Here is a 219646-nt window from a genome sequence, read left to right as displayed (position 1 = left end):
GGCGGTTCTTTGCGCGGTAAACCGGGTAAAAGATCATTCGTCGGAAACCTTCAGCCGCTTGGCGATATACAGCACCGGGGTTGAGGAGACCGACACGATAAACTTGAATATGTACGTCGTCAGGAAAATCTGCAGCCACAGGTTAAATTCATATTCCCAAGCGAACGCAATGGTGCAGAACACCAGCGTGTCGACCAGCTGGCTGATGGCCGTGCTGCCATTGGTCCGAATCCACAGCTGCCCGTCCGATGGAAACAGCCGCTTGAGCCAGTTGAACAGCCTGACGTCCAGGAACTGGCTGACCAGATACGCGCACAAGCTGCCAATCGCAATCAGCGGAAGCAGGTCGAATATGGCCACCAGAGGCTCGTGGGCAAAATCGTCGGGATGCGGGTCGAACTTAAGCACCATCTGCATGATGACCGTTGAAGCCAGCAGCGTGAAGAACCCGAACCAGACTGCCTTCCTGGCCTGCTTCGGTCCATACTTCTCATTGAGAAGGTCAGTCGTCAGATAGATGCTGGCATAGATCGTGTTGCCGAGCGTCATCATCAAGCCGCCGATCTCAACTGTCTTCACAACCTGAATGTTGGCCAGCACGGTGGCAAATCCGATCCATGCAAAGAGCCCCGTCCGCCCAAACAGCCTGTAGCAGGCCAGGAACAGCAGGAAGTTGACGGCTATGAACAGCACGCCCCAAAATTCGTTAAACATACGCATGACTCCTTAGTTTTGATAACGCGGGATGGTTACGAACCGCGGCCCGCCAGCGTTTGGACGCGGCAAGCTTCCCAAAGTATACCACCGGGGGTTCTCGTGCGCCATCTTATTTTTGCATACAGAAATTTCCTGCCTTTGACATTCTTCCGCTGCGGGAGCATAATAGATTCTGTTCCTATATTCTTTACATCTTATTCATATATACAGCCGGCAGCGCCGGCCATCAATTACAGGATCAAGGCAGGTGCGGCAGCAGCCGTTTCCGGCCTGTTTCCTCTGGTAAAGGAAGGTGCATGCACGTGAGGACTCCTTGGCTCTCCAAGGCGTACACTGCGCTAGGCGCGAAGCCCCAACTCGTATTTCTACTTATTCTATTGATTAAAAGTTATCTGGCCTGGTTTGTCATTTTTGAACATTCACCCGGCATGGCGCCGCTTATTTCCGAAATCCCTTTCATTATTGCGCTCTTCTGCCTGATTGAGTATTTTGCATCCAAGCGCAAGATGGTCATCTATCTGGTTGTCAATCTGCTGTTAACCGGTATATTCTTCGCCGTCATTATGTACTACAAATATTATGGTGTTATTGTTACCTATCACGCCTTGCAGCAGGTGAACCAGGTAACGGCCGTCAAGAACAGCGTCTTCTCGCTGCTTGACCCTTACTTCCTGTTCATCTTCACCGATATTCTGCTGTTCGCCTACGTCTTCTTCCGCCAGCGCAAGGCAGAATCCTGGAAGCAGCTTAACCAGCGCAGCAGCAGACGGGGGATGCTCCTGTCCATCTTCACGCTAATGATCGTTGTATGTCTGATGAATATTCTCCCGAACCGCGCGAGCATGAATGAGCGCGTCAAGGCCGGTGAGATGGGCATTCTCAATTATGAAGCTTATACAATCTTCTCCAGCGAGAAGGTTGATCCCGTTGATCAATCGCTCATCACTCAGGAAGCAATTAATGAGCTCAAAGGAATTGAGCCTGTTGCTCCGGAGGATGCCAAGTATAATGGAGCGGCCAAGGGCAAGAACCTGATTATCATCCAGATGGAGTCCTTCCAGAACTTCCTGATCGACCTTAAGGTTGAAGGGCAGGAAGTAACGCCAACCATGAACAAGCTGGCTCACGAGGGCTTCTACTTCCCTCACTTCTATCAGCAGGTCGGTCAAGGCAATACCTCGGATGCCGAGTTTGTCGTTAATACATCTTATTACATCCCGCCGCGCGGTGCGGCTACGATGATGTATGTGGATAAAGCACTCCCAAGCCTGCCGAAGCTGCTGCAGGCGGAAGGCTACGACACCGCAACCTTCCACACGAACGTGGTTGAGTTCTGGAACCGCGGCGAGCTGTACAGCTCGCTTGGCTTTGACCGTTATTATGATGCCGAATTCTTCGGCGAAGAGGATGTTATTTTCTTCGGCGCATCGGATGAAGTGCTGTATAAGAAGACGGCCGAGGAGCTGAAGCGCATGCACGCTTCTGAACAGCCGTTCTACAGTCAGGTCATCTCCATGACGGCCCATCATCCGTTCACGATCCCGCTTGAGAAGGATCAAATTACACTGCCTGATCGCTATAAGGAGACATTCGTAGGCGATTATATCCGTTCCCAGAATTATGCCGACCGGATGCTCGGTAAATTCATTGATGATTTGAAGGAAAGCGGCATCTGGGAGGACAGTCTGATCGTCATCTATGGCGACCACCTCGGCCTGCCCATCTATTCTCTCAACAAAGAAGAGAAGGCCCTGATGGCGGAAATTCACGGACGTGAATACGGCTATACCGATATGATCAACATTCCTCTGATGGTTATCGGCGAAGGGGTTACAGAGCCGGCCGTATTCGACCAGCTGGGCGGACAGTCTGATCTGCTGCCGACGATTGCCAATCTGATGGGCATATCACTGAGTGATCATATACACTTCGGCCAGGACATCCTTAATCATCAGAACAATATTTTGCCGCAGCGCTACTATCTGCCCTCCGGCTCGCTTGTAAGCAGCCATTCGCTGTTCATGCCGGGTGAAGGATACGAGGATGGCACGCAGTACTCCTTGTCCGGAGATGAGGACAGCGCCGGATCGGTGACCGAGGACGAATACAACCGCGCCCTGGAGCTGCTTCACTTATCCGACAGCTACGTCCTGCAGCTGCCCGACAAGAAGCCCGCCGAATAATACACAAGGAGCTGTATCAGGCATTTCAGCCTGATGCAGCTCCTTTATTTTGTTGCCAATGCTATGCCGCCAGTTTAGTACGGTCCGCGAATATATTCTTTTACCTCATCCTTATAAAACTGCCTCAGCTTCTCCAGCTCTCCCTCCGTGAAGGACGGCACATCAGCCGCTTCCAGATTAGCTTCTACCTGTGATGTGTTCTTGAAGCCCGGGATGACACAAGTGATATGCGGATTATCCAGAATCCAGCGCAGTGCAGCTCCAGCCATATTGGAACGGCCGTCGGCAATCCAGGAAAGCTGGCTGCTGAGCGCTACTCCCTTCTCGAACGGAAGTCCGGCGAAAGTCTCTCCGACATTAAAGCTCTCCCCGTTGCGGTTGAAGCTGCGGTGGTCATCCGGGGCAAATGTCGACTGCTCGGTAAATTTGCCCGTCAGGAGCCCGCTGGCAAGCGGGAGTCGGACCAGAATGCCAACACCCTGCTCATGCGCCTTCGGGAACAGCTCGTCCCCCGGCAGCTGGCGGAACAGATTATAGATAACCTGGAGCGCCCGGACATTCGGATATTGAAGGCTGATAAGGCCTTCCTCCACCGTCTCCACGCTAACCCCGTATTCACGGATTTTCCCTTCCTGACGGAGCCTGTCCAGTACATGGAAAACCTCACCGTCCCGCAGGATGTCAGTCGGCGGACAGTGTATCTGGTACAGGTCAATCCGCTCCCGGCCGAGTCTGCGCAGACTGGCCTCACAGAACGCGCTTACCGACTCGTAACGGTAGGCCTCCCGGCTGTGAATATCCGCTGCCCGGCAGAACTTGGTTGCGATATGTATCTGGTCTTCCCTGCCCTTGGTCGCTTTAGCGAGCAGCTCCTCGCTGTGCCCGTCACCATATACATCCGCTGTATCAAAGAAGTTGACGCCTGCGTCCATAGCCCGCGCAAGAGCCTCCAGGGAAGCTTCGTCGCTTGTCTGTCCCCATGAGCCTCCGATTGCCCACGTGCCAAAGCTGATCTCGCTCACGGACATCCCGCTGCTGCCGAGTGGTCTGTATCTCATCTTCATCCATCCTTTCAAGTTGTACATTATGATCTACGTTAGGATCCGATCCGCGGATAACCGGTAAGCATCAGCTCCTGAACGCCGGTCGGCCCGTTCACTATTGAACGGGCCGACACGGTTTGTTAAGACAGCTGATGCTAGCAGGAACTTGGTTTCATTAGGCTTCCGAGCATGCGCACTACGGCGCTAACCAAAGCTTCTATCCGCCAACCCAGCGCTGGCCTCTCATAAGGCAATGATTAGTTCAGTTCCGCCTGCAGACCATTCTTGGCAAACACTTCTGCCATTGCAGCCTTCGCTTCCTCTTCATCCGGACCATGAATGTCCAGCTTGTAGGCTTGCCCAGTTACAAGGGAGACGCTAAGGCCAAGAATGCTCTTGACGTCGATGACCCGATCGCCTACGCGAAGAACGATACTGGAGCTGAACTGCGTTGCTGTACGGTTAATTTCTACGATTGTTTTCGTGTCGATGGCTCCCATATTTGCACCTCCCTTGATTTACTCCTCCTATTATAATTGAAACCGATTACAATGGAAAGTCATACCTTTGTAAATTGAGGTTTCGTTCGTGTACCTATCTTAACTTAACAATCTACGTGACGGTTTATGCATCAAGTTTCGGGCCTGCAGCCTCCCGCTTAATAGCAAGAAGGGCTGGCCCCCGAGCTGCTTAAGCCCGGTTACCAACCCTGGTTCAAATCCTAATGGTCAGCGTGCTAGGGTTATGCTTCCTGCCCGGCAGCTGCAGATGCCACGCTGCTCACCGTACCGGACTTCACGGAGCCCCGTCCGCCATGCTTGCCCTTGCCGCCATGACCGCCGTGCGGTTTAAGCTCGCCGCTGATAATCGCAGCCGCCTGCTCGGCAAGCTCCGCCTTCCGCTCGTCATACTGCTCCTGTGTCAGTCTGCCGGCTGCCAGCTGCTCGTCCAGCTTGGCAGTCAGCTCGCTAATGATCAGGTCTGCCAGCTTCTGAGTGTCCACATTCTTCTCAGCAGCCAGATCAGCCAGCGTCTTGCCTGACTTCACCGCTTCCTTCAGCTCATCCTGAGTTAGGCCCAGCAGTCCAGCCACTTCCTCGGAGGCACCGAAGAAACCGCCCATCTTCCGGCCGCTCTTCATGTTGATCTCACCGCTTACGATCTGTCCGGCCTTCTCTGTGATCTCCGCTTTGCGTGAATCATACTCCTCCTGCGTAATGGAGCCAGCGCTCAGCTTCTCATCCAGCCGGGCTGTCAGCTTGGCCGCTATAGCATCGGTCAGCTTCTGAACGTCAACGCCCTTGTCCGCTGCCAGCTCAGCCAGCGTGGACCCGGATTTTAACGCCTCCTTAAGTTCATCCGTGGTCATGCCAAGCAGCCCGGCAATCTCCTCGGACCCTGCGAACCAGGAGCCTTTATGGAATCCGCCTCTGCCTGTCTTGCCAGCATCTGCCGCCGCTGCAGCAGATGCTTCCGCCTGGGTACCTGTCTGGATCGCCGCTCCTGCGTATGCCTGCTGATTGAGCAGCACACCCCCGCCAACAGTAATTGTCAATGCTAATACGCCAACTGCCCATCGTTGTTTCTTCTTCATGTATACACGCCTCACTCTCTCTTGGTAATTTCTCTGGCAGCTCCGGCCGGCTGCATACCTATCTTATCCATCGCACATTAACGAACCTTTAAACGAAACTGAGCGTTTCCTTAATGTTGGCAGAAACTCTGGTTACTATACCCATTATCCTCCAGCCTCATATTTCTGAAGCACACAAAACCGGCCAGTCGCTGCTTGCTGCCGCGCTTAGCCGGTTCATGTCAGTCATCTGCGATAACGGTCAAAGTCAGTCAATGTCTTGGAGCAGTCAAAGCGCCAGCGGCGCCGATGGCTGCACCGAGCAGGGCACCGGCGAGCACTTCCTCCGGCTGATGGCCGATGCTCTCCTCCAGCCTTTCCTTCCGCCGGTCATGATACAATCCAGGGTCCTGGCCAGCCAGCGTCTCAACGTGCGCATCCAGATCGTTGACCTGAATGGCAATTTCACCGGTGTGCCGGCGGAGATTCATTGCGTCATACATCACGATGGTTCCCAGCATCGAAGCCAGGGCAAAAGCGGGCGACTTTATTCCATTCCGTATTCCTATATAGGTGGCTAATGCCGCAACTCCGCTCGAATGCGAGCTTGGCATGCCGCCTGAGCCGACCGATTTTCCCCAATTCCACTGCCCGTTAACCCTGTACTGCATAGGCACCTTAAGGACTTGCGCTGCCCCAATTGCTGTCAGAGCCGTTATAAGTGCTCTATTCAAGCCTGTCTCCTCCTTATGAGCCGATCTTCAAATCGTCCAGGCTCTTGAACTCATAGCCTTGCCGCCGGGCTTCATCGATGATTCTGCCAAGTGCCTCCGCATTATCCCGCGATACGGAATGCAGCAGAATAACAGCCCCCGGATGAAGCTGCGCCGTTACGCTGCGATACGCATAATCCGCACCCTTCTGCTTCTTGGTATCCCAATCCATATAAGCAATTGACCAGAATACGTTCGTGTAGCCCTCCGCCTTGCTGACACCAAGGGTTCGGTCGCTGAAGATGCCGCGCGGCGGGCGAAGATACTTCATTTCACGTTGTCCGGTTATCTCGGCAACACGCTGCTTCACCCTCGCCAGCTCTTCCCTGATCTTCCCGTCAGGCACCTGCGTCATGTCCGGGTGACTCCATGAATGGTTGCCGATGATGTGTCCTTCCCGCACCATCCGCTTCAGCAGCTCCTGCTGGTCGTTCACATAATGCCCCGTTACGAAAAATGCCGCCGGCACCTTCTTCTCCTTCAGCACATCCAGAATTGGTGGCGTATAGCCGTTCTCATAGCCGTTATCGAAGGTCAGATAGAGCACCTTCTCGTTCTTATCACCCGTAAATACTGCCCCATGACGGGCCAGAATGTCCTTAAAGCCCTCCTGGTCAATGGAGGCTGGCTGGCCGTTGCGGCTTTTCTTGAAGCCAAAATGAAAGGGGCTGTCAGCCGCGGAAGCATCTGCCGCCGTCAATGGGAGTCCCCATAAGGTCAGCATGATGACCATCAAGGCTGCCAGTTTCTTGTGTATAAGCACTGCACGTGCACCTCCAATTCAATCGCATGCAGGGATAATTTGCCCTTCGGGGGCAAAATTATGCCGCGCCTGCCATATCGCTGTCTATTGGAATTTATGGCCTTGCAGGAATAACTTCCTTGCGGTGGTGCATCTTACAACTGTAGATGAAAGTGCCCGGAAGGGCACACAAGGAGGAGTAGAACGATGTTTTTCCATGTGAAGGAGCTGCAGCATACAGCCAAGCCTGACCGTCCCGACCCGGTTTATGCCAAGAAGCTGCAGGAAATACTCGGTGGACAGTTTGGCGAGATGACGGTTATGCTGCAGTATTTGTTTCAAGGCTGGAACTGCCGGGCTGAAGCCAAATACCGTGACATGCTGCTCGATATCGGAACTGAGGAAATCGGACATGTCGAGATGATTGCCACCATGATCGCCCAGCTGCTGGAGGGCGCACCGGTCGACCAGGTCGAACAGGCGGCAGCCAACCCCGTGATCGGCGCTGTCCTCGGCGGCATGAATCCGCAGCATGTAATCGTCTCAGGTCTCGGAGCCACGCCAACCGACAGCGTCGGCTATCCCTGGAACGCCCGGTATACGATTGCAAGCGGCAACCTGTTGGCGGATTTCCGCGCCAACCTGAATGCCGAGTCCCAAGGACGGCTGCAGGTGGTCCGCCTGTATGAGGAAACGACAGACCGCGGCGTGCGGGACATGCTCTCCTTCCTGATCGCCCGCGATACGATGCACCAGAACCAGTGGATGGCGGCCATCGAGGAGATCGAGCAGCAGCAGAAGGCCACCGTGCCTTCCTCCTTCCCGCAAAATCTCGAAGTCGAGGAAGTATCCTACCAGTTCATGAACTTCTCTGAAGGGGATGAGAGCAGCACAGGGCGCTGGGCCTCCGGTCCAAGCATGGACGGACAGGGTACATTCCAGTACGTTGCACACCCCGTTGCCCGCGGACAAGCGCCAAAGCTGAACCCGGCTCCGCCGTTCGTCCATTCTACGCCGGGTATGCAGCCGGTTCTCGTGAACCACTAGAGCCCCAGCCCTATACAGTCCCGCCAAAGGGCGTTAGGAGATCGTTCAATAAGAAGGGGCTCTTGCTAAGTCGTTATGACTTAACAAGAGCCCCTGTTCTGCCTTGTACTATTAAGAATGAATGTCCCGGCGGTCGCTGTAGCTGCTGTCCTTCGGCTGATCGGAACGCTTCATGTATGGCCACCAGTTGGCCTCACCGAACGTCCGCACCATAACCGGAATGAACAGCGGCAGCATGACAAGCGCGTACAGGAACAGTCCGCACAAGACGATGGTAGCGATCTGCAGGAGCGACATGACTCCTGACGGCAGCATCGCCGCGAATGTACCGCCCAGAATCAGCGCGGCGGACATAATGACCGTGCCCATGTTCTTCATCGCAAGCAGAATGCCTTCCTTCGGATCCAGATGGCGGTATTCCTTGAACCGATCCATCAGGAAGATACTGTAGTCAATGCCGAGCGCCATCAGCATAACGAAGCCGAAGAACGGAACCGCCCAGCTGATGCCGGTGAGGCCCATAATCTGTACGAAGATCACCTCGGCGATGCCCATCGCTGTATAATACGTCAACAGCAGCGACAGCACCAGATAGATCGGCATAACCAGCGAACGGAACAGAATGATCAGAATCAGCGTGATGCCGACCAGCATCAGAACCATTGTACGCGAGTAATCCTCTGCCGAGATATTCCGCAGGTCATTGTTTATGCTCGTTACGCCGCTAACGGCATACGCCGCATCCGCATAATCCGTGCCCTTCAGCGCGCGTGCAACAGCCGCCTCCAGCTCCGGAATCTGCTTAAGAGTCTCCACTTCATACGGATTGCCCTCGAAGATGACTTCGAATTTCACCGTCTGCCGGTCCTCCGACATGTATACGTCAAGCGCCGTTTGGAAGTCTTCGCTGTTCAGCGCCTCTTCCGGCAGGTACCAGCCGGTCAGCTGCTTATCAGGCGCTGCTAACAAATCATCAAGGTAGCCCTGGGCGGATTTCAAGCCGTCTGTTACCTTATTCAATCCGTCCACGCTCTGATCAAGTCCGCTCGTCAGCTCGCCGAGCTGGCCCGTCAAATCGGAGAAGCCGCTCTGAAGCTCCTTCTGTCCGGCAGCCAGCTGGTCGAAGCCCTCCGTCAGTTCTGGCAGCTTGCCGACAATCTGGCTCTGGCCGCCAGCGGCCTGTTCAATGCCAGCCTGCAGGTCGCCAATACCCTTGGCAATGGCCGCCAAGCCTTCAGCAAGTGCCGATTGGCCGCCAGCCGCCTGCTCAAGGCCTGCATTGGCCTGCCCAAGGCCGCCAGCAACACCGGCAAGCTGCGTGTTCAGCTGCGCAAGACCTTCGCCCAGCTTCTCGGCTCCCGTCTGCAGCTGTGTCACCGCTCCCTGCGTCTGCAGGAAGTCCGGGTCCTGCTGAAGCTCCGGATATTTCTGTGCCAGGCCGCTCAAGCCCTGGCCTACTCCAGCAAGTCCTTCAACAAGCCCCTGCTGGCTGGCTGCCACGTCGTTATAAGCCGTGGAGAGCTGGTTAAGCCCCTCTCCCATCTGCTTGTAGTTGGTCAGCAGCTGCTGGCTTGCCGCACTTAGCTGCTCGGCGCTTGTCTTCGCCTGCTCGAGTCCCGCCTTCAGCTCCCCGGCTCCAGTCGAGCCGTCGCGCAGGCCTTTCTCAATCTGTCTCAGACCGTCACCAAGCTGCTGCACCCCGCTCTTCAGCTGATTCGTGCCCTCGACGAGCTGGCCTGCACCATCTACTGCTTCTTCCAGCTGGGGCGCATTGTCACTAAGTGCCTTGCTTGCTTCCGACAGCCCGCTGCTGATTTGGCCCAGGCCATCCTCCGTCTCACCAATTCCGCTGCCAAGCGTGCCGATCTGTTCAGTTACCTGCAGATCCTCGATCGGCTCCCCGGTTGGACGCGTTGCGCTGCGTACAGACTTCACGCCATCAACCTGAGACAGCTCTCTCGTAATCTTCTCAACAGCAGCAAGCCCTGCGGCCGTATCAAGCGGCTTCTCCGATTGAAGCGCCACCGTGGAAGGCATCGAATCGCCAGGGCCGAAGCCGTCTGCAATCAGGTTGAAGCCTTTGACCGAATCATAACGCTCTCCGATCTCGTCAAGGGAATTAAAGGACGGTGTGCCCTTATACGCTACCAGGAACGGCACCATCACAACCGCCAGTATAAGCAGCGTCCACACCGGGCGCTTCAGCGAGAAGCTGCCGACAGCCCCCCACAGGCCGCTCTGCTTGTGCTCAAGCGATCCCTTCGCCGGCCAGAATATAGCCTTGCCGAGAAGCGACATGAACACGGGCACCAGCGTTACCAAGGCAATCAGCATGACGGACACGCCAACAGCTACTGCTACCGCAGAGCGGTACAAGGCAAAGGTCGAGAAGCCGATGGATACGAAGCCCACCAGTACAGCCAGGCCCGAGAAGAATACCGTTCTGCCTGCCGTTCTATAGGTATTCACAATTGCTTCTGTCTTGTCGCCCGTATGAGCGAGTTCTTCCTTGAAGCGGCTGATCAGCAGTATACAATAATCCGTTCCGATACCGAACAGCACCGCTACCATGAAGATCTGGGTGAAGTTCGACAGCGGGAAATCCGCATACTCAACCAGGAATGCCACGACCGATTGCGACGTAATATAGCTGAAGCCAACGGCCAGCAGCGGGATGAACGGCGCAATGACCGAGCGGAATACGACAAACAGAATAATAAGTATGAAGACTACAGTAATGCCTTCCGTCTTCTTCAATCCTTCCTGCGAACTCTCCACAACATCCTCGCCGATCAGCCAATCACCGGTGAAGTAATGCTCCACACTGAACGCCGAGGCTGCCTCATACAGGCCCTCTTTCATTTCCGAAGCCGAGCGGTCACCAAAGTCAAGGTCAACCAGCGTCAATATCGTGGTGCCATCCTCGGATACCATCTGACTCTTAAGCTCCGCATTCTCAAAATGCGAAGTGACACCCGTAATGCCCGTCTTCCCGCCCTGCGCTTCCAAATCGGCAAGGCCCTGCTTGATCTCTTCCAGATCTGCAGCCGAGAGGCCCTCTTTATTATGGAACACCAGCACAGCTGACGATGTCCGCTTAGCCTCCTCGCCGCCCTCGCCGCTTCCGCTTGAGCTCTCCAGCTCCTTCAGCAGCTCAGAAGCATTGGACGACGAATAACCGTCCGGAACGGTGATCTGTCCCTTCGTTCTGACCAGCTCCTCCATATTAGGAGCAGCCAGCATTAACCCAACCGCAGCGGCCAGCCACAGAATCAGCACCAGCCAGCGCATTTTCAGAATGGTTCTCATCTCTCTCTCCCTATCCCCCTTTAATTATCCAGCAGCAATCGGCCCAGCTTCTCATAGGTCTCGATAAAACGTATGGCCTCTTCGTTGTCAAAATGACTGATATAACCCGTGAGCAGCTCTTGAATTCTCTCCTCAATCTCATCAGCGGTGCGTTCCCCCTCAGCTGTCAGGGAAAGGTAGGTGACCCTGCGGTCCTTGTCATCCTGAACACGCTCGATCATCTTCTTGTCAGAGAGGCGGGTAATGATCGCGGTAATAGAGCTCTTGCCTACACAGAAAATATCCGCCAGTTCACTTGATGTGCACCGGCCGCGTTTGCGGATGTAGCGGATCGTCGAATACTGATCCAGTGTCAGCTCCTCGCCCATGCCTCTGCGGATCAGCGCATTAAGCCGCCGGTTGACGGTGAACGAAACCTCTTCATAACGGCCAATAATTGAGGCAAGCAGTTGTTTGTCCATGCTGTACTCCTTTCCAGAATATGGTTTATAGATAAAACAATTACACGGTAAAACTATTCAATAATAGAACTATATCAAAGGGACTATTTGTCCGTCAATAGAGAAATCAACCGCCTGTCCTTGCGGTCCCGGTCAACCTTCCAGGGCAGCAAAACAGCCGGACAAGGCATCCTCCTTGTCCGGCCTTCTACGCTGTTCACGACGGCTGCTGGAATGCAGTCTCTTCCTGATAGGCTGGCAGCCGGATGGAGACGGTTGTGCCTCGGCCCGGACTGCTGTCAAACTCCATTCTCCCGTGATGCTCTTCAATGATCTTAAGACTGACCATCAGGCCAAGCCCCGTACCCTTCTCCTTCGTTGTGTAGAAGGGCTCGCCAAGCCGGGCCATCTTCTCCATCGGAATGCCTGCACCGCTGTCGGTTACCTTCACCAGCACATGCTCCCGCAGGACGGTTGTTGTCACCATCAGCAGCCCGCCTCCCGGCATGGCTTCGATCGCATTCTTGATCACATTCATGAAGACCTGCTTGAGCTGGTTCTTGTCGCAGTTCACCAGACAGGGATCAGGCCCCGTCTCCATCTGGATTATGACGTTATTAAGAATGGCCTGGCTGCTCAGCAGCTCGGCCACCTCGCCAGCCAGCAGCTTTACGTCCCACACTTTATAACAGGCTGCATTGGGCTTGGCCAGAACAAGCAGCTCATCCAGTATCATTTCAATTCGTGTAAACTCTGTCTCCATAATTTGATAGTAACGGTCTGCCTGTTCTCCGGTTGCATGGCGCTGAAGCTTGGAGAAGCCCTTGAGCGAGGTCAGGGGGTTACGGATTTCATGCGCAATGCCTGCCGCCAGCTGTCCAGCCATCTTCAACTTCTCGGATTTGCGCAGCAGCTCCTCTGTCTGCTTATGGCCGGTTATGTCGCGCACGGTGCCGAATATCCTCACGAAACGCCCGTCTTCATCATCCAGAAGCCGGGCAATCGCATAGATTGTCCGGGTCTCACCGCTGCCATGCCGGATCCGAAACTCGTATTCGAGCTTCTCGGACAGCCGGCGGTCACCCGAAAGCCGGCTGAGGAGCCGTTCCTTCATTCCCTCCATCATATCAAGATCCTCGGGATGGATAATACGGCGTGATGCTTCCGCTGCATCGGCAAACTGTTCTCTGGTATAACCAAATATCCGGTAAGTCTCGTCCGACCATTCCCGGTGGCCGCTGGCCAGATACCACTCAAAATGGCCGAGACCCGCAATCTGCTGGGCGAGAACAAAGTTATCCTTGCTCCGCCGCAGCTCCTCCTCCGCCTGCCTCCGTGCCGAAATATCCCGGCATACCGCTACCGTCCGTACGAGCTCTCCCTGCTCGTTCCATATCCGCTTGTAAGTGATCTCACACCAGAGAATATCGCCATGTCTGTGCTTGATCTGATAGACGGCCGTACCATGCGCTGAGGCACCGCACTGGGCGGTTCTCCTTGGGCCCTCTGACACTGCAATATCCTTTACAATATCCCGGGTATGACGGCCTACCCAGTCCGCTTGTTCATATCCGAGCAGCCTGCTTACGGAAGGGGATACGTATTCCACGATACTATCCGGACTCAGGTACAATACAACATCATGAGCATTCTCTGATAAGGATTTGTACCGCTGTTCACTCTCTTCGAGCCGCTTCTCCGTCATGATGCGGTCAGTGATGTCCTTGCAAATGCCGAAGTAAGCGACAATATCAGCCCCGACTATAACAGGAAGGAATGAGCATTCCAGGTTGGCAGCGCTTCCGTCTTTCCGCACGATAGTCGGATAATGCTGGATTTCTTCCCCTGCCGCCGTACGTGCAGAATCGCCTGTTGGATACCCATCCGGTATGGGCAGGAACCGTCCCAGCTTATGTCCGATAAGTTCAGACGGCTCATAGCCGGTCATGCTGGCAAACGATTGATTGACCCGCTGCAGCTCCCACTCCGTATTCAGCGCACAAACGCCGTACGGGTGCTGATCAAACAGCGTGCTGAAGTACTGCTCCGCCCCCTGCGCCAAGCGTTTCATTACGGTAATGTCATGGAAGAATACAGACAAGCCGTCCTGCCCGGGATAAAGGTGAAATTGATACCAATGCTCCATATAACGGTCTTTGTATTCCAGAACCATGGCCGTCTGATCCCGCATGGAGCGATTAAACACCTCATAGAACTGCGAATGAAGATGAGAGGGAACCACATCCCAGACGACTCTTCCGATCATCTCTTCCGGTTCACGTTCCAACAGTCTGCTCGCCGCCGGATTAATGTACACCAGCCTCCAGGACCGGTCCATCGCCATAAAACCGTCAGACAGCCGGTCCATTGCCGCCCTCACAGGAAAATGACTCTGCTCTTGATCATAATCCGGCATCTGCTTTAAGCCTCCTACTTCCGCATTTAAAAACCATCACCGCCCCCATTATCCATCATTTACCTTTCCAACGTAAAGAGATTTTTTACTTTTTTCTTACAAACTTATCCAAATTACGGCCGCAGGTTGTCGGAATAAGTCCTATTGCTGCAATGATACCTGTTATGGCTGAGCTGCATGTTCACGCAAACCCTTGTTCAGCTCATAGTAGAAGCCCTCCTGCTCCATGAGCTCGGCATGGCTGCCCTGTTCGATGACTCGGCCCTGGTCAAGCACAATGATCCGGTCCGCTTGGCGGATTGTGTTCAGGCGGTGGGCGATTACGAAGCTCGTTCTTCCCTTCATCAAGCGGGTGAGCGCTTCCTGAATCCGGACTTCCGTCACCGTATCAATGCTGCTTGTCGCCTCATCGAGCAGCAGGATGGACGGATCGGCAAGCAGCGTACGGGCTATGGACAGCAGCTGCTTCTGGCCCTGGCTGATGCCGGCCCCATCAGCCTGAAGCATCGTGTCATAGCCATGTGGCAGCTTGATAATAAAGCTGTGGGCGTTGGCATCCCTTGCCGCCCGCTCTACATCCCTGTCCGTTGCATCCAGCCTGCCGTAGCGGATGTTGTCCCGAATGGTGCCCTCGAACAGGAATACATCCTGCAGCACGAAGCCCATCTGCCGGCGGAGGCTGCTTCTTGTCATAGTTCCGGTCGGACGGCCGTCTATCCGGATTTCGCCTTCATCCGGATCATAGAACCGGGAAAGCAGCTGGAAGATCGTCGTTTTCCCCGCTCCCGTCGGTCCAACCAAGGCCACCGTCTCACCTGGTCGGGCATGGATTGTTACATCCCTAATCGTCTGACCGCCCTTCTCGTAGGCAAAAGAGACATTTTCCAGAACTACATCGCCCTGTATGTTCCGGATCTCTCCAGCATTGCGTTCATCCCGCTCCTCCCCGTCCTCCTCCAGCACGGCAAACACACGCTCTGCGCCTGCAATGGCGGACAAGAAGGTGTTGAACTGGTTAGCGAGATCGTTAAGGGGTCTGGTGAACTGGCGCGCATACTCCGCAAAGGTTACAAGGATACCCACACTGACAAGACCATTGATGGCGAGCAGGCCGCCCGCCCCTGCGATAATGGCAAAGCTGACGTTATTCAGCATGTTCATCAGCTTCGGTATGAAGCCTGTATAGGTCTGCGCCCAATAGCCCGAAACCTTAAGGCGGCCGCTTCGCTCCACGAATGCCTCAATCATCCGCTCTTCCATCGAGAAGCTCTTCACAATGCGATGGGCTGACAACGACTCCTCCACAAAACCGTTCAGCTGTCCCAGGTCGCGCTGCTGCTCCTTGAAATACTTGCCTGTCCGGGCAGTAATCCACTTCATACCGAGCACCATTCCAGGAATGATGGTCAGCGTGATAACCGTCAGCAGCGGACTCAGCCAGAGCATCAGCCCGAGCATGCCCGTGAAGGTCAGCAGGCTTGACAGCAGCTGGATAACAGACGTGTTCAGGGTCTGGCTGACATTCTCGATATCGTGGGTTACCCGGCTCATCATGTCGCCATGCTGGCGCTTGACATAATAACTGACTGGCAGCCGGTGCAGCTGACGGAAGAGATCCTTGCGCATGGTCGATACCGCTTCCTGTGCCACACCGATCATCCAGTAATTCTGCAGCCAGGCGGCTAGGCTCTGAAGCAGGTAAAAGGCGCCCAGCAGCATAATTAACCCGGCTAGGCCGGCATAGTCGCCAGGGACAAAATAATGGTCAATGGCCCAGCCGAGCAGATAAGGACCCATTAAACCAAGGATTGAGCTAAACACGGTCATGACGATAATCATGACAAGCAGCGCACGGTGCTTCCCTAGGTAGGCCCCGATCTTCACGATCGTACCCCATCCGTCCTTGGGTCTGATCTTCTTCCTGCCTGCCGGTTCAGACGGCTGTTTCCCTGGTGCTGCGGCCGCGTTCATTCTGCCGGCTGTTAACGGGGCAGCCCCGCGGCTCCGGTTCGCTGTCTTAGCCATGGCTCGCCTCCTCCTGCTGTGAGCTGACGATGCTGCGGTACAGCGCCGAACGCTCCATGAGCTCCTGATGACTGCCCTGGTCCTGCACCCGGCCGTCCTCCATGAGAATTATGGTATCCGCCTTTATCGCGGTGCTGATCTTCTGTGTAACAATCATGATCGTACAAGTATAGCTCTTCAGCGCCTCCAGCAGCTTCGCTTCCGTCCTGACATCCAGAGCGCTCGTGCTGTCATCCAGTAGCAGAGCCCTAGGTTTGCGCAGCAGCGCCCGTGCGACTGACAGCCGCTGCTTTTGACCACCCGACAGATTAACTCCCTTCTGTCCGATAACCGTGTCATATTGATCAGGCAGCCGCATGATCGTCTCATGGATCTGAGCATCCTGCGCTGCCTGGACCACCTCCTCGGCAGCTGCATCCTGCCTGCCCCAAAGCAGGTTCTCGCGCACCGTGCCCGAGACGAGCATGACCTCCTGCGGCACATACCCGATCTGATTCCGCAGTTCTTCTGTACGCCACTCCCTTAGATCCGTACCGTCCAGGCGGACCGCCCCCGCTTCGGGCTCATAGAGCCGCGGCAGCATTTGAAACATCGTCGATTTACCGGAGCCCGTCGCCCCCAGAATGGCCGCCATGCTTCCCGGCTTAATCCGGAAGGATACTTGGTGCAGCGCCGGTGCAGACAAGCCGGGATAGCGGAAGGTAACCCCGTCGAATTCTATCTCTGCCGCTCCTGTAGTTGAAGCGCTTTCGCGATTGCCGCTGACCGGCTCATCCCCATCTGCCTTCAGCACCTCTGCGATCCTGCCGCCCGATGCGCGGGCACGAGACAAGCCGCTCATGATGAAGGAAACGACGGAGAACGCGCCGGTTATGCGGGTTGCGTAGTTGATTATAGCTACAATCTCCCCTACATTGGCGCCGCCTGCCGCAACTTCGAAGCTGCCCAGCCACAGAATCAGAAGGATACTCAGATTCATGACAAGCAGCATCACCGGTACGACCAGCTCGATCAGCCGGAGAGCTCTGGATGTCTGGTGCCGAAGATCATCACTAACCTCCGTGAAGCGGGCTGTCTCATAACTCGAACGTACCAAGGTGCGGATCAGCCTCATGCCCAGAAGATTCTCCCGCAGGATGCCGTTGGTCTTGTCCAGTCTGTCTTGAACCAGCCGGAACAGCTTGAAGCTCTTGTTCATCATCCAGATCAGCAGCCCGAACAGCACAGGCGTAACCACGACCAGTATAAGGCCGAGCCGCAGGTTCACCGACAGTGCCATGACCAGTCCGCCGATCATCAGGAGCGGGGCCCGCATCATGATCCGAAGCCCCATGAAGACCACATTCTGAATCTGCGTGACATCGCCGGTCATCCGGGTAATCAGAGACGATTCCGCAAACCGGTTATAGACCGCATAGGACATGCGCTGTACACGAATGAACATCGCTTTACGGATATCGAACCCCATATTCTGACTGACGTGGGCTGCCAGGTAAGAGTTGATAATACCCGACACAAAGCCGATCAGGGCGATTCCTGCCATCACACCCCCGATTTGAAGTACAGCCGTCGAATCCCTCTGCAGAATGCCTTCATTGATCACACGAGCCATCAGCAGCGGGTGCCACAGCTCTACAACCAGCTCAACTAGCATCAGCAGCAAGGCAGCAGCCGCAGCAGCCCGGTATGGTTTCAAATAGGTAAGCACATGCCGCATCCGATACCCTCCTGTCTTATAAAAACTAATTACCCCCGGATCCTGTAGACGAACAGGCCTGCAGCATGAAGCAAAGAGGCACCCCTCATCCGGGATGCCCTTCGGCTCGTTATAAAGAGTCCGTACAACAGACTTTGCTCTCTAGAGCGTTATGCTGTCACCCGGCTCCATAGCGATACCTTCAATCTTGTGGCTGGAGAGCGCGCGTACGAAGGCGTGGCCGTCCTGCTCCACCAGCGGAAAAGTATTGTAGTGAACCGGCACGACACGCTTCGGTCTAAGCCATCCGGCCGCAACAAGTGCATCTTCGGGCCCCATCGTAAAATTATCGCCAATCGGAAGAAAAGCCAGATCAATGGCATTCATCTCACCAATCAGCTTCAGATCGCTGAATAATGCCGTATCGCCAGCATGATAGATCGTTAGCCCCTCAATATTCAGCAGAAAACCGGCTGGCATGCCCATATACACGATTTCCTGCTTGCCAGGCACCTCGTATCCCGAGCCATGCAGCGCAGGCGTGAGCTTCACACGGCCGAAATCAAACATTCGTGCTCCGCCGATATGCATCGGGTGGGCGCGGCAGCCCTGCCAGCCGGCATATACCGCCAGCTCATTCGGTGCAATGATAAGCGCATCCGAACGCTTCGCAATATCAAACGCATCGCCGACATGGTCCCCATGGCCATGTGTAAGCAGAACGTAGTCGACCTTCAGCTCATCCGCTGATAGGGTCGCCACCGGATTACCAGTAATGAAAGGGTCGATAAGAATCTTGTGCTTCTCTGATTCCAGCAGAACGCAGCTGTGCCCGAGAAATGTAATCTTCATAATTCGGCTCCCTCCTAATCGGTATTCTTCACACCAACTATTATACACAATTCGGGCATGTAAGCGGTAACCCTTGCCTGATGGCTTGTGAAAGCAATCCCTCTGGGAATAACAAAAGAATCCCTGAACTGCATGAAGCAGGAGATTCTTTCATCGTTGCAACTGCCCTAATAGGTCACTAACTCGTTTGATTCCAGCCGCTTAGCCGGCTATCCTCAACTCGTCAATTGCGGTATACGTATATATCAGCTTCATGCAGACAGGCCTATGCAGGCCTTTACGGAACTGAGAAGCCTTATCCAGTGAATTAGAGTCATTTTTGAATGGTAACGGAACTCAGAGGCTTTAATGCCCCCCTATTAGTAAAGATCCCCTTGAAATGGACCCAATAGCAGCGCTGAGTTCCGTTACCCGCTGAGGCGGCCCCTATTAACCGAAATAAGGTCGCTGTGTTCTGTTAGATTTGAATGGTGCCAAACCGGAGGAATCCTATGCGCGGATTGCTCTATTCGTGAAGTCCGCTCCCCCTTTACAGTGGAAGGAGACCATAACTTGTTTCCGCCGAACCCGCGTCTTAATACCGGGATGCATCCTGCCATCCCTCGTTCTCCTTACAGGGGTACATTCTGCAAATTTGGCCTTTACACCGAAATGGCATACGCCTCTTCTCGTGGCATCCGTCGCATACCATCCGCTCAAATCCGTTCCTTGGATCACATTAACGGAACTTCTCCACTTCCCGGATTACGACAGGCCGGATCTTCTTGCCAGTCCTCACCGGTGACCCCAGAATTTACACTTTTCCTTTAAACTAAAAGAGTCCCGGCAGCACTGCCAATCAAAGCAGCACCCGCCGGGACTCTTATTTCAGCTTATTCTCGCTAACCACGTTCCTGCAGTCTACAGACGGAATCGCTCCATTAGGCTGTTCAGCTTGCCGCTCATCCGGCCCAGCTGCTCGCCCGACTCCGCAATCCGGTTCATGGCTCCGTTAACTTCATCTGTCAGCTGCAGAACCTCCTTGACACTCTGGCTTGACTGTCCTGCCGAGTGTGCCACCTCATCAACCGTCGCAGCCACTTCCTCACTGCCGGCTGCCACGTCCTCGCTGACAGAGGAGATCTCCTGCATCTGCTTATGAATCTGCTCCACATCATTCAGAATGCGGTGCATGGCTGCTTCCGTCCGGCCGAGCGCCTGCAGACCGCCCTCCACCTCTTGCTGGGAAGCCTGAACAGCCATCTGGGAACGGGCAGAATTCTCCTGAATGCTGGCGATCAGCTCCTGCATGCTGTTCGCTGCCTCCGTAGCTTGTCCTGCCAGCTTACGCACCTCGCCTGCTACTACTGCAAAGCCTCTTCCCTGGTCACCCGCGCGGGCCGCTTCAATTCCCGCATTAAGAGCCAGCATATTCGTCTGCTGCGAAATGGCAGTGATGGCACTGATGAACTGGTTCATCTCCTCACTGCGCTTGATGAACGACTCCGAAGTATGTGCAAGAGCGCCAAATGACCCTTTCACCTTCTGCATCTGCTCATTCATCGCCGCCATCTCCTCGCGCGTGCGGCTGGCCTCCGTGGAGGTGCTGCTCAGCGATTCCCCTACAGAGCTTGAGGAATTGGAGATCCGCGTCACGCCAGCTGCCATCTCGTCCACTGCCTTGGCACTTTCCGCTGCCGAGCGGGACTGCACTTCTGCCGATACCGATATCTCCTGCATGTGCTTCAGAATCGCTTCGTAATCCCGGCGCGTCTTCTCATTATGCTCCTGCAGCTCCTTAATCGAACCGTTCACATGAACCGCGGCCTCAGTCACTTGGGATACCAGCCCGTGCAGCGACTTGCGCATGTCATTCATCGGCTCACCGAACCGGCGCAGAGCCGCAAGCTTGTTGAGCTGTATATCACGCGTAAGATCGCCTTCCGCGATTGTCGTGATAAACGTGTTAATCTCGGCAAAGGGCTTTGCATACGCTAAGAAATTCATAAGCCCGAAGACCATCGTTCCGAACATCACGACAGCAACCATCCAGATATTTGTCGTATTTAATACAGGCACCCCCTGAATCAGCCACAGAACTAGTGCGGCCGCAGCACCAATTACTAAACCCTGCAGGCACATGCGAAGTGTATACAACAGCAGCTTCTTCAAAATCTCTTGTTTCTGGTCCAAGCCTGATTCCCCCGATCAAGTTAGATGACACTGTAGCCCAAGTCGCGGTTCTTCAACAAACAGAACTACCTCGTGGTGTCAACAATATCTGTAAGATCTATATCGGCATTTTACTATTAAAAAGTTAGAAGGCAGCGCCCGATTTGGACGCTGCCTTCTAACTTTTTTTGTCTAATTATCTACACCATTAACGCTTGCCCGGATCGTAAGGCTCGCCGGCTGCCGCCGGACCTTTGACCGCCCTGCCCGCCGCGCCTGCAAGTACTAGCAGCGTAAGCACATAAGGCAGCATAAACAGGAATTCCGTAGGGATGTCACGCGACCATTCGAACAGCGTGGCGAAGTTCCGGACCGCCTGCGCGAAGCCGAAGAAGATAGCTGCTGCTGCAGCACCATAAGGATGCCATCTGCCGAAGATAACCGCCGCTAGGGCGATGAAGCCCTGGCCGGATATCGTGTTATGCGAGAAGTCGTTCGTTGTCGTCAGCGTAATTGTCGCGCCGCCCAGACCCGCCAATACGCCGCTGATCAAGACGCCGATGTAACGGTACTTCTTCACGTTGATGCCCACGGTATCCGAGGCACCCGGATGCTCACCCACCGAGCGCAGACGAAGCCCGAATGGAGTCTTGTACAGCAGATAAGCGCTGATCGGCACCAGGATATAAGCAATATAAGTGGTTGGGTAAGCGTTAAACAGCGCTTCACCCAGGAATGGAATCTGGGAAAGCCCAGGAATCGGTACCTTGGAGAAGACCGCCTCCAGCGTATCTGTCTTACCCGCTCCGTCATACAGCACTTTGACCAGATAGACCGTAACGGCCAGCGCCAGAATATTGATAACAACGCCTATAATCGCCTGGTTTGCCTTGAAGGTGACCGTGGCTACGGCATGGAGAAGCGAGAAGACGAGACCAAATACCATGGCTGCAATCACACCGACCCATGGCGCCAGCCCGTATGCTCCGGTTCCCTCCACATAGGCCGTACCAATCGCCGCGGCGAATGCCCCGGCAACCATAAGGCCTTCAAGCCCAATATTGATTACACCGGACCGCTCACTGAAAATACCGCCGAGCGCGGCAAAGATAAGCGCCGTCGAGAAGACAAGCGTAATATTGGCGAGCTCGCCCAATATGCGTAATGTTTCCATAACCTACGCCGCCCCCTTCTTGTCCAGCTTGCGTCTTGAGGCCATAAACGGCTTCACAATTCCCTGAATGATGCCATGGGAAGCGACGAAGAAGATGACCGCGCCAATTACGATCCGCACAATCTCTGTCGGTACATCAGCCGAGAAGTTCATGCCTGCTGAGCCGTACGTCAATGTCCCGAACAATATGGAAGCAAACACGATGCCTACCGGGTGATTGCCGCCGAGCAGGGCCACCGCGATGCCGTCAAATCCATAGCCCGATGAAGCAGCGGACAGAACTTGATAATGGAACACCCCAAGCACCTCAAAGACACCGCCAAGACCCGCAAACACGCCTCCGATGAACATCGATTTTACGATAGACGACTTAATATTAATACCCGCGTATCTGGCTGCGTCCGGGTTAAGACCGACCGCCCGCAGCTCGTAGCCCTGCTTCGTCCGCCAGAGCAGGAAGTAGAAGACAATCGCGCCGATCAGTCCAATGAAGATTCCCCAGTCCATCCGGGCATTCTCAAGTGCCCGGGACAGCCAGCCAATGGACACGGAAGCCGACTCATGAATGAAGTACGACCGCTGCTGACCTGGCTCAAGGAGCAAAGCCCTCAGCAGGTAGTTGGACAGGTACAGCGCAATCCAGTTCAGCATGATGCTGGAGATAACCTCATTGACCCCCCGGCTGGCCTTTAGATAGCCGACAAGGGCCGCCCACAAACCGCCGAAGATAGCACCTACCAGAACCGCAAGCGGCGCATGAATGAACCACGGCAGCTGCAGCTTGATGCCAACAATGGCAGCACCGGTCATGCCCATAATGTACTGCCCGTCCGCCCCGATGTTAAACAAGCCCGCTCGGTAGGTAAACCCCACAGCAAGACCCGTAAAGAGAAGCGGTGTAATCGTCCGGATCGTTTCCCCGATATCGTAAGGGCTGCCGAACACCTTTCTAAACAACGCTTGATAAGCATCCACCGGGTTATAGCCCCCGAGCAGCATAATGACTGCGCCCGATAGCAGCCCCAGTACAATCGCTCCCAGCGGCACAAAGACAGATGAAGGGTTGAATATATTACGCCATTTGTCCATCTCTATCCCCTTCCTTCCGCATGCATCGTTTTGCCGGCCATCATCAGACCCAGCTTCTCTCCGTCCGTTTCGGCCGGATTTGCCTCACCCATAATCTGTCCGTCAAAGATGACAACCAGCTTGTCCGACAGATTGAACAGCTCGTCCAGCTCGAAGGATATCAGCAGGATAGCCTTTCCTTCGGCCTTGGCCTGAAGCAGCCGCTCATGTACGAAGGAGATAGCCCCTACATCAAGCCCCCTGGTTGGCTGCATGGCGATCAGCAGACGCGGGCCGCGCTCCAGCTCGCGGGCAATAATCGCCTTCTGCTGGTTGCCGCCTGACAGCGAGCGGGCCTTGTTCTGGACCGATGGCGTACGCACATCATATTCGCCGACGAGCTTCTCCGCATACCGCTCAACCGCCTTAGAATCAAGCAGAATTCCCCTGCCGAACGCATCATCACGGTAACTGCCGAGTACGATATTCTCGCTCACGGTAAAATCAAGCACGAGACCGTGCTTATGACGGTCCTCGGGGATATGGGCTATGCCCGCATCCATCAGATCGCGTGTCTGCCGGTTCGTCACATCCTGCCCGTTGAGCATAATGCGTCCTGACGTCGCCTTGCGGATGCCGGTCAGCACCTCAATCAGCTCGTGCTGTCCGTTACCGTCTACACCCGCCAAACCGACGATTTCACCTTCACGAATGGTCAGATTAATATTATCGAGCTGCTTCTTCTCCCGGCCTGTCCCTACCGTCAGCCCTTCGACAGACAGTACGACCTCTCCCGGTGCACGCTCCTTCTTAACCGGCACGAATGAGACGCTCCGGCCGACCATTTTCTCCGCCAGCTCCTCTTCATTGGTCTCAGCTGTGCGAAGCGTGTCCACCACCTTGCCTCTGCGGATAACGGTTACCGTATCGGAAACCTCCATAATCTCCGCCAGCTTATGGGTGATAAGGATGATCGACTTGCCTTCGGCCGTCAGATTCCGCAGAATCTGCATCAGCTCCCGGATCTCCTGAACCGTCAAAACCGCTGTCGGCTCGTCGAAGATGAGAATGTCTGCGCCCCGGTACAGTGTCTTCAGAATTTCTACCCGCTGCTGCATCCCGACCGTAATATCTTCAATCTTCGCCTTCGGATCAACCTTTAATCCGTATTGGTCGGAGATTTGTCTGACCTTATCGTGCGCGGTCCGGTAATCCAGCGATACACCCTTGACCGGCTCGGCGCCCAGCATAATATTCTCGGCCACGGTAAACGGCTGAACCAGCTTGAAATGCTGATGGACCATGCCGATTCCAAGCGAGATTGCCCTGCCGGGTCCGTCTATAACAGCCTTCCTGCCGCGGATATGAATCTCGCCTTCGTCGGGCTGGTAAAGACCGAACAATATGCTCATGAGGGTTGATTTGCCTGCACCGTTCTCTCCGAGAAGCGCATGGATCTCTCCCTTGCGCAGCTTCAGATCGATACTGTCGTTGGCAACAATACCCGGAAATCGTTTGGTTATCCCCTTCAGCTCAACGATGACTTCCGGCTCTCCCATCATCATTTCCCCTCTCATCGATAGTAACAGGCCATTTTCTTCACCAAAACAGGGACAAGGCTGCAACGGCCTTGTCCCTGCTGGTAACCGGTCCTGATGATTATTCTGTCGGTACCGTAATTTCACCGTTTATAATCTTTTGTTTGAACTCTTCAACCTGCTGCAGCACTTCATCTGTCAGGTTCTTGTTCGTCTCAGGCAGACCTACGCCGTCCTCTTTCAGACCCAGAACGGTTACTTCTCCACCCTTGAATTGACCGGCAATCAGGTCATTGGACACACGGAGTACAGCCTGGTCAACCTTCTTGATCATCGATGTCAGCGTCACATCATCGCCATGCTCAAGCGCCTGATCCTTATCCACCCCAATTACCCAAACCTTCTTGCCTGACTTTGAGCGGTCTTTCGCTTCACTGAACACGCCGTTGCCGCTGCCGCCAGCCGCGTGGAAGATGATGTCTGCGCCATCGTTATAGAACGTGGAAGCAGCCATCTTCGCCTGGTCCGGCTTATTGAAGTCACCTACATAGTTTACAAGAACTGTGGCATCCGGGTTAGCTGCTGCTACGCCTGCTTTAAATCCAGCTTCGAATTTCTTGATAACCGGCATTTCCATACCGCCTACGAAGCCAACCTTGTTCGTCTCTGTCATCAGACCAGCCACAACACCCACCAGGAACGAGCCTTCATGCTCAGCGAAGGTTACTGATTCAACGTTCGGCAGATCAACTACTGTATCAATTACCGCGATTTTGGCATCCGGGTTCTGTTCCGCTACCGTCTTAGCCGCGTCCTCGAAGAGGAAACCGATACCCCAAGTCAGATCATAGCCGTCCTTGATGAACTGGTTCATGTTCGGGATCAGGTCCGCATCGGTCTTACTTTCCAGATACTTCACTTTCGCGCCAGTATCACTCTCCAGCTGCTGGAGAGCTTCCCATGCCGTCTGGTTGAAGGACTTGTCATTCACGCCGCCGCGGTCGGTAACCATGCCGATGCGGAAGTCTTTACCGGCATTTGTGCCTTCTTGCGCATTCCCAGCTCCGTTGTTCGCGCCTGCGTTCTCCCCGGCTTGGGTGTTGCCGCCATTACCGCCGGTGCTGCCGCCGCCGCAAGCCGACAATACCAGGATAACGGCCAGCAGTGCGGATACTACGAAACTGCTCTTCTTCAAGTTCTTCATGATCTAATCTCTCCCCTTGGACATTAATGTGCCGCTATGTGAACATTTCATGGTGAACCAGGTCTCAGGCTTGCTTCATTAAATCGGTAATATACGTATAGAATGCCTCAGCCTCGACATCATATACAAGTCTTACAGGCCTTCCATCCGGAGTCTTCTCCGTCCGCCCCTGCTCGAAGCCCTCTGTCCGCACTGTACAGTGAACGGTTTCCGTCTTCACCAGGTCCGGTCTGCCCACATACGCTGTTGTCAGGACATCCCACAGATAATACGTGGAATTGGTCTCCTTGAACATAAGCGGCGGCACCGTCGCATAGCATTGGCCCACAAAGTCGATGCCCTCGTGGCGTCTCATCTCCGACCATTTTTGCCGGATGGCAGGTGTCAGAGGAACTTTATTCGTGCTCTCCAGTGCCACCATGTCGATCGCAATTCCGCTGTCCCATACCCGCTTAACCGCCTCGGGGTCCCAATAAGCATTCCATTCAGCTGTGCCGTCATGCTCTGGTTCTTCCACATTGCCATCGGGCAGGAAGGTTCCGCCCATCCAGACGAGTTTCTCGATCTTCTCTTCAATAGACGGGTCTTCATCAAGCGCCCGCGCCAGGTCTGTCAGCGGTCCAGTAAACAGGAGCACGGTCTTCTCATCGGTAGCACGAAGCGTGCGGATGATATGCAGGTGGGCAGGAATATCGGCAAGCGGAGCCTTGATGGAACCCGATTCATTCAGGATCGGCAGCGCGTCCACATAATAAGAGTTAATTCGCCACGATGCCGGGAATGGATTCTTGCCTCTCGAATTCGATTTGGCCACCTCCGGCGCGCTGCGCCCGAAACGGTCAATGATTTTGCGGCTGGCTGATACGGAGGGCTCCAGGTAGCCATCCGCCGGGACGACGGAAACACCCGTCACCTCAACGTTGTCCATCTGCAGCAGCAGCAGCAGGGAGACGAGATCATCATTGTTGCCATCATGGTTGAAGTACACCTTCATCATTTGTCTCTGCATCCTTTGTTAGGTTCTTGTCACGCTGTAAATCCGAACTATTCTGCACGGCAATTGTTTTAATATAACGTAAATATTATAACTTTCCTGACATTTGTTCAAGTCTTCCTGAAAATTGTTTGTTTATTCACACAAGTTGCATAACTATTATTGGGCCTGAGCCACAAACGAATCGTATCCCTATTCATAAACCATGTCAAGTATAGTAACACTGTTATAGAATTCTGAAGGTTCAGCAAATTGACAGCCCCTGCAGCAATCGCTATATTGGGATAAAATATCCCGATTCCGCTTATTTTAATCGGAAACGCTTACGATTTGTTCAAGCGGGCTTGAAAGGAGTTTCACTTATGGACTTGATCCGGAAGATGCCCAAGATCGATCTTCACCTGCATCTGGACGGCTGCGTTAAGCCTTCTACTCTGCTTGAGCTGGCGGCTGCCCAGCACCGGATACTGCCCGCACCCGATGCACCCGGTCTGCTGCCCTATATGCAGGTCGAAGAAGAATGCCGCAGCCTGACCGAGTATCTGCAAAAGTTTGATTTTGTTCTGCCTTACCTGCAGAATGGCGAAGCGCTGGAACGGGTCGCCTACGAAGTCACAGAGCAGGCTGCTGCCGACAATGTCTGCTACGTGGAATGCCGCTTCGCTCCGATGCTTCACACCTTGGAAGGGCTGAGTGCAGCCGATGCGGTCGGGCACGTCGTTCAGGGCTTGCAGCGCGGCGAGCGGGACTTCGGCGTCAAAGCAAGAGCCATCGTCATCTGCCTGCGCAGCCACGATGAGTCCGCCAACCGCGAAGCGCTGGCAGCAGCTGTCCGTTATGCCGGAAGCGGCGTAGCCGCAGTTGACCTCGCAGGCGATGAAGCCTCCTTCCCGCCAAGCCTGTTCCGCAGCCTGTTCGAGGATGCCCGCCGCAGCGGCCTTCCCGTCACCATTCATGCCGGCGAAGCAGCCGGGCCGGAGAATGTGGAGGAAGCGGTTATGCGGCTCGGAGCCGTCCGGATCGGACACGGTGTTCGCGCCAGAGAGGACGAGGCCGTCATCGCGATGCTGAAGGACCAGCGCATCCCGCTGGAGATGTGCCCCGTCAGCAATCTGCAGACCAAGGCTGTGTCCAGCTGGAATGACTACCCCATCCGACAGTATATGGAGCAGGGACTGCTTGTCACCGTCAATACCGACAACCCGACGGTATCCGGTACGACCATGTCCAAGGAATTCAGCATGCTGAGCAAGCATTTCGGCTTTACCGCCGAAGAGCTCGTCCGGCTGGTTGCCAACAGTATAGAAGCGGCCTTTCTTGAGCCAGCCGAGAAGGAAGAGCTCCGGCAGACCGTTGCCGGGCACATGGCGGCGCTTGGACTCTCGCTTCCTGGTTAATTGTACCTCAACTGCTTGGGAGGATTGAATACGCTGCTTGCTCTGTAGGTTACATTTAAGTGCATATATTCCAGCATTACCCTACCAGGTCTGAAGCTTAACATCCTCTCGCAGTTTGCAAGGCTGCCTCAACCTGCCCCAAATCACCTTGGCCTTACAGCCGCCATCTTGCATAATGTAGAAATTGGCCTGCGATACTGTTTGTTCCATACCGGAACTGCAGTTCACAGGCCGTTACTTTATTGGCGGGCTGCACCCTGGCTTCCAAAATAGTAAATCCGCTTATAACGAGGAAAGGTTCGCGAGGTGGAAATATGCGGACCTGACTCGACACTGCACGCTAATGAATCTCACACACGCTAAAGCCGCAAATTCAAAGCTTGCCGGGCTGTAACGAAACTGGCAAACCTTAATAGGCAAACTTGTGCCAAATTCCCTGGTTTATTGGGACATTAGCGACGCTGAGATTCATTACAGAATAGAATCGGCCTTTCTGAGGCTAATAGCGATCGTGAGATTCGTAAGAATCAAACATGGCCTGATGGCCACCGCCGCCACATACGAAAAGGGTCAAGCTTCTATTTCGCCTTGGAACGGTTTCCATTTCCCAAGAAATAAAGAAGGGCCATCCCTTATGGGACAGCCCCTTCTCGTACCCTTCTCGTACCCTTCTCGCTCTCAAAGATCAGCCGGCATTAAGGCATCACGGCAGCTGGCGCTGCCGGCGCCACATTTTCCACAGCAGCCACCTTCTCACCCTGCTGAAGCTGATACATCTGGAAGTACTTGCCCTTCTTCTGAATCAGCTCTTCATGATTTCCGCGCTCCACAATCTCACCGCGGTCGAGTACCAGAATCAGGTCCGCGTTCTTAATGGTAGACAGGCGGTGCGCAATAATGAACGTTGTCCTGCCCTTCTTCACAACCTCCAGCGCATCCTGAATCAGTGCTTCCGTCTCCGTATCAATATTGGAGGTCGCCTCATCGAGGATCAGAATCGCCGGATCGAACGCAAGCGCCCGTGCGAAGGAGATCAGCTGGCGCTGACCGGCCGATAGCGTGCTGCCCTTCTCCAGGACCGGCTCATCAATGCCGCTTGGCAGGTGGCGAAGCGCACGGTCTGCGCCGACATCGGCAAGCGCCTTCTCGATCCGCTCCCGCGTAATCGACGGGTCGTTCATCGAGACGTTCGTCGCGATGGTTCCCGTGAACAGGAACGGGTCCTGCAGCACAATGCCCATATGCTCGCGCATCGACTGCCTCGGCATCGTCCGGGTATCTACGCCGTCAATTGTAATCCGTCCCTTGTTCACATCATAGAACCGGAACAGCAGGTTGATGATCGAGCTCTTGCCCGATCCCGTGTGACCGATCAAGGCGACCGTCTGACCCTGCTTCGCTTCAAAGTTAATGCCCTTGAGCACATTCTCGTTATCCTTATAGGCGAACCACACATCCTCGAACGCCACATTGCCTTTATAGCGAGGCAGCTTCTTATCCGACACATCCTCGCCCTCTTCATCCAGCAGGACAAAGACCCGCTCCGCCGATACAAGGGCCGTCTCCATGTTTGGCAGTTGGTTGACGATGTTGACGATTGGATTGAACAGCCGGTTCAGGTAGTCAACGAAGGCATACAGGACACCCAGCGACACGACACCTTCAGGTCCGGTAACCGCCGGCCCGCCGAAATACCAGATAAGTGCCACATAGGCTATGTTCCGGATAACGCCGACCAGGTTATGGCCCGTCAGGGAGTTAAGGCTCAGCAGCTTGTTCTTGTACGTGAAATTCCGCTCATTGTATTCCTCAAATTCCTGCTCCATCTTCTTCTCTTTGCGGAAGGCGCGGATGATGGACATCCCCTGGATGGACTCGTTAATGCGGCCGTTAATCTCGCTCAGCGTCGACCGGATGATCCGGTTGTAGCGCTTCGCTATTTTACCGTACAAGTAGATCCAGACCAGCAGAACCGGTACGATGAACAGGCAGATCGCCGCCAGCTGCACATCCAGGAAGAACAGAGCACCGAAGATGCCCGCCATATAGATCGTACCGGTAAAAAAGTTCGCCAGCACCGTGACATAAAGCTCACGGATGGACTCTGTGTCATTCGTGATCCGCGAGACAACCTTGCCCGCCGGCAAATTATCGAAATAACGAACCGGCAGCCGGTTTACCTGGCCGAACACATCCGTACGCATCCGGCGTATGATCCGGTTGGCCGTCGCCTGCAGCATATACCGCTGCCCGTAAGCGAACACCGCCGACAGCAGGATGAGGGCAAAATAGAACCAGCACAGCTGCAGCAGTCCGCCAAGCTCGGGACGGAAGAAGCCGTAGAGCTCACTTGTGGACAGCTCCTCCGCCGGGTAGACCGCCCGCTCTTCTCCTCTTGTGATCAGCAGGGTTCCATTATCCTGTAGGGTACGGGAGCCGTCAAAGGCAACAGCCTGCGGAACGAACACATACTCGCGTCCGGCCTGCAGCACCCTGACCTCCCCGCCCCTCTCTTCCTGTGGCTCGAAGTGGTCCTGCCGTTTATAATAGGCTCCTTCATATTCCACGGCGTACTTGCTGCCCGCCTCAGCGCCGTACCAAGGCTGCTCGATGCCGGAGATATGCACATCAATAATCCGCTTGGCAATCAGCGGACCCGCCAGCTCGGTGCCTACCGAGACAGCAAGCATCAGCATCGCGGCGATCAGCGGCGCCTTGAACTGCAGCGCGTAGCGGAACAGCCGCAGGGCCGCCGCCGACTTGCCTCTGCTGCCCCGGTCAATATCCAAATCATATTGATCCAACTCATTTTCCATACTCACTTGCTATTCACCTGCCCTCGGTTACTTCTTCCGCCTCTTCAATCTGTTGGCGTTCATACTGCTCTCTGTACCAGCCGCCTTGCTCCATCAGCATCTCATGGGTCCCCTGCTCGATGACTTCACCCTCATCCAGCACAATGATCCAGTCCGCATGCTGGACAGCTGACAGCCTGTGGGTCGTGATCAGTGTCGTCTTGCCCTGACGCGTGCTGCGGATGTTCTCGATGATCTCCGCCTCCGTCCGCGCATCAACCGCGGACATGGCATCATCCAGCAGCAGAATCTCCGGCTCGGCAATCAGCGCCCGCGCAATGGATACACGCTGCTTCTGGCCGCCTGACAGCGCGACACCCTTCTCGCCCACCATCGTCTCAAGACCGCCTGGCAGGAAGCGCAGGTCCTTCTTGAAGGCCGAAGCCTCCATCGCCTGATTCAGCACCACGTCATCCGCTTCATCTCGGGCAAACTGTATATTATTGCGTACGCTCCGGGAGAACAGGAACTGCTCCTGCGGCACATAACCGTACCAGGACTTCAGCTGATCCATGCTGATCCGCTCGATTGGCACACCCGAAACCGAGATCGTCCCTTCGCCATGCGGATACTCGCGCAGCAGCTGCTTAATCAGAGTGGACTTGCCGCTTCCCGTCCGGCCGACAATGCCGAGTGTCTGGCCGCTCTTCAGCGTGAAGCTGACCTTCTTCAGATTATCAACCGACGAAGACGGATAACGGAACGTTACGTTGTCGAAGGTAATATCAGTAGGACGCGCCACCGCTGTTGTGTCTTCCGGGTCCGGAACATCAGGCTTGTAGCCCAGGGTCTCGTTCACCCGGTCGATGGAGGCATTCCCCCGCTGCATGACGTTAATCAGCTCGCCGATTGCGAACATCGGCCAGATGAGCATGCCGAGATACACGTTGAAAGCAACCAGGCCGCCGATGGTCATTTCGTTGTGATAGACCAGGTAAGCGCCGTAGCCAAGACCAATCAGATAACTGGCGCCCACCAGAATCTTGATTGTCGGCTCGAACAGGGCGTCGATCTTGACGACCGCGATATTTTTGTCCAGCACATCCTGGGTGATCCGGTCGAACTGTCTCTCAACCGCCCGCTCCTGGACGTAGGCACGGGTTACACGCACACCAGACACCGTCTCCAGCACATCGTCATTCATGACGCCGAACGCATCCTGGGCGGCTGTGAACCGCTTATGGATCCAGTCGCCGTATTTGCTGACGAGCAGCGCCATGATCGGCAGCGGCAGAATCGCCGCCAGCGTCAGCTTCCACGACACGAATACGGTCATCGTAATAAGCAGCGTACCCATCCACAGCGTGGAGTCGATCAGCGTCATCATGCCAAAGCCAGCTGTCATGGAGACCGCCTGCAGATCATTGGTCGCGCGCGCCATCAAGTCTCCTGTCCGGCTCCGCTCATAGAAGGTTGGCGTCATCTTCATGAAGTGACGCATCAGCTTCGAACGCATCATCCGCTCAACAACCATCGAGCCGCCGAACAGCTTATACATCCAGAAGTATGTCACAATGTAAGCCCCCGCCGTAATAAGGGCCAGCTGCACCAGCGTCATGGTCAGGCTGCTCCAAGTCATCGTGCCAAGCTGAATGGCGTCAATCGAGCTGCCCACCATCATGGGGGGCAGAATTTCCAGTATGCCGCTGATGACCATCAGAATGACGGCTATTATGTATCGTTTCTTCTCCAGTTGAAAGAACCAGCCAAGCTTGCCTATAACCGACAGCATGAGAATTTACTCCTCTCTCTTTACCAAATATCTATATGAACTGGCGGGAATGGCTGCCCTCACCTCCGGGAACAGCCCTCCACGCAAAGAGATAACCGCTTAACTGATCTATGCGATACCCCTCCAAAATAAAACAAGCACACCGCCCGAAAGCGGTGTGCTTATCATGCCCAGCCCGGCTGCGAGGAACGCCGAAGCCCGGGGCATTAAAAAAAGCGCACGCCACGAGGATTCGCGGCCTGCGCCTTGTATATGACAAGGTTAACGGGTATTAACCGATCCGGTTATCCGTTTGTGCAAGGAGGCCACGAGTTGATCTATGCGGTTGTACGGTGCCAGGACGATGATTCAGCATAACTTCCATTCCGTTAGTAATACGCATGTTCGGGTCGCTCCTTTCGATTGGTTTTGGTTACATAGGGTAAGTTACCATGATCTGCAAAACGAGTCAATCCTAAATTTTGTAAATGTTTATGAAAACGGGCTCCTTCCACATCCTAAGTCCGGTATTCTCAGCTGTCAACAACCTTCTCCCAAGGTACGCGGAAAGCCCTTCCCCACTGCCATATGTTCAACATGATCAGGAGGATTGCATAGAGCGGCAGACCGTAAGGAATTAGCGATGCGCCGAAATGCGCAGCTCCAAACACCGGAGTCACAAAGAAGAGCAGCACGGCTACCCAGTTGTCGTTTTGCTTCATGGCATCAAATGGCTGCGAGAACGGCAGGGACTTGGGAAGCACCCAGAAGCATACCGTCATATACAGCAGCAGCCCCAGCAGGATGATGAGCAGGTGCAGCGCAATATCGACCCCGAAGATCAAGATAAAAATCGCGGACTCCAGCAGATAGATCGGCAGGAATAGATACACCGCGAAGGCCAGCATCGAACCCCGGAAGACAGGCTCTGTGTGGCGCAGGGGTAACGTCTTGTAGATCCAGGCCCCCTTGTATGCCCCCGAATACTTCAGCATAAGCAGCACGGTAGAGACAATAATCCCGATCATATAGAGCGCATAAAACCAGCTGCCCTGGCTGATTTCCGACCAATTGCTCACACGGAGACTCGGCAGCAGGAAGAGGAACGGCAGAATCAGCGAGAAGCCCAGCGCCGGGTACACCTTCAGCTTGAAATCCCGTTCATGGCGCATCATCTCTGCGGCGAACCGGTACCACGTTCTCTCCTCCCCGCTTCTGCACAGCAGCCGGCCCAGCCACTGCCCAAGCGGTATGCCGCGCCGCTTGCGCCCTTTCCCTGCATCCTTCTCTGTAAGCTTGGCGAGATAGCGCTCGAACGACTCCTGAAGCCGCAGATAGACAAGGAAGGCGGCAAGAGGAACCACAATGGACAGCACAGCCAGCAGGATCAGAAGGCTGCCCCCGCCTGCACCTGCCAGCAGCTCAAACGGGGCGGCAAACCACAGCGGCACAATCAGCACATGCCACCACTGCAGCTCAAAGCCGCCAAAATCAAGGTAGTTGAAGGAATTGACCGTCAACTGATAACCAAGCATGACACCCGCCGACATGATGATTTGCACGTAGTTGATGAGATCCTTCAGCTTCTCGCCATCCATATATTTCAGCACCAGCAGATACAGCAGCGTGGTAGCCACCAAAACCAGCAGCATGAAGAGAACCGTCTCCAGAATGAACAGCAGTGCCATTGCCGGGCCCATTTTGAACAGAATAGTACCTAAAACACCTGCACTGAGCACTCCAGTCAGCATCGTCAAATACAGCATCGCATGAACCGATTTGGCCATCTGAATCGTCTTGCGCGTCACCGGCTTCGGATGCAGGATATGATGATCCCGCACATCCAGTACAACAGATGAGAAGTCCGAGATGACCGCTGTTACCACGAAGAACATAAGAAATGCGTAGATGAAGCCCATCTGAACAATCGGAGAGCCGCCCATCAGCAGGAAAAGGATCATCACCAGCCCCATTAGACCGTACAGCCACAAGCTCTTGCCAAAATGATTGGACTCTTCCTCGGCCGCGCGGTCCCGGTTCTTGCTCATCTGGGCCAGTACCGTGGGCACCCGGCGGCGGTCCATCGTCAGCTTAACCTGCAGCATCCTGCGCATGACGGGGTAATCGGCGCCCCTGCGCTCAAACCAGCCGCTGAAGCGGTCCAGCAGCTTCAAGACCTTAAATTCCCGCATCTCACGAGTCCTCCCGTACAACAGAGACGAACTGCTCGGCAAGCTGCCTGTGATTATTCAAACCAGTCAGACGGTTGAAGATGCCTTCCAGCGTGCCTTCCTCGCTTCTCTCCTTCAGCTCCTCGAAGGAGCCGTCAGCAATGATCCTGCCCTCGTCGATCAGAATGATCCGGCTGCTGATCTTCTCCACCACCTCCATGATGTGCGAGGAGTAGAAGATCGTCCTGCCCTGCAGCGCCAGCTGGCTCATAATCTCTTTCACGATCATGACACTGTTCGCATCCAGGCCGCTGAGCGGCTCATCGAGAAACAGCACATCCGGATCATGGAGCATGCTGGAGATCAGCAGCACCTTCTGGCGCATCCCCTTGGAGAACGAGGCTATGCGTGCATCATATACCCGGCCAAGACCCAGCATATCCATCAGCCTGCGCGCCTTGTAATCGGCGTCATCGCTCTTCAGGCCGTAGAGCTCGCCGATAAATGTCAAATATTCCGAAGCCGTCAGATTATCATAGAGCTCGGCGGTTTCGGGCACATAACCAATCCGGCTCTTATAGCCGGGATCACCGTCCGCGATATCGCGTCCGAACAGCTTAACCTCGCCGGCATAGCCCGTAACGAGTCCCAGCATGATTTTCACCGTTGTACTCTTGCCGGCCCCGTTCGGTCCGATATAGCCGATGATCTGTCCCGGGTAAGCCTCCAGGTCGATGCCCTGAAGCACATACCGGTCACTGTATTTCATCCGTAAATCCTGAATCTGTATGACAGCTTCCTGTCTCTCCATTGCAATGCACACCTCACTTTGAACAATTAAGGGATGATAAGAACAACTTTCCAGCACCTCCCAACCGGGCGCGCCTATACTATACCATTATTTTACTTAACTAGAGAATGAAAGTTAGATGGCACGCACAACAATAAGACTGCCGGCGAACCGGCAGCCTCTGTTAATCCTGGTGAATGCGACTCGTTTAGCCGCCCATACTGCGGCCCTTGGACGCGGATATCCTGGCCTTCCTTGCCTGAACAAGCATCAGGCACATGGCTGCTGCGAATGCAGCCGCTACCAGAACCATCGGTGCTCTAGGGTCAAGCCGGTAGCTCCAGCCGCCGATGATGCCGCTCGGTGAGATGATGAGCAGAATCAGTACAGAGAGAATCGAGAAGACCTTGGCCCGCTGCTCGTCATCTATCGCATTGGCGACTTCCGCCTCCAGGATAGGCGAGCAGATCATCGTACCGACGGCGGCCAGCACCGTGCTGAGCCCAATCCATACCAGCCCGTCAGCAGGCGCGGCGGCCAGCAGCACATTCGATACGAGCGATACGGCGAACCCCCAGAACATGGCCCTTGAGGCGAAGCGCTCGGGAATCCGCGGCATAATCAGCCACATCGTCAGCAGCATGAACACCGAGGATATGGCGGGCACCAGCGAGATCAGCCCGCTGTCCAGCTGCAGATAATCAGCCAGATACAAGGACAGGTAGGTGCCCTTGAGAGTCATTTGGAAGTTGAACAAAATATAAACGCCGAAGATGAGCATCAGCGCCGGATTGGCCAGCACACTCCGAATGGCGCTGCCGTAGCCGGCGAGATTCTCCTTCCATCCAACCTGGCTGGTCTCCCTGATTTTGCGCAGGCCCATCTCGGTCTCATGCGTCGTCAGGTGCCGGCCGATAAACTGCAAAGTCATCAGCACACAAGCCAGAACATACATGATGCGCATGCCCGGTACAAGCGAGTAATGCAGCACGATCAGACCGCCAAGCGGCGCGAACAGCCCCCCGACCACACTGATGAACTGCAGGATGGTAAACACGTAGGTACGGTCCTTCGGATTCGTGTCCTCCACGAGCAGACAGTAAAAGGCGGTATGAGGCACACGTTGAAAGCCGTTAACGAGCGCAGCCGCCAGGAAGAACCAGAAATTCTGCGAAACCGCCCACAAGAGGGTGCCGAACGTCCAGCTCAGAATATCGAAATACAGCAATGCCTTCTTGCGGCCCATACGGTCCGTCAAATAACCGCTTAGGAATGACGAGAACACCTGGACAATCAGGCTGATCGTCGTGATCCAGCCGATTGCCACCTCGCTGAGCCCCAGCTCATACATATAGATCGTGGCATACACCGTAAACATGCTGTAGGGAATCAGGAACAGCGGCTCAAACGCCAGACATCCCCTGCTGTTTCCCTGCAGCCGCGCAAACCATGGCCTGGCCATACATGTTCCTCCATCTCTCTATCGTGAAAAAAGAGCCCCTCTTAAGGGGCTCGGCGCCATATCAGCCGGCACTTGCCGCCTGTATCCTGTGACCATGTCCATAAAGCGCATTCCGTCATTATCCCGTGACCCTTATGTCACTGAAGTCAATCTCCTGAAACCTTGCAACTTCCTTCTTCCATCTCTCTTCCACGAATGCCACATGATCCGGATCCGCGTTGTATGCCTCATACGCAGCACGGTCCGCAAATTCCATCGAGAACCCGTAATCGTAATCGCACTTGGGACTAATCTGACGCAGCACCTCGAAATGCTCAACCGTTGGGATGGCACTCAGCAGACGCTGACCGTCCGCCAGAAAGGTCTCCGTCTCAGCGGCATCCGGTCCATGATGCAGCGAGAAGACAACCATATGCCGCAGCCTGTTCCCCTCCATTCTTACACCCCCCTTCCTTATACCCGTATTCTTCCTAGTCTCTCAACTGGTCTCTTAGTAAGCCTGCCAGCTCGCCTGCCAGCAGCCGGATAAATGCGGGGTCGGCCAGCGACTCCTTAGGATGAGCTGGCGTCAGACAGCTGACTTTGCCCTGCCCGTAGCCATGCCGCCAGCCCGCCTCCGAGCGACCGTCAGCCGAGACGGCCACCAGCCACACCTTAGTGGCCTGTGCATCACACCAGACAAAATAATGCTCGTCCCACAGCTCCGCCAGCACTTTCCCGCTGTCAGCCTGCTGAGGACTGTCCGCCTCTATGTACGTGACCATCTTCATATCCGGATGATGTTCAAAATACCCCCGCAGCATGCGGACATACTCACCCTCCGGGTCATAGCCCGCCATGCCGGAATGCCAGGCCAGCCAGCTCCCGCCCCCGCGGACATAATCCGTGATGGCCTCGGCTGTTTCCGGTGTCATCCAAGTTCTCACCGCTTCATCCAGCGGATTGATCCGGTCTTCCTTGTACATTACGACAGCGTCCGGGTTATCAGACAGGCGGCTCGCCAGCTGCTCAGCGGGTACAATCTCGATCTCAATTGCAGTCTGCAGAAGCGGCTCCGCTTCCCTCACCGCAAGCCGCAGCGCCTCCCCGCTCACCGCGGGGTCATGCCAATGATCCCCCAATACCGCAATAATCCGTTTCCTCATGCCTGTTCGCTCCCCTCTTACCATGGAAGGAGGTTGCCCTCATAGTCCATGTATATTGGTCCGTCCAATTCATGCGCCCGCAGCGTCTGCTTCAAAATGCCCTTCGCCGAGTCTTCCGCCTCCACTGCAGCATGCTCGTTAAATTTGCCCAGCATGTAAGAACGCACGTAGCCGGGATGAAACGCCAGCACCTTGATGCCGTATTCCTTCAAATGCTCCTGCAGCATAACCGACTGCATATTAACAGCCGTCTTGGACATCGAGTAGCCGAACTCCTGCTTGCGGTAATTGTTCGCTATGCTGCCCGACTCAGAGGAGATGTTCACCAGACGCTTATCCTCTCCCTTCACCAGCAGGTCAACAACCGAGTGCGTCACCCGGAGCGGGCCAAGCGTGTTCGTGTCATAGAGCTTCATCATGTCGCCGAAATGGAGCTCACCGAAAATATCACCGGACCGGTCCTTAAAGATCGCGGCGTTGTTAATGAGAAGGTCAAGCCGGTCCGTGTTCTTCCTGATCGCGGCAGCGGCTTCCTGCACAGACGTCTCACTGGTGACATCAAGCGGCAGAATGTGAAGGCGGTCCGTCTGCCCGGCCAGCTCATCCAGCTCCGGCCAGTCATTCATATACCGTCCGGCAAATACGGTATACCCACGGTCCAGCAGCTGCCTCGCCAGTCCGAGCCCCAGTCCCCTGTCGCATCCCGTTATATATGACGTCTTGTTCGTCATGCTGTCCTCACCCTTCTTCGCTATGTACTCGATATAACTCCTATTACCCGTTTAACCCGTTTCGGGAATGCCCAAGCATGAACCTCTGCCGGTATTCCCGCGGGGTAATGCCTTCCCACCTTCCGAAGCAGGAGGTGAAATAGGCAGCCTGCTGAAAGCCCACATCCTGCCCGATCTGGCTGACCGGCAGGTCGGTCTGGAGCAGCAGCTTCTTGGCCTGCTCAAGCCGGTACCTCATCAGGTATTCCATCGGGGAGCATCCGAATTGTTTTTGCATGCACCTCGCGATGTACACGGGATGAAAGTTCAGCGCTTCACCGACGCTGCGGATAGAGATTCGCTCCCTGTAGTGCAGGCGGAGGTACGATGCCGCCTGATCGGCGATATCTGCGCCTGGACGCGGGATTTTATCGGCCATGGATGCCTCCAGCTGCATCAGCACTTCCTGGAACAGCATTTGCTGTTTCCATTTGACCGCGCCCAGATGGGAATCTCGTTCCAGCTCGTTTAGCTGGCGGAGCAGCTCGTACATTTTGCCCGCATTTAGCAGCCGGGTAAACTGGGGGATACGGATATCGAACGCCGCCACTCTCGGATGATGATCGGCAGCCCCGCCGTCTTCGCCAGCCTGAGGCTCCTCCAGTCTTGAAGCACCTTCCGCATCGCTTAAGACATCCCAGACGCCTGCCGTCTGAAAATGCAGGTAGTAGCTTCCGGTTATCTCCCTGCAGCCTTGTGCCGGGTAATGATGGGAATCCGGCCGGAGAATAAGCGCATGCCCTTCCGCCAGCTCGTACCGCCGGTCTTCTTCTCCAATATAGAGACAGCCCTGATCAACCACGAGCAGATCAAATTCGCCAAGCGCATACCGGTCAGGGTGCCCCCGTCCCGGCGCGGTCAGGCAGTGGCCGCTGCAGATATAATAAGGCATGGGGAGCGCATGAAATCGAATCACCGGCATAAGCAGTGCCTCCGCTTCTCTAACTTATTGTTATGGTTAACCCTGGACCTGCCGCTTTCCTTCCAGAAGCGCTATACAAGTTTAGATTCTGATAAAACTGGTTGTGCTTCTGATACATTGAACTCAGTATAGCACCTATAATCAATAGCGAATGCACTTTTTGCCTGCTGGCACAAGACGTCCCTCACAAGTTTAGGCTGTAACAGTCCACCATGCTAATTATCACTAAAGGAGGCACCTGTATGGTTGAGCCATTCACTTACCGACCTGCTGCGGTTAACCAGCTGGGCTATCCTTCTGGGTCCCGTAAGAACGCCGTCTTTAACGGCTACGAGGGAAGCTTTGAGATCATCGACCTGACATCAGGTCAAACCGTATTTACAGGCCATACCGGAGTACCGGCCAAGGATCCATCCACAGGAGCAAACGTATGTAAAGGTGATTTTACCGCTCTGACCGCTTCCGGCAGCTACCGGATTGAACATAACGGCCGGCAGCTGTCTGGTCCGTTCACCATTTCCGGCCGCCCTTACGATACTCTTCACGACGGGCTGCTGAAGGCGTTCTATTACTTCCGCTGCGGTACCGAGCTGACCGAAGAATACGCCGGTCCGTGGCATCATGCCGCCTGCCACCTGGCGGATGGCATTGTCTACGATCAGACGGAGCGCCGGCCGGACAGCCGGGGAGGCTGGCATGATGCGGGCGACTATGGCAAATACACGGGGCCTGGCGCGAAGGCGGTTGCCGACCTTCTGCTGGCCTATGAATTCTACCCGGATGCTTTCTCCCGCACGCTTCCGCTTCCTGAATCGGACGGGATCATGCCGGATGTTCTGCATGAGTGCCGCTGGGAGCTTGAGTTTCTGCTGAAAATGCAGGATCCGCTGACCGGAGGCGTGTTCCACAAGCTTACCACCTGCCATTTTCCCGGCATAGAAGTCATGCCCGAGGATGATCTGGCGGAGCTGTATTTCTCCCCGGTATCCGTGTCGGCCGCAGGCTGCTTTGCCGGCGTAATGGCTATGGCAGCCAGAGTTTATCAACCGTTTGATACGGCCTTTGCCGAGGTCTGCCTGAAGGCTGCCCGCCGTGCCTGGAGCTGGCTGGAGCAGCATCCGGACCTCCCGGGCTTCCGCAATCCTGCCGGTATTACGACCGGTGAATATAGCGATGAGGAGACCGATGATGAGCGCTATTGGGCCGCGGCGGAACTCTTCCGCACGACGGGCGAGAACCAGTTCCATCAGGTTTTCGCGGACTTGTCAGGCAAGGCTTTTCCGAAATACAGCCTGGGATGGGCGGACATGGGCGGCTACGGCACCATCGCTTACCTGCTGGCAGAAGAGGGCAGCACGGATGCAGAGCTTCGCGCCAGGCTGCTGGACGGTCTGCTGGAGGAAACGCGGACACTCTCGGAACGCGCAAACCAGGACGGTTACTTCATTTCTCTTGGACCCCAGGATTACATATGGGGCAGCAGCATGGTCGTCATGAATAACGCCATGCTGCTGCTTATAGCCGCACGGTTAGGTCCTGCGCCTGAGCTGGAACAGACGGCGCTTGACCATGTGCATTACCTTCTTGGGCGCAATATACTGGGCATCAGCTATGTCACAGGCTTTGGTGACCGGGCCGTCTGTCACCCCCATCACCGTCCTTCGGCAGGCGATTCGGTCGATGCCCCTGTTCCGGGACTTGTCTCAGGAGGACCCAATGCCGGATTGAATGACGATATATCCAGAGAGCTGCTGGCGGGAAAAGCTCCTGCTGCCTGCTTCATAGATCACGTGGAGAGCTACGCCACCAATGAAGTGACGATTTACTGGAATTCACCTGCTGTGTTTGTCGTCTCCCGCTGGGCGGGATAGCCGAAGAAGAACAGCAGAAGCAGCGGCCTCATCCGTTATGGAAGAGGCCGCTGCTTCATTTTCTGCCCTGGAGAGATGACTCTGCGTATAAATAACGGCTGCCATGCCCCATCCTAGAATGATGGGAGGTGATATCTATGGCACAGGACGTATTATGTGAGGTTAATTCCTGCAAGTATTGGGCTAACGGCAATAAATGCGCCGCTTCCTCCATTTATGTGGTCAGCCATCGCGGCAAGCAGGCGAGCCACTCCGAAGAAACCGACTGCAAAACCTTTGAGCCCAAAATCTAAACCGTAACCCAAAGGACCAGACCCCTATCTGGACCTTCATCATAAACAATGCTTCACCTTATAGTTCCGGGGCAGCCTGCAGGCTGCCCCTGTTGGTATTCCATTTCCTCTGAGCTGCTGTCTTAAGACCAGCTGCCCGCCTGCTTTCATTATACCCAAAGCTGATAATGATTATCACCGATTATCGATATCCCTTCCCAACCCATGGGTTGTATCGTCATGATACTGCGGCACAGCTGCATACAATGAATATGAAGTTTCATTCCGGAAGGAGCTGGCAGCTGTGCAAACACCGTCCGCCGTATTAAGCGATCCGTACGTATACCAAAGTTTACAGCCCTATACAGGGAAATGGGTGGCGCTGGATACGCCCAGGGGTTCGCTAAGAGGAGAGCTCAAGTCCGTCATGCCCGACCATATTGTTGTGCTGGTTGGACAGACGCCTTTCTTGGTCCGTATTCAGCAGATCATCTGGATCTATCCTTGCTGATTACCTGTACAGATGTCTCACGAAAGCCATTCTACGCGCAAGGAGTGAGAAACCGGTGTTCAAACGAATCAACAGGCTCCCCATCTATCTTCCGACACCCGATCACGGCGATGCCAACGCCGCTGCTGCCGTGCAGGAGCTGCTTGGCGGCAAATTCGGCGAAATGTCTACCCTTAATAATTACATGTACCAGTCGAACAATTTCCGCGCCAAGAAGAAGCTGAAGCCATTCTATGACCTTGTAGCCAGCATTACGGCCGAAGAATTCGGCCATGTTGAGCTCGTAACCAGTGCCATCAATCTGCTGACTCACGGCATAACCGTTCCATCTGCACCCGACTTGACCCCGCTTAGAACCGGTCTGGATGCGCGCAATACCTATCATTTCATCGCCACCGCCCAAAACGCCGTTCCCGGCGATTCCATGGGAAGGCCATGGAGCGGTGATAATGTGTTTAACAGCGGCAACCTTGTGCTGGATCTAATGCATAATCTATTCCTTGAAATCGGCGCACGCACGCACAAGATGCGTGTGTATGAGATGACCGACTCACCGGTTGCTCGGGAGATGATCGGTTATCTGCTCGTAAGAGGCGGCACCCATATTGTTGCCTATGCCAAGGCACTGGAGATTGCTACCGGCGTTGACTTGACCAAGATGCTTCCCGTACCTGATCTCAGCAACACCAGATTCGACTACGCCCGCAAATTCGAGGAGCAGGGGCTCGGCAATGTTCTCTACACCTGGAGCGACACCGACTTTCAGGATATCTCGCTGATCTGGAAGGGCGACCACCCGGAGAACGGACAGCAGCTGCGTGTCATTAACGGCTGCCCGGAAGGTGCGCCTGTTCCTGATCTGGAGGAGCTGCCCGAGGAGTTCGCGCCCGGCATATCCAAGGATGACTATACGATGATCGCGAAGCGCCTGCTCGCTCAGCTGTAAAGCCACTGCGCCATGGCCGTATAGACAGGGATCCCAAGCGCGAGATTTAGCGGAAACGTAATACCGAGTGCCAATCCGAGATAGACGGTAGGGCTGGCCTCGGGCACAGAGGACTTCAAGGCTGCCGGAGCAGCGATGTATGAGGCGCTGGCAGCCAGCACGCCCATCAGGGCTGCGCTGCCCATGGACAAGCCTGCCGCTTGGCCGATCAGAATGCCCAGAAGACCGTTGAACAGCGGCATGATAAGCGCAAAGCCGATCAGCTTGACGCCGATCTTCATCTTATGCAGCTGCTGTCCGCAGACGATGCCCATACTAAGCAGGAAAATCAGCAGAAACCCGCGGTACAGATCGATGAAGAGCGGCTTCACAACCGGCACAGCTTCCTGGCCGCCGATAAGGCCGACAATCAGGCTGCCTAGGAGCAGGATGACACTCTTCCCGGTCAGGCATTCCTTGATCGGCTCCCAGCTGAATTTATTAGATGGAATGGGCACGATGGAGGAATAGGCCGTAACGGCAGTCACTTGCTTCGCCGCCCCCTTGTCCTTCATAACGCGCAGCATGACGATAGAGACCAGCAGTGCCGGTATTTCCATCACCGCCATGATAGCACTCATATAGCTCGCATATTCAATTCCCGATTTCTCCAGAAAATCAACCGCTGCCCCGAATGTGACCACGCTCACCGATCCATAGGTGGCCGCCAGCGCGGCAGAATGATAGATATCTAGCTTGAACGCTTTACGCAGCACACCCAGAATGATTAAAGGGATGATGCTGCCAAGCAGAATCCCTGCCCAAAGCGGCTTAACGAGCACGGACAGCGGGTAGTTCGATAGCTCGATCCCCCCCTTGAGCCCGATCGCGATTAGCAGATAGATGCTCAGCGTCTCGGTGAGCCCTCCCGGAATTTTCAAATCCGATTTAATCAGCACCGCCAGCATGCCAAGCCCGAAGAACAGAACCGCTGGCGATCCCATGTTGCTCAGTACAATTTCCCACATCGTAAAACTCCTCCTTCGTTGTATGTGTTCATACGGGCATATCTGCGCACAAAAAAACCGGCAAACGTCCGGCTTCGCTCCGATAAGCGCCTGCCGAATATTTACCGGTTATCTTCAAGCCCACCGTATACCGGTGCTCCGATGATCTCCGCCTAAGCCTTCTTCGTCATTAATTCGTTCTCCAGATTGCCGTCCAGCATAAACACCATAACCCGCTCGCCTGAACGAGTTGATATATCGGTGAAGAACGACACCACTTGCTTGCCCGTCAAATCTCCAATCAATTGATACAGCTGGCCCGCCCCCGTCTCCACCAGCTCGGAACGGTTGCGTTTAACGGACAGCATGCCATCCTTCTCCGCTGCAAGCAGCTTCTCAGCAGGAGTGAGCACACCCTTCAGCATGACCACAATCATATTGCGTACGATGTCTGTCTTGACATCAACTGAACCCCTGCCCAGGAAATCACGTTCCCACTGGGTTAATGCTCTGCTGACCTCGGCCTCCATCATGCCCTTAGTCTTCATCACATCTCCCCCATTTCTCATCCCATTATACTGTTCAGCGCTTAATTGTCAATTCCTTAGATGGGTAAATTGTTAGATTTCTGTTTCGTTTAGAAAATCAGAAGGATTGTGTCATAATATGTCGAACAATTACGTTCACTATACTTAGGAGGCTTCCCAGATGAGCATTAAAAAAAATCAGCTTATGCTTTGGATGTCGGCTATCGTCCTTATTCTCTCTGTGCTTGCTCACTGGCTGGGGCGCGGTCTTCATCTTTTCCAAGAGGGCGGGCATATGGCCCATTCCGTCGCAAGCACGGATATTGCCAGCGAATTCTCGTTCTCGCTCCACGTCCTTCTTGCCATCCCCATCATCCTGTATATTGCGGCGCTTGTCTGCTACCGGCTGCAGGGGGATCATCCCTTCATCCCTCATCTGATAACATTGGCGCTGACGATGGGCAGCATGTCAATCATCGCCGGTTCTGGCGGAAGAGTTGAATTCCACTTCTCCATCTTCATGGTTGTGGCTATGCTCGCTTATTACGAGAAGCTTTCACTCATTATCACGATGACTCTGCTGTTTGCCCTGCAGCATCTGGCAGGATGGCTGCTGATTCCCGAACTGGTCTTCGGCACGACGGAATATTCGTTTACCATGGTACTGATGCACGCCATCTTCCTGGTACTCACGTCAGGCGCTACCGCCTGGCAGGTTGTCTCCAGCAGACGAATCAAGCAGAAGATGGAAGAAGCCAAGCAAGCGTATACCCTGGAGCTCCTCAGCCGCCTTAAGACCGAGGTCTATGACTCCATGTCCAACGTTGCCGCTTCTTCCTCCCATATGTCCGAGTCCATCGCTCAAATTCGCAATGCTTACACGACTGTTGAAGACAATATCAATCAGGTAAAGCAGGATTCACAGGATGGCACGCGTGCGGCTATCGATACCTCCCAGGTCCTTCTTGAGCTGTCATCATTAATCCAGATTGCCAAGGTGAAGGCGGAGGCGGCCAGCCAGCTTTCCCAGGAAACCCTTGAAGCAACCGAGCTCGGCAGAGCCCATATCTCGGAAACCGTCAGCCGGATGTCCTCGATCCGCCAGCATACCGAAACCATGGATGGCCATGTCCTACGTCTGAGTGACTACTCCGCCCAGATCGGCCAAATCACAACCGGTATCCAGGGGATTGCATCGCAGACCAATTTGCTTGCTCTCAATGCTTCCATCGAAGCTGCCCGGGCGGGTGAAGTGGGCCGCGGCTTTGCGGTCGTCGCTGACGAAATCCGCAAGCTGGCCGAACAGGCGAACGGCCAAACCCAGGAGGTCGGCCTGCTAATCGAGAAGATTGTCTCTTGTGTTGAGGATGTTGTCACGGCTACCCGTACCAGCCGCCGGGAGATCGACCTGGGTTATGCCTCCATTGAGCAATCCGGGGAAGCGCTTGAGCACATCTCCAGTGCTGTCCAGAAGAGCGCGCATCATGTATCGGAGATTACTCTTGTCACCTCAGAGGAGTTCGCCTCCTCTGAGAAAATCGTTGGTCTCATCAGCGACGTAACAGGCACGATTGAGCAGACAGCCAGCAATGCGGAGTCCGTTCGCAGCTTGATTACAAGCGTGGGCAGCAGTATACAGGGCATCGTTCAGGGCTCTGAGCATATTACAGCTCTGGCATCCGAAGTGGACGCCAAGGTTAAACGTATGACAGAATCAGCTTAAGCAGCATCCGGAATTCATCGGTTATGATTCATTATCCCTAACCCTCCAGGAGGTAACACCATGCTTGAAATCGACTACAGCACGAATGCGCCCGAGCGCACGATTAAGGTCTCCGCTGCCGGCAGAATGTACGCTGAGCAGGCAGCGGATTTCCGCAGACTAATGCTTGAGAAGCTTGATGCCGGCCTTATCTATATCGAGCTTGACTTGTCCCGCCTTACCTATATGGATTCGGCAGGGCTTGGCGTATTGATCTCACTGAACAAAAAAGTCGCCGGCGTGGACGGCAGCCTTCGGCTGACCGGCCTGACCGGCGAAATCAAAAATCTGTTCGAGCTTACCAGGCTGCATCAAGTGTTCGAGATCCGGTAACAACCGGTCGCAAGCCGGGCAGCGGCGCGAACTTTTTAGCGCAGCAGAGCCGCCTTCTCAGCGGCCTGTCTTCTGATCGTCTCAATATAGCTCTTGGACTGTGGCATCTGTTCAGGCTTCGCTTCCTCCATAATGATATGGACATGCGGTTTCATTTGCTCCAGCAGTTCCATATAAAGCTTATAATTCATCTTTCCATAGCCGGGCGCTGCGGTAATAACCGTACCGTCCGGTTCTTGTATGCGGTCCTTCGCATGGCAGGCGATGACCCGCCCGCCAAGCAGGCTGAAGGCCTCCTCGATAACCTTATCCTGGCTGTCTATGTTGCCTTCATGAAGCAGGTTTCCGGGGTCCAGCACAACACCAATATTCGGTGAAGGAACCTCGCGCAGCATCCGGTCCAGCTCCTTGGCTGTACCGATCAAGTGACCGTTCGCTGCTTCCATGCCGACGAACACGCCCCATTTTTCCGCCTCCTCGGCCAGCTCCTCCAGCGTGCTCCGCATGACGCTCCAATCCTCGTCCGTGTAGGTTCCAGGCGGGTAAGTGCCCGTCTCGGCAGCTACAATCGGCGCTCCGAAGAATCGTGCATAGCGCAGCAGCTCCTTGAACCGTTCAATATTCTCCCTGCGCTGCTCTTCGCGTCTGTCGAAGAGATGCAGGTAACAACCCAGCACCGATATCGATACGCCGTGCTTATGGAAGGACTCCCCGATTGCCTGGGCCAGTCCCGGGCTCAACGCACCCGGCTTGCTGAAATCGATATCGCTGACGGCCTTCCACAGAGCCAGCTGTACATGACGGAATCCGAAGGATGCCACCTTCGGCGCAATCTGTTCATAGGGCATGGCACCGAACAAGTGAGCCAGTACACCAACTGTCATCTCGCATTCCCCTCTCCTTCGTTATAATAGGCAAACAAACTCTCAATTGGCTTAAAATATAGATGACCATCCGGCCAAGGCTGGAAATGAAGATCCATTCTCGCATCCTCCCAGTTAGGCGGTGTGCCCTTCGTATGCAGCTTTGGCGGCAGTACCGGTTCCTCCACGACCTGCGGAAACTCCTGATACCCGAACAGCACGTTCTCATGAATGCCGATAATCTCATACTTCCCGCCAGAGAACGCCCTCTCCTCCTGCAGCTGGTAATGATAGTAGATGTAACTTGCGATCATCTCCGGCTTCAAGTGGGCGATTCGTCCCACCCGGCGTTCAACCGGAGCCCGGCGCCTCCAATGCTCCGGCCCGGCCGGCTCGTTGAAGTGAAAGACATCCGCCATTGGAACCCACCGCCGGTCTGAACCGCCGCCAGGCCATATCTTCAGCCATGGCGCAAGCTCCGGGAACAATTCATCCGGCTCTATTCGCTCTTGTACACATTCGCAATAAAGAAATAACTGGTTATTCCACCGGTAAATCGCGACGGTCATGAGAATGCCGCTGTCCACTAGCGGCATCGCTTGCCCCGCCCCTCCTATGGTAACCGCTTCCATAACATATGCTTCATCTGCCGATTCATAGGCCGCCCGATACATCAAACGCTTCACAGCATACCTCCCCGACCAGAGCCCCCAGGGCTCTTATTCAGCTTGCCGCCGTTACTACTGTCTGACTGATCCCGTCCAGTAATGGAGATTATAGCATACAGGCATGGGTCCGTCATGGGTTTATGTCACACTTCCATCACAATTTCCCTAGTTGCCGCGTTTATGCAGCAGGCATAGTATCAGCAGTTCATAAATATAATGCAGGGGTGAGTCTCAACTGATGGAGGTGTATGGCTTAGGCCGGGAGTTCAATCATTAATACGAGCTCCATTACTGCCTACCGCGGTGAGAAGAATCTGATTGATTATTCCGCCACCAAGGGTGCCATTTCCTCCTTCACCCGTTCTCTTGCCCTGTCCCTCGTAGAACAGGGGATTCGCGTTAATACCGTCTCTCCCGGACCTATCTGGACTCCACTGATCCCTGCCAGCTTTGAGGCTGAACGCGTTGCTGTCTTCGGCACCGATACTCCGATGAAGCGTGCCGGGCAGCCATTTGAGCTAGCTCCCGCCTATGTCTATCTGGCAAGTGATGATTCCCGCTATGTCACCGGCGAGACCCTCCATGTCAATGGCGGCGGCTTTATCTCTACCTAGAGCTGCTTCAGAGCGGCAGTTTGTCCCCACTCTCCAGATCTTCTATAATAAAGAGTGTTCCGGCCCTTAAGCCGGCCACGAGTAGAACGACTTACATACTGTATGAAGCTTATTGATACCAGAAGGAGTGATGGAGAATGACACTGCAGGGGAAAACTGCCATTATCACAGGAGCAGGAAAAGGGATCGGCCGGGCCACCGCGCTTGCCCTGGCAGCCGAAGGCGTTCATTTGGGCCTGATGGCCAGAAGTGAGTCCGACCTCACGCAGCTTAAGGATGAGATTACCGGCAAGCATGATGTACAGGTTCATACTGCCATCGCCGACATAGCAAGCCAGGACGAGGCGGCAGCTGCCGTCGGGCAGTTAATTAATTCGCTGAAATCGGTGGACATTCTGATTAACAATGCAGGCATTGCTGAGTTTGCCACCCTGCTCGATATGGACCCGGCTACCTGGGAGCGCATTATCCAGGTTAATCTGATGGGAACCTACTATGTAACCCGCGCTGCCCTGCCGACTATGATCAGCCAGAACGAAGGCAGCATTATTAACATCGCCTCTACAGCGGGCGAGCGCGGTTTTGCAACCGGCTCAGCTTACTGCGCATCCAAGTTCGCAGTGATGGGTCTGACCGAGTCCCTGATGCAGGAAGTGCGCAAGTTCAATATCAGGGTCACTGCCCTCACGCCAAGCACGGTTAACACGCCGCTGGCCGTCAATGCCGGGCTGAAGATCGGTGAAGAAGACCGGATGATGCAGCCGGAGGACATGGCTGAGCTTATTACGGCAGCCCTGAAGCTGCCTCAGCGTGTATTTGTCAAGGCCGCTGGCATATGGACCACCAATCCGCAGTAAAAAATCAGGAAGAGCCTCCCGTACAAGCGGAAGGCTCTTCTGTTTGAGCGGCCTGTTATTCCTTCTGCGCTTCAGCAGCTTGGAAACGAACGGCACGTGCAGCATTTACCCGGCCGTAGACCCACCATTCCCCGGTCCCAGGAACCGGATCGGCTGTCTGCTGGATTGCCGCCCTGGCCTGCGCCTGATTCCTTCCCTGTGCAACAAGCAGCGCAGCCACGCCAGACACATGGGGAGCAGCCATAGAGGTTCCGCTCAGGTAAGCATAGTTGCCGCCCAGGTAGGTGGAGAGAATGCGATCTCCCGGCGCGGCCACATCCACCCACAGCCCGTAGTTCGAGAAGGAAGAGCGGACATCCTGCTCCGTCGTGGAAGCGACCGCCAGCACTTCGGCATAGGCTGCCGGGTAGTTTGGAACGGATACACCATTGTTGCCTGCAGCCCCAACCAGAAGGACCCCACGGTCCGCAGCGAAACGGACTGCATTTTGCAGAGTTACAGCCGAAGCCGAAGATCCCAGGCTCAAGTTGATAATCTGCGCCCCGCGGTTCACCGCATAGACGATGCCGTTAGCGACCTGATTAAGATTTCCTGTGCCATTATCGCCGAGCACCTTAACAGGCAGCAATCGGGTAGCGGGTGCAATTCCTGCGATGCCGAGGCCATTATCAGTCGCTGCTGCTGCTATGCCGGCAACATGTGTACCATGGCCGTTACGGTCGGTTGGCATATCGTTGTTTTCTACAAAGTTGTATCCCGCTGCAAGCTTGGGAGCCAGGTCTGGATGCCCTGCCTGCACGCCTGTATCAAGTATGGCGATCACAACTTCAGGTCTGCTGACCGTTACATTCCAGGCTTCCGGAGCCTGAATAACCTGCGGTCCATATTGATACTCGGGGAAGAATGGATCATCCGGCATAAGAGTTGCTTGATACAAGAAGTTAGGCTCCGCATAATGAATGCCCTGCATGCTGTTGAAATGCTCGAGCACCTTTCTCATCTTCCGGCTTGACTTGAGTGTATAGGTGCCAAGATGGACATTGGAGTCCATTACGGTACAGCCTGCCATCCGGATCATCCGCTCCCGCTCATCATCCGTTACCCCATCCTCGAACGAGACGATTACCTGACCGGGTTCATGTGGCGCCCATCTCCGATCCGCCTTCCAATCCAAATACCGGTATAGCAGACCAACTGCCAGCGCGGCGAGCGCAATTCCGGCCGCTAACAACCACATCCTTCATCTCCTCCAGTGCTATAGAATTCTATCTACTCTATGAGCACGGTAAGAGACCGGCCTGTTTGCTTGTCCCGGAAACTGTAATTAGGGCTCCCGTCATCAGGTTGGATGTACTTATGCTGGATTCATTATTCAAGCGGCAGCGCAGTAATCGGAGCAGCTGCCGTATATGATGCCGCAAGCCACGCTTTTGTTTCATTACCGAATCTGTATTAATAATTTTCCCCTGGTATGCTTTGTTTCTATTTGCGCATGCGCCTTGCGGAGAGCTGCCTCATCCAGAGAGAATACGCCGCTAATGTGAACTTTTAGCTGTTGTTCCCGCATCCAACATTCGATAAGTTCCAGTTCTTCACGCTTTGGATCGACGATTACAAATTTACCATCTACACCATGTGCTCGGGCGATGTCTGCAATCGCTGGAGTTACAATCGAAACCACCCTGCCGCCTTTCTTCAATACTCTGCAGTTTCTCTCTTGTTCCAGATCAACAACGAAGTCAAGAACCATATCCACGTCTCTAACTGCTTCTGAGAAGTCAACAGCCGTATAATCGATTACCTCATGCGCACCTAAGCTGCGTACAAATTCATGATTGTTCGAGCTTGCTGTTGCGATAACATGGGCACCTGTTAACTTAGCCATTTGAATCGCTATATGCCCGACACCGCCTGCCCCGCCATGGATCAACACACGTTCGCCTTCCTTCAACTCCCCATAACGGAACAATGAATGCCAAGCTGTTAGGGCAACGGCAGGCATAGCACCCGCTTCATTGAACGTTATGTTGGAAGACAGCTTTGCTAGCTGGACCTCTTCTGCAACCACATATTCCGCATAAGTTCCTGAGCTCCCCAAGCCGAACACCCGGTCCCCTTGCTTCACATATTTGACTGCTGCTCCCACTTCCTTAACCACACCTGCAAGATCCAGTCCTAGAATATGAGGAAAGCTATGTACCGGAAAAACCTCCTGCACACGACCTGCCCGAATGTTACTGTCAACGGGATTAACGGAAGTCGCGAATACTTCAACAAGGACTTGATTATCGTTACAAGCTGGTACGGCCACTTCCTGTTCTTCCAGTACATCTGGCCCCCCGTATCCATGGATCGTTATTGCTCTCATTTGTCTTACCTCCCAACTTTATTATCATTTGTTGATTTATCAACAACTGTCTAATACAATAAAATTGTAAGTTGTTATCCCCATGAGTTCAATCGTTAATCATGCTTGGATTGTTCACTAATCAACACGATGTTAATAAATGTTCATTCCTGCAAGGAGGATGTAAAGATGACCGTGGATCGAAGAATCTTAAAAACGCGCGAAGCCATAAAAAAAGCCTTTTTCGACCTCATGGCTGAAAAAGACTTTAAGGATATTACCGTTCATCTCATATCGGAGAGGGCCAACCTAAATCGGGGCACGTTTTATTTGCATTACTTAGATAAGTTCCACCTGTTAGACAAGTGCATTGAGGAACAGCTTGCCGGATTACTGCGGGTCTGTGCGTCTACAGGTGCTGATCAAACGCATTTCCCCACATTCGATTCCATACTCGCGACTACGGAGTATTTTGAAGAGCATATCTTGTTTTATACATGTATGTTAACCAATGAAGGGATGCCTTCCTTTCGGGATCGGCTTCATCAATTAATGGTGAAAGGCATTCATGAGCAGGTTAATATGAGCGGCATAAATAAAGGGATGAATAAGGAAATTCTGGTTCAGTTCATGGCGTCAGCGATTGTAGGCATCGTGGAATGGTGGATCCTTAACAAAATGCCTGTCCCTGCAAACCAATTGGCTCGGGAATTGTGGACTCTCCTGGAAAGAAACCAGATCCGCACGTAGTGACTTTTCTCTTCTAGATCAACGATGCCTATCCTATACTTCTGTCCGCCTCATTCTCCAGCTCCGCCTGCTCCGACTTCTCAAAGGTTAAGGTAAATATGGTTTGGCCCTCACTCGCCGAATAAGTCAGGCGGCATCTATTCTTCTCCGCAATCTGCTTACAGATGGACAAGCCAAGTCCCGTTCCATTCGGCTTGCCGCTCACAAAGGGCTCAAACATGGACGCTATCAGCCCCGCCGGGATGCCAGGCCCGTTATCGGCAACGGAAATATAATAATGGCGGGCATCCTCTCCGCCGGATAGCCGGATAATCTTATCCGTACCGCTTGATCCCGCCGGGAAAGCCTCGATGCTGTTATAGACCAGATTGGCAACCAGCTGCTGCAGGGCTAACCGCTGGACAATTAATGAGAAGCCAAGGCTGCCTTCCACGAGCAGCTGGACCTCACCATACTTCAGTCTGTCGCTGACCAGCTTGCACACACCCGCCAGCAGCTCTTCTGCCCGGCAGGACTGAAACGGCTCCTCCAGCGCGTTGTTCCTGGAGAAGCTCAATATTCCGGTTATCTGGCTGTATAGTCCTTTGAATTCGCTTTCCATTACTTCGATATACCGCTCCACTTTTCCCAGCTCATCAGGGGGCAGTGACGAACGAATCAGCTTCAAGAACCCTTCAATCGCGAAGAGCGGATTACGAAGCTCATGCGCCATACTGGCCGCCATTTTCCCCAGCATATCCATGCGGTCGCTGTACAGGCGGTTAATCGCTTTATCCTTACGCCGCAGCTGCTCCTGTACACAGTTCCAATACAGCCGCCCCATGGTACTTTGCAGCTCATCGATCCGTTCGTGAAATATGGTGAGGGCTGTCCACATCTCTTCCTTGGATATGTTGCGTTCACCGCTTCCAAGCGCCCACTTCTCCAGCGCGGCACCAAAGGAACGCCGCCAGATCAGACAGCTGCGCAGCAGGCACTCAACAGGTGTGCCCCTGTCTGCATGATATTCGCACAGTCCAGGCAGCATCGAGTACCGCTCGCAATGGCTAAGGGGCTTATAAATATCACAGATTAGCCCGAACATAATCAGCCCGTGAGTCCGCATGCGGCCAGGGCTCGTCATCCCCGGATAAGCATCACTCAACTGGGCCAACCAGTTCTGGACGATCGTATTTCTACATTCAGAAGCAAAGGTTCTAAACCACATAGACCGTCTCACTTTCCGCCGCCCATGAATGCCTCTAGCAGCAGCACTATCTATTAATTAGACTTTATCCCCGGAAAACCTGCAACTTGCCCAATAAATACCACCCTAAATTTTACAGCTGCCCTTTCATTTCCTCTATTCATTTTACATATAAAACTATTTGACGAATAGATGAAGGCACCGTAATATGGATTACATATACCTTTGGCGCATATTGTATACAAATGGAGTCACGTAACCTGACATTGCACCGGGCATTACTTTATCACACAAAAGCGTTAATTCGGATATCCGTTGGTGGAGTTACGTGTCTATTTAAAGAGAGGGGTAATACAGATGAAGAGAAAAACATGGCTTGCGTTAGCGCTCTCGGCTGTACTCTTGACGGCCGGATGCGGCGGAGGAACCAAGACGAACGAAGGAACTGGCGGCAGCAGCGGCGGCGCCGATCCAGCGGAGCAGAAGACCTATAAGGTTGCCATCTCCCAGTACCTGGAGCATGCCTCACTTGACGCTACGCGCGAGGGTTTCCTTGCCGCACTGAAGGATAACGGTATCGAGGAAGGAACCAACCTGAAGGTCGATTATAATGTGGCCCAGGCCGACTCTACCAACAACCTGTCCATTGCCCAGAAGCTTGCCACTACAGACAGCGATCTTGTTCTGGCCATTGCCACACCTTCCGCGCAGGCGGTCATGCAGCAGGTCAAAGACAAGCCCGTCTTGTTCGCCGCTGTAACCGACCCCCTGGACGCCAAGATTGTGACCAGCCTGGAGAAGCCGGAAGGCAATGTTACGGGCGCATCCGATACAAACCCTGAAGCGATCAAGATGCTGATGGATTTTATCGCTAAGCACCTGCCTGAGGTAAAATCTGTCGGGCTTGTCATCAACCAGGGTGAGCCGAATGCCATTATTATGGCAAAGACTGCCGAGGAAGCACTGAAAGCGCATGGCATCGAGCTGGTCCGCGCACCAGTCACGAATACATCCGAGGTAAAGCAGGCGGCTGAATCGCTTGCCGGCCGTGTGGACGCCCTCTATATCACGCTCGATAATGTTGTCGTCAATGGCGTGGAGTCGATTCTGCAGGTTGCGCGCGACAATGATCTGCCGCTGTTCTCCAGTGACCGAGATACGGTTGAGAAGGGCGCGGTTGCCACAGTCGGCTTCAAATACTTTGATCACGGCTACCAGGTCGGTGAGATGGCTGTGGAGATCCTTAAGAACGGCAAGCAGCCGTCTGAGCTGCCGATTACAAAGCCGGATAAGCTTAACCTGATCCTGAATGTTAAAGCTGCAGAAGAACAGGGCGTCACTGTGACAGAGGAAATGAAGAACAGCGTCCAGGACCCTGAGACGAACTTAATTCAATAATCCGACTACACATCCGGGGTGAACGTCCCATCGTTCACCCCCTTTTAATTCCTAATAGGAGGTTAACTGGCATGTTTGATTCAATTCCGGGAGCGATAGAATCAGGGCTTCTATACGCGCTAATGGCCCTGGGCGTTTACATCACGTTCCGTATTCTTGATTTTCCCGATCTTACGGTGGACGGGAGCTTCACCACCGGAGGGGCTGTAGCAGCCATCATGCTCACGGGCGGGCACTCCCTTACTATCTCCCTCCTTGCCGCCTTCGGTGCAGGTATAGTTGCCGGCCTCTGTACGGGCCTGCTGCATACGAAGGGACGAGTTAACGGGCTTCTGTCCGGCATTCTGATGATGATCGCCCTCCACTCCATCAACTTGCGTATTATGGGCGGAGCACCCAATATCTCGGTTTATGGTACGGAGCAGCTGTTCTCCAGCGTTTCACCCTACTGGGTAAAGCTGCTGGCTATCGCTGGCATTATCCTGCTGATTAAGCTGCTGCTGGATGCATTCCTGCATACGGAGGTTGGCCTGGCGCTGCGTGCGACGGGCGACAACGCACGGATGATCCGCAGCTTCGGGGCCAATACGGATCTGACGAAGATACTCGGCATCAGCCTATCGAACGGTCTTGTTGCCCTCTCCGGTGCCTTGATTGTTCAGCAGTCTTCCTTCGCGGATCTCTCAATGGGCGTGGGGATGATCGTCATCGGTCTGGCTTCGGTTATTATTGGCGAAGCCATTCTTGGTACAAGAACCGTCTTCATGGCTACGCTCGCCGTCATTGTCGGATCGGTTCTGTACCGCATCATTGTAGCTCTTGCCCTTCGTATTGAGGGGCTGAAAGCTTCAGACCTGAAGCTGATCACCGCATTAATCGTTATTATTGCGCTTGTACTGCCGGCGATTCAGCGCACCTGGAAGCAGAAGCTGATGGCCAAGAAGCGGTCAGCCGAACTTACCGGCAAGTCCGGCGGCAAGCCGATTGGAGGTGGCTTCTAATGCTGCAGCTGTCCCATGTTACCAAGCTGTTCTTTCCGGGGAGCCCGGATGAGAAGATTGCCCTTGTTGATATTAACCTGAACCTGAAGCCTGGTGATTTCGTTACGGTCATTGGCAGCAACGGCGCCGGCAAGTCCACATTGATGAATATTATTTCTGGTGTTATAACACCAGACAGCGGTACAGTTTCCATTGAAGGCAAAACAATTCAGAATCAGCCTGAGCATGCCAGGAGCCGCTGGATCGGCCGCGTCTTCCAGGACCCTATGGCTGGCACCGCTCCTCATATGACGATCGAGGAGAATCTGGCCATGGCGTATGCCCGCGGCAGGTCGCGGGGACTCAGCTTCGGCGTGACCGGCGCCAAGCGCAAGCTGTTCCGCCAGCAGCTGAGCCGGCTTGGCATTGGTCTCGAGAACCGGCTGCGGGCCAAGGTTGGCCAGCTGTCCGGCGGCGAGCGCCAAGCGCTCAGCCTGCTGATGGCCACCTTCACCAAGCCGCAAATCCTGCTGCTTGATGAGCATACAGCAGCCCTCGACCCGGCGCGGGCCGAGCTGATTACGAAGCTCACGGACAGCATCGTCCGCGAGATGAATCTGACCACGCTGATGGTCACCCATAACATGGAGCAGGCCATCCGTCTCGGCAACCGCCTGATCATGATGGACAAGGGACGCATCATTCTGGACATCAGCGAAGAGCGGAAGAAAGACCTGACCGTGGAATCGCTTCTCAAGGAGTTTGAGCAGATCAGCGGCCACAAGATGGCCGACGACCGGGTTGTCTTCGGGTAATCCGCGACCAAGACACCGGTATAAGATGAAGAGGCAGCAGCCGTCCATCAGGACAGCCGCTGCCTCTCTTTTTTGTTGCATGCCTCCAAGGGCAGCCATTATAGAATCGGATAACGTTATGATTTCTCCACCTTATAATCATGTTCCCAGTAATCGGCGTTCTTGATTCCAAGCTTGACGGGATCGAATACCGGGTCCTTCCCTTCCTTCTTCTGCTGCTCGTAATCTCTGAGCAGCCGGAGGGCAGGCTTCGTCAGCAGCAGAATGGCAATCAGGTTGAGCCACACCATCAGACCCAGACCGACATCACCCATATCCCACATCAGATCAGCTTCCTTGACAGCGCCAAAGTATGTGATCGCAAGCAGGACGACTTTGACAATCGCCATGCCGATTTTACCGCCTCCCTTACGCGTTAAGTAGGCGACATTCGTCTCCGCAATGTAGTAGTAAGCCATAATGGTGGTGAACGCGAAGAACAGCAGCGCAATGGCTACAAAGCCGGCTCCGAAGCCCGGTAGAATACTTTCAATGGCAGCTTGGGTATAAGCGGGTCCTTCCTGTACCCCCGGAAGATTTTCCACAATGAAGCCGTTCGGCCCTGTCGTATTGTACATGCCGGTGAACAGAATCATAAAAGCTGTTGCCGAGCATACGAAGAGCGTATCGATATAGACGGAGAATGCCTGCACCAGACCCTGCTTCGCCGGGTGAGAGACCTCCGCTGCAGCCGCCGCATGGGGCGCTGTACCCTGACCGGCTTCGTTGGAGTATATACCCCGTTTGACGCCCCACTGGATTGCAAGGCCAACGATCCCGCCGAAGGCGGAATCAAGCGCGAAGGCACTGCGGAAGATCAAGGAGAAGACCGCCGGCAGCTCGGTGATATTAGCTATAATAATAATCAACGATACCAGTATGTAACCAATGGCCATGAACGGAACAACCAGGGATGCCACCCTTGCAATCCGCTTCACGCCTCCAATGATAATGGCTCCAAGCACTACAACAAGGAAAATCCCCGTAATCTCAGGGGCAATGCCGAATGCGTTGTTCAGTCCAGCTGCTATGGACTGCGACTGGGTGCCTGGCATCAGAAGAGCCATAGCCAGCAGTGCAGCAATAGCAAACAGTACCGCAAACCACTTCCAGCCGATCCCCTTCTCGATGTAGTAAGCAGGCCCGCCCCGGTACTGTCCATCCTGCTTGACCTTATACACCTGCGCCAAAGCTGACTCGACGAAGGCACTTCCTGCTCCAATGAAAGCGATCAGCCACATCCAGAACACGGCGCCAGGTCCCCCAAAGGCAATGGCCGTCGCCGTACCGGCAATGTTGCCCGTACCCACCCGTCCCGACAAGGCGAGTGCAAGCGCCTGGAAGGAGGAGACTCCCGCCCTGGAGCTCTTGCCTTGAAACATAAGCGTCACCATGTCCTTAATCAGTCGGACTTGCAGAAACCGGGTTGCCAGCGTGAAGAATAACCCTACCCCAAGGCAAATATAAATGACTGGCGTACTCCACAACACATTGTTTAATCCATTAATAAAACTCTCCATGCCATACCTCCCATAATTGTCCGGTTTCTTGTTGACCATTCAATAATCAAGCGCGTTCCTATACTATCGTATTAAAGTGATGAAGCAGGCCAGTAAACTTTTACTAGGCCTTCATCTATTTTTCACCCTCCCTTACCATATATATGTTATAATAGTTATCATTTATGTGACATTATAGCTGCTTTTACACATATCGTATAGGGGAAATATTTTATGGTAAGGGAGTTTTGATCAAAATGGCAAGCAGTGTGAGGAAAGTAGCCATTGTCGGAGTCGGATCTGTCGGTTCAAGCTGTGCTTATTCGCTCATTAACCAGTCCGTATGCGATGAGATCATGCTCATTGGCCGCACCCCGGACAAAGCTTACGCACAAGCAATGGATCTGTCGCACTGCATGGACTTCATTCATTCCAGGACGAAGATTTACACCGGTACCTACGAGGACTGCGGGGACATGGATATTATCATCCTGTGTGCAGGCTCCTACCCCACTGGCAGCCACAACCGCATGGACGTGCTTGACACCGCCATGGAAATTCACAGCACGATGATCAGCCGCATTATGGCAAGCGGCTTCCGGGGAATATTCCTCGCTGCCTCCAACCCCGTGGATCTGGTTACCTATATGGTGTGGAAGCTCTCCGGCCTGCCCAGGAATCAGGTGCTTGGCACCGGGACATCTATCGACTCTTCGCGGCTTAAGACGCTGCTGTCCGATCACCTGCCGGTCGACCCGCGCAGTGTTCAGGGTTATGTACTTGGCGAGCATGGCGAATCCCAGTTCCCGGCCTGGTCGCATGTGACCATTGGCGGCAAGCCGATTCTGGAGATTGTAGCGCAGCACCCTGCCCGGTTCGGACATATGGACCTGCAGGAGATCGCCCTGCAGACACGCAATGCCGGATGGGAGATCTTCTCGCGCAAAGGCTCTACTCACTATGGAATCGGCAATGCTATTGCCTATATTGTCCGCTCCATTCTGAACAATGACCACAAGATTATCGCGGTCTCTGCTATTCTGGAAGGGGAATACGGACAATCAGATCTATGTATCGGTGTTCCAGCCATTATTACCCGCAGCGGGATCGAAGAGATTCTGGAGCTGAATCTCTCCCCGGCGGAACAGGAGCAGTTCAAGCATTCATGCTCCGTCATTCGCAAGGCTATAAGTTATATAGCCCTTCAGCCTGAAGTTTAAACGGATATGAAGCCTCCATCCGATACTATCCGGGAAATAGATGCCACAATAGCGCAAACAGCCGCTGGTCACTGGATCAGCGGCTTGTTCTGCGAAACGGGATGCATATACGGCTGGGGGTCATGGCTGAGCAGAGTCCTTCCCCAGCTCCCCGCATGCTCCCGACTGCCTGTACTCCGATGGCGTCGCACCAAAGCGGCGGCGAAACTGCTGTGAGAAGTGACGGATGTCCTGATAGCCGACACGTCTGGCGACATCGGCCAGCTTCAGCTTCGGGTTGCCGAGCATTCTCCTGGCCTGCTCCAGCCGCAGCTGAATCACATACTCCTTGAAGCCCGAGCCCGTCTTCTGCTTGAACAGCTGACTGAAGTAGACCGGATTCAAATAAACAATCGATGCCACCTTCTCGAGCGACAGATCACCCTGATAATGCGTCTTCATATACTGCTGGGCAACCTCTACCGCCCTTTCCCCGCCCTCGGAATGATGCTCATAGACCTGCACAGATGCGGATTCTCTCATGCGGCGCACTTCATCCGGCACAGCCCGGTAGTCCTCAATCCTCGGCGAGTGCATCACCTGGAATGGAATCTTAAGGCATCGGACCAGATGGCTTCGCAGCTCGTCAAGCAAGCCGCTCAGACTCGCTCCTTCCCGCAATGTTACCAGCCCCAATAAGCTGCAGCTGTCATGAATAGCTACGAATCCGTTCCCGTGGCGGTCAATGAGCTCACCCATTACATTTTCAACCATAAAATGCTCCAGGTTTAGCGGCCTGTCACTCTCCATCCTTACGAGCAGCAGGTAGAAGACAGGATGGCTTTCCATGAAAGGCTTCATATCAATCCGTCCGATGTCGAGTCCGGAGGCCCATCGCTGGAAGATGGCTTCCCGCCAGTATTTACGATTATTCTGCAGCTGCTCGGCCTCCTCCGTCATCTCCTGCTCCCGCTGAACCTCCTCGGACAGCTTCAGGATCATGTCGATGATGGCATCCTTGCCAATTGGCTTAAGCAGATAATCCTTGGCGCCAAGCCGGACAGCCTCCTGGGCATAGCTGAATTCGGAATAGGCGGATATGACCACCCATTTGATATGCGGATATCTGCTCCGGCTTGCCTGAATGAGCTGAAGGCCGTTCATACCCGGCATCAGGATGTCTGTCAGCACGATGCTGACCGGGTAACGGCCGAGCAGCTCCAACGCATCCTTGCCGCTTGAAGCCAGATGCATCCGGCAGGCCGGGAAGCGGTTCTGCAGTGTTCGCTTAATACCTTCACGAATGACTGTCTCATCATCCACGATAAGAATATCCATGTTCATTCCCACCCCTTTGATGAATTGGCAGAACAATCGTAACTCTGGTTCCTTCTCCGGGCTTGCTGCGCAGCTGCAGACCATAACTGCTGCCGTACATGAGAACGATCCGCCTGTGTACATTCGACAGCCCGATTCCTCTGCGCTTGGCCTGCCCTTGGCTGCCGTCCCTCTCATACAGAGAAGCGGCCAGCACTGCTAGCGCTGCCTCATCCATTCCTACGCCGTTATCCTCGATAATGATCTGCAGCTCGTTGCCCAAGTCTTCTGCCCGGACACATAGCACACCCGGCTTGCCCAGAGGCTCAAGGCCATACTTGACCGCGTTCTCAATGATAGGCTGCAGGCTCATCTTCGGAAGCACTGCACAGCGCCACTTGTCATCAACTTCAACGACCGTCGTCACGCGGCCCTCCAGCCGGTTCTCGATGATCGTCATATAATGACGCATCTGCTCCAGCTCCTGACCCAGCGTCGTCTTCGACGCCTCCTCCCAGTCGCTGCTGTAGCGAAACATATGGGAGAGCGCCAGTATCACCCGGCCCAGCCGGTCATTCTCCCGTTCATCCAGCATCCAATAGATCATATCCAGGGTGTTATACAGAAAATGCGGGTTAACCTGCGACTGCAGTGCCTGCAGCTGGGCATTCTTCTCGCTGATTGAGGCGAGCGTCATCCGCTCAATCAGCTCGTCAATACGGTGGACCATCCGGTTGAAGGAGGATACCAGGCTGTTGATCTCATCATAGGATTTGACATTGACGGAGCCTCTGAAATTTCCCATCTCCACCTGCTTCATCTCCCGGATCAGCAGCTTAAGCGGCGAGGACAGATTCCGCGAAATAATCGAGGCCAGTACAGTCGCCAGGATAACCAGCGCCAGTACAACAAGCAGCAGATACCGGCGGGATTCAACGACCTCCGCGGCGACATCGGCCTTCGGTGTAAAGCCGTACACCGTCCAGTCCGCCATGGCTGCATCCGCTGCCACAATCAGCTGCTCAGTACGGTTGTCCACAATGGTACGGCCGCCTTCCGGGCGCGGCAGGCCGCTGAATGAAGGGAGGCTGACTGCTTGCGCTTCGTTCCCGTTCTTATACGGCATTGCCTCCTCATCCGTCGAGGCGATGACCCGGTTGTCATCATCTACTATGTAGACTCTGCTGTTCGGACTGATCGTGACGTTCGAGAGAGCCGACAGAATTGGAGCCGGGTTCGTCTCAATGAAGATCAGACCGATCGGCCTCTGATCCGTCAGATCATACAGCTGGCGGCCGAACACGAAGACCGGCTCCTGCTGGAGGCTGTTCATGACCGAGCCTTGAAACAGCCCCAGCCAAATCATCTCCCCTGTGGAGCGGCTGAGCTTCTTGTACCAGTCCGAAGAGGCGTAATCCACATCGATTACACCGGCGAACCGCTTCTCGTAGCTGTACATTCTACGGTCGTTAGTGATGACATGGATCGCAACAATATCATCCCGTGAATAATAGACAGCACCGAGTATATTGGTAATGGTCCGCTCATTAATAACACTAAGCGCCGGATCAGCTTCACGGTCACGCTCCTGCAGCAGCCTTAGCAGCTCATAGTTGCTGTTGAGTGACTTGGTAACGCTGTCATAGCCCTCCAGCAGAAGGTCGAACAGACCGACTGTCTGGGCAATATTTTTCTCAGCCATCTCGCTGATCTTCGTATGTATAATAGCGGTAGTATAGCGGTCATACAGGAAGCTGACAAGGAGGAGAAGTGCCAGCATACAAGATAAGAATAAGAGGAAAACCCGGTTGTGAATGGAGCGCATGCCGCGTGTCACCTGTGTATAACCCCTTTCCACATGCTGCCTGCCACCCCATCTTATCACAACCGCCTCCAGAGCGGGAGAGGGCTCTATCAGCCCTTCACCGCGCCGGCAACCATGCCTTTCGTAATCTTGTCAGCAAGCAGGAAGTAGATCAGAATGACCGGCAGTGCACCGAGCACCAGGAAGGCGCCGATGGCACCGTAGTTGACCGAGTACTGGCTGACGAAGCTGTACACGCCGAACGGCAGCGTCTTCAGCTTCTCTGAAGAGATGAACGTCGCTGCCATGATATATTCGTTCCAGATGTTAATGAATGTCAGGATACAGACGGTCATCATCGGCGGAATCGATATCGGCAGAATAATGCTTCGGAATATCCGGAAGATGCTCGCCCCATCTACAACAGCAGACTCTTCAATCTCGTGCGGGATCGCCTTCATGAAGCCGCTGAGAATAAATACAGAGATTGGGGTCTGGAACGCAATGTACGGCAAAATAATGGATAAATGGGTGTTCAGAATACCCATGTTCTTGAAAATAATCATCAGCGGCAGCAGCGTGGCCTGCATCGGGATCATCATGCCGACCAGGAAGACGAGCAGCACGACCTGCCCGTAGCGCCAGCGGAAGCGGCTGATCGCGAAGGACGCCAGTGATGCCAGCAGCAGCACGCCTACCATAGTGATCGAGGTGACGAAGAAGCTGTTGAGCAGATACCGGAAGTAATTGCCGGATTCAATGGCATCGGTGAAGTTTTGCCACTGGGGGGAAGCAGGCAGCGCGAAGAAATTGCCCGATAGAATCTCCTCATTGTTCTTCAGTGAGTACAGCGCAAGCCACAGGAGCGGATAGAGCTGCGTCACAAACAAGATGCCGAGCAGCACATAGACAAGCAGCCTGACGATCGAGAACCGCCTGGCGCTTTTCTCAGCTGCAGCCGGCTTAACCGGTGCCACACGGGTTGTTACTGCATTCATGTCGTATCCCTCCTTCTTACGAATATTTGCGTTCAAGACGATTGAACAGGAAGTTGATAATAACAGTCGCACACAGGCAGATCACAACGAGGAACGCAGCGATTGCACTGCCATAGCCATATTTCATAGACAGGAATGACATATTATACATATGGGTCGAGATCACGTCTGTTGCGTGAGCCGGACCGCCTCCGGTCATAACCATGACCATATCGAAGGCCTGCAGCGAACCGATGAAAGCGAGCACGATCGATATTTTGATAATCGGAATATTCATGGGCAGCGTGATGTGCCAGTCAGCCTTCAAGCCTTCCGCACCGTCAATCCGGGCTGCCTCATAGATATCTGCCGGGATATTCTGAATGCCGGTGAATTGAATCAGCGTATGATAGCCGAGATACTGCCATAAGGCAACGAAATACAGGGAGTACATCGCCACACTCGGATCTGTCAGCCAGGAACGGGTGAGGCTCTCAAGACCCACCATATCAAGCAGCTGGTTCAGCATGCCGCCCATGGAGGCCGGATTGTAGATCGTTTTCCACAGCTGGCCAATGATAACAACCGATAGGATAACGGGGAGAAAATAGCTCGATACCAGAAAATTCGGTTTCTTCACGAACCGGTTGAGCAGGATCGCCACGAACAGCGCTACCGGAATCTCCGCCATGGAGAACACAGCAAACATCAGCGTTCTGCGGACGGAAGGCCAGAACACAGGATCGTTCGTCAACAGGTTAATAAAATTTTGCAGCCCGATAAACTTGGATTCACCAATTCCGTTCCAATCCAGCAAACCGCTGTAGAGCGAAACCATAATCGGAATAAAGACAATGCAGGTGTACAGCAGCAGACACGGCAGGACGAACGCCGTAATCGTCAGCTTGGATACGCGCAGTACATTCATCGTGATTCGCCTCCTCGTTTGGCACCCTTCCCAACATGAGAAGGCGTGAGTGGACATGTCTATAGGACGCGAAACGGCCCTCCCCGGCCAGCAGCCGGCGATAACCGTTTCGCGTTGGTTGTGATTAACTATTTATTGCTCTCGTAGGCCGTCTGATGCTCCTTAGCCACATCCGCCGCATCCTTCTTCTGTACAAACAGATTCTGAATGCTCGTCAAGTGGACCTGAGTTGTACCAGGGTTCATCGTGTTGTCAAAGGCGAGATCGCCGCCCTTCACATCCTTGAACATCGCCAGTACGTCCATCGCCATGTCGGAGTAGCCGGCCGCCTTGAAGTCGCCATCGACCTTTTGGGCAATGCCTACCGCACCTTTAACTTTGAAGGCCTCCTGCGGGAAATTCAGCATAAAGTAATTCAGGAACTTCTTCGTCTCCTCCAGGTGGTCGCTGTTCGCTGAGATGGCAAATGCACTGCCCGGTGCCAGCATGAACTCGTTCGGATCGCCTTTGCCGTTGACCGTAGGGAACTTGAACACGCCAATCTTGCCGTTTACAGAGGATGTCTCAATGCCGCCAGTCGCCCAGCTGCCCATGTAGTACATCGCCGCCTTGCCTGTGTTGAACAGGTTGCCGCCCGCATTGTAATCAAATGAAGTCGCACCCTCCTGGAACGCACCAGCCTGGATCAGATTCTGGAGACTGTCAACCGCCTCAAGGAAAGCCGGGTCCTCGAATGTCTTCTTGCCATCCATGACATCCTGCAGGAAGCCTGGTCCGCCATTCGTACGGAGCAGCACGTTCATGAACAGGAACGAACCCGTCCATGTATCCTTCTCGCCGATCGCCATTGGCTGGATGCCCTTTGACTTAAGCGTCTTGACAACCTCAACCATCTCCTCGAAGGTTGTCGGCACTTCTACGCCGCCCTGCTCGAACAGCTCCTTGTTGTAGTAAACCAGGCCAATGTTATTGCCGTCTGGAAGCGCATAAAGGTTGCCGTCAAACGTGTACCATTCCAGGATGCCTTCCTGGAAGGTATCCTTCAGCCCATTCTCCTCGACCATGTCATTCAGCGGAGCAAATAATCCCGCATCAACGAACGGCTTCATCTGAGCGGACGGATTAACGACCGTGATGTCCGGCACTTCCTTTGAAGCAGCCTGTGTCTTCAGCTTCAGCTTCTGCTGATCGGTATTCAGCGAATCGAGTTCAATCTTGACATGCGGATTCTCCGCTTCATAGTTGGCGACAATCGTCTTCATCATGATGTGCTTCGGATCTGTCGGGTCCGGGAATATGTTCTGGAAGGTAATCGTGACGTCCTTTGGTTTCTCCGGTGTGTTGGCGGTGCCTTCAACCCCTGGCTCTTTCGTGCCCTGACTGTTGTTAGGCGTGTTGCCGTTGCCGCCGCCGCAAGCAGCCAGGCTGAGTGCCAGTGTGCCCGTTAAAGCGAACTTGAAGATGTTTGACCATTTCATCTTAAGATTGCCCCCCTATTGGTTTATAGTCCCATTATGAAGCCAATATGGCAGCCCTTACAATGCGTGAAATTCAAGATATGACGGTTGCTTTCTTCAGAAGTTGAACAAGATGTTCCATCAGGTCGGTGCCTGCTTCCAGGCTGTACGACAAATAAGCGGGACGGCCCGGATATCGTACATACCCAAGCCATCCCGCTTTGCTTCTAACACCTCTCGCCCATTCCAGCCCGCAGCTCTACTAAGGCTGTCTCGACAGCTGCTCCTGTGCCATGCGGATCATTTCACGGACCATTGAGCCGCCGATCCGGCCGCCGACATGTCCAGCCATCTCGGTCGTGAGATGCCCATTGTCGCCCTGCTGCAGCGGCACGCCAAGCTCCCTCGCCACCTCGTACTTGACCTCATTCGGCCGCTCCGGGTTAACGTTGTAGCCCTGCTGCTGCATCACCCTCGCCTTGAACTGGTCCACACCGCTCCGCGAACCGTCAACCAGCAGCTTGCGCCTGCTTCTTCTCGCCACCTGCAATCACCGCCTTCCATGGATAGAGTAGGTAACGCTTCCTTACTGTGCCCGTTTCCCCTCAAGCTCCATCCATGCCTTGCGGTTTAGCAGCTGTCGTCAGCCAGCATGCAGCACAGCTGTACCGGTCTGGATTACCCCTGGTAAGCCTGCATATACAATGATTTGAGATCTTCCAGCGTTACATCCTTCGGGTTGCCGCCTGTGCAGACATCACGCATCGCTTGCTCTGCCAGCTTATCAACATCCTCTGGCCTGAAAGCCGTATCCTTAAGCGCGGGGATGCCCACCTTGCGTGACAGCTCCTGGACGGCTTCCAATGCCAGCTTGGCGGCTGCTTCCTTCGTTTCGGCTGCTGCCGTGTCCTTGCCCATTGCCCTGGCTATGTCGGCAAACTTCTCGGGAGCAGCATCCAGATTAAACGCCATAATATAAGGAAGAAGAATGGCATTGGCTACGCCATGCGGCACATCATATTCCGATCCAAGCTGATGCGCCATGCTGTGGACGATACCAAGTCCGGCGTTGGAGAAGGACAGCCCGGCCACATAAGAACCCCAGGCCATGCCGGAGCGAGCCTCCAGGTTACCTCCGTCCTTAACCGCCGTCTCCAGCGACCCTGCGATGAACTCAATCGCTTTAAGAGCCAGAGCGTCAGTCAGTTCGTATGCACCCTTGGTCACATAAGCTTCAATAGCATGCGTCAAGGCATCCATTCCAGTAGCGGCAGTCAGTGAAGCCGGCTTGCTGACCATGAGCTCCGGATCATTGACCGCGATAACGGCCAGAGAATTCGGGTCCACCATGACCATCTTGATTTTGCGGATCTCATCCGTAATCACATAGTTTATGGTGACCTCGGAAGCCGTACCTGCCGTCGTATTGATCGCAATAATAGGGACTGACTTATGCACGGACTTGTTGATGCCTTCGTAATCAGCAATATTGCCGCCATTGGTATGCAGCAGCCCGACCGCCTTGGCAGCATCCTGCGGTGAGCCTCCGCCTACCGAAATGATAAAATCACAGCCACCCTCCCGGAATGCCGCCAGTCCGTCGTTCACATTCTGCATGGTCGGATTTGGCTTCACGTCCGTGAACACCTGATAGGCAACGCCACTCGCATCCAGCACATCCGTCACCTTACCGACAACGCCGTGCTTCAGCAGCATATCGTCACTAACGAGCAGCGCCTTCTTCAGACCGAGCTTGGCAATTTCCGCACCAATTTCCTTCACGCATCCCGGCCCGATCAGGTTGATGGCCGGCCAATAGATTCGTCTTACAGACAACATAGGAAGCCCTCCTTGGTATAGGAATCGTACGGTTAGCGGTTTGATTATACGGGATAACCACCAGCCGATATTCCGATTTCGTTTGAAAGTCTTTATTTACCTTTAATTTACAGACTATCACCCCTTCTGTATGTGACGGTTTTCACAAAGGCGATGCTGCTGAAATTACATATTCCTCTACTGCGGAGGTACGCTGTCGTACCTGCAGCCAACCTGTAAGAGCAGCACATCCTTTTACATGGAGCCATTATTCCACCATTCCACCATGATAGTTTCGTTCCGGACATTTCAGAGCGGGCCTAAGTCGACACTGTTTTTCTGCTTCATCGACGCCGTTTTCCCGCTTCCTCTATGCCGTCTTTCCGCTTCTAACCTCACGCTGCACCTTTAACGAAAATCACACACGCTAAACCTGCAAATTTCAAGTGTCCGCCATTGTAACGAATCTCAGCAGTCTTATTTAGCGTTTTTTGCTACATTCACTTGATTATCAAGTCAATAGCGTTGCTCAGTTTCATTACAAAATGTACGGGGCCATTTTGCGGTAAATAGCGATTGACAGTTTCGTTAGAAGGGATAATCAAATTCAGCAGAAGTAGTTGTGGGGGTCCTTGGGGCTGACTGTGAGAGAGGTGGCTGTGAGAGAGGTGGCTGTGAGAGAGGTGACCGTGAGATACGTAAGCGGATTAATCGGGGCGCTCGAAGCATTAAGGGTTGATAAGCGCCCAGCCATCTTGCAATCAGCCCGCCAAACAAAATAAGCAGGCAGTCGCCCGCCCGCAATCATGTCCCTATAGAATAGCGTCAACAGTGCCCGATATAGTGGAAGATGCCTTTCTCTTGTTTCGCTAAACTTTAGTCCAACTCATAATTCCTTGGTCATAAAAACACTGTACGGATCCTCCACATAATCAGCAAATGGCGGGCAGTACTGGAAACCAAAGCTTTCATACATATTTCTTGCCGCCTTGAAGGCTTCCATTGAGCCTGTCTCCAGGCTTACACGCCGGTATCCCCTGCGAACAGCCTCCTCCATGATATGAGCAAGTATTTGCCTTGCTGCGCCCTTCCTCCGGTGTGCAGAAGCCGTGCGCATGGATTTGATCTCGCCATGGGAGCTGTCCAGCTCCTTCAGCGCGCCGCAGCCTAGCAGTTCATCACCTTCCCATATACTCCAGAACGTCACGCCCGGCTGCTTCAACCCCTCAATATCTAGAGCATGGATGCTTTCCGGAGGAGAATGGACGGTCATATCCTTTAAGTGCTCCCCGATCAGTGCCCTGATCTGCGGCCCGGTTAAATCATCATAACGAATGTCCATCTGACTCTCCCCTTATGTACATCTTATTAGGCTGCAGCCTTTAGAATTATCATAGCGCTGCCCGCTTCCCGTAAAAAGGGGAAAATTACCGCCAACCGCTTCCACTTTTATTATCCCGTGCCCCTCCCTTCTGTTTTCATTGCCTTCATCAGTAGTTCGGCCGGCTGCCCCGTATGCCCCCACAATTCGCGAAAAGCCCCTGTTTCCTATGACCAGACCTCCCCGCATTGTCACCCTTCAAAGGCCCTTGCTATAATGGGTGTCAATACATACCATTTTCCTGTATGCGCGCTGAGGCTTCCACAAGCCCTCACCCGCCAAGGCGTGAAAGGAGAACACCTATAGCATGCACCGCATTATGATTTGTGAAGACGACCCGAAGCTGGCCGGATTGCTCAAGGCCGCAGTTGAAAAATACGGTTTCCAAGCGCATCTCGTACAGGATTTCGACCGCGTGACGGATTTCTTCCAGCAGTGCGATCCGCATCTGGTTCTGCTGGACGTCAACCTCCCCCGTTACGACGGGTTTTACTGGTGCCGCCAAATCCGATCCCTGTCCACGTGCCCCATCATGTTCATCTCTGCCAGGGACGGCGAGATGGACCAAGTGATGGCCCTGGAGTACGGTGCCGATGATTACATCACCAAGCCGTTTCATTATGAAGTCGTGATGGCCAAAATCCGCAGCCACCTGCGCCGCGTCTATGGCGAATATGCACCGCAGAGCGAGGAGAGAATCGTTCAGCTCGCCGGGCTGATTCTCTACCCCGAACGGATGGAGATGCAGCTGCATCAATCTTCTGTCCAGCTGTCGAAGAACGAGACGATTCTGATCGAAGCCATGCTGAAGAGCCACCCAAGGCTTGCTCCGCGCGAAATGCTGCTGGAGAAGCTCTGGGACGACCAGACCTTCGTCGATGAGAACACGCTTAACGTTAACATGACGCGAGTGCGCAAGAAGCTGCAGGAGCTGGGCATAGAAGATGCCATTGAGACCGTCAGGGGCGCTGGCTACCGTCTGCAGACCACCTGGGATGCGGAGCCGTCATGAAGCTGTTCTTCCGTGAGCATCTGCCGCTCTTCGCTCTGCAGGTCGTCCAGCTCTTCATGGTACTGCTGGTATACTGGCTTGATGGCTACCGCAATCTGCCTACTGCCCTTTATTCTGTGTTCATCGGCCTCATCATCCTGAGCGGCTACCTCGCTTATCGCTACGTTACCCACCGCAGGCTGTACCGGCGGCTGACCGAACCGCTCGAGACATTGGACGAGTCCTCGCGGCTGGATGCGGGCTACGCCCCCCTCGCCCGGGCCGTCGATGAGCTGCTGCAGACGCAGTACCGCCATTACCAGCATAAGCTTAATGTCCGTGAGCGGCAGCGCAATGATCATCTGACGTTCATGAACCAATGGGTTCATCAGATGAAGACCCCGTTGTCCGTTATTCATCTGACCCTTCAGCAGGATGATGATCATGATCCCAAGTACAGCAGCATCCGCGAGGAAGTCGAACGGCTGGAGCAGGGCCTCGAGACCGTGCTGCATGCTGCTCGCCTGGAGGCGTTCGAGCATGATTTTCAAGTTGAGCCTGTCAACCTGCGCAGGGCCGTCGACCAGGTGATCCGCGATAACAAGCGGATGTTCATCCGCAGCAGCGTCTATCCGGAGGTCAGCCTGGACCCCTCCCTCACCGTGGAATCGGATGCCAAATGGCTTGCCTTTATCCTGTTTCAGCTGCTTACCAACGCCGTCAAATACAGCTCGAGCAAAGCTAATAAAGTCTACATAACAGGCGGCATTCAGGGCAAACGGGTCATGCTGGAGATTCGCGATCAAGGCATCGGCATTCCGAAGTCGGACTTAAAGCGTGTCTTTCAGCCCTTCTTCACCGGAGAGAACGGCCGCTTATACCGGGAATCTACCGGCATGGGCCTGTATCTGGTGCAGGAGATCTGCCGGCGGCTTGATCACAAGGTCGAGCTTGAGTCGTCAGTGAATCAAGGCACAACTGTGCGCCTCCTCTTTACAGGCAGTCCCGCTAATCTTACAGAGATGTAAGGAAGCTGAAAGGTTATTCGATAGCCCGGCCGCTGCAGCAAAGCTACACTTAAGACATAAGATTACAGCGGCTGCTGGCTGTGCTGCTGCTTTAAGAGGAGGCTTCACATTTACACATGGATATGCTGCGAATTAACGGACTGAACAAGGTATACGGAGGCAAGGTCGCCTACCGTGCGCTCACCGACATCTCGTTTGCAGTTGAGAAGGGCGAGTTCGTCGGCATTATGGGCCCTTCCGGAAGCGGAAAGACCACCCTGCTCAATCTGGTGGCGACTATCGACAGTCCGACTACCGGCGAGATTCTGATTGACGGGCGCAACCCGCATCAGCTGAAGCGCAATGACCTGGCCCGCTTCCGGCGCAGAGAGCTTGGCTTCGTATTCCAGGATTTCAATCTGCTTAACACCTTGACCGTCGAGGAAAATATCGTCCTGCCGCTTACGCTTGATGGCGAGCGTGTGAAGGTTATGGAGCGCAAGGTCGAAGAGATTGCCCGCAAGCTGGGGATCGAAGGCATCCTGAACAAACGGACCTACGAAATATCGGGCGGGCAGACACAGCGTACAGCCATTGCACGCGCCATCATCCATACGCCCAAGCTGCTGTTCGCCGATGAGCCGACAGGCAACCTGGATTCGAAGTCGGCCAAGGATGTCATGGAGACGCTGGCTAACATCAACCAGTCGGACGGCACCACCATGATGCTCGTAACCCACGATGCGGTAGCAGCAAGCTACTGCCATCGCGTGATTTTCATCAAGGACGGCCGCTTGTACAATGAGATTCACCGGGGAGACAGCCGGCAGGCCTTCTTCCAGAAAATCATTGACGTGCTGTCGCTGCTGGGAGGGCATGCGCATGACCTTTCGTCAGTTCGCGTTTAATAACGTCCTCCGCAATAAGCGGACGTATGCCGCCTATTTTCTGAGCAGTGCCTTCTCGGTCCTTGTTTTCTTCGTCTATGCTGTGTTCGCCTTTCATCCCGACTTGGCGGCAGGCAACCTGTCCAATTCGGTTTCACAGGGGCTGCATTTCGCGGAATCGATCATTTATGTATTCTCCTTCTTCTTCGTGCTTTATTCTATGAGCGCGTTCCTGAAGACACGCAAGAAGGAATTCGGTCTGCTCGTCATGCACGGGATGACTCAGCTGCAGCTGCGGACGATGGTATTCCTGGAAAATGTCCTGATCGGCTTCTTCTCGACTTTGACTGGAATCGGAATTGGTCTGGTCTTCGCCAAGGTTATTCTGCTGGCAGCTGAGAGACTGCTCGCCCTGGATAACCCGCTGCCCTTCTACATTCCGGTGGAGGCGCTGCTGCTGACTTTTGCCGCGTTCCTCATCCTGTTTGTCGTCATCTCATTATTTACCGTTGCGGTCTTAAGAGGCAATTCGCTTGTCCATCTGATCCGCGGCAGTCAGGCACCGAAGCCCGAGCCGAAAGCCTCACGATGGCTGTCCCTGCTTGCAGTTGTACTGCTTGCCGGCGGGTACGCAGGCGCATTCTGGGCCCAGGGTCCAGCGGTTGTCGCTGCCATGATACCTGTTACGCTCGTTGTTATTGTCGGAACCTATTTTCTGTTCACACAGCTCAGCGTATACCTGATCCGCCGGGCGACCCGCAGCCGGGCCTTCTTCTGGCGCAAGACCAACATGCTGCTGATGTCTGACCTCACCTACCGGATGAAGGATAATGCTCGCACCTTCTTCATGGTGGCAATTCTGTCCACCGTCGCGTTCTCGGCGATCGGTTCCCTGGTCGGCTTCCGTGCGATGTCAGAGGGCACAATCGTCGATGAGTCGCCGTTTGCTTTTCAGTATAGATACTGGTGGGAAGACCAGGATGCTGACAAAGCCAAGCAGGATGTAGCACATATTGGTCAAGTACTGAAAGAAGAGAATGTGGCTTATGAGCTTTTTGAGACTACAATCCGCTCCCAGCCGGTAAAGAACCCCAACAAAAGGGAGCATGTAGTTCGCGTCTCCGAATACAACGCTCTCGCCAGTGCAGTTGGTGAGCAGACCCTTGATTTGAAAGGCCATGAGGCCGCCTTCGTATATTACAGCAACGCTTTGTATGGAGGAGAACGCACGGGCAGTGACGCTATCGAGCTCAGTGGTATCGAACAGCCCTTGAAGGTCACTGTCCAGGAATCTTCCAATTTGCTTCCATTGTTTACGGGCTACTATGTTATACCCGACCCGCTGGTTGAACAGCTCGTTGAGTCCAAGTCCACTGAGAGCGTTTTCGGTTTTTATGTTGAGGACTGGAAAGACACTGTAGAGGTTGGCAGACAGCTATCCGAGCATTTGCCAAATGACAGCGGCGATTACTTCTTCAATGCCCTTGCCTATGATCTGCACATCTTCCTGCAGGGCTACAGTGCCGTCATGTTCGTCGGCCTGTTCATGGGTGCCGTATTCTTCGTAGGCGCAGGCAGCTTCCTGTACTTCCGCCTGTATACGGACCTGGATGATGACAAGCAGAAATTCCGGGCAATCGTGAAGCTTGGATTGACGGACAAGGAGCTCTCGAAGGTCATCACCCGCCAGCTGATGCTGCTGTTCTTCGTGCCCATCGGTGTGGCCATTATTCATGGCGCCGTTGCCCTGAACTCCCTGAGCAACCTGTTCTACTATCCGCTTGTCCGCGAGACGGCCTTGGTACTGGGCAGCTTCCTGGCGGTTCAGATCGTCTACTTCCTGTTCATACGGTCACGTTACCTTCAGCAGATCAGACGGGATGTTTACCGGTAAATGCATGAACACGCCGAAACCGGGAATTGAATGTACCATCTAGCTTGCTGCCGCAGCTCCTTCTTATATAAATCAATAAGCAAACAGGACCATCTCTTAGATTTGGTCCTGTCTGCGTTCTACTCGGCAACCTCGACGTAGTGCACACTTCCCTGGCAGCCTACCGGAACTAGCTCATTCACATAGCGGCCAACCTGTTCCTGTTCTTCCGGGGACACGGGCCTGGCCGAGAAAATATTGAATTGTATAGTGCCGCTGTAAGCATCATAGCTTCTGAATGAAATGACCTTACCGGGAAGCAGACTGTTAAGTGTATCGACAATGTCCTTCGCCTGCAGCTCCGTGCGCAAAGCCGCCCGGCTGAGCAGCTCCGGCAGCGGCGCCGGCTGCGGCAGCCCGTCTTTCCGCAGCGAATCATAGGGCAGCACATCGTAGCAGACATGCTGCAGCAGATTCCCTGAGGCAAACCGCTGCAAGCTGGCGGCGTCCTTGGCGGAAAGCTGCAGCTTCCCATCCCAGGCATAGATTCTAGCTTTATGTTTACCGCATGTATGGACACGGACGTAATGCAAATGAGGATAGCGCTGCCTGATCCTGTTCTCCGACAATAACCTTGTTCCCATCATAATTCCCCCTGTCCTTATCTCGTGGTAACGCTTTCACTGCATTATATGTCTGTCTTCTTCCAAAGTGACCTCCGAAGCTTTACATTTCCCTCTTACCTTCTGCCGGTGCAGCATTATTGTTCTGTCATCCTCATTTTATGCTTATCCGTTGAGATCGTGCGGGCTTGGTTAATCGCAGAAAAAAGCCTGAAACAGTGATCTCTGCTTCAGGCCTTATTAGGCTTAGTGATTGCCAAACATTGCTTCGAGGTCTTCCAGTATCCACATCATTGCTGACGCACTGTAGTCATTCCATCTTCCAGTATCCACGAGATGCACCTGGTCTTTCTGGACAGCCGGAATATCCTTCCACGCAGTTCCCTTCAGTTCATTATATCTATCCTTGTTGGACGGATCTTCCACGAGCAGGAATAGCCGGTCTGCATCAGCTGCAAAATCAACCACCGCTTCTTCCGAGATCGCCTCCGTCTGCGTAACAGCTGCTGCCTGCTCAGGCGCTACAAAACCCGCTTCATACAGCGAAGCGAAAACCGTAGGCGAATGGCGGTAAATCGTCTTCTCCCAGAACTGGAGAACAACAGCCTTCTCGCCGGCATACTGACCGATCTTCGCTTTAACAGATTCAACTTTCGCAGCGTAAGCGTCCAGCCAAGCCTGCTTCTCCTCTTCCTTACCCAGCAGGTCAGCCAGTGCATCCAGATGCTCAGTCGGCGTTAAGCCCCACTTGGTTGCAACGACAGGTGCGATTTTCTCCAAGCCTGCAATAACCTCAGGAGTAAAGTAGCTGCTTACTATGATCAAGTCTGGCTCAAGCTCAACAAGCTTCTCCATATTAGGGTCCGACTCGCCAACACTCTCTACGCCAGCAACCTTCTCAGGATCGTACTTATTCAAATGGTAGTCAGTCGTGCCCAGCGGTTTGACGCCAAGCGCCAGCAGCTCACCCACATTATGCAGAGCTACAATCCGCTGCGGGTTAACCGGCACCTCAACTTCCTTATCCAATCCATCCTTGTATACCTTCGTTGCCGATTCCTGTGTATTGCCTTCCTTCCCCCCCGCAGCTTGGTTACCTTCTGCAGGTGTGTTAGCACCTGTGTTCCCCGCTGTATTGCCTGCGTTATTTCCGCCCCCGCCGCATGCTGCAAGCACACTGAACAGCAGGAACAGACAGGCCAGCATGGTGAGCTTTGTCGTTCTGTTCAACTTGACCTCTCCTTTGTTTACTCCAACCCGGTCTTCGCCGGTGAGAATAGTTATCACTATCATTAGCTAGTGTAAGCTAATTCGACAATATTTTCAACTGCTTTCCTTGCGCTTGTTTCGGTGAATGTTTCGGATGACGGTTTGCAAGGTAAATACTATTGATATACCCCAATTTCTAGAAACGGCATGCTGCGGCTGCCGTATATAATAAAGTATCCTATTACATATTGAGGAGGAATGAACAGCTTGAAGCAAAAGTTAGCAGCCTTTCTCGCCCTTATGATGCTCTTAACCATTGTAACTGCCCTGCCCGCAGCAGCCGTTCAGACAAATACCGTAGAGGTGTTTGTTAACGGTGAACCCCAACGCTATACAGGGGCTAAGCCATACGTGAAGGACAGCGCCGTCATGCTGCCAGTCCGTGCAACCGCAGGTATGCTGGGCATGAGTGTTGACTTCAAGAGGTCTACCCTTGAAGTGGTCCTAACCAGCCCGGATTGCACGGTGGTCTTCCACACCGGCAGCAGTGAGGTGTCTGTGAACGGTACACGGGTATCGCTCAACAGTTCTACAACCGTACATAAAGGCCGTGTCTACGTCCCTCATGCCCTCTTTGATTCGCTGCCTGGACTTCAAGTGCAGTATGATTCCGCCGAGCAGCACATTCATATCAATCATGCCCAGCAGGATCCAGAAGCAGCTGCCGCTGCGGTTATCGGGCTTCTGACCACAGGACGTTACGGAGAGCTGGCTGCCCAGTATTTTGAACCGTCCCTAGCCGAGGCGCTTCCCGCCTCCGACCTTGAAGCGGTGTGGAACCAGGTCATCGGTGCAGCGGGTGCTTATCTGAGCACAGAGTCGGTCACCACTCAGCCGTCTGACGGGGGAAGAACTATTGTAACGGCAAAGCTGGTCTTCGAGCGGATGAAAGCTAACGTCATCCTCACGATGAATGACCAGCAGAAGCTTGCCGGACTGTTCATTCAGCCTGCTGCTCCTGAAGATAACGCGGAAATACCCAAGGGTATAACGGAAGAGACGGTTGTCATTGGCGAAGGCGGCACGTATCCGCTTGAAGGGACTCTCACCCTGCCGGAACAAGGCACTGGCCCTTACCCGGCTGTCGTGCTGGTGCAGGGCTCCGGACCAAGCGACCGTGACGAATCCATTGGTGCCTATAAGCCATTCAGGGATATTGCCTGGGGTCTTGCTCAGCAGGGAATAGCCGTTCTCCGCTATGACAAACGGACCTTTGCTCATGCTGCTTCCTTCACGAAGGAAGAGGCCTCACGCCTCACCGTCAAGGAAGAGACGGTTGATGATGCCATTGCCGCAGCCAATCTGCTTAAGTCCGATGAGCGAATTGACAGCAGCCGCGTCTACGTGGCAGGCCACAGCCTGGGCGGCATGCTCGCTCCCCGGATTGATGCGGAAGGCGGCGACTTTGCCGGATTAATCCTGCTCGCCGGTTCACCGAGACCACTGTGGGAAATTATCTATGATCAGAATGCAGCGTTCATTGCGAAGATGAGTGATGCCGACCCGAAGAAGGCTGCCAATCAAGCCTGGCTGGAAGCAGAATATAAGAAGGCGAAGAAAATAGCCGCCTGGACACCGGAGAAGGCTGCCAGCGAGACCGTGTTCGGTATCCCGGCAAGCTACTTTAAGGAAATGGACAGCCACAGCGCCGCCGAATATGCCAAGGAATTAACGAAGCCTGTGCTTGTGCTGCAGGGAGAGGACGACTTCCAGGTCTTTGCGGACAAAGACTACCTGCTGTGGCAGGAGCAGCTTAGCCATAATCCAAGCGCCGAGTTCAAGCTATATCCCGGGCTGAACCACTTCTTCGTTGATTACAGCGGACCGGATGAAGGAACGACCCAGGAATATCAGCACCCAGGAACTGTCTGCGAGCAGGTCATTTCCGATATAGCCAAGTGGATTCATTCCGGAACGCTGGAAAAATAAAATAATTATTACATCATAACTAAATAAATATTGTAAAAAAGGCTGGGCAGACTCCATTATGGAAGAACTGCCCAGCTATATTTGTAACAACCTGTATCTGTCGTCTAACCCGTCCCATCCACTGCCAGCTCCGCTTCCTGCTCGCGGCCGCCGCCGGCCTGCAGAAGCTCGAGAAGGCGCCTCAGCGGCAGCGCAGGCTTCTTCTTGCGGCTGATGACCAGCTGGGTATAGAAAGGCGGCAGCCATTCCGGATCCGGCCTGCTGATATGAAGCTCCCCCCGCTTCACCTCAGCCTCAACCGTCACGTAAGGAAGTAAAGCCGCTCCCAGCCCCGCCCGCACGCATTGCTTAATTGCCTCTATGCTGCCAAGCTCGCTTACAATGTTAACCTTCACCTTATTGTCCGCAATGGCATGCTCCATTGCAGCCCGGTATGTGCACGTCCGCTCCGTCAGAATCATGGACTGCTTCTCGAAATCACGGATTCCAATGACATCCTTGCCTGCGAACGGATGGGAATCCCCCGATATAATAACAAGCCTTTCCTCACGCAGCATGACAGTTTCCAGCTCCGGGTCATACAGCAGCGGATCGAGTATGAGGCCTACATCCCACTCTCCCTGCTTCACACGGGACAGGACCTCGCGTTCATTGGTCGGATATACCGCCAGTGCTATTCCCGGATAGTCATTCCTGAAGCGCTGCAGGTAGGCCGGCAGGAAGAACGCCGCAATTGTCTCAATAGTCCCCACCATCAGGGTTCCAAAATTCGGGCTCTGCATAACAGCCAGCGATTCGTTGTAAGCGTCCGTGATCTGCTCTGCATACCGGCTTAATGCCACCCCTGCTTCAGTAAGCCGAAGTGTACGCCCGTGACGCTCGAACAAGGGGGCGCCGTAGGCCTTTTCCAGCTTCTGAATCTGAACGGTTACCGTGGACTGGGCGTAGCCCAGCCGCTCACCCGCCCGTGTGAAGCTGCCGCATGAAGCTACTTCGCGGAATGTGAGGTAATACTGGATATCCATGGTCGGCTAACCCCCAACTCATTAAAGATTGTAATAGTAGTGATGATAATGTATCGATAACTGGTATGTAAATAGTCATGTTATATTTTGGGTGTGAACAGCTGGCGAACCGCGGCGCCTCTAATCACAACGCCAATATGCTTAGGGCCGGAGAAGCTTTAAGCCAACAGGGGGAATAACCATGCTGCATCCGTATTTCGCAGACAAGGAACATGAACGGCACATCGAATCCGCTGAGAAGGCCTGCCTTTATGATGTTGATACGCATACGCAGAAGTCCGTGTATGATCATATGCAGAGCTGGCTTGCCAGCTTCTTCAGAGCAGGCAAGAGCAGCGCTGTCCAGCATCGCCGTACACACACGAAGAAGAGCGTCTGATACCTATTAGGGGCAGTCATCCATCCTGACCTTAGGTGAAACATTATAATTATATATAGAATAACATGGAATTATTAATTAACACATTTCAATATAATAATTTTGTATGAATTTTATAATTGGTAATTGTAATCCGCCCAGCAGCAATGATGCGGAAGGAAAACAGGTATCAGGTCGCTGCGGAAGAAGGAGAGATGAAGATGATAACGGAAGAGCAGTTGAAGTATCCAATCGGGCAATACAGCCATGAGGGTGAAATTACACAGGAACAGCTGGAAGTTTGGCTGCAGCAGCTGGAAGAATTGCCGGGGAAGCTGCGTGAAGCGGTGGCCGGCCTGGAGGATTGGCAGCTGGATACCCCATACCGCGAGGGCGGCTGGACAATCCGGCAGGTCGTGCACCATCTGGCGGACAGCCACATGAACAGCTTCACCCGTTTCAAGCTTGCGATAACGGAGAACGGCCCCACGATTCGGCCTTATGATGAGAAGAAGTGGGCAGAGCTTGTTGATTCTCGCACTGCCCCGATTGAATGGTCCCTGGATTGGCTCGATATTCTCCACCGTCGCTGGTGTATGCTGCTTCGCAGCCTGACAACCGAGCAGCTGCACCGCACCTTCTTCCATCCCGATTCCGTAGAATGGTTCAGGCTCGACTGGAACATCGGCATGTATGCCTGGCATGGCAGCCACCATGCTGCTCATATCACCGAGCTCTGCAGGCGAATGAATTGGTAAGCGGAACGAAAGCCCCGAACCGATTATCTGGTCTGGTGTCTGTTTATGCTGAATCCTGCTCTACCCAGAAGAGATCATCCAGCGTCTTGTTTAATACCCGGCAGATAGCCAGACATAAGCTTAAGCTGGGATTATATTTACCGAGCTCGATCAGCCCGATCGTCTGTCTCGATACCCCTGCAAGGAGGGCCAGCTGTTCCTGGGACAGGTCCTTCTCCACTCTGGCAAGCTTCAGCTTCATATTCTTCATGTTGTCAGCACCCTTTCATCGTGTGTATCAGCCGCTGTAACTGGGGTTCAGCAGGCTTCATCAGTATGTAGTAACCGAATAAAAGTGTAGCACGAATATAGCATTAAGACAACTATACATGACATCATCCGACAGCAGAAAACGCCGGCACCCATCAGGATACGCCATCTTGGGTGCGGCTTTCGTCTGTCTTACTATGTCACGGCCAGGGCGGAAGGCGGTACAGCCTGGAGGGCCGCCCCTACGAGACGTAATCTCCGCTGTAGCTGATCAGGACAGCGCTGCTCACGCCCTGCAGTGCGGTTAAGCGATTAACAAACTCCCCTTCCCTCTCCTTAAGCCTGATCTCGAGTGTAGTCTCAACGCAGCCGCTCGTAACAGTCTTCTGTTTGACGTTGTACCGTTTGACGAGCTGCCCAACCAGCTTCTGCACCTCCCGCTCGCTCTGGTCATCCTCGCAGTTAACAACCAGCAGGTACGGTGTTTCGAATGAGGTTTTCTTGATGAAATAGAACATTATAAGGCCAATCGCAGCAGATCCGATCAGTGCCAGCACATAGAACCCCGCCCCTGTCACAATACCTGCTGCCGCAGCCCAGAACAGGAAAATCAGATCAGTCGGGTCTTTGATCGGTGTACGGAAGCGGACAATGGACAGGGCGCCGACCATCCCGAGCGACAGCACGAGATTAGAGTTGACTGCAATAATAACGAGTGCGGTTACCATTGTCATACCAATTAATGAGACGTTGAAGCTCTTGGAATACAGCACCCCGCTGAAGACCCGCTTATACAGCAGATAGATGAAGAACCCGACTAAGAAAGCGAAGAACAGGGATAGCAGTATTCTTGGCAGGTCAATAGTTGCTGTAAAATTATTCAGAACGGAGTTCTTAATCATGTCCGTGAAGGTTGTTGCGGAATCCGCCGCAGCCGTCTGGGCTGCCGATAAGCTGGTCGTTGTGGTATGCATACTAGAAGTCCTCCCAAGTGTTGAATTTCAGATGTTTGCGGCAGATTACATATTTGGAGGCGCTCTGCCGGTTCAGCCCCTCCAGCTGCAAGGCGCTTCTTATGGCCCCAGGCAGATATTCATCATATTTGACTTCAAGAATAATCAGATTGTCATCCAGGGCACGAACCGGCTTAAGGTTAGGATCAAAGACATCCGTGGCATGAAGTCCTGTCCGCAGCTCCTTGTCAAAGGTAATTCGTACATTGCCGAATCGGCTGACATAAGGCTCGCGGACGTAATCGACAATGACTTTGGGCCTGAGCAGCTTGTGCTTCATTTCAAGGTACAGCTCCATCAGGAACGGCTTATCCGGCTGATTCAGCACCTCGTAATTTCCCGCCAGAATCGAATCGTACATCGATCGTGTCAGCGGCTCCTTTACCTTGGCTATGTAGTCATTCTTCTTGATCTTCTTCTCAAAATGAATGACATGATCCTGGACATTGTAAACCCGGATCCGGTACTTCACCCGGTCATGAATCCCGCCTAGCTTCTCATGCAGCGCCTTGTTATCCACATCGTCGAAGTAGAGGCTGCGGATATGATACTCACCTGTCGGACCTGCGTGTGAATCCTTGTCTACAAGGCTGCGAAGCCGGGAACGGATAATATGAAACTGATGATAATTAATAAAGAACTTATGCTCATGCCGGTATTTCAGCTTGGCACTCATCGCCTCTTGCACCTTCTCTCGTCTGCTATGCTTGTATTGTAAGACGGCTGCCTGAGTTAATCCTTAGGGCAAACTGAAGGACCGCTGAATGTTTTTTACAAGTTCTTAATGAGCAGGTTAGAAGCAGATGAGGATCACAGTTGAGTGGTTACGGAGCGCATGCGAAAGCAGGCATCAGCGAATAAGCCAAGCGGCTGGCGCGTGACTTGTCGCTGAAGATGAGTGGGTGTGTGTCATTCATGCATAGGGGACTTATCGCGGCTGGCGGTATCGGAGAGCGGACATAGCGGCAAATCAGTACGCAGCATCCGATACGACTGATTGATTAGTCCTTGAGGACAAGGCCCAGGTACTCGGCAAAAATAACGGCCTGCTCCTGTGATATGATGCAGCCCTTCAAGTTCTCCAGCGGAATGGAGATCCCCTCAATCTCGCAGCTGCTGAGGTCTATGCCTGCCAGATTGGTGCGCAGAAATTCAGCCTTCTGGAGCTTGCAGCTGTTAAGATGCAGCTTGGTCAGCTTAGATTCCGTGAAGTCAGCGCTTGCCAGCATCGTATCCTCCAGCACAGCCTCCTTCCAGTTGGTGAACCCGAACTGGGCATAGCTGCAGTTGCAGCCCTGGAATCTTGTATTGCGGAAGGTCGAGTCAGTGAAGACTGCACCGACCATTTTACAATCAATAAACTCGACCCGGTGCAGCAGCGCTCCACTGAAATCCACATTGGACAGGTCGCAGCCTTCGAAGCGCACATCGGTCAGCTCCACCTTCGGCCAGGCCACTTGATGCAGCGCCGTTCGGCGAAATATAAATTTGGAGAACGATACACTAACCGCCTCCTGGTCACGAATCGTCTCATCCTCGCATAAGCCGCTGCTAAACTGCTCTTCATCGCCAAATAAATAACCGCCTAGCGTTACAGCTTCCATACTTCCGGCAAGCGCCGGTTTTGCAATTTTCATATCCGGTCCCTCGTTTCTGTCTTGATTATGATTTCAGCATACCTCACTTTCCCGGCATTGTCCCGCCTCCAGCCTCCTCCACAATTCCTTTACATAAGACAAACATAAACATTACATTTCCTGGAATCCCTAATGTGTATAATGGTCTTGTGATTACGATCACAGTCCAAAATATGAGGAGGCTCTACGTAATGAAAAAGTGGTTCAGGCTGATCCTGTCAGCCGCAATTGTTCTGTCGCTGGTCCTTGGAAGTGCAGGCTCTGTTATCCATCAGGGAACCCCTGTCGCCGAAGCGGCTGTCAGCGGTCCAACCGATTTTGCCGGTATTATCAACTATCTGAAGACGTATGGGCGTCTGCCAGCCAACTTCCTGACGAAGAGTCAGGCCAGGCAGAAAGGCTGGGTATCCAGTGAGTGCAATCTGGCCAAGGTTGCTCCCGGCTACAGCATTGGCGGCGATGTCTTCTACAACCGCGAAGGTAAGCTGCCGTCTGCCTCCGGTCGTACCTGGTACGAAGCAGATGCTTACTATACGTCCGGATGCAGAGGCGCTTCCCGTGTCGTATACTCGAATGACGGACTCTACTACACGACCACCGACCATTATAAGACCTTCAGAAGATGGTACTAAAGCAAATGAGGTGAGCAGCAGCCAGTGGCAGAAGAATTGGTACTAAACGGACAAGAGCTGTGGACGATCGATGATTTTCATGATCTCTTCATGAACCGTCTGCATTTCCCCGGCCATTATGGCCGAAATCTTGATGCCCTCTATGACAGCCTGATGGATTATGTGATCCCCCCGCTTACGATTCGCTGGACGCATTATAATGAGAGCGAACAGCTGCTGGGCGACCGCGCCCAGGCACTGGTGCAGGTGCTGCGGGATGCCGCAGCTGAGGTTGAAGGACTTGAGGTAATTGTTGAGCCTTAGGCATTCTAACAAGATAATGGATATGGAGTAAAAGCCGTCCCGCAGAGGGGCGGCTTTTGTTTATCTTCAGCTGCTTAGACAGCCGCTGACTGATCTTCATTTTCCAGCCGGCCGCATGGTGGATAATTTCGGTCCATCCCCTGGGGTTTAAGACCAAAGATGTAGACCAGGCTGCGTCCAACTCCCGACGCGGAGCACCATCACGGAGACTTATACTAATAGCAAACGTGATGACGAGAGGGAGATCAACCATGTTAAACGTATATGCAGCGGAGATGCAGATGAAGGAGCAGAAGCAGCAGCTGGATTCCGTAACAAGACTCGCCTGGAAGTGGTTTGGCAAACAATCCTTCTGTGTACGCTGCCTCTTCGGGGAACGGAATAAGGAAATCAGCGTGGACTAGATCATCCCAAACAGCGGTATAGACTGGCAAAAATAATCCGCCGCTTCCGATTCCACGATAATAGAGGCTTCTCAGGCGCTTCCGCAATAGAGTATGCTAAGTCTAAAGAGCAGCAGCAGAGAGAGGTGGATTAGATGCAGGAAGACGTCAAGCTTCATGAGGCGGAGCTCTTGCGCGAGATCGCCGAGACGATCAACGGCACTTACGATATGATGCAGATGCTGGACCTTGTGCTGGCAAAGCTGCTTGAATTAACCGGCCTGCAAACGGGATGGGTGTTCCTTCTCCGCAACCAAGCCACGATGGCCTTCAGCTGCGCTGCGGATGCTTGTCTGCCGCCGGCTCTCACCATCAACGACAAGGAACCTCTTAGAGAAGGCGACTGCTGGTGTATAGACCGGTTTAAGGACGGGCGCCTCAAGCGGGCGGTGAATATACTCAATTGCAAAAGAATCGAGGATGCCATACTCCTCAAACGCGGCGATACCGGAAATTTGACGCATCACGCCACGATCCCGCTTCGTTCCGGGGATAAGCTGTTCGGGATACTGAACGTCGCTTCCCCAGGCAAGACAGCGTTCAGCGAGGAAGAGCTGGCACTGCTGCAATCTGTGTCTTATCAGATTGGCACAGCGGCTCACCGTATTCAGCTCTTCAGCCAGGAGCGCAAGCGGGGAGCTCTGTTCGAGAAGCTCGGTACAGCTTCCCGGGAACTGAGGGCCATAACGGAGCCTGAGCGGATTGCAGCAGAAATCGTCCGCATCGCAGGCACGACCTTCGGTTGGTCGAATGCAGCGCTGTGGATGCGTGAGAACCAGGGACTCTTCCTGCATGCTTCTTATGAAGAGGGAAAGGTGACCATTCCAGCAACCGGCAGTCCCAAGCATTCCTGCGAACTGCTGGACACGGTTCTGAAACAACAGGAGCCGCTGATTCTGAAGGAGCCAGTTGAGCCCCAACTGCTGCCTTCCTCCAAGCCCGTCCGCAGCGCGGCTGTCGTCCCCCTGCTCCTGCAGGGCAAACCGATCGGCGCCCTGGCCGCAGGACATGCAGGCGATGAGCCGTTCGATGCGGCCGACACGGAAGTATTGGCGGCCTTATCCGCACATGCGGCCCTGACCTATGACAGCGCCAGACTGCAGGAACAGGGCCGGGCGCTCGCCCGCTGGGAGGAGCGAAACCGTATTGCCCGGGATCTTCATGACTCTGTATCCCAGATGCTGTTCTCGCTTCAGCTGCACGCCCGGGGTCTGGAGAATGTGCTCCAGGAAAGCCCGGAAGGCACCCGGCAAGCTGTCCGCGAGGTCGGCCGGCTCTCCCGTGAAGCACTGGCTGAGATGAGAGCCATGATCCGGCAGCTTCGGCCGCCCGGCCTTGAAGAAGGACTGCTGACCGGTCTGTCGCGTTATGGCACGTCAATCGGGCTGCAGATCACATGCAGTGCCTCCTCACAGTTGATTCATTTGCCGGAGAGCACCGAGATGACCTTATGGCGTATTGGGCAGGAAGCGTTGAATAATGTCAGCAAGCATGCCGGTGTTCATCGGGCTTCTATCTCGCTCGTTTACAATTCTGGTGGTATTGTCATGACCGTCTCGGATGACGGGGCCGGGCTGGAAGCCGGAACAGGCGGTCCCGGCTTCGGCTTATCCATCATGCGGGAACGTGCAGAAGCTGCTGGAGGAACAGTCACGTGGATAAGCTCACCCCGCGAAGGCACAAGCGTGCTGGTCCGGCTGCCGCTCACGGAGCAGATTCGACAGGGAGGAGACCTGTAATGACAACCATACGTGTGCTCCTTGCAGATGATCATGCGATCGTCCGTCAAGGATTGCTCTTCTATCTCGGGATGCAGCAGGATCTGCAGATGGTAGGTGAGGCCGCGAACGGCCAAGAAGCCGTGGAGCTGGCCGGCAGGCTTCGGCCAGATATCGTGTTGATGGACCTATTCATGCCAGTCATGAACGGCGTTGAAGCGACGAGGGATATCCGCTCACAGCATCCCGATATGATGATTATCGTGCTTACCTCATCTTCGGATCAGGATCATGTTCTCTCCGCAATCAAGGCCGGCGCGAACGGATACATCCTGAAGGATGCTGATCCTGCCGAGATTGCGGATGCCATCCGCGGAGCCTATGCCGGTCTGCCGCAGCTGCATCCTGCAGCAGCGGCTCAGCTCATGCAGCATGTGGCTGCCGATACCCGGCAAACGACAGTACCGTCTAGCCATGCGCTTCTCGAAGCGCTGACCGTCCGGGAGAAGGAAATTCTACAATTCATTGCGCAGGGCAACAGCAATAAGGAAATTGCCGCTGCCTGCGGGATCGCAGAGAAGACGGTTAAGACCCATGTAAGCAACCTGCTCAGCAAGCTTGGTCTTGCCGACCGGACTCAAGCCGCTTTGTACGCAGTCAAACACGGTCTTGTCGAGATTTAAGTCCTAAGACGAATGAATGAAGGCCTTCTCAACCTTTTCGCCGAGGCGTGAAGCGTGAAAATCATCTATGATAAAGGCAGAAGAACCAAAACCTTACCGTAAAGGATTGGATGACCGATGAAGATAACCCTTATCGCAGGCAGTAACCGGAAGGATGCCACAAGCACGAAATTGCTCCATTATATACGTTCATTAATGCAGACCGAGGGCATCGGTGTGACATTAATCGATTTGTATGAAACTCCGCTGCCCTTCTATTCGGCAGATGAAACGAGCAGCCATCCGCATGTGAAGCATCTGCTTGAAGCCGTCAGCCAGGCTGATGGACTTGTCCTTGCCACACCGGAATACCACGGCTCCATATCCGGCGTGCTGAAGAACGCACTTGATTATGTGAGCGGCAGTATCGTCGGAGGCAAGCCCGTCCTGTCCGTGAGCTCAGCAGGCGGAGCTGTTGGCGTCAGCTCCCTTACACAGCTGCAGGCCATTGTGCGGAATCTGCACGGCATCAACAGCCCGGAGTGGATCTCGATTGGCAGCAGCCAGCGATTTTTTGACGAAGACGGAGCCCCACTGGATGAGCCGACGCGTGTTCGGGTCACTCAGGCGCTGAATCAATTCATTCGGCTGACAACTGCATTAAAGGCCAGTGCAGTGTAATAACGACAGACTTATGCGCTTGGATAAAGTCATAAACCAGCATGCGCCAGCAACGCACGAAGGACCGCCCTAAGCAAGGCGGTCCTTCGTGTTTCATCCATCTATATAAATGTATGCGCGAACTGCTTCAGACTACTGCTTATTACTGCTGCGTACCCGCAAACTGCTCCACCAGCTGAACAACTTCCTCGGCTGTGCTCTTCTGGAGCGCCTGCTCGGCCAGCTTCTGCATGTCGGCCTGCGACAGCTTGGAAATCTGCGTGCGTGCCGGCAGAATCGACGTGGCGCTCATGCTGAATTCATCCAGACCGAGGCCAAGCAGAATCGGAATCGCGGTGGAATCGCCCGCCATCTCGCCGCACATGCCGACCCAGCGTCCTTCCTTATGAGCTGCGTCGATGACGATCTTAACAAGCCGGATAATAGCCGGGTTATAAGGCTGGTACAGGTACGAGACCCGCTCATTCATGCGGTCGGCAGCCATCGTGTACTGAATCAGGTCATTGGTGCCGATACTGAAGAAGTCCACTTCCTTCGCAAACTGGTCGGCAAGGACAGCCGTCGACGGAATTTCCACCATGATACCGAGCTGGATCTCATCCGATACCGGGATGTCCTCCTGCTTCAGCTTCTCCTTCTCCTCCAGCAAAATCGCCTTCGATTGCCGGAATTCATCCAGCGTCGCAATCATCGGGAACATAATCCGCAGGTTGCCATACACGCTCGCGCGAAGCAGCGCTCTCAGCTGAGTACGGAAAATGTCCTGCTGGTCCAGGCACAGACGTACAGCACGATAACCGAGGAACGGGTTCATCTCCTTCGGCAGCTTAAGATAGGAAAGTTCCTTATCGCCGCCGATATCGAGCGTACGGACGACAACCGGCTTGCCTTCCATCTTCTCCAGCACTGTTCGGTAGGCGTTGAATTGATCCTTCTCGCTCGGCAGCTTGTCACGGCCCATATACAGGAACTCGGTCCGGTACAGGCCGACTGCCTCCCCGCCATTATCCAGTACGCCCGTTACATCGTTCGGCGTCCCGATATTGGCCGCCAGCTCCACATGATGGCCGTCAGCCGATACCGTAGGCTTATCCTTCAGCTTGGCCCACTCTACCTTCTGCTCTTCATAACGCTGCTGCTTCTCCCGGTAAGCGGCAACGGTCTCCGCATTCGGGTTGATCAGCACCACGCCCTCAAGCCCGTCAAGAATCAGCAGGTCGCCGTCCTTCACTTCGTCCAGAATGTTCTTCGTGCCGACAACAGCCGGTATTTCGAGCGAACGGGCCATGATTGCCGAGTGTGAGGTGCGTCCGCCAATGTTCGTGGCAAAGCCCTTCACATAGTTGCGGTCCAGCTGCGCTGTCTCAGATGGTGTGAGGTCGATCGCCACCAGCACAACCTCTTCCTGGATGGCGCTCAGATCGGTAATCTTCACACCTTGAATGTGTGCCAGCACGCGCTTCGTCACATCCCGCATATCGGCTGCACGCTCACGCAGGTAAGCACTCTTGTTGTTCTCGAACATCGAGATGAACATATCCGCTACTTCCTTAAGCGCAAAATCCGCATTCACTCGCTCGCTGCTGATTTTGTCACGAACTGGCCCAATCAGTTCAGGGTCCTGCAGGATGAGCAGATGCGATTCGAAAATCTCCGCCTTTTTCTCGCCCATCTGCTGCAGGGTGCGTTCCTTCAGTAGCTGGACCTCGATCCTGGATTTACCCAGGGCCTGATCCAATTTGGCGAGCTCCGCTTCCGGCTGCTCCACCGTCCGCTTCTCCACCGTAAGGTGAACCTCTTCCATGCGGAAGGCTTTAGCAACCGCAATACCGGCTGCTGCTGCGATCCCTTGTACTTTACTCATACACTTCGCCAAGCCCTTCTTTAACGAACACCTCTTCAAGCGCCGGGATAACCTGTGCTTCGTCTTCGCCTTCCGCGATAAACGTAATCTCGTCCCCTGGCTCAAGCCCGAAGGAAAGAACGCCCAGAATGGATTTCATCGTTACTTTCTTGCCCAGCGCTTCCGCGAACACTTCAGACTTGAATTTATTAGCTGTGTTCACCAGCGCAGTAGCAGGACGTGCGTGGATGCCATCCTCATCTGTTACTCTGAATTTCTTCTGTTGCATGGGTAATCAGCTCCTTAACTTGGATTTGTTATGGTTTGCGAATCGTGATGATGTTCTTCGTACCCGCTGTAACCGGGCCTGTCTTGTTCAGGACAACCGATGCACCCTCAGGCAGGTTTGTGAAAATAATCGGTGTCATAGTGGACGGCGCATTCGCCTTGATGAATTCCAGATCGGCCTCCATGATCGGCTGACCGGCCTTCACCTCGTCACCCTCTTGTACCAGGATGTTGAAGCCCTGTCCCTTTAACTTAACCGTATTGATACCGAAATGTACCAGCACTTCTTTGCCTGCATTAGAACGGATGCCGATAGCATGCTTTCTCGGGAACACGTTATACACTGTTCCGTTAACCGGCGATACAACATTTCCGTCCTGCGGCAGTACCGCAAAGCCATCTCCTGTCATCCGGTTCGAGAACACTTCGTCCGGCACTTCGGATATATCTTTAATCTCGCCGTTGACCGGCGCGACAATCTCTTCTTCCATCATCAGATCGCAGGCTTCACCCGCTGGTGCCGCTGCTGCTTCTGCAGGTGTTACCGGCTCAGGCGTTTTGCCCGCAATCACATCCTGGATCTGTGTCTTCAGCGTATCGGAACGTGTGCCGAAGATCGCCTGGATGTTGTTCCCTACTTCAAGAACTCCGGCAGCACCAAGCTGCTTCAAGCGCTCCTTATCCACTTCCGCAGGCGTCTTAACCTGCACACGCAGGCGTGTAATACAAGCATCAAGGCTCGCAATGTTGCCCGCTCCGCCCAGTGCGGCAAGAACATTGCGCGGCAGTTCGCCGACTTCACCCTTCGCCCCGTCACCACCCGCTTCTACAACGTCTTCCCGGCCTGGCGTCTTGAGGTTGAATTTGCGAATCGCAAACCGGAAGCCAAAGTAGTAGATAACAGCGAAGACCAGACCGACTGGAATAACCAGCCACCAAGCAGTACGGTTCTGGATAACACCATAGAGCAGGAAGTCGATAACACCGCCCGAGAACGTCATCCCGATCTTCACGTTCAGAATTTCCATGATCATGAAGGAGAGACCTGCGAAGATCGCGTGAATACCGAACAGAACAGGTGCTACGAACAGGAATGTAAATTCGAGCGGCTCTGTAATACCTGTCAGGAACGAAGTCAGGGCAGCCGAGCCCATGATGCCGGCCACAATCTTCCTGCGCTCTGGTCTTGCTTCATGGTACATGGCAAGCGCTGCTGCAGGCAGACCAAACATCATGAAGGCAAACTTACCAACCATGAAGGTACCGGCAGTAAGCTCCACCCCATCCTTCAGCTGTGCGAAGAAAATCTTCTGGTCACCACGCACGATTTCGCCCGCGCTGTTGACATATTCACCAAATTCAAACCAGAACGGCGAGTAGAAAATATGGTGCAGACCGAACGGAATCAGGCTTCGTTCAATTACACCGAAGATAAATGCGGACAGTGTCAGGTTGGTCCCGACCAGACTTTCCGAGAAATAGTTCAGACCGCTTTGAACCGGCGGCCAGATGGCAATCATGGCAATACCGACCAACAGGGCTGAACCGGCTGTAACAATCGGCACGAACCGTTTCCCTGCGAAGAATCCCAGGTAAGACGGCAGTTCAATCTTGAAGAACCGGTTGTACATGACAGCCGCCAGTATACCGATGATGATACCGCCGAAGACCCCGGTCTGCATCGTATTAATGCCCAGGATGTTCGCGTACCCTGCATCATTAGCCACCATCTCAGGCGTAACCTCCATCAGAACGCCCATTGTAACGTTCATGATCAGGTACCCGACAATAGCTGCCAGTGCGGCTACCCCTTCACCGCCTGCAAGCCCGACGGCTACACCGACGGCAAAGAGCAGTGACAGGTTCGCGAAGACTATATTCCCCGCTTCTTCCATAACGTGCGCAATCATCTGAACCCAATCAGCTTCAAGCGCCGGCGCCAAGGCCAGAAGGTCTTCATTACTGAGGACATTACCCAGTGCCAGCAGAATACCCGCTGCTGGAAGGATCGCCACCGGCAGCATGACTGCCCGTCCAACCTTCTGGAGAACTCCAAAAAACTTCTTGAACATTGGATTTCTTCCCCCTAATTTCGTAATTTCCCTCGGCATTCACGACAACAACACAAAAAGGCATGAGAGGACCAAGGATTCATAATACGGAACAACATGTTCGTAGGTATATTACCCCGACTGAGGTTTTTTTACCTACGGCTGTTCCCAAGAATCCTTGAACTTCTCATGCCTGATCGAATCAGTTACACGATTTATGCAATTGTAGTGGCTGCTAAGGTTGTGTGCAGTAGTGATTATAGCACCGTTAAACTTTTTTAGACAACCTTTGTCAAAAAACGTTCACATACTGCATACTCACTACTTGTAATCTGTGCTGTTTTGCACAATGCGCTGCAGATGCAGCGTTAGAAAAACAGCCTCCGCATCATAGACGGGCTTATGCAGCCGCTGCTGGATGACCTTGATCAGTGTCCAGGCAAGCGAATACATCTCTGGATACTCTGCCTTGATTAGTTCTGTTATCTTACCCGGCTCGTCCACCTGCTCACCGCGTCTAACCCGCTCAAGCGCAATCATCAGATGACGGAGCAGCCGCGAATAATTCAAGCTGTCCCTCTCCACCTTAATTCCGAGGCTGCGCTCAATGAGCTCGACCAGGTCCGAAATAAGCTGGGAATTCTCTCTAACTTCTCCTATTGGCCGGTCGGCGATCGCACTATGAATATGCAGGGCTACGAAACCGATCTCATCATCAGGAAGTTCAATGCCAAGCTTGCTGTTAATTTCCGCGACAGCATGCTCAGCCAGCTTATATTCTCTCGGGTAAAATTCCCGGGTTTCGTAATTAAACGGATTGTGTACGGTAATCCCTTGGCGATTGCGCATGACCGCAAAGGCAATATGATCCGTCAAAGCAATGTGGATGTGTTCATTAAGCGGCGCACCGGCATGCTGCGCAATATAATAAATGACATCATTCATCACGCCAATCAGCTTCTCGTCCACCTGCTCCAGCAGGCGCTTGTACAGCTCCTTCTCCTTCTGATTGCGCAGAATGAACATCTTCTCGCCTGCATCAGCCTGAATCAGGTCCTTCGCCTTCTTGCCAAACCCAACGCCTCTGCCAATGACGACGACTTCCCCGTAGTGCCCATGAGACGCGATAACCACATTGTTATTTAATACTTTAAGCACTTGCAGGCTTTCCACGGGCGTCCTCCTCTAATCACAGTCCCCACTAGTGTACTAAATAAGTTAAGCGCCATCAAGGAATACGGCAAAACCGCCTATGACTTAGACTCGTCTGACAGACCTTCACTGGTATCCGCTTGATTAAGCTTGAATTTGCCGAGCTCTTCTCTAAGCTGCTGAGCCATACGGTTCAACGAATCAGCTGATACCGCAACCTCCTCCATCGAAGCAAGCTGTTCCTCGCAAACCGCGGCCGAGGTTTGGGACTGTCCGGATATATGCTCGGAGAGCTCGGCAACCTGATGCTCAGACTCGAGCAGCTGCCCCGTAACCGCTGACAGCTCCTCTGTGGCAGCAGACACTTCCTCTGCCTGTGCAGCAACATGACGGATCGCATCATACACCGCATCGAACGCCTCACCTGTCCGGTTCATAATACTGGTACCGGCCTGCAGTTCCCCGCCGCCCCTTCGCATCGCTTCGACAGCCTGGTTAATGGTGCCTACCATCCGGTCAATTCCACTGCCAACCTGGCTGGACGCTTCCCCTGCTTGATCGGCCAGCTTCTTGACTTCAGCCGCAACAACAGCGAAGCCCTGTCCATGCTCGCCTGCCCGGGCTGCTTCAATGGAGGCGTTAAGGGCCAGCAGATTGGTCTGTTCCGCAATTTCCCGGATAAATTGGGTGATCTCATGAATCTGCCGGGACTGCTCCCCCAGATTGTAGACCGCTTCAGCCGACTGCTCCATCGTCATCTGCACATTCCTCATCTGGGCTGCCGTATCCGCGAGAAGCCGCTTACCGCCTTCCGCTTGCTGGATCGCTTCTTCCGAGGACTCCGCTGTACTTGTCGCAGATTGGGCAATCCGCAGCAGGGCTGTTGAGCTGTCTTCCAATCCCTGCTTATTATCCCGCATGCGGGACGCTTGATGATCGGCAGACTGGGAGATTCCCTGTACCGCTTCCGCGATATGATTCGAAGCCTGTACAGCTTGCGCCGAGTGCTCCGACAGCTCCTTCGAGGCTGCGGCAACCTGAGCGGCATTATGATGGACAGCCAGCATAAGACTGCTCAGATTGCGTTTCATTTCGTTAAAGGCTCCTGCAAGCTGGCCGATCTCATCCCTCTGGCGCACATGAAGGTCAGCGTCCCGCAAATCGCCGTCTGCAATTCTTCTGGCTGCCTGAGCAACCAGCTTCACCGGCCGCGCGATAGCCCGGGTAACCAGGAGGGAAAGCACAATACCAGCAAGCAGCGCGGCTATTACGGTCGCGAGTACGGTAACCTGCACCATCCTGACCTCCCCGGCTGTCTCGGCAAGCGTTGTCTCCATCTGCTTCCGCTGAAACGCTTCCAATTCTGACGCCGTAAGCTCAATCTGCTGGACAATAGACGAGCTGTCTTCCTCGACCATCCGGATAACTCTATTCATGTCTCCTGCCTGACGGTAGGATACAATCTCGCTTACCGCCTCAGCGTATTGCTCTTCCAGACTCTCAAGCTTGCTTGCCAGCCTAATGGCTTCATCCAGCACCTGAACCTCTTGAAGCGCTTTCATATTGCTGGAAAAACGAGTCCTCTCACTCTCGTACCAATCCAGATAGGCGGTATTGCCCGTCAGCATGTAGCCTGTCGCATGCTTGCCCTGCTCGACCACCCCATGCTTTAAATCCTTGATCAGCAGTATCTTGGCAACCCGGTCCGAGATCAGCGTTTCATATGAATCATTCATCTCATTCATCTCTGTCCAGCTTACCGCCCCTACGATCATGGTCAGCAGCAGCACCGCCGCGAAGCTGCCCATTAGCTTTCTCCTGATGTTCATGTTCATGACCCTTACCCCTTTAGCCAGCAGAATATGATATAGATACCTGTCTCTATTATAAGGGTAAGGGTCGACATTTTTCGATATAAAATTACTGATATCGGCGCGATTTTTATTGAAAATCCCCATCAATATCAACTTATCCATCAAGGTACTTACAAGCGCACTTCAATCAGCCTGGCCGCCGGTGCAGCAGCAAGCTCAACCTTCAGGACAGCTTCTGCAGCATCCCACTTCAGTCCGCAGATACCGCCCTTCGGGTATGCACAGCGGACATGCAGCTCTCTTCCCTGCAGCTCCGGCAGCGGCAGGCTTACTTCGGATTTACTGCCGCCTGTACGCCATACCGCGATGTATATCCGGTCGTCCCTGCGGAGACCAAGACTGATCCAGTCGTCCTGCGGCTTCGGCATCCCGAGCGGCCAGAATGGCAGCGCCTCGCGGATATCGCTGCGGATCGTCTTGTAATAGTCCAGCGCTTCCTTAACCAGTGCATGGCGGCGGGGGCTGAGTTCAGCCAGGTGGCCGCTCTGATGAATCCGCAGGAGCAGCGCGTTGACCATATTGAAGATGACTTCCTCGTCATCACCCTCACGCAGCGGATAGGACCATATTGCGGACTGCTCGGGTGTCAGTGCACCGGGCGAGCCTGCAGCAATGGATGCATACCGGACATAGTCTTCCTGATCGCTGGTCGATTGAATACTGTGCCTGCTCAGCATAGCATAGTCCATTCGCATGCCGCCGCTGGAGCAATTCTCGATGACAAGCTCCGGATACCGGGCAAACACGCAGTCCAGCCAGGCCAGGTATGCCCGGTTATGCTGCAGGAGGCCATCTCCTGTGCTATCCGAAGCGGTCTCTGTGCCAATACCAGCGTTAATATTGTAATCCATCTTGATATAGCCAACCCCGTAGTCCTCTACAAGCCTGCGTATGACTTCATCCGCATGCGCTATAACCCTTGGGTTCCGGAAGTCCAGCTGGTAGCGGCTGCGGTCCATCACCCGCCGTCCGTGCCGCATGAAGAACCAGCTGTCATCCGTATCCGCGAGCTTCGGACTGTTGATGCCCATAACCTCCAGCTCCAGCCACAGCCCCGGAATCATTCCCTTGCTGCAGATATAGTCCAGCACATACTTGATGCCTTCGGGGAACCGCTCTTCAGAAGGCAGCCACTCGCCAACCCCGTCCCACCAGTCACCCGGCGCATACCAGCCCGCATCAATGCAGAAGTACTCACAGCCTACGTCTGCCGCCGCATCAATCAACGGAATCAGCTTCTCCGCCGTCGGCTTGCCCCACAGGCAGTTCATATAATCGTTGAAAATAATCCGCAGCAGCCGGTTGTCCTCATTCGGCCGGCGAATCAAGCGGCGGTAGCGCGTCAGCTCCCCAAGGGCTTCTTCCAGCCCGCCGCTGACCACACCTACAGCAGCAGATACGGAAACGAAGGACTGGCCCGGCTGCAGCTCGATCCACCAGTGGTTATCATGCTCGGTGGGGCCGCTGACCTGCAGGGTGAGCCGGTCCACCTGGTCGGTGATCTCCCAGTGCCAGGAGCCGTTATGCTCGATCTGCCAGAACAGGGCCGTTCCCGCTTCCGTGTTCTCCAGCACAGCCATCGGAATATGCTCGGCCGCAGACCAGGAGCCCGTGTTGCTGCAGGAGATCCGCTTCGAGCTTCTGTCGGTCATATGGGAGAACCCGAGCTCCGGCAGGGTGTAGGTCCGCCACTGCAGCTCGCTCTGCCAGGCATTATGGGCGAGCGTCAGCCTCATTTTGTCATCGCGGTCTCGGCTGCCCTCCTTGTCAACACCCGTCAGCACGAAGGAGGATACGTACTCCACGCCCACCGGGCTCTTGCCTTCATGAACAAGCTCCGTCCAGCTGCTCGCCACCTTCAAGCCGTCGAAGAACTGGTAATGCTGTACGGCGCGCACTCCGCTGACCGGATCGCGCAGCACGACCTCCAACTTGCGTCCGGCTGAGCTCCGCGTATCGAGATGAGAATCATACTGCATCCGCAGGCCCGGATAGGTGGCCCGGTGTGTCCGTCCGTGATATTCCGCGCGGTCTTCCCCGCTCAGCTGAAGCTCCAGCAGCCGATAGCCCGGCTTCTGCTTATCTGTTACCGCTCCCGGTTCGTACGGCTCCGCTCCAAGATGCAGCAGCAGCACATCCAGCTTGTCCGTCACTTCGATCACAAGATGCAGACCATTCTCCTCGATTACGATCAGCTGTTCCATGAAAGGCACCCTCTCCGGTTTCGTTATTGGTTCAAAAATAGACATAGGCCCGCATCATCTTAGATGCCGGGCCTCTTGTCTGCTATCCTTATTATAGCGTGTTACTGGGCTGAGCCCAACTGAACCCAGGACTTCTCGATCTCGGCAATCGCCTGCTCTCTCGACTTATTGCCTCCGATGTAAGCCTGCATGATCTCTCCAAACCGCTGGTGGAACATATCCAGGGAGTAGTTGATGGACAGATCGCCCGACTCACTCGTCTTCAGAATCTCTTCCATCTGCTTCGGCATATCCAGGTCAGGCAGCGGCGCATCCTTGACCGGAGGAATGACCTTGGCAACACTGGAGAACCAGTTCTTGCCGTAATCGGACGTATACAGCCAGTTGAAGAAGGCAATTGTCTCATCCACCGTCTCCGAGTCCTTGTTGATCCGCAGGGCCTGATCCGCACCGGTAATGATCCGCGTATGCTCCGGGTTGTCATCCACCGGATAGCCCATGATGCCAAGCTGGAAATCCGGCGTAATTTTCTTGACCGCTTCTTCGTCCCATGCCCCCTTGCCTGTCATGAAGGCAGTCTTGCCAAGCGCGAAATCACTTACCTGCGCATTGCTGTCGCGCTCAAGCGGCTTAGGCGTGCCATGCTGAACGGTCAGGTCGATGAAGTTGAAGAAATTCTCCGCAAGAATGGGATGATCCTCGATCTTCGCCTTGCCCGCGATAAAATCACTCACCAGCTGCTGCGGGCTTACTCCCGCCTCTGCTGCCGCTGCGTCAACGTAGTGCTGGAAGATATGCTTCCAAACCCACCACTCCTTGTAAGCGTTGGCAAAAGGGGTGATACCTTTAGCCTCCAGCTTCTGAGCCGCATCCTCCAGCTCAGCCATTGTCTTCGGTGCTTCGGCAATGCCCGCATCTTCCAGCAGCTTCTGATTGTAGATCAGCGCGAAGAGATTGCCCTTGACCGGCAGTCCAAGCACCCTGCCATCCGTCGACGACATATTGGCGCGAACGGCATCGGTCATGGCTGCCGCAAGCGGCTCATCCGTCAGGTCCGCACTGTACTCCGCGAATGTATCGATATCTCCGCCGGCTGTCGTCTGGAACACATCCGGCGTGCTGCCAGCCGCGATTCTGGATTTTAACACGGTGTTATAGTCGGCCTGCATAATTTCCAGGTTAATCGTGACGTTCGGCTTAACCTTCTTGTATTCGGCGATATACGCGTTGAACGCATCCGTATACTCTGGCGAAGCGGTAAACATGTTGATTGTGACCGGCTTCTCCTCCGCACTGCCGCCAGCTGCGCCGCTGTTCTCAGGACTTGTATTGCCGCCGCCGTTATTGCCGCCGCAGGCTGCAAGAATTCCTATCACGAGCATCAGACTAACCGATAATGACACCAAGCGTTTGACCATCTTTACGCCCCCATTTTCCTATAAGTTATGTTCGTCCTTGAGGTCTATATTAAAGAAAAGAAGGCGGCTGCAAAATGTAGATAAGTAAGATATTAAGGGTAAAAAAGTGAAGTCCTACGACTGTGCTCATAATTACCGCTGCCCGGCGGTCCGGTATTCGGACGGTGAGCGGCCGAAGTAATTGCGGAATGCCTTGCTGAAATAATTCTTGTCCTTATAGCCCAGCATCTCGGATATTTCCTGAATCTTCAGCTCGGGATTGCCGAGCAGCTCTGTCGCCTTATCCATCCTGACCTTCTGCACATATTCATGAATGCCGAAGCCGTATTCCTGCTTGAACAGCTTCATCAGATACTCTCGGCTGAGATAATACTTCTCGGTAAATACCGATATCTTGATATCCTCGTAGTAGTAATCATCAATATAGGCCTTGATATCGGTGATATCAAACGGCTTGTTCACAGGCGCAGACCTGCGGATTACCGCCGAATAGTGGTCGAGCAGCCTGTGAAGAAGGTCTCCGAAGCTCTCGAAGTCCTCATAGTCCAGTCCTGGAAAATCCCTGCCCGTACCGCTGTCGCCCGGCAGCAGCCCGGGCGCTGCCCCCAGCTCCAGCGCCGCATCATTCATCAGCAGGATGAATTCCTGCATAACGCGGTCCGCATCGCTGAAGGTGAAGCGTCCGCCCCCCTTCAGCTTCCGCAGGAAATCGCCGAGCACGCCGGAGGCCTGGTTCTGATGCCCGCCTTCCAGTGCATTGCGGATCAGTGAGATGCGGCTCGCTAAAGGCTGGACCTCCCGGGCGGCTGAGCCTGGCTCATCAGGACCATCCGGACCAGCCACCAGCACCGTACCCGGTTTCAAGAGATCCAGACCTTGCAGCCCAGCCTTGGCCGCCTCATAGGAATCTGCGATTCCCAGGATATCACGGGAAGAACGTCCGATCCCCGCTGCCACACGGATGTGAAACAGATCACTCAGCGTTGCGGCCAGCTTCTTGACCAGCAGCTCCGCACGGAAGGCTGAATCCTCATTAAAGCCGCCGGGACGGGTATAGACCGCGATCATCTCCCGTTCCTGCTTCGGATTCGGGAAGCTGAAGCAGGAGAAGTCTCTTGCCGCCAGCTCGCTGACGACATTCGCCACTGCGAAATGCAGCAGCTCGGTATCCCCGTTAAACCTCGTTCGCCGCACCTGATCCGCATTCAATATCCGCAGCACCACAGCTCCGAAGTAATTATCCGTCTCATCTGCCCCGATCAGCGGCAGGAAGGCCTCGTTGGTCTGCTTCTTGAAGCTGCGGTCGATGATCGACAGGTACATCTTCTCCTTCAGCTTCGGAATGGACATGTTAAGCGTCATATTCTTCGTAATAAAATCACTCTCACTTTGCCGCTTGGCCTCCAGGATATCCACCGCCTTGCGCAGCGCCTGATTCAAATCCTGGCGGTTAACAGGCTTCAGCAGGTAATCGACGACCTTGGAGCGGATGGCCTGCCGGGTATATTCGAAATCATTATAGCCGCTGATGACGATTGTCATCAGCTCAGGATACACTTCCTCCACCCGCTGGAGAAATTCGGTCCCGCTGAACTCCGGCATTTTCATATCCACCATCACAAGATCAATCTTGTGCGCCTCCAGCATCTGGAGTCCAGCCTGACCGTCTGCCGCCTCCAGCACCTCCGTCACGCCGAGTCCTTCCCAATCGCCCAATATCCGTATCGCTTCGCGCAGCGGCTCTTCGTCGTCGATGATTAATACGCTATACATGGCTGCCGCCTCCTTGAGGAATGATCATACTCATCTCTGTTCCGTCTTCACCTGTCCGAATCTCAAGCCCCGCTTCCTCGCCATACAGCAGCTTCAGACGTGTGCTGAGATTCGTCAGGCCGATGCTCTCCCCGATCTCGCGCTCCTCCCAGCCCGAAGCGAGTGAGCGCAGCACCTCATCCAGTCTTGCAGGCGGTATTCCCGGGCCATTGTCACGAACCGAAATAACGGCCTTGCCGCTGTACAAGCGGGCCTTAATGGCGATGTTCACTGTGGTCGATACCTTCTCCAGGGCATGCTTGACCGCATTCTCTGCAAGCGTCTGTACCGACAGCTTGGGAAGCTCCAGCCCCATCAATGCCTCGTCCCAATCGGTTGTCACCTGCAGGCGCGTGCCGAATCTCGCCTTCTGAAGCGACAGGTACCGCTCAATATGCTTCAGCTCATCCCGTGCCTGCACGACATCCCGGCCGCTGATGCAGTAACGAAGCGTCTGTGCGAGCGCGTCCACCATATCAGCGATATCGAAGCGTTCATGCCTCAGCGCCTTGGTGGAGATGGCCTGCAGGGCATTATACAGAAAATGCGGATTGATTTCCGCTTCGAGCGCTTTCAGGATCGCATTCTTCTCGCTCAGCTTCATCTTGTACCGTTCATTGATCAGCTCATTCGTGTTGCGCACCATCTGGTTAAAATGCCGGGTCAGATAGGCAATCTCATCCCTGCCCGTCACGGCCGCCTCCGCATCGAAGGAGCCTGTGCTGAAACGGCTCATCTGCTGGGACAGACGCTTCAGCGGCTGGGTAATCGCATTCGAGGTATACGTCACCAGAATGATGGACAGCACGATGAAGCCCAGTCCAATCAGGATGCTCCAGTCGCGTGTCGCTGTGGCAGCCGCGTAGAGCTCCTTGTGCGGAATCGGCTTCACCAGCTTCCAGCCGCTCTGGCTGCCGACATCATACATGACGAGGTACCGCTCCTCCCCGTCCCTCCAGGTCAGCCTCCCGGCTGAATCCCCTGTAATGCCGTCTAACAAGCCGGCCTGCTTAATCCGGTTGTAATAGTCCATGTCTGCTGCATAGAACAGCCGGTTATCCTTGTCCAGGAACAGCAGCTGCTCTCCCTTGCCGAGCGGCACATCCGCCAGCATGCCGTCCAGCACCGATGAATTCAGGTAGAAGGAAATGAGAGCCTGCGGCTCCCGGGTTGGAATCGACCTCAGCACCCTATGGTAAGCCATGAAGCTGTTCTTGATATTGATTTCGTAACCGATTTCATTTTCCCCTTCGAAGAAGGACTGGAACTCGCGGCTGCCACCCTGGTCGATCATGGCGCGGAACCAGCTCTGACGGGTAATCTCGTCGCCCTCTGCCGTAAGGACCCGGAGATTGTAATTCTCCCGCGTAATATAGTAGTACTTCTGCTGCTCCACAAGGTAGAAGCAGATGACCTCCATATCCGTGCGCGAATAATAGAGCTCCCTCAGGTAGCTCTCCAGATACAGTCTCGCCGCATAGTCATGCTGCTCATTCTCGATCGAGCTGACAATCTGATCGTAGCGGATCTGAGGCAGCGACAGCTGCTCCACCCCGCTAATGAAGTCCTCCAGGTTCTGGTTCACCAGCTTCAGTGTATTCGTCGTGCCGATGATGCTGTGCTCCACGGATTCCCGCTGCAGCATCTGGTACGAGATCACGGTCAGCGAGATGACAACCAGCGTGATGATGGAGGTAAACAGCAGGACAAGCTTGTTGACAAGCCTCCTGGACAGGCGTTCCCCGGCTGACTGCACCCTGCTTCTGATCCACTTTCCTACCGCTCCCATTGCTCCCCCCTCATGGCGAACAGTTCACCTTTTTACCCCTAACTGTTTTCTATCTTCCATTTTGACGGTTCAGGGCCTGACTTATAATCATTATAGCCAAAAGCAGTTTGCCCGCCAGGGTAAATTGGATTTCCAATGACTGGATAAAGAAGAGGTGCACTATGCTGAAACTGGGGAGAAAATGGTCTGAGAAGCTCGAATTTGGCATCTTCACGCTGCCGGTTCTGATCTGTATCGCCGTCGCATTCTATATTCCATTCGCGATGACCATTCGCTATTCACTTACGAAATGGAATGGTATTTCCAAGGACCCGGCCTTCATCGGGCTGGATAATTTCAAGCAGATTTTCATGGGCGATCCGAACTTCAGCAGCTCCGCCTGGTTCACGATCAAATATGCGGTTCTGTATATCGTGCTGGTCAATGTGCTGGCGATTCTGCTGGCGCTCGTGCTCGACATGAAGCTGCGGACAACGACCTGGCTGCGGGCAGCGTTCTTCGTGCCCTATATTCTCAGCCTCGTAATTGTCGGCTTCATTTGGAAGTTTATTTTCATGCAGGGGTTCGAATCACTCGGGGCGAGTACGGGCTGGGGCATCTTCGGATGGAGCTGGCTCGGGGAGCCGGGTCTTGCCTTCGTCTCGGTCCTGCTCGTCTCGATCTGGCAGTCGATCGGCTTCTACCTGGTGATCTATATCGCCGGTCTGCAGTCCGTGCCGGATGACCTCAAGGAAGCAGCAACTGTTGACGGCGCAGGGCCGATCCGCCGCTTCTTCAGTGTCACGCTGCCGCTGCTGGCGCCTTCGATCACGATCTCCGTCTTCATGGCGCTGACGAATTCCATTAAGGTGTTCGATGTGATCCTGTCGCTCACAGGCGGCGGACCTGGAGGAACGACTTACAGCATTGCGTATGACATCTACCGGGATACGTTCCAGAACAATCTGTACGGGTATGGCACGGCCAAAGCGCTGATTCTGTTCGTTGCCGTCCTGATCATTACCGTCATTCAACTGACGATCTTCAAGCGCAGGGAGGTTGAAGCCTGATGAAACGCAGCCGTGCGGGACGACTTGTCCTAGAAATTGCTATGATTCTGCTCTCGCTTCTGTTCCTGTACCCGCTGTTCCTGGCGGTCAACAATTCCCTGAAGAGCTTCGGCGAGGTCATGACCGATGTGATTGCTCTGCCGAAGCAGCTGGCTTTCGAGAATTACTCGTATGTATGGAGCTTCATCAACTATCCGCAGCTGTTCTGGAACAACACCGTCATCACCGGACTTGGCCTGATCGGCATCATTCTCTTCTCGTCCATCGCCGCTTACAAGCTTGCACGGACCAAATCGCGGATGAGCCTGCTGCTCTACTTCCTGTGCATTATGCCAATGCTGATCCCGTTCCAGTCGATCATGCTGACCGTGCTGCAGCTGGCCAAGGGATTGCAGCTCTCTGACAGCACCTGGGGGCTTGGCATGCTGTATTGGGGCTTCGGCGCACCGCTTGCCGTCTTCATCTATCACGGCTTCGTGAAGGGCATTCCGAAGGAGATTGACGAGAGCGCCACGATTGACGGAGCCTCCGGCTTCCGGCTGTTCTTCATGGTGATTTTCCCGCTGCTGAAGTCTGTCACGACCACGATCATCATCATTGATGTGATGTGGATCTGGAACGACTTCCTGCTGCCGCTCCTGATGGTTAACGGCTCGCCGGACACGAAGACGCTGACGCTCGCCGCCTACACCTTCGTCGGCCAGTATACCTCCGACTGGCAGTACGCGATGACCGCCATGGTTATGGCCGTCCTGCCGTCCATCATCGTCTTCATCTTCCTGCAGAAGTACATCGTGAAAGGTGTCGTTGCCGGGGCTGTGAAGGGGTAGTGGCTTGACAGCGAAGGGGCTGACTATAAGTCGTGATGACTTATGGTCAGCCCCTTCTTCAATTTGGTGAACTACGTATGCTGGACAAACTGGCGTTGCGGCACCCCAACTGGCCGTGCGGCAGCCAAACTGGCGGTGTAGCACCCCACTGGCCGTGCGACCCAACTAACTGGCAGAGTGGCAACCTAACTGGTCGTTCGGCCCTCAAATATTATAACGAATCTCACACACCCTATTAGCCTCGAAAAGGCCGATTCTAATCTGTAACGAATCTGAGCAACGCTAATGTCCCAGTAATCCAGGAAATTCGGGCGTAAATCACCTAATAAGGCTGCTCAGTTTCGTTACAGCTGAGAAGGCTGCGAATAAGCAGGTTTAGCGTGTGTGAGTTTCGCTAGCCGTGTGCGGCGCGGCATTCGATTGCCCACAATTGCCCAAACAAGCCGCAACCAATCAAAAAAATAGAAAAAGGCGGCGCAGGAATAACCCCCGGCTCCGCCTTGTCTATTTTTTCTGCATTTTTTTCACCTTGTGTACTCTCCGCCCGAGTATGCTGACTTAGTTTTGGAGACAGCTTCTTAATCGGTTATCCTCAGTATTGATAATTGCTGCTGAATAAATATTTATAATACGACGAAGATCTGATCGTATTACGATCAGAAACAGGATTAGCCTCCAAGTCTTGACCCACTATAACCTTCCATGCCCCATTCTCTCGCCAAACCGGCATTTCTACTGTTACTTCTTCATCCATTTTTAACGATTGATGAGTGACATTGGCCTTATATAAGCCATTATCAATTTTCACCAAATTAGTGGCTTCAAGCCTTACAAGCCGGTCATCCATTTGTTCCATGCTCTCCCTCTGATCCATAGGATTAGGCCATCTTAGGTCTCTCGTTAATTTCAACACCGTTTCAATATCACGTTCCTTCGAGGCTCTAGCGAGGTCTTGCAGCACTGAGCGTATGATGGCTTCTTCATCTTGGGTTCCGTATGCCTCCATACCGAACGACAACTGCGTCGACACAAACACAGCCAAAGTAATCAGCAATAGCCTCTGCCACTTAACTTTATTCATCATCTTAGCCCTCCAGCATAATTCAATACGTTAATCCGTACATTCCCGTCAAATTTAAATACAATTTCATTTCACTGCAAAAGCTGAAGCCCAGCCCTGATCCCACTCAAAGTAGGTGCTGGTCCATGTGCGTATCACAGATCAGTAAACATAAAAGATTACGAAAAACAAGCCAATAAAGGGGAGTAAAATGAAGCCGTTAATAAAAATAGACAAGAGAGCATAGATTCTATTTTGTTGGTCGGATTGCTTAAATAATGCTGCTAAAGATGCCGCGAAGTTAATTATAGATACAACCCCTATAATGGAAATCAATATCGCGAATGCGGTTCCGAACCTTATATCCAAATTCAACAGCAGGGGAAGGGAAAAGGAAATGAATGCGATTGATGCAATGACAACACTTGAAACAAACGAGACCACGGCTAACGACCTGTTAACTCGTATCACAAATTGCCCCTCTCTCACAACCACAAATAATAGGGAAACAACAAGGGTTCTCACTGACCTACAAAGGGACGTTCGGCTATGCGCGGGTCTTCGACTACCTGGCTCAGGAGGGATTCGGCGTAAATGCGCAGTAGTCATCTTCATTTTTAACTTCGGGCGTTGAATTATGAATTGCGATTTCTGAGTATTCCTACAATGAATATGATTAGTAAAACTAAAACTATTGTAAGAAAGATGTAGAACCAAACTGCAGATAGATCTCCAATGAAAATGAGAACGCTCGCTGAAACGATAAGTCCGATATTTTCTTTGTTGTATTTCTTGAATTTGTCCTTAAATAATTTAAATATTAGTAGGAGTATAATGAAAACAATTATTGTATATACGATTGTTATCAACAACCGGTTAACCTCCCTCAAATAAAACAGCAATAAAAGAGGCATACATGTTCATATTCCTATATGTTTCATATTCCTCTTTTATGTTATGTACGCTAGATGCATTTCCTATGCGGCACTATTTTCTCCTGCTCCTCTTAAAATCCATAAACAGCTTAACGATCATTAGAACTGCTAGTAATGTTAGAATACAATTGGCATACCATAAGCGATCTCCCAAACGATTCACTTCCATCGTTAAGACCTTTAAGTCAGTCGAAAGACTGGAGGAGAATCTCCATACTTGGTCGTCTATCCCGCCTATTCTATTACCTATATCATGTAAAGCTTGCTTCAATTCATCTATATCCATTAGGGTCTTCCTCCTGACTGACAATTTATTAAGCTATCGTCCCAATTTAGTAAGAAGGATTATAACTCTTCTACCGTGATGAATTACTCCTTCGGAAACCAAATAGTACGAGAATTATACCTAGCAGAACAGCTGCTCCTCCGTAGAGAAGCAATGCGGTCTCTGTCGCCGGGAGGAAAAAGCCAAATATATTATGCCCCACACTACCGTCCGGACTTCTTGCGCTGAAAATATATCTGCTAACACCCTCGTAAATGAGATATAAACCGCACAACATACACAGAATTTTCACGAGCATTTTCATTCTATTTATACCTCCTAGGTCCTTAACTTAAAGACGACCACAAGAACCTTAAAGTTTAAAATTTTACACATTTATCCTGTACGGATGACGGCAGCATAGAAAACAGCGATCCCAGCCGAACATCATCGGCCAGAATCGCTGTTTTTTATAAGCTATGGTGTTATTGTCCTGCCGCCTCCACCTACAGCCGGAACCGCTGCAGCTCCTGCTGCAGCTCGCCTGCGATCTGGCGCAGCTGCTTGACCTTCTCCGCCGCGAGTGCGAAGGAGCGTCTCTGCTCCGTCGTAGAGGCAGCGATCTCCTCGCTTCCGCCTGCGGACTGCTCGGTTATCGCGCTCATGTTGGCAACCGCCTCCTGCACCTGGCTGCACATATGCTGCGAGCGGTTCATATCAGCTGTCAGCGTGTCCAGGTGTCCGGCAATCTGCTGCACCTGCTGGCTGACCTCGGTAAAGGACTGGCCGGTCAGTGCTGCGGCCTCTTCCTGCTCGCGCGACAGCTCCATGCTTCTCGCAACAGAGTCCTTCACATTCCTCATCGCCGCCGTAATGCCTTCTACCGCGCTGAAGATTTGCTTAGCCGTTACCGCTGACTGGTCCGCCAGCTTCTTCACTTCATCCGCTACAACCGCGAAGCCCTTGCCGGCCTCACCGGCACGCGCAGCTTCAATCGAGGCGTTAAGAGACAGCATAGTCGTCTGCTTCGCAATCTCGGAGACGTAGCCGGTCATCTGCGTAATTTCCTGCGCATTGGCTTCGAGCGTCTGTACGGTCTGCTCGACCTCAGACATCGCCTGGCGGTTCGCCGCGACAACGCGGAGCTGCTCCTCCATCTCACGGCTGCCCTTATCCATAATCCGGACGGCTTCACTGCTGTATGCAGCAGACTGCGCCGTTCCGGCCAGATTAGCTTCAAACAGCTGGCTCATCTCATCGACAAGCTCAACCGTAACCGCCAGGTCCTCCGCAGTCTTCTGGCTGCCGACAGCCAGCTCCTCTGTAGCCGCCGCCACCTGATTGACAATCTCCTGCATCGTATCATTATGCTGATCAATATCCTGTGCCAGACTGTCCACGCTACGGCCTGCCTGGTCCACGGAGTGGACGATGCCATGCAGGTTATTCTTCATCAGACGGAAGGAACGGCCCAGCTCGTCCAGCTCATCCTTGCCCTTCGGCTCCGCAATCTCAACCATCAGATTGCCCTCGGCTATCTGTCCGGCCGCTTCGTTCAAGCGGCGAATCCGCCCTGCAAGCTGGCGGGATACGAACACATTGTAGGCCCCTACTGCCACAACCAGCACAATCGCGCCAGCCAGAGCGATCTGCCAGGTCAACTGGATGCTGTTCTCCAGTTCCCGGGTAGACGCTTCATAACGTGCTTCAGCAAGCAGATTGAGCATGTAGAGATCATTCTGAATTCCCTGTGCCCGAATGGCCTGGCGCTTCGCTTCCGGACTGTCCTGCCCGTTTACCGCCTGCTCGGTCTCGCCCTTAAGCTTCCCAAACTTGGTCTGTATACTGGAGACCCATTCCTGCTCCTCTCCCGATGGCAATACACCGGACGCAACCTGCGTAACTAGTTCCTCTGCCTTCTGAAGCTCGTTCAGAATACTGGCCTTGTTGCTCTCGGTCATCGTAGCCGAGTAGTTGTTCAAGCCCTGGCTGATCTGCATCAGGGTGCCGTTAAGCTTCTGAATGTTAAGAAGTGTAGGTACCAGCTCTTTGTTCTGGGCATTCATATTGAGCAGCTGGAAGATAATATAAGCGACCAGCACTAGGGACGCGAGCAGTGAAATCAGCGCATTTAGCACCATTTTGCCCTGTAGTTTCATCGAGTTCTGCCTCCTTCTCCAGATCTTATGGGAGTGTGATAACGGTGCTGCCCGCTTCCAGCTTCTCCGCGAATTCGTCGTACTGCTGCTGATCCTCCGGACCGAACGGAACTACCCGAATTGGGGCTACCCCAATGGCGTTGTCCTTCAAGCCAAAGACGATCTGCTTCTCGGGAAATTGGCCGTTATTGGTCAAGAAGGTCTCGACGGCTGTCCGGATCGCCACATCGACATTCTTCATCATCGAGGTGACAACCGCCTTCTCCGCGACGAAGAACTGGTCCGTGTCCACGCCAATAGCCAGCTTATGCTGCTTCTCCGCTTCCTGAAGCGCACCTACGCCTGTAAATCCAGCCGCTGTATAAACAATATCCACATCGTCTTCACGGAACATTCTGCCGGCGATCTCCGCGCCAAGCTCAGCGTCTCCAAACGTACCTGCGTATTCAACCACCAGCTCCGCATCCGGATTAACGGCCTTCAGACCCTGCTCGAATCCCGCCTGGAATTTATGAATCAGCGGCGCATCCACACCGCCAAGGAACCCAACCTTGTCCGAGCGGGTCTTAAGCCCCGCAATCAAACCTACCAGGTAACTGCCTTCCTCCTCCTTGAATGTAATGGAGGTCACATTCGGCAGCTCGGACGTCTCATCGACAATAACGAATGGAAAATCAGGGTGCTTCTTCGCAATCGTCTCCAGGCTATCCTTTACCTGAAAGCCCAGCCCGATTACCATATCACTGTCTTGTACAAGTTCCTCAAATCCCTGATCGAAGGTACCTACCTGCTCCAGCTCCCGGTAGTCGAATACGATTCCGAGCTCATCTCGGGCTGACACCAGCCCGGCAAATGCCGCGTCACTGTAAGACTGGTCTCCAAGCCCCACATCAGACAGCATAACGCCGACATGAACCCGCTTGTCCTCCGTCATGCCTGTGTTACTGCCGCAGCCCGCCAGTATTGATATGACCAGTACTGCTATAAGCCACCGCAAAACCATTCGCCTGCTTACCGGCTTTCTCATCATCCTTGCTCACTCCTATAATAATTTGTGTCTATATACATGAAGCTACATTAGTTATGTATCGGTTCTTAAGTCCTATTAATAGAGGTTTATTGCAAACAAAATACATATTATTAACAATCCATAATAATCCCGGCACCATCAACAATTGCGGGCAGCGCATTCATTTACAAATAGGTATAATGGAGGCAAAAATCATCTTCGTCACGCGATACTACCCTCCTCCGGGTCGCCATCATAAGCACGCCCTGCTTCCTGTATCTGATCATTAAGGCCTACTACAAGGTCCGTGTTAACAGACAGCAGAAGAGCCGGTCCAATCGTGACAGGCACGACTGAACCGGCTCTTCTTATACTTTCACTTCTATTTAGTCAGGACTGGATTTCACCAGCCCCTGCCGCCTTCTCCACAGCCGGTGAAGCCACCAGGTCAGTGCGAAGAACGCGGCATACCCGGCAATAATGGCTGCAATCTGTGCCGGCCGGTTGGCAATGCTGTCGCCAACAACGGCGAACAGCACCATAGGCGGGATTTTGCCTAATGAGGATGCGATGGCATAGACTGCGAACGGCACCCGGCTGAGCGCCGAGTATACATTCGTCACAATCGATGGTATGAACGGGACAAGGCGGGCGAATACGATCGTAAGGAATGCGCTCCTCTCGAACATCTCCGTCAGCTTGTCCAGGCTTCTATAGCGCCTCAGCAGCCTGCTTCCCCATTCCTGGTAGCCGTAGCGAACGAACAGGAACATGAGTATCGAAGCTGCCGCTGAACCAATCCAAGTAATCAGACCGCCGATTGCCGGACCGAAGGCAGCGCCGATAGCACCGCCTACGATCGGGTAGGGTATGACCGGAAACAAGGCAAGAATGGTTGCCAACGCCGTAACCAGCAGGGTGCTGTCCGAATCATTCAGCCAAGCCATCATCGAAGCGCCATACCGGAAGATCAGATAAGTGGCGCCCGCATACAATAGGGCAATACCTGTCTTTTTATACATGATGTACGCTCCTGTATCCGTTATTGGTTGCCGGCCTGGCTGCCGCGCATCCGGTCTGCTATCTTGCCGGGATAAACTGCTTGATCCAGCTGCCGAAGCCTGCCGGGTTGCGGCTCTGCACAAGCACGACGCCCTCGCCCCGGAAGCGGCAGACCAGCGCCTCACCGCTCGTGAAGCTGGACAGCCACCCGGCTGACGCCTTCTCTATCTTGTAATCCATATAGCTCGGCCAGGCAACCAGATGGGAGTTATCGATAATAACCTCTTCACCCGGCCCCAGGTTAATGGCATGGATCGCGCCGTAGGAGGACAGGAACACCGTTCCCCTGCCGCCAATCTCAATAATGAAGAAGCCTTCGCCCGAGAACAGGCCCTTCACGAGATTTTGCATCTTGGTGTTGATCTCTATTCCTGCCGTTCCGGCAAGGAAGCCATCCTTCTGGACATTCAGTTTATAAGACCCGTCCAGTTCAATCGCCTGAACATCGCCAAGCGTGGCCGGAGCAAGCAAAACCTCAGCCGGTCCTCTGGCTGCCTTCAGCTCCTGGAAGAAGAACTTCTCGCCGCTCAGCACGCGGCCTATCCCCCGCATTATCCCGCCTTCCATCGTACCTTTCAGATCAACCGTCGGCGACATGGATACCATGGCGCCCATCTCGGCTTTGACCAGCTCGCCCCGCTCCAGATTGACCTGCAGCATCGCAAACGCGCCTTCCTGCACAACTTTGTAGTTCATCGCTTCTCCCAGCCCTTCATCAGATACTGTACTTGTACCCTATTATACAGGTCGCCGACACCCCGTGAAATGCAGAATTGACCGAGGCATAATAGCTGCAGCCTTATGAATATGCATATTAGGTGTGTTGGTGAACCGGAGACCTGCATCTTACGGGGAGGAAAATCATGTATATCGAAGTGGAGCAAGGGGTGCGCCTCTTCGTCCGGGACCTGAACCCCGGCGAGGGCAGCCGCCCTGTCGTATTTGTTCATGGATGGCCGGTTAATCACCGGATGTTCGAGTATCAGTTCAATGTGCTGCCCCATTACGGATACCGCTGTATCGGCCTGGACCTTCGCGGCTTCGGCCAATCGGATAAGCCTTGGCACGGCTATTCCTATAACCGGATGGCCGATGATATCCACAAGGTCATCGAGGCGCTAGAGCTGCATGATGCTGTCCTTGTCGGCTTCTCCGTTGGAGGAGCTATATCCATCCGTTATATGGCGCGCCACGGCGGGGCACGCATCGCGCGTCTCGCACTGGTTAATGCTGCCGCCCCGCTGTTCACCCAGCGGCCCGATTATCCATATGGCCTTCCTATTCAGCAGGTGGATGGGCTGATCCGCCAAACGAGCAATAACCGGCCAGCTATGCTGACCGGCCTATGGGATCAATTTTTTAACCGGAACATTGGGGAACCCCTTATCCACTGGTTCCAGCAGCTGGGGCTGGAAGCGGACTCCCATGCCACAATTGAATGCCTGCTCTCGCTTCGGAACGAGGATCTCCGCCATGACCTGCGCAGCATCCGGATTCCTTGTGCGGTATACTACGGCGTCCACGACCAGATTGTCCCCTACCCGAGCGCCCGGGTACTGCAGCAGGGCATCGCAGGCTCGCGGATCTATCCGTTCCACAACAGCGGCCATGGGCTTGTTGTAGAAGAGAAGGAGGCGTTCAATACCGCCCTGCTCGACTTCCTGCACGAGGACGATCCGCCGGTATCCGGCTAGTTGGCCGTCTGCTTGATCTGCTTGCTACGCAGCTGGCCGCAGGCCGCATCAATATCGGCCCCATGCTCCAGGCGGACGCTGACATTGATGCCCTGCTTCTTCAAGACGTCATAGAACGCCCGAACCGCTTCCTGCTCGCTCCGCTGATATTGGCTGTGCTCATCCACCGGGTTGTAGGGGATCAGGTTAACGGCAGCCATCTGCTTCCGGTCCCCGACCAGCCCGGCGAGCTCCAGCGCATGCTCAGGGTGATCGTTCACATCCTTGAGCAGGATGTATTCCAGCACGATCCGCCTGTTCGTCTTCTCGAGATAATAATCAATGGCTTCCATCAGCTTGGCGATCGGAATCGCCTTGTTGATCTTCATAATCCGGGTGCGCAGCTCATCATTAGGCGCATGCAGGGAGACGGCGAGGTTGACGTTCAGGTCGCTATCGGCAAACTCGCGGATTTTGCCCGCCAGGCCGCTCGTTGATACCGTAATATGCCTCGGCCCGATTGCTAGCCCCTTGTGATCCTTGACCACGCGCAGGAAATCGGCCATATTCTCATAGTTGTCGAACGGCTCGCCGATTCCCATGACAACGATGTGGCTAACCCTCTCCTCATTGCCTGCACGATCCAGATACAGCTGCACCTTCATAATCTGCTCCACAATTTCGCCTGCGCTAAGGTCCCGGCTCTTGGCCAGCAGGCCGCTGGCGCAGAAGCTGCAGCCGATATTGCAGCCCACCTGTGTCGTAACACAGACGGACAGGCCGAACTTATGGCGCATCATGACCGTTTCAATCAGATTGCCGTCTCGCAGCCGGAACAGGAACTTGACGGTTCCATCCGCTGATTCCTGCTTGATATGCTCTTCCAGTGTCTGAATGGCAAAATGCCCGGCAAGCAGCTCCCTGCTGGCGGGATTCACGCCTGACATGGCCTCATAATCCGTTACGCGCTGCCGGTAGAGAGCATCCCACACCTGAACAGCGCGGGATCTCTTGTGTCCCTGGCCCTCGAACCAATCGCCCATCTGTTCTAATGTTAATCCGTATATCGATTCGTTCTTCATTCTATCCTCTCTTCTGTCCGGTTCATTCTCCTGGAGAAAGTGTCCGGGGTACTGCTAGCCCTTGATCTCCAGCAGCTTATATTCAATGACGCCCACCGGCGCATTAACGCTTACTTTGTCCCCGACCTTCTTGCCAAGCAGCTCCTTGCCGAGCGGACTCTCGTAGGAGATGCGGTTATCCGCCACATTCGCTTCCGCCGGGCCTACCAGGGTATATTCAATCTTCTCGTCGAACTCGATGTCGTGGAGAACGACTATCGAACCTACGCCGACGATTTCCTTGCCTGTACTCTCCACAACCTTGGCTGTACGCAGCATGCGCTCCAGCGTAAGGATGCGCGTCTCCATGAACGCCTGATCATCCTTGGCAGAATGGTATTCACTGTTCTCCTTCAGATCGCCGTAGCTGATCGCCGTCTTCAGACGTTCGGCCAGCTCTTTGCGCCTGGGGCCCTTGAGCTCTTCGAGCTCCTCTTCAATCTTGGCAAGCCCCTCCGGGGTTAATATCGTCTCATTGCCTTCCATCTGTTCCCACTCCTGTCTTATTACTGTACTTGTAGTATAACCGATTTAAAGGGTGGAACTATTCATTTATACCACGGAATTGTAATAAAATGCACAACCCCCGCGAAATAAGTCCAACCATATCTGTCGGAATTGAATTGACGCTCACCAGAATGCGTAGTCTCATTTCTTGGATGGCCTTACCATCATACTATATTAAAGGCGGTGTGACATCCTGTGAACACCAAGATATCGGTCATCAGCCTTTACTTGGTCATCATTTATTGGCTGTCCATGCACGTGCCGATGCTAAAACCACTATTCTATCCGACGCTCGGAACCTTAAGCTATGTACTCGCTACGCGCCAGCTAACCATCCGGGAGTCGGCGTCGATTATGACAGGCGCGGTCGCAGCATCGCTGCTCGGGACCGGATTTCACTACTGGCTGCCGGAAACTGTCGCTATCCTTGCAACGTTCCTGCTCAGCGTGCTCATGATTCAGCGCTTCCGCCTCAACGCGCCGCCGATTCTAGCTATAGCCTTGATTCCGTATTTCGCACCGCCGACCTCGCTTTGGACGGGGCCGCTGGCCGTGTTCGTATCCCTGGCTGTTCTACTGCTGACCCTTCACCTGGCTGAGCTCGCCATGAGCTTGTGGAAATCTCCCCGTGTGGAGGCTCAAAGTCAGGCTGAGCAGATCTACCGGCAGGGCATGTAGATATGCAGGTTACAGCATGCAGGGTCACTTATGGAACACATCTGGACGAAAAAAAGGATCGCAGCTTGTGCAGCAGATCATTCCGATCTGCCGCAGCTAAGCTGCGATCCTTGCTGTACATGGAGCTAAATCTAAATATTTTTCGCGTATTCCTCGCTCGGTGTCTTGGTAAGCACCACATGCAGACTTACATTGGCCTGACTGCTGTTCGTGAAGGCAAACTGCTCCTGTCCCCCGCAGTGAACGATATCGCCCTGTTCAACCGCTGTATCTTGACCATCCACCTGCATCGTACCGCTGCCTTCGAGCACGGTTATGAAGACCTCCGTACCTGGATGAGCATGCACAGGCAGGGACTGTCCGGGCATAAAGTTCAGGATAAATACGACGCTGCCGCCCTTCTGGAACAGCACCCGCTTCGTAAACCGTTCCGTGCTGAATTCCTGTGCAGCTAAGATCGGCTTCTTCTCCATCTTGATCAGCCTCCTGATGTTTGACCTCTAGCCTTATTGTAGCTCAGCCTCTACTTGCCTTTGTGACAGGGCGCACACTTACGGCAACCGCCATCGTTCGGACACATGGCCATGGCCGCAGCAGCTGCGGCAGCAGAATTAAGAGAAGCTTAACGGCTCTCCAGGCTGCCCGCAGGCCCGAAAAATTCATAGTGGATATCCGATTCCGCGACGCCCATCTTCCTCAGGCTGTGATTGACCACGCTCATGAACGCAAGCGGACCGCAGAAATAAAATACCGCCTTGGCGGCATCCGGCACAACGGTCTGCAGCCACTGCTGGTCAATATAGCCTTCCTTGTGGTAGGCCTGCGCGGCTCTGTCTTCCTCACCAGGCTGCTCGTAGCAGAAGTAAGCCGATACCTGCGGATGCTTCCCCGCTGTTTCCAGCACCTGCTGCTTCAGTGCATGAACCGTTCCGTTTACAGCCGCATGAATGAACGTTACCGGCCGCTCCGGTGTACGCTGAACCAGCGTGTTCAGCATGCTGACCATCGGCGTCAAGCCGACCCCTCCGCTGATGAGAACCACAGGACGCGTATCCTGCTCGTCAAGCACGAAATCTCCTGCCGGAGCAGACAGCCACACGGTGTCCCCTTCCTTCACCTGCTCATGCAGGTAAGCCGATACTTTTCCGGCAGGCCGCGAGTCCGCGCCGTCTTCCCGCTTAACCGAGATCCGGTAGTATGGATTATGCGGGGCATCGGACAAGCTGTACTGGCGGATATGGGTGTAGGCTTCTCCGGGAATCTCCAGCTTGATGCTGACATATTGCCCCGGCTGGAAGTCCGCCACAGGGCCGCCGTCCACCGGCACCAGATAGAAGGACGTGATAACCTCGCTCTCCTTCTCCTTCAGCTGCACGCGGAATGCCCGGAAGCCCTCCCAGCCTCCTGGCTGATGCTCCGCTTCGCTGTACATTTCCTCCTCTACCTGAATGAAGACACCCGCGATTACGCCATAGGCTTCCTTCCAGGCCTGCAGTATTTCCGGTGTGGCGGCTTCGCCCAGCACGTCCTTGATCGCCTTAAGCAGATGCTCTCCGACGATGGGATAATGCTCCGGCTTCACGCCTAGGCTGCGGTGCTTATGGGCGATCTGCTTCACAACAGGCAGTATAGCCGGAAGCTGGTCAATGTGGACAGCGGCTGCGTACACGGCGTTAGCCAGTGCCGTCTGCTGGCGTCCCTGCTTCTGGTTTGCGTGATTGAAGATATTCAATAGTTCCGGGTGACTGGTAAACATCATCTGATAAAACCGCTTCGTAATTTCGACTCCCGCCGTCTCCAGCACTGGGACGGTGGACTTGATAATGCGGATCGTTTGTTCGCTTAACATATGACATTCCTCACTCCCTACAGTAGTGGATAGGGAGAGTGTATCGGATACAGCCAGGCTCATTTGTGATTAAGCTCACATTTCACGCATGACAAATTGGCAAAACTGTGACCTCGTCAAGAACCAGGCTCAATGCTGCTGTCATCTACGATTGCCGCTTCGCTAACCAGCCTCCCGCCGCCAAAGCCATCAACAAGACCAGCAGATAGATCCACAGTATATCTACAGGCACGGTCTCACGCTGCATGAAAGTCAGGACCGCAAGGCCAACAGCACCTGCGCCCAGTATAATGGCGATGATTCGCAGCAGGTACAGCCGCAGCAGCTGCTTTGTCTTTTCATCCGCTTCGTGTAATCCGCCACCCCCTGCATTTTTCCGCCAGAGAAACAGCACCATAAGAAGAGCTGCAGTCAAGGCAGCCGCCATCACAAGATAATCTGTTGTATTCATCTCAATCTCCTCCCTCGTATGATTTCCTATGCAGCATCCCGTTCTACGCAGCCCCTTTTCCCCTACCATTAACCATCCGTTATCCAATCCTTAACTGAATTTACAATTACGTCATAAAAAAAGGCGTCATCCCTCTTCGGGACAACGCCTCTTCGTCTTATTCATACTTCTCCAGTTCTTCCTGCAGCTGCTTGGAACGCTTCGCATTCCCCTCCGCAAAGTTGTACAGCCGGGTCTTCAGCCCATTGTCGTGGTGAATTCGTTCGGCCAATATCGTATAGGAGCGCAGCATTTCCGTCTCATCCTCCAGATACTGCTCCAGAAGAGCCTTCGTCTCCTCAGGCGTCACGCCGCATTCCTGTCCGTTCTGATCACAATCCATATGTCCTCCTGTCCGGGATTTCCCTGTGTGTGCGATATCATCCCCTGCTTTACCTATATTGGTCAACGTCCCCTTGTTGTATACCGCAGTATAGGCGTGAAGGCTGCTGCATTATACAGTATTACACAGCATTACACCAGGGCACTTGGATCATGAACGGACGAAAAGCTCATCCACTGTGGTATTCAGTATAGAGGCTATGTCAAACGCTAATTGTAAAGTAGGGTCGTATTTATCATTTTCAATTGCATTTATGGTCTGTCTGGTTACCTTACAGAGTTTAGCCAGTTCTTCCTGGGATAAATTAGCTGATTTTCTTAGCTCCTTAATATGATTCTTCATTTAACCACCATATTTGTTCCGGTAAATGAGTAAAGTCACCACATATATAACTGAAATCACTGTCAGAAACATAATCGGTGAAATTCCAATACCGCTATAAGAAGTGTTCTCCTGAACCGTTAGATAAATTGACTCTGCAACCTCCAGGATCAGCATACCTACAACTGCGATAAATGCGTATGATTGAGCCTTCGTGTTGATGAACCTCCTTCTTTCATCACCCTTTTGAAAAAGGGGCGCAATAAAAATCAGAATCCCGCAAACTAACAATACGACTGAATACACAAGTTTAACCCAATCCATCTTTAGCTTCCTCCTCGTTGAAAATGTAAAAAGTATTTTACACTTGTTATTGTAGCATCTGCTTCCAAAATGTCAAATTCTTTTTACATCAGAAGTTGGTTGCCGGCATTACCGCCTCATGTATTAAGCCAGTTGGCTGAATATAAAAAGGCGCTATCCCGCTTCGGAATAACACCTTGCCTTCTTATTCGTACTTCTGCAGTTCTTCCTGCTGATGCTTGGAACTCTTCGCTTTCCCCTCCGCAAAGTTGTACAGCCGGGTCTTCAACCCATTTATCATAGTGTATTCGTTTGGCCAGTATCGTGTAGGGTTGCATCATTCCCGTCTCATCCTCCAGATACTACTCCAGAAGAGCCTTCGCCCCCTCTGGCGTCACGCCGCATTCCTGTCCGTTCTGATCACAACCCTATGTCCTTCTGTCCGGAATTTCCCTGTGTGTGCGTTATCATCCCCTGCTTTACCTAATGTCAACGTCCCCTTGTTGTATACCGCAGGCACAGACTCAAAGGCTCACGCATTACACCAGGGCACCTGGATCATGAAAAACTGCATAGTTCACACTTTTTGTACGTAAACCATCTAATCCTGTTAATACTTGTCCCAGTAAAGCTTCATTCTCTTCCCTGATATTTAAGCTAGGATAATACAAGTGATTCCCACCTTATTTCTAGTTTGTTCACATTAATAGAATCTAACATGGCCCAATAACAATCGTTCTACTTCGGACGCATTCCTCCATCAGTACCAGTGTCCTTTGTTCGAGGCACTTTTTCCCTACATAAAATAGGCGGCACCAAAAAAAACCGTGACATTCTGCTTTATGATATCGGAAAGTGCAAGGTAGTATTCATTCTTCGATCCGGAGCTTTGCCGCAATCGCCTCCCGCCCGATACGACGCTTCACCAGCAGAGATATTCCGATTATGAAGGTCAACACGGCTGACAGCACTAGAACGAAGATACGCATATAAACAATGGTAGGATGCGACAGGTTATTGGTTAGCAGCATAAGCGCATAGAACCCGGCACTAATCAATGCAGCGAGCATGAAGTAAGCGAGCATCTCTACAAGCAAGCAGCTGTGAATATGGATGAGCCGCATGCCGAGTGACCGGTAGATGCCCCAATATCTGCGATGCTGTTGGTATTTCCCGTACATTACGATGGCTAGACACAGAAGCGATAAAATCAAAGCCGTATAGAAGGTAACAGCGCCCAACCGATAAATAATGGATGACATTCGAGCCGAATTCTGTAAGAGATCCGGGACGTGTTGAAACAATCCACCAGGTGTACCTGCTGCAAGTGCATAAACCTGATCGTAGATCTGTTGTTTCTCAGCGACAGTTAATCGTTCTTTCGTGTAAATACTTAAATCCCGATATCCTCGTGTTATACCTTGTTCCAACGCGTACGCTTCATCCAGCACAATGGTAATTTCATCATGGGTGATAGTATAATGATCCGTTGATTCCTGGTACGGCTCCCCCCTAACCTGGGCAATGAGGAAATTCCAGCTTCCCCCACTAGGATTCCCGTCCTCGTCTAACACCGACTTGGAGAGCTTAAGGGTACTGCCTGTCAGTTTTTCGCACTCTTCCACCGGCATCCCCTGAATGTACAACATAACGGACGGAACTTCCGCATCTTCAGGACTTGGGCTGCCTTTTACAGGTTGGCGGAGCATATAGCGGACATTGGGAAGGATAACTTCCTCCTGGTACGTAACCGAAGTGCCTTCTTGATGATTCATTGACGAACTATATTTAGCAATCCAGTCCTGTAAAGAAGGCGTCATAGTATGCCGTTGGATGGAGAGCCTGACATCCTGCATGGACGGCTCTTTGATCACGAGAGCAACCCCATTCAATGCTTCAAGCCGTTTCACTTCATCAGGTGAATAGGTCAAATCTTGGGACAGCAGCACTGTATGGCCATCAATCGTCGTTGAGTAGATGGTTTCCTGGGCCGACAAGTAATAATCAATGTCGGTTGCGCCTATCCCAGCTGCTTCTCTGGCAAATACGTTGGCAAATAGTAATACGATAATTGCTACCGTAATAGTCATGAACGAAAGAAATGTCTGCTGAGGATAAACGGCCATCTGACGCAACAATTGCTTAAAACGGAATGATCGGATCGCTGCAATCCAGCCGTGAGCTAGGGAGCTACCGCTTGTTCCAGCCGCAAGCATCTCCTTCATACTCTTATCCCTGTGCTGCCAAATGGCAAAGCAGGAGGAACTGACCATGAACACGTACAGCAAGCTAACCCACAGCAGAGTGCTTCTGAAGGAATCCGAGAAATGACCCGTGATTAGGTTGCCGGTGTAAATGCCTTTTAACATAAACGATTGGAGCAGCAGCGTTAGTGGTACAGCTAATCCTGCGCCGATGAAGTAGATAAAGGTTGTTTGCAGCAGGCCAAGCTTATACAGATGTCCTGTCGTACCTCCCAGAGATTTTAGAACTGCATATTTCAGGTGGCGTTTGGCCTGATAGAATGTTTGCAGGGTTACAATGCTTAATAATGAAATGATGAGAACGGCTGTCTGCATGAATACAGAAGTTATGGCTAGAGGGCCCAAATCTCTCAGACCATTTTGGAACAAGTGATCGTTAATAAAACCATGCCTGTCATACGTATTAATCAACTGATAGGCCTTGGTCTCATTGATTTTCGGGGATTCCCCTTGATTATAAGGGATAAGCCAATGGCTGGTTGTGTTCGATTGTGCCCATACTGAAGATACGAACAAATTTGGAAATGTTGTCTTCCTCGTATCGACAGACCATCTGGCCGAGTAATTGTCAACAATTCCTGTAAGCTGCAGTAACCGGGGCTCACCATCAATTATCAGCTGTTTGGCAGTTCCAACTTGCCAGTCTGCATCGAGAAGAGCAAGGTAATGACGTTCAATTGCGACCTCGCTGTCGGTAACCGGCAACCGCCCGGTCGTTAGCTTTAGATGTCCGAGATCCATATATTCACTGTTTACCCAACCAATTGCGGCTGTCCGGCTTTCCGAAACTTGAATTGAGCCTGTTAGAACAAATTGCCCATATGAATCATCGGCCTGTTCCTTTGGCTTGTCTAGTAAAACACAGGAAAATTGCCCATATTGTTCGATGGCCGTCCGAGTAATTTCACCCTGAATCATTCGTGAAGAAGAAAGAATTGTCGTAACTGAAGTTAGAACTACGGCAAAGCTGATGACCATGGTGAGGAACCATTTCTTCCTCGCCATGAGCAGCTTAAATGCCAAGGGAACCATTGCATACCTCCATCGCCCCGACATGCCCGTCTCGAATGTTTAGCTGGATATGCTCGCTATAGATCAGGTTGTCCTCGTGAGTGACCAAAACGAGGGTCGCCTGACGACTCTTTACGGTTTTAACAAGCAAATCCGCCACCATTCGGCTGGCAGCCGAATCTAGGTTGCCGGTTGGTTCATCCGCGAAAATCATATCCGGGGACGTTATTAAGGCTCGGGCAATCGCCACTCGCTGCTGTTCACCGCCGGATAGCTCATAGGTTCTACGATGTAGCAGCGAGCCGATTTTCATCTCCTCAGCTACAGTAGAGATTGCAGAGGAGGTAATTATACAGTTCCGGTTGAAAAAGCGAGGTAGCTCGATGTTTTCATATGCCGTAAGCTCCGGAATTAAATTGAAAGATTGAAACACAAACCCAAAATTCTTGTTGCGTATTGCAGACTGTTCCCGGTCAGACAGGTCGTAGAACGACTTCCCATTGTAATAGACGCTCCCGGTACTCGGTTTATCCATACCGCCAAGCAGATTCAACAGCGTCGTTTTTCCTGAGCCACTCCTCCCCTTAATCACATAAGTCCTACCTTTCTCCAGAGTTAGGGAGCAGAGAGCCAATTCCGGTGTGTTGCTTGCCGGGTGATACTTTTTGCTGATTCCGGTTGCTTTCAATAGAGCAGTCATAGCTATAGTCCTTTTCTCGAATTATTTAAATATCCCGCAGTATTTAATCTCAAGCTTAATATCTTGGCTATATAGTAACCGGCAGCAGAGCCAGTTGTATTCAAAATAACATCATCTATGTCAACTGAGCGAGAGCCCAAACCGAGCTTGAATAGTAGATACTGACCAAGCTCTATTGTAACTGAGAAGATGAAAAAACAAACAATAGCCTTTATATCCTTAAAAGGACGGAAGATAAAGACGGCGTAGAAACCTAAGGGAAGGGTAATCAGTATATTTCCAATTATATTTTGTAGAGCTATAAATTTAGAATTAAAACCGATATAGTCTATAATAGTCTTTAATGGGATAAAGTTATATTGAAGTTGTTCGTTGTGCCCACTCCCCCTTATCCACACAATAAAAATTAAAGAAAAAAGATATATGTAGAAGCTAGTCAAAAACAACTCTCTCATGAAGTTTATCTTAGCCTTTCTGATATAGAAAAGCCTTATGAAAACATATATTAAAAGTAGCGGGAAAACAAAAGTACTCATGTCATACAAGATTGCCATATTACCCTCCAACGAGTTCCTTTTAATCTTGATATATAAAAATGAAGTAATTGCATCCAAGGAAACCCACTTTAGCAGGTTTTCTTGGATGCACCATAATTACTGGTTAATAGTCCCAGAGCCTATAATTTTATCTGCCTTACCACCATTTTTTGTCACATTAATGGTATAATCGCCAGCACTTATTGTACCAAATTGTTTAGTCACAGATACGTTGTCAGCAACTAAATTTGAAATGGTATAGTAGGTGGTCCAATTTTTATAGAGTTGGACAGAGTAAGCATCTTTATCTGGGTGTATATTTCCGCTATGATAGTAAGATTGAGCTGACACAGTTGTAGACGTAGATTTGCTTGCTAAAGAATGCTTGGTCGTTCCCGAAACTTGATAACCGATGTCGAAAGTATAACTTCCGCTGTAAGCAGAGACAGAGACTGCGCCGACCAGGACTGATGAGAAAACTGCTGCAGCTACTACTTTTTTGAGTTTCAAAACTAAAACCTCCATTTATGGAATATATTAACTACCAATCTAGTATGTATTAGGACGTTCCATATGTCAACTAGTTTTGTATTTTTAAGTAGATTTGTTGTGTCCGCGGGTCCGCTACAAAGGTCTTTCCCTAGCTAACTGGTTACTACTTAGGTTTAGCTAAAGCGTATATTGCCTGATGGTGTTAAACTAACGAAGTCAGCATATCCCGTTTCTGCTTGGGTATCATGGCGACTACACTCCGCATGCGAGCAAATTGCTTCGCACCGTTCTCTGTGCGGAAACAGCCTGATGCCTTTTGTTTGACCTTCACCATTCGTAAGTCTTTCTCAGCCTGGTTGTTGTCAAATGGAATATGGGCATCGTAAAGAAACCGGAGGATCGCCGGTTTGTCCTTGACTACACCGGACCCGGAACTCACCGTGGTCACCCGAATGGATGTTAATCTGCGGCCCGATGACCTCCAACAGCAGTGGAGATACAGTTTTTCAGGCACCGAAATCACGTTAGATAAACCAGTCAGCTTCCACATGAACAGCAGCTTAAAGGTACAAGACTGGCTCTCTGCGGATTAACGCCTTACTCCGCTACCTGCATCTCCTTCTTGAGCAGCTTCTTCAGCTGGGCCGCGGACTTGACCTTCACATCCAGGCACGGGGAAATGCTGATCTTATAGTGGCCGCCCGCTATGGCCTGCTTCAGGTCATCCACGGTGTGGCACGCTTCGGTCAGCTCATTCACAATGCAGCCGTACTGCAGATGCTGGTGGGTGTCACTGCCGCCTACCACGGGCTTGCCGAGCCTCGCCGCAAAGTCATAGATCCGCTTGCTGTATGCTTCCACGCCCTGCGCATGCAGATCCTTGCCGTTCAGATCGAAGGCATCCAGCCTGCGCAGCTCCTCCTCGGGGAGATGATGCAGCGGTGTGCCCTCACGGAATGGATGCGCTCCGATTTTCAGCACATTATACTGCTCCGCCAGATCCAGAAGCTCCCGGAACGGGATAAAAGCGTTCTCCTCCGTATGGCCGCTCAGCCTCGACCGCATCGCAACGATATCCGCCCGGTCCCCGATGATCAGAATGTGGCCCGTCTCCTGAATATCGACCTCGATACCGGGAAACAGCCGTACGCCTTCGACCTCGTAATAGCCATAGCGGTAGGGATAATGCCGGTCCAGCGTCTCGTAAATCTCTTCAAATACCAGCGTATTAAAATGCTCGGTTATCGCCAGGGCGTCCAGCCCATTAGCCTTCGCCTCGCGAATCATCTCCTCGAAATAGTTCCGGTCAAAGCGTGTTTTCTTCGACAGCTTAATATGGGTGTGAAAATCAATAATCATGGCAGTCTCCTTGTTCTCTAAGTGAAGTAATCGCAAATCCGATCAGTTTCAGAGGCATGCTATGCTCCCGTTATCAGGTCAGGCTGAACAGCAGCACAACATATAAGGCCGAAACGGCCAGAAACAGATAATCCCGCCCCTGCATGCGCAGATGAGCCAGCTTGATCCTGCGGACCTCCGCATCGTAGCCGGCATACGAGAAGCCCTTGGTCTCCAGTGCCTCTACCGTGGTACGGGCCCGCTTGGCCATGCTGAGCAGCAGCGGATAGAACGAGAGCACCGCAATTTTGACAAAATAGATGACACTCCGCCAGTACAAGATGCCATGCTTCTCCGGCGCCTTGCCCCTCAGGCGGAACGATAAGAAGATATGATGATATTCATCCAGCAGGTTTGGCAGCATCCGGTAGCCGTAGGCGATGCCGAAGGACACCTTGGCCGGAGCGCCAACCTTGAGGAGGCCGTCGCTCAGCTTCTCGGGGTCCATCGCGCAAAAGGCCGTTACACTCGCCAGTGAAATAACGGACAGCTTGAGCGTCAGCACAGCGAGCGGCATGATCGTGTCCCAGTTGCCCCCGAAGAACCACGATGCCACCAGCATGTAGCCCGCCTGACTGAGCAGACCCATACAGAGGATGGCGATAATAAGCGGGCTGATCCGCGACATGACCGTCGTGATGACCATGAAGACGAACATGCCGAGCAGGACCGGCTCCTGATGAATGAACCACGGCGCAATGCCGAAGAACAGGTACCAGATGAACAGCGTCCGGGGGTCCAGTCTGGCAAGCAGCGTATTCGCATTGCCGTAAGCGGTGTTCAGCAGCTCAATCTTGATCTGCTCCACCGAGATTTTATCCAATAGCTTGCGCACCTGCTCCATTCCTGGCCACCTCCTCTTCCCGGCCCGCTCTGCAGCGGGCTGCGAACTCCTCTACGGTATAACACAGCGGCTGCATGCCCATCCGCCTGCTGAGCTCCACGATCTGCGGGGCGGTCAAGCCCGCCTGCGCAAGCAGATACGGGTCTCCGAATACGCTCTCTCGCGTCCCGTCATGGATGACCTGCCCCTCATGCATCACGATAATCCGGCTCGCCCACTCGGCCACCAGCTGCATGTCATGCGTAGCAATGATAACCGTGTCCACATGCCGTCTTACCTCTGCCAGCATGCTGACGATGTCCTTGCGGGTGGCAATATCCAGGCTGGCGGTTGGCTCATCCAGCAGAATGATCGACGGGTCCATCGCCACCCCGATCGCAAGCGACGCCCTCCTCTGCTGCCCGCCGCTCAGCAGCCGCCCGTCCCGCTCCTGCAGCCCTGTGAGGTTGAAGCTCGACAGAATACGGTCCACCTTCTCCTGATAGCCCACTACCTTCCGGGCCTTCAGGAAGAACTCCACATCCTTGCGGATCGAGTCCTCAATGAACATATCTTCCGGGTTCTGATAAATATAGGTGACCAGGTCTGCCAGACTCTCTGGCGATGTCCTGCGCGTGTCGATCCCTTTCACGTGGACAGAGCCGCTCTCCGGCTTCGTCACACCGGTAATCAGCCGCAGCAGCGAGGATTTGCCCGCACCGTTGTTGCCGACAAGCGCCACCTGCTCACCGGGGTAGAAGGACAGCGAAACCTCACGCAGCACCGGCTTCTTGCCGCGCTCTACCGTCTTGTAAGAGAAGGAAGCGGCCTCCGTGGTGACAACCGGCTGGTCTCTGCGAATCAGCTCAGGCACTGCAAGAACGTCTGCCGCTGCGGGGACGCTACCATTTACCGGGCCAAAATACTGCTCCGCCTCCTCCAGCGTGACCGGCAGCCTGCCATGACTGCCGTGCATCCTATGAGCGGCCTGTGTCACCTGCGGCGGGAACACATCATGGCACAGCAGCTCGCCCACCTGATTCAGCGCCTCGTGCACCGGCTTTTTCCACACGAGACGCCCGCCTGCCATCAGAACGACATGCTCGCAGTAATCCGCAATAAATTCGGTATGATGCTCGATGACAATAATGGTCATCCCATGCTGTTCGTTGAAGCGCCGGAGCAGCTCATAGATCTCTCTGGCATGGCAGGGGTCAAGCTGCGCGATAGGCTCGTCTACAATTAGAATATCCGGTCCGAGCGACACGGCTCCCGCCAAGGCGAGCAGATGCTTCTGGCCGCCGCTCAGCTGCCAGATGAACTCCCGGGGGCTCGCATCCAGTCCTACCATCGCCAGCGCCTGCATGCCGCGTTCCTTGTAATTGCGCATCCCGTAATTAAGCGGGGCGAAGCTTGCATCATCCAGCACAGTCGGACGAACCAGCTGGTTCTCGAAGTCCTGGTAGACATATCCTACATGACGCGACAGCTCGGATACGGAGTGCTCATCAGTACGCAAACCGGCAATCGTCACCTCGCCGGCGTAATCCCCGGTGTAGAAGTGGGGAATCAAGCCGTTCATCGTCTTGCAGAGGGTCGACTTGGCACTGCCGTTGCCGCCAATGATGGCCACGAAATCTCCCTTGTCGATCGATAGCGACACATTGCGGAGTGCAGGCTCCTCTGCACCGGGATAGGTGAATGTCAAATCATCGATGCGGATGACAGCCTGCTGCTCATCCATGGCTGACGCCTTTCCCGCCCGCATTCCGTCTGCGGCTTACCATCACTAGGATAGTGACCAGCGCCACCAGTGCTGCGGCACCAATACTCACCCAGATGAACCAATCGCCATAGGTGTCAACGAAGTCCGCATCCCATTCAATGAGGGCCATGTCCGACTCCGCCATAAATTCCGCGATAAAGGCTCCGCAGGCTGCCACAATGGAGAGTACAATAACGCGCGGGCCCAGAATCTGGCCGATGGAGTACCGCATCTTATTGTCGCGAGGCTTCATGCCGAGCAGGGGTTCGATTTTCCCATAGAGTCTTGGCACCAGGTACATGGTCGGCAGGAGCGCGAACAGAATGCCGGAGAACAGGACATCGTTCAGGAACGACACGCCCTCAATGACAACCACACTTTCCGCAAGTCCAGGTACAGCCTCCAACTCCTCGATTCCGACCCATACCTTTCCGATATCAACCATGGAGCTGATCATCTGGTGAATGGCTACGCCGGTTATGGCGGCTATTCCGACCTGACGTCTGTTCTTCGGATCGCGCACAAGCGAGCCTGCGATGAACATCGCGAGCGAGAATGCGAGGAATTTTTCCAGCTCCCCGAGGCCGCCGAACTGTCCCAGCATGATTTCGCCAAATATAACCTCGCCAAGCGATGCCCCGACAGCCGCATACAGCGGATGAAACAGGATACACAACGTCAGCGGGATAAACGCGAAGTATTCCACCGAAAGCTCAATGGGGCCAAACCGGAACTCCGGAATCAGCTCGGTTATCATGTTCGACAATCCGTATAGTGACATCGATAGAATAAAAACCATCATCTTCTGTGATTGGGTAAGCACATACCTCTGCTTCATAAGCGACATTTCTTCCATTCCCCCCTGGGCTAATTTAACCTCAGTATAGGAACCGTTTATTAACGGGGGATATGCGTGATGTTAGTGTTTTGTTAATATTTTTACACTAATTGTTACTATGTAATTTTATTTACAAACTATTGCGATCGGTTTGCCCTTGCTGTTTAGCCCGTGATAGACTAGCCGTATATATGATCCTGACAGGAGACTTTGATATCGATGACTGCGTTCAACTGGGACACCGGCAACCTATCACCGAACCAATATAAGATTGCGGACTATATTCAGAAGAATACCCAGCTGGTTCTCTTATCCACCGAGCAGGAGATCGCTGATGCGCTTGGACTCAGCATTGCTTCGGTTTCCCGCTTCTGGCGGTCAGTTGGCTATACCAACCTGAAGGACTTCAAGGCCAAGGCCCGGGAGCAGCTGGAGATTACGCCTGCGGCGAAGATGAAATCCATCATGCACAAAGTTCAAGGGGACCGCCGGCAGCATGAGCTCCTGGACATGGCTGTCTCCAATCTGGAGGAGACGATGGCGCATTTTGACGCTGGGCAGTTTGACCAGGCTGTTCATGCCTTAACCGGAGCGGAGCGGGTGTTCATCTATGGGCAGGGCCCTTCGCAGGGGCTGGTGGAGCTGCTCTATTACCGCATGACCCGTCTCGGGCTGGAGATGAAGCGCATGCGCAATGGCAGCGAACTGTTCGAGGATCTGATTCATGTAACGGAACGGGATCTGGTCGTGCTGTTCTGCTTCATCCGCATGCTGCCCGAGTCGAAGGTCATTCTGGAGCAGGCGAAGCAGGCCGGGTACCGGACTCTGCTGATCACCGACCGGCTGGTGTCTGATTTTACCGATCTGGCTGACTATACCCTGTTCGCAAGCCGCGGGGAAATGTGGGAGTTCCATTCTATGGTTGCGCCAACCTTCCTGATCGAGAATCTGATCATTGCCGTCGGGATGCACAATCAGGAAGCCAGCCTGCGCAAGCTTGAGGAGCTGAGCCGGCTGCGGAAGCAGTATGCGGCTGATCTGCCGCGCTAGAAAAAGAGGCAGAAGCTTGGCGAATTGACGTAAAAATTAAGGCCGTCCCTGGTTATCTCGGATGACCAGGGACGGCCTCATCACTAACTGTCGTTACTGGCTGCTTCGCAACCCTCATCTTATTGCTCTCAGGATTCCACTTTAGCGTTAATATTTCACCATCATTTGAACTCACCGTAAGACCATCTGCTGTAAAATCGGCCAGGTATGTTTCAGTTAGTTCATGGTCAACTCTCATAATGGAATCACTCCCCTCTTTTATTTCCCACTTTCCATCAGCGAAGGGTTCCAACGCAGACTCAATGCCGAGTGTGTTATCTTGGATACTTACACGATCTGCAAACGCCTGCCTCGGACGACCTCCCATGTCAGTTCCAGTCAATATGATTAGTTCATCGAACTGTCTGGCTTCATGGATTTGTCTGGTATCTGCTTGGAATAGGGGATAAACCTTAATCTCCTTCCCTTCAGTGTGCTGCAGGAAACTATAGCTGGAATCAGAAGACTCACCGAATATCTCGGGCCTACCCCTGTATGAAAATATTCTGCCAATCGGTAGTTCTAATAGATCCAGGTTAGAAGATAACTCAGAGAAGTCCTCCTGCTTAAGATGCAGGGTAGTCCTTTGATGCAAATAAGCCTCCAGCTTTTCCATTGTATAACGCAACAACTCAGCCGGGTTATCGAAGTCCCCTTCATTCTCCAGGAAGTAAAAGGCACTCTTGATCTGTTCCTCTATAGTCTCCTTTTCCTCAGCTCTTTGAATATACGCATTGTCCTCTTTCGATTCATCTCTTCTTTCATGCTGGTTGTTCACTTGGTTCTCTGTACTCTGTATACTGCGGTCGGAAAATGGGCTGCTGCATGCGGGCGTTGTCAACATGATTGCGCACACAGCAGATGCTAACATGACTTTTGTCCTTATGCTATTCACTTCTAATTCACCGTCTCTCTTCTGAAATAAGGAATAAACCAGAGGAAACGCTAATCCTCTGGTTATTGAATTTATGGATTATTAATCCCAACCACTAAAGAAGCTATTAAATATAGTAACAAACAAGTAATTACCGGAATTATATTGTGGGAAAGGTGACAGTCTCACATCAAATGTGTGGGGGGTATACTTATATAGTGAGTAAGTAAGTTCCACAATTTTTTATCCAGATATCGCGCCAGCTCATTGATTTGCTCGGCCAGCCTGATCTGATTGGCAGGAGAAAGTGATGTTTCCGGCTCGTCCAAAAGATACAGCTGCCCAGGCAGCAGATACTCCTCGAAGAACTGCATGGACGTTTCCCCGTTCGAATATTTTTCTTGGGAGAATTGAATGATCTCCAGCTTCTTCTTGTACTCATACGTCGTTTCATACTCAGCCGCCTGCGCCTTGCTCATCCCTTTGTTCATCTGCTGATATAGGATATCCTCACGCAGCACGGAGTCTTGCTGTATCTTCTTGATTTCATACAAGATATCCTCTGATTTCATATACCGGCTTCCTTCCGGAAGCTGCCTGATTTCCTTATCCTGCTCATCAGCCCCAAGCTGATAGCTGCTCAAATCGAGGAAACGCCGAGCATACATACCGTCCCCAGAGCTTGTCATTCTTTCCGCCCCGGAGATTCCCAGCTTGTTCGCTATCACATTGAGCAGCGTGGATTTTCCGCTGCCGTTATTGCCATACAGCACCGTAATCCGGTCAAACAGAAACACCTCTCCAGCCACATGCTTGAATACATAATCAGGGTAGATGTTGGGGTTTCGATCCGTATAATCTGACAGCTTGAAGCTCCTCAAATAAATCATTGCCGTGCTCCTTTTACCCGTCTCGCCTGTTCAGCAGGCCGTAGAAGAACATTTTGGACAAATCCTCAGCAAGCTTCGAATTCTTCTCTTTGTCCGGGGAAAACTCAAACTGGTTCATTGCATTCTGCAAAATGTTTAAATACGCCATAATGGACTCGTTCGAGATGGACGGGTCGATATACCCCTCCCGCTTGCCTTCCTCCAGCAGGCCGATCATGAAAGGGATGTACTCGCGGTACAGCTCCTCAATCACCCCTCTGACTCCTTCATCCTGCATCAATGCATTCAAGAAGTCCGGGCTTAGCTTACGGGATACATCCGTCGTTTCGAAGATTAGCCGCTCAATCTTAGCCGGATAGCTAAGTCCAGGCTGGCTGGTAACCGCTACCCGGTCCTCCCACTCCTGCTGCAAGTAAGAACGGATCACCTGCTTGACCAGCTCATCCTTCGTGCCAAAATGATTATATATCGTTACCGGCGATACATTCGCCTTCTTGGCTATTTCCGCAAGACTTACCTTCTCAATACCGTAACTCGTAAATAATTCAATCGCCGCTTGGCGAACCTTCTCCTTCTTCTTCTCCGTTCGCAGCTGATAACCGTCCAACTTTCTCACCTCTTCTAATAGCTTAAAGGATGTTTTGAACGGTTTCAACATATATTATTCAAAACGTATTGACATTTGCTCCGCACAGCTAATATTATGAATGATATATACACGACTTATTCATTTCATTTAGAGAGAAGGGACGCCATGAGCATAAAGCTGAACCGTCTAAGCAAGTCCTTCGGTCCCGGCAAGGGTATCTTCGATCTGTCACTGGAAGTCAGGGAAGGCGAGGTGTTCGGTTATCTCGGTCCTAATGGGGCGGGAAAATCGACGACCATCCGCCATCTGATGGGCTTCATGAAGCCCTCTGGCGGCTCTGCCAGCATCCGCAGGCTGGACTGCTGGAGCCAGAGCGCGGAGATACAGCAATTCGTCGGCTATCTGCCGGGCGAGATCGCTTTTGTCGAGGGGCTGAACGGGAGTGAGATGCTTGACCTGCTGGGCGGCATGCGAAAGATGAGAAGCACGGCGAAGCGCAAGCAGCTTATTGACCGCTTCCAGTTCGATGTGAAGACACCGATCAAGAAGATGTCCAAGGGAATGAAACAGAAGGTCGGCATCGTGGCAGCCTTCATGCATGACCCCGATATCCTAATTCTCGACGAGCCCACGTCCGGCCTTGACCCGCTTATGCAGAGTGAATTCATCCGGCTCATTCTGGAGGAGAAGGCCCGCGGCAAAACCATCTTCATGTCTTCCCATCTGTTCGAGGAAATTGAACGCACCTGCGATACGGTTGGTATCATCAAGGACGGGCGCCTGGCGGCAATCGAGAATATACACAGCCTTCAATCGTCCCGGCAGAAGATGTTTGCGATAACGGTGAAGAGCCAGGATGATGTTCTGCAGCTGCAGCAGTCCGGTCTGCGCATTATAGCCGTACAGGAGTTCATAGTCACCGTCGAAGTTCAAGGCAATTATGAAGCGCTTGTGCAGGCTCTGGCCCGCTGCGGCATTGCCAACATCGACATCCGGCAGCAGAGCCTCGAAGAGATGTTCATGGATTACTACGATCGGGGGATGGCAAAATGATCAGCTTACCGTTGTTCAAGGCTTCGATGAAGAAGACACTCAAGCTGCTCCTCGGCTTCTCCCTCGTCATGGTCTTCTACCTGCTTATTACAGCCTATATGTACGACCCAAGCGGTGAATCCGACCCGTTCAGCGCGCTGCCGGAGGGCATGCGTGAAGCACTTGGCCTGCTAGACGGACCGCAAACGATCGAAGGCTTCCTGTCCACGGGCTTCTACGGCGTTACCTTCCTGGTATTCATGGCCATCTTCTGCCTGATTGTCGCCAATCAACTGATGGCAAGTCTCGTGGACCGCGGTTCTATGGCGTATCTGCTGGCTACCCCGGTATCTAGAGGAAGAGTCGCACGGACGCAAGCCGCTGTGCTGCTCGTTTCCCTGCTGGTTATTGCCATCGTGCTTACTGCTGCAGGCCTGCTGGGCATTTCCCAGGTAACTGGCGGTGCAGAGGTGGACGTATCTGTATTCATCCAAGTTAACCTGATCGCTTTCCTGCTGTTCTTCGTTGTCAGCGGGTATGCGTTCCTGTCCTCATCGGTCTTCAACGAGTCGAAGCAGGCCATATCCGCATCAGGCGGACTGACGCTGTTCATGTACCTCTGCGGTATCGCCGCCAACTCCTCGTCAGAGCTCAGCTGGCTCAAGAATCTCTCACTGTTCAGCGTGTTCCAGCCCATGTCCATTGTTCAGGGCGACACTCCGGTTGGACTGCTGGCCGCTATATTGGCTGTAACGGGTGCCGCACTTTATGCAGTAAGCTTCGCTGCTTTCAGGCGGCGGGATTTGCCACTGTAGAATAGGCGTTGGTTACCTGAGCATCTTTATCTACTCAACAGGAAAAACAACACTACGATGATAACAATACTAAAAATCGTAGTTAAGCATCCTGACTGGTAACCGATCCATGCCCGCCCAAGCGAATGTGAAAAATTTAAAAACGGATTTCTTTTATACTCCTCTTGCAAGATCTTTTCCCTCTTGTTCATTACGACCCCTCCCTAGTCATCGCCATTAGTGTGGGGAATATCACCTGTTACCTGCAAAGCTGACGCCCTATACAGGGCGTCCAGCCCATACTCCCTCTTTATTCTTCTGATACCCGTAAGATAACTTAAAGATTCAAGAGCCTGCGACTTCCAATCATTCCACCACACTTACTCCACGCTGTTCAGTTTCGTCAGCAGCCCGTTCAGCATTTCCTCCGTAAACTTCTCCGGATTAAAGGCAACGAGGCCGCGCAGCGGCATGAACCGCATCATCGCTTTAAACATCTCGTAGCCTTCATCTCCCTCAGTCATGCTGGCAAAAGGGCTTCCCTCATTCGCCTTCGCCATGACATCCCGGAAAATCGGAGCAAGCCTCGGATCCTCCAGCAGATCGCCTGCCGGTGTATTGCGAGTCACGACCTTGCGGACGGCAGCAGTCGAGCTTACGTGAAGCTGCTCCTGCAGCACGATCTCTCTCGATGATTTGCCAATGAGAATCTGGAAGCCCCCGGTCTCCACATGCCAGTCCTGAAGCTCCGTATTGTAATAAGCGAAGGCCCGCTTGCCGAGTGTAAAAGATACCTGCTTCTGCTCGCCCGGCTGCAGCTCCACCTTCGCGAAGCCCTTCAGCTCCTTGTCCGGCCGGATCGCCGTGCTCTTCTCATCGCGCACATAGAGCTGCACGACTTCCTTGCCTGCCACGGCACCGACGTTCTTCACCGTTACCGTAACCTCGACTGTATCCTGGTCTGTCATCTCTGAACGGGAAACCATCAAGCCGCTGTAGGCAAACTCGGTGTAACTAAGCCCATACCCGAACGGGAACAGGGGCTCGATGCCCTGCGCATCATAGAAGCGGTAGCCGACGAAGATCCCTTCCTTGTATTCCACCCTGTCGCCCTCACCCGGAAAATTGAGCTGAGCAGGATTATGCTGCAGCTTCACGGGGAAGGTCTCCGCCAGCTTGCCGCTCGGATTGACGTCACCGAGCAGCACATCTGCAGCCGCCCCGCCAAATGCCTGCCCGCCGAGGTAGCCTTCCAGCACGGCCTTGGCGCTGCCGATCCACGGCATCTCGATTGGCGCGCCGTTGCTCAGCACCACGACCAGGTTCGGCTGCACCGCAGCCACTGCTTCAATCAGCTCCCCGTGGTTATCCGGCATCTGCAGATGTTCACGGTCATAGCCCTCCGACTCGAACCGGTCCGGCAGGCCGACGAACAGGACTGCTGTCTCTGCAGCCGCAGCGGCAGCCACCGCTTCATCCCGCAGCGCCGTATCCGTCACATTCTGTTCCAGCTTATAGCCCTGCGCGTATGTTACACTGCCGCTGTCTGCCATCAGCTTGCTGATTTCCTCGAAGGGAATATCCAGCTTGGTGGGATTGATATGCGAGCTGCCGCCTCCCTGAAACCGCGGCTGCATGGCCAGCTGGCCAATTACCGCCAGCCTGCTGTTCTTTCCAAGCGGCAGAATGCCGTCCTCGTTCTTAAGCAGAACCATGCTCTCGCCGGCTGCCCGGCGGGCAAGCCGGTGATGCTGCTCCTTATCGTACTCCGCGTTCGGCTTCTTACTGCCGTCCGCCCGCAGAATAATCGTCAGCAGCCGCTCCACCGCCCGGTCCAGCACTTCCTCCGATAGAGAGCCATCCTTAACGGCTTCGATGATTTTGTGATCGCCAAGTCCGCTGCTCGAAGGCATCTCCAGTTCCAGTCCGGCACGCAGAGCGCTAACCCGCTCATCCACTGCACCCCAGTCGGAGACCACAAACCCATCGAAGCCCCATTCATCGCGTAAAATATTCGTCAGCAGCCATTCGTTCTCCGAGGCATACGTCCCGTTGACCTTATTATAGGCGCTCATAACTGTCCAAGGCCTGCCTTCCTTAACGGCCGTCTCGAAGCTCGCCAGGTAAATCTCCCGCAGCGTTCGTTCATCGATCACAGCATCCACCGACATCCTGCGGTGCTCCTGATTATTAGCTGCAAAATGCTTCAGCGACGTTCCCACCCCTTGGCTCTGAACACCCTGGATATGGCTGGCGGCAAGCTCTGACGATAAATATGGATCCTCCGAGAAATACTCGAAATTCCGACCGCAGAGCGGAGACCGCTTAATATTGGCGCCTGGACCGAGCAGCACGGATACACCCTCCGCTTGGCACTCTTCGCCAAGAGCTTCGCCGACGCTGCGGATCAGCTCCCGGTCCCATGTGCTCGCAAGACCTGCTGCAGTGGGGAAACAGGTTGCCGGCACGCTGTTGAACAGGCCCAGATGATCTGCCCCCTGCTCCTGCTTGCGCAGCCCGTGAGGACCGTCGGTAACCATGATCGAGGGAATGCCGAGGCGTTCGACGCCCTTCAGCTCCCAGAAGTTTTTCCCTGAGCAGAGGCCCGCTTTTTCCTCTAGGGTCATCTCTGCAATCAATTCTTGTATACGCTTATTCACATCTATTCCTCCTTAGCGGTTTATAAGGCAGGTATGGCTGGACTTCATTTTTTATAGCGCTTACAACAGTTAGCATACGGGATTTTGTGATATGATTATTGTACTTTCTTAATATTTTTATTGTTATTTAAATACTCCAGAAGCTTAACTATACGGTTGGGAGGAAACACAGTGGATGAGTCAGCAATTGCAGAGATCGCAGAGATTGCAACGCTTATGCATGAAACCTTCCGCGTTCCGGTTCACTACTTGTCCGCCAGCGGGGATACGTTGTATGAATCACCCGCCTTTCACCGAGCCAACCCTTTCTACTCGTCGTGGGAAGAGCTGCTCCGGCTTTGCGGGCATGAAGGAAATATCTCATCCCCCCTCCCAAGGCTTGCGGTGACCCCCTATCTGGAGCAATTCGTCTTCATGAACGATATTCAGGAAGGCCGCTGCCTGGGGATGTACATCGTCGGCCCTCTCCTGCAGGCGAGACTCACAGATGCACATATGAAAGGCCTGGTTAAAGACCAGTCCGGCATCATAGGCCAGACCGCTGTCCTTATGTACTATCAGTCTCTGCGCGGCATGAGCGAGGAGAGCCTGCAGCGTGCCAGCCTTATGCTTCATTATCTCGTCTATGGTGTTCGCTTGAGCTATGAAGAGCTTCTCAGCGCCAATAGGCAGCCGAGCGCCGCTGTGGAGATTGATGAACCGCTGCTGGCCTTCTCCAAGGTACGTGAAAATATCAGCTTCCACCACGATCCGGTGATCGAGCTCCGGCTGTTTGATTGTGTGCGCAGGGGCCAGCCGGATGCGCTTGCGGAGCATCAGCAGGCCATGGCCGAAGAGCAGGTTGGGGTATTGTCCAGGTCGAGCTACCTGCGCAGCCAGAAGAATCTCTTCATTGCCGTTGTGACACTTGCTACCCGAGCGGCTATTCAGGGCGGGCTTCATTCCGAAATCGCCTTTACCTTGAGCGACCTGTACATTCAGCGGGTTGAAGACCTGACTGAGCCTTCCACAATCCGCGAGCTGTCGAATGACGCCCTGTATACCTTCGCATCACGCGTCAAGGAAGCACACAACAACCGCTACAGCAGGGCCGTGACCCTGTGTATCAACTATATTTTCAATCATCTGTATGAAGCCATTACCCTGGATAAGCTCGCCCACCTTACCGGGCTTCACCCTACTTACGTGTCTGCGCTCTTCAAGCAGGAAGTCGGGGTCCCTCTCAGCCGGTATATTCAGAACGTTCGAATTGAGGAGGCCAAGAACCTGCTCGCGCTGACCAATTACTCGATTACCAAGATTTATACGCTCCTCAGCTTCCCCGATCAGAGCTATTTCACGAGGGTGTTCAAGCAGCTCACCGGCATGACCCCGAAGAAATTCAGGGACAGCCGTCAATTCGAGCCCGGCATCACGGGGCCAGAACCATCAGCTTCTCGCGTACAAGCGCCAGATCCTCCAGCAGATATCTCATAAGCACCGGCCGTCTGCGCACAGCAAGCGGATGATAGGAGAACACCGCAGGGATGCCCTCATAGTCATGCCACCGCCCGCGCAGGCTCTTAACATCCTTCTCTTCAGATTGGTACAGCTCCTGCACAACGGTATTGCCAAGTCCCAGCAGGATGCGGGGCTTCTGCCGCTCCAGCTGGAAGGCCAGATGGGGAGAGCAGGCCGCTCTTGCAGCCGGCTTGTCATAAGCGCGGATCGGCCTGCACTTCAGCAGGTAGCTCACATAGATTTGATCCAGCGCTATTCCGGTCTCCCGCAGTCCCTGCTGCAGCGTGTCTCGCGTTCCGCAGACGAATGCCTGTCCATCCTTGTCTTCACGCGCTCCCGGATTGTCCAGCAGAATGAAGACAGGAGCTCCGGGATTTCCCTCACCCCATACCATGCGGCGCCTTTGCCCCGCCAGCTCGCATTTCATGCAGCCTGCCGCATAGGGAGGGACTTCTTCCTCTGTCAAAATGACGGATTCTATGCTGCTCGGCATATTCGAAGCCTCCTCTGCCCGGTCTGCCTCCGCTGACTAGCCGGCAGTTTACCAAGTTTAATGCCCTTATTATCTCAACAGCAGCCTGGAAATAACCGCATATTCAGCGATTCTGCTGACTGGTTCATTTGGTGCTTGCCCGTTTCCAGATCTGGATATAACATGTGGATATTAGCCGCCTACTGAAAGGAACGATGTCTGAATGTCCACAGCTACTATTACAAATTCTCTGCATGCTTTTCTTGAGCCGCTTGCGCAGGAACGTAAATTCAGCGGAGCGATTCTGTCATCCATGAATGGCCGTATCTTGTTCTCGCAAGGATACGGGGAGGCCAACCTTGAGCTGGGGGTTCCCAATACCCCGCAGACCAGATTCCGTATCGGCTCGATTACCAAGACCTTCACCTCCACAGCTGTCATGCAGCTGATTGGCCAAGGCCTGATCAAACTCGAAGACACGATTGACCGCTATTTTCCCGATCAGCAGGGCGGCACCGGCATCACGATTCACCATCTGCTGACTCATACATCCGGCATTCCCAGCTATACGGCAGATCCCTCCATGGCGCAGTGGTGTGCTCAGAGCTGTACGCCCCGGGAGCTCGCGGAACGCTTCATGGATCGGCAGCTCGAATTCGCACCTGGTGAACGCTACGCCTATTCCAACTCCGGGTATACTCTGCTGGGACTGCTGATCGAACAGGTGTCCGGGCAGCCCTATGGCGAATACCTCAAGCAGCATATCTTTGAACCTGCGGGCATGACGAAGACCCAGGTCGATGACCCGGGTATGATTATCCCTATGCGGGCAGCAGGCTACCATACGGCAGAGGACGGCGCGCTGCTTAATGCCCCATATTTTGATATCTCGAACGCCTTCGCTGCCGGTTCCATCCTCTCGACTGTGGAAGACATGCATCTGTGGGACCTGGCTCTAGCCTCAGATGCTCTGCTGGACGCCTCTCTCAAGGAGCAAATGTTCACCCCGTATGCGACCGATTCCGAACAGGGATATGACTATGGCTATGGATGGATTATTCAGGAGTCACCCTACGGCAGGATAGCTGCTCACAGCGGCGGCATTCCAGGCTTCACCTCGCTGCTGATGCGTTTTCTGGAAACGGGTGTGACCCTGCACGTGTTGAGCAACATATTGCAGGATATTAATCCGATCAGCCAGGCTGCAGCCGACATCATCCATAAGGAGCTTAATCCGGCATAGAGACTTGGCGGGACTGTTCCCGGTCTATATCGCGCTCGCTCTGTCCTGCTGGGAAGCCAGCCTGTACTGCTTTGGCGTTAGTCCAGTCCACCTCTTGAAGGCGTTCTGGAAGGCACTCGGCTCTGAGAAATGCAGGAGGTAAGCAATCTCGGCAATCGTATACTCGGGCTTCGCGAGGTAACCGGATGCCAGCTCCCGCCGGACCTGATTCATCAGATCCTGATAGGTGGTCTGCTCCTGCTGCAGCCTCGCCTGCAGGCTGCGGGCGCTCATCTGGAAGGCCTGTGCAGCCTCCTTCAGCCCCGGCAGGGAAGCAGGCGCCAGCTTCAGCAGCCAATTATACAGCTCATCGGTGAATGTGCGTCCCTGCAGCAGCCGCTGCCTTGCTCCCTCCGCAATCGCTTCGAACGTCCGCAGCAGCTTGGCGTCACCGAACACAATCGGGTATTCGAGCACTTCCTTCGGCACCCGCATGCGGCTGGCCGGCCTATCGAACAGCGGCTGAACACCCAGCACGCTTACATAATCAGCTAACGGAACTTCCACTGCTTCAGAATGGGCAAAATGGAGCTCCTTAAGCGCTATGGTCCGGCAGCTGAGCTTCATCATCAGATGATACACGGAGCTGACCATGTCCTCCATGCAGTGCCTGCCCGGCTTCTTCAGCGGGTTAGACTGGAAGGAGGTCGTAATCAAGAGGTCGTCCCCCTGTACCTCTGTATCGATATTAAAGCCGCTGCACACGATCACATTATAGGTCTGGTAAGCCTTCAAAGCCTGACCAACCGTGCCGGAATGAAGCATAACGTAACCCAGTATTCCCAGATCGGACACCTCCACTCGCTGCCCCTGATGCAGACCGAACAGCGGATCTCCCGTCACGGCAGCAGCCAGCTCGGTAACCCGCTCGAAATCCTGCTCCGGAAGCCGGGCCTCGGCATCCTCAAGCAGCTCTCCGCTGATCCGCGCCTGCCTTAGAAATTCCTCTTGATCAAAGCCGCTTCGCAGAATCGTCTTCATGATTGGATACAGCAAAGCTACGGACACGCCCAAGTCCCTCATAAATACCCCCCGCCTGCATGTTTGGTCAGTAATCGTGCACCATTCATCATATTCGTTCCGCTCCCGGTTATTGTACGCTTAGTCTATCTTATCACAGCGACAAGGAGATGGAATATGAGCACACAGAGGCGAAACAATATAGCCGTCATCAACGGGCATCCCGATGCGGAAAGCTATTGTACAGCGTTAACAGCGTCTTATGTAAAAGGGGCCGCAGGCAGCGGCGCTTCTGTAAGAGAAATTTCTCTGGGGTCCCTGCAGTTCAACCCCAACCTGCAGTATGGATACCGTCAGCGGACCGAGCTGGAGCCTGACCTGCTGGCCGCACAGGAAATCATTCGCTGGGCGGATCACCTGGTATTCATCTATCCGTTATGGTGGGGCACGGTCCCCGGAATTCTGAAAGGGTTCATTGACCGGGTATTCCTTCCCGGCTTTGCCTTCCAGACCAGGCCGAACTCGCAGCTGTGGGATAAGCTGCTGACCGGCAAATCCGCCCGAATGGTCGTCACGATGGATTCGCCGCCGTGGTACTTCAAGCTGGTGCACCGTTCAGCCGGGCACACAGTTATGAAGCGGGGCATTCTGCAGTTCAGCGGCGTTAATCCCGTTAAGATTACGAATATCGGCCCGGTTAAGCCATCTACGGCAGAGCAGCGGGATAGATGGCTGCAGACTGTGCATGACTTGGGGGCCCGTCGCTTATGAAGCCAGCCAGGCTGCCGCAGATCAGCGTTTAACCGCCTGAACGGCAGCCTGCTTATTTCTGCTCATGGGGAGCAGAACGGTCCGACTTTTCCCGAAGCCGCCGGAACCGCTCGATGTCCGCCTTATGAATAGGCAGGGGCTCCTTGCGGATGAGCTTCACCATACCGAAACCGAGTAGCAGGAGCAGCACCGTAAACGGCAGTGCCGCGACCAGCGAAGCCGTCTGCAGGGCCCTGAGCCCGCCTGCATTCAGAAGAACGCCTGCTATAGCGGCTACGAGTACACCCCATGTAATCTTTACGCGCTTCTTCGGATGCAGGCTGCCGTAAGTTGTCATACTTCCCAGGATGAATGTCGCCGAATCTGCCGAAGTCACAAGGAAGACGAAGATCAGCAGGATCGCCAGCACCGACAGGATATTCGTTAGCGGCAGCTGTTCAAACAACTGAAAGAGCGCATCCGCATTATCCTGATCGACAACGGAAGCAATATCCGTGTTCTGGTACAGATCCTGCCATAATGCAGTCCCGCCCAGCACGGAAATCCAGACACAGGCTATAGCCGGGGGGATGAACATGACACCAATGATGAATTCGCGGACGGTGCGCCCCTTGGAAACCCGTGCGATGAAGGCACCAACGTAAGGCGACCAGGCGATGGCCCATGCCCAGTAGAAGAGGGTCCATTCACGCAGCCAGCTGCCGCTGCCATAAGGCTGTATCCGCGTACTGTAATAAACAAAGTTCGTGATATAATCGCCGAGCGCCAAAGTGAAGGATTTCAGGATGAAGACGGTAGGCCCCGCGAAGAACACGAACAGCATCAACCCGAGCGCAAGACCAAGGTTAACATTGCTTAAATACCGGATTCCCTTGTTTAGCCCGGTTGTCGAGGATACCGTATACGCGGCAAAGACGGCCAGAATGATACCAACCTGCACATAGAACTGCTCACCAAGGCCAAACACCGTATTGAGGCCGCTGTTCATTTGAAGTACACCGAGGCCAACAGAAGTGGCAACACCCATTACTGTTGCGATCACGGCGAAGGAGTCTATGGAGTGCTTGATCACCGGCTTACTCCCGGTTACCGGCTCAAGTGCAGTAGAGACCAGTCCATCCTTCTGCTTGCGGAACCACAGCAGCGCAATGATAAGGCCTACAAGGGCAAAGACCGCCCACTGGCTGATGCCCCAATGGAAGAAGGCGTACCCCAACGCAATCCTCGCCGCCTCCTCTGTATTCGCTTCTACATCCGCGAAGGGCGTCTTGGCAAAGTGGCTCATTGGCTCCGCTACTCCCCAGAATACAAGGCCCACACCAAAGCCTGCCGAGAAAAGCATGCCTATCCATGTTAAAAAAGGGAATTCCGGTTTCTGGTCTTCGCCGCCCAGCCGGATTCCGCCGTACTTGCTGATTGCTAGCCCGATCAATAGCAGAATAATGATGCCTACCACAAGCATGTAAAACCATCCGAACTTCTCCGTTGTAAAATGAAACAGCTTATTAGCCGTATCCTCAAACTGTCTTGGCATGACGGCTCCCAGTATTACCAGTACGATTGTAATCGAGGCCGATACCAGGAAAACCGGGTTCTTGAATACCCGTTTCTTCATTATTCAGGTCCCCCCATACTACCGTAAAGGGCCAGACGATTCTGCTGAACCACCCCTGTAAGCTGTATGAACTCCTATGCTGTATGTCTTGGCCGAACGGATAAATTTACATACAGCCTCTAATACCACTAATGCAGCGGGCCTAACCAGCCCGCTGCATTAGTGGATTACTTGTTATCGCGGCTCAGCTCGGCGACCAGCTTCCTCCGGCTAAGCATACCGGCGTATGGAATGAAGACTGCACAGGCAATGCCAATCGTAGCCAGCGACATCATCCCTGCCAGACGGAAATTGAATATTAAGCCTCCACTCGGGTCAATGAAGCCCAGAATATACGAGGTCAGGACACCCAGCACAATGCCTAATGCGAGACCGATGGACACGTACAGCAGCACCTGCGTCAGGACGACACGTCGCAGCCCCCGGGAAGTAACCGACAAAGTCCGGAGAATGGCATACTCTCTCCGTTTTGTCTGAATATGGTTGATCATCGTATTACAGATACCGATCATGACCGTGATTAGAATGGTCACCAGCACCGCTATGAAAATGGACCAGCGCTGAAGAAACATCTCATTTGATTTAGCCACTGCCTGCTTATAGCTGCTGATTGAAAGCTGGGCAGGATATTTAGCCTTAAGCTCCTCAAGCTGACGCATGGCCTGCTCTTCCTGTCCGGCGTGTACGAGCAGCTTGCTCAGCACCATTTCTGCTCTGGCATATGAGGTCATTGACCAGTCCAGATAAGCATCGTAATGACTGCCGGGAAGCTCCTCGGCAATGCCGGCTACAACTAGCGGCTCTCCTGTCGTCCGTTTTCTGTAGCCAGAAACATCGAGTCTGACCTGATCGCCAATCCCAAGCTGATGAGCCTCAGCAAGCTTCCGGGTAATGACAACCCTGCCCTTGTTATCGGTGTCCTCCGCCAGCTTCAGCAGTCCCTGCCGTTCCAATCCCTCTAGATTGGCAAAAGCGTAGCTGTAATAAAAATCCGTTTCTGACCCTTCGGGAGTAAATCCAGCGGGTTCACTAATAGCACTGACGATTTCCACCCCTGCTGCCTCCTGAACATCCCTACTCAGCTCTTTAGGACCAAGACCCAGCTCCACGCCGCCTCGATTCTTAATGACGATGTTAGTCGGGTGCTGCTGCTTCAGCCACTTGGCATCATTGACTTTGATCGTCTCAAACAGGGTCGTACCGAATACCGTAATAATCATCAATGTACTGATGGTCAAGATGACAAATGTATTTCGCCGGACTTGCGGGATCATGTTGCGAACCGCCACAAAGGATAAATTGCCCGCTCCTACCTTCAGCAGAGGCCCAAGCGACCTTAGCACGACTGGCACATAGAGCGAGAACAGCCTGTATGCAGCCAGAATAATGAGCACAGCGGCCAGCAGAATATAGAGTGCGCTTGAGCCATCTCCAGGATCTGCGGTAAGCCCCGTTACCAAGGAGAATAACCCTGTCCCGAGCAGGATGAACCCCAGCAGCTTCCCGGCTCGTTTATAGACAAAATCATTATTCTCATTGTTCTCCACAATCTTCATCGGCAGCACGTTGGCGTTCTTATAAGATGGTATGAACATAAAGACCTGGATCAGCAGTCCGCTGAGGAGCATGGCCGGCAGGGCTTCTGCCAGGCTGAAGCTGGTTGTGTCCATTTCCTGGGAAAACAGTCCGGCAAGCCAGGTCTGGGTGATTCGGCTGCCGATCCAGGCAAGCATAAGACCGAGCAGCATGCCGGCTGCATTCAGCATTGTGTTTTGCAGCAGAGCCACCCTGAACAGCTGGCCTCTTGATGCCCCGATCGCCCGCATGATGGCCATCTGGTTGCGATATTTGTAAGCGAAGGTTTCTGAATTTGACAGAATGAATAATGAGGATATGATCAGCACCAGTACGGATAAGACGATCATGAAGACACGCAGGGAGTTCAAATTCGCTGTCAAAAATTCATTCTCATTCGCCAGATCAATCCGGAGCTCGGAGTCCAGCTGATGCAGAGAACGGGCGAGCGCTTCTATATCGGCATGCTGAGCGGCTTTAATCAAGACATAGGTAGCTTCCCGGCCTGCTTTCGTAACCGGATTGGACATCTCTCTCACCGTTTCACGCGGCAGAATGATCATGTCCAGCGTAGCGGGGCGCCACTCCTCCACCGTCTCTGCCAGCCGGAAGGACCGGTCATGAATGGATACCTGGTCGCCTGCCTTAAGCTCTAAAGCATCGGCAAGTGCAGCATTCAAGATCACATCAGACGGACCAAGATCGGCGGTGAAATGATACACGCTCTTGGCCAGCTCGTCATTGCCCACCCCGACGGTATACATCCCTCTTCCCAGTGTGTCGATGGAGAATCGGTCGATGATTACCGCTGAATGCTGCCCGATGGCCGGGTCTGATGTCATCTGCCGGAGCATCCCGGCATCAATGACCTTGGTGCTGTCCGGCTTATAGCCTGCCGAAATATCCATTTCGCCGAACAGCTGCCGGCTGTCCTGCTCGATCGACAGCCTGGCATTAGCCGAGAATACCGTCATGGTAATAACCAGAAAGACAGACAGCCCGATACTAACGAGGGTGGAGATGGTCAGAAACTTGTTGGCACCAAAGAAACGGAGAGCCAGACCGGTTAGTGAACGTATCATTGCGCTCTCCCCATGATTGCCCGAAACCGGGAGAGAATCCGGTCCATGTCCTGCTCATCCTTTCGGCATATGTACTCTGCTGCTATCTGTCCGTCATGAAAGAACAGAACTCGGTCGGCGAAGGTGGCAACATACGGGTCATGCGTGACCAGAATAATGCTCTGACCGAGCTGCTCCTTCATCTGTCCCAGCACACGCAGCACTTCCGTTGTGGTGTTGAAGTCCAGGTTCCCCGTCGGCTCGTCCGCCAGAATGATCGGCGGCTTTGTAATCAGTGCTCTGGCTATCGCGACCCGCTGCTGCTGGCCTCCTGACAGCTGAACCGGCCTGTGCTTTCGCCAATCGGAGAGCCCTACAAGCCCGACCATCTCCGCAACTCTTGCTTTCATCTCTTTCACCGGAATATTTTTTAAGATGAGGGGCAGCGCGATATTTTCCTCCACAGAGAGATCCTTTAGCAGATTGTAAGACTGGAAAATGAATCCGATGTTCTCGCTGCGGTATTGCGTCGCATACGGTTCCTTGAACATGTCAGGATGAACCCTGCCATTAAGCGCAATGGTCCCTTCATTGGGACTATCCAGCGCACCGACCAGGTTCAGGAAGGTGCTCTTGCCCGAGCCGCTTGTGCCCATAATGGCCAGAAACTCACCCTGCTTCAGATGCAAAGATGTGTGCTTCAGTGCATGTACCTTGTGTCCGGCTTCTTCATACCTTTTGCTAAGATTCGTAATGGATAATACCTTCTCCTCTGTTGTACTCAAGCTGTTCATGCCCCCCATATCAAATATTCTGTTCCATAAATGTAATTTATTATAAATTTGGTGTAATTGTATCATAGAACAGAACACAGTTGGTAGGTTGGGAATGAACTGACATGCAGAAGGAGGCACCTTCGACAAGGTGCCTCCTTCTGCAATTATTTCAATTATTAAACCGCTTGGGCTACCGGATCCGAGCCTTCTTCTCCGCCGCATTCGCAGCCTTCTCCTGTTCATGAATATACTTCGCGTCTACCTTACGCAGCGGCAGCGGTTCCTTGCTTAAATATTTCACGGTTGCGACCACCAGTAACAGCAGCAGAACGGTGAACGGCAGGGCCGCAATCAGCGAGGCGGTCTGCAAGGCTTCCAGGCCCCCTGCATACAGCAGAACAGCGGCTATCGCTGACATCAGTACGCCCCAGACGACCTTTGCATACTGCCCCGGATTCAGGCTTCCGTACGTCGTCATACTGGCAAGAATATAGGTTGCCGAGTCCGCTGAAGTGACCAGGAAGGTGAAGATCAGCAGAATGGACATAATCGACAGAATATTGGTAAGCGGCAGGAATTCATACAGCTGGAACAACGCGGTCGCCAGATCGTTATGAACCGCTCCCGCAATATCTGTCCCTTGGTTTAGGTCATTCCATAATGCCGTGCCCCCGAAGGTCGCGATCCACACACAGGCAATCGCCGGCGGGATTATCATAACCCCGAGTATGAATTCCCGGATCGTCCGTCCCTTGGATACCCGCGCAATGAAGGCCCCTACGAAAGGCGACCAGGCGATTGCCCAGGCCCAGTAGAAGATCGTCCAGTCCCGAACCCAGGTTCCTCCCGTATAAGGCTGCAAGCGCAGACTGTATTGAATAAAGTTGGCGAAATAATCACCTACAGCGAGCGTCAAGGTTTCCATGATGAAGACCGACGGCCCCGTAATGAACACGAAGAGCAGCAGGCCAAGCGCCAGTCCGAGGTTCAGGTTGCTGAGATAGCGGATGCCCTTCTCCAAACCTGTGGAGGAGGAGATCATGTAGGCAACGAAGATAACTGCAATAATGACAAGCTGAATGCCAACCGAGCTGCCGGTACCGAATACTGCGCCAAGGCCGCTGTTCATCTGCAGCACCCCAAGCCCTACCGACGTTGCAATTCCCATCACCGTCGCGATGACAGCCAGCGAATCGACCGTGTGACGGACAACAGGCTTTCGGCCGACAACCGGCTCCAGAGCCGTAGAGATCAGTCCCTTCTGCTGCCTTCTAAACCACAACAGACCGATGACAAGGCCTACGATCGCGAATACGGACCACTGGCTCACGCCCCAATGGAAGAATGCATAGCCCATTGCCACTCGCGCCGCCTCCTGTGTCTGGCCTTCAATCTGAGCGAACGGCGCTGTAAAGAAGTGGCTCATAGGTTCCGCTACCCCCCAGAAGACAAGACCGGCACCAAAGCCCGCCGAGAAGAGCATGCCAACCCACGTAAAGAACGGAAACTGCGGCCGTTCATCCTGCCCGCCAAGGCGGATCCCGCCATACTTGCTTATAGCCAGACCGATCAGGAAAATCGTGATGACAAACACCGCAAGCAGGTAGAACCAGCCAAACTTGCTGGTCGTAAGAAGAAATAACCGGCTCGCCGTCTCACCGAATGCTTCCGGCATGAGGGCACCGATTAATACGAATAACACGATAATGGCTGCTGATACGGAAAAGACAGGGTTCTTCCAAACCTTGTGATTCATATTTCTAACCACCTTATTTCTGTTCAGATTTTGTTGCTGGGCCTTACGGCCGCTGCTTTCCCTAATCCTCTAGATTCCAGATGAAATCTGATCGCCCATCCCTCTACATAATATGGGTCAGTCCTAGCACATGTTCACTTTCAAGAGATGAGCCGGGAATATCCAACTGCTGGCAATATACACAACTTACTACCACAAACAGCCGACATCTAAGCAAGCGAGCGTCAATATAGGCATTCCACCACACCGGGAAAACTTGTATTTTAGGTTATAGAGCCCTTTTCTAAACGTAAATAGCTACCACAGCCACTTGAAAGGATGGACCGCTTTAATGAAGTTACAACCAAATGTTTGCAACATTATTTAGCTTTGTTCAGTTATATAGACAGCAAGGAATATGAGAATACCTCATCGAATAAGAAGAGTATATTGGTCAGATCTTGCCAGTTTACTGTAACCGAAACGAATACCAAACTTAGGCCTTCTGCTTATCCTTGTTAACGGGCGAAACAACGGAACTTATCGGTATCTTTTCACGTCTCAATTGGGATATTAACTGTAAATAAGGAGGTTTGTAATGAAGCTAGGTATGTATTTTGTTTTAATGATAATGACCTTTATGTTTGCTCTTGTAGGTTGTAATAGTTATAGTCCATTTGGAGAAAATTTGGAAAATAGTAATGAGGTGTTAGTGAAGGGAGAAAGGTTTGAGAAGAAAATAACCGATGCAGATAAAATATCAAGTTTGGTTGATGTTATGAATAAAAGCAAAGTAATAGCCCTCCTGAAAAAGCCAAGGGTATAAACCCTGAGGTCGCAAAAGAAACAGTTATGTTTCATTTTCCTAGTGCAGACTTTTTCTACATTGGAGATGGCTACTTGTATTATGGGAATGATGGGCAATATTATTTAGTTTCAAGAGATATTGAAAAGTATATGACAGAGCAATAATCTTAGATTTCGACTTAGAACGATACCTCAATAAACCGCCTTTCGCCAAGGCGGTTTTTTAACGTATAAATCAACATTAGAATTTAACATAGCCCCTTTTCATAAAAAAATAAAAGGCCCCTCTCAGGAGACCTTCTATCTTCTTCATTTGAAGAAAAAAATGATGATGGACGGGGAAACGCAAAGTATTCCCGCTGCAAAAAGAATCAGTGTCCATTTGTGTCTAACGGACCGGTTCTCACCCTCCGGGTCATTCATACGCTCGCTATAGTGGTTTGCCCGCATACGGTCTCCGCTGACAGCCCCGCCGTTCAGCAAGAATGCCAGGAAGAGCATCGCTATTCCAACGATGAGGGCAGCGTTAACAAAAGCTATAGTTTATCACATCCTTAGAGTTCTTCAATTTTACTTCTTATCGTTCTCAAGCAGCTCCACCACTATCTTCAGTTCCTTGAAGGTGTCCATATAGGCATAGCGGCCGCCCGGATATTCGCCCTTCTGCTGAAGCGGAAAGCCCTTGCTCTCCAGCAGCGTGATTTTCTCCTTCATGCCCTCAATGACTAACGCGATATGATGCGGCCCCTCGCCATGCTCTTCCAGATGGCTGCGCCAGGTGCTTGGATGCTCATCCGGTTCAATAAGCTCGATCTGAATACTGCCCATCTTCATGAAAGCCAGCTTCGCGCGGGCGGGAGTCGGTTCGCCATTATAATTCGTCTCCGCTTCTTCCAGCGGCCCAGTCCAGCTGGCCTCCGGCTTCTCGATCCCGAAGAAATCGGCATAAGCCTGCGAAACCTTATCAATATCATGAACCAGTATGCCGATGTGTACCACTACATTGTTGCCGAGCAATCCTTGTGTCATATTATTCAGGTCTCCTCTGCTGATTGATATAGGGCCTAACATCCTGCTTTCCTTCTGTGTACCTTTATCATTAACCAGAATAGCGATTAATTCTCCGCCAGGTATTCCGCCAGTGTGACCTTGCAGCCTGATCTTGCACTCTCCAGTGCCCCCATCACCATGGCCATGCTCTTGATATTATCCTTGCAGTCGGTTTCGGCGGCCCGCCCTTCCCTCAGAGCTGCGAACATCTCATCCAGGCCGCCGGTATGGCCTTCACGTTCTGTCTGGGGCTTGCTCGCTTCTACCCTTGTATATTTCTTGAGAAAAACCTCTTCCTGCTCATCCGGGTCAACAACCTCCGCATAAGGCGCATGCTCGCCATCCCACACTGCCGTTCCCTTTTCCCCGTTTATGCGCCAGTCCGCATCCCACGATGTGGGTACCCCTTCCGCACACCAGGAGCCTCTATAGCAGAAGATGGAGCCGTCTGACATTTCGAAAATACAGATGGCCGCGGCATTTCCCGCATACCATGATCCCGCTGGATTGAACTCCTGGCAGTACACACTAACCGGATCTGCGCCTGTTATGTATCTGGCCTGGTCGAAGGTGTGAATCGCCATATCTAGGATTAGCGGACTTTCCATCGCATCCCGGAACCCGCCGAAATGCGGCGCCAGGAAGAAATCGGCCCCTGTATAGCCAATCCGTCCGATTGTCCCGTCTGCTATTAGTCCTCTCAGTGCTCTGATGTGACGGTTAAACCGCCTGTTCTGCATAACCGCCATGGAACGGCCGGTTTCCTCCGCAATCCGCACAATATCCTGTGCCTCCTGCATCGTCGCCGCCATCGGCTTCTCGCTGAACACATGACAGCCAAGCCTCATGGCTGTTGAACTGACTGCATAATGGCTTGCCGGTATGGTCGCATCCACGACCAGATCAGCCCCCGACTGCCGGATCGCTTCCTCCAGCCCGGTATAGAGACCGCAGGTCAGCCCATGCCTGTCTGCAAGCGCTTTCGCATTTGCCTCTTGAATATCCACCAATGCCGCAATCTTTACCTCCGGCCGCTCGAGCAGATCCTCCACCCATACATTCGCCATGCCGCCGCAGCCAACCAAGACAACATTATACGCCACGCATGCATACCTCCTTATCCTAAGCACTTACCGTTATCATATAGAAAGCACACCCGCTGTGCACGTATAATTTTAACGATAATATTCTGACTGTGAAGCTGGCAGTCTGTTCGATCGGCGCATTCAGGAGCAGGACGTGTTAATTAGACGCTGATACAATGATTTCCAAGGAGGAGAGACGTCCTTATGGAATGGTTATCCCGCATGCAGAGCGCACTTGACTTAATAGAGGTTAAGCTGGGAGAGCGTCTGGAAATTGATGAGCTTGCGCAGGCCGCCTACTCGTCGCCCTTTCACTTTCAACGGATGTTCTACATGGCGACCGGCATGACGGTAGCCGATTATATTCGCAGACTATCGCACAGAAATCTGGATTCCGATCAAGAAGCAGTAACATAATAGAGACAGAGCCGACAATAGCCGGCTCTGTCTCTATTTTCACACTCGCAGAGTTTCGCCAAGCGCCATAGTATGCAGTCTGTTAGGATCAAGCTGCTGCTGCTCCCACGCGGCCCTGACCCGGAGAAGAGCCTCCTGCGGCGTATCATCAGCCAAGCGGAAGGCATCATAGTGCATTGGGATAAACATACCTGCGTTCAATTCCGTATAAGCCTTTACTGCTTCTTCCGGCGTCATATGCTGGTTAGCCATGAACCACTCCGGCTCATAAGCCCCGATTGGCATTAAGACATAATCGATCTTGTATCGCTTACCAATCAATTCGAATCCATGATAATACCCGCTGTCTCCCACAAAATAAATTGCAACTCCGTTATATTCAATCATCCAGCCGCCCCATAGAGAAGCATTGATATCCCTCAACCCCCGTCTCGACCAGTGAAGGGAGGGCAAGAAGGTAATCTTTAGCTCCCGGTGTACCCTCTCATCCCACCAACTAAACTCCTGTACATCATTATAGCCCTTCTTCTTGAAGAGCTGACCAAGCCCTTCCGGCACCAGATAAACAGGTTTTCCCGGCAGGCGGGCAATTGAGGCAAAATCCAGATGATCATAATGATTGTGAGAAACTAGCACCATATCAATCTCGGGCATTTCCCCGATTGAGATTCCCGGCTCTGCCAATCTAGTTTCAAGACCCATTCGACTAGCCCAGACCGGATCGGTTACAATATTGAGTCCACCTATCTGGATCAGGAAGGTGCAGTGGCCAATCCAGGTAATAGCTGATTCTGTACGATTAGTTTTTATAAATTGATTGTCAATTCGATCATATACGGGGACCCGGAACGACAGATCTTTTTTCTTGCGAAGACGCTCAATTCTCCATCGTAACAGGTCTGCTGCCCGTACTTTGCTGACGGCAGTATGCTCACTTTTATCTATTTCGGCTCCCATGTTATTCTCCTCATCCCTATCAACTGCGTCATCTACCAGTTGGTTAATTTCCCCACCTCAATTATAAATCCCCTTTTCCAACAGGTAAATCACATAGCAGCAAAACCTATAGGTATGGCTTCTTCATTTTTCATAAGACAACACCACTCTCAGCCGGCTAAATAATCACAAAATCGTCCAGCCTGGCCCTGATTTGGGCGATTAGCTGCTTGGCCTCACTCGCATTCTCTTCTTGGATAAGTGCCGCGAGTACATCGATATCAATTCTGGTATTTGAAGCACTTTGGTTGGGTCCAAGAAGATCTAGAATCCACCGTTTCGTGTGGAATAACTCCCTTAATTCTTGTACTTCCGTTTTTGCCCGGGTCCATTCACCCGCCTGAACATATTTAAGCACGGCTAACGTCTGCTCGGTCAAGGGATTACGGTCAGACTGCTTTAGAGCAGAATAGGACCATGCCAGACCAGACACAAGAACGATCACCAACAGGGCGGCAGGCCATCTTGCCAGCAAAATTTTATTCATTTTATCCTTCTCCTCGTTTAGTACCCTCACCTTATCCCAATACTGTTGCTATAGCTTAACAATTCGCGAGAGGGGGATTAGCAGCTTGCTTGATTATATTATTCTGGTCAGAGCTCTGATCAGCTTCATCTTTCTCTTCATCTTGACCCGGCTTAGCGGCAAGAAGCAGCTTGCACAGTTCTCTTATTTTGATTACATCGTCGGTATTACCGTCGGCAACTTTGCGGCGAGCATGGTGCTGGAACCGGAGACCAGTCTAGTAGACGGCCTTGTAGCCGTAACCGTCTGGGGTACGCTCCCAATCTTCCTGAGCTTAATGAGCCGGAAGCATTCCGTTCTGCTCAAGCTGCTCGAGAGCAGCCCTACCGTTCTCATTGAGAACGGCAAGTTCTTGACCGATGGATTGATCAAGGAAAATCTGACCGCCCAGAATGTCATGCTGCTCCTCCGCAAGAACGGAAACTTCAAGCTGGAGGATATCGAGCTTGCGGTCTTCGAAACATCGGGCGATCTAAGCATCCTGCCGCGTTCCAGTGCTGCACCCGTTGTCGTCAGTGATTTCAACCCGATGCCGATGGCGGCTCCACGGCCCCGTGTGCTGGTTGTTGAAGGCCATATTCTTAAGGACACCCTGAATGAGCTTGGCTTGACGACAGCCTGGCTTGAGCAGGAGATTAAGAAACAGGGAGCCGATTCCGTACGGGAGGTCCTCGTTGCCCAGCTAAAGACAGATGGAACGCTCTATACCGAAGTGTGGCGGGGCGATCTTAAGGATGTCAAGCTTATCAAGTAAAGGGGCAATCTGGTCGCTAACGGCTACCCGTAGTATCCTCTGCTCCTACCCTATCTATTCGGGCCGGTTCCCTCTCCCTCAGGTTCCTTCCAGCCCTGCTGGTCGAGTACACCGTAAACAGCAGGAACAGTACACCGCCGATCGTCGGGATATAGGTTACCGGCACACTTGACAGCGACAGGCCTGAGATCGCCATCGCGACCGGGACCAGTATTTTGGCAGCGCTAACGCCCAAGCTTAGCACCCTGCCTCTGTACAGTTCCGGCACCTCTCTCTGGATATAATAGAGCAGCGGGATATCAATCAGTGCCACCATAATGCCGAGCGAGAGCATGATCGTGCTGTAGATCGCCATATGACCGCATGGTCCTAGCCCCAGCTCTCCCAGCAGCACTGGGATCCCTACGGCAATCATGCAGACTGCCAGCCCAAGACTGAGCCGGCTGAGCCAGACGATGTAAGACCACCGCGCCATCATTCTGGTTACCATCATTGCCCCCGCAATCATGCCCGCCGGAAAGGCGGCCTGCACGACACCGTATACCTCCGGCTTCAGCCTTAGTTCCGTCGTCAGGATATAAGGCAGCGGGACCGTCACGGTCAGCGTCAGAAAGAAGTTCAGCAGAATCAGAATGGCAAACCGCTGCCGGACATCGGGGCGGCCCATCAGATAATGCCAGCCTTCCCGCATATCCTTCACCAGGCCCGATCTCTTCTCCCGTTCTCCAGCCTCCGGCTGTTCAAACAGCCGAAATTGTATAAACAGCATGCACAGCCCCGACAGGAGAAAAGAAATGCCGTTAACCAGCACGAACAGCCGGATATCGATTAGCGCGAAAATAATTCCGCCGAGCATCGGACCCATAATGGTGGATCCTGATTCGATGATCTTGCCCACGGAATTTATCGTCATAAGCCGGCGCTCCGATACGATATTCGGCTTCGCCGCCTCCAGGCCTATGCTGTAGAAGGTAGTTAACACCGTCAGCAGGAAGGCCGCTGTATAAATAAGCATCAGCTCCAGCCCATAGAAGCTGCTGGTCAAATAGACAACAATCATAAGCAGACCGCTGCCAAGCTCTGTAGTGACCACAATCACCTTCTTATCCCACCGGTCCGCCACAGCACCCGCGAGCGGGTTCAACACGATCGCCGGTATTAACCCCAGCATGAGCGTAATTGCAAAGCTCATGGCAGAGCCTGTCAGCTGAAGAACATACAGCCCGAGTGCGAATTGATAAATCGCTGTACCAAACAGCGATACGATCCTGCCAATTGTATACCCCCATATATTGAATCGTTCTGCTTTAACTTTCACAGCCGTCACCCCACCTGTCAGAAGACTTAATCATCGTACCCATTAAGCCTAAGCGGTCGGGTGAACCCGATGGCAACCGGTTCTGCATCCCCAACTAGACAGCCAAAATACTAAAAGGCAGGGTACACCCTACCTTTTGCCAATATACAAGTATGGAACGACCTCTTCCCCTTCGACGAAGAAGTTCTCGTATTTGCCGCCGCGCCCTACCGGCTCCAGCAGCCGGTCTTCGACAGTGGTATAACCAAGCTCTTGAATGTTCTGCAGAATATTGCGCGCTATAAAATTGTGCCGGTATTGGGCTTCAATCCTGCTACCGGAACTAAACCGGTTAAAGCAGATGTATGAGCCAAGCAGCAGGCTGCTGTCCTTGACCAGCTCGTCAACCTCCCGAAGCAGGAATGCCTCATGCTCAAAGCTGTAATTACTCGTTCCCGAGTGGTCCACCACCATATCGACTGACCGCTGCTTTAGCGGGATATTAAGGAAGTCGGCACATATATACAGGATTGGCGGCCCCCCATCCACCCGGTCGAGCAGCCCTTTTAGAAAACGATGCTTACCCAGACTATGATCAACGGCTATATACAGACTATCCTGCGGCAATGCCTTATAGATGTACCGGAGGAAAAATCCGATGCCTGATCCGAGCTCCAGCATAACCTTTCCGTGCAGGTTCTGCTCCGCGAGCTTCCGCTCACCCCACTGCAGCCCCTTATGAAGATTCTCCAGATAACCGGCATCGGTCTCCTGAATATATCCCGGTATATCAGCTGCCAGAAGAGACTGCTCATGCCCTCTATCCAGCCCGCCAGCGATGAGGATACCGTCCTGAATCACGAAGCTCTCCCCGCAAGAGCAGACCATCCGGCCCCCGGTAACCTGATTGCGGATGACCTCTCCTTCTTCCAAGGTCAGCGGCCCCCGACAAACCGGACAGTTCAGCAGGTCCAGCCACCTCAGATTAATCCCCGTCTGCCTGTCTGTCTTCCCTGCTTCTCCCCGGAACTGGTCAATCCGTTCCTTCAGCTTGAGCCGCGCCCTCTCGAGCACCTCTATCTCCTCGCCCGTCCGCTGATATTTATCCCGGAAGAAGGCCTGATAAGCGTCTTCCTGTTCATACCCCGCAAGGCTGCCGAATTTCCGGTAGAGGAAGATAAGCTTCATCTCGTTCAGGCTAAAGCCCAGCTCCTTGTATTCCCTGATCAGCTTCAGATCCTCCTGGCAGCGATTATCGAATACATACTGGCCGCCCTTCTTCTCCGGCACAACGAGTCCCAAGTCTATGTAATGCCTGACTGCATCAATACTCAATCTGTTCGTCTCGGCGAACTTTCCTATCTTCATCTGTGCGATACCCCCTTATGATTCTAATCATAGCGGAATGAGGATTTCTAAATATTCTATCAAAAGGGAAAATTGAAACTCACTTTTCATTCTATTTTATATATAATGGATATAGCTAACTGTAGTTCTGAACAACAAGGAGACCATAGAAAGCATGACTAAAGCCCGAATCTATGACTTATCGCTATTTACGACTTCTGTGCTTGTTGCTTTAAGTTCAGGACACCTCTTGTCAGACCAATCCGCCTACTTGAAGGCTCTGGTTATCTACTGGCTGTTCTCCTGCCTATATTACAACCTCCGTGTCATTAACAAAAGCGGGAGCACCAGCGTTGACTATGGAATCAGCTATACGTCTTCTCTTACACTATTCGCTGGGCCGATTGGCGTACTAATATTCGAAACGATATTCCGGTTCACGGTCTACTTCCATAAGAAGTGGTCCAAGACAGCTGATCCTGGCGAGTTTCTGGACACCTTCTTCAATATCGGCTCCTTCGTGCTGGCCAACTCGATTGGCTACTATTTGTACTACTGGCTGTCACCAGTCTTTGCGTCCATTCCTTACGGCTTCTGGCTGCTGATGCTGCTGCTGATTATCGTCATCTCGTCGCTTACCACGCTGTTCCTGGTTGTCGTCCTCTTCATAATGGGAGAGCTGCGGTCACTGCGGGAGGCGTATGACTATTCGGTTACGAGCCGAAGCTTCCTGGATTTGGGGAAAATCGCGCTGACGAACGGTCTGCTGCTGCTCTTCCTGCAGGAGCAGCGCTGGGATATCATTGTCAGCTTGTTTCTGCTTAATTATGTCGTCAGCCTCTCCTTCCACTCCAAATCTCAGAGCATTCAAAACAAATATGAACGTGATAAGTTTGAACAGATGGCGTATAAGGATTTCCTGACGGGGATGTTTAACCGTGCTTATATGGATAAGCAGATGGCTGAGCTTAATCAGCCCGGAGAGTCGATTGGCATCGTCGTGACCGATATCGATAATTTCAAGAGGGTGAATGACAGCTATAACCATGCCGTCGGCGATCAGGTTATCAGGCATTTCGCCAGCACCCTTCAATCCTATCTTGCCGAGAACGATATTCTGTTCCGGAGCGGCGGCGAGGAATTCACCATTTTCCTTCGGAATAAGGATTACTCAGCCTGCTGCTTACTGCTCGAGGAGATGCGCCGGGGCATACAGGATAGCACCGTTCACACAGAATACGGTGATCAGGCCATTCAGCTTTCCTATACCGCTTCCTTCGGCCTCTGTTACTTCGAGATTGGCTCACAGGCTTCTATGGAGAAAGGCTATATCCAGGCGGATCAGCTGCTCCTGCGGGCCAAGCATCTCGGCCGGAACCGGGTGCTCGTCAAGGACGATTCACCAGAAGAGCTCATTGAGCAGCCTATACAATAGAAGAAGCACCCTCCAGAGCGAAGGGTGCTTCTTCTCGCCCCAGGCCTGCCCATAGACCTTAGATCTTGGCCAGCTTGAGTGCTGCCGCTATGTGCTTGCGGTCCACCTGAATCTGTTCCTGCACATTCCAAGGATGATACAGGCCCTTGTTTATCATATAGGTGGTAACCCGCTCATGCATGGTGATCAGCTCTTCCAGATGTTCTGTCAGCGTATCCCTAATTTCGGGGGTAATCGTCTCGGTGACGGCCATGGCATAATTGCGGACACCGCTCTTGACGGCGGTAAGCATCTCCATTGCAATCACGTCGTCCTTCAAATCTGCCATGCCCGCTAGACGCTCAATCAACGTGTTCATGCGGCACCTGCCTTTACTGGTTTATCTTGGCCAAAATAGCGTCAAGCTCCTGCAGCTGCCGGGTTGAAAGCTGGACATCCTCCAGCATCAGCCGTTTCAGCTCCTCGTCCGACACCAAAGCGGACATCGTCTTCGAATTGGTCAGGCACACCGCCTTAAATACAGCCATCTCATGCACTTCAAGTGATTCGTGCAGGGCATAGTTCACCAATATCACCACCTTGTCTTCATTCTCCCGCTGCTATGGCTTCAGAACTACCTTGATGCAGTTATCCATCTTCGTATCGAAGATTTGGTACCCGTGCTTGGCTTCCGAGAGCGGCAGCACATGCGTAACAATATCGGAAGGATCTACTTTTCCTGACGTGATCAGCTCATACATATGCGGCATGTAGTGAATAACTGGCGCTTGGCCGGAGCGGATATTGACATTGCGCTGCATAATGTCCCCAAGCGGGAAACCATTATAACGGCCGCCGTATACACCCGTCACCTGAATGGTTCCGCCCTTGCGAACAGCCTGAGAGGCTATAATGATGGCGCTCAGTGTGCCGCCTTGAAGCTTCATTCCGGTAGCGAGAAACTCCAGGTCGTTCATCTTACCGCTCATGCCGACCGCATCGATAACAACATCCGCTCCTCCGCCTGTCATCTCCTTCAGGTAGTTACCGATGTCCTGTTCCTGCTCGATGTTCACGATTTCCACTCGATTGGTACGCTTAGCGTGCTGCAGGCGGTAGTCCACATAATCGGCTGCGATAACGCGCTTCGCGCCCTTAAGCCAGCAGAACTTCTGGATAAGCAGACCGACCGGGCCGCAGCCAAGCACGACGACGGTGTCGCCATCCTTCACACCCGCATTGTCTACACTCCAGAAGGCCGTCGACATCACATCCGCCATCATAATGAGCTTCTCATCGGGCACTTCACAGCTGTCAGGAATGCGAAAATGCGTAAAATTCGCGAACGGCACCCGGAGGTATTCCGCCTGCCCGCCAGCATAGCCCCCGGTAGTTCCGCTGTAGCCGAAGAATCCGCCCATGTCACCATTCTCATTGGAGTTGTCGCACTGGCTCTCGAGCTGACTGCGGCAGTAGATGCATTCGCCGCAGGCGACATTGAAGGGGAGCACCACCCGGTCGCCCTTCTTGAGCTTGGTAACCTCCGGGCCCACTTCCTCCACAATCCCCATTGGCTCATGGCCGATGACATAGTCCTCCTGCATGTTCGGAATCATTCCGTGCAGCAGATGCAGATCCGAACCACAAATTGCTGTAGCCGTAATTCTGACGATCATGTCATCTGGCTTCTGAATGCGCGCATCCGGCACTTCTTTAACCGCTACATTCTTGATGCCCTGAAACGTAACCGCCTTCATGCCTGATCTCCTCCGATATGCTGATCTGGCGTGTCATAGAACATACCCTTCCGTGAGCTGTCTTCACGGAACAGGTTCAGACCGCTGATCTTCACCGTATTATTCGCTGCCAGCATGTCCAGCTTGTACTGTTCGCTAAGCTCATAAGGGTGGAACCATCTCTTGCGGACCATAAGCTCTGTGACCTCCTTATGCATTGCAAGCTCCTGGCGCAGCTGGTTCCGCAGTGCAAGACGAAGCTCCGGTGTGGCAGCTTCTGTCAGTGCTACAGCCGTATTGCGGACAGCCTCCTTAGCCCTAATCAGCAGATCCATCGCCAATGTGGTGTCTGCCAGCTCCGGCATATGCAGCGAGTTAATCGGGTCCAGGTAATCGTTATTCATCCTCCCCGCCCCCATCAAGTGTTGGAGTCGGCCGGTTAGGAGGCACTGGCGCCTGGAATGGAGCTCTGGCATACAAGCGCTGCAGATTCTCAATTGCTTGGGCAGACTGCTCGGCATCCTTCTTCAGCAGCGACTTCAGCTCCACATCAAATACAAGGCCTTGCAGCAGCTTTGATTTAGCAAGCCCCAGTGTTTTCATATTCAGCATTTCATGCAGGTCAACTGATTCATGGGCAGCGAGCATTTGAGCGCGCGTAGGCATGAGGATCCCCCTCCTGTATCGTTTACAGCGTATCGTTCCCTGAATCTGGACATCTATACAGCTTACTGTATTTCTTACAGCTTAGTGCCAAGACCTTAGTCGAGGCCGCAACCGTCCTCTGGTCGGTTACTGCATCGTTATATTTTTGTTAAGCTGGTAAAAAACTTGCCTTTGTATACATAAAATTTGTTATAGTGAGGGGAACACCATTGATCGAAGCTCCAGAAGGTAATGAAGGCCCCCGGTACAGTATATATGTCCTGTTAACGGATACTGGTACCATGTTTACCAGGCTGATTAAGCGGTTTACCTCCGCGCCTTATAATCATGCTTCGCTTTCACTCGATGCCGAGCTCAATGGTCTATACAGCTTTGGCCGCAAGCATGCTGCGAAGCCATGGTCGGGGGGATTTGTTGAAGAGGATATTTATGAGGGCACTTACAGCTATTTTCCCGGTACCCGTTGTGCTCTTCTTCGTTTGAATGTGACGGAGGAGCAGCGGGCGCAAACTATTCGGATCATCCGCTCGTTTCAACGAGAGAAGCAGATGTACCGCTATAATCTCATCGGACTGCTCGGCGTGGTGATGAAACGGGGAATTGAGCCGAAGAATGCTTATTTCTGTTCACAGTTTGTATCGGAAACTCTGCGAAGCAGCGGAATTTCCTTATGGGAACAGCCCTCAACGCTTGTTACCCCCGATGATTTCTACTGTCATACTGCCTTCGAGCTGGTATATGAGGGATTTCTCTACGATTATCCGCTGCTTGACGGAACCAGACTGGTGTTCGAGCGTAGTAGAACTGTCACCAATACTTCTTTTCAATTAGGAGGCAAAGTGGTTTGATTGATGCAGTAATGGAATTTCTGCGCAGCTTCGGGTCAATGGGGCTATTTATACATGCCATGATTGACGCGATCATTTTCCCCGTCCCAGCCTTCTTCCTTCAAGTGTCACTCAGCGCGATTAACCCTGAGAATGCAATATGGCTGGCTACATTCGGGTATCTCGGCTGCCTGGCCGGAACGCCTATCGGCTATGCCCTGGGCCGAACCTCGGGCAACCTGATTCTCAGCAAAATGATGAAGAAGAAATGGCTGGACTCCGCCTCTGAGATGTTCCGGAAGCATGGAGAATCTGCCATTCTGATTGGTTCGTTCACACCTATTCCCTTCAAGCTGTTCACCATTATGTCCGGCGTTATGAACTACCCGTTCTGGAAGCTGTTCGGCTATGCCGCCATCGGCCGCGCCGTCAAATTCTATATCGTCGGTATTCTGTTCTATATGTACGGCCGTGCCGCCGAGCATATGATAGACAAGGTTCTCGGCATTACACTGCTGATTGTCGGAGCAGTAATCTTCGGCATCTGGCTTCTCATCCGCAAGCTCCGCAGCCGGAAGAAGCCGGTTGTATTCAGTCAGGAAGATACAGCCAAACAGGATAGCCCTCCAGCAGCTGAAGGCGGCCTGTAACATAGAATTGGCCTGCGGATACCCGCAGGCCGTTTTCTATTTTGCCCGAATTTCTCCTATACCCGGATATCCAGCTTCACAGCTGTTCCGGCTTGTTCCGCCGGCACTGGCTGAATAGAATTATCCGCCCCCTGTGTCTGCTTCTCCTCGTCAGCCGAGTCTTCCTTTCTAATTACAGCATCAGCCGGCTGATTAGACTGATTATGCAGCTTCGCATATTCCTCGCTTGTCCGTTCATCCAGCTTGGCTATCCGCGCCTTAATTTCACTGCTCTCGGAGAGCTTCCGCTTGAACACAGTCCGTTCAGCATTTTCCCGAAGCACGGCCTTGCTCTCCTCATCGCCAGAACCGACTTCAAGCTGCAGACGCCCCAGCCTGACCTCGTTGTTCAGATTACGAACTTCCCGTTCCATCTGGCCTTTCGTGCTGTGCAGTGTCTTAATTGTCTCGTAGAGACCCGTGGTCTTCATGAGAGTTTCAGCCTGCTCGGCTTCAGGCGAACGCTCATACATCTCGGTCTGGCCAGTCTGCGCAGTTCCTTCCCGTTTGGCGTCTACCTTGTCCTTCATCTTCTCAATCTTTAACTGGTTAACCTGCGCTTCTAGTGACTGCATTTGCTCCCTGAGCGCAGCCACTCGTTCCCTGCGCACCTTGGCGTCCATTTCCTTATCCAGATCAAGCTTCTGAACCTGTTCCTGCAGGCGCGTCACCTGCTGGGTAAGCTCCCGGATCTGCGAATCATAAGGATTCGCTGCCCTTACGGAAGGACTGGGCGCCGGCCCCCGGCTAGATATCGGATTCATACCTATCTCCTCCATTAACAATTACTGCCTAACTAATGGAATATATCGGCATTAATCCTCCCAATATTTAGCGCTATCTATCCGGGCTGCCAGTTTTAAAGCCTGTCTGTCTGGAACGTATCGCCGCCTTCGATTGTGCCTGACTCGTACCCCTTGTAAAACCAGCGCTTGCGCTGTTCGGAGGTGCCGTGCGTGAAGGTCTCAGGCATAACCTCACCCTGGTACTTCTTCTGCAGGGTGTCATCCCCTACTGCGCTTGCCGCATTAAGCGCCTCGTCCAGGTCACCTTCCTCCAGCACGTTCATATTGCGCGCATGATGTGCCCACACGCCAGCTAAATAGTCAGCCTGAAGCTCCAGACGGACCGAATTCTCATTCGTAATTTTGCCGCTTCTGCTCTTGGCCTTCTCCATGCTGCCGAGCAGCGTCTGGACATGGTGGCCCACCTCGTGTGCGATCACATAAGCCATCGCAAAATCTCCGGGGGCGTCATACTTCTGCCGCAAATCCTCGTAGAAGCTTAAGTCGATGTACAGCTTATGGTCGCCAGGACAGTAGAAGGGACCTACCGCCGCACCTGCGGCCCCGCATGCCGATTGAACACTGCCCGTATACAGCACAAGAACAGGCTCCTTATATTCCAATCCCTGCTCGCGGAACAGCTCCGTCCATACTTCCTCAGTATCAGCCAGAACAACAGACACAAACTGGGCAAGCTGCTTCTCCTCCTGCGTCTCTTGATAGGGAGCAGTCGTACCCGTATCCGTGGCCGTAAAGGAGTTTAACAGCTCCCCCGGATTTCCGCCAAGCAGCAGCACAACGAGCAGTATAATCGTCCCTGCAGCCCCGCCCCCGATCAGCGTCCTTCCGCCTCCGCCGCCCCGGCCTCTCCTGTCCTCCACATTCGCGCTTCCCCTTCTGCCCTGCCACTTCATCATGTACACCCCCGCTGTAGATGTGAGCAGCATCAAGTCCGAGCTGCTTCTTTCTTATCCATCTATATACCCCGGAATGGTCGAATTGCTTCATATCAGCGGCGGAACGTTCAATAAGCCGGCTCTCTGGGTGAGAGCCGGCTGCTTTGGTAAGGCAGCAGCAGGAAGCCGCAGCCTGCAACCTAGCTTCCAGCAGGGAACAGCGCCTCATAAGCAGGGCAAGGCAGCTCCTTCAGGAAAGCCTCAAGAGCCTTGGGCCTGTTCTGGTAGATACGATTTAGGCTGGTTCCTTCATAGACGTTGCCAATAACCACCGGGTGACACAGCTCACAGATCAGGATATCGCCATTGCCATGAAGATGAAGCTGCTTCTTGCCGTCCACGCAGTGAGAGAAGTACACGCCAGGCTGATCCCGGAACCCAAGCTTGTCAGCAAACCGGTCCATACAGGTAAAATAGAGCTCCGTATCCGGCTTGCGATTTGCGATTAACTCCTCTACCGAGCGGACAAGCGCCTCCCTCGAAGCGATCGCGTTCCAGCCTCTGTGATCCATCACAATGCTGTTCTGTATCTCATGAATCCGCACGCCGAGCTCATACACACGTTCACTGATGGCTGTCATGTTATGCTGCGTTTCGGCGAACAGCAGCGTCTCCAGAACGGTCTCCAGCTTATACTCTACACATAACCGGATATTCTCCACAATCTTGTCATAGACAAGCGGATGAATGCCATAATAAGCAGCAAACCTGTCCCTGTCCGTGAAGTTGAACGAAATATGAATGTTGGTAAGACCAGCCTCTTGGAGGCTGTGTATCCGCTCTCTGCTGAGAAGACTGGCATTGGTGTTAAGCTGGGTAGCAATTCCCTTAGCCGAACAGTGGGCAATAATCGCTTCACAATCTTCATATTTCAGCGTCACTTCCCCGCCTGATAGACGCACCCGCCTAAGTGTCGGGATCTCATCGATTATCCGGATAACCTCTCCAGCGCTGATGCTGTTCCCGTCGTTGCGCTCATAGGCACAGCAGTAGCTGCACCGGAAATTGCAATTTGACGTCACTCCAACCTCAAGACCTTCCAGCTCATAGACTCCCGGCTTCTCGAGTTCCAGTGATTTATATTTGTTATCCTGCTGCATGTTTGTTATCCCCGCTTCCAGCTATCATTGTCATTTGCTCATCCTGCCATTGTACCCGAGTTCAGCCCGTAGGGATGTGAGATGAATTACGGCATAAGACTTGCGGTTCATCTATATGAAAATGTCAACAGCCGCAGACACCCATGCACGGGTGCTGCGGCTGTTTCCTTGTTATCGTCACGGTGTCCATTCGTCATGAATAATGCCTACAAGCGCATAGTCGCTGCCAATCTCCTCGAAGACAAGGCGCAGACTGCCCCAATCCATTCCTTCATATTCCGGATTCACACCGTCAATATAGTAGGAGACATAATCATGGTTATCCGGCGGATAAACTTCGTCCAGGTTGTTGACTGTCGTACCTTCACCAAGCACTTCATTCACAGCAACCTCGGCCTTCTCCATGTAATCCATATCATAAACAAATTCCTTATGATACTCCGCATACGTCATCTCAATCTTATCGCCTCTGCCAGCGTAGGTGCGCCACACTCGCTTCTTCGAATCATCCATGATTCCCTCAAGCTCCTCCTGCGATAAGACGACATCCGTTTCCTTATCAACATATGCGTATGGTGAGAACCGGACGCCCTTCTCAAGGTGAGCCCACTGTGCCACCGTCTCCATATTGCCTGCCTTAAGCGCTCGAATCACAGTAGTCGCAGCTTCCTTGACGGTAGGCGGCTGGCCTTCCACCGGCTCCTCCTGGTCCTGCGGCTTATCTTCTGCAACTTCTGGTGCCTGGTCCTCTTGGGTTTGTTCCTCAGGAGTCTGCTGCTCCTGGTTCTGATTCTGATTCTGATTCTGCTTGGCCGGTTCCGGCGGTGGTTCCGATGAATTCGCGCATGCCGTAACCACCATGAGTACGGCGGCCATTGCAGCGGTCAGGAAGCTTCTGTGAATCTTGTACATGATTCTATCCTCTCCCTTCCTTTACAACTGACGAATCCCCCCCTGGGAAAGTTGCAGAAAATTGGATATATGCCTGCCGGGGTTATTTGAATTTCTTCCTATGCGCTTGTACAATGTAAGCAAACGCAAGGGGGATTATTGGATGATTCAACGTACTGTACTAATCAAATTCGCAGAGACGACTCCCCGGGAACAGCTGCTCGAGGTCGTCGACCGTTTCAAGACTCTGCAGCACAAGATCGAAGGCATCGTGGAGATCCAGGCCGGGCTGAACAAGTCCGAGAAGAGCAAGGAATACCAGGTTGTGCTCATGGTCCGCTTCGAGAACCAGCAGGCTGTGGATGCCTATACGGTACACGCCGAGCATCAAGCCGTTGTTGCCTTTATCGGCGAGGCTGGCCGGCTCGACAGCATCGGTGCCGACATCGATATCTAGTCATGATCTGCGAGGGGAGCTTTAGCCGCCAGGGCTAAGGCTCCTTTTTATATCGAAATAACCTCATCCGGCTGTTCCCACACAATGAAAAGTACTGTCCACCGTCAACCGGTATGCTGTAAAATAAAGCCAAACCATCTTTAACCCACACAAGAGGTGATCGCTTGCCAGACCAAACGCATTCGTCCGATATGCAGCTTGCGGAACAAGCGGCAGCCGGAGACTTCGAAGCCTTCCGGAATATTGTCCACCGGTATTCCAACGCTATGCTGTCTGCGGCGTTCAGTATACTGGGTGATTACCATGAAGCGCAGGATGCTGTGCAGGAGGCATTTGCCAAGAGCTACAGCAGACTACACACCTTGAAAAGTAAAGAACGGCTTGGAAGCTGGCTCTACACCATTACCCACCGGACAAGTCTTGATATGATGAAGAGACGACGCACCCCACTGCCTCTAGATGAAGCGCTCGCTCCCTCTTCGGACCAAGTGCACAGCTGGCTTGAACATCATGAGCTGCAGGAGGCAGTTTGGGCGGCTATGCAGTGCCTGGAGGAGAAAAGCAGGTCCGCGGTTGCTCTCTATTATGTCAGCGACTGGCCCATGAAGGAGATCGGTCAGTTTCTGAACCTCTCCCTCTCCGCTGTAGAGAGCAGGATTAGACGTGCCAGAGAGACGCTGAAGCGGCAATTGGCTGGAGATTTTGAATCCTACTTCCGCTCCTGCTGCCTGGGTTCTCCGTTCGAGGAGCGCGTCAGTCAATATGTATTAAAGCGCATGGGCCACTTCTATATACCAGCTGTGAACAAGGAACGGACAATGGATTGGTTCGCAGCCCATTTTCAGCTGGCTAGAACCCCACAGGGTAATCTTGAGCTTGGCACAGGCCAGCAGCTGTATGTGCTGGAGTGTGCAAATCATACGCCTCCGGCGCAGCCCCTTCTCTCGTTCGCTGTATACGATGCAGCAGCCTGCTGGTCTCAGCTGAATGCAAGCGGTGTCGTTACCGAACCAATTACGCAGGATGAATGGCTGGGAAGCTGTTTTATCTTCTACGATCCTGACGGGAACAAATACAGCGCCATGGCGCCCGGATAATTATTTTGCGGTGATGCGACGGATCTGGAAGCTTGGCGTCGTCTATATAGGGAGTGCATTATTAAACAGGAGAGGTGGACAAACATGACGGAGAATCGCGGGAACGAAGTACAGCAAGAACAGCAGGCGCTGCAGGAACAGACAGCGGCTAAGCCCCTGCTTACAAGAGTGCTGTGCAATTATTTGCCGGTATCCAATCTGGAACGCTCTGTGAAGTGGTACGGGGAGACCTTAGGACTGACCGTCCGCAAGCGCGAGCCGGATGGTGCCATCCTTGTGCTTGGCAATGGCCAGTGGCTGTTCCTGCTGGAGACCACAGCTCCCAGGACGGCTAATTTTATGACGGATCAGTGGAACGGCACTGGCTTCGAGATGTTCTCTCTGACTTTCGAGGTCGAGAATATCGTCGAGCTGCACAAGAAACTTCGTGAACAAGGGGCGGAAGTGGAACCGCTCACCGATTATGACAGCTGCGGCCTGCAGTTCATATTTAAGGACCCGGACGGCAACAAATTTAATGCTTGGCAGGACCCCGGTAAATAGGTCGCGGAACGACGCTTAGGCTGCCGGATTGTGCATTATCTTAAAAAAGGGACGAAGGACATCCGCTTGGTTGTCCTTCGTCCCCTTTGCGGCTAGAGTGCTACTCCACAAGCTCCCGGTACTTCTCAGCAGTCAGCAGCGCTGCGAGCGCCTCATCCACTTGGCCTTCGACTTCAACCTCGGCAATCCAGCCGCCTTCATACGGCTGTTCGTTAATCAGCTCCGGCTGCTCAAGCAGCGTCTCGTTGACTCGCTTAACCGTCCCGCTAACCGGGCTGTACAGCTCGGATACCGTCTTCACCGACTCGATCGAACCGATGCTGTCCCCGGCATCAACCTTCGCCCCCAGCTGCGGCAGCTCCACGAAGACGATATCGCCAAGCTGGCTCTGTGCATGATCGGATATGCCAATTCGCACCGTCTGGCCCTCTGCTCCGGCTGCCCATTCATGCTCATGGCTGTATACGCAATTATCCTTAACTACACTCATCACGCATTCTCCTCTTTCTCACTTGATATTGGCAGTCCGGCTGTCAGCCGCAGGTACAGTTCAGGACAGGCTTACGGGCCGCCTGTGTCTCATTCAGCCGTTTCACGACCGTAGTATGAGGCGCGTCCAGCAGCAGCTGCGGGTCCGACTGCGCTTCATGGACTATCCGGATCATCGTATCAATGAAGGCATCCATCGTTTCCTTGCTCTCGGTCTCCGTCGGCTCAATCATCAGGCATTCCTCAACATTCAGCGGAAAATAAATCGTCGGCGGGTGATAGCCGAAATCGAGCAGCCGCTTCGCCACATCCAGCGTCCGCACGCCGTATGCCTTCAGCCTTCTTCCGGACAGAACAAATTCATGCTTGCAAATGCCCGGATATGGGACATCGAAGTAGGGAGCCAGCCGCTTCAGCATGTAGTTGGCATTCAGCACGGCGCATTCCGATACCCGTCTGAGTCCTTCCGGTCCATAGCTGCGGATATAGGCATAGGCCCGCACCAGTATGCCGAAGTTGCCGTAATAAGCTTTCACCCTGCCGATGGACTGTGGACGGTCATAATCCCAATAATAGGTTCCATCCTCCCGGCGGCTGACGATTGGTCTTGGAAGGAAGGGAATCAGCCTGCTCTTCACGCCGACCGGTCCGGCTCCAGGCCCTCCGCCCCCGTGAGGCGTGCTCATCGTCTTGTGCAGGTTGAGATGCACAACGTCAAAGCCCATATCACCAGGCCGTGCTATCCCCATGATGGCATTCGAATTGGCTCCATCGTAGTACAGCAAGCCTCCGGCCTCATGGACAATGGCCGCGATCTCCACAATCTGCTCCTCAAACAGTCCCAGTGTGTTCGGATTCGTGAGCATAAGGGCAGCTGTATCCGGCCCCGCTGCAGCACGCAGCCTGTCGAGATCCACCAGCCCCTTGCTATTCGACGGGATCGTTATCGTCTCGAAGCCTGCAGCCGTGGCGCTTGCAGGATTCGTCCCGTGTGAAGAATCCGGAACAATTACCTTGGTCCGCTTCTCGCCGCGGCTCTCATGATATGCTCTGATCAGCATCAGACCGGTCCATTCCCCGTGCGCGCCGGCCGCAGGCTGCAGCGTCATCTGATCCATCCCCGTCAGCTCGGCCAGATCCTGCTGCAGCGTATAGAGAAGCTCCAGCGCCCCCTGGATGCTCTCTTCCGGCTGATAAGGGTGAATGCTCGCAAATCCCGCCAGACGAGCTGCCTCCTCGTTGAGCTTCGGGTTATATTTCATCGTGCAGGAGCCAAGCGGATAGAAGCCGTTATCCACGCCGAAGTTCCGGCGCGACAGCTCCGTATAGTGACGAATGACATCTACTTCATAGACCTCCGGCAGGGCGGCCGGCTGGCGCCTCAGCAGATGCACCGGAATATCCGCTGCCGCATCGCATTCCGGCACATCACTTTCCGGCAGGGAATAAGCAACCCGTCCAGGCCTGCTCATCTCAAAAATCAATGCCTTGTCCCGCTTCATTGCCCAGCCCCCATTTCCCTAATAAAGCCATCAATCTCCGCCTTCGACCTGCGCTCGGTAACCGCAACCAGCATGTGGCCAGCCAGCTCGGGATAATCCCGCCCAAGGTTCAATCCGCCAATGTAGCCGACCTGCAGCAGCTTGGCGGAGAGATCATCCGGGGCTGTGCCTTCCGGCAGCTTAATGACCAATTCATTAAAGAAAGGCGCCTCAAATGCCAGCGACAATCCCGGAACGGCTGCCACCCGGCCAGCGGTATACCGGGCCTTGCGATAGTTCTGCTCCGCCACCTCCTGCAAGCCCGCTTTTCCCATTACTGACAAATAGACAGATGCACAGAGAGCAAGCAGCGCTTGATTCGAGCAGATGTTGGAGGTCGCCTTCTCCCGCCGGATATGCTGCTCCCGGGCCTGCAGCGTCAGTACAAATCCCCTCTTCCCTTCCTTATCAACCGTCTGACCGACTATACGCCCGGGCATACGGCGCATGAGCGCTTCGGATACGGCGAAGAATCCGCAGGTCGGACCGCCAAGCGACGCCGGGATACCAAGCGGCTGCGCGTCGCCTACCACCACGTCCGCCCCCAGATTGCCCGGGGCTTCCAGCAGGCCCAGGGACAGCGGATTGCAGCTTGTTACAAGCAGCCCCCCGCGATCATGAACAATCCGGCCGATGGCCTCGATATCCTCGATACAGCCAAAGAAGTTGGGCGTCTGTACCAGAACAGCCGCTGCACTGTCGCCAGCCATGTTCTCCAGTTCCGTAAGATCGGTTACCCCATTGCGGTATCCGACTTCCACTATTTCCAGTCCTAATCCCTTGGCGGCGGTACTCACGATCGCTCTCGCTTCCGGATGTACAGTGCGCGATAACAGAATCCGGCTTCGCCCCGTGGCTGCACTTGCCAGTGCGGCTGCTTCTGCCAGCGCCGTCGCCCCGTCGTACATGCTCGCATTGGCCACCTTCATCCCCGTCAGCTCACACATATACGACTGAAATTCGAAGATAGCCTGCAGCTCGCCCTGGCTAATCTCCGGCTGGTATGGCGTGTAGGCGGTATAGAACTCCGATCTCGATAAAATATGCGGTATGACAACCGGTATACGATGATCATAAATGCCTGCCCCGAGGAAGCTGATGTACCGCTCCGCATCCGCATTGCGGCCTGCCAGCTCCTTCATATGCTGCAGCAGTTCCGACTCACTCATGGCTTCAGACATGCGCAGAGCCCCTTCATACCTCACCCCAGCCGGAATGTCTGCAAACAAATCCTGAACCTCGCCTGCGCCGATGGCGGCCAGCATTTCCGCCTGGTCCTCATCCGTCATAGGCAAATAACGATGCTTATTCATCATTAAACTCCTTTGCCAGGTAATGGCCTGCGATAAAACGGTGTCTTCACTACCGCAGCCTTAAGCCGTTTGCCCCGAATCTCCACTTCCACTTCGGCTCCAACCGCTGTGTGGCCAATCTCCAGAAGCGCAAGCCCCAAATTCCGTTTCAAGGTCAGCGACTGCGTCCCTGATGTAACTTCGCCTATAAGCCGGCCCTCGGCATAAACCGGGTAGTGAGACCGGGGTATGCCCCTTTCCAGCATTTCGATGCCGGCGAGCTTCCGCTTAAGACCTGTTTCCTTCTGCTGGCGCAAGGCTTCCCGCCCAATAAAGCCGCCGGCTTTATCCAGCTTCACGAACATGCCGAGACCGGCTTCCAGCGGGGAAATGGACAGAGACAGCTCCTGTCCGTACAGCGGAAGACAGGCTTCAAACCGCAGCGTATCCCTTGCTCCAAGTCCTGCTGGGACCAGTCCTTCAGGCTCACCCGCCTGCATAAGCGCCCGCCAGAGCAGCGGGGCATCTGCGGCATCGGCGTAGATCTCATATCCGTTCTCGCCTGTGTATCCCGTTCGCGACAGCAGGACCTTGCAGCCGCTAATCGCCACCTCCGGCAGGAAGTGGAACGGCGCCAGGTTATGTACAGCAGGGTCGTCTATAAGCTGGGATAATACCGTACCCGCCAAGGGACCCTGCAGGGCAAGCAGTGCGGTCACTTCGGAACGATCCTCAAGCGCAACGTCTGGCAGCAGATGCTGCTTAAGCCATTCATAATCTTTCTCAATGTTAGCCGCATTGACCACCAGCATATACCGCTCTGCTGTTACCCGATAGACAAGCAGATCATCAACTGTACCGCCCTCCGTATTGCACATCAGCGTGTATTGTGCGGCACCATCGGTTAAGCGGGTTACATCATTGGTTGTCATCTGCTGTACATAAGCTTCCGCGTGACGGCCTGTGACCCATATCTCACCCATATGGGAAACGTCAAATAATGCTGCCCGTTCACGCACCGCAGCGTGCTCTAATCCGATACCGCTGAACTGCCCCGGCAGCTCCCAGCCCCCAAAATCAATACACCGGACCCCCGGGTGCTCCGTATAGAGCGGAAACAGCGGCGTACGCTTCAAAGTACCCAACTCCTCACCTCACACTTAGAATCAATCCTTGGGAACAGACTAAGGTTCTCCGTATCTGACAGCTGTAAACAATCGTAAACCAACAGGCTATGGCCCTGGAAATCACCTTCACCTACCCATAATATGAAACAAAATAAACCTTATGTCAATTAATATGACATAAGGTTTATTTTTTCTTCCGATATGTTATATATATTTACTTATAGGTGACTTATTCATCCTTGTTGATACGACTGCTTCTTCCAGCCTGACCTCTTTACCTATCCGTCTTATACGTTACCGCCCGTTTCCGCTTCCCACCGTGCAATCTCCTCCCGTACTCTCGGAGCAACTTCGGTCCCCAGCAGTTCGATTGCCCGCATCACGTCCTCATGCGGCATGGTGCCTAGCGGTACATGCAGGAAGAACCTTGTAATGCCGACATGCTTGCGAAGATTGATAATCTTGCGGGCGACTGTCTCCGGATCCCCGACGTACAGAGCCCCTTCCACGCCGCGGGCCGCATCGTATGAGTCCCGGCTATAATGACCCCAGCCCCGTTCACGTCCCAGCATATTCATGACCTGCTGAGTGGAAGGGAAGAACTTGTCAGCGGCCGCTTCCGTAGTCTCTGCAATAAACCCATGCGAGTGGGAAGCTACAGGAAGCTTGGATACATCATGGCCGGCTTGCGCAGCTGCCCTCTTATAGAGCTGTACAAGCGGCGCAAACTGCAGCGGGCTTCCGCCGATAATGGCCAGGACCAGCGGCAGACCTAAGAGACCCGCCCGCACGACCGATTCCGCATTGCCTCCGCTCCCGATCCATACCGGAAGAGGGTCTTGTACGGGCCGTGGATATACCCCCAGATCCTGAATGGCCGGCCGGTGCCCGCCCCGCCAGGTTACCTTCTCGGAAGCCCGAAGCTTAAGCAGCAGCTCCAGCTTCTCATCGAATAATTCGTTATAGTCATCCAGATCGTAGCCGAACAAGGGGAAGGATTCAATGAATGAGCCCCGTCCCGCCATGATCTCGGCACGCCCGTTCGATAATCCATCCAGCGTCGCGAAGTCCTGAAACACGCGCACAGGGTCCGCTGATGAGAGCACGGTAACCGCGCTGGTCAGACGGATACGGGCCGTCTGTGAGGCCGCTGCCGCCAGCACGACAGCCGGGGAAGATGCCGCGTAATCCTTGCGGTGATGCTCGCCGACACCGTACACGTCAAGGCCGACCTTATCCGCCAGCACAATCTCTTCCACAACCTCGCGCAGCCGCTGCGCGTGGCTCATGACTTCGCCCGTCTCTACATCCGGCGACGTCTCAACAAATGTGCTTATTCCAATCTCCATCCTCGCATCCCTCCTGATGTATAGGCTTTGCGCCACACTGCTAGGCCGTTAAATCTGCCGTGACTGCTTACAGGCATACCCCAACTAACCTTTCACTTGTTTCTAACGAAATTATAGCATAAATTAACCTGTTCATCACTACTCCCACAGTTCACCGTATATCTGCCTGTTTGAGGCCCTCGCTCGCTCGTGTAACCCCCGGGTTATCAGAGCTGTTTGATGACCGCTGCCGGGATGCCGCCCACCACCGTGTTACCCGGCATATTCTTTGTGACGACCGCCCCAGAAGCAATAACGGCATTGCTGCCAATGAATACACAGCCAAGGTTTGCATAGAAATTCTCACCCGCATGGATGTTATAGCCGTAATCGCACCGAAATACCGGCTCCGCATAGATTTGATTACCCGTCGAACCAAGCAGCTCCTTGAGCAGCTTCATCCTTTGCTGATCATCCGTTTCAAGCGACTGATTGAACAGCCGGGTTAGTCTTCTCGCGTTCACGCAATCCTTTACGAGCTCCGGGTTCCTACATGACGTCTGCGCTTGTCATTTCCCCATACACCTGCACGCAGTTCCTGCCCATCTTCTTCGCTGCGTACAGGGCTAAATCGGCCTGCTGGATCAAGGCATGCATCAGCTGGCTGTAATCCCCCGTTCCGACCCGGACACTCGCCACACCAAAGCTGGATGTAATGCGGATCTGGCTGCTTCCCTCGGTAAGCCTCGCCTCGGCGACCTTCCTGCGGATACGCTCCGCCAGCTCGGCCGCTTCCTGCCTGCAGGCATTAGGCATGCACAGAATAAATTCATCGCCGCCGTAACGCCCGGCAAATCCCTTGTCCCTCAGCACATCCCTGGCGGCTGCGGCCGCATATTGCAGCGCCGTATCGCCGGCTCCATGCCCGTACGTATCGTTCACCTGCTTGAACTTATCAATATCGAACATGACGACCGACAGCTCGCCGCCCTGGCATGACAGCTCATGCATCGCCTGCTCCGACCGCTTCAGCAGCGTTGCCCGGTTAAGCAGCTGCGTTAAGTCATCCGTGCTGGCCAGATACATCAGCCGCCTTTCCAGCTCAATCCGGTCTGTCATATTAACGAACGAAATGATCGTACCCGCTGCCGAGCCCTTCTTCCGCTGTACTGGGTAGAACCGGATATGGTAATGCAGCTTGCCGCCATCTCGCAGGATCTCATAGTCGCACTCGCGGGCCTGCCGGAAAATCTCCGCCAGCCGCTCTTCTCCTGCTACGAGCTGGTGGATGGGCTGTCCTACTGCAAGCGGTGTTAAAGCAGGAATAACATCGGGCATGGAGGCGTTATAGTCGGTAACCACATCCCGTTCATTCAGTACCAGAATTCCCTCCTTCATGTTCTCAAACACCAAATCCCTTGCAATCGGAACGGCGTCGAACATCTGGTACCGAAGCAGCGCAATGCTCTGAACCACGAAGGACACACTCAGGTAAACGGGACCCAGATCAATCCCGTAAGGACTGCTGCCCCCGATATACAAGAAGCCGGCGAAGACCGGGATCGAGAGCCCGGCAACCATAAGCAGGATTTGCAGACGAAACCGGTTGGAAACCTTACGAAGCTCCAATAACAGTACAACAACACTGGCAGCCATACATCCGTAGAGGAAGATCGAATGCACATGGAAGTAAGGACCGTGCTCAAGCTGTACAATCGGGAAGGGCGCATCAGCCCGCAGTTTCATCGACGTATAGTAGAGGTGATGCTCCTCATTGGTCGCTTGGATAATGGTTGTTGACATCGGAATCAAGAAGAGTACGTAATAGACCCAGCTCTTCAGCTTGCGGCCGACATAGGCCAGGGACATCAGCAGGGCGAACACGGGGATGAAGGGCAGCGGTATATATTCAATGCGCAGCCAGAAAGCGATTTGCTCCAGTGAAGGACTGGTGAGCTCGAACAGGTAAGCAAACCCGAATACCGACGCCATGAACGTCATGAGGATATAATAGATGCCCCCGGGAGCATGTCTCAATCGGAATCCGGCATATACGCACAAGCCAAGGCTTAACAGCGCACCTATGAGGATCAACATGATATAAATCACTATCTCTTGCTCCATCTTCACCTGCTCCATCAGCTTCAAGGCGTTATTTGTCGAAAAAAAGCGGACATTAGCTACATATTACCATAAACATCCACCTCGCTATAGTAATTAATCATTGTTTCTATGTAAAAATTGTTAGGCCCCTGTGGTGATCACGCCAAAATAGGCCTTTCCCCACGACTAGATCGTCATGTTGAAAAGCCTGGTTATACCCTTGTGAAGATTTCCTTGAGAGATTGCCTTTATTCAGCCGCTTCTTCCCTGCCGCCTGAAATCGTAATGCCTCGCTCCTCAAACACCTTCCGAACGACGTTCAGCCCTCCCACGGCCTTCGGGAATCCGGCGTAACCGCCGCAGTGCAGTACGATTTCCAGGATCTCTTCCGGCTTCAGTCCGACATTAAGCGCTGCATGGACATGGAATGACAGCTGCTCAGTAGCGCCCTGGGTTATTAGTGAAGTAATCGTTACAATTTCCCGCTGCTTGAGGTCAAGAATGCCTCGTGAATACAAGTCGCCAAAGCCGAATGCGACCAGGGTATGGCCAAAATCCGGGTAGAACGCCCCAATTTCTTTAATCGTGCTGACGCCCTGCTCCCCAATCATCGTCCGCAGGGTATCCAAACCGGTCTGATAACGCTCCTGATTCGTCTGCTCCGGGTTGATCTGGTTAAGCTTCGCTTGCTCCGATTGTTTGGTCATAGGACTAGCCCCTCTTCATTGTCGGCGGAATTTCATCCGGGTCCATTATAATATCGATAACGCTTGTCCGGTTCTGCCGCAGCGCATCACGGATAGCATGCCGCAGCTCCTCTATCGTCTCGCAGCGGTAACCGGCAGCACCCATGGCTTCACCAAACTTGGCAGCGTCAAGCGGCACCTGGTACTTCGTCCCGACCGCACGGCCCAAATGCCGGCCCATTCCCTTATCCACCATGTCCAGCCGCTGGTTATTCGCGACGAAGAACAGGACAGGCGCATCATGGTTCACCGCTGTGGATACCTCCGTACCGTTCATGAACATGCAGCCGTCACCCGACAGGCACGCTACAACACGTTCCGGCATGCCGAGCTTGGCCCCAACCGCATAGCCGATCGCCCGGCCCATCGTCGCATACACTTCTTCAAAGTAAAATGTACCCGGCACCCGAATATCCAGATACTTGATTGCATAGAAGGAATGGCTCCCTGCATCGCCATAGATCAGGGTATCGGCGGGCAGTTCCTCCCGCATCGTCTCGATTACCTGCCTGCCCTGCAGCAGACCAGCTGCAGACTGCTCGAGTGCCGGAGCCTCACTGGCAACCGCCGCAGTCAACACAGCCGGCAGCTCTCTCGAATGAGCCTCATCATCCGTCCGGGCAAGCAGTGCCTGCAGGTTGCCGCGTATGCTGCCGAGTACTGGCGTAACAGCCACCGGCAGCGCCTTCCCGATGAACCTCGCTTCATAATCGAAGTGGATGATATGCTGGGGGTACTGTGCAGGCTGCAGACCTGGAATTTCCAAATCGCTTAACTGGCTTCCGACCACCACCATTAGATCGACCCCTTCACGCAGGTAAGCATCTGCCAGCTCACTGCCTCCAAGACCGTATGGACCTAGGGACATCGGATGATTCGAACGGATTGCTCCCTTGCCCCCCGGTGTGGTTGCAACCGGGATGGACCACCGGGTGGCAAATGCCTCGATTTCCTCATACGCATGCTGGGCGTGCAGCGCTGCCCCTATAAGCAGCAGCGGCCTTCTGGCAGAGGCAAGGCGGGAAGCGACTTCGTCTAGATTCGAGGCAATTGCATGCGGATAGGCGTCCGGAAGACGAATATCGAAATCTTCGACCTGCTCGGTCAGCACATCCAGCGGAATGCAGAGATGAACGGGGCCCCGCACACCGGTGTAAGCTTGTTCAATCGCATGCTCCAGATAGCTTCTGAATACCTCCGCGCGGTCAACCCGCGCACTGAATTTCGTTACCGGCTCGAACATCTTGACCAGATCGGTGCCGAACATCGTGCTGTCCTGGCCCAGCACCTTCCCGACTTCCCGAATCGGCGGCGAACCTGTTAGGAACAGAACCGGCACTTGGGAGAAGAGTGCTTGTCCTGCCGCTGTCAGCATGTTAATACCGCCAGGACCCGCCGTACCAATCGCAGCTCCGAGAGAGCCGCGGGCCAGCGCGTAGCCTGCCGCCTGCAGACCAGCCCCTTCCTCATGCTTGCTCAGCACAAAGGTAATGCCCGCGTTGTCCAGGTCAAGCACAAGGGGAGTCACTGGCTTGCCGGGTATGCCAAATACATGGGTAACACCCCAGCTTACTAAATGCTTAACCAGCATATTGCTAACAGTTGGCATAATACTTTCCCCCTAGATAGGATTCAATACAACTTCTTGATTCTGGAGATAAGCTCCTCGTATGATTGTTCAAATTCCTCACCAGGTATCGGCCGGCTAAAATAGTAGCCTTGAACCTCATCGCACTTGCGGATCTGGAGGTAGCGCAGCTGCTCCTTCTCCTCGACTCCTTCTGCGACGACTTCCAGGTTCATGCTGTGGGCCATGGCAATAATGATACTTACAATATTGGTTCCATTCGTTTCCTTCGAGATATCCCGGACAAAGCTCTGGTCAATCTTCAGCCGGTTAATTGAGAAATTCTTCAGATAACTGAGCGAGCTGTATCCCGTCCCAAAATCATCCATGCTGATCTGAACGCCAAGCGCGTGAAGCTTGCGAAGCATCGGGATGGCATGATTGACATTCATCGTCATCGTCTCGGTTATTTCCAGATCGAGATACTTCGGCTGCAGGCCGCTCTCTTCCAGTATTAGATGCACATCATCAACAAAGCTCTCATCAAGAAACTCCTGGGAAGACAAGTTTACCGAAACCCGGAATGACGGCAGCCCCTGTTCCTGCCACTTCTTGTTCTGAAGGCAGGCGGTGCGCAGCACCCACTTGTCAATCTGGCTGATCATCCCCGTCTCCTCGGCAATGGGAATAAAATGGTCCGGCGTCAGCAGTCCCTTGGTGGGATGCTGCCAGCGTACCAGCGCTTCAACCCCTTTCAGCTCGCCGCTTCGTATATCCACCTGCGGCTGGTAAAACAGCCTGAACTCATTCTGCTCAATAGCCTTGCGGAGCGAGCTCTCCAGAATCATTTTCTCGCGGGTGGTCGTATTCATATCAGGCGAATAGAGCGCGTAGGAATTCAGCCCCCGGCTCTTCGCACTGTACATCGCAGTATCCGCTGCCTTCATCAAATTCTCCAGGTCTTGCCCATGCTCTGGATAGATAGAAATGCCTGCACTTGCCGACAGGTGGAATTCATACCCGTTCAAGCTGAACGGTTCATCGAATATCCCCAAAATGGCGCGTACCCGCTCCAGAGCTGCCTCTCTACCCTCAATAGAGGGGAAAGCGAACATGAACTCGTCCCCGCCCATACGTGCCACAAACTCCCCGGCTGCCACAACCTTAACCAGCCGCTCAGCCACAACCGTCAGAAGCATATCCCCGCTGGAGTGGCCCAGTGAATCGTTAATGATCTTGAAGCGGTCCAGGTCCAGACAGACTATAGCAACCTGACTGCCTGTCGCCCTTGCACGCTGGATATAGAGAGTGGCGTTATTCTTATAGTAGCGCCGGTTCGGCAGTGTGGTTAAATCATCGTGGTTGGCCAGGTAGTTGTAGCGCTCCTCGGCCTTCACTCTCTCCGTGATGCTCCTGAACTGCCCGAAGGCGCCCAGAAGCTGTCTCTTCTCATCATACAGCGGGTAGGCATCAAACAGACATACCTGCTTGTCCGCAGAAGATCCCGGTTCGAAGGTCATCTGCACATCTTCGAAGGTTCTCCCATTGTGCATGACTTCATGGATATACTCGCCCATAGAGCCCAGCTCTTCAACCTTGGTGCCGAGCATATCATCCCTCGACTTGCCCGTGAACAGCTCCGCGTATTGGTTAAAGGTTGTGATTTCACCATTGCGGTTGGTCAGGATAATGCCATTGCGGGTATTATCCATAATGATTTGGTTCAATATATTCAGCTTCCGGTTCTGTTTGCGGAGCAGAAGCTCCCGCTCAATGGAATCCGCCGTGGTGGCAAGCATAGTAACCATCATCGGGTTCTGGAATTCCTTCGCCGTCATAATAATGACGCTTCCGAGCAGGTCATTGACGTCTGTATAGTGAAAAGCCACCGCGTAACAGGCGGTGCCATGCAAGTATTCATGAAAATGGTCATCACCGATCAGCTGAATCGGAGATTCATTATATTTTAACGACAAATTAACGACATTCGTCCCCATGCTGGTTTCCGTGAATTGGACGCCAGGCTTGATGCCCAGGTCATGGATGGTCTTCTTGATCGTCTCGTCGCCCATCATATGAAGGACAAAGCCTTCTTCATTGGCGACGGCGATCAGGAGCGGCGTGCCTGCTAAGGAATGTAGAATTTTATCGCCGAAGAAGCTTACGACCGACAAGATTTCATCGTACTCTTCCCGCTTACTATCTAATTCAGCTGGCGATAAGATATGTTGAGGATGAGGAATCTCTTTCGGATTCAGGCCGATGTGCGTACAGAACAGATTGGCTTGTTGAATGAATTCGGGTTTTTCCGTTGTAGCCACAATTGAGCCCCCATTTTGGATAAAGCACTTAAGTAGAAGATATAATTGTATGTTGACTTTCTGTCACAAATATTTTAATCGACTTTCCGGGTTTTGTCGATAAGGGTAACTTTACCTGAGTGTATGCGAGAATATAGAAAGTTGGATATACTGGGGCGCAGACCCTACTGAGGTAAGGAGCGGTGCGGTGGTTCCGGAAACTGAAACGGCCGGTCAGAATTAGGCTTCCGACCGACCGTTGTTATCATAGATAGACAGGCATTTACCGCTGCTTGGTCAAGGCTTCCCGGTCGCTGGCTCCCGGTGGTTCTTCCAGCCAGCCTCTGCCGATTAACAAGTTCACGCCATCCTCGGCATACAAGCCCATATCCGCAATCAGCTTGGTATATTTCACGCCCAGATCCCGTCTTTGCGAAACTGATAAACCGGCTCCATAGAAGGCAGCCGAAGCTGAAATTAATGCAACAATATGGAACAGCATTAGTTTGTCAGAGAAAGGAGGTATCGTGGAATCCGTAATTTCCGACTCCCATTTGCGCGGCTGTGGCAGGTCATTCTCTGATAATTCCTTACTCAAGGTCTCGAAATGCTCTTGGCACAATCCTACACCCCTCCGTAAATACTTACGGATATCCCTGTCTTGGGCAACCTGACTGAAAGCCATCTCTAATACAATCTTTGCCTCAATCTTGACTATATTGAAGAATATGCTGCTGATTTCGATTGCGTTTAATGGTCTCTGCCTGCCAAACCAGCCTGCCAGATAACTCTGCTTATCAATATAATCAACCTGCTGGGAAACAGGAATATGCGGAGGTCTAACGTAGAGTCCTTTTTCAAGTAAGGCATCCACGATTGTATTGAACAGCTCCATTGTTTCCGTATTGCATGCCGTAAAGTATCGCCGCAAATCCGAACGGGTTGATGTGCTCAAGGCACCTGCATAGCTGGTCAGTCCCAGCAGAGTCATGACATAGAAATAATTCAGCAGAAATTCATCAGAGAACAGACTCGGGGCTGACCGGTTGATGACATCCTCCTCGGTGAAGCCGACCGGAGGCGTGAAGCCCTCATCCGTCATAAACGCTTTGACTTTGCCCATATGAGTTGTGGCCAAACCGAGTGCAGACTCAAGAATTGACCGGACGTCCTCGTCCTGAACATGCTTTAACGAATGGGTAATGAAGCAGGCGGCCATGCTGTCATTTATGTATTGAGTCCAGAGGTTGGCAATCTCCGCTGACGTCAGTCTGACGGTAACGTGTCGTAATTCATCTGCATGCTGTTCTGTCTCAAGCTTAGTCGACATCAGACTCACATCCCTCCTAAATTCGTATTCACCTCTTATGCCCATACAGCCCTGCTTCTAGATTGTTACGTTTCCATGGAAAATATTCTTGCTGCCCTATCCCGGGGAATTTGCGGTTCCATGGCCGCTGGAGCGACCGCCACGAACCTTGCATGACCCACAAGCCCATTACGGCAAAAAAAGCGGCAGCCCCGGACTCCGCCGCTGCTGCCGCCTCTGTTCTATTGGCTGATGCTTACCCCGCCATGAATGCTTCAAGTCCTGTCCGGTCCGGGAGACCGTCATTGTCTCCCGGCGACATTACCGCCAAGGCACCGATTGCCGTCCCCCGGCGTACCGCCTCCTGCAGCGGCAGCCCCTCCAGCATGCCGCTTACGACACCGACGGCGAAGCCGTCACCAGCTCCAACGGTATCCACAACACGCCCTACCCTGAAGCCCTCCGTGTAGAAGTGCTGACCTTCCGAGCTTGTATAAGCCCCTCTTGCTCCCAGCTTGATCACCACCGTCTTCACGCCGGCGGCATGGTAGAAGTCCGCCACCGTCTGTTCCCCTTCCGTCTTCGTCAGCAGCTCGCCTTCCTCAATGCCGGGTAGAACGATATCCGCGCGGCACGCCAGGTCATTAATAACCTGAACCATCTCCTCCTTGTCCGGCCACAGACCCGGACGAAGGTTAGGGTCGAAGGAGATTTGCACGCCCCTTGTGCGTGCTTCAGCCATCAGCTCATAGACAAGCTCTCTGCAGCTGGCTGACAGCGCTGGGGGGATTCCCGTCAAGTGAAGGTGGTTATAGCCCCCCCAATCAAGCCGTTCAATGGCATTCCGTCCCATTCGGGAGGCTGCGGAATTCCGGCGAAGCGAGAATACCTCCGGATCGCCTTCCTCCACCTTCTGCTTCCACTGCATCCCTGTGAACTGATCCCTGCTGAAGGTCACGTAAGTGGTGTCCAGGCCGCTTGTCTTCAGGAAGCGCGCTATGCTGCGGCCAAAGGGATCATCCCCAAGCTGGCTGATATAGGTGACCTCATGGCCCAGCCTGACCATCCCAATGGAGAAGTTGACCTCAGCACCTGCTACATAACGCTCAAACTGCTCGGCTTCCTCGAGAGACCCCTGTTCCCGGGCCACGAATAATGCCATCGGCTCGCCAATTGTCAGCACCTTGGCCATATCTGTATTCCCCCTTTACTTAAGCGGTTTCAGAAGCTGGCGGGATAATCCGCTTGTCTGTCGGCCTTGCCGGCTTCCTGCCCTTCATCCGGTTCGACCACCAGGCCGTCAAGATCGGTACTAGTATGGAGGTCACGATCACCGCAGCCGCCACCAGCGCCGTTGCGGACTGCGCCGCTGGCTGCAGCTCAGGCACCAGACTGCCGATAATAACCGGGTTAGCCACTGCCGCGCCTGCCGTACTGGACGCCGCAAGACCGGCTGTGCCGTTGCCGCCGCCGATATATTTGTCCGCCAGCATGAGCGGAATACCCGTGATGATAATAACGCCCACACCCAGCAGAATACCGAGTACACCTGTCTTCAGAATGACCCCCAGGTCGATCGTGTTCCCAAGCGCGAAGCCGAAGAATGGAATCATCGTCTGTGTCGCCTTGCTGAAGAAGTCCCGCAGATCGCTGTCCAGATTGCCGAGAATAAAGCCAATCAGGAACGGCAGCACAGCCCCTACGAACAGATGCGGCTCAAACGATGCAATCCCAGCCGTACCCAGAATCATCATCGTAACAAGCGGACCGGACTCCAGCGACATCAGCACGAAGGCGCCCGCTTCCTCCTTGGACCCGTACTGCTGCATAATAGAGGCATACAGACCGCCGTTGGTCATATCCATAGCCGCCACAATCGCCAGGACGGATAAACCCGCGAATAAGCCCGACTGAATCCCGCCTTCAGGCAGCAGCTGGGAGGCAATAATGGCGACCACCCATGCAACTGCAATCTTGGTAAGGACGAGCGTCCCAGACTTTCGCAATACGACGCCTGTCGCCTTAATGTTAATAGCCGCTCCCATACAGAAGAACCATACAGCCAGTATCGGTACCGTACCTGTCATCAAGCCATTCGTGAATGAGCCGAAATACTGCCCCGACTCCGGAGCAAACGTGTGGACAAGCGCCCCCAGAAACAACGGAACCAGCATCAATCCGCCAGGAATTCTATCAATCGTCTGTTTAATCTTCATTGTCTCTCACCGAACCTTCCAAGTTGTTCTTGATGAGAGGGCTGGTTATCCGATTATTGCCTGCTGAGGCCAAGCTCCGGTATCAGCTCTGCGAACAAATCATGGCTCTCCTTCATCTGTCTGCGAAAGCCTTTGTCATCCTCGACATGCAGGCCTAACCCGTTCGCCTCCATATAATCACGGAATTCCTTCTCCTCCGTCCCCTTGATGAACGCTTCAGCAAGCCGTTCCGTAATGTCATCAGGGGTATCCTTCGGTACACCCAGCCCTCTCCAGGTGCCAATAAAATTGCCTTCAATGCCCGTCTCTTCCTTCAGTGTCCCCACATCTGGAAGCGCTTCCGATTTGGTGTCCGCGTTAATGGCCAAGGTGCGAAGCTGCCCCTGGTCCACGTAAGCTTTTACCTCTGCCGGACTTACCGGCACAGCATCCACGAACCCGCTGATGAGCGCCTGAACGGCTGGTCCCGCTCCCTCAAAAGGAATATGGCTGAAGCTTACATCAGCCTCCTTCTCCAGGGTTGCCGCAGCCAAATGCCAGATGCTCCCCGTTCCGGCATTGCCCATTCTCACTTTCCCCGGATTCTCCTTGGCATATGCCATGAATTCCTCCGCTGTCTGCCAGGGCGCTTCCGCTCTGACTGTAATGGCCGAGGGATCAAGGTTCGTCTGGACAATGGGTTTGAAGCTTTCATACGTGATCGGCAGCAGTCCGAGATGCGGCAGCGTTGTCAGCTCTGCGACAAGGTAGGTCACCGTGTAGCCGTCCGCCTTGGCATTCGCGCCTTCCATCAGCCCGATGGAGCCGCCTCCGCCCGTCCGGTTCACGACAACAATCGGCTGTGACATGTGCTTCTCTGCTGCCTTTGCCAATGCTCTCGCCGTGGCATCCGTTCCTCCACCGGCCGCGTAAGGAACGATCAAGGTAATGGGCTTGTTAGGAAAGTCCGCCGTTCCGCTTCGAGTGGTATCCCCGGCTAACGGGTTCCATATGAAGAAGATTGCGAGAATACCTGCAGACAGGGCTGCAATCCACCATCCTGCCATCTTGGGCCAACGTTTTCCTCTCAACTGCCATCCCTCTTTTTCTTATAAAATGGTCCCCGCGCCGCCGGTTAGGGAAGTCCCCGTCACGCTCGCCGTTCCACCTCCAGGCCTCATCACGTGTGATGGTAGTTGTGCTGCTTGACTGGAGTGTAGCGCAGGCCCGGCTGCGCGGGCAATCGTATAATCCTTCAGTTAATCTGCAGATATGCCGGAATCACGCGGTTTTGGCGGATCTGCATACCCGTTGGAAGATTTGAAGCTCTCGCGGAATTTGCCCGGCGTGATGGACTTGTTCTTGCGGAAGGTGCGGATGAAGCTGTTCTCATTGTGGTAGCCTACGAGCTGAGAGATTTCCGAGACCTTTAACTGAGTCTCTCTCAGCAGCCCGCATGCCTTCTCAATCCGGAGAGCAGTCAGATAATCATATACCGTGCTGCCCGTCTCCTCCTTGAACATCGCGCTTACGGAGGAGATTCCAAGATGAACATGATCCGCTACATCCTGCAGCCCGATATTCAGATGCAGATTGTCCTCCATATAATGAATCATTGCTTGCACGAGATGATATTCCTTCGAATGCCTGTGCTGTTCCAGCTGGCTGCACAGCTGATCCGTGACTCTGGTGAGCAGATCCGTCACATCATGCAGATCCATGGTGGCGAGCTGAAGCCAGGTGTAATCCGCAAGCTCGCCAGGCGTGGACAGACCCTGCTGCTCCACAATCCGCTGCACCTCGGACAGAAGCCCGTCGGCCTCCCGGTAGACAGCATGAGGTTCCGCCCTTCTACTGCGCGCCTCATCCGCCATTTTGCGAATCCATTCCCGGCATAAGCCGGAATCGGCTGCCAGCAGGCTGCTGACAACTTCATGCTTCCAGGCAGCATCGACTGGCTGAGTGCCTGCTTTCAACATGGTTTCATTCCCGGCATAGCAGTGCACCTGCCCGTAGCCTTCATAAAGCCGATAGGACAGCACCTCGCCAGCTTCAGCACTGGACAACCCGAGTTGAAGAACCCCGGGTACAGCGGAACCGATTCCGATCGAGATGGACATGCTGAGGTACTGTTCGGCGGCTTGAATCAATCGATATGCTTCCTGCTTAAGCTCTTCCATCCAGTTGCCGGCTCCGGCAGACTTCGGCTGCAGCATAATGGCCAGCCCCTCCTGCCGGACGGTCGTACTCACGGCTCTCCAGGAGGACTCCAGCAGCTCGAGAACTATATTGTTGAGAGCGTACCGCAAGAGCATGCGATCCTCATCCTGCAGCTCTGCCATCCATCGGCCATACCGGTCTACCGACACGATCATCATAGCGAGCGGCCCTTCCTCCCACTCCTGAAAATGCTGCTCCCACTTGGTCCTGATCTCCCGGGAGCCGATGCTTCCATTTAAGACATCCCCGATGAACTTGGACCGCAGCTCCGGCAGGCTCCGCTCAGCGGCTAACGTTTTGCTGCGGAAGTCTCCGACCAGCTTCCCAAGCACCTGCTCCAGATCGTAGAGATCACCCTGGCTAACCGGCCTTTCGCCTTGGCTTAGAAGCCTGTTGATCCGCTTAAGCGGTTTGAATGCGGCGTAATTGTAATAGAGCATAGCCGAGCATCCCACGAGTATGGATATCAGCGACAAGACCAGCATTGCATTGCGGACCATCTTCACATTCTTCAGCAGCTGATCCATCGGGACAAGCGAGACCAGCCGCCAGCCTGTTACGTCGGAGAAGGTCTGGTTGGCCATAAAATCCTGCCCGTTTACCTCAACATAATCGAAGGGCCGTACATTAATAGCTTCAATAACCTTCTCCATCTCCTCAGGCGGTACGGGCAGATTTAATTTCGGATAGATAAGCTCGCCGTCCAGATTGTACACATATTGATAGCTGGTCAGATGGGTGTACATTTTGGAGAACAAGCGGTCATAACTCAGATTTACCATAACGGCCCCCTTAATCTGACCGTCAACTGTAACCGGTCTGACCAGGGACAGCAGCTCCGTCTGCTCCGCATCTCGCCCCGCTCCTGCCTGGAGCGTCCTGCGCTTCACCAGCAGCGGCTTCGTCCTAATATCGTCAATCCATGAACTCCAGAAGGCGTCAGGAGCCGCGCTCCAATTCTGCTGAAAACCGTGAATACTCGAAACCAGCGAGCGGTCATCCAGCCGGATCACCATAATGGAATGAATGTCCGGCTCAGTCGAAAGGGCTTTCAAATAAGATTGCAGCTCATCCGCCATCCTCGCGCTGTCGCCCGGCTCAGAGCGGATATAACCCTGCGTCTCTTCGTGGAAGGACGCTTCCACCGCCTTGCCGTCCGATTCGCGGAACGCACGGTTGGTCACATCCAGATTGATCTGCAGAAGCTCCACATTAGGAACGTTCAGCTCGGTATCGAGAACCTCCCGGTACTGGTTATAGGAGACCAGCCCGAAGATGGCAATGCTGCACGATACAACCAGCGTCAGGAGCAGAATCAGCCTCGCTTGTTTATTCGCAAGCACATATTTCAATTTGAGACGAAGCATGGCATCCAGTCATCCTTCCCTTGCCGGGCGCAATACCCCGCCAGCCTGTTTTATCCTTGTAGTCCATATCCTTCCGGTATCATACTATACGGTGTTCGCAGCTTACAAGATTAGGACAGCCTTGTTCCTTAGGGAGATTAGCAGTCCCTTAATCCTTAAGGAGATGGTAAACTAGTAAGGGAATGGAAAGCAGTGATGCAAGTTATATATGGAGGCACTTTAAGGAGATGACGTTATGGGCGGCCGCCTGCTGATTATTGAGGATGACCCGGAAATCAGTCAGATGGTAGCGGACTATCTGACGCTGGAGGGTTATGCCATTACGGTTACTTACGATGGTGAACAGGCTGCCATGCAGGTTCAGCAGGGCAGCTATGATCTGGTTTTGCTTGATCTCATGCTGCCGAAGATGAATGGGCTGGATGTCCTCCAGCACATCAGAGCTAATAGCCGGATTCCTATTCTTATCGTGTCCGCGAAGGATAACGAAGTTGATAAAGCGCTGGGACTTCGGTTCGGGGCCGATGATTACATCGCCAAGCCGTTCTCGCTGCTTGAGCTGGCAGCCCGTGTTCAGGCATCCATCCGCAGAGCGACCGAATACTCCACGATGGCTGCACGGGATTCAGAAGACATTCAACAGCAACAGCTGCTTACTGCGGGCGACTTAACGGTCGACCCCGATAACTTCCGGGTCACGAAGCACAACCGGGAGATCAAGCTGACGGCCAAGGAATTTCAGATTCTGAAGCTGTTCATTCAGAATCCGACCCGCGTTTATACCAAGGCCATGCTGTACCAGCTCGTATGGAAGGAAGAATACTACCGGGACGACAATGTCATTAATGTTCATATGAGGCGGCTGCGCGAGAAGATCGAGGACGATCCGTCCAATCCCAGGTATATCTGCACGCTATGGGGAATCGGCTACCGACTGGGTGAACAGAAGTGAACGGGCTGTGGTGGTTATGGCTGATCCCTGCTGCCGGTTTCTTCATCCTCCTGATCCGCGAGCGTCTGAGATATCGCGCTGCCCGAACAGACCTTGCTTACATAAATGATAAGCTGCAGCAGTTCACCAACAAGAGCAAGCCTCTGACACGCGAACGCCTTCTAGTCGTGACTGGTGAGCCGCAATTGCAGGAACTGCTTCAAGGGATTAACACGCTGCTTGACCGCGCTCATCAGTCTGCTTCGGATTACGTACGGACCGAGCAGGCCATGCGCATGATGCTGTCTAATGTGTCTCATGATCTGAAGACCCCGCTTACCGTTATTATGGGATACGCGGAGGTATTGGAACGAAATGCCGATATGCCTCCAGGTGAACGAATGCGAATGCTCAGTCAGGTACACCGGAAGGCGGCCGAGGTGCATGAGCGCATCAATGCCTTCTTCGATCTGACCAGACTCGAAGCGGGTGACTACGAACTTCCTCTGTCGGTTGTGGATGCATGCGAGGTTTGCAGACACCGAATTCTGGCCTATTTTGATCTCCTGACAGAGCGGAAAGTAGAAGTCGAAATTGATCTCCCCGATGAACCAGTGTGGATATATGCGAATGAAGAAGCACTGGCAAGAATTCTGGATAACCTGCTGAGCAACGCCGTACGGTATGGTGCGGATGGCGGTTATCTTGGTTTGGCGCTTACTGCAGATCGCGGCAATATCCGGATCGATGTGACCGACAGGGGACCCGGCATCGCCCGCAGCGACCAGATCAGAATTTTCGAGCGGATGTATACCACCGAGGATTCCAGAAACCGCAGTCTGCAGGGGAGCGGTCTTGGCCTGGCGATTGTGAAGAAGCTCACTGAACGGTTAGGCGGCCGGATCAGTCTGGACAGCTTATCCAATGAACGCACCTGCTTCTCGGTCACCTTCCCCGTCTCGGATTACAAGTCCCTGCATCAAATTAAGAAATAAGTAAGCTTTGCGACATAGAAAAGAGAGACCCTCAGCCTAGTATGAATAACAGATAGCCGATTAATCACGGGGAGTGAAGGGCATGACAGATATTATCCGGACCCGGCTGCTTACGAAGAGCTTCCAGTCAACTGAGGTCGTATCCCAAGTTAATATGACCGTCAAACGCGGTGAAATTTATGGTTTCCTGGGGCCCAATGGCGCCGGCAAATCGACCCTTATGAAGATGCTGCTTGGCCTTGTGCAGCCCACTAGCGGCGAGATTGAACTGTTCGGCGAACGAATTCAGCCCGGCTCCATCGAATTCTTGAAGCGGATTGGCCACCTCATCGAAACACCGGTCTTCTATGACAAGCTGACTGCAGAGCAGAATCTTGAGCTTCATGGCGAGTACATGGGCTATTATGACAAGCAGGCTGTCCGCGAGTCGTTACAGCTGGTGCAGCTGCTGGGCGTGGAGAACAAGCCGGTTCACCAATTCTCGCTTGGCATGAAGCAGCGTCTCGCCATTGCCCGTGCGATCTCCACCAAGCCGGAGCTGCTGCTGCTAGATGAACCGATCAACGGCCTGGACCCGGAGGGCATTCAGGATATGCGCAGCTTGTTCCGCAGGCTTCGCGATGAATGGGGAATGACGATTCTGATTTCCAGCCATCTGCTGTCAGAGATCGAGCTGGTAGCCGATACGGTTGGTGTCATTCACAGCGGACGTTTAGTCCGGGAGGTTTCTCTGGAGACAGTACGGCAGTCAACGACCGACTATGTGGAAATCATGACATCAAATATCAAGCAGGCTGCCTTCGTACTGGAGGAGAAGCTTGGTGCGAGGCGCTTCAGGCAGATTAACAGCAATACCTTGCGAGTTTATGGTACGGATCTATCGGAAGAAGCGCTCTCCAAGGGACTTATAATGAATGATGTGCCGATCCTGTCGCTCAACCGGCGTCACCATTCGCTGGAGGAATACTTCTTCGATATCGTCAAAGGGGGTGGAGGTCATGTGGCATCTGATCAGGCTGGAGCTTAAGAAGGGCCGTTTAACCGGCTATATATGGGGCTCGCTGATCGCCTACGGCGTGATAGCCAGTCTGCTGATGCTCATCTACTTCGTTGAAGGTATCGAAGGCGCCGATCCTGTATTCCAGAGCTACCCTGACATGCTCTTCCTTATTGATGTCCTGATCAGGGCAACCTTCATCATCTATGCATCGGTGCTCCTGTCCAAACTCATGATCAACGAATTCCGGGATAAGACAATCGGTCTCCTGTTCGCCTACCCCATAAACCGCAAGAAGCTTATTGCTGCTAAGCTGCTGATCGTGTTCACCTGGACGTTCCTGAATGTCATCATCGCCAACCTGCTCATTGATGCCCTGTTAATCTTGGTTAATTCCCAGACGGGTTATGTAACCGGTCCACTTACAGGTGAGCTGTTAATGGAGCACGGCATCAATGTCCTGATGCAGGCCTTCGGCGCTGCGGGCATGAGCCTGCTGCCCCTGGTGCTGGGAATGCGCAAGAAATCTGTGTCCGCCACGATTGCTTCATCCATCTTCATCGTCATGATTGTATGCTCCCACAATTTGGGCTTCTCCCTCAGCTCCATTATTGCCATACCGCTGTCCCTCGCTGCACTTGGGATATTCCTGACGTACCTGAGCTTCCGGAATATTCACCAGATGGATGTGGGATAAAGAGAAGAAGGCAGCCCTGTCATGGCTCATGACAGCGACTGCCTTCACTTTATATGTGTTCTACTAAATAGGGAGCTTCACAACTACCTGGTATGTCATTCCCGCTTTCACATCCCGGACTATGCCGTCCGCTGCATAATCCCCGTCCACATAAACCTCAGCCACTGTTACACCAGCCTGCCGCTTCATCTCGATGCTAAGCTCCGCGCCTCTGAAGTCCCGCTTGACCACAGCCTCATGCCAGTCAGAAGGCAGCTGCGGCTTCACCCGCAGCCCTTCCGGACAGCCCTGCAGCCCGAACAGCCCGTCAATCAGGCAGCGGTATACCCATGGCACCGTCCCTGTGTTAAACAGATGGCTGGAGCGCCCGGCCGTGCGCGGGAACTGCTTGTAGGCGCCCCGGTAATAGTTAGGGATGAATACCGGCAGCTGGCCCCGCTGAATCAGATCCTCCCGGTCGGGACCGGGGATCATTTTCCTAAGCAGACGATAGGCATCCTCCTTCTCGCCCGCCGTATACAGTGCATAGATGTAGAAAGCCGCGGCATGATTATATACCGCTCCGTTCTCCGCCGATCCCGGATGCTTCTGGGTCACCCTGCCGACATCCTCGCGCATGCCCGTATAAGGCGGACCAAGCTTCTCTACACCGTAAGGTGTTTCGAGCTGTTCGCGGACCGCGCGCATCAGCTTCTCCTTCTTCTCCTGATCGGCAGCACCGCTCAGCAGAGACCAGCCTTGAGGATTAATGAAGATGCGACCTTCCTCATCTGAGCTGATCCCGAACACCACATTGTCATCGGTGATGCCCCTCGCATACCATTCGCCATCCCATAGATAGGTATTGACGATGTCATTAATATCCTTAGCCGCTATCCGGAAGGTCTCGCCCACATCCCTGCGTCCGCTTCTGTCGCAAATATCTGCCCACACCTGGCAGGCATAGGCGGTGGCTATCGTCAGCCACCCGGACACGCCCCTGCCCTTGTATCCCACCATGTTCATCGGGTCGCACCAGTCGCCTTGGTTAATATAATTCAGCCCGCGTTCATCCCGGTCGCCCAGCAGCCAGTCGATGGCGAGACTGATATGCTCAAACACACTGGCCTGCCCCCCGCCATCGGCGAAAGGAACCATCTCATTCAGAATGGCGTAATCATTAGTCTCATCCAAGTATGTACTTATACAGACAGGCAGCCAGACGCAGTGATCCGTGTGGGGAACCTGGTTAATATACTTAAGCTCTGCCTCTTCATGCAAAATAATGCCGTCCGGCATGGCACCGCTGGCCTTCTGCTGGCTTAATGCTGTCAAGAATGCCTTCCTTGCCGTCTCCGGCTTGATATAGCTCATTCCCATATGATCCTGGAGGAAGTTGCGGGTCTGGGGGTCCGTGGTCAGACGGTTGGTCTGCCCGTGGTAATACATCTGGCGCGGCAGCCAGTGATTCACCATATTATCAAGCTCCGGATCAGGGGTCCGGATCTCTATGCAGCCCCTGCCTTCCCTTATGTAATCGGCGTACTTCCGCTCCGCAGCTGTGAAGCCATCCTCACCCTCTGCATTCCTGCGCTGAAAATAGTTATACCGGATCGCCGCAATCTCTTCCTCATCCTTGGCAGGTCCGAAGATGAAGCGATACGTCTGCTCCTCTCCCGGGTTAAGCGTCAGCCGGTACTGCATAACGCTGGCAGGCATTTCGTACCGGGCTTCCGATCTGGACAGCTCTGGAAGGTTAATCGCGGAAGGCGCGGTTATTCCGCCCTCTCCTTCGAAGATCTCCTGGTTGGCCTCCCAGGATACCGGCGCATGCTCCGCGAGCAGATACGTCTTGTCTTTAAACTCCTTGACCTTGTAATAATCCGGATACTTCTGGTAGGGCGTGACCGAGGAACATACGATAGCCTGTAGCTCCTCCGCATACGCACCCGACTGGTTCATCCATGACATGTAGCCAACTGTAAAATAAGGATAAATGCTAATCCGGCGCTTCCCCGGCTTAAGGTTCGTCACTTTAACCCGCCAGAGCTCCATGACGTCATCCTTCGGAAGGCTGAGGCTCATTTCAACGAGAATGCCCCTGCATGCCACCCGCCATGCGATTCTGCTCTTCCCGACGGCAAAGGTGTAGCTGTCTGCCGGCACGCGTACAGGCTCATAAGGGGCCGAGAACACTTCCCCGGTCTCCTCGTCCTTCACATAGACGAACCGGCCGGGATGGTGGGCATAATAGGGCTGCTCCGGCTGCATGAAGGTCTTGGCCTCCAGGTTCGGCGCATGTGAATATTTGGCCGGCTCCGGCTGCATGAACTGCGCCACGGCGTAGCCGCGGCAGGTGACCTGGATCATCATCCTCTCATTCCACAGGAAGCCCGAAGCCTTGGGGAGAAGAGTTGGACTTGTCAGCTCGTAATATTCTTCCTCTTCAATCGCTCTCATCATAAGCATCCCTCTCTTCACAGCATCACTAAATACAGAGTGTCAATTGGCGGTGCAATCCCATCCCGCCAGCATCCTGTTCATTATCTCAGCGCTCCCTGACCGGAACAATGACGGAGACTATAGAAGTTAGGGTTGATTTATTCGTGAATTGTACAGGGGCACCTTACGGAGAACTATCCGGCCAGCTGCCCAATTCATATTCGCTTAGCTGCTTATTTCTTCTCCAACCGATGCTCTTTAATGACAATGGCTTGAGCCAGGCCCGTTATGAGTCCAATGAAAAGAGCAGTCCCCATAAGTGAATAGCAAGCGGTAAAGATTTTCCCCGGCGCTGTTTTCGGTACAAAATCCGTCGCCCCCAATGTTGTCATGACGATCACACTGTAGAAGAACGATTCCACAACAGAGATTTTCTCTACAACACAATAAAAAACCGTGCTTCCCATTATAAACAGCAGGACAAAGAAGGTTAGTACCAGAAAGACGCTCTCGGTTACATAAGCTTCCCGGACCCTCTTGAACAAGTTATAGATGCTGTTGAAAAATGCCTTCATGACAATGCCTCCAAATGATTGCCTTAATACGAGCATTATGGGCAGCATCCCCATGCAGTAAACGCAGGTGAAAGTACGAACAGGCCGTCAGCTGCTTGGCAGCCGGCGGCCTTCATATTTCTTTCTAATCTCATGACTGACTTCTGTTCCCCTGCTTAACTCTCAATCCTGGTTGCTTTCAATGTCTGCAGGTTGAGCTTATACGTGCCCAGCCATCTTCCATCGCTTCCTGCGTGCTTGTTGTACGTAAGATAATCCTTGGTGACACCTGTAAGGTGATAGACATGCCGGCTTGGATTGCCCTGAAGCAGGACTTCCTTCTTCCTGCCGTCCGTACTTACCCGCATAATCGTACCGGTGTCGAAGGTCTCGAAGATCACGGTGTTCCCCTGGAAATACAGCTTGCCAGCCCCTTGGCTGCTCAGCAGCCTCTTGTCGCTTCCATCGGTTCTCATTGAATAGAGCTTGCCGGCTGACAAGACACTCTTGATCGGGTCCTTCAAATCGCTGTAATAAATACGGCTGTTATAGATCTGGAAAGAATCAACGAGTGCAAGGTCCTTCTCAGCTGAACCATCCTTACGGAGCATATGCAGCAGGTAGCCCTTCTCTTGGTCACCCTCTTCATTACCAGTCAGGTAATACAGATTGTCTCCATGCTTCACCAGCTCCCCCCGGAACTTCGTTCCGGGTGTATGACTCAACAGCTCCAGATCTGTTCCCGTATAACGGTAGCGGACCGGATATCCCGGCAGGTTCGGGTCCATGCCGTTAGACCACCAGGCATATACGTATTCGCCGTCAAACTGCTGATAGCCGAACTGCATCGGCATGCCGGCATGCTGTGCAAAAGTCGAGTCCTCCTGTGCGGCTGAAGAATCTGAGGCGGCTGGAACCTTCAACACCTCTGCATAGCGGTCGCCGAGCTTCATTTTCTTCAGATAGCCTTCCTGAATGAAGTACACCAAGCCCTTCTCAAACTTCAGGAATTTATAGCTGCCGTCCAACACGATTTCACTGGCACCTGTCCTGCTGTTCTCCCGCACCATATACATGCGTGTATATTTTATCTGACCAACCGTAGAGTAGGCGTCCACGTCATGCTCGAACATATATTTTGCCCGGTAGATCCAATCCCCGGATTTAAAATGGGTTGCCGTGGCCGCGATCTTCCCTCTAAGAGGGACGGCCTTCCCGTTCAGGTCATATTTGACCTTCTGCCTGGACAACTCCGGCTTAATTGTTAAAATCTCTGCAGATGTTGATCCTCCCTGCACATCGGTAACCATAATGCTTCCATTAGCAAGAACTGTCACGAGCGGGGACCCTTGCCTCTGTTTCATCCGCGGGCCGTCACTCCACTTGCCCGTCAGCGGGTTGTAAATTTCCGTGGTATGAAGTGCCCCGTTCACACCCTGGCCTCCCACGACGAGGATCCGGCCATCAGGAAGCAGCGCAGCCCCTGCATAAGCCCTTGCCTCCTTCATGAAGGCAATCACCTTCCACTGATTCTTCTGCGGCAGGAAGATCAGCGCAGCTGTGGAAGGATTAACGCTGGCCCCGGGTCCATAGCTGCCGCCCGCAAGCATATATGTTCCATCCGCCAGCGGGGCTGCAGCGGAAAATCTCAGTACATACGGGAGCCCCGAAATTGTCTGCAGATGCTGCGTCTTGCTGTTATAATACTGACCGTGAGAGAACCCGTCATGCAGTCCCCCGCCATAGCTGAGCACATTGCCCGCCTGATCCATGACAAGCTCATTGCCTGCATAGGCTATCTTGTCCATCTCCGACCAGCTGTTGCTCTTAGCATCATACAAGTAGCTCCGGGCATGTCTTACGCCATACTGTGTATAAGAAGCCGTCACGAGAATCTTCCCGTCCGTTAGTGTGACCGCCTTCATATGCGGCAGCTCCGGAATCACATGGGGCAGGCTCGCCGCCGGTTCGAAGGATTGACTGGCCGGGTCATATATTTCATTGCTGCTGTAGCCATGGACTGCCGGACTCTTGCCCCCAATAACCAGAATTTTGCCGTCAGGAAGCAGTGCCAATGCCTGTCCTTCGGATACGCGGCTTCCCTTCAGACGAGTCCATGTATTCGCCGCACGATCATAGGAATACAAAGAACCATCCTGAATGAGAGCGGCCGCCTTGCTCTTGCCATAGGCAAGTGTACTGCCAATGTATGTACCCTCGGGGAGCCCCTTAATTAAGCTGAACGATCCAATGGATTGGGATGTCTGTACAGAGGCTGCTGCTGCCGGGACTGGGCTTTCAATCAGAGCTGATAAAACGAAAGCTGCCGCCGAGATAATCAAGGCGCTTCTCTTGAGCCTATTATTCACTTCATACTCCTCCTGTTGTGTAATTCTAGCTGTAGCATCATATAGTAGTTTAGCACTACTCATTACCATCTGTAAACAAAATGTAAGACTAAAGGCCTGTGAAAACACTCACCTTTCAGCTGATTGTTCCTTGAACATCGTCGGGCTGCAGCCTGCATGCTCCTTGAAGACCCTAGAGAAATAATGCTGGTCGCCAAATGCCAGCAGGTCTGATATATCCTTGACCTTAAGCTTGGGCTTCTGCTTCATCAGCCGGCAGGCTTCTTTGATCTTTAAGCCCATGTAGTAGTGCACGAACGTCGTCTTGGCATGCCGCTTCATGATCCGGCTGATATAGGATGGACTGACATGGAACTTCTGTGCAAGATCATTAATGGATAAATGGGCATACATATTCATTCTTACGTATTCGTCAATCTGGTCGTACAGCTCTTGGCTGCTCTTCCGGCTGTGCGTCTGCAGCATATCCATGCAGTCCTTCGCCCAGGTGAGCAAATCCGTGCAGAACGCCGCATAGCTGCCATTTAATGAATACAGCTGTGATTGCTTGGCCAGCTGGATTCCGTCCCAGCCGCCAGGATCGGCTCCGCATACGCGGAACAGATCAGCCAGACGTGACAGAAATCCTTCCAGCCTTGCGATACGGACATCCACTCCATACCACTTCCTCAGCTGCTCGGAGAGCTTTAACAGAAAGGCCTCCTTCTGCCGCTGCTTAACCATTTCCGCGAACGAAGGCATCAGCTGGTCCAAGCTTTCGGCTTCTGTCCGTGTATGATCTGGCACAGGAAGTGCCGCATCTAACCGAATAGGCGATGCAGCCGTCAGCTGCTCATCCAGCCGTCTGACCAGGCTGCGGTATGCTTCCGGCAAATCACCATGCTCCACCGGCTTGTACTGGCTGATCATGGAGGCCGGTATGCCCTGAGCGGTGAGTTCCCTTCCGATAGCATCCAGCCACTCATAGGCTGACGGATATTTGTCCTTCAGTCCTTCATCAGCCAGTACAAGCACCTGCCCTGACAGGCTCGTCGGGATAGCCCAGCAGCAGTGGGGCTCGCAGACCTTCGCTATTATAGGCCGCAGCTGCTCCCCGTCCCACTTCTCTCCTGTTGTAAACGGCTGCTTGCGCACCAGCAGCATCAGCTTGGGGCCGGCATAGAATTCGGTGCCCAGCTGAATTTTCTCCCGATACTCGGGGCTAGTGATCTCCTCCAGTCTTATCCGGTCATAGGCCTGCTGCTGTTCAAGCCCGTCGACAACCCGCTCCATAACCTCCATGAGCTGGCCCTTCTCAACCGGCTTTAACAGATAGTCGAACACCTGCAGGCTGAGGGCTCTGCGTGTATACTCGAAGTCATTATAGCCGCTGATCAGCACCACCTTGAGCTCCGGCTGCAGCTGCCTGGCTTCCGCGATCAAGTCCAGCCCGCCAAGCTTCGGCATTCGAATATCGGTGAGAAGAATATCGACTGGATGCTGCCGGATATAACCAAGCGCTTCTTCACCGTTGGCAGCTGTTGCAGCCACCATGACCGGAAGTTCCATAACGTTCAGCAGCGACTGCAGATTGCGCAGGATTGGCTTGCTGTCCTCGGCAATCAGGATTCGAAACATGGGCCATCCCCCCCTTTAGTAGAAGTCCTTGGTGAGTGAAGCAATAATCTGTACTGTGGCGCCGCGATCCTGATTGTTATACATATTAAAGAACAGACGGTTCCTGTACATCAGCTTAAGCCGGTGCACCGTATTCACAATGCCCATATTCCCAATCCCCGGGCGGTCGTCCGGCTTCTCCCCGGCAGGGAAATCTGAGTCAAAACCCTGCACCTTTGCCATGATCTCCTTCATCTTCTCTTGGTCAAAGCCCAGCCCGTTATCGAAGATTTCAATAGCCCAAATTCCGTTATACAGCCGCACCCGGATACGGATATGCCACGGGGGATCAACATCTGAGAAAGCGTGTTCAATACAATTTTCAACGAATGGCTGAATGACCAGCCTTGGGAGCATAATGAGCCCCGCTGACTCATCCGTATCCATCTCCCATTCCAGGTCCTCTTCATAATGGCGGGATACGAGGGACAGATAATGGCTGGTATGCTGCAGTTCCTCCGTGAGCGTGACATGCTCATAAGGCGAGGACACAATATACCGCAGGCTGTCTGAGAGATGCTTGCACATGTCTGTTACCGCATCGTTCTTCCCCTCCTGGGCAGCGATGCTGATCAGATAGAGAACATTATGGATAAAATGGGGCGAGATCTGGGCCTGCAGTGCCGAGTTCCTGGCTTTAACCTCCTCATGAAGCGCCAGCTTCTCCCGGTCCATGGACTGCTGCAGCCGCTCCATCAGCTCCTGAAACGCTTCACTGAGCATAACCAGCTCGTTATTAGGCGAGCGGCTGTCCACCTTAACCTTCATATTGCTGTAATTGATCCGGAGAATTTGGCTCCTGAGCTTGCGTACAGGAAGCAGCAGATTCTTCGTCGAGAAGTAGATATAGATAAAGGAAAATATCATAAGTGACGTTAGGAGCAGAATGGACATGTACTTAACGGAGTTAACCGGGCCCAGTACCGACTGCTTTGGCTTTACGACATAGGTCGTCCATGTCGTGCCCGGTGATTTGTAGTAAGCAATAATGTTGTCCGTCCCGTCTGTGTACATGCCGCTTCCCTCAGCCGGCCGCATTAGACCGTGGCTCAGCCGCGCAGCCAGATCAGGCTGGGAGGCCGCTATTATCCTGGCTTCCTGGTCCAGCACCAAAACTTCTCCATCCGCAACCCCTGCTGCAGGCTGCTGCAGGTAGCTTTGGTCCAGCTGAACCGCCAGGTAGCCGAACACATCTCCATTCTGGTTAATAATCGCGCGAATGAAGGAGACAACACCAGATGGCTGGCGGACCAGCGTGTAGCCGCTCTGATTCCACTCACCCGGCCGTTCCTTATCACGGAGGACAGGTGCCAGGGTAGAAGGGCTGTCTTCATAGCCGATGAAGGAAGCCATCAGAGTGCCGGACAGGTCAAAGATCGTCATGTCCCGAATGTTCAGACTAGGGCCGGCTGCCTGGAACATGATATCCTTCAGCTTGCGGTTCAAGGCCAGCCCTTCCACCGTATGCAGGGGCTGATGTCCCGCAGACAGCAGCTTGAAGATCTCTCTGCCAGCCAATATCCGCTGTGAGAGCTGATTCTGGCTTTCGATGTAGCTGTCCAACCGGTCACTGACCTGAACAGCAGTCGCCAGCATGTCCTGCTCAGTCCTCTCCTTCAGCGGCGGAAGCACAAGCCAGTTCACATAGACAATGAAGCAGCCAAGCACGATCAGCAGCAGCAGAACAGAGGTTACCAGGAACTTGGTTTGAAGACTGGCTTGATAACGGATGCGGCTGAATATCCTGTACATGATGCTGTCAGGCCTCCTCCCGGCAGATGGTCTATCTACCTTATCACTAGCCTCTGAAGCGGACAAGCCTGCTTACTGGTTCAGAATATTACACATCAACTGTCAATGACAATCATGTACTTAGCGGGTGATCAGCCTCTATAATCAGCATTGTAAGCGCATCCATCATAATTATCCACACCAAATGGGGGGACTTTGCATGAACAACCTGAAGAACAGAATCGCAGCATGTCTAGCAGCCATTACGCTGTCCGTGTCGCTGGCAGCATGCAGTTCAGGAAATTCCGGCGGCAGTGCTGACAACAGCAGTAACAGCGGTGCCAGCACGATTGAATTGGCCATATCGAAGAGTTCTCAGGACTCGGCTTTTGTTGACCAGGAGCTGCTGGATGAATTTGAGAAGCAGACGAACATCCGCGTTAACCTGCAGCTGCTTCCCGCAGAGCAGACCACTACTGTGCTGCAAACCAAGCTTGCGGTGGGTGAGACACCGGACATTGTACAGTACAATCTTGCCAGTGCAACCACGGACCTTAACCTGGAGCGGAATTTTGAAATTCTCGATAACGAGGCCTGGGTAAGCCGTCTGCAGAATAAAGAGGTTCTGTCGGCATACGGCCATGTATACAGCTTCCATGTGAGCCAGGATACCGGCATGCAGGGCGTTGTCTACAACAAGGATATGTTCGAGGAGCTAGGCCTCTCTGTTCCAACGAACTTCGAGGAATTCCTGGCGGTATGTGAACAAATCAAGGCAGCCGGCATTACACCGGTGTTCATGCCGTTTAAGGATGCGTGGGCCGCTAACGTATGGCCGGCAGCCGCTTTTGCCGATTATGCCGCCAAGAACGATCCGACACTCATCGAAGATCTGAATGCCAACAGACGCAACTGGGCGGAGATTCCTGCATTTGCAGACATTCTCAAGCAGCAGTATGAGGTATATGAGAAGGGCTACACGAACGCTGACATCTTAAGTGACAGCTACGACATGGCGGTGGGCAAGTTTCTCAATAAGGAGGTTGCCATGATGTTCATGGGTGACTGGCTCATTGAGAATGTTGCGGAGAAGGACCCGAGCATTCACCTGGGGCTGTTCCCGATTCCTTATGCCGAGGGAGCCAGCCTGGGAGCGAGTCCGCTGGGCGGCCAGCTGTTCATCCCCAAGAAAGCCAAGCATATGGCTGAAGCCAAGAAGTTCCTGGACTTTCTCGCGAGTAAGGAAATGGCCCAGGAAATGGTGAACGAGCAGAGCTATGTCTCGAACTTCAGTGACGTCACAACACCGGAGCTTCCCGAATATAAGCAGGAGATCGTGGAGAAGTACATTACACCGCAGAACACCGTGCTGACGACCGATGCCCATATGCTGGTGGACCGGAGCGAGCTGTACCGGTACCTGCAGGACCAGTTTGCGGGCGGCAAGACAGCCGAGGAAGTGCTGCAGGCCTGGGATGAGAAGTTTGACCAGCTGATGAAGGACAAAGGCATTGCCGGCTTCTAATCCATGGAGCGGCAGGCGGAATAGAGCGCTTATACAGCATAGGCCAGCTTTATTCTGCCTCATCCCGTTATGGAGCGTGATACCATGAAGATATCCAAGCGCTTGTACCCTTATTACATGATCTGGCCGGCATTCCTGGTCTACTCGGTCTTCTTCGTTGTCCCCGCCATTATAGGCCTGTACTATTCCTTTACCGACTGGCGTCTGGACCGGGAAGTGATCCGCTTCATCGGCTGGGACAATTTCCGTACCATCTTCACGGACGAGACACTGATTCTGGCTTTGAAAAATACAATCATCTTTGCCATTGTAACGGTCATCGGCAAGAATCTGCTGGGCATTGCTCTCGCCATAGGCCTGAACATGAAGCTGAAGACAAGGAACCTGCTCCGGGCTGTCTTCTATTCGCCCTCTATTCTCAGTATCCTGGTCATCAGCATTGTGTTCACGCCTATGCTGCGCACAGAAGGTATGATCAACCGGATGTTAAGCGCCATTGGACTGGACCCGTTAACGCAGGCCTGGCTGACCGATCCTTCCATTGTTATCTGGACTATAGCCGCCGTATCGATCTGGCAGCATGTCGGCTTCCAGATGGCCATCTATCTGGCAGGACTGCAGTCGATCTCGAAGGATTACTACGAGGCGGCCACCATTGACGGTGCTGGCCCCTGGAGAAGCTTTATCAACATTACCCTCCCCCTTCTGCTGCCTGCCATCAATATCAACCTGATGCTGACGCTTATTGGGGGCCTTAAGGTGTTCTCTGAGGTCTTCGTGCTTACCGGCGGAGGGCCCGGCAATGCTTCGCAGGTCGTCGGCACGATCATCCTCCGGGCATTCGGCGAAGGAAGCTGGGGACTTGGGACAGCGATTAACACGCTGCTGTTTGCAGGTGTGACGCTGATATCGATCCCGCTGCTAATCTTCATGCGGCGCAGGGAGGTGACGGAATAATGGGCTTCTCCCGGAAGCTGGCGCTTCGCAACTACCTCGTTGAAGGCCTGCTGATTCTGGCCTCGCTGATTATTATTGTGCCGCTGCTGATGATGGTGTTCGGCTCCTTCATGACGAGCACCGAGGTACTGCGGTTTACACTGGATCTGCCGGATAAGTGGATGTTCTCCAACTATGTGCGGGTTTTCGAGGAAGGCGGGCTTGGACGTGCGTTTCTGAACGGTCTGCTGATTACAGGCGTCTCTTCGGTTCTCAACATTATTCTCTCGTCATCGGCTTCCTTCATTCTGGTCAGACGGGAGACGAAGCTGACGAACATGCTATATCTGTATTTCTTCATGGGGCTGATTGCCCCAATGTCCACTATTACAACCATTCGGGTTGTGCAGTGGATGGGCTTCTACGGCAGCATTACCAGCGTCATCTTCATCTATGCCGCCCTGAATACAGCCTTCAGCGTCTTCCTGTACAGCGGATTTATCAAGTCGATTCCGAAGGCGCTCGATGAAGTGGCCTTTATCGAAGGGGCCTCCATGTTCGACGTGTTCTTCCGGATTGTGACGCCGCTTATTCTGCCCGTTAATGCAACGGTAGCTATAATGGTGTTCATGGCAGTATGGAACGATATTACGATCCCGCTCTACTTCCTGACAGACAGCTCGGATTGGACGATGCCGCTTTCCGTCTATAATTTCTACGGAAAGTACAGCCGGGACTGGAACCTGATCTTTGCCAACCTGGTCCTGACCTCTCTGCCCGTGCTGATCCTGTATATCTTCGCCCAGAAGTATATTGTCAGCGGACTCACCGCCGGGGCTGTTAAGGGATAGGCCGGATGTATGAACCAGAAGCCTTTACCATTAAAGGACTTATTCTTATAATGATCTATAAGTATTCGTTTCTTTAGGGTGAGAAGGTGATGAACAGTATGAAAAAAGAGGAAGTTGAAAAGCTTGTCTGGCAGCTTCGGCCGATTATTTTTTTCATCGCAATCATTGTAATTACGAAGCTTGGCACACTGCTTATTAATGGAACTGTGGGATTGGTTGAGACAGCCCACCAGCTGGGTTACCAATTCGGCTCGCTTCTGGAGCGGTATTTTCACTCCAGATAAGGGAATAGAAGGCCGCCTCCTGCACACAAGGGGGCGGCCTTCTATATAGCTAATACTAAACTTGACCTATGGGGCAGCACTTGCACCGTTTAACGTAATGGTATATTTATTGGAAGAACCAACTGGCGCAGCATTGAAGTAGGCGTTGTTACTGATCGCGCCTGGGAACTTTACGCCGTACGTAATTCCGCCCCCTCCGTCTTTCACACCGATAATCTCCACGACAGATGGTACCGGAACACTAATGGCAAACGGGTTGTTTAACAGCGTCAGGTTCTCAGCTATGATGACTCCGTCCGCCTTAACGGTTACCACATCTCCATCTTCCGCAGCAAAATCCCAGATCAGCATGCGGCCAGCACCCGATTCATCATTCATGGCTATGGTATAGTCACGCGGTGTTAAGCCCGTCCCTTCATCGGTTGAAGCTAATACAGCACCTGCCGATATGCCTTTACCAATGCCGCTGCGTATATCGTTTACACTTACCGTAGACTTGTTCTCGAAGAAGAAAAAACCTGCCAGAAGGATAAGTGCCGTTATTCCGATCCAGTACCGCTGCTTGTTTGTCCCTTTGCCTAATGCCCGCTGTTCCCGCTCATCTGCCTGAGCCGGATCGCCCTGCCGGTCGCTTCGGCCAGTATACCCTCCGTTTACCCCTCTTTGTTCGCTAACTCTCTGTTCCCCGTGTTCTCCACCTTGTTGTTCATTACCGGCCATCTGCATGGACTCCTTCTCATAAGCTTAATGATGATCTGCATGATTGTTAACGGGGTGCTTCCAGTACAAGAGTGACATAAGCAGCCGGATCGCGATGAACAGAGCCGCTGCAATTCCAATTGCCCAGCTCTTGGAATAGGCGCCATGGTCAGCCCAATCATTCAGCACTAAACCGCCTGCAGTAAGAGCTGCACTTGTATAGATAGCCATCTGCATCAAGGGAAGCAGTATGGTCACCTTCCGGTATGGACGTCCCAGAAACTCGCTCTTCATAGCCAGATAGACCCATAATGCCAGCAGGGATAATACAACAAAAGAAAAAGATGCTGACGGGACTTCGTACTTGATCACCTGCTTAATGCCGTCATACAGCATGAAAGGTGTGAAGAGCGTTACGATGATCAGAATAAGCATAATAGGATGATAAACGATCGCAACAAGCCACTTCATGTAAATTCTCTCCCTTGTTCTACCCTTCAATATCCTCCAGTGTGAGCATGGACAGTTCTTCGGCCGCCGCATCTGCCTTCTGGCTTAACCGCAACGCGTGCTTGCGTATTGCTTTCTCTACCAGATTGCGCACAAGTCTGCCGTTGCCAGCCGTACGGTCACCCTGATAAGTCTTACATACCGCATAGAGCTTAGCCTTTGCCCTGCTATCCAGCTCATACCCTTGTGAATTCAGCATAAGACTCGCGATGTGCAGCATTTCCTCCGTTGAATAATCCGCGAAGAGAATGATATTCGGGAATCTCGACCTTAACCCTGCATTACGATCCAAGAAACGTTCCATATCCTCATCGTAACCCGCCAAAATAACGATCAGCCTATCGCGGTAATCGTCCATGGCTTTGACGAGCGTATCAATGGCTTCCTGCCCAAACTGGTCACCCTCTGCCAGGGCATAAGCTTCATCCACGAATAACACGCCGCCGAGCGCACGTTCAATAACCTCCCGGGTCTTTAGTGCTGTCTGGCCTACATAGCCGGCAACCAGCCCGGAGCGGTCTGTCTCAACCAGTATATCCGTCTTAATGACCCCCAGCTCCTTGAAACGCCGGGCCAAAATGCGGGCAATCATCGTTTTACCTGTACCCGGATTGCCTTTAAACACCATGTGAAGCGTTTGGGCAGAGGCTTTGGGCAAGCCCAGCTGCTCCCGGCGTTTGGCAACTTCAATCTGTGCGGACAGACTCCGCACGAACTCCTTAACGGAGGCCAGTCCGACTACATTATCCAATTCTCCCAGAGCACTGCTTCCGTCTGCCCCCGCTGCCAGCTCATCCGCCAATCCAAAATCATCCGCGGTCAGTTCAGTCAACTGCTCTGCCGTCAGCTCGGATTGCCCAGCCAGCCGCTCAGCCTGCTTCCGGATAGCTTCCTCGAGTGTGTTGCGAACCATCCGGCCATTTCCCCCGTCTTTCTTGCCGGGAATTTGCCGTTCGCGAAAATGTGCGGTCAGCAGCGAAGCAGCTTCTGCAGCCAGTGAAAAACCGCGGCCTTTAGCCATTATGGTGGCTATCAGCTGCATTTCTTCAGGTGAGTAATCGGGGAATTCAATCTGCAGCGGAAAACGGGATGCCATACCTGCGTTAACCTGTACAAATTTTCGCATATCCTCTGTGTAACCAGCCAGTATGACAACCAGATTACCCTTATGAAGCTCGATCAGGCGGACTAGCGTATCTATGGCTTCTCTTCCAAAGCCACCGCCCTGCACTCCATCCTGCGCAAGTGCATAGGCTTCATCAATGAATAGAACACCGCCAAGCGCTGATTCAACGACAACCTTCGTCTTGGCTGCTGTCTGCCCGACATACTCGGCAACGAGATCAGACCGGTCGACCTCGACTAAATGTCCTTGCTTCAGGTAGCCCATAGATTTCAGCATGCTCGCCAGCAAACGGGCCATCGTAGTCTTCCCTGTACCCGGATTACCCGAGAAGATCATGTTGAGCGACTGCCCCGTATCCACTTGAATTCCGGCTTCCTTCCGCCTGCGGTCGACAATGAGCTGCTTCTCCAGTGTACGGACAAAAGTCTTGACCTGGTCGAGCCCGACTATGCCGGCCAGCTCTTTCTCAATATTGAAGGCTTCCCTTTCGCCAATCCCGAAATCCGCTCCTGTCAGCAGCTGCAGATCAGAATGCTCTCCAGCCCGAAGACCAGCAATACGCGTCGACTGCTTGCGGACAGCCTCCTCAAAAAGATTGCGGACAAGCCGCCCATTACCGCTGTCATTTCGTCCCGGTATCTGTTTCTGCTCGAATAGCTCTAGCAGGCCTTTATGTGAATTGTCTTCAATCCGGAAGCCGTTAGCGCCCGCCATGTTAAGCATGATCTGCAGCATATCGTCCGGCTTGTAATCCGGGAATTCAACAATGAACGGGAATCTGGATCTTAGACCTGGATTGGAACGCAGGAATACCTCCATCTCTTGCGTATATCCAGCCAATACAACCACCAGGTTATCCCGGTGATCCTCCATTGCCTTAACAATGGTATCAATGGCTTCTAGACCAAAGGTATCGTGGTCATGGCGCGCAAGGGTATATGCCTCATCAATAAACAGCACGCCTCCAAGCGCTTCCGTAACCTTTGCCATGGTCTTGGGAGCCGTGGAACCAACGTATTGCCCAACCAGGTCCTGCCTGGCCACCTCGACAAGCTGTCCCTGTGACAGCAACCCGAGCGACTTGAGGATACGGGCAACCAGCCGGGCCATGGTTGTTTTGCCTGTACCCGGATTACCGGTAAAGACCATATGAAGGGCCATAACCATCGAATTTAGGCCTTCTCTGGAACGAAGCTTATTTACCCGAACCGTCTCCATTAGTTCATGAACGAACGATTTCACAGGTTCTAGTCCTATTAATGCATCCAGCTCATGCATGATATCTTCCAAGGTTTCCTCGCGGATAAAGGTTTGTGCCTTGACCGGAACCCGGATAGACTCTGCTGCGACATAGAAAGTCTCATCGGAGTACTCGATCCGGACATTATCGCCGTACCGGAGTTCATTTTTGGCTCGCAGACCGGACAGGACAATAACCAATTCCTCCTCAATCCAGTTCTGCACAGCTTCCGCATAGCGATTTTCCTTTATTGCAATACCAGCCAGCGCAGCATACACCTCCGGTTGAACCGATATTGCTGTTTGGGTGCTGGCAGACCACTCCTCGACGGCTTGTCCAACCAGCATTCGGGTGATTTGCCTCATGGCTGCTTCATCTATGGATGAAGAAATAGCTGCTGCCTGAATGCACTGCAGAACAGGGGCTGAAATTTCACCTGTCAGTTCAGAAGGAATCGTATCACTTGGTGAACCGTCATTTACCCGTCCATCCAGGTAGAAGAGAAGAAAATAATCAGCAGCGTTGATTCTTACTCCTTCTTTGGTACGAACACTGCCATCAGCCGCAAGCTTAGCCACTAGACTGAGGACAGCCGGATTCGCTTCTTTAAATCCCCGGAACATCACGGTTCCCTCAGGTTCCTGAAAGGCCGCTGCCATATCTTGTATGAAATTCCCTGATATCTCGTCCGCTTCATAACGGCTGAGGTCGATGTCGCGTAAATGCGGCGTAGATGAAAGCTTGCTTGCATGCAAATCGTTGACCAGCCACTCCACGGCTGTCTTCTTGCCTGTTCCAGCATTGCCGGCCACTAGTATGACATTCCTGGCTTTATTCTTGCGTCCCTGAAGATAACCCTGCTTATAGGCAGCTAACAGATTCCGTACGAACGGCCCTTGGCCCAGGACATGACGGTTAACAACCCTCTCTGCCTGCTCGAATATCCGATCCAGCTCTGCCGCGCCTAGAGCATTGCGTGCTGCTTCCTCATCCCGCCTCTGCGGCTGATTATGCGGATGCTGTACGTATCCACCGGGCAGTGAAGTCTGCAAACCGGCTGGGTGGGTCTGAACCCCTCCCGTATGCTGCCGGCCCGCTGTCTGGGCCTGTCCAGCCGGATTTCCGGAAACAGGGCGTCTGTTAATAAATCCCCGGCTTCGTACAAGTTGAATGAGTTGGATTTCAGGTAATAGGAAGGTGAGTGTCTTCTTTATTGTTGTCCGGATCTTCATGCTCCCGCAATTCCCCCCGCGCAGATCAAAACCATCGTAGTGTTTTCTATATTATACCATCTAATTCGACATGATAGTTTATAAAAATATATAAACCGACTCTCAATAGGTCTTTTATTTCGACAAAATCGGGCGAGTGTCATCCTGTCTGGATTTACGTCCGCAGCTTGGGAAATGTCCGTTGTGCTTGTGCTGCCTCCACTGTTATATCGGATTTTTAAACGGAATTTACCGACTATTTCACTATTTGGACACAATTGTATGCGCTATCATATAGCTAAGGAGCTGTTACGGGTTACGAAATACGTACATTGACGGGCGAAGACGTCAAGACCTCACCGCCCATCCATTGGCTCCGAAGGACAGTCGCATTTGAGCCCCAACATGCTGAAAGGAGGAGGTTGCAGACCGCTGAAATCTGCTGCTAAGGTTCATTGCTTTGAAATGCTGGACTTTACAGTGGAACTAGAGCTGCCTAATTGTAAACCTAGGGAGGATGAATAATGGAGAAGACTTGGATGAACAAGAAGAAGAAGACATTCCGGACGGCTGCTTCCGTCCTGTGCCTGACACTCGCTGTTCCTTTCGTAATGGTGGGTTCGGCAGCGGCCGGAACACCGTTCAGCGACGATTTTAACGATGGCAATGCGTCCGGATGGACGGCAACAACAGGAAGCTGGTCCGTCGTACAGGACGGCGGCTCCTATGTGTATTATGAGTCAAGCACAAGTGAAGGCCGCACGCAGGCAGGCGACCAGTCATGGACCGACTACAGCGTGCAGGCAAGAGTCAAGGTAGAGGACTTCAACGGGACGAATCGTGCCTATGTCGCTGGGCGCTATAAGGACGGCAACAACTACTATGCGGCTTCGCTCTACAACAGCAGCGGCGGCAAGCTGGAGATCCGGCGGAAGGCCGGCGGCTCCTCTTCCACACTCGTCTCCAAGGCATACCCGCTGTCGGCTGGCGTCTGGTATACCGTTAAGCTGGAGATGAGCGGCTCGACAATCAAGCTGTATGTCAACGATGTGCTGGAGCTTACGGCAACCGATTCCACGTTGACCTCGGGCGGAGTGGGTCTTGTCTCTTACAAGACCAAGACCAAGTTCGATGATGTGGTCGTAACGGACAGCGGCTCAACGCCAACCGATCCGGGTCCAGGACCTGATCCTGGCACAGACCCGGATCCCGGAACAGACCCGGATCCAGAGCCGGATCCGACTCCTGCTGACGGCGACCTCTTCGTAGCGCCGAATGGATCGGCGGGCAGCTCCGGTACACAGAGCAGCCCGACAACACTTGAGTCGGCTCTCTCCCGGATTGCACCAGGCAAAACAATCTATATGCTTGGAGGCACCTACCGCTTCTCCTCTACCATTACGATTGAGCGCGGCAACAATGGCAGCGCATCTGCCCGCAAAGCGATCGCCGCTCACGGCAGTGAGAAGCCCGTGCTGGATTTCTCCGCCCAATCCTTCGGATCGGCTAACCGCGGGCTGCAGATGTTCGGTCACTACTGGACCGTTAAGGGCATAGAAGTGACCGGTGCGGGTGACAACGGCATCTTCATCGGCGGCAACCACAACCGGATTGAGAACGTTGAAGCCCATCATAACCGAGATACTGGCATTCAGATGGGACGTTACGCCTCTACGGCCGCCCAAAGCGAATGGCCGCAGTACAACGAGGTTATTAACTCGTACTCCCATGATAACTTCGACCCTGATAACGGCGAGGACGCCGACGGCTTCGCGGCGAAGCTTACGGTCGGACCGGGCAATGTGTTTGACGGCTGTATTGCCGCTTACAATGTGGATGACGGCTGGGACCTGTACTCGAAGTCCGAGACAGGCGCCATTGGTGCGGTAACGATCCGCAACAGCATCGCTCATCATAACGGCCAGACCTCGGATGGCACGTCGACAACCGACAGTGACGGCAACGGCTTCAAGCTGGGCGGGGAGAAGATCGCGGTCGACCACATCGTAGAGAACAGCATCGCCTTCCAGAACAAGAAGCATGGCTTCACCTACAACAGCAATCCGGGAACAATCCGGATGAAGAACAACACCTCCTGGGACAATGGCCAGAGCAACTTCGCCTTTGATATCGGCACCCATCAGTTCATCAACAACCTGTCGCTTGGCGGCGGCTCAAGTGACAAGACGAGCGGCACTGATGTAGACGGCAGCAATGTCTGGTGGAAGAATAACAAGAGCGTGAATGCCAAGGGTCTTCTGGCAAGCAGCGAGGACTTCGTCAGCCTGACGCCAACTGTGAACCGCAATAGTGACGGCTCCCCTAGCCTGGGCAGCTTCCTGAGCCTGACCGGCGGAAGCGACCTGAAGGGTGCAGGTACACCTTCCGGCACGAATATCGGAGCACGTTAAGGGACGGACTTAAGACACAGTAAGAACACAACAAAGCCGGGATTCCGCCACTTAAGGCGGCTTCCCGGCTTCCCATATGCGTCTGCCTATTGATCTATCTGCCCTCCAGGTCCACGGTGATTATAACCTTGAACAAATCGCCATCCACGTCAATGTCCATCTGGGCGTCATGCAAATCCATAATCGATTTGGCAATGGCAAGCCCGAGACCCGAGCCTTCCGTATGCCGGGATGCATCGCCGCGCTTGAACCGCTCGAACAACTCGTCGATATTCTCACTCAGCTCATACTTCGCCACGTTCTTGAAGGTGATAACCGCTTGGCCGCCCTCAATCTTCATCGAAATATACACCCGCGTGTTTTCCAGCGAATACTTCAGACAGTTGCCAATCAGATTGTCGAAGACACGCCACAGCTTCTGGCCATCCACAATTGCCACGACTGGTGTATCCGGGACTGAGGTCCGGAACTGCAGTGCCGAAGCATTGATGGCTTCTTCATGCTCCGCCAGCGCCTGCTCCAGCAGCTGCACGAGATCTACCCTTTCCCTGGCAAGCTCAATATGCCCGCTGGCCATCTTGGTAGCCTCGAACAGGTCATCAATCAGCACCTTCAGGCGCTGCGATTTCCGGTCCAGGATCTCCACGAATGCGGACCGGTCCTCCTCGGACAGGTCGCCTTTTTTGAGCAGCTTCGTATACGTAATGATTGAGGTAAGCGGTGTCCGCAGGTCATGGCTGACATTCGTAATAAGCTCCGTCTTCAGCCGCTCGCTCTTGGCCTGTTCCTTCTGCGATGACCGGATCCCGCCCTTCATTATGTTGATATTCCCGGCCAGCCTCGCCAGCGCCGATCTCCCCTTGACCGGCAGGTCCTGCTGGTAATCGCCAGCAGCCATAAGAGACGACTGATGGACAATCTGATTAAAGTAACCGATTCGCCGGACCATCGCCACTAGAATGGGGAGACCAAGGAAAAGGAGCATCAGCGTGTAGATAATGAAGACTTCTGGCTCCGGCTCTATCATCAGAACGGCAAAGCCCAGCCCCATGATAAAGACGAACGCCATCATCATGATCCACTGCAGCGCAATTGATCTGACCAGGAAGACATCCTTAAGCTTCTGGTACACCTTATGGACAAATGCCCTGCGCCAAGCACTGCCCACCTCCGGCCAGCTGCTGAATTCCCGCTTCAGCCAGATCCCCTGTATCAGGACGAGCGATACGAAGATGGTGCACACCACCAGATGAGTAAGCGAATCGGTTATGATGCCATAGGCATCCTGCCTATAGAAATTACTGTCTGCCGATAACAGCAGCGTGCCTGTCAGCAGGCCCAGAAGAATGAGCACAACCGCTCTAATATCAAGCGGAATTTGCCGGTAGTAGGGCTCCAGCTTCTCTAAGCCAGCCACCTCAACATACGAGTGCTTCCTTCTCCGGTATACAATGATGCTGTACACAAAAGCTGCAGCCCCCATGATGGTATAGATATAGAAGGCAAGGCGTTTGAATCCATAGTCATAATAGTTTACAAGTACGTAACTGTTTTCCGGTGCCGTATTGGATATTCCGATTTCACCGGTGAACACGCTGCCTCTCCTCGAAGCATCAATAAGCTCGGCCAGTTCGCTGGAAATACCGTACCAGAATGGCCGGCCCTCAATACGCAGCGGTTGATACCGCTGGACAAACAGCATATGCTTCGGTTCTATGCCCTTATCCGCCCGCTCTTCAACCTTTGTATTGGTAAAGACTTTGCCAGTTTCCGCCTCTGTGAAGTAATAAGTAAAGGCCGCTAAATCTTGAACAGACTCGGACTTCAAGCTTTCAAACTCCTTGTACTGCTGGTCGATTCGCTGCTCCTTCTCCTTGACGATCTTCGCCTTCACATGGTCATCACTCTGAAAGTTCTCGGTAATATCCTGTATCTTCCGGTCACGCTCCGCCTTATAAAAGGCCGCGACCTCATCTTCACCCGATGCCCGGGCTTCCTCTATCTGACCCGCATACTGCTGCTTAATACTCGCAACCTGCTCGGACAAATCCCCATAGCGGTAACGATGCTCCTCAATCTCCTCGGGAGAGACCGTAATCTGCTGCTTCAATTCCTCCTTGGAGAGTGTGTTCAGCTCATACAGGCTCAGATAGTCAATGAACCGGTCCAGCTCCATCCTGAACTCAGACGTATTGAAATAATTGTTGCGGATATACATGCTTCCGTCCGAGAACAGGGTCAGAATTCCGCTCATTCCATAGGTAAACAGCAGCAGCCAGGCCGCGAGGAGCGCTTTATTTTTCCATCTTGTATCCAATTCCCCATACCACCTTCAAAAATCTCGGATTCTTCGGGTCAATCTCAATCTTCTCCCTAATCTTGCGGATATGGACGGCTACCGTATTCTCGGCATTAAAGCCCGGCTCCTTCCACACCCTTTCATAGATCTCGCTGATGGAGAACACCCTTCCTGCATGAAGCATGAGCAGCTCTACAATCTTGTATTCGATCGGCGTGAGCTTCACGACCTCGCCATGAACCGCTACCTCCTTGGCCGTCTGGTCCAATGTCAGCCCGTTCAGGTTCACCAGCTTCTGCGCGCCATCGTAATGGCCCAGTGTCACATACCTTCTAAGCTGAGATTTCACCCGGGCAAGCAGCTCAAGCGGATTAAACGGCTTCGTGACATAATCGTCCGCCCCGACCTGAAGTCCCCACACCTTGTCCATATCCTCACTCTTGGCACTCAGCATAATAATCGGGATATTCTTGCTCTCCCTGATTTTGAACGTCGTGGTGATTCCGTCCTGCCTTGGCATCATGATATCGAGAATAATGAGGTGAATATCCTGTTCATTCAACACCTCAATCGCTTCGATCCCATCCTGAGCCTTCACCACCGTAATGCCTTCATTCTTCAGATAAATCTCTATAGCGTCCCTTATTTCCTTATCATCATCGACGACCAGCACACGATAGCTGTCCACCATGTCTGCGCCCCCTCTCTTGTCCCATTGCTGTCTCTTCTGTTCGATAATTCCATTGTAAAGACCGATTCCTAATAGTTAGCGAGGATAAATCTTAAGATTGTTTTAAAATTGCTGCCGCTGGCCTTTCGCAAACAACGAATAAGGCCATCAGCTGAACACAGCTAACGGCCTCTTCGCATGCCGGTGAACGGCACCTGTCTTTTTCATAAGTTTAGCATTACTGCCAGCGGTTCGTAAAGGAGCCGGGAATACGGCGCATGGGTGTAGAATCAACTTCCGCCGGTATCTATCCGTAGATCTTACTGCTCTCCATACGGCCCAGCAGACGTGGATAAAATTCATCGAACGGGCGGTAATCCTCTACCTGATCGAAGCCAAACGCCATCGCCTTAAGCTGGTTGTTAACAAGATAATTAAGCAGCAGGTAGCTTGAGATCCTCTTGAAAATCCTTGGCCCCTCTTCCGGGTCCATCAGCTCCATCATAGGTCCAAGCAGCAGGCCGTCAGGAGAATCCGGATACAGAAGACCGTGCTCTCTCATATAATCGAGCTTCTCCTTGCTTCGTGCCAGATCCTTGGCCGCTGTAATTGAATTTACAGGGATAACGTGCGTCTGCCGCTTATATTTGATCATGAGCCGGTCGGCTCCGATATAGAGCTTCACCTTGGCCGGTGCAGGTACGCCCGGCACGCCGCCCACATGATAAGCGCCGCAGGAGGCAATGGCCCCCATTTCAATCAACTTATTCTGGGTGTGATGCTGGTCCCAATAGCCCAACAGAATAATAATTAAAGATACGATAACCAATGCGCAAACAGCCGTTATGATGAGTCCGATGATTTCCACCCCTTCACCTTATGCCATTACCGGTTCCCCCAGTATAACCCTGTTCTGTTAATTCTGTGTGAAATCATTAGACGCTGTGACTACCACCCGGGTAAAAATAAACAAACCCTGGCGGATTTCCCACCAGGGCTGCTTTACTCACTCTGCACAGATACAGTTAATACGCCTTACTTCAGTGCTTTCCATACCCAGCTTTCAACTTCCGGCAGATCAATACCCTCTTCACGAATGTAACGGTGATGCTTCGCGATGATGGCATCCATCTCTTCCACGATTGCCGTATACTTGCCAGCGTCCGGCAGGTTAAGAACCGCTTCCTTCACGAGGTCAAACCGGTCCATCTGATTCAGGACACGCATATCGAACGGGGTTGTGATGTCGCCGTTTTCCCGGTATCCGTGAACATGCAGGTTATGGTTCTGGCGCTCAAAGAACAGATCCTTGATCAGGCCTTCATAGCCGTGGAAGGCGAAGACAATTGGCTTATCCTTTGTGAAGAATTGCACAAACTCTTCGTCGGACAGACCGCGCGGATCAAGCTTCTGGCTTCTCAGCTTCAGCAGGTCCACTACGTTAATATAACGGATCTTGAGATCAGGCAGCTTCTCATTCAGGATCGAGATGGCAGCCAGTGTTTCCATCGTCGGCTCGGTACCGGCGGAAGCGAATACGACATCCGGCTCCTGGCCTTTGTCCGTACTTGCCCAGTCGATGATCTTCAAGCCTTTGTCCACCAATTCCTTCGCTTCATCAGCTGAGAACCACTGCGGACGCGGATGCTTGGATGATACGATCAGGTTGATCTTCTGGCGGTCATTCAAGATCGTATCGAAGACAGCAAGCAGGGAGTTGGCATCGGCAGGCAGGTACTCACGGATAAACTCCGGCTTCTTGTCTGCCAGGTGGCCGAGCAAGCCAGGATCCTGATGCGTATAGCCGTTGTGGTCCTGCTGGAACACCGTCGAAGTCGCGACAACGTTCAGCGAAGGGATATCGGCACGCCATCCCTGATCGGTTGCCTTGCGCAGCCATTTGAAGTGCTGGGTGATCATCGAATCAACGACACGCAGGAAGGCTTCATAGCTGTGGAAGAAGCCGTGACGGCCTGTTAATACGTAGCCTTCCAGTATGCCTTCCGCCTGATGTTCGGACAGCTGCGAGTCAATAACACGGCCGTAAGGAGCCATGAATTCATCGTTTGGTTCAATAATCTGGTCAAGCCACTGGCGCTTCGTGACTTCGAATACCGGCCCCAGCCGGTTGGACATCGTCTCATCCGGTCCGAAGATCCGGAAATTCCGGTTGTCTTCATTAAGCGCGACAACGTCTCTAATATATTTACCGAGCACCGCCATATCCTGTGCAATTACTTGGCCCTGGGCAGAGTTATCAAGTACATAATCGCGGAAGTCAGGCAGCTTCAATTCCTTCGTCAGATTGCCCGCATCCGTAACCGGATTCTTGCCCATACGTCTATTGCCCTTCGGAAGAATCTCCGCAATTTCAGGCTTCAGCCGTCCTGTCTCGTAATCGAACAACTCCTGCGGGCGATAGCTGTTCAGCCACTCTAACAGAGCTGGCGCATGCTGCATATTCTTCTGGTCAACCGGAATTGGAACCTGGTGCGCACGGAACGAGTTGGTGTTCGGCACGCCGCCCCATTCCTTCGGACCCGTCCAGCCTTTAGGAGAACGGAACACCAGCATCGGCCATACCGGACGTGTCTGATCATTGTTTTCCCGGGCATTCCGCTGGATAGCTTGAATTCTTTCAATAATGGCATCCAGTGCTTCTGCCATAGCCGGATGCATATGAGCCGGATCTTCACCTTCAACGAAGAATGGCTCCCATCCCATACCTTTGAAATAAGCGGTCATCTCTTCATTGGACATGCGGGAGAGAATTGTCGGGTTGCTGATCTTAAAACCATTCAAATGCAGGATTGGCAGCGCTGCGCCGTCAGTGATTGGGTTGATGAAACGGTTGGAGAACCAGGAAGCCGCTAACGGACCAGTCTCTGCCTCGCCGTCACCGATCACAACAGCCGATATCAAATCCGGGTTATCAAGAATTGCGCCTACACCATGGGACAGAGCATAGCCTAATTCGCCGCCTTCATGGATCGAGCCTGGTGTTTCTGGAGCGGCATGGGATGCAACACCGCCAGGGAATGAGAACTGCTTGAACAGCTTCTTCAGACCTGGAATGTCCTGCGTGATCTCCGGATAGATCTCGGTATAGCTTCCGTCAAGGTAGGAGTTCGATACCATAACCTGGCCGCCGTGACCTGGTCCTTCGATATAGAACATGTTCACATCATACTTGGTGATGACACGGTTCAGATGAGCATAGATAAAGTTCTGGCCCGGGATCGTTCCCCAGTGTCCAATCGGCTTGATCTTGACGTCTGAGTCTTTAAGCGGCTCCTTCAGCAAAGGGTTATCCTTCAAGTAAAGCTGTCCTACCGAAATATAGTTGGTTGCCCGCCAATAAGCGTCGAGCTTATCCAAATACGTCTTTGATGAGTAGTCAACATTCCCGGCTGATACTAGCATCTCATCCACTCCCATGTTGTTCATTTGATTTCTAATTCTCTATTTGCGATTGCATCTTATCGTTTCGCTATTAGAATACATCTTTTCGAACAATTGATGCGTATCAATATTGTGAATTTTGGAACATAGTCGGTGAATAAAAAATCACAACCCCTACCCCAAAATTGAAGGAAAAGCCGCCCCACAGAAAAAAAAATAAGGCCCACGTTAACCGTGATGGCCTTATTTCATTGAACAGATACAAAGGTATTGAACTTTAAATATTTGTAGTGAAACCGCATATGGGAATACTCAAAGGGCGTCCCGTTGTCGAGGAAGAAGATGCCCTCCATAATGCCGACCGGCTCATTGTCCTGCAGGTGCAGCAGTTGCCGGTCCTCCGGATTAGACGGCTCTGCGAAGATGGACAGGAAGGACTTCGTCACGGATAGATTCCGCGACTCCTCCAGGTAATTAAATATCGACCCCTCGATAATCGTCTGATTTAAATCCTGTACTATCTTGATGGGAATATAGCCGGTCTCGATCATGAAGGGCTCCTCATCAAACAGGCGCAGGCGGACAATCTTGTAAACAAAATCATGAGGCATCAGGAACAGCTCCTGCTGCAGCTCCTCTGTCGGCGGGATCACCTCGAAGCTGAGCACCTTAATCCTGGGCTTCTTGCCGTTCATCTGAAAGTTATCCGTTACGCCGAGATTGGAACCTTCGTAATTAAAGATCGATTCGTTCTTAATATAGAGCGGATTGATATACGTTCCTGATCCGCGCTTCTTGAAAATAATACCTGCATGCTCCATCTTGGTCAGAGCCCGCTTCACCGAGCTGAGACTCACCTCGTATGTTCTGGCAAGGGTACGCTCATCCGGCAGCCTCATATCCCGGAACTGCCCGGCAAAAATCCTCTTCTTCAAGTCATCCGCAATCTGCTTATAGACTAGCTCTCCCATGCCGTGCTCCCCTATCCAGGTGTCGTTTACCGCTAATTATAGCGCAACTGAAGGCGAATAACTGCCCCCTGGCGGATTGGGAAAAGTTAATTTTCTTTGACAGTGTGTAATAACGCCAACGGGAAACATTAGAATTGCTGGCGCTTGCAGGGAATTTGTCGTTCTGCGTCGAATTATGCGGGTGAAAACTCGAACAACCAGAGAGGAACATCATGATGCGGCTTAAGCTATGGATAGGAATCGTGTTGATGGCGGTCGTTTTGCAAGGCTGCAATACACTGCCTCCCGAGAAGGGCGTTAATGCAATAGACGGGATACTTGATTTATCGCATTGGAGCACTGAAGAGACCCCTCTAATTCCGCTAGAGGGCTCCTGGATATTTTATTGGCAGCACCTCCTTACGCCAAGCGACTTTGAGCAGCAATCCGGCGTCCGGCCGACAGGCATGATTGTCATGCCGAGCAACTGGGAGTCCTATCTTATCAACGGCAGACCCCTTCCAAGAGAAGGCTACGCAACATTCCGTCTTAACGTGTACAACGGGCCCTCCAGTGATGTGCTCGGACTTAAGGTACCCGTCATGTATTCCAGCTACAAGCTCTGGGTGGATGATAAGCTGCTCTCCCGCAACGGGCAAGTAGGTATTAATAAGGAGACAAGCGTTCCGCAGAAGAAGCCTATGGTCGTCTATTTCTCGCCTGAAGACAACAACTTTACCATCACCCTGCAAATATCCAATTATCATGAATATTCGGGCGGAATGTGGGAACCCGTTACGTTAGGATTGTCCAAAGATATTCATGCCGATTATGTAAGACAGGTGATCTCTCAATCCTTGATGATCGGCATACTGCTCTTATCAGGCATTTATCATCTCGGGCTTAGCCTCTTCAGAAAGACGGACTCCTATTTTTTCTATTTCGGACTCTTTTGTGTGGTCGCAGCTCTTCGCTACATGATGGTAGGCGATGTATTCCTGACCAAGCTTGCTCCCTCTATTGACTGGGGCTTGGCTATGAAGATCGAGTATATCAGTCTATACCTCCATGTTCCGCTGTGGGGAATGGTGATGTACCGTTTATATCCCAAGGATTGCTCCCGGCGGTTTATTGCCTTCTGCACCTTGGTGGCAGCGGGGTATACCGTTCTTACACTGTTCCTGGAAACAAGAGTTTATTATCAATTCCTGATCTATTTCCAGCTCTTGATGATCCTGGGTGCACTCTATTCCTTCGTTGTCATTCTTAACGGGGCCCGGAGGAAACGGGAAGGTGCTGTTTACGGCTTCATTGGCATCCTGTCACTACTTGCGTGCATTATTATTGATACCTTCGGCTTCATGCTGAAATATTCCGGCTTGAACCTGTACCCGGTCGGTATTGTCATATTCATTATTAGCTTCTCTCTCATGATCTCGAAACGCCTCTCTGCCTCCCTCAGCCTCTCGGAGCAGCTGACGGCTGAGCTGTCAGAGTTAAATCACGAGCTGGAGCAGAAGGTCGAAGATCGAACCAGGGAGATACAGCATTCCCATAATAAGCTGATGGAGCTTAATCTTAAGCTTGAGCAGATGGTGCTTGTAGATGGTTTGACCTCTATTGCAAACCGTAAGCATTTCGATGAGTATTTCGAGGAACAGTTCACGTTATGTGCTCAGCGAAGTGAGCCATTAACACTTTTCTATATCGATATCGACGATTTCAAGCGCTACAATGACCGGTATGGCCATCTGATGGGGGACGAATGCCTCAAGCAGGTCGCGCAGACTCTGCACGAACAGGTATCCGTATTGCCCGGCGGGTTAGCCGCCAGATACGGCGGAGAGGAATTCGTCTGCATCCTTCCAGGCTGTGATGGCCTCCAGGCAGAACAGCTGGCAGGTGAGCTTAACCGCCATATTGAGCAGCTCCATATTCCGCATATGGACTCCCAGGTGTCGGGTGTTGTAACGATTAGTATTGGCTTAACGAGCGTAATTCCCGGACAGTCCCTGAACCCGAAGGATATCCTGGAACAAGCGGATCTGGCGTTATATCAAGCCAAGTCAGCCGGAAAGAACCGGCATGTCCGCTTCTCCGCTTCATTCTAACGAAGTAATAAAACTTTCATGACCCTTTCTGGCTCACAGGCTATGATGAAAATGTCATCATAGTCTTTTTTCTCTTTCTGAAATCCTTCATACTAAGGGTGAACCGGCCAGTTCGTGGCTTTTTGCGG

At 53.2% G+C, this 219646-nt stretch carries 190 protein-coding genes and 5 pseudogenes; 59 read left to right on the top strand and 136 right to left on the bottom strand.

What is annotated here, in order from left to right; genetic code table 11:
• Positions 1-33: 33 nt before the first annotated feature.
• Positions 34-714: a queuosine precursor transporter gene (locus tag DNH61_RS02055; RefSeq protein WP_111145036.1), complete on the bottom strand. Its 681-nt coding sequence runs from the start codon at positions 712-714 to the stop codon at positions 34-36.
• A 299-nt stretch (positions 715-1013) separates the two neighbouring features.
• Here DNH61_RS02055 and DNH61_RS02045 point away from each other — a divergent pair, with 299 nt between their 5' ends.
• Positions 1014-2900, top strand: a complete 1887-nt coding sequence (locus tag DNH61_RS02045) for an LTA synthase family protein (RefSeq protein ID WP_111145034.1) — start codon at positions 1014-1016, stop codon at positions 2898-2900.
• 74 nt (positions 2901-2974) lie between these two features.
• Here DNH61_RS02045 and DNH61_RS02040 read toward each other — a convergent pair whose 3' ends face one another.
• From DNH61_RS02040 to pdaA, 5 genes are all read right to left on the bottom strand, one after another.
• The gene (locus DNH61_RS02040) at positions 2975-3958 is read right to left on the bottom strand and encodes an aldo/keto reductase (RefSeq protein WP_111145033.1); all 984 of its coding nucleotides are present in this window, start codon (positions 3956-3958) and stop codon (positions 2975-2977) included.
• A 242-nt stretch (positions 3959-4200) separates the two neighbouring features.
• Complete coding sequence (locus DNH61_RS02035; protein WP_111145032.1) at positions 4201-4443, bottom strand: HPr family phosphocarrier protein; 243 nt, start codon at positions 4441-4443, stop codon at positions 4201-4203.
• Between the two features lie 242 nt (positions 4444-4685).
• Entirely contained in the window at positions 4686-5537 is an 852-nt protein-coding gene (locus DNH61_RS02030) for an SHOCT domain-containing protein (RefSeq protein WP_111145031.1), read from the bottom strand.
• A gap of 251 nt (positions 5538-5788) precedes the next feature.
• Entirely contained in the window at positions 5789-6250 is a 462-nt protein-coding gene (locus DNH61_RS02025; RefSeq protein WP_111145030.1) for a divergent PAP2 family protein, read from the bottom strand.
• Positions 6251-6263: 13 nt separating this feature from the next.
• Positions 6264-7013, bottom strand: a complete 750-nt coding sequence (pdaA, locus tag DNH61_RS02020) for a delta-lactam-biosynthetic de-N-acetylase (RefSeq protein ID WP_245947858.1) — start codon at positions 7011-7013, stop codon at positions 6264-6266.
• Positions 7014-7238: 225 nt separating this feature from the next.
• Here pdaA and DNH61_RS02015 point away from each other — a divergent pair, with 225 nt between their 5' ends.
• A complete protein-coding gene (locus tag DNH61_RS02015) occupies positions 7239-8078 on the top strand; it encodes a manganese catalase (RefSeq protein WP_111145029.1) in 840 nt (279 codons plus the stop codon).
• A gap of 111 nt (positions 8079-8189) precedes the next feature.
• On the opposite strand, the gene DNH61_RS02010 is transcribed toward DNH61_RS02015, so the two are convergent.
• The 12 genes from DNH61_RS02010 to DNH61_RS01955 all read right to left on the bottom strand — a co-directional run bounded on the left by DNH61_RS02010 (position 8190) and on the right by DNH61_RS01955 (position 26948).
• Positions 8190-11387: an MMPL family transporter gene (locus DNH61_RS02010; RefSeq protein ID WP_111145028.1), complete on the bottom strand. Its 3198-nt coding sequence runs from the start codon at positions 11385-11387 to the stop codon at positions 8190-8192.
• 20 nt (positions 11388-11407) lie between these two features.
• A complete protein-coding gene (locus DNH61_RS02005; protein ID WP_111145027.1) occupies positions 11408-11848 on the bottom strand; it encodes a MarR family winged helix-turn-helix transcriptional regulator in 441 nt (146 codons plus the stop codon).
• Positions 11849-12044: 196 nt separating this feature from the next.
• The gene (locus DNH61_RS02000; protein ID WP_111145026.1) at positions 12045-14243 is read right to left on the bottom strand and encodes a PAS domain-containing protein; all 2199 of its coding nucleotides are present in this window, start codon (positions 14241-14243) and stop codon (positions 12045-12047) included.
• 162 nt (positions 14244-14405) lie between these two features.
• Positions 14406-16268, bottom strand: coding sequence for an ABC transporter ATP-binding protein (locus tag DNH61_RS01995; RefSeq protein WP_425452196.1), 1863 nt, complete (start codon positions 16266-16268; stop codon positions 14406-14408).
• The gene (locus DNH61_RS01990) at positions 16261-17985 is read right to left on the bottom strand and encodes an ABC transporter ATP-binding protein (RefSeq protein ID WP_111145025.1); all 1725 of its coding nucleotides are present in this window, start codon (positions 17983-17985) and stop codon (positions 16261-16263) included. Before DNH61_RS01990 ends, DNH61_RS01995 begins: the two co-directional genes overlap by 8 nt.
• Positions 17986-18126: 141 nt before the next feature.
• Positions 18127-18816, bottom strand: a complete 690-nt coding sequence (locus DNH61_RS01985; RefSeq protein WP_111145024.1) for a metal-dependent hydrolase — start codon at positions 18814-18816, stop codon at positions 18127-18129.
• Between the two features lie 900 nt (positions 18817-19716).
• Positions 19717-20988, bottom strand: coding sequence for a methyl-accepting chemotaxis protein (locus DNH61_RS01980; RefSeq protein ID WP_111145023.1), 1272 nt, complete (start codon positions 20986-20988; stop codon positions 19717-19719).
• A 187-nt stretch (positions 20989-21175) separates the two neighbouring features.
• Positions 21176-22141, bottom strand: coding sequence for an ABC transporter permease (locus DNH61_RS01975; protein WP_111145022.1), 966 nt, complete (start codon positions 22139-22141; stop codon positions 21176-21178).
• 3 nt (positions 22142-22144) lie between these two features.
• Positions 22145-23230 (bottom strand): ABC transporter permease, encoded by a 1086-nt coding sequence (locus DNH61_RS01970; protein ID WP_111145021.1) that lies wholly within the window; start codon positions 23228-23230, stop codon positions 22145-22147.
• A 2-nt stretch (positions 23231-23232) separates the two neighbouring features.
• The gene (locus tag DNH61_RS01965) at positions 23233-24768 is read right to left on the bottom strand and encodes an ABC transporter ATP-binding protein (protein WP_111145053.1); all 1536 of its coding nucleotides are present in this window, start codon (positions 24766-24768) and stop codon (positions 23233-23235) included.
• Between the two features lie 100 nt (positions 24769-24868).
• Positions 24869-25951, bottom strand: coding sequence for a BMP family lipoprotein (locus DNH61_RS01960; protein ID WP_111145020.1), 1083 nt, complete (start codon positions 25949-25951; stop codon positions 24869-24871).
• Positions 25952-26015: 64 nt separating this feature from the next.
• The gene (locus DNH61_RS01955; protein WP_111145019.1) at positions 26016-26948 is read right to left on the bottom strand and encodes a nucleoside hydrolase; all 933 of its coding nucleotides are present in this window, start codon (positions 26946-26948) and stop codon (positions 26016-26018) included.
• A 359-nt stretch (positions 26949-27307) separates the two neighbouring features.
• Here DNH61_RS01955 and add point away from each other — a divergent pair, with 359 nt between their 5' ends.
• The gene (add, locus tag DNH61_RS01950) at positions 27308-28342 is read left to right on the top strand and encodes an adenosine deaminase (protein WP_111145018.1); all 1035 of its coding nucleotides are present in this window, start codon (positions 27308-27310) and stop codon (positions 28340-28342) included.
• Between the two features lie 695 nt (positions 28343-29037).
• On the opposite strand, the gene DNH61_RS01945 is transcribed toward add, so the two are convergent.
• The 9 genes from DNH61_RS01945 to DNH61_RS01905 form a co-directional block, all read right to left on the bottom strand.
• Positions 29038-31158 carry an ABC transporter ATP-binding protein gene (locus DNH61_RS01945; protein ID WP_111145017.1) on the bottom strand — a complete coding sequence of 707 codons (2121 nt, stop codon included), beginning with the start codon at positions 31156-31158 and terminating at the stop codon, positions 29038-29040.
• Positions 31159-31171: 13 nt separating this feature from the next.
• Positions 31172-32929, bottom strand: a complete 1758-nt coding sequence (locus DNH61_RS01940) for an ABC transporter ATP-binding protein (protein WP_111145016.1) — start codon at positions 32927-32929, stop codon at positions 31172-31174.
• Positions 32930-33441: 512 nt separating this feature from the next.
• Positions 33442-35100: a hypothetical protein gene (locus DNH61_RS01935; protein WP_111145015.1), complete on the bottom strand. Its 1659-nt coding sequence runs from the start codon at positions 35098-35100 to the stop codon at positions 33442-33444.
• 1 nt (position 35101) lies between these two features.
• Entirely contained in the window at positions 35102-35890 is a 789-nt protein-coding gene (locus tag DNH61_RS01930) for an ABC transporter ATP-binding protein (RefSeq protein WP_111145014.1), read from the bottom strand.
• 187 nt (positions 35891-36077) lie between these two features.
• Positions 36078-37331 carry an MFS transporter gene (locus tag DNH61_RS01925; RefSeq protein WP_111145013.1) on the bottom strand — a complete coding sequence of 418 codons (1254 nt, stop codon included), beginning with the start codon at positions 37329-37331 and terminating at the stop codon, positions 36078-36080.
• A 118-nt stretch (positions 37332-37449) separates the two neighbouring features.
• Complete coding sequence (locus DNH61_RS01920; protein ID WP_111145012.1) at positions 37450-37767, bottom strand: Dabb family protein; 318 nt, start codon at positions 37765-37767, stop codon at positions 37450-37452.
• Between the two features lie 34 nt (positions 37768-37801).
• Positions 37802-38476 carry a ThuA domain-containing protein gene (locus DNH61_RS01915; RefSeq protein ID WP_181438547.1) on the bottom strand — a complete coding sequence of 225 codons (675 nt, stop codon included), beginning with the start codon at positions 38474-38476 and terminating at the stop codon, positions 37802-37804.
• Between the two features lie 17 nt (positions 38477-38493).
• A complete protein-coding gene (locus DNH61_RS01910; RefSeq protein ID WP_111145010.1) occupies positions 38494-39207 on the bottom strand; it encodes an SDR family oxidoreductase in 714 nt (237 codons plus the stop codon).
• A gap of 43 nt (positions 39208-39250) precedes the next feature.
• On the bottom strand, positions 39251-40168 hold the full coding sequence (locus DNH61_RS01905) for a helix-turn-helix transcriptional regulator (protein WP_111145009.1): 918 nt from the start codon (positions 40166-40168) through the stop codon (positions 39251-39253).
• Positions 40169-40410: 242 nt separating this feature from the next.
• Between DNH61_RS01905 and DNH61_RS01900 the strand changes: the two genes are divergently transcribed.
• The 4 genes from DNH61_RS01900 (at position 40411) to DNH61_RS01885 (ending at position 43768) form a co-directional block, all read left to right on the top strand.
• The gene (locus DNH61_RS01900; protein ID WP_111145008.1) at positions 40411-42039 is read left to right on the top strand and encodes a glycoside hydrolase family 9 protein; all 1629 of its coding nucleotides are present in this window, start codon (positions 40411-40413) and stop codon (positions 42037-42039) included.
• A gap of 137 nt (positions 42040-42176) precedes the next feature.
• Positions 42177-42332, top strand: coding sequence for a DUF1540 domain-containing protein (locus DNH61_RS01895; RefSeq protein WP_111145007.1), 156 nt, complete (start codon positions 42177-42179; stop codon positions 42330-42332).
• Positions 42333-42615: 283 nt separating this feature from the next.
• Positions 42616-42822 (top strand): YuzF family protein, encoded by a 207-nt coding sequence (locus tag DNH61_RS01890; RefSeq protein ID WP_111145006.1) that lies wholly within the window; start codon positions 42616-42618, stop codon positions 42820-42822.
• A 55-nt stretch (positions 42823-42877) separates the two neighbouring features.
• Positions 42878-43768, top strand: a complete 891-nt coding sequence (locus DNH61_RS01885; RefSeq protein ID WP_111145005.1) for a manganese catalase family protein — start codon at positions 42878-42880, stop codon at positions 43766-43768.
• On the opposite strand, the gene DNH61_RS01880 is transcribed toward DNH61_RS01885, so the two are convergent.
• Together DNH61_RS01880 and DNH61_RS01875 are read right to left on the bottom strand one after the other, a co-directional pair.
• Positions 43759-44775 (bottom strand): sodium-dependent bicarbonate transport family permease, encoded by a 1017-nt coding sequence (locus tag DNH61_RS01880; RefSeq protein ID WP_111145004.1) that lies wholly within the window; start codon positions 44773-44775, stop codon positions 43759-43761. The genes DNH61_RS01885 and DNH61_RS01880 overlap by 10 nt on opposite strands.
• Positions 44776-44927: 152 nt before the next feature.
• Complete coding sequence (locus tag DNH61_RS01875) at positions 44928-45302, bottom strand: Na-translocating system protein MpsC family protein (protein WP_181438546.1); 375 nt, start codon at positions 45300-45302, stop codon at positions 44928-44930.
• Between the two features lie 160 nt (positions 45303-45462).
• Here DNH61_RS01875 and DNH61_RS26185 point away from each other — a divergent pair, with 160 nt between their 5' ends.
• On the top strand, positions 45463-47004 hold the full coding sequence (locus DNH61_RS26185) for a methyl-accepting chemotaxis protein (protein ID WP_111145002.1): 1542 nt from the start codon (positions 45463-45465) through the stop codon (positions 47002-47004).
• A gap of 60 nt (positions 47005-47064) precedes the next feature.
• Positions 47065-47376, top strand: a complete 312-nt coding sequence (locus tag DNH61_RS01865) for an STAS domain-containing protein (RefSeq protein WP_111145001.1) — start codon at positions 47065-47067, stop codon at positions 47374-47376.
• Between the two features lie 35 nt (positions 47377-47411).
• On the opposite strand, the gene DNH61_RS01860 is transcribed toward DNH61_RS01865, so the two are convergent.
• Both DNH61_RS01860 and DNH61_RS01855 read right to left on the bottom strand, forming a co-directional pair.
• Positions 47412-48260: a sugar phosphate isomerase/epimerase family protein gene (locus DNH61_RS01860; RefSeq protein ID WP_111145000.1), complete on the bottom strand. Its 849-nt coding sequence runs from the start codon at positions 48258-48260 to the stop codon at positions 47412-47414.
• Positions 48257-48925: a hypothetical protein gene (locus DNH61_RS01855; protein WP_111144999.1), complete on the bottom strand. Its 669-nt coding sequence runs from the start codon at positions 48923-48925 to the stop codon at positions 48257-48259. Before DNH61_RS01855 ends, DNH61_RS01860 begins: the two co-directional genes overlap by 4 nt.
• A 242-nt stretch (positions 48926-49167) precedes the next feature.
• Here DNH61_RS01855 and DNH61_RS01850 point away from each other — a divergent pair.
• Together DNH61_RS01850 and DNH61_RS01845 are read left to right on the top strand one after the other, a co-directional pair.
• Positions 49168-49521 (top strand): annotated as a pseudogene (locus DNH61_RS01850) (SDR family oxidoreductase); the annotation flags it as partial.
• A 137-nt stretch (positions 49522-49658) separates the two neighbouring features.
• A complete protein-coding gene (locus tag DNH61_RS01845) occupies positions 49659-50378 on the top strand; it encodes a 3-ketoacyl-ACP reductase (RefSeq protein ID WP_111144998.1) in 720 nt (239 codons plus the stop codon).
• A gap of 55 nt (positions 50379-50433) precedes the next feature.
• On the opposite strand, the gene DNH61_RS01840 is transcribed toward DNH61_RS01845, so the two are convergent.
• Positions 50434-51615 (bottom strand): S8 family peptidase, encoded by a 1182-nt coding sequence (locus DNH61_RS01840; RefSeq protein WP_111144997.1) that lies wholly within the window; start codon positions 51613-51615, stop codon positions 50434-50436.
• A 201-nt stretch (positions 51616-51816) separates the two neighbouring features.
• Positions 51817-52746: an NADP-dependent oxidoreductase gene (locus tag DNH61_RS01835; RefSeq protein WP_111144996.1), complete on the bottom strand. Its 930-nt coding sequence runs from the start codon at positions 52744-52746 to the stop codon at positions 51817-51819.
• 168 nt (positions 52747-52914) lie between these two features.
• Here DNH61_RS01835 and DNH61_RS01830 point away from each other — a divergent pair, with 168 nt between their 5' ends.
• Entirely contained in the window at positions 52915-53475 is a 561-nt protein-coding gene (locus DNH61_RS01830; protein ID WP_220036912.1) for a TetR/AcrR family transcriptional regulator, read from the top strand.
• Positions 53476-53503: 28 nt separating this feature from the next.
• On the opposite strand, the gene DNH61_RS01825 is transcribed toward DNH61_RS01830, so the two are convergent.
• The gene (locus DNH61_RS01825) at positions 53504-54694 is read right to left on the bottom strand and encodes a sensor histidine kinase (protein WP_146240922.1); all 1191 of its coding nucleotides are present in this window, start codon (positions 54692-54694) and stop codon (positions 53504-53506) included.
• A 324-nt stretch (positions 54695-55018) separates the two neighbouring features.
• On the opposite strand from DNH61_RS01825, the gene DNH61_RS01820 reads away from it, so the two are divergent.
• The 3 genes from DNH61_RS01820 to DNH61_RS01810 all read left to right on the top strand — a co-directional run bounded on the left by DNH61_RS01820 (position 55019) and on the right by DNH61_RS01810 (position 57854).
• Positions 55019-56059 (top strand): ABC transporter substrate-binding protein, encoded by a 1041-nt coding sequence (locus DNH61_RS01820; RefSeq protein ID WP_111144994.1) that lies wholly within the window; start codon positions 55019-55021, stop codon positions 56057-56059.
• A 71-nt stretch (positions 56060-56130) separates the two neighbouring features.
• Positions 56131-57060, top strand: a complete 930-nt coding sequence (locus DNH61_RS01815; protein WP_111144993.1) for an ABC transporter permease — start codon at positions 56131-56133, stop codon at positions 57058-57060.
• Positions 57060-57854, top strand: a complete 795-nt coding sequence (locus DNH61_RS01810; RefSeq protein WP_111144992.1) for an ABC transporter ATP-binding protein — start codon at positions 57060-57062, stop codon at positions 57852-57854. The genes DNH61_RS01815 and DNH61_RS01810 overlap by 1 nt, the downstream gene beginning before the upstream one ends.
• Positions 57855-57970: 116 nt before the next feature.
• Here DNH61_RS01810 and DNH61_RS01805 read toward each other — a convergent pair whose 3' ends face one another.
• Positions 57971-59413 carry an alanine/glycine:cation symporter family protein gene (locus DNH61_RS01805; RefSeq protein ID WP_111144991.1) on the bottom strand — a complete coding sequence of 481 codons (1443 nt, stop codon included), beginning with the start codon at positions 59411-59413 and terminating at the stop codon, positions 57971-57973.
• A 236-nt stretch (positions 59414-59649) separates the two neighbouring features.
• Between DNH61_RS01805 and DNH61_RS01800 the strand changes: the two genes are divergently transcribed.
• Complete coding sequence (locus DNH61_RS01800) at positions 59650-60612, top strand: L-lactate dehydrogenase (RefSeq protein ID WP_111144990.1); 963 nt, start codon at positions 59650-59652, stop codon at positions 60610-60612.
• A 120-nt stretch (positions 60613-60732) separates the two neighbouring features.
• Here DNH61_RS01800 and DNH61_RS01795 read toward each other — a convergent pair whose 3' ends face one another.
• From DNH61_RS01795 to DNH61_RS01760, 8 genes are all read right to left on the bottom strand, one after another.
• Positions 60733-61929 (bottom strand): response regulator transcription factor, encoded by a 1197-nt coding sequence (locus tag DNH61_RS01795; RefSeq protein ID WP_111144989.1) that lies wholly within the window; start codon positions 61927-61929, stop codon positions 60733-60735.
• Positions 61907-63793: a sensor histidine kinase gene (locus DNH61_RS01790; RefSeq protein WP_245947852.1), complete on the bottom strand. Its 1887-nt coding sequence runs from the start codon at positions 63791-63793 to the stop codon at positions 61907-61909. The genes DNH61_RS01795 and DNH61_RS01790 overlap by 23 nt, the downstream gene beginning before the upstream one ends.
• A 29-nt stretch (positions 63794-63822) precedes the next feature.
• Positions 63823-64710 (bottom strand): carbohydrate ABC transporter permease, encoded by an 888-nt coding sequence (locus DNH61_RS01785; RefSeq protein WP_111144988.1) that lies wholly within the window; start codon positions 64708-64710, stop codon positions 63823-63825.
• A gap of 16 nt (positions 64711-64726) precedes the next feature.
• Positions 64727-65617 (bottom strand): carbohydrate ABC transporter permease, encoded by an 891-nt coding sequence (locus DNH61_RS01780; RefSeq protein ID WP_111144987.1) that lies wholly within the window; start codon positions 65615-65617, stop codon positions 64727-64729.
• A gap of 128 nt (positions 65618-65745) precedes the next feature.
• A complete protein-coding gene (locus tag DNH61_RS01775) occupies positions 65746-67095 on the bottom strand; it encodes an extracellular solute-binding protein (protein WP_111144986.1) in 1350 nt (449 codons plus the stop codon).
• A gap of 241 nt (positions 67096-67336) precedes the next feature.
• The gene (locus tag DNH61_RS01770) at positions 67337-67618 is read right to left on the bottom strand and encodes an alpha/beta-type small acid-soluble spore protein (RefSeq protein ID WP_111145050.1); all 282 of its coding nucleotides are present in this window, start codon (positions 67616-67618) and stop codon (positions 67337-67339) included.
• A 134-nt stretch (positions 67619-67752) separates the two neighbouring features.
• Positions 67753-68910 (bottom strand): iron-containing alcohol dehydrogenase, encoded by a 1158-nt coding sequence (locus DNH61_RS01765; protein WP_425452198.1) that lies wholly within the window; start codon positions 68908-68910, stop codon positions 67753-67755.
• Between the two features lie 868 nt (positions 68911-69778).
• Entirely contained in the window at positions 69779-70234 is a 456-nt protein-coding gene (locus DNH61_RS01760) for a GNAT family N-acetyltransferase (protein ID WP_111144984.1), read from the bottom strand.
• A 346-nt stretch (positions 70235-70580) separates the two neighbouring features.
• Here DNH61_RS01760 and DNH61_RS01755 point away from each other — a divergent pair, with 346 nt between their 5' ends.
• The 4 genes from DNH61_RS01755 (at position 70581) to DNH61_RS01740 (ending at position 75052) form a co-directional block, all read left to right on the top strand.
• Entirely contained in the window at positions 70581-71285 is a 705-nt protein-coding gene (locus tag DNH61_RS01755) for a response regulator transcription factor (RefSeq protein ID WP_181438545.1), read from the top strand.
• A complete protein-coding gene (locus tag DNH61_RS01750) occupies positions 71282-72292 on the top strand; it encodes a sensor histidine kinase (RefSeq protein ID WP_111144983.1) in 1011 nt (336 codons plus the stop codon). Before DNH61_RS01755 ends, DNH61_RS01750 begins: the two co-directional genes overlap by 4 nt.
• Positions 72293-72408: 116 nt before the next feature.
• A complete protein-coding gene (locus DNH61_RS01745) occupies positions 72409-73179 on the top strand; it encodes an ABC transporter ATP-binding protein (protein ID WP_111144982.1) in 771 nt (256 codons plus the stop codon).
• Positions 73154-75052 carry an ABC transporter permease gene (locus DNH61_RS01740; protein WP_111144981.1) on the top strand — a complete coding sequence of 633 codons (1899 nt, stop codon included), beginning with the start codon at positions 73154-73156 and terminating at the stop codon, positions 75050-75052. Before DNH61_RS01745 ends, DNH61_RS01740 begins: the two co-directional genes overlap by 26 nt.
• Before the next feature lie 119 nt (positions 75053-75171).
• On the opposite strand, the gene DNH61_RS01735 is transcribed toward DNH61_RS01740, so the two are convergent.
• Both DNH61_RS01735 and DNH61_RS01730 read right to left on the bottom strand, forming a co-directional pair.
• A complete protein-coding gene (locus DNH61_RS01735) occupies positions 75172-75675 on the bottom strand; it encodes a hypothetical protein (protein WP_111144980.1) in 504 nt (167 codons plus the stop codon).
• 225 nt (positions 75676-75900) lie between these two features.
• Positions 75901-76884, bottom strand: coding sequence for an ABC transporter substrate-binding protein (locus DNH61_RS01730; protein WP_181438544.1), 984 nt, complete (start codon positions 76882-76884; stop codon positions 75901-75903).
• A 246-nt stretch (positions 76885-77130) separates the two neighbouring features.
• Between DNH61_RS01730 and DNH61_RS01725 the strand changes: the two genes are divergently transcribed.
• Positions 77131-78852, top strand: coding sequence for an alpha/beta fold hydrolase (locus tag DNH61_RS01725; protein WP_181438543.1), 1722 nt, complete (start codon positions 77131-77133; stop codon positions 78850-78852).
• Positions 78853-78956: 104 nt separating this feature from the next.
• Here the strand turns inward: DNH61_RS01725 and DNH61_RS01720 are convergent, their stop codons facing one another.
• Positions 78957-79877 carry a LysR family transcriptional regulator gene (locus DNH61_RS01720; protein ID WP_111144977.1) on the bottom strand — a complete coding sequence of 307 codons (921 nt, stop codon included), beginning with the start codon at positions 79875-79877 and terminating at the stop codon, positions 78957-78959.
• A gap of 181 nt (positions 79878-80058) precedes the next feature.
• Here DNH61_RS01720 and DNH61_RS01715 point away from each other — a divergent pair, with 181 nt between their 5' ends.
• Both DNH61_RS01715 and DNH61_RS01710 read left to right on the top strand, forming a co-directional pair.
• Entirely contained in the window at positions 80059-80256 is a 198-nt protein-coding gene (locus DNH61_RS01715; protein ID WP_111144976.1) for a hypothetical protein, read from the top strand.
• A 200-nt stretch (positions 80257-80456) separates the two neighbouring features.
• Positions 80457-80993: a YfiT family bacillithiol transferase gene (locus tag DNH61_RS01710; RefSeq protein WP_111145048.1), complete on the top strand. Its 537-nt coding sequence runs from the start codon at positions 80457-80459 to the stop codon at positions 80991-80993.
• 43 nt (positions 80994-81036) lie between these two features.
• Here DNH61_RS01710 and DNH61_RS01705 read toward each other — a convergent pair whose 3' ends face one another.
• The 4 genes from DNH61_RS01705 to DNH61_RS01690 all read right to left on the bottom strand — a co-directional run bounded on the left by DNH61_RS01705 (position 81037) and on the right by DNH61_RS01690 (position 83892).
• On the bottom strand, positions 81037-81243 hold the full coding sequence (locus tag DNH61_RS01705) for a helix-turn-helix transcriptional regulator (RefSeq protein ID WP_111144975.1): 207 nt from the start codon (positions 81241-81243) through the stop codon (positions 81037-81039).
• A gap of 241 nt (positions 81244-81484) precedes the next feature.
• Positions 81485-82216, bottom strand: a complete 732-nt coding sequence (locus tag DNH61_RS01700) for a DUF4956 domain-containing protein (RefSeq protein WP_111144974.1) — start codon at positions 82214-82216, stop codon at positions 81485-81487.
• A gap of 1 nt (position 82217) precedes the next feature.
• Positions 82218-82931 (bottom strand): polyphosphate polymerase domain-containing protein, encoded by a 714-nt coding sequence (locus DNH61_RS01695; RefSeq protein ID WP_111144973.1) that lies wholly within the window; start codon positions 82929-82931, stop codon positions 82218-82220.
• A 325-nt stretch (positions 82932-83256) separates the two neighbouring features.
• Positions 83257-83892, bottom strand: a complete 636-nt coding sequence (locus DNH61_RS01690; RefSeq protein ID WP_111144972.1) for a pentapeptide repeat-containing protein — start codon at positions 83890-83892, stop codon at positions 83257-83259.
• Positions 83893-84083: 191 nt separating this feature from the next.
• Between DNH61_RS01690 and DNH61_RS01685 the strand changes: the two genes are divergently transcribed.
• The 6 genes from DNH61_RS01685 to DNH61_RS01665 all read left to right on the top strand — a co-directional run bounded on the left by DNH61_RS01685 (position 84084) and on the right by DNH61_RS01665 (position 88331).
• On the top strand, positions 84084-84524 hold the full coding sequence (locus tag DNH61_RS01685) for a ribonuclease domain-containing protein (protein WP_111144971.1): 441 nt from the start codon (positions 84084-84086) through the stop codon (positions 84522-84524).
• A gap of 24 nt (positions 84525-84548) precedes the next feature.
• Positions 84549-84827 carry a barstar family protein gene (locus DNH61_RS01680; protein ID WP_111144970.1) on the top strand — a complete coding sequence of 93 codons (279 nt, stop codon included), beginning with the start codon at positions 84549-84551 and terminating at the stop codon, positions 84825-84827.
• A 251-nt stretch (positions 84828-85078) separates the two neighbouring features.
• Complete coding sequence (locus tag DNH61_RS26180) at positions 85079-85231, top strand: hypothetical protein (protein WP_181438542.1); 153 nt, start codon at positions 85079-85081, stop codon at positions 85229-85231.
• A gap of 134 nt (positions 85232-85365) precedes the next feature.
• Positions 85366-87009, top strand: coding sequence for a GAF domain-containing sensor histidine kinase (locus tag DNH61_RS01675; RefSeq protein ID WP_111144969.1), 1644 nt, complete (start codon positions 85366-85368; stop codon positions 87007-87009).
• Positions 87009-87671, top strand: a complete 663-nt coding sequence (locus DNH61_RS01670; protein ID WP_111144968.1) for a response regulator — start codon at positions 87009-87011, stop codon at positions 87669-87671. Before DNH61_RS01675 ends, DNH61_RS01670 begins: the two co-directional genes overlap by 1 nt.
• 117 nt (positions 87672-87788) lie before the next feature.
• A complete protein-coding gene (locus DNH61_RS01665; RefSeq protein WP_111144967.1) occupies positions 87789-88331 on the top strand; it encodes an NADPH-dependent FMN reductase in 543 nt (180 codons plus the stop codon).
• 142 nt (positions 88332-88473) lie between these two features.
• Here DNH61_RS01665 and ptsP read toward each other — a convergent pair whose 3' ends face one another.
• The 9 genes from ptsP to DNH61_RS01620 all read right to left on the bottom strand — a co-directional run bounded on the left by ptsP (position 88474) and on the right by DNH61_RS01620 (position 102762).
• A complete protein-coding gene (gene ptsP, locus DNH61_RS01660) occupies positions 88474-90195 on the bottom strand; it encodes a phosphoenolpyruvate--protein phosphotransferase (RefSeq protein ID WP_111144966.1) in 1722 nt (573 codons plus the stop codon).
• Positions 90188-90463 carry an HPr family phosphocarrier protein gene (locus tag DNH61_RS01655; protein WP_111144965.1) on the bottom strand — a complete coding sequence of 92 codons (276 nt, stop codon included), beginning with the start codon at positions 90461-90463 and terminating at the stop codon, positions 90188-90190. The genes ptsP and DNH61_RS01655 overlap by 8 nt, the downstream gene beginning before the upstream one ends.
• Before the next feature lie 28 nt (positions 90464-90491).
• Positions 90492-92534 (bottom strand): glucose-specific PTS transporter subunit IIBC, encoded by a 2043-nt coding sequence (gene ptsG / locus DNH61_RS01650; RefSeq protein WP_111144964.1) that lies wholly within the window; start codon positions 92532-92534, stop codon positions 90492-90494.
• Positions 92535-92834: 300 nt separating this feature from the next.
• Positions 92835-93686 carry a glucose PTS transporter transcription antiterminator GlcT gene (gene glcT / locus DNH61_RS01645; protein ID WP_111144963.1) on the bottom strand — a complete coding sequence of 284 codons (852 nt, stop codon included), beginning with the start codon at positions 93684-93686 and terminating at the stop codon, positions 92835-92837.
• A gap of 77 nt (positions 93687-93763) precedes the next feature.
• Complete coding sequence (locus DNH61_RS01640) at positions 93764-95500, bottom strand: methyl-accepting chemotaxis protein (RefSeq protein ID WP_181438541.1); 1737 nt, start codon at positions 95498-95500, stop codon at positions 93764-93766.
• 149 nt (positions 95501-95649) lie between these two features.
• Positions 95650-97743, bottom strand: coding sequence for a glycoside hydrolase family 36 protein (locus DNH61_RS01635; protein ID WP_111144961.1), 2094 nt, complete (start codon positions 97741-97743; stop codon positions 95650-95652).
• Positions 97744-97844: 101 nt separating this feature from the next.
• Positions 97845-99161, bottom strand: a complete 1317-nt coding sequence (locus tag DNH61_RS01630; RefSeq protein ID WP_111144960.1) for an ABC transporter substrate-binding protein — start codon at positions 99159-99161, stop codon at positions 97845-97847.
• 132 nt (positions 99162-99293) lie between these two features.
• The gene (locus DNH61_RS01625; RefSeq protein WP_111144959.1) at positions 99294-100934 is read right to left on the bottom strand and encodes a response regulator transcription factor; all 1641 of its coding nucleotides are present in this window, start codon (positions 100932-100934) and stop codon (positions 99294-99296) included.
• On the bottom strand, positions 100927-102762 hold the full coding sequence (locus DNH61_RS01620) for a sensor histidine kinase (protein ID WP_111144958.1): 1836 nt from the start codon (positions 102760-102762) through the stop codon (positions 100927-100929). Before DNH61_RS01620 ends, DNH61_RS01625 begins: the two co-directional genes overlap by 8 nt.
• A gap of 161 nt (positions 102763-102923) precedes the next feature.
• Between DNH61_RS01620 and DNH61_RS01615 the strand changes: the two genes are divergently transcribed.
• Together DNH61_RS01615 and DNH61_RS01610 are read left to right on the top strand one after the other, a co-directional pair.
• A complete protein-coding gene (locus DNH61_RS01615) occupies positions 102924-103811 on the top strand; it encodes a carbohydrate ABC transporter permease (RefSeq protein WP_111144957.1) in 888 nt (295 codons plus the stop codon).
• Positions 103811-104641: a carbohydrate ABC transporter permease gene (locus DNH61_RS01610; protein WP_111144956.1), complete on the top strand. Its 831-nt coding sequence runs from the start codon at positions 103811-103813 to the stop codon at positions 104639-104641. The genes DNH61_RS01615 and DNH61_RS01610 overlap by 1 nt, the downstream gene beginning before the upstream one ends.
• A gap of 592 nt (positions 104642-105233) precedes the next feature.
• Here the strand turns inward: DNH61_RS01610 and DNH61_RS01605 are convergent.
• From DNH61_RS01605 to DNH61_RS01565, 5 genes are all read right to left on the bottom strand, one after another.
• The gene (locus DNH61_RS01605) at positions 105234-105725 is read right to left on the bottom strand and encodes a hypothetical protein (RefSeq protein WP_111144955.1); all 492 of its coding nucleotides are present in this window, start codon (positions 105723-105725) and stop codon (positions 105234-105236) included.
• 1682 nt (positions 105726-107407) lie between these two features.
• Positions 107408-109060, bottom strand: a complete 1653-nt coding sequence (locus DNH61_RS01580; protein WP_111144950.1) for a methyl-accepting chemotaxis protein — start codon at positions 109058-109060, stop codon at positions 107408-107410.
• Positions 109061-109085: 25 nt separating this feature from the next.
• The gene (locus DNH61_RS01575) at positions 109086-110090 is read right to left on the bottom strand and encodes a BMP family lipoprotein (protein WP_245947850.1); all 1005 of its coding nucleotides are present in this window, start codon (positions 110088-110090) and stop codon (positions 109086-109088) included.
• 365 nt (positions 110091-110455) lie between these two features.
• Positions 110456-111091, bottom strand: coding sequence for a TVP38/TMEM64 family protein (locus tag DNH61_RS01570; protein ID WP_111144949.1), 636 nt, complete (start codon positions 111089-111091; stop codon positions 110456-110458).
• A gap of 58 nt (positions 111092-111149) precedes the next feature.
• Positions 111150-111827 carry a TIGR00266 family protein gene (locus DNH61_RS01565; protein WP_111144948.1) on the bottom strand — a complete coding sequence of 226 codons (678 nt, stop codon included), beginning with the start codon at positions 111825-111827 and terminating at the stop codon, positions 111150-111152.
• A 167-nt stretch (positions 111828-111994) separates the two neighbouring features.
• On the opposite strand from DNH61_RS01565, the gene DNH61_RS01560 reads away from it, so the two are divergent.
• Positions 111995-112825 carry an alpha/beta fold hydrolase gene (locus DNH61_RS01560; RefSeq protein ID WP_111144947.1) on the top strand — a complete coding sequence of 277 codons (831 nt, stop codon included), beginning with the start codon at positions 111995-111997 and terminating at the stop codon, positions 112823-112825.
• Here the strand turns inward: DNH61_RS01560 and rlmN are convergent.
• Both rlmN and greA read right to left on the bottom strand, forming a co-directional pair.
• Positions 112822-113886: a dual-specificity RNA methyltransferase RlmN gene (gene rlmN / locus DNH61_RS01555; RefSeq protein WP_111144946.1), complete on the bottom strand. Its 1065-nt coding sequence runs from the start codon at positions 113884-113886 to the stop codon at positions 112822-112824. The genes DNH61_RS01560 and rlmN overlap by 4 nt on opposite strands.
• Positions 113887-113940: 54 nt before the next feature.
• The gene (gene greA / locus DNH61_RS01550; RefSeq protein WP_111144945.1) at positions 113941-114411 is read right to left on the bottom strand and encodes a transcription elongation factor GreA; all 471 of its coding nucleotides are present in this window, start codon (positions 114409-114411) and stop codon (positions 113941-113943) included.
• Between the two features lie 216 nt (positions 114412-114627).
• Between greA and DNH61_RS01545 the strand changes: the two genes are divergently transcribed.
• A complete protein-coding gene (locus DNH61_RS01545; protein WP_111144944.1) occupies positions 114628-115110 on the top strand; it encodes a hypothetical protein in 483 nt (160 codons plus the stop codon).
• A gap of 131 nt (positions 115111-115241) precedes the next feature.
• Here the strand turns inward: DNH61_RS01545 and DNH61_RS01540 are convergent, their stop codons facing one another.
• The 16 genes from DNH61_RS01540 to DNH61_RS01465 form a co-directional block, all read right to left on the bottom strand.
• A complete protein-coding gene (locus DNH61_RS01540) occupies positions 115242-115583 on the bottom strand; it encodes a cupin domain-containing protein (protein WP_111144943.1) in 342 nt (113 codons plus the stop codon).
• A 149-nt stretch (positions 115584-115732) separates the two neighbouring features.
• Entirely contained in the window at positions 115733-116959 is a 1227-nt protein-coding gene (gene hmpA / locus DNH61_RS01535) for an NO-inducible flavohemoprotein (protein ID WP_111144942.1), read from the bottom strand.
• Between the two features lie 145 nt (positions 116960-117104).
• The gene (locus DNH61_RS01530) at positions 117105-117410 is read right to left on the bottom strand and encodes a hypothetical protein (RefSeq protein ID WP_111144941.1); all 306 of its coding nucleotides are present in this window, start codon (positions 117408-117410) and stop codon (positions 117105-117107) included.
• 157 nt (positions 117411-117567) lie between these two features.
• On the bottom strand, positions 117568-117792 hold the full coding sequence (locus DNH61_RS01525) for a hypothetical protein (RefSeq protein WP_111144940.1): 225 nt from the start codon (positions 117790-117792) through the stop codon (positions 117568-117570).
• A 150-nt stretch (positions 117793-117942) separates the two neighbouring features.
• Complete coding sequence (locus tag DNH61_RS01520; RefSeq protein WP_111144939.1) at positions 117943-118134, bottom strand: helix-turn-helix transcriptional regulator; 192 nt, start codon at positions 118132-118134, stop codon at positions 117943-117945.
• On the bottom strand, positions 118135-118437 hold the full coding sequence (locus DNH61_RS01515) for a hypothetical protein (protein WP_111144938.1): 303 nt from the start codon (positions 118435-118437) through the stop codon (positions 118135-118137).
• A gap of 116 nt (positions 118438-118553) precedes the next feature.
• A complete protein-coding gene (locus DNH61_RS01510; RefSeq protein WP_111144937.1) occupies positions 118554-118757 on the bottom strand; it encodes a hypothetical protein in 204 nt (67 codons plus the stop codon).
• A gap of 528 nt (positions 118758-119285) precedes the next feature.
• Complete coding sequence (locus DNH61_RS01505) at positions 119286-121712, bottom strand: ABC transporter permease (RefSeq protein ID WP_181438540.1); 2427 nt, start codon at positions 121710-121712, stop codon at positions 119286-119288.
• Positions 121693-122391, bottom strand: a complete 699-nt coding sequence (locus DNH61_RS01500; RefSeq protein WP_111144935.1) for an ABC transporter ATP-binding protein — start codon at positions 122389-122391, stop codon at positions 121693-121695. The genes DNH61_RS01505 and DNH61_RS01500 overlap by 20 nt, the downstream gene beginning before the upstream one ends.
• Before the next feature lie 2 nt (positions 122392-122393).
• A complete protein-coding gene (locus tag DNH61_RS01495) occupies positions 122394-122945 on the bottom strand; it encodes a VanZ family protein (protein ID WP_111144934.1) in 552 nt (183 codons plus the stop codon).
• 99 nt (positions 122946-123044) lie between these two features.
• Positions 123045-123437 (bottom strand): hypothetical protein, encoded by a 393-nt coding sequence (locus DNH61_RS01490; protein WP_111144933.1) that lies wholly within the window; start codon positions 123435-123437, stop codon positions 123045-123047.
• A gap of 184 nt (positions 123438-123621) precedes the next feature.
• A complete protein-coding gene (locus DNH61_RS26930) occupies positions 123622-123969 on the bottom strand; it encodes an IS66 family transposase (protein WP_111144932.1) in 348 nt (115 codons plus the stop codon).
• Between the two features lie 47 nt (positions 123970-124016).
• The gene (locus tag DNH61_RS01480; protein ID WP_111144931.1) at positions 124017-124778 is read right to left on the bottom strand and encodes a PHP domain-containing protein; all 762 of its coding nucleotides are present in this window, start codon (positions 124776-124778) and stop codon (positions 124017-124019) included.
• A gap of 73 nt (positions 124779-124851) precedes the next feature.
• On the bottom strand, positions 124852-125661 hold the full coding sequence (locus DNH61_RS01475) for an energy-coupling factor transporter transmembrane component T family protein (protein WP_111144930.1): 810 nt from the start codon (positions 125659-125661) through the stop codon (positions 124852-124854).
• On the bottom strand, positions 125633-127384 hold the full coding sequence (locus DNH61_RS01470) for an ABC transporter ATP-binding protein (RefSeq protein ID WP_220036911.1): 1752 nt from the start codon (positions 127382-127384) through the stop codon (positions 125633-125635). The genes DNH61_RS01475 and DNH61_RS01470 overlap by 29 nt, the downstream gene beginning before the upstream one ends.
• The gene (locus tag DNH61_RS01465) at positions 127377-128252 is read right to left on the bottom strand and encodes a DUF8171 family membrane protein (RefSeq protein WP_111144928.1); all 876 of its coding nucleotides are present in this window, start codon (positions 128250-128252) and stop codon (positions 127377-127379) included. The genes DNH61_RS01470 and DNH61_RS01465 overlap by 8 nt, the downstream gene beginning before the upstream one ends.
• Positions 128253-128462: 210 nt before the next feature.
• Here DNH61_RS01465 and DNH61_RS01460 point away from each other — a divergent pair, with 210 nt between their 5' ends.
• Positions 128463-129293, top strand: coding sequence for a MurR/RpiR family transcriptional regulator (locus DNH61_RS01460; protein WP_111144927.1), 831 nt, complete (start codon positions 128463-128465; stop codon positions 129291-129293).
• Positions 129294-129345: 52 nt separating this feature from the next.
• On the opposite strand, the gene DNH61_RS01455 is transcribed toward DNH61_RS01460, so the two are convergent.
• From DNH61_RS01455 to DNH61_RS01445, 3 genes are all read right to left on the bottom strand, one after another.
• Positions 129346-130110 (bottom strand): hypothetical protein, encoded by a 765-nt coding sequence (locus DNH61_RS01455; protein WP_146240921.1) that lies wholly within the window; start codon positions 130108-130110, stop codon positions 129346-129348.
• Between the two features lie 281 nt (positions 130111-130391).
• A complete protein-coding gene (locus DNH61_RS01450) occupies positions 130392-131096 on the bottom strand; it encodes an ATP-binding cassette domain-containing protein (RefSeq protein WP_111144925.1) in 705 nt (234 codons plus the stop codon).
• A gap of 13 nt (positions 131097-131109) precedes the next feature.
• Positions 131110-131703, bottom strand: coding sequence for a TetR/AcrR family transcriptional regulator (locus DNH61_RS01445; RefSeq protein WP_181438538.1), 594 nt, complete (start codon positions 131701-131703; stop codon positions 131110-131112).
• Positions 131704-131850: 147 nt separating this feature from the next.
• Between DNH61_RS01445 and DNH61_RS01440 the strand changes: the two genes are divergently transcribed.
• Positions 131851-132738 carry an ABC transporter ATP-binding protein gene (locus tag DNH61_RS01440; protein WP_111144923.1) on the top strand — a complete coding sequence of 296 codons (888 nt, stop codon included), beginning with the start codon at positions 131851-131853 and terminating at the stop codon, positions 132736-132738.
• Positions 132735-133532, top strand: coding sequence for an ABC transporter permease subunit (locus DNH61_RS01435; RefSeq protein ID WP_111144922.1), 798 nt, complete (start codon positions 132735-132737; stop codon positions 133530-133532). Before DNH61_RS01440 ends, DNH61_RS01435 begins: the two co-directional genes overlap by 4 nt.
• 359 nt (positions 133533-133891) lie before the next feature.
• Here DNH61_RS01435 and DNH61_RS01430 read toward each other — a convergent pair whose 3' ends face one another.
• Positions 133892-136171, bottom strand: a complete 2280-nt coding sequence (locus DNH61_RS01430) for a glycoside hydrolase family 3 C-terminal domain-containing protein (protein ID WP_111144921.1) — start codon at positions 136169-136171, stop codon at positions 133892-133894.
• A gap of 171 nt (positions 136172-136342) precedes the next feature.
• On the opposite strand from DNH61_RS01430, the gene DNH61_RS01425 reads away from it, so the two are divergent.
• Positions 136343-137647 carry a helix-turn-helix domain-containing protein gene (locus tag DNH61_RS01425; protein ID WP_111144920.1) on the top strand — a complete coding sequence of 435 codons (1305 nt, stop codon included), beginning with the start codon at positions 136343-136345 and terminating at the stop codon, positions 137645-137647.
• Here the strand turns inward: DNH61_RS01425 and DNH61_RS01420 are convergent.
• Positions 137583-138164, bottom strand: coding sequence for a uracil-DNA glycosylase (locus DNH61_RS01420; protein ID WP_245947848.1), 582 nt, complete (start codon positions 138162-138164; stop codon positions 137583-137585). The two genes, DNH61_RS01425 and DNH61_RS01420, sit on opposite strands and share 65 nt — an antisense overlap.
• Before the next feature lie 202 nt (positions 138165-138366).
• Between DNH61_RS01420 and DNH61_RS01415 the strand changes: the two genes are divergently transcribed.
• Positions 138367-139386, top strand: a complete 1020-nt coding sequence (locus DNH61_RS01415; RefSeq protein ID WP_111144919.1) for a serine hydrolase domain-containing protein — start codon at positions 138367-138369, stop codon at positions 139384-139386.
• A 24-nt stretch (positions 139387-139410) separates the two neighbouring features.
• Here the strand turns inward: DNH61_RS01415 and DNH61_RS01410 are convergent, their stop codons facing one another.
• Entirely contained in the window at positions 139411-140448 is a 1038-nt protein-coding gene (locus tag DNH61_RS01410) for an AraC family transcriptional regulator (protein ID WP_111144918.1), read from the bottom strand.
• A gap of 114 nt (positions 140449-140562) precedes the next feature.
• On the opposite strand from DNH61_RS01410, the gene DNH61_RS01405 reads away from it, so the two are divergent.
• Positions 140563-141156: an NAD(P)H-dependent oxidoreductase gene (locus DNH61_RS01405; protein WP_111144917.1), complete on the top strand. Its 594-nt coding sequence runs from the start codon at positions 140563-140565 to the stop codon at positions 141154-141156.
• A gap of 52 nt (positions 141157-141208) precedes the next feature.
• On the opposite strand, the gene DNH61_RS01400 is transcribed toward DNH61_RS01405, so the two are convergent.
• From DNH61_RS01400 to DNH61_RS01385, 4 genes are all read right to left on the bottom strand, one after another.
• The gene (locus tag DNH61_RS01400) at positions 141209-142771 is read right to left on the bottom strand and encodes a BCCT family transporter (RefSeq protein WP_111144916.1); all 1563 of its coding nucleotides are present in this window, start codon (positions 142769-142771) and stop codon (positions 141209-141211) included.
• Between the two features lie 167 nt (positions 142772-142938).
• Positions 142939-145428 carry an FtsX-like permease family protein gene (locus DNH61_RS01395; RefSeq protein ID WP_111144915.1) on the bottom strand — a complete coding sequence of 830 codons (2490 nt, stop codon included), beginning with the start codon at positions 145426-145428 and terminating at the stop codon, positions 142939-142941.
• Complete coding sequence (locus DNH61_RS01390) at positions 145425-146201, bottom strand: ABC transporter ATP-binding protein (protein ID WP_111145045.1); 777 nt, start codon at positions 146199-146201, stop codon at positions 145425-145427. Before DNH61_RS01390 ends, DNH61_RS01395 begins: the two co-directional genes overlap by 4 nt.
• A gap of 172 nt (positions 146202-146373) precedes the next feature.
• Positions 146374-147939: a BCCT family transporter gene (locus DNH61_RS01385; protein ID WP_111144914.1), complete on the bottom strand. Its 1566-nt coding sequence runs from the start codon at positions 147937-147939 to the stop codon at positions 146374-146376.
• 577 nt (positions 147940-148516) lie between these two features.
• Here DNH61_RS01385 and DNH61_RS01380 point away from each other — a divergent pair.
• Positions 148517-148744, top strand: coding sequence for a hypothetical protein (locus tag DNH61_RS01380; protein WP_111144913.1), 228 nt, complete (start codon positions 148517-148519; stop codon positions 148742-148744).
• Positions 148745-149034: 290 nt separating this feature from the next.
• On the opposite strand, the gene DNH61_RS27140 is transcribed toward DNH61_RS01380, so the two are convergent.
• The 3 genes from DNH61_RS27140 to DNH61_RS01370 form a co-directional block, all read right to left on the bottom strand.
• On the bottom strand, positions 149035-149232 hold the full coding sequence (locus DNH61_RS27140) for a hypothetical protein (protein ID WP_425452197.1): 198 nt from the start codon (positions 149230-149232) through the stop codon (positions 149035-149037).
• Positions 149233-149295: 63 nt separating this feature from the next.
• Positions 149296-149754, bottom strand: coding sequence for a VOC family protein (locus tag DNH61_RS01375; protein ID WP_111145044.1), 459 nt, complete (start codon positions 149752-149754; stop codon positions 149296-149298).
• Between the two features lie 86 nt (positions 149755-149840).
• Positions 149841-150878 (bottom strand): Gfo/Idh/MocA family protein, encoded by a 1038-nt coding sequence (locus tag DNH61_RS01370; protein ID WP_281272358.1) that lies wholly within the window; start codon positions 150876-150878, stop codon positions 149841-149843.
• Between the two features lie 186 nt (positions 150879-151064).
• On the opposite strand from DNH61_RS01370, the pseudogene DNH61_RS01365 reads away from it, so the two are divergent.
• Positions 151065-151232: pseudogene (locus DNH61_RS01365) on the top strand (AraC family transcriptional regulator); the annotation flags it as partial.
• 84 nt (positions 151233-151316) lie between these two features.
• On the opposite strand, the gene DNH61_RS01360 reads toward DNH61_RS01365, so the two are convergent.
• Entirely contained in the window at positions 151317-152234 is a 918-nt protein-coding gene (locus DNH61_RS01360) for an MBL fold metallo-hydrolase (protein WP_111144912.1), read from the bottom strand.
• A gap of 157 nt (positions 152235-152391) precedes the next feature.
• Positions 152392-152760 carry a DUF4363 family protein gene (locus DNH61_RS01355; RefSeq protein ID WP_111144911.1) on the bottom strand — a complete coding sequence of 123 codons (369 nt, stop codon included), beginning with the start codon at positions 152758-152760 and terminating at the stop codon, positions 152392-152394.
• 85 nt (positions 152761-152845) lie between these two features.
• On the opposite strand from DNH61_RS01355, the gene DNH61_RS01350 reads away from it, so the two are divergent.
• Complete coding sequence (locus DNH61_RS01350; RefSeq protein WP_111144910.1) at positions 152846-153553, top strand: YetF domain-containing protein; 708 nt, start codon at positions 152846-152848, stop codon at positions 153551-153553.
• 16 nt (positions 153554-153569) lie between these two features.
• On the opposite strand, the gene DNH61_RS01345 is transcribed toward DNH61_RS01350, so the two are convergent.
• Together DNH61_RS01345 and DNH61_RS01340 are read right to left on the bottom strand one after the other, a co-directional pair.
• Positions 153570-154871: an MFS transporter gene (locus DNH61_RS01345; protein ID WP_245947846.1), complete on the bottom strand. Its 1302-nt coding sequence runs from the start codon at positions 154869-154871 to the stop codon at positions 153570-153572.
• A 129-nt stretch (positions 154872-155000) separates the two neighbouring features.
• Entirely contained in the window at positions 155001-156218 is a 1218-nt protein-coding gene (locus DNH61_RS01340) for a MerR family transcriptional regulator (protein ID WP_111144908.1), read from the bottom strand.
• Positions 156219-156372: 154 nt separating this feature from the next.
• Between DNH61_RS01340 and DNH61_RS01335 the strand changes: the two genes are divergently transcribed.
• Positions 156373-157632: a GGDEF domain-containing protein gene (locus DNH61_RS01335; RefSeq protein ID WP_111144907.1), complete on the top strand. Its 1260-nt coding sequence runs from the start codon at positions 156373-156375 to the stop codon at positions 157630-157632.
• A gap of 58 nt (positions 157633-157690) precedes the next feature.
• Here the strand turns inward: DNH61_RS01335 and DNH61_RS01330 are convergent, their stop codons facing one another.
• From DNH61_RS01330 to DNH61_RS01310, 5 genes are read right to left on the bottom strand one after another with little or no spacing between them, the layout of a single operon-like run.
• Positions 157691-157990, bottom strand: a complete 300-nt coding sequence (locus DNH61_RS01330) for a spore coat protein (protein WP_111144906.1) — start codon at positions 157988-157990, stop codon at positions 157691-157693.
• 13 nt (positions 157991-158003) lie between these two features.
• Positions 158004-158198 carry a hypothetical protein gene (locus DNH61_RS01325; protein WP_111145042.1) on the bottom strand — a complete coding sequence of 65 codons (195 nt, stop codon included), beginning with the start codon at positions 158196-158198 and terminating at the stop codon, positions 158004-158006.
• Positions 158199-158231: 33 nt separating this feature from the next.
• Entirely contained in the window at positions 158232-159368 is a 1137-nt protein-coding gene (locus DNH61_RS01320; protein WP_111144905.1) for a zinc-dependent alcohol dehydrogenase, read from the bottom strand.
• A complete protein-coding gene (locus DNH61_RS01315) occupies positions 159365-159751 on the bottom strand; it encodes a spore coat protein (RefSeq protein ID WP_111144904.1) in 387 nt (128 codons plus the stop codon). Before DNH61_RS01315 ends, DNH61_RS01320 begins: the two co-directional genes overlap by 4 nt.
• On the bottom strand, positions 159744-160013 hold the full coding sequence (locus tag DNH61_RS01310) for a spore gernimation protein GerQ (RefSeq protein ID WP_111144903.1): 270 nt from the start codon (positions 160011-160013) through the stop codon (positions 159744-159746). The genes DNH61_RS01315 and DNH61_RS01310 overlap by 8 nt, the downstream gene beginning before the upstream one ends.
• Before the next feature lie 281 nt (positions 160014-160294).
• On the opposite strand from DNH61_RS01310, the gene DNH61_RS01305 reads away from it, so the two are divergent.
• Both DNH61_RS01305 and DNH61_RS01300 read left to right on the top strand, forming a co-directional pair.
• Positions 160295-160861, top strand: coding sequence for a hypothetical protein (locus DNH61_RS01305; protein ID WP_245947854.1), 567 nt, complete (start codon positions 160295-160297; stop codon positions 160859-160861).
• An 11-nt stretch (positions 160862-160872) separates the two neighbouring features.
• Complete coding sequence (locus DNH61_RS01300) at positions 160873-161490, top strand: YqaA family protein (protein ID WP_111145041.1); 618 nt, start codon at positions 160873-160875, stop codon at positions 161488-161490.
• A gap of 56 nt (positions 161491-161546) precedes the next feature.
• Here the strand turns inward: DNH61_RS01300 and DNH61_RS01295 are convergent, their stop codons facing one another.
• The 4 genes from DNH61_RS01295 to DNH61_RS01280 all read right to left on the bottom strand — a co-directional run bounded on the left by DNH61_RS01295 (position 161547) and on the right by DNH61_RS01280 (position 165282).
• On the bottom strand, positions 161547-162293 hold the full coding sequence (locus tag DNH61_RS01295; RefSeq protein WP_181438535.1) for a FlxA-like family protein: 747 nt from the start codon (positions 162291-162293) through the stop codon (positions 161547-161549).
• A 95-nt stretch (positions 162294-162388) separates the two neighbouring features.
• Complete coding sequence (gene ypfJ, locus DNH61_RS01290) at positions 162389-163228, bottom strand: KPN_02809 family neutral zinc metallopeptidase (RefSeq protein WP_111145040.1); 840 nt, start codon at positions 163226-163228, stop codon at positions 162389-162391.
• Between the two features lie 182 nt (positions 163229-163410).
• Positions 163411-164370, bottom strand: coding sequence for a radical SAM protein (locus tag DNH61_RS01285; protein WP_111144900.1), 960 nt, complete (start codon positions 164368-164370; stop codon positions 163411-163413).
• A gap of 177 nt (positions 164371-164547) precedes the next feature.
• Positions 164548-165282, bottom strand: coding sequence for a hypothetical protein (locus DNH61_RS01280; protein ID WP_111144899.1), 735 nt, complete (start codon positions 165280-165282; stop codon positions 164548-164550).
• A gap of 142 nt (positions 165283-165424) precedes the next feature.
• Between DNH61_RS01280 and DNH61_RS01275 the strand changes: the two genes are divergently transcribed.
• From DNH61_RS01275 to DNH61_RS01265, 3 genes are all read left to right on the top strand, one after another.
• Entirely contained in the window at positions 165425-165718 is a 294-nt protein-coding gene (locus tag DNH61_RS01275) for a Dabb family protein (RefSeq protein WP_111144898.1), read from the top strand.
• 164 nt (positions 165719-165882) lie between these two features.
• Positions 165883-166815, top strand: a complete 933-nt coding sequence (locus tag DNH61_RS01270) for a sigma-70 family RNA polymerase sigma factor (RefSeq protein WP_245947845.1) — start codon at positions 165883-165885, stop codon at positions 166813-166815.
• Between the two features lie 84 nt (positions 166816-166899).
• Positions 166900-167358, top strand: a complete 459-nt coding sequence (locus DNH61_RS01265; protein ID WP_111144897.1) for a VOC family protein — start codon at positions 166900-166902, stop codon at positions 167356-167358.
• A gap of 100 nt (positions 167359-167458) precedes the next feature.
• Here DNH61_RS01265 and gcvH read toward each other — a convergent pair whose 3' ends face one another.
• From gcvH to DNH61_RS01190, 15 genes and pseudogenes are all read right to left on the bottom strand, one after another.
• Positions 167459-167848, bottom strand: coding sequence for a glycine cleavage system protein GcvH (gene gcvH, locus DNH61_RS01260; RefSeq protein ID WP_111144896.1), 390 nt, complete (start codon positions 167846-167848; stop codon positions 167459-167461).
• 43 nt (positions 167849-167891) lie between these two features.
• A complete protein-coding gene (gene gcvPB / locus DNH61_RS01255) occupies positions 167892-169349 on the bottom strand; it encodes an aminomethyl-transferring glycine dehydrogenase subunit GcvPB (protein ID WP_111144895.1) in 1458 nt (485 codons plus the stop codon).
• Entirely contained in the window at positions 169346-170704 is a 1359-nt protein-coding gene (gene gcvPA / locus DNH61_RS01250; RefSeq protein WP_111144894.1) for an aminomethyl-transferring glycine dehydrogenase subunit GcvPA, read from the bottom strand. Before gcvPA ends, gcvPB begins: the two co-directional genes overlap by 4 nt.
• A complete protein-coding gene (gcvT, locus tag DNH61_RS01245) occupies positions 170704-171825 on the bottom strand; it encodes a glycine cleavage system aminomethyltransferase GcvT (protein WP_111144893.1) in 1122 nt (373 codons plus the stop codon). The genes gcvPA and gcvT overlap by 1 nt, the downstream gene beginning before the upstream one ends.
• A 269-nt stretch (positions 171826-172094) precedes the next feature.
• Positions 172095-173156 (bottom strand): LLM class flavin-dependent oxidoreductase, encoded by a 1062-nt coding sequence (locus DNH61_RS01240; protein ID WP_111144892.1) that lies wholly within the window; start codon positions 173154-173156, stop codon positions 172095-172097.
• A 206-nt stretch (positions 173157-173362) separates the two neighbouring features.
• A pseudogene (locus DNH61_RS01235) lies at positions 173363-173683 on the bottom strand (maltose acetyltransferase domain-containing protein); the annotation flags it as partial.
• A gap of 1 nt (position 173684) precedes the next feature.
• Positions 173685-175259 (bottom strand): histidine kinase N-terminal 7TM domain-containing diguanylate cyclase, encoded by a 1575-nt coding sequence (locus tag DNH61_RS01230; protein WP_181438534.1) that lies wholly within the window; start codon positions 175257-175259, stop codon positions 173685-173687.
• 227 nt (positions 175260-175486) lie between these two features.
• The gene (locus DNH61_RS01225) at positions 175487-175945 is read right to left on the bottom strand and encodes a carboxymuconolactone decarboxylase family protein (RefSeq protein WP_111144889.1); all 459 of its coding nucleotides are present in this window, start codon (positions 175943-175945) and stop codon (positions 175487-175489) included.
• 4 nt (positions 175946-175949) lie between these two features.
• The gene (locus DNH61_RS01220) at positions 175950-177593 is read right to left on the bottom strand and encodes a thiamine pyrophosphate-binding protein (RefSeq protein ID WP_111144888.1); all 1644 of its coding nucleotides are present in this window, start codon (positions 177591-177593) and stop codon (positions 175950-175952) included.
• Positions 177594-177616: 23 nt separating this feature from the next.
• Entirely contained in the window at positions 177617-179872 is a 2256-nt protein-coding gene (locus DNH61_RS01215) for an EAL domain-containing protein (protein WP_111144887.1), read from the bottom strand.
• A gap of 262 nt (positions 179873-180134) precedes the next feature.
• Entirely contained in the window at positions 180135-181181 is a 1047-nt protein-coding gene (locus tag DNH61_RS01210; RefSeq protein WP_181438533.1) for a DUF3231 family protein, read from the bottom strand.
• Between the two features lie 235 nt (positions 181182-181416).
• A complete protein-coding gene (locus DNH61_RS01205; protein ID WP_111144885.1) occupies positions 181417-182352 on the bottom strand; it encodes a sugar kinase in 936 nt (311 codons plus the stop codon).
• A gap of 19 nt (positions 182353-182371) precedes the next feature.
• Positions 182372-183376 carry a 2-keto-3-deoxygluconate transporter gene (kdgT, locus tag DNH61_RS01200; RefSeq protein ID WP_111144884.1) on the bottom strand — a complete coding sequence of 335 codons (1005 nt, stop codon included), beginning with the start codon at positions 183374-183376 and terminating at the stop codon, positions 182372-182374.
• Between the two features lie 53 nt (positions 183377-183429).
• Positions 183430-184446 carry a tripartite tricarboxylate transporter substrate binding protein gene (locus tag DNH61_RS01195; RefSeq protein ID WP_245947842.1) on the bottom strand — a complete coding sequence of 339 codons (1017 nt, stop codon included), beginning with the start codon at positions 184444-184446 and terminating at the stop codon, positions 183430-183432.
• Positions 184447-184614: 168 nt separating this feature from the next.
• Positions 184615-186942, bottom strand: a complete 2328-nt coding sequence (locus DNH61_RS01190) for an AraC family transcriptional regulator (protein ID WP_111144882.1) — start codon at positions 186940-186942, stop codon at positions 184615-184617.
• A gap of 235 nt (positions 186943-187177) precedes the next feature.
• Here DNH61_RS01190 and DNH61_RS01185 point away from each other — a divergent pair, with 235 nt between their 5' ends.
• From DNH61_RS01185 to DNH61_RS01170, 4 genes are all read left to right on the top strand, one after another.
• Positions 187178-187894: a response regulator transcription factor gene (locus tag DNH61_RS01185; protein ID WP_111144881.1), complete on the top strand. Its 717-nt coding sequence runs from the start codon at positions 187178-187180 to the stop codon at positions 187892-187894.
• Positions 187891-188868 (top strand): sensor histidine kinase, encoded by a 978-nt coding sequence (locus tag DNH61_RS01180; RefSeq protein WP_111144880.1) that lies wholly within the window; start codon positions 187891-187893, stop codon positions 188866-188868. The genes DNH61_RS01185 and DNH61_RS01180 overlap by 4 nt, the downstream gene beginning before the upstream one ends.
• Before the next feature lie 82 nt (positions 188869-188950).
• On the top strand, positions 188951-189895 hold the full coding sequence (locus DNH61_RS01175; protein ID WP_111144879.1) for an ABC transporter ATP-binding protein: 945 nt from the start codon (positions 188951-188953) through the stop codon (positions 189893-189895).
• On the top strand, positions 189867-190562 hold the full coding sequence (locus tag DNH61_RS01170; protein ID WP_181438532.1) for an ABC transporter permease: 696 nt from the start codon (positions 189867-189869) through the stop codon (positions 190560-190562). The genes DNH61_RS01175 and DNH61_RS01170 overlap by 29 nt, the downstream gene beginning before the upstream one ends.
• A gap of 63 nt (positions 190563-190625) precedes the next feature.
• Here DNH61_RS01170 and DNH61_RS01165 read toward each other — a convergent pair whose 3' ends face one another.
• From DNH61_RS01165 to DNH61_RS01145, 5 genes are all read right to left on the bottom strand, one after another.
• On the bottom strand, positions 190626-193004 hold the full coding sequence (locus DNH61_RS01165) for a GH36-type glycosyl hydrolase domain-containing protein (protein ID WP_111144877.1): 2379 nt from the start codon (positions 193002-193004) through the stop codon (positions 190626-190628).
• A 212-nt stretch (positions 193005-193216) separates the two neighbouring features.
• Entirely contained in the window at positions 193217-193558 is a 342-nt protein-coding gene (locus DNH61_RS01160) for an ion channel (protein ID WP_181438531.1), read from the bottom strand.
• 155 nt (positions 193559-193713) lie between these two features.
• Complete coding sequence (locus DNH61_RS01155) at positions 193714-195906, bottom strand: DUF5050 domain-containing protein (RefSeq protein WP_181438530.1); 2193 nt, start codon at positions 195904-195906, stop codon at positions 193714-193716.
• A 108-nt stretch (positions 195907-196014) separates the two neighbouring features.
• On the bottom strand, positions 196015-197523 hold the full coding sequence (locus DNH61_RS01150; RefSeq protein ID WP_111144874.1) for a response regulator transcription factor: 1509 nt from the start codon (positions 197521-197523) through the stop codon (positions 196015-196017).
• Positions 197524-197538: 15 nt separating this feature from the next.
• Positions 197539-199314, bottom strand: a complete 1776-nt coding sequence (locus DNH61_RS01145; protein WP_111144873.1) for a cache domain-containing sensor histidine kinase — start codon at positions 199312-199314, stop codon at positions 197539-197541.
• Between the two features lie 199 nt (positions 199315-199513).
• On the opposite strand from DNH61_RS01145, the gene DNH61_RS01140 reads away from it, so the two are divergent.
• From DNH61_RS01140 to DNH61_RS01125, 4 genes are all read left to right on the top strand, one after another.
• Positions 199514-200818, top strand: coding sequence for an ABC transporter substrate-binding protein (locus tag DNH61_RS01140; protein ID WP_111144872.1), 1305 nt, complete (start codon positions 199514-199516; stop codon positions 200816-200818).
• An 84-nt stretch (positions 200819-200902) separates the two neighbouring features.
• The gene (locus tag DNH61_RS01135) at positions 200903-201775 is read left to right on the top strand and encodes a carbohydrate ABC transporter permease (protein WP_111144871.1); all 873 of its coding nucleotides are present in this window, start codon (positions 200903-200905) and stop codon (positions 201773-201775) included.
• A complete protein-coding gene (locus DNH61_RS01130; RefSeq protein WP_111144870.1) occupies positions 201775-202605 on the top strand; it encodes a carbohydrate ABC transporter permease in 831 nt (276 codons plus the stop codon). Before DNH61_RS01135 ends, DNH61_RS01130 begins: the two co-directional genes overlap by 1 nt.
• 98 nt (positions 202606-202703) lie before the next feature.
• Positions 202704-202889, top strand: coding sequence for a hypothetical protein (locus DNH61_RS01125; protein WP_111144869.1), 186 nt, complete (start codon positions 202704-202706; stop codon positions 202887-202889).
• Positions 202890-202955: 66 nt separating this feature from the next.
• Here DNH61_RS01125 and DNH61_RS01120 read toward each other — a convergent pair whose 3' ends face one another.
• The 3 genes from DNH61_RS01120 to DNH61_RS01110 are packed head-to-tail and all read right to left on the bottom strand — an operon-like array spanning position 202956 to position 207696.
• Positions 202956-203609 (bottom strand): hypothetical protein, encoded by a 654-nt coding sequence (locus tag DNH61_RS01120; protein ID WP_111144868.1) that lies wholly within the window; start codon positions 203607-203609, stop codon positions 202956-202958.
• 24 nt (positions 203610-203633) lie between these two features.
• The gene (locus DNH61_RS01115) at positions 203634-204059 is read right to left on the bottom strand and encodes a hypothetical protein (protein WP_111144867.1); all 426 of its coding nucleotides are present in this window, start codon (positions 204057-204059) and stop codon (positions 203634-203636) included.
• Between the two features lie 19 nt (positions 204060-204078).
• Complete coding sequence (locus DNH61_RS01110; protein ID WP_111144866.1) at positions 204079-207696, bottom strand: AAA family ATPase; 3618 nt, start codon at positions 207694-207696, stop codon at positions 204079-204081.
• Between the two features lie 503 nt (positions 207697-208199).
• On the opposite strand from DNH61_RS01110, the pseudogene DNH61_RS26655 reads away from it, so the two are divergent.
• Both DNH61_RS26655 and DNH61_RS01105 read left to right on the top strand, forming a co-directional pair.
• Positions 208200-208808: pseudogene (locus DNH61_RS26655) on the top strand (3-keto-alpha-glucoside-1,2-lyase-like domain-containing protein); the annotation flags it as partial.
• Between the two features lie 108 nt (positions 208809-208916).
• Positions 208917-210086 (top strand): annotated as a pseudogene (locus DNH61_RS01105) (right-handed parallel beta-helix repeat-containing protein); the annotation flags it as partial.
• A gap of 94 nt (positions 210087-210180) precedes the next feature.
• On the opposite strand, the gene DNH61_RS01100 reads toward DNH61_RS01105, so the two are convergent.
• The 5 genes from DNH61_RS01100 to DNH61_RS01080 all read right to left on the bottom strand — a co-directional run bounded on the left by DNH61_RS01100 (position 210181) and on the right by DNH61_RS01080 (position 217428).
• Complete coding sequence (locus DNH61_RS01100; RefSeq protein WP_111144864.1) at positions 210181-212403, bottom strand: sensor histidine kinase; 2223 nt, start codon at positions 212401-212403, stop codon at positions 210181-210183.
• A complete protein-coding gene (locus DNH61_RS01095; RefSeq protein ID WP_111145038.1) occupies positions 212381-213073 on the bottom strand; it encodes a response regulator transcription factor in 693 nt (230 codons plus the stop codon). The genes DNH61_RS01100 and DNH61_RS01095 overlap by 23 nt, the downstream gene beginning before the upstream one ends.
• A gap of 289 nt (positions 213074-213362) precedes the next feature.
• Complete coding sequence (locus tag DNH61_RS01090; RefSeq protein WP_111144863.1) at positions 213363-213923, bottom strand: hypothetical protein; 561 nt, start codon at positions 213921-213923, stop codon at positions 213363-213365.
• A 167-nt stretch (positions 213924-214090) separates the two neighbouring features.
• Positions 214091-216478 (bottom strand): phosphoketolase family protein, encoded by a 2388-nt coding sequence (locus tag DNH61_RS01085; protein ID WP_111145037.1) that lies wholly within the window; start codon positions 216476-216478, stop codon positions 214091-214093.
• Between the two features lie 227 nt (positions 216479-216705).
• Positions 216706-217428: a GntR family transcriptional regulator gene (locus DNH61_RS01080; RefSeq protein ID WP_111144862.1), complete on the bottom strand. Its 723-nt coding sequence runs from the start codon at positions 217426-217428 to the stop codon at positions 216706-216708.
• Between the two features lie 212 nt (positions 217429-217640).
• On the opposite strand from DNH61_RS01080, the gene DNH61_RS01075 reads away from it, so the two are divergent.
• Positions 217641-219518: a sensor domain-containing diguanylate cyclase gene (locus tag DNH61_RS01075; protein ID WP_111144861.1), complete on the top strand. Its 1878-nt coding sequence runs from the start codon at positions 217641-217643 to the stop codon at positions 219516-219518.
• The last annotated feature ends 128 nt before the right edge of the window (positions 219519-219646 follow it).

This window comes from Paenibacillus sambharensis, from assembly GCF_003233845.1.
Classification (GTDB): domain Bacteria; phylum Bacillota; class Bacilli; order Paenibacillales; family Paenibacillaceae; genus Paenibacillus_I; species Paenibacillus_I sambharensis.
This window is presented reverse-complemented; position numbering and strand designations above follow the sequence as displayed.

Coding starts and splice junctions, on each gene's coding strand:
- DNH61_RS02055 (WP_111145036.1), bottom strand. CDS start 714: ATGTTTAACGAATTTTGGGGCGTGCTGTTCATAGCCGTCAACTTCCTG.
- DNH61_RS02045 (WP_111145034.1), top strand. CDS start 1,014: ATGCACGTGAGGACTCCTTGGCTCTCCAAGGCGTACACTGCGCTAGGC.
- DNH61_RS02040 (WP_111145033.1), bottom strand. CDS start 3,958: ATGAGATACAGACCACTCGGCAGCAGCGGGATGTCCGTGAGCGAGATC.
- DNH61_RS02035 (WP_111145032.1), bottom strand. CDS start 4,443: ATGGGAGCCATCGACACGAAAACAATCGTAGAAATTAACCGTACAGCA.
- DNH61_RS02030 (WP_111145031.1), bottom strand. CDS start 5,537: ATGAAGAAGAAACAACGATGGGCAGTTGGCGTATTAGCATTGACAATT.
- pdaA (WP_245947858.1), bottom strand. CDS start 7,013: ATGCTGACCTTATGGGGACTCCCATTGACGGCGGCAGATGCTTCCGCG.
- DNH61_RS02015 (WP_111145029.1), top strand. CDS start 7,239: ATGTTTTTCCATGTGAAGGAGCTGCAGCATACAGCCAAGCCTGACCGT.
- DNH61_RS02010 (WP_111145028.1), bottom strand. CDS start 11,387: ATGAGAACCATTCTGAAAATGCGCTGGCTGGTGCTGATTCTGTGGCTG.
- DNH61_RS02005 (WP_111145027.1), bottom strand. CDS start 11,848: ATGGACAAACAACTGCTTGCCTCAATTATTGGCCGTTATGAAGAGGTT.
- DNH61_RS02000 (WP_111145026.1), bottom strand. CDS start 14,243: ATGCCGGATTATGATCAAGAGCAGAGTCATTTTCCTGTGAGGGCGGCA.
- DNH61_RS01995 (WP_425452196.1), bottom strand. CDS start 16,268: ATGGCTAAGACAGCGAACCGGAGCCGCGGGGCTGCCCCGTTAACAGCC.
- DNH61_RS01990 (WP_111145025.1), bottom strand. CDS start 17,985: ATGCGGCATGTGCTTACCTATTTGAAACCATACCGGGCTGCTGCGGCT.
- DNH61_RS01985 (WP_111145024.1), bottom strand. CDS start 18,816: ATGAAGATTACATTTCTCGGGCACAGCTGCGTTCTGCTGGAATCAGAG.
- DNH61_RS01975 (WP_111145022.1), bottom strand. CDS start 22,141: ATGGAAACATTACGCATATTGGGCGAGCTCGCCAATATTACGCTTGTC.
- DNH61_RS01970 (WP_111145021.1), bottom strand. CDS start 23,230: ATGGACAAATGGCGTAATATATTCAACCCTTCATCTGTCTTTGTGCCG.
- DNH61_RS01965 (WP_111145053.1), bottom strand. CDS start 24,768: ATGGGAGAGCCGGAAGTCATCGTTGAGCTGAAGGGGATAACCAAACGA.
- DNH61_RS01960 (WP_111145020.1), bottom strand. CDS start 25,951: ATGAAGAACTTGAAGAAGAGCAGTTTCGTAGTATCCGCACTGCTGGCC.
- DNH61_RS01955 (WP_111145019.1), bottom strand. CDS start 26,948: ATGATGAAGGTGTACTTCAACCATGATGGCAACAATGATGATCTCGTC.
- add (WP_111145018.1), top strand. CDS start 27,308: ATGGACTTGATCCGGAAGATGCCCAAGATCGATCTTCACCTGCATCTG.
- DNH61_RS01945 (WP_111145017.1), bottom strand. CDS start 31,158: ATGGAAAATGAGTTGGATCAATATGATTTGGATATTGACCGGGGCAGC.
- DNH61_RS01940 (WP_111145016.1), bottom strand. CDS start 32,929: ATGCTGTCGGTTATAGGCAAGCTTGGCTGGTTCTTTCAACTGGAGAAG.
- DNH61_RS01935 (WP_111145015.1), bottom strand. CDS start 35,100: ATGCGGGAATTTAAGGTCTTGAAGCTGCTGGACCGCTTCAGCGGCTGG.
- DNH61_RS01930 (WP_111145014.1), bottom strand. CDS start 35,890: ATGGAGAGACAGGAAGCTGTCATACAGATTCAGGATTTACGGATGAAA.
- DNH61_RS01925 (WP_111145013.1), bottom strand. CDS start 37,331: ATGGCCAGGCCATGGTTTGCGCGGCTGCAGGGAAACAGCAGGGGATGT.
- DNH61_RS01920 (WP_111145012.1), bottom strand. CDS start 37,767: ATGGAGGGGAACAGGCTGCGGCATATGGTTGTCTTCTCGCTGCATCAT.
- DNH61_RS01915 (WP_181438547.1), bottom strand. CDS start 38,476: ATGAGGAAACGGATTATTGCGGTATTGGGGGATCATTGGCATGACCCC.
- DNH61_RS01910 (WP_111145010.1), bottom strand. CDS start 39,207: ATGACGAACAAGACGTCATATATAACGGGATGCGACAGGGGACTGGGG.
- DNH61_RS01905 (WP_111145009.1), bottom strand. CDS start 40,168: ATGCCGGTGATTCGATTTCATGCGCTCCCCATGCCTTATTATATCTGC.
- DNH61_RS01900 (WP_111145008.1), top strand. CDS start 40,411: ATGGTTGAGCCATTCACTTACCGACCTGCTGCGGTTAACCAGCTGGGC.
- DNH61_RS01895 (WP_111145007.1), top strand. CDS start 42,177: ATGGCACAGGACGTATTATGTGAGGTTAATTCCTGCAAGTATTGGGCT.
- DNH61_RS01880 (WP_111145004.1), bottom strand. CDS start 44,775: ATGTGGGAAATTGTACTGAGCAACATGGGATCGCCAGCGGTTCTGTTC.
- DNH61_RS01875 (WP_181438546.1), bottom strand. CDS start 45,302: ATGAAGACTAAGGGCATGATGGAGGCCGAGGTCAGCAGAGCATTAACC.
- DNH61_RS26185 (WP_111145002.1), top strand. CDS start 45,463: ATGAGCATTAAAAAAAATCAGCTTATGCTTTGGATGTCGGCTATCGTC.
- DNH61_RS01865 (WP_111145001.1), top strand. CDS start 47,065: ATGCTTGAAATCGACTACAGCACGAATGCGCCCGAGCGCACGATTAAG.
- DNH61_RS01860 (WP_111145000.1), bottom strand. CDS start 48,260: ATGACAGTTGGTGTACTGGCTCACTTGTTCGGTGCCATGCCCTATGAA.
- DNH61_RS01845 (WP_111144998.1), top strand. CDS start 49,659: ATGACACTGCAGGGGAAAACTGCCATTATCACAGGAGCAGGAAAAGGG.
- DNH61_RS01840 (WP_111144997.1), bottom strand. CDS start 51,615: ATGTGGTTGTTAGCGGCCGGAATTGCGCTCGCCGCGCTGGCAGTTGGT.
- DNH61_RS01835 (WP_111144996.1), bottom strand. CDS start 52,746: ATGAGAGCAATAACGATCCATGGATACGGGGGGCCAGATGTACTGGAA.
- DNH61_RS01830 (WP_220036912.1), top strand. CDS start 52,915: ATGACCGTGGATCGAAGAATCTTAAAAACGCGCGAAGCCATAAAAAAA.
- DNH61_RS01820 (WP_111144994.1), top strand. CDS start 55,019: ATGAAGAGAAAAACATGGCTTGCGTTAGCGCTCTCGGCTGTACTCTTG.
- DNH61_RS01815 (WP_111144993.1), top strand. CDS start 56,131: ATGTTTGATTCAATTCCGGGAGCGATAGAATCAGGGCTTCTATACGCG.
- DNH61_RS01810 (WP_111144992.1), top strand. CDS start 57,060: ATGCTGCAGCTGTCCCATGTTACCAAGCTGTTCTTTCCGGGGAGCCCG.
- DNH61_RS01805 (WP_111144991.1), bottom strand. CDS start 59,413: ATGGAGAGTTTTATTAATGGATTAAACAATGTGTTGTGGAGTACGCCA.
- DNH61_RS01800 (WP_111144990.1), top strand. CDS start 59,650: ATGGCAAGCAGTGTGAGGAAAGTAGCCATTGTCGGAGTCGGATCTGTC.
- DNH61_RS01795 (WP_111144989.1), bottom strand. CDS start 61,929: ATGGATATTCTTATCGTGGATGATGAGACAGTCATTCGTGAAGGTATT.
- DNH61_RS01785 (WP_111144988.1), bottom strand. CDS start 64,710: ATGAATGCAGTAACAACCCGTGTGGCACCGGTTAAGCCGGCTGCAGCT.
- DNH61_RS01780 (WP_111144987.1), bottom strand. CDS start 65,617: ATGAATGTACTGCGCGTATCCAAGCTGACGATTACGGCGTTCGTCCTG.
- DNH61_RS01775 (WP_111144986.1), bottom strand. CDS start 67,095: ATGAAATGGTCAAACATCTTCAAGTTCGCTTTAACGGGCACACTGGCA.
- DNH61_RS01760 (WP_111144984.1), bottom strand. CDS start 70,234: ATGGACATTCGTTATGATGATTTAACCGGGCCGCAGATCAGGGCACTG.
- DNH61_RS01755 (WP_181438545.1), top strand. CDS start 70,581: ATGCACCGCATTATGATTTGTGAAGACGACCCGAAGCTGGCCGGATTG.
- DNH61_RS01750 (WP_111144983.1), top strand. CDS start 71,282: ATGAAGCTGTTCTTCCGTGAGCATCTGCCGCTCTTCGCTCTGCAGGTC.
- DNH61_RS01745 (WP_111144982.1), top strand. CDS start 72,409: ATGGATATGCTGCGAATTAACGGACTGAACAAGGTATACGGAGGCAAG.
- DNH61_RS01740 (WP_111144981.1), top strand. CDS start 73,154: ATGACCTTTCGTCAGTTCGCGTTTAATAACGTCCTCCGCAATAAGCGG.
- DNH61_RS01735 (WP_111144980.1), bottom strand. CDS start 75,675: ATGGGAACAAGGTTATTGTCGGAGAACAGGATCAGGCAGCGCTATCCT.
- DNH61_RS01720 (WP_111144977.1), bottom strand. CDS start 79,877: ATGGATATCCAGTATTACCTCACATTCCGCGAAGTAGCTTCATGCGGC.
- DNH61_RS01715 (WP_111144976.1), top strand. CDS start 80,059: ATGCTGCATCCGTATTTCGCAGACAAGGAACATGAACGGCACATCGAA.
- DNH61_RS01710 (WP_111145048.1), top strand. CDS start 80,457: ATGATAACGGAAGAGCAGTTGAAGTATCCAATCGGGCAATACAGCCAT.
- DNH61_RS01705 (WP_111144975.1), bottom strand. CDS start 81,243: ATGAAGAATATGAAGCTGAAGCTTGCCAGAGTGGAGAAGGACCTGTCC.
- DNH61_RS01700 (WP_111144974.1), bottom strand. CDS start 82,216: ATGCATACCACAACGACCAGCTTATCGGCAGCCCAGACGGCTGCGGCG.
- DNH61_RS01695 (WP_111144973.1), bottom strand. CDS start 82,931: ATGAGTGCCAAGCTGAAATACCGGCATGAGCATAAGTTCTTTATTAAT.
- DNH61_RS01690 (WP_111144972.1), bottom strand. CDS start 83,892: ATGAAAATTGCAAAACCGGCGCTTGCCGGAAGTATGGAAGCTGTAACG.
- DNH61_RS01685 (WP_111144971.1), top strand. CDS start 84,084: ATGAAAAAGTGGTTCAGGCTGATCCTGTCAGCCGCAATTGTTCTGTCG.
- DNH61_RS26180 (WP_181438542.1), top strand. CDS start 85,079: ATGTTAAACGTATATGCAGCGGAGATGCAGATGAAGGAGCAGAAGCAG.
- DNH61_RS01675 (WP_111144969.1), top strand. CDS start 85,366: ATGCAGGAAGACGTCAAGCTTCATGAGGCGGAGCTCTTGCGCGAGATC.
- DNH61_RS01670 (WP_111144968.1), top strand. CDS start 87,009: ATGACAACCATACGTGTGCTCCTTGCAGATGATCATGCGATCGTCCGT.
- DNH61_RS01665 (WP_111144967.1), top strand. CDS start 87,789: ATGAAGATAACCCTTATCGCAGGCAGTAACCGGAAGGATGCCACAAGC.
- ptsP (WP_111144966.1), bottom strand. CDS start 90,195: ATGAGTAAAGTACAAGGGATCGCAGCAGCAGCCGGTATTGCGGTTGCT.
- DNH61_RS01655 (WP_111144965.1), bottom strand. CDS start 90,463: ATGCAACAGAAGAAATTCAGAGTAACAGATGAGGATGGCATCCACGCA.
- ptsG (WP_111144964.1), bottom strand. CDS start 92,534: ATGTTCAAGAAGTTTTTTGGAGTTCTCCAGAAGGTTGGACGGGCAGTC.
- DNH61_RS01640 (WP_181438541.1), bottom strand. CDS start 95,500: ATGAACATGAACATCAGGAGAAAGCTAATGGGCAGCTTCGCGGCGGTG.
- DNH61_RS01635 (WP_111144961.1), bottom strand. CDS start 97,743: ATGGAACAGCTGATCGTAATCGAGGAGAATGGTCTGCATCTTGTGATC.
- DNH61_RS01630 (WP_111144960.1), bottom strand. CDS start 99,161: ATGGTCAAACGCTTGGTGTCATTATCGGTTAGTCTGATGCTCGTGATA.
- DNH61_RS01625 (WP_111144959.1), bottom strand. CDS start 100,934: ATGTATAGCGTATTAATCATCGACGACGAAGAGCCGCTGCGCGAAGCG.
- DNH61_RS01620 (WP_111144958.1), bottom strand. CDS start 102,762: ATGGGAGCGGTAGGAAAGTGGATCAGAAGCAGGGTGCAGTCAGCCGGG.
- DNH61_RS01615 (WP_111144957.1), top strand. CDS start 102,924: ATGCTGAAACTGGGGAGAAAATGGTCTGAGAAGCTCGAATTTGGCATC.
- DNH61_RS01610 (WP_111144956.1), top strand. CDS start 103,811: ATGAAACGCAGCCGTGCGGGACGACTTGTCCTAGAAATTGCTATGATT.
- DNH61_RS01605 (WP_111144955.1), bottom strand. CDS start 105,725: ATGATGAATAAAGTTAAGTGGCAGAGGCTATTGCTGATTACTTTGGCT.
- DNH61_RS01580 (WP_111144950.1), bottom strand. CDS start 109,060: ATGAAACTACAGGGCAAAATGGTGCTAAATGCGCTGATTTCACTGCTC.
- DNH61_RS01575 (WP_245947850.1), bottom strand. CDS start 110,090: ATGATGAGAAAGCCGGTAAGCAGGCGAATGGTTTTGCGGTGGCTTATA.
- DNH61_RS01570 (WP_111144949.1), bottom strand. CDS start 111,091: ATGTATAAAAAGACAGGTATTGCCCTATTGTATGCGGGCGCCACTTAT.
- DNH61_RS01565 (WP_111144948.1), bottom strand. CDS start 111,827: ATGAACTACAAAGTTGTGCAGGAAGGCGCGTTTGCGATGCTGCAGGTC.
- DNH61_RS01560 (WP_111144947.1), top strand. CDS start 111,995: ATGTATATCGAAGTGGAGCAAGGGGTGCGCCTCTTCGTCCGGGACCTG.
- rlmN (WP_111144946.1), bottom strand. CDS start 113,886: ATGAAGAACGAATCGATATACGGATTAACATTAGAACAGATGGGCGAT.
- greA (WP_111144945.1), bottom strand. CDS start 114,411: ATGGAAGGCAATGAGACGATATTAACCCCGGAGGGGCTTGCCAAGATT.
- DNH61_RS01540 (WP_111144943.1), bottom strand. CDS start 115,583: ATGGAGAAGAAGCCGATCTTAGCTGCACAGGAATTCAGCACGGAACGG.
- hmpA (WP_111144942.1), bottom strand. CDS start 116,959: ATGTTAAGCGAACAAACGATCCGCATTATCAAGTCCACCGTCCCAGTG.
- DNH61_RS01530 (WP_111144941.1), bottom strand. CDS start 117,410: ATGAATACAACAGATTATCTTGTGATGGCGGCTGCCTTGACTGCAGCT.
- DNH61_RS01525 (WP_111144940.1), bottom strand. CDS start 117,792: ATGGATTGTGATCAGAACGGACAGGAATGCGGCGTGACGCCTGAGGAG.
- DNH61_RS01520 (WP_111144939.1), bottom strand. CDS start 118,134: ATGAAGAATCATATTAAGGAGCTAAGAAAATCAGCTAATTTATCCCAG.
- DNH61_RS01515 (WP_111144938.1), bottom strand. CDS start 118,437: ATGGATTGGGTTAAACTTGTGTATTCAGTCGTATTGTTAGTTTGCGGG.
- DNH61_RS01510 (WP_111144937.1), bottom strand. CDS start 118,757: ATGATGCAACCCTACACGATACTGGCCAAACGAATACACTATGATAAA.
- DNH61_RS01505 (WP_181438540.1), bottom strand. CDS start 121,712: ATGGTTCCCTTGGCATTTAAGCTGCTCATGGCGAGGAAGAAATGGTTC.
- DNH61_RS01500 (WP_111144935.1), bottom strand. CDS start 122,391: ATGACTGCTCTATTGAAAGCAACCGGAATCAGCAAAAAGTATCACCCG.
- DNH61_RS01495 (WP_111144934.1), bottom strand. CDS start 122,945: ATGGCAATCTTGTATGACATGAGTACTTTTGTTTTCCCGCTACTTTTA.
- DNH61_RS26930 (WP_111144932.1), bottom strand. CDS start 123,969: ATGTGGAAGCTGACTGGTTTATCTAACGTGATTTCGGTGCCTGAAAAA.
- DNH61_RS01480 (WP_111144931.1), bottom strand. CDS start 124,778: ATGATTATTGATTTTCACACCCATATTAAGCTGTCGAAGAAAACACGC.
- DNH61_RS01475 (WP_111144930.1), bottom strand. CDS start 125,661: ATGGAGCAGGTGCGCAAGCTATTGGATAAAATCTCGGTGGAGCAGATC.
- DNH61_RS01470 (WP_220036911.1), bottom strand. CDS start 127,384: ATGGATGAGCAGCAGGCTGTCATCCGCATCGATGATTTGACATTCACC.
- DNH61_RS01465 (WP_111144928.1), bottom strand. CDS start 128,252: ATGTCGCTTATGAAGCAGAGGTATGTGCTTACCCAATCACAGAAGATG.
- DNH61_RS01460 (WP_111144927.1), top strand. CDS start 128,463: ATGACTGCGTTCAACTGGGACACCGGCAACCTATCACCGAACCAATAT.
- DNH61_RS01450 (WP_111144925.1), bottom strand. CDS start 131,096: ATGATTTATTTGAGGAGCTTCAAGCTGTCAGATTATACGGATCGAAAC.
- DNH61_RS01440 (WP_111144923.1), top strand. CDS start 131,851: ATGAGCATAAAGCTGAACCGTCTAAGCAAGTCCTTCGGTCCCGGCAAG.
- DNH61_RS01435 (WP_111144922.1), top strand. CDS start 132,735: ATGATCAGCTTACCGTTGTTCAAGGCTTCGATGAAGAAGACACTCAAG.
- DNH61_RS01420 (WP_245947848.1), bottom strand. CDS start 138,164: ATGCCGAGCAGCATAGAATCCGTCATTTTGACAGAGGAAGAAGTCCCT.
- DNH61_RS01415 (WP_111144919.1), top strand. CDS start 138,367: ATGTCCACAGCTACTATTACAAATTCTCTGCATGCTTTTCTTGAGCCG.
- DNH61_RS01410 (WP_111144918.1), bottom strand. CDS start 140,448: ATGAGGGACTTGGGCGTGTCCGTAGCTTTGCTGTATCCAATCATGAAG.
- DNH61_RS01405 (WP_111144917.1), top strand. CDS start 140,563: ATGAGCACACAGAGGCGAAACAATATAGCCGTCATCAACGGGCATCCC.
- DNH61_RS01400 (WP_111144916.1), bottom strand. CDS start 142,771: ATGAAGAAACGGGTATTCAAGAACCCGGTTTTCCTGGTATCGGCCTCG.
- DNH61_RS01395 (WP_111144915.1), bottom strand. CDS start 145,428: ATGATACGTTCACTAACCGGTCTGGCTCTCCGTTTCTTTGGTGCCAAC.
- DNH61_RS01390 (WP_111145045.1), bottom strand. CDS start 146,201: ATGAACAGCTTGAGTACAACAGAGGAGAAGGTATTATCCATTACGAAT.
- DNH61_RS01385 (WP_111144914.1), bottom strand. CDS start 147,939: ATGAATCACAAGGTTTGGAAGAACCCTGTCTTTTCCGTATCAGCAGCC.
- DNH61_RS01380 (WP_111144913.1), top strand. CDS start 148,517: ATGAAGCTAGGTATGTATTTTGTTTTAATGATAATGACCTTTATGTTT.
- DNH61_RS01375 (WP_111145044.1), bottom strand. CDS start 149,754: ATGACACAAGGATTGCTCGGCAACAATGTAGTGGTACACATCGGCATA.
- DNH61_RS01360 (WP_111144912.1), bottom strand. CDS start 152,234: ATGGGAGCCGAAATAGATAAAAGTGAGCATACTGCCGTCAGCAAAGTA.
- DNH61_RS01355 (WP_111144911.1), bottom strand. CDS start 152,760: ATGAATAAAATTTTGCTGGCAAGATGGCCTGCCGCCCTGTTGGTGATC.
- DNH61_RS01340 (WP_111144908.1), bottom strand. CDS start 156,218: ATGAAGATAGGAAAGTTCGCCGAGACGAACAGATTGAGTATTGATGCA.
- DNH61_RS01335 (WP_111144907.1), top strand. CDS start 156,373: ATGACTAAAGCCCGAATCTATGACTTATCGCTATTTACGACTTCTGTG.
- DNH61_RS01330 (WP_111144906.1), bottom strand. CDS start 157,990: ATGAACACGTTGATTGAGCGTCTAGCGGGCATGGCAGATTTGAAGGAC.
- DNH61_RS01320 (WP_111144905.1), bottom strand. CDS start 159,368: ATGAAGGCGGTTACGTTTCAGGGCATCAAGAATGTAGCGGTTAAAGAA.
- DNH61_RS01315 (WP_111144904.1), bottom strand. CDS start 159,751: ATGAATAACGATTACCTGGACCCGATTAACTCGCTGCATATGCCGGAG.
- DNH61_RS01310 (WP_111144903.1), bottom strand. CDS start 160,013: ATGCCTACGCGCGCTCAAATGCTCGCTGCCCATGAATCAGTTGACCTG.
- DNH61_RS01305 (WP_245947854.1), top strand. CDS start 160,295: ATGTTTACCAGGCTGATTAAGCGGTTTACCTCCGCGCCTTATAATCAT.
- DNH61_RS01300 (WP_111145041.1), top strand. CDS start 160,873: ATGGAATTTCTGCGCAGCTTCGGGTCAATGGGGCTATTTATACATGCC.
- DNH61_RS01295 (WP_181438535.1), bottom strand. CDS start 162,293: ATGAATCCGATATCTAGCCGGGGGCCGGCGCCCAGTCCTTCCGTAAGG.
- ypfJ (WP_111145040.1), bottom strand. CDS start 163,228: ATGAAGTGGCAGGGCAGAAGGGGAAGCGCGAATGTGGAGGACAGGAGA.
- DNH61_RS01285 (WP_111144900.1), bottom strand. CDS start 164,370: ATGCAGCAGGATAACAAATATAAATCACTGGAACTCGAGAAGCCGGGA.
- DNH61_RS01280 (WP_111144899.1), bottom strand. CDS start 165,282: ATGTACAAGATTCACAGAAGCTTCCTGACCGCTGCAATGGCCGCCGTA.
- DNH61_RS01275 (WP_111144898.1), top strand. CDS start 165,425: ATGATTCAACGTACTGTACTAATCAAATTCGCAGAGACGACTCCCCGG.
- DNH61_RS01265 (WP_111144897.1), top strand. CDS start 166,900: ATGACGGAGAATCGCGGGAACGAAGTACAGCAAGAACAGCAGGCGCTG.
- gcvH (WP_111144896.1), bottom strand. CDS start 167,848: ATGAGTGTAGTTAAGGATAATTGCGTATACAGCCATGAGCATGAATGG.
- gcvPB (WP_111144895.1), bottom strand. CDS start 169,349: ATGAAGCGGGACAAGGCATTGATTTTTGAGATGAGCAGGCCTGGACGG.
- gcvPA (WP_111144894.1), bottom strand. CDS start 170,704: ATGATGAATAAGCATCGTTATTTGCCTATGACGGATGAGGACCAGGCG.
- DNH61_RS01240 (WP_111144892.1), bottom strand. CDS start 173,156: ATGGAGATTGGAATAAGCACATTTGTTGAGACGTCGCCGGATGTAGAG.
- DNH61_RS01230 (WP_181438534.1), bottom strand. CDS start 175,259: ATGGAGCAAGAGATAGTGATTTATATCATGTTGATCCTCATAGGTGCG.
- DNH61_RS01225 (WP_111144889.1), bottom strand. CDS start 175,945: ATGACCAAACAATCGGAGCAAGCGAAGCTTAACCAGATCAACCCGGAG.
- DNH61_RS01220 (WP_111144888.1), bottom strand. CDS start 177,593: ATGCCAACTGTTAGCAATATGCTGGTTAAGCATTTAGTAAGCTGGGGT.
- DNH61_RS01210 (WP_181438533.1), bottom strand. CDS start 181,181: ATGTCGACTAAGCTTGAGACAGAACAGCATGCAGATGAATTACGACAC.
- DNH61_RS01205 (WP_111144885.1), bottom strand. CDS start 182,352: ATGGCCAAGGTGCTGACAATTGGCGAGCCGATGGCATTATTCGTGGCC.
- kdgT (WP_111144884.1), bottom strand. CDS start 183,376: ATGAAGATTAAACAGACGATTGATAGAATTCCTGGCGGATTGATGCTG.
- DNH61_RS01190 (WP_111144882.1), bottom strand. CDS start 186,942: ATGCTTCGTCTCAAATTGAAATATGTGCTTGCGAATAAACAAGCGAGG.
- DNH61_RS01185 (WP_111144881.1), top strand. CDS start 187,178: ATGGGCGGCCGCCTGCTGATTATTGAGGATGACCCGGAAATCAGTCAG.
- DNH61_RS01175 (WP_111144879.1), top strand. CDS start 188,951: ATGACAGATATTATCCGGACCCGGCTGCTTACGAAGAGCTTCCAGTCA.
- DNH61_RS01170 (WP_181438532.1), top strand. CDS start 189,867: ATGTGGCATCTGATCAGGCTGGAGCTTAAGAAGGGCCGTTTAACCGGC.
- DNH61_RS01165 (WP_111144877.1), bottom strand. CDS start 193,004: ATGATGAGAGCGATTGAAGAGGAAGAATATTACGAGCTGACAAGTCCA.
- DNH61_RS01160 (WP_181438531.1), bottom strand. CDS start 193,558: ATGAAGGCATTTTTCAACAGCATCTATAACTTGTTCAAGAGGGTCCGG.
- DNH61_RS01150 (WP_111144874.1), bottom strand. CDS start 197,523: ATGTTTCGAATCCTGATTGCCGAGGACAGCAAGCCAATCCTGCGCAAT.
- DNH61_RS01145 (WP_111144873.1), bottom strand. CDS start 199,314: ATGTACAGGATATTCAGCCGCATCCGTTATCAAGCCAGTCTTCAAACC.
- DNH61_RS01140 (WP_111144872.1), top strand. CDS start 199,514: ATGAACAACCTGAAGAACAGAATCGCAGCATGTCTAGCAGCCATTACG.
- DNH61_RS01135 (WP_111144871.1), top strand. CDS start 200,903: ATGAAGATATCCAAGCGCTTGTACCCTTATTACATGATCTGGCCGGCA.
- DNH61_RS01130 (WP_111144870.1), top strand. CDS start 201,775: ATGGGCTTCTCCCGGAAGCTGGCGCTTCGCAACTACCTCGTTGAAGGC.
- DNH61_RS01125 (WP_111144869.1), top strand. CDS start 202,704: ATGAAAAAAGAGGAAGTTGAAAAGCTTGTCTGGCAGCTTCGGCCGATT.
- DNH61_RS01120 (WP_111144868.1), bottom strand. CDS start 203,609: ATGGCCGGTAATGAACAACAAGGTGGAGAACACGGGGAACAGAGAGTT.
- DNH61_RS01115 (WP_111144867.1), bottom strand. CDS start 204,059: ATGAAGTGGCTTGTTGCGATCGTTTATCATCCTATTATGCTTATTCTG.
- DNH61_RS01110 (WP_111144866.1), bottom strand. CDS start 207,696: ATGAAGATCCGGACAACAATAAAGAAGACACTCACCTTCCTATTACCT.
- DNH61_RS01085 (WP_111145037.1), bottom strand. CDS start 216,478: ATGCTAGTATCAGCCGGGAATGTTGACTACTCATCAAAGACGTATTTG.
- DNH61_RS01080 (WP_111144862.1), bottom strand. CDS start 217,428: ATGGGAGAGCTAGTCTATAAGCAGATTGCGGATGACTTGAAGAAGAGG.
- DNH61_RS01075 (WP_111144861.1), top strand. CDS start 217,641: ATGATGCGGCTTAAGCTATGGATAGGAATCGTGTTGATGGCGGTCGTT.